We start from the raw sequence: 229423 nt of genomic DNA, 5'->3' as shown, positions 1-229423 counted from the left end.
AGCGAATGATTGTTGGCAGGCATGGGGACGGTCTCCTCGTGCACGAAGCCCGTTTGCCGCGCGAGGCGCTGGAGGTCGTCGAGGTCCCGCACGCCCCAGGACGGGTCCCTTTCCCGTAACGAGGCGTCGAAGGCTTCGTTGCTCGGCGCCGTGAACGAGCCCGAGAATCGATAAGGGCCGTACGTGAAGAGCACGCCGCCCGCGGGCAGGATGCGCGCGGCGCACCGGAAGAGGCCCTCGCACGCGCGGAAGGGGGCGATGTGGATCATGTTGATGCAGACGACGGCGTCGGCGCGCGAGACGGGCCAGGTGTCCTCGGAGGCGTCGAGCTGGAGCGGGCGGAGGAAATTCGGGAGGTCGAGCTCGGCGCGATACGCCTCGATGCTGGCGAGCGCGTCGGAATCAGGGTCGGTCGGCTGGAACGTGACGCCGGGGAGGTGCGCCGCGAAGTGGGCCGTGTGCTGACCCGAGCCACTCGCGATTTCGAGGGCAAAGGCGCCGTCCGAGAGGACACGGCGGAGGATGTCCAGGATGGGATCGCGATTTCTCTCGGCTGCAGGGGCGCGTCGCTTCATGGGGGCCTCCGGGTCGTGTATCCTCGGACGCGTGGAGCTTAGCAAGATGCGCGCGTGGAAAGCAAAACGAGCTTGGTGGATCGGGCTCCTCGGGGCCTCGTCGTTTGGCTGCCAGATCGTGGGCGGGCTGCCCGGCGAGCTCTCGCTCGACGAGGACCCGGGCAGCCTGCCGCCGCGGGATCCGCTGGTGTGGGAGGCGATCGAGCCCGGGCCGGAGATGGTTTACACGATGCCCGATTGGCTCATTTACATCAATAAGACCGATACGCCGCGCACGTCGCAAGTGGGTCCGAATACGCTGCGGATCGGATACCAGAAGAACGAGGCGAGGCCCCGCAACGTGGGGACGGGCTGGGGGCTCGCGATGGAGACGGAGCGGACGAATTTGAATCCGCGGAGCAGGTGGGGCGGCGCCGGGTGGGTCACGCCGGCCCAGGCGATGATGGCCACGCAGGACGCGCCCGATCCCGCAGGCGGGATGGATGGCGTGGCCCTGCTCTCCGCAGGAAAGCAGTCGTCCCCCGGGATGATCGTGGATGGTGCGATCGCGTCGGCGTGGATCGCGGGCACGCAGGGGACGGGACCATTTGCGTATTTCGCGTATGGCAATGCTTTCGTGACCGTGGGCGACGCGGCATGGAAGCGCTACGAGGTGAGGACCGTCGAGGAGCAGCCCGTCCTTCGATTGACGACGGAGGCGGTCGGGGCAGAGCCCGCCATCGAGCAGCCGACGGCGATGACCGTGTATGCGGCGCAGGTGGAGGTGGGGACCTATCCTTCGAGCTTCCTTCCGACGACCGGGGCGCCGGCGCTCCGGGAGGCGGACCTTTTGCACGTCGAGATGGAGACGCTGGCCCCGTCGGGGTATTTCGACGTGACGATCCGGTACGCGCCGCATTACGCGCAGAGCGAGCAGGTCGTCGATCAAGATCTCGTCGCGCTGGAGGACGACAGCGTCTTTTTTCGGATGAAGGCCGGAGCGATGGGAGGCACGTTGACGCTGCTCAAGGTGGGCTCGTCGGACAACCTGCGGATCGAGGGGCTCGACTGGGCGCGGGATCAGGAGCTCGAGGTGCGGGCGCAATACCTGCCGAACCGGCGGCTGATTTCGCTCAAGGGCGCGACGAAGGGAGATACGACCGTGTCGAAGCTCGGGCGGGTCGAGCCCGTCGGGAAGGACGAGACCGCGTGGTTGCTCGGCGACAACGACGGTCCGCAGGAGAGCGTGGATTTGCGGTATATCGAGATTCGGTAGGATCTTGTCCCGCCAAACAGATCCCTCAGCGCAAGTAGAGCCAGAGCCAGCTCCCCGCGCCGAAGAGGACGCCCGTCCCGAGGAGCACGCCGAATCCGCCGAGGAAGGTCCATTGCCCGCGCTTCTTCTCCTGCGCGAGCCCCCACGCGAGCGCGAAGAGGTGCGCGAGGACGAAGACCACGCCGGAGGGCCACGCGACGAGGCGGACGACGAGTTGGCCCATCGCCTCGGTGTCGTGCTCGATCGCGGAGAGGCGCTCGAAATGCAGGTGGATCGCGAGCGGCATCGAGGCGACAGCCCACACGAAGGCGAGGGGGTAACCGAAGACATGCCCGACGGCGAGGCGTTCGAGGAAGAGGCGGACCCGAAACCGAGGCGGGGCGGGCGCGTTCACCGGGCGATGGGGAGTTTTCGGTAGCGCGTGAACAGAGCCGATTGGCGGTTCCCGAGGTCGACCTTTTTGCCGCGAATGACGACGGCGAGCGGGCGCGAGGCGATTTCGAGAGGATCGCCGGACCAGACGACGAGGTTCGCCACCTTGCCCGGCGCGAGCGTGCCGTATTTGGCGCCGACCCCGAGCGCCGCGGCCGGGGCGCTCGTGATGGCCGCGATGGCCGCTGCGTGCGGCAATCCCGCGCGGACGGCGTTGCCAGCGACCTGGCGGAGCTTGCGCGCATTGTGGGTGTCGTTCGTGGTGATGACGACGGGGACGCCGGCGGCGTGGAGGAGCGCGGCATTGTCGTTCCGCATGCCGAGGGTGTCGAAGGTCGTGGGGCCGGGTTCGAGGGGATTGACGATCACCGGGACCTTCGATTCGGCGAGGCGAGGCGCGATCTTCCAGGCCTCGGCGCCGCCCGCGATGACGGGGCGGAGGCCGAACTCCTTGGCGAGCGCGACGGCGGCGAGGATGTCGGAGGCGCGATCGACGTGGAAGACGACCGGGACCCGGCCGGCGAGCGCGTCGCCGACGGCTTCGAGGTCGAGCCGGCTCGCCGCGAAAGGGCGGCTTTGGTTGCGTTCCCAGGCAGCGCGGTTTTTCTGGAACGTACGGGCGTCGTCGAAGACCTCCCGCGCGAGGTGCAAGGCCGCCGCAGGGCCGCCGCGATCGCCGTCGAGGCTGCCGTCGAGGTGGACATGGAGCGCGAGCGGGCCCGCGGCGAGCGCCGATTCGCGGGTATCGCCGTCGAGGTCGGCCCAGGCGGATTGTCCGGAAAAAAGGCCGCCGAGCGGGACGACGGCGGCGGAGGTGACGCCCTCGGCGCGCGTGATGCCGACGACGGTGGAGGCGGGATTGTAGCCGTCGGCGGCGCGGAAGGCCGCGCGAATGGGGTCTTTGCCGCCGCGGTCGTCGTCGTGCGTGGAGTCTTCGAGCGAGATCTCGACGAGGCCGATGGACGTGAGCGCGTCGACGAAGCCAGGCGTGACGATGGCGCCCTTGGCGTCGATGGTCGTGACGCCGGCCGGGACGGCGAGGCCCTTGCCGATTTTCTGTACGAGGCCTTTTTCCACGAGGATCGTGGTGTCTTCGAGGACCTCGCCCGTGCCCGTATGAACACGGCCGCCGACGATCGCCAGGGGCGCGGCGGCGGCAGGAGTGGCGGCCTTCGCCGCCGCGGGGGCCGGGGCCGGCGCGGGGCGGGCGGGCTGCGCGAGGGCCTCCGTCGCCGCGAAATGGGCGATCAGGACGAACAGGGACGAGACAAACGTTTTTTGCAAGGATCGGGGGTTCGTCACGGCGCACCTCCGGGCAGAAGGGTCGTGGGCCGGCCGGTGTCCTGGCCGAGTTCGAAGTCGCTCCAGGGGGGGCGTTTGTTGCCTTTTTGATATACGGTGGCGCCGTCGATCCAGACCTCCTCGGCCGAGGCGTAGACCGAGAAGGGATGGCGGTCCCAGAGGACGACGTCCGCGTCCTTGCCGACTTCGAGCGTGCCGACGCGTTTTTCAATGCCGAGGGCCCAGGCCGGGTTGTGGGTGAGCCAGCGAATGGCCTCCTCGTCCGTGAGGGGCATGCCGGCGCGCCGGCCGCTGGCGAGCGCTTTGCTCGCCTCCTGGTTCATGCGCTGGACACCCTCGGCCGAGTCGGTGTGCACGATCGGGAGGGCCCCCGATTCTTGAAGGAGCGCGATGTTCTCGGGGATGCCGTCGTACGCCTCCATTTTGAAGCCCCACCAATCGGCCCAGGTGGAGACGGAGACGTTCTTTTTCGCGAGGATGTCGCGGATCTTGTAGGCCTCGAGGGCGTGGTGGAAGCTGCGCACCTGGAAGCCCACCTCGTCGGCGAGCGCGAGCATGGCGAGCATGTCGTCCGCGCGATAACAATGGATGTGGACGAGGACGCGGCCGCGCATGGCGCCGACGAGCGTCTCCTTGGCAAGGTCCCGCGCGGGCGCGGCGTCCGGGTCGCTCGGCCGCGGGGGATCGAGGGGTTTGTCCCAGCCTTTTTGCCATTCGGCGCAGGCAGAGAGCGAGGGGTCGTCGTTGCATTGCGCCTGCTGCTGCTTTCGGGACGCGACGTCGGCCTCGTAGGCGGCGCGCTTCTTCTGGTCGTCGCGGAGGCGGTTCGCCTCGATGGTGCGATGCTGTCGCCAGTCGTCTTCGTATTTTTTCGCGTCGAGGAAGGCCTTGCGTTGCATGGCGAGGTTGCCCATGCGCGTGCCGGGCGCCGCGTGGCGGCCCTTGCCGTAGGTGCGCTTGGGATTCTCGCCGCAGGCCATCTTGAGGCCGTCCGGCGCGCCCGGGAAATGCATTTGCCGGGGCGAGAGGGCGGGGCGGAGCTTCAAGGTGACGGCGCGGCCGCCAATGAGGTTCGCCGAGCCGGGGAGGATCTGGAGCGTGGTGACGCCGCCGGCGACGGCGCGCTCGATGGCCGGATCCTGAGGCCAGAAGCCGTCGACGGTCTGCACGTCGGGCGTGACGGGTGAGCTCGCCTCGTTGCCATCGAGGTGTGCGACGGCGTCCGGCATCGGATAGACGCCAATGTGCGAGTGCGTGTCGATGATGCCGGGCGTGACGAACTTGCCGGCGGCGTCGAGGATTCGCGCGCCCTCGGGCGGCGTGAGGTCACCCTCGGCGACCTGCGCGATCTTGCCATTCTGAAGGAGAATGCTGCCGCGCGGGATCGTCTTGCCCGTGGCGAGCCAGAGCGTCGCATTGCGGATGAGGACCGGCGGCGACGCGGCGGCAGGCGTCTCGATGCCCGCGGCCGTGGAGGGGCGCGCCTCCCAGGGGAAGGGGACGTCGGGAAAAGGCGCCTCGGCCTTCGCAGGCGAGCTCGGAGGCGCGGAGGTCGAGGAGGAGGCGCAGGCGGGAAGAGCGAGGAGGAGCGGCGAAAGGAGCCGGAACGCGCGGCGGGAGAACATCGGGCGGGACGGTATCACACCCGGACGAACGCATGCGGCATCCACGTATCGCGGCTTGCTGCGAGATCACGCTGCGGGGGCATTCTCCAGCGCGGGTCGTCGCGCAACGATGAGCACGTTGGAGAAGGGCGTGGAGCCCCACGCCGGCAGGACGTCGCAGTGGAAGCCGCGCGCTTCGAGGAGCGCGGTGATGCTCTGCGCGGGCCGGAAACGAACACGCTCGCCGCGGTTGAACCGCACGGCCGTGAAGATTTTTTCTTCGAGCAAGGTGGCGAAGCTGCGGACGCCTCGCTCGGTGTCGGCCTCGCGCACGAGCAGGCGGCCGCCGGGGTTCACGTGGTCGGCGGCGCAGCGGAGGATCGCGTCCTGCTCTTCGATCGTGAAGTAGTGGAGGAGGTCGATGAGGAGCACCGTGTCGGCCGGCGTGGCCTCGAAGCGGCGCGCGTCCTCGCGAGCAAACGTGGCCGCGGCGGGCCCGGCGCCCTCGGGCCGCGTGGCGGCGGCGCGACGCGCGGCCTCGATCTTGGCCTCGTCCCAGTCGAGGCCATGCGCGCGCGTGGCGCGGCCGAGGTCGAGGAGGAGGATCGGGAGCTGGCCGCGGCCGGTGCCGATGTCGAGCACGTCGCCGAGCGCGCCGTCGCGCGGGCCCTCGATGTCGGCGATGAGGCGCGCGACAGGGTCGAGCGAGAGCTTGATGCGAACGTAGTGGAAGAGGCTCTTGTCGGCAGCAGAAGGGCTCTCGGGCGAGGCGAAGCGCGAGGCGACGCGTTCGGCGGCGACGATCCAGGGAGGCGCGTTCGCGGGGAGGCGGTAGGGCGGGAGCGCGCCGGAGGCAGGGCGGATGGCGCGTTTCGCGAGGACAAACGCGACGGTGAGGGCGAAGCCCGCGGCGGCGAGGGCGAGGCCGACGAGGGGAGCGCCGACGAGCATGTAGCCGGCGAAGTCGACGAGGGTGCGGTAGCCGGCTTCGATCGGGGCATCGAGGCGGAGCCAGGCGCCGGTGCGGAGGCGCGCGCCGACCTGGATCTCCGCGGTGATGAGGAAGGGCGCGAAGAACGGGTTCGAGACGTTCGCCGCGGCGTACGCGAGCACGGCGTGCAGGCGGAGCCTCAGGCAGACGACGAGGACGAGGAGGAGGTGGAAGCCGAAGACGGGGAGCGAGCCGATGAACAGGCCGATGGCGACGGCGGCGCCGAGCCGCGCGGGAGAGAGGTCCTCGCCTTGGAGGTCACGGAAGGCGCGCCGGAGCTCCTCGCGCCAGAGGGAAAAGGTCGCCAAGTCTTCGGTGGGGGTTTGGGAGGTGTAGCTCGGCTTGTCCGAGCGAAACCCCCGAGCGTCAAGTTGGAGTTGATGCGCCCTCGCGAGAGCGTCGGGTCTGCTTGGCCGCGCGCGCGTTGCGCTGGGCCTCGACCAGGCGAAGGTACATCTTCGCGCTCTTGTTGTCCGGGTCGACCGAGAGCGCCGCGCGGAAACAAGTGATGGCCTGATCCGGGCTGCCGAGGGCGAGCATCGTGAGGCCGAGGAGGACGTGCGCCGGTGCGTACCGCGGGTTCGCCTCGATGGCCGCGGTGTAGTGCTCGCGGGCGAGGGCGTGGTTGCCCTGGTCGCGGTAGAGGTTGCCGAGGCGAGCCTGCAAATCGGGGAAACGCGGGCAGAGATCGACGGCGCGCCGCAGCTCCGCGATGGCGTCGCGCGGGCTGCCGGCGTCGAGGTAGGCCTGCGCCAGATCTGCGTGCATGTTGGCGATTTTGCCGCGGACGAAGGGGTCCGACGTGGTGCCCGTGTGCTCCGACTGGATGCGCCGATAGACCTCGCGCGCGGCCTCGTAGTCGCCGAGGTCGGCGTGGGTGACCGCGAGGTTCATGAGCGCCTCGGTGTAGGCAGGGTTGATGCGCGCGGCGTTCGCGAAGTGAAACCGCGCGCCCACGAGATCCGCGCGATCATGGAGGATCACGCCCAGCATGTCGTGCACGTCGGCGAGCTCGCCGTGGAGCGCGAGCGCTTCTCTCAGGGCGGGCTCGGCGCGGTCGTAATCCCGTCGTTGGTAGTGCTCGCGCGCGACGCGGAGCAGGTCCTTGAGGCGCTCATCCATGCCCCAAAGCTTACGTCGGCCAGGCCGACTCGGCGATGTACGACGGCAAAAAAGCCCACGTTTTCCAGTACTTCGACCGAGGCGGAAGCCTGGAGGTGCGCATGCACGCCGCTCTTGCCGCCTTCGTCTGCTCGGGGTACGTGCATGCCGTGGCGGACGTCCCGGAGCCGATCATCCCCGTCGAAGAGCGTAGAGGTCCGCAGGGGCCCGAGCTCGACGACATGAACGATCCGTCGCCCGAGCCGGGAGGGAGCGTCGCGGACGCTTCGAGGTCCAAACGTCCACGGCTCGTCGTGCCGCTGCGAAGGCGCGAAGCCGAGGGGCCGCCCGCCGCGCCACGAGGGCCGCTCTCGGGCCTCTCGGGCGGCGCAGGTCCGTCGCCGTCGTCCGGGCTCGAAGGCCCGTCGGCGAGGCCGCTGCCCCGCGCGCACGGAGGCGTGTACCTCACGCCGCGCATGACGGCGATCTTCGGCGGCCTGTTCGGGCTCGCGACGGTGACGTCGATCATCGCGCTCCTGATCCAGGTGGTGCCGCCGCGCAACGAGCGCGCGCTCATCGCAGGCGCCGGGCTCACGCAGGCCTCGACGCAGGAGAGCGCGAAAGGCGGGCCGAACGCGCAGCCGATGAAGCGCAAGCGCGAGCCGGTCCCGGGTCCGTGGCGGCTGTCGGAGCTCGCGAAGGATCCGTCGGTGCAGATCGTGTCGGGCACGATCGATCGCAAGAGCTTCGTGGAGGCGCTCGCGGAGAAGGACGTCCCGAAGGCCCAGACCTACCGGATCATGAAGGCCTTCGAGGGGACGCGGAAGTTCGACAAGTGCGGCCGCAAGGACAAGTTCTTCGCGGCGCTCGATCGCGCGACGAAGCGCGTGCGCGCCTTCGAGTACGAGGTCTCGTCGCTCGAGGTCTACCAGGCGCGCGAGGATCAAGGCGGCATTCTCGCCGGCACGCGGCTCGACATGAAGGTTGCCGAGGCCGAGGTCGTGGGCGCGTTCTACGTGAGCAAGGACGTCGTCGCGTCGTCTCTGGCCGGCGGTCTGGAGGACGGGATCCTCACGACGATCGACGACGCGCTCGGCGGTCGTATCTCGTCGGAGGCGTTCGAGGAAGGCTCCACGGTACGTGTGATCGCGGTGGAGGAGACGGCGCTCGGGATGTTCGCGCGATACAAGAAGATCGTCGCGCTCGAGTACAGGCCGGCCGATCCCGCGGAGAAGCCGATCCGCATCTACGCCTTCCACGGGCAGGAGGCGCGCGGCTACTGGGACGATCACGGCAAACAGCCCTACTCGGGCGGCTGGCGTTCGCCGCTCCCGGGCGCGCCGGTGACGTCGCACTTCAACCCGAAGCGGCTGCACCCGGTGCTGAAGAGGCCCATGCCGCACAACGGCACGGACCTCGGCGCGCCGACGGGGACGCCGGTGTACTCCGCCTACAAGGGCACGGTCGACTGGGTCGGGCCCGCGGGGCCGAGCGGGAACCTGGTGACGATCATGCACCCGAACGGCGTTCAGACGGGCTACGCGCACCTCTCGCGCTTCGCGGCCGGCATCAAGGTCGGCATGAAGCTCGGCGTGCACCAGCTCGTGGGGTACGTCGGTTCGACGGGCCGATCGACGGGCCCGCACCTGCACTTCAGCGCGAAGAAGGACGGCAAGTTCTTCGACGCCTTGACGCTGCAGATGGACGGCGAGCGCGTGCTGCCGCCGATCGATCGCGCCGCGTTCCTGGAGGCGAAGGCCGAGCTCGATCGGCGCCTCGACGCGATCCCGCTGCCGGAGCCGCCGCCCGAGAAGCCTGCGCCCGCGGCCGCCGCGCCAGGCGCGCCGCCGTCGCCCGCGGGGAGCGCCGCGCCTGCCGCGCCGGGCGTGCCGCCGTCGCAGCCTGCGGGGGAGCCGGCCGCGGCCCAGCCCGGCTTCGTCGAGGAGACGGGCGATGATGACGATGAAGGCGGCGGCCAGCCGATCCCCGCGCCGCTCTTGAACGGCCTGCCCATGGGACCGTCGTCGGCGACGCCGATCGGGTCTGCGGCGGGCAAGAAGCCTCCGGCACAGCCTGCGCCGGACGCGCCCCCGGACGATCCGGGCGAAGAGTCCGAGGCACATTGAGCGCGGCGGGGTTCGTTTGAGCCGCAACGAATCGTCGAAGCCGGTGCAGATCGCGCAGGCGGGCGACAGCGTGCTCGAAGTGGAGGAGCCCGATCTCGTGATCTACCGCCTCGGCGGGGTCGTCGAGGGGCACCAGCTCCGGACGTTGCGCGTGGCCGAAGGCCAGTGGAACGAGGGCAAGCGCTACTTGCTCGTACTGGTCGACATCTCGCGCCAGATGAGCTCGACCATGGACGCGCGCAAGGCGTCCACCGAGCCCGCGCTCGGGACGCACAACCGCGCGATCGCGATCTGCGGCGGCAACCACTACGTGCAGGTCCTCTCGGACCTCGCGGTGCGCGCGATGCGCTCGCTCACGCGCACCGAGGTGCAGGTGCGTTTCTTCCCGGACGAGGAGATCGGGCGAGCCTGGCTTCACGCGCAGCGCGCCGAGCTCGTGTCGAAGACGAGCTAAACGCGAAGGTCTTTCCTTGGGCGGGGAACGCTTCGAGACAAAACACCAAAACCCCCTGTCCTTCCCGTGAAGGGGGAGAGGGGGTTTTGGGGACCGAACGGGCAGCGATCAGCGCTTCGAGTACTGGAAGCGCTTGCGGGCGCCCGGCTGACCGTATTTCTTGCGCTCCTTCTTGCGCGCGTCGCGCGTCAAGAAGCCGGCGCGCTTCAGCGAGGCGCGGCGCTCGGGGTCGGCGAGGCAGAGGGCGCGCGCGATGCCGTGGCGCATCGCCTCGGCCTGCGCGCTGTGCCCGCCGCCGGACACCGTCGCTTGCACGTCGTACTGGTCGACGAGCTCGAGGAGCTCGAGCGACTGACGCATGATCATCTGGTTCGTCTCGCGCACGAAGTAGTCGTTCGCGCCACGAGCATTCACCGAGATCTTGCCGGAGCCCGGCGAGATCCACACGCGCGCGACGGCCGTCTTGCGCTTACCGGTAGCGTAGATGCGATTGTTCTCGGGCATGGATCGGTCTCAGTTCACGCAAGGGGCTGCGGCTTCTGCGCCGCATGGGGATGATCCGGTCCGGCGTACACCTTGAGCTTCGTGATGAGCTCGCGGCCGAGGACGTTCTTCGGGAGCATTCCCTTGACCGCCTTCACGATCGGCAGCTCGGGCTTGCGCTCGAGCAGGTGACCGTAGGCCTCGGTCCGGAAGCCACCCGGCTCACCGCTGTGCCGGACGTACTGCTTCTGCTCCAGCTTGCGTCCCGTGAGCGCCACCTTCTGGGCGTTCACGATGATCACGAAATCCCCCGTGTCGACGTGGGGCGTGAACGTGGGCTTGTTCTTGCCACGCAGAATGGTCGCGACTTGCGAGGCGAGGCGGCCGAGGGGCTTGCCCTCCGCGTCGATCACCCACCACTTACGATCTGCGAGCGCCTGCGCAGGCTTCGCGCTGTACGACTTGGGGACTGGATTCATCGCTCGGACTCCGAGGGACACCGGCTAGCTGAAAGGGTCGCAACTTCTACAGGCGGGGTGGCGGTCTGTCAAGGATCGACGAGGGCAAAACCGCATCGGATCGTTCGTGATCCACCCGTCCTCACACCCGGAAGGTGCGTAAAACCCGCCGCGTTGACGGCGACGCCACCCTTGGCCGACCTTGCCGGGACCCATGATTGCCTTCGAACCGACCGAAGACCAGCGGTTGATGCAGGACGCCGTGGCGGAATTCGCGAAAGCCACGCTTCTGCCCCGGACACGCGAGCTCGAACACGCGCGCGGCGTGTCCGAGGACATCCGCCGCACGGCACACGAGATGGGGCTCGGGCTCGTCTCGGTCCCCGAGGCCGCCGGCGGCCAGGGCCAAGGGCTCGTGACCACGGTGCTGATCGAGGAGGAGCTCGGCGCCGCCGACGCCGCCGCAGCGTTTGGCCTCGCAGGGCCAGGCGCGTTCGGTCGCGCGGTGATCGAGCTCGGCGGACCCGAGCGCGCCGCAGAGCTGCTCGCCGGCTTCGCAGAGGAAGGCGGCTGGGACCGGTTTGGCGCGGTCGCGTGGAGCGAGCCCGCGCCGTGTCGCACGCACGAAGGCTTCGCGACGAAGGCCGAGCGGACCGACGAGGGCTACCGGATCACGGGGAAGAAGGCGTTCGTGGGGAACGCCGCGCTCGCCGATCGGTTCGTCGTGTTCGCGCAGGTGGAGCCCGAGCGCGGCTGGGGCGGGATCGGCGCGTTCGTGGTGCGGCGGGACAACGCCGGGATCCGCGTCGGGGAGCGGCACAAGACGCTCGGGCTCGACGCGGCGAGCTTCGGTGAGGTCGTGCTGGAAGGCGCGGTCGTGCGCGACGCCGATCGGCTGCTCGGCGACGGAGGCGAGGAAGGTTTTACCCGCGCGGCGCTGCGTTTCTTCGTGAAGCACGCGCTCGTCGTGGCGGCGCGGGCAGTGGGGCTTTCGCGCTTCGCGTTCGAGCTCGCGCGCGAGCACTGCGATACGCGCGTCGCGTTTGGAAAGCCGATCGGCCACTTTCAGGCCGTCGCGTTCACGCTTGCGGATCGGGCGATGGACGTGGAGACGTCGCGCTGGCTCGTGTGGAAGGCGGCGGCGGCGTGGGACGCAGGTCAGTCCGAGCGGGACGCGTTGCTCGCGTCGGCGCGCGCGGCGGCGCACGCGTTCGAGGCGACGATGCGCACGGCCGACGACTGCGTGCAGCTCTTCGGCGGCTCGGGCTTCATCCGCGACCTCGTGGCCGAGAAGCTGATGCGCGACGCGAAGCAGCTCATGCTCGCCGCGCCGACGGCCGAGCAGCTCGATCAGCTCGCGAGCGCGATCGAGCTCGGGCAGAAGCTCGATCCCGCGCTCGTGCTGCCCACCCCCGACACCCAGGCGATCTTCACCTGACGGACCGAACGAGGAGCCGACGATGATCGAATTTGCTTTGAGCAAGAAGCAACACGAGCTGAAAGAGGCGCTCCAATCGCTCGGACGTCACGTGATCCGGCCGATGAGCCTCGACATGGATCGCACCAAGGAGGTGCCGGAGTCGTTCCTGCGCAACTTCATGATGATGTCGAGGGGCTTCCGCTCGGACGACATCGCGGAGTTCCAGGAGGGCGCGCCGCGCAAGGAGCGAGATCCGAGCAAGCCCTCCGAGGCGAACCGCACGGCGGTGATCGCGGCCGAGGAGCTCGCGTGGGCCGACGCGGCGATCCCGCTCAGCATGCCGGGGCCGGGGCTCGGCGCGCCGCCGGTGCGCGCGACGGGGACGCCGGAGCAGAAGAAGCGGTTCCTCGGGATGTTCCGCGACATGGATACGGGCCCGCTCAAGTGGGGCGCGTACGGGCTGACGGAGCCGGATGCGGGCAGCGACGTGGCGGGCATCCGCACGAGCTGTCGCAAGGACGGCGCGCACTGGGTGCTGAACGGGCGCAAGTGTTACATCACGAACGGCGGCCGCGCGGTGTGGACCGTCATCTTCGCGACCGTGGATCCTTCGCTCGGGCGCGCGGGGCATCGCGCGTTCGTGGTGGAGAAGGGGACGCCCGGGTTCGAGGTCGGCAAGATCGAGGACAAGATGGGGCTGCGCGCGAACGAGACGGCGGAGCTCGTGCTCGAGGATTGTCGCGTGCCCGAGGAGAACCTGCTCGGCGGCGAGGAGGCGTATCGATCGAAGGAGGGCTTCATGACGGCGATGAAGACCTTCGACAACACACGCCCGCTCGTCGCGGCGATGGCCGTGGGCATCGGGCGCGCGGCATACGAGTACGCGCGCGACTTCGTGAAGCAGAACTACGTGCTCGGGCGGCCAATCCCGAGGTACGCGGCGATCGCGGAGAAGCTCGCGAAGATCGGGCGACGTCTGGAGGCGGCGCGGCTGCTCGTGCATCGCGCGACGTACCTCGCGGACATGAACATCCCGAACGCGAAGGAGGCGAGCATGTCGAAGGCCGCGGCGGGGCAAGCCGCGACGCTCGCGTGTATCGATGCGATCGAGGTCTGCGGCGCGCACGGGACGCTCCAGGCGGAGCACGCGCTGCTCGAGAAGTGGTTCCGCGACATCAAGGTCTACGACATCTTCGAGGGCACCGGGAACATCCAGCGCGTGGTCATCTCGAAGCGGATCGTGTCGAACCTGAAGTCGTTTTGACGTCAAACGGAGCGGGGTCGACCGCGGGGGGCTCGATCCGGCTCAGCGCATCCGGGTGACGCGTCCGCCGCGGACCTCGTAGACGATGTCGGCGACCGAGACGAGGTGCGAACGATGCGCGACGACGATGCGCGTCGGCGCCAGGTTGGCGAGGACGGCCGCGATGCGCGTCTCGTTGTCGGCGTCGAGGTTCGCCGTGCCCTCGTCGAAGAGGATGATCTTCGGCTGGCGGTAGAGGGCGCGCGCGATGAGGATCCGCTGCCGCTGGCCCCCTGAGATCTGCGCGCCCATGTCCCCGACGAGCGTGCCGTACTCCATCGGCATCGCCTCGATCTCGTCGGCGATCGAGGCGTCGCGGGCCGCTGCGCGGACCCGGTCCATGTCGATCGTCGCGTCGAAGAAGGCGATGTTCTCGGCGATCGAGCCGGCGAGCAGCGTGTCGTCCTGCATGACGGTGCCGAAGCGCTCTCGCCAGCCGTGCCGGTGGACGTCGCGGATCGAGGCGTCGTCGAGGTGCACGTCGCCCTCGCTCGGCGTCTCGATGCCAAGGATGATCTTGATGAGCGTGGACTTCCCGCTCCCGGACGGACCCACGATCGCCACGCACGCGCCGGCCGGGACCTCCAGCGAGACGTCGTCGAGCACCAGCGGCTCCGTCGCCGCGTACCGGAAGCGGACGTTCTTCAGCGACAGCGCGCCCGCGCCGTCGACCGGCATGTCGCGTCCGCCCACGGGCTCCGCTTCGGCGAGCATGAGGTCGTCGAGCCGACGCAGGTGGACGCCGACGAGCTGCAGGGAGGACAGGTTCTCGGTGAGCGTCCCGAACCGCTCACGGAACACGCCGCGATACGCGAGGAAGCCGAAGAGGGTGCCGAGCGGCACGGGATCGGCGCCCACGCCGAGCACCCCGATGCCGAGGACGAGCACCCATTCGAGGGCCCCGATGGTGGACGCTGCCGATTCCACGCCGGTCTGCAGGCGGCTCAGGCGCATGTTGGCGTTGAGGACACGGACGAGGTCGTTCTCCCACAACGCGAACCGCTGGGCCTCGCGCCCCGCGAGCTTGATGGCTTGCACCGCGCGGATCGATTCGAGGAGGCGGGCGAGCTCTTTTCCTTCGGCGTGCAAGAGCTCGTCGGAGAGCTCGCGTTGCCGCGGCAGCGCTGCGAACCGCATCGTGGTCTCGATCGCGAGGCCGAGGATCACGATCGCAGCGAGCTTCGGGCTGAACCGGATCATCAGCGCGGCGGTCACCACGCTGACCGCGAGGTCGATGAGCAGGGGAATCGCCCGATCGGTGACGAAGCGCCGGATCGCGTCGACCGATCGGACGCGCGCGAGCACGTCGCCGAGGATCTGACGCTGGAAGAAGGACACCGGGAGCGAGAAGAGACGCCCGACGATGTGCGCGGAGACGCGGTGGACGAAGAGATTGCCGAACCGCGTGACCAGCACCCCGCGTGTCCACGACGCGCCTGCCTGCACCACGATCATCAAGGCAATGCCCGTGAGGATCGTCAGCATCGCTGGGTCCGATGTGCCGGCCGTGGGGTGACGGTCGATCAGGGACCGATATGCGAAAGGCAGGGAGACAATGGATGCCTGGAGCAGGACCGTGAGCCACAGGGCCCGAAGCGCGACCGAGCGCAGGTGCGGGTCGTCGATCCACGCCCGCCGGAAGCTCCGCGAGAGCGCGATGGGCTCGCGGGAGAACGCATCCGTGGGCGTGAGCTCGACCGCGATCCCGGTGAAGGAGGGCGATACCGCGTCGATTTTCATGCGCACGCGGCCCCGCGCAGGGTCCACGATCGACGCGACGTCGCCCGTGAGTTTCTCCAGGACCACGAAATGGTCCATGTTCCAGTGGAGAATGGCGGGCGTCTTCAGATCGCCGAGGCGGTGAAGGCCGATGCGCACGGGGCGCGCCGCGAGGCCGAGCGCCGCCGCGAGGCTCATCAGCATGCGCAGGCTGAGTCCACGCGGCGTGGTGGTGAGCTTCGCGCGAAGCGCCGCGAGGTCGGCCTCGAGCCCCCAGGAAGAGGCGACCATGGCGAGGCACGCGAGCCCGCATTCGCTGGGCTCTCCTTGCAGAATGATGGGGACGGCTCGCGCGGGGCGGGGGGGCGAGGCTTCGCTTTCGGCGACGCTGGCCATGGGCTCAGCGGGCTCCCCAATACAACGCGACGAGGCCGGCCGCCGCCAGCAACGTCAGGACGGCGAGAATCCCATGCTCGGCGGGCAGCCGGCCTTCCCACGGCTCGCCGGCGCCACGCGTGGCGTGCGCGGCCACCGCCTCCGGGCGGTAGAGTCGATGATTGTCCCGCCGGTTGCTCTTGCCGCCTTTTTCCTGGCTCTCGCTCGCCTTGCTTTCGCTCATTGTCGTGCTGCGGAATCGACCGCGTTGCACACGCCCCGCCAGAATCGCTGGCCGCTCTCCGTGAGGGTCTTGCTCTGGTCGAGGGCGGGCCGGTAATCCTCGTCGAACCAGCGCTGATGGACGTTGAATCGATCCTGCGAGGCAGCGTCGAGCCCGGTCGTCCGGCGGAGCGCGTGGTAGTAAACGATCATGTTCCCCACCGCGTGCGCCCCGGAGAGGACCCGCTCGATCGGCCGGTGCGCCCGCTTGATGGGAGAGTAGTACACTTCGTCGCTCCCTGTCTGCACGAACGGTGCGACCATCGAGTAGAGCAGCATGTGCTGGTGGGCGCACTCGTGGACGAGAAGCTCGCCGCAGAACGCCGCGTCGTCGGGCGTTTCGATCGCAATGAGCCCGGGATGATCGTAGGAGCTGCCGGATTGGGCCTCGTGACTTCCGCTCCGGTCGAGGAGCAAGCACCCCGCGGCCGTGCTCGCGACCCACGGCGCGAAGAGCGGCGCGCTCTCCAGCAAGAGCCGCCACGCGGCGCGAATGACGTCGATGCGCTCCTGCGGCGCGGCTACGGTCGCAGGCGGGGCGGGCGGGGGGGCCGCCATCCAGGGGAATCCCTCGACGGAATGGCGCAGCCCGCTGACCGTGACGTACCGCGGCGCGAGACCGCCGCTCGGAAAAACCCTCCACGGGCCGCCCGGCGCCTCGGCCGGGACGAGGTTTTTCTCCGCCGAGAGGACGTACGTCGCGTGGCCCAGGTCCGAATGAACGGTCGTCTTGTTTTCCCCCGCCGTGAGGCGACACGCCCCTTGAATGGGTTCGAGCCACCCGTCGAGGTAAAGCCATTGCGGCGTGTCGATATCGACCTCCACGACGCCCGACCCGCCCATGCCGCCGTGGAGCGCGGCGAGCTGGAGCGCGGCGAGCGCGGGCGCGTCGTTTCGCAGGGCGAGCAGGGCCAAACCCATCTCGGGGCGCCACGCGCTGCCTCGGCCCGGGGTGAACGCGACGAGGGCGCGGGCGGCCTCGTCCTTTCCGGCCCGCGTCAATACGTCCGCCACCCGGCGGCGCGTGGCATGGAGGCGACCTGCCGCGAGCGAACGCACGGCGCCGACGGCGTCGCCGTGGACGGGCGACGCGAAGATGTCCGCGTGGGAGGAGATGTCTGCCATGGGTTTGTCCGGCTCAGCGTGGAGGGGACGCCAGTTGCCCGTTTTCCGGGGCGACCCCCGGTTCGGGCGCGGGCGCAGGGTCGATCGCGGCGATCCTGCTCGTGATCTCGGAGAGGGGAATCCCGTTCCGGACGAGGAATGCGGCGATCTCGGCGTAGATGTCCTGCAGGCCCTTGCAATACAGCGACTTGTTGTCGAACCGGAGGGCCTTGGAGAAACGATTGATCGGTCGCCCGGCCTTGCAGATGTTCCACCATCCGCACGCCTTGCACCCTTCCGGTCGCCTCAGCGACGCCTCGGCCTGCTCGCGCCAGGCGTCCGACTCGACGAGGTCTTCGAGGCCATGGGTCTCGATATTGAGGCCCATGGAGGCGAAGCGCGGATCGACGACGCGCAGCGTATCCTCGGGGGCCAGGTCGCCGTTCGACGAGACGGAGATGATGTTTCGATAGTCGTCGCGATACGTTCGGAGCAGGTCCATGGCTTGCGAGCTCACCATCGCGGACAGGAGCTCCGAGAAGACGCGGATGTGGACCTTGGGGTTCTTGTCGCGCAGCCACGCGCGGCACGCCGAGAGCAAATATCGCTCGACGCCGCGGACGATCTCCTCGTTCACGCCCGAATCCCACGTGTAATCCGGGGTCAAAAAGCTCATGTCGTTCACGCCCAGCGTGTGGACGAAGTGACGGTACACGGCGCCGCCGTCGGCCCCGGGGTTGATCACCGCGAGGAGCCCAGGCGCGCTGATCCTTTTTTGTGCAGCGGCCTCCTGGAGCAGGCGTAGCCCCGCGACCGTGCGGTCATACGAGCCGCGGTCCTTGAGGTCGAGCCGGTGCTTGTCGTTCACGGCGGGTGGCCCGTCGAGCGATACACCCACGGAGATCTGATATTTCTCGAAGAGATCGATCCACTCGTCGCGGACGAGGACCCCGTTCGTTTGCAGGCCGAAGTCGAAGCGGAATCCGTCTTCGTGCTTGCGGAGCCTCTCGCACATGTCCGCGAATCGTGCGCGTGGCATCAGCAGCGGCTCGCCGCCGTGAAAGATGAGCGTCACCCGCTCGATGCCGTACTTCTTCGCCGCTCGCGCCGAGAACGCCCCGAGAGCGTCGACGACCTCGGGCGACACAAGCGGGGGATGCTTCTTCCAACTGTCGTCGCCGGCGAAAAAGAAATAACAATAGTCGCACTTGAGGTTGCAGCGCTCACTTACCTTGAATACGATGTTCAGATACTCGGCGGTTCGACGGATGTCCTGAAGCATCTCGCGCTGATTCCTTTCGTATCCAAGGCCCGCGTTCGAGCCACCGAGCGCGGCCTCCTTATAAAGAAGGAGGCCGCGCCCAGCGGACTCACTCCACGTGGTGGAGGTTTACTTCTGCTGCTGCTTGAACTGGACGTGCAGGCTGAAGCCGCCGCCCGTGACCTCGTCGATGTGGGCCTCGATGAGGTCCTCGGCACCTTCGAAGTCCATGCTGTCCTCGTCGGCGAGACGATCCTGGATCTGCTTCTCGATGTCGTTCATGGTTTTCTCCTGCTCGTGAATTACTCCGGTGAGGAGCAATACCCAGAATTATCAATCTCCGCGTCGTCCCACAAGAACATTCGTTGGCGCGTCGTCTTCGGAGAAGGCTTGGGGTGGGCGCGTGTTGTAGAATTCAATTTATGTTGCAACGGAATGCTCGGGGAAGCCTGCGACGATGCTGTTCCTGCGTTTTTTGTGCGGAGCGATGAAATTTCTGGGTGGCGTGAGACGAAGTCTCGTAGCATCGGCCCCTTCCGCGGGCGCGACCGCTACGGCCGGAAGAGGTTCCGTTCATGGATCCCCTGATCCAGATCGAGTCGATCACGAAGGTGTACTGGATGGGGCAGATCGAGGTGCACGCGCTCCGCAATGTCTCGCTCGAGATCGGGAAGGGCGAGATGGTCGCCATCATGGGCGCCTCCGGGTCGGGGAAGTCGACGATGCTCAACGTCATCGGGACCCTCGACCGGCCGACAGAGGGGCGATATCGTCTCGATGGAGAGGATGTGGGGGCGCTCGACGAGGTGGAGCTCGCGCACCTCCGAAACCGCAAGATCGGGTTCGTTTTTCAGTCGTTCAACCTCCTGCCCCGGGACAACGCCCTCCAGAACGTCGAGCTGCCGATGATCTATTCGGGTATCCGGCCATCGGAACGCCGAGAACGCGCGCGGCGCGCGCTCGTGCGCGTCGGCCTCGCCGAGCGTATCGATCATCTGCCGAACCAGCTCTCCGGCGGCCAGCAGCAACGCGTCGCCATTGCCCGCGCGATCGTCAATGAGCCCTTGCTCCTGCTCGCCGACGAGCCCACGGGGGCGCTCGACTCCGCCACGACGGTGCAGGTGATGGGCCTCTTTCGCGAGCTCCACGCCCAGGGAATGACCGTGGTCGTCGTGACGCACGACGAGGCCATCGCCGCTTATGCGGACCGGGTCATCACCTTCAAGGACGGGACCTTGCTCTCCGACGTGGCGAGGTCTGTCGAGGCCGACCCAGGGGCGGCCGCAGCCGCGCAGGGAGCCACGGCATGAGCGCGAAGCGGAAACGGCGGTGGCCGTGGCTCTTCGCGCTCGTCGTGATCGTCGCCCTCGGCGTCGTCATTTCGCAGCGGGGCGGCGCAGGAGCGGCCCCGCTCGACCCCGCGCTCGTCGTGACGGCGAAACGCTCGGAGTTGGTCCTGGAGGTGGTCGAGACCGGGAAGGTCGAGGCGCGCAACAAGGTCGAGCTCAAATCGAAGGTCCCTGGCCAGGTGGCCGAGGTCCTCGTGGACGAAGGCGCGCAGGTGAAAAAGGGAGACCTGCTCGTCGTCCTCGATCCGACGGACTATCAACGCGAGCTCGCCCGCGCCGAAGCCGAGCTCGCGAACGCGCAGGCGTCCGTTGCTTATGCCAAACTCGTCCTCGGCCGGAAAACCGCGGGTGTCGAGGGGTCCGTCGTCCCCGCGCACGAGCTCGATGCGGCCCGGCACGACCTGGCCACGAAGGACATCTCCGTGCGGCAGGCGCGCGTCGCGGTGGACATCGCCCGGGATCGCCTTCGATACACGAAGATCGTCGCGCCGATGGCCGGCACGGTGATCCAGCGCGGAATCGAGCCGGGGGAGGTCGTGACGCCCGGCGTGCAGGCCACCTTCAATGGCGAGGCGCTGCTCGTCGTGGCCGACCTCTCGACGCTGGTCGTCAAAATCGAGGTCAATCAGATCGACGTGGCGAAGATTCAACTCGGGCAGGCCGCGACCCTGACGCTCGACGCGCTCCCCGGGAAAACCTACGAGGCGCGCGTGACGAAGATCGCGCCGGCGTCGACGCGCCCGCAGGGCAGGGACGTGGACGTGTTCCCGATCGAGGCCGAGCTCACGGCGGCCGACGCGCAGATCAAGCCGGGGATGTCCGCCGACGTGCGGATTCGTCTCGACGTACGCCGCGACGTCCTCACGCTGCCGATCGAGGCGGTCCGGGAGAGCGGCGGCAAGGCGCGCGTCACGCGCGTCCACGATGGCCCCGAGGGCCGACAAACGACGGAGGAGGTCGAGGTCGTCCTCGGCGCGCGCACCGATCGCGAGGTCGAGGTGGTGCGCGGGATCGAGGAGGGGAACCGCGTCCTGCTCGAGCCGGGGTCTGCCGCCGCCAACGAGACGCAGATGTGATGTGGACGAGTCACCTCGTGATCGCCGCCAAGGCGCTCGTGGCGCACAAGCTCCGCTCGCTCCTGACGGTCACGAGCATCATGATCGGCGCGTTCGCCATCGTCCTCATGTCGTCGCTCGCCGAGAGCGGGCTCCAGACGCTCAGCCGCGGCATCGAGGAGATCGGCGGCGCTCGGCTGCTCCTCTTCGTGCCCAAGGTGCCGGAGCGCGCCGCGCGCAAGCAGGGCATGTACACGCTCGGCTTCGAACTGCGCGACAAGGCGCGGTACTTCGATCAGGTCCCGCATGTCGTCGAGACGGCGATGTACGCGTCGCTGGGCACGAAGGACATCCTCTCGTCGAAAGGGAAACAGGAGCGCACGTCCCTCGTCGCCAGCGACGAGAGCTTCTTCGCGGCATACGGGATGCGCATCGGTCGAGGCCGCGCGTTCACCGAGGAGGAGAACAAACGCCACGCGCGGGTCTGCGTCGTCGGCCACAAGCTCGCGGAAAAACTCTGGGATGGTGATCCGCTCGGGCAAAACGTCACCATCGGCGTGTTGCGGTGCCGGGTCGTCGGCGTCCTCGCGAACAACGAGCGCTTCGGCGTCGGGTTCGGGTTCGATTGGGTCGACCTGCTCATCGCGCCGCTCGAGACCGTGGCGGAGCTTTTGCCGCGCACGCGATTCGAAACGACGGTCGTCGCGAAGACCGACGACGCGACGCAGAACGACGCGGTCAAGCGCATCGTCAACGCGCGCCTCGTCGCGCGCCATCGCGGCGTCGACGATTTCACGATCTACGACTTCAGCTCGATCATGGGGAAGTTCGAGATGATCTTCCTGATCATGGAGGCCGTCGTCGGCCTGATCGCCGGCGTCGCGCTCCTGATCGGCGGGATCGGCGTGATGAACATGATGCTCGTCAGCGTCTCGGAGCGCGTGCGCGAGATCGGGATCCGCAAGGCCCTCGGCGCGACGCCGCGCGATATCGGCGCGCAGTTCCTCGTCGAGGCCATGCTCCTCTCCGGCTTCGGCGGTCTGCTCGGCACGGCCGCAGGCGCGCTCGTCGCGCTGGTCGCGGCCCCGCTGGTCGCGTCGGCCATCCCGACCTGGGTCGGCTCCGTCTCGACGGGAGCGGCCACGGCCGCGCTGCTCGTTTCGCTCGGCCTGGGCGTGGGTTTTGGCTGGTTGCCGGCGCGTCGCGCGGGTGGCCTCGATCCTGTCGTGGCGATGCGTCGATGAGGTTCCTCGATCTGCTCCGGTCCGTGCGGTTCGTCGTCGGCGGGCGGCTGCGCGCCCTGCTCACGCTGCTCGGCGTGATGATCGGATCGGGCTCCATCGTGGTCCTCGCCTCGCTCCTTCGAAGCGGCGAAGCCGCGCTGCTGCGCGCCAGCCAGGAGGCCACCGAGAGCGACCTCGTCCAGGTGCGCCGCGAAGAGGCCAACGCGCGAGACCGCAAGCGCACGCGGCGTGAACTGTCGCGTGACGATGCCCGCGCGCTCCGCGCGTCCGGCGGCATCCGCGGCTTTGATGCGCAGAGCGAGTCGACGAAGCGAACGGAGGCACACGCGAGCGACAAGAAGACGAGCATCACGCTCGTCAGCGCCACGCCGGCCGCGCGCTCGCTCTATCGCCTCGAACTTGCGCGAGGTCGTTTCTTCGTCGACGCGGACCTCGAACGTCGCGCGAGGGTTTGCATCCTGGGCCATGAGGTCTGGCAGAAGCTCTTCGGCGATCGGGGCTTCGCGGGGTTCGAAGCCGACGAACTCCCTCGGATCCTCGTCGAGGGGCACACGTGGACGGTGATCGGCGTGCTCGTGAATCGTCCGATCTTCGGCTCGACGGACAGCACCGACATCTGGAACCGGAAGGTGCTCGTCCCCGAGACGACCTACGACGCGATCCTCTCGCCGAACCACGCGGTGAACCGCATCTACGTGCGACGAACGGACACGGCCGAGGTGACGACGCCGCTCTCCACGCTGCGGAGCATCGTCTCGTCGACGCTCCTGCGCAGGCACCTCGGCGTGAAGAACTTCAAGATCGAGGACGACGAGAGCAGCAGTCAGGATCGGCTCATCCTGAGCGTCGTGGAGCTCTTGCTCCTGAGCACGAGCCTCATGGCTCTGCTCGTCGGCGGCATCAACATCATGAACATCATGCTCGTGACCGTGACGGAGCGGACGCGCGAGATCGGCATCCGCCGCGCCGTCGGCGCGCCACGCCGCGCCATCCTGGCCCAGTTCCTCCTCGAAGCCGCGGCCGTCTCCTCCATCGGCGGCGCGTTCGGCGTGCTCGGCGGCGTCGGCATCTCGTGGCTCTTGGCCCAGGTGATGACGCAGGTGGTGGGCCGCTGGGATCACCACGTCGAGCCGTGGTCCATCGGCCTCGGTCTTGGCCTCGCGCTCGTGACGGGCGTGATCTTCGGCTTCTACCCAGCCTGGCGTGCTGCGCGGCTCGATCCCATCGAGGCGCTCCGCATCGAGTAGGTGCGGCGTGCGTCCGGACGCATCATCGAGCGCGTTATCGTTCTTGGCGGAGAGGGCGGGATTCGAACCCGCGGTACGTTGCCGTACACACGATTTCCAGTCGTGCACCTTCGACCACTCGGTCACCTCTCCAAGCGCACTCGCGACAACGCGCCGGTAGCTAGGAGCCATCGGCGCGCGTCACGTTTACGCTGGTCTGTGCGGAGAGAGCGGGATTCGAACCCGCGGTACCCGTGAGGGTACACCTGATTTCGAATCAGGCACCTTCGGCCTCTCGGTCACCTCTCCGCGGGCGAAGATGGCAAAAGGCGGCCGCCTGGTCAAGCGTCGTCCGTCCTTGCCAACGAAGAAATATCCAGCGTATGGCTCGGGCCATGCCCCCGCTCGCCCCGAAGGCCCGGAAGGCCCGCGCGTTTGGCGCAGCCGCGCTCCTCGTATCCCTCCTCGGAGCCGAGGAGGCGCGTGCCCAGGCCGCCCCGACGGCCCAGCCGAGGAAGCCCCGACAGACCGCGCTCGACCTCTCGGCGTCGGTCGGCGGCGGCGTTCGCCTCGGCGACGCGCCCCTCTTCCCGGTCACGCAGCGCGGCGGGACCCTGTTCGGCCTCGGGCTCACCTACCTCCTGCACCCCCTCTCGATCGGGCTCACGTACGAGCACGTGGGCCTCGGCCGCGAGGACAGCGGCGTCGTGCCCTTCGGCGCCGTGCGCATCGCGCGCTCGACCGACACCGCGTGGGCCTCGGTCCGCGTGCGTTTTTCCGGCCTCGAGCCCATCGTGCCGTTCCTCGGCGTGGGCCTCGGCGCCGTTTGGCAAAGCGCGCACGCCGACGGCGTCTTCCTCGTCGATGGAGGGCTCCGCGGCGGACAGCCCTTCTCCTGCTCCGCGACGGACAGCCTGAACCTCGGCCTGCGCGCCGCCGTGGGCGTCGAGGTGCCGATCGGAAAAAAGGTCTCGTTCACCGGCGAAGGATCCCTCGACGCCTACCGCCTTTCGAGCGAGGTCATCGAGGGCTGCGCGCCCGGCGCCGGGACGACGAACGCGCTCCTCTTCCGCGTGGGCTTGCTCTACCGCTTCGATCTCAGCGAGGGCCGCGACAAGCCGCTGCCGCCGACGAGCGCTCGTTACGTGCGGTAGTTCGGCGCTTCTTCCGTGATGATCACGTCGTGCACGTGGCTCTCGCGGAGCCCTTGCGACGTGATGCGCACGAAGCGCGCCTTCTGCCGCAGCTCGGCCACCGTCGAGCAGCCCGTGTAGCCCATGCCCGAGCGCAGGCCGCCGACGAGCTGGAACAGGATCGAGCCGAGCGACCCGCGGTACGGCACGCGGCCCTCGATGCCCTCGGGCACGAGCTTCTCGTCCGCCGCGCCGCCCTGACCGTAGCGATCCTTCGAGCCCTTGCGCATCGCGCCGAGCGAGCCCATGCCGCGGTACACCTTGTAGCTGCGGCCCTGGTAGAGCACGAGGTCGCCGGGCGACTCGTCCGTGCCCGCGAAGAGCGAGCCGACCATCACGCTCCACGCGCCCGCGGCGAGCGCCTTCGTCACGTCGCCCGAGTACTTGATGCCGCCGTCGGCGATGATCGGGATGCCGTGCCGATCGGCCACACGCGCGCAGTCGGAGACGGCCGTGATCTGCGGGACGCCGACGCCCGCGACGATACGCGTCGTGCAGATGCTGCCCGGCCCGATGCCGACCTTCACCGCGTCTGCGCCCGCGTCGACGAGCGCCTCGACCGCCTCGGGCGTGGCCACGTTCCCGCCGACCACGTCGATGTGCGGGAAGCGGTTTTTCACGCGCTTCACGGTGTCCAGCACGCCACGCGAGTGCCCGTGCGCCGTGTCCACGACGAGCACGTCGACGTTCGCGGCCGCGAGCGCCTCGGCGCGCTCGTCCGCGTCCGGCCCCGGGCCGAGCGCGGCGCCGACGCGCAGACGGCCGGCCTCGTCCTTCAGCGCGTCCGGGTTTCGATCGGCCTGCAGGAGGTCCTTGATCGTGATGAGACCGATAAGCTTGCCGTTCTCCACGACGAGCAGCTTCTCGATGCGGTGCGCGTGGAGCAGCTCCTTCGCGCGGTCGTTCGAGACGCCCGGCGGCACCGTCACGAGCTCGCGGGTCATCAGCGCGCTGACGGGCTGATCGAGGTTCTTTTCGAAGCGGATGTCGCGCGCCGTCAGGATGCCGACGGGCTTTCCGCCTTCGACGACGGGCACGCCGCTGATGTCGTGCTCGTTCATCACGCCGAGCGCGTCGCGCAGCGACTCGTCGGGGCGCACGGTCACGGGCGAGGTGATCATGCCGCTCTCGGCGCGCTTCACGCGCTCGACCTCGCGCGCCTGCTGCGCGATCGTGAGGTTCTTGTGGACGATGCCGATGCCGCCGGCGCGCGCCATGGCGATGGCGGTGCGTCCCTCGGTGACCGAGTCCATCGCCGCGCTGACGAGCGGAATGTTCAGCGGGATGCGCCGGCTGAAACGCGCCCGCACGTCCACCTGGTTCGGCAGCACTTCGCTATAGGCCGGGACCAGGAGCACGTCGTCGAAGGTCAGGCATTCGCGGAGCTTGTCGTCGAGCATCAGCTACCTCGGGGGTTTGGGGGCGTAGCTCGCTTGCCGAGCGGAGCCCCCAAGCGTCGAGCGGAGGGGGGCGGGTCTAGCGCGTGCCCGCCGCGAACGCCACGGATCCGGGGCATCGGTGTGTCGGTGCCCACGGCATAGTCGTAAATATTTGTAACAATTACGTAAATTTGGCGGCTCAGCGCGCCTGTTTTCCGCGCGTCGGGCGGCCGTTCGCGCGAGAAGGCGAGCGGCGCGGCGCGGCTATTGAAAGCGGAAGACTGCACGCTTAGAAGGAAGATCCCTTGGCGGAACCGGATGCGGGGCTGCTCGCCCCCGGCAAGATCTTCCACGGCCATTACGAGGTCGTGCGTTGCGTCAGCACCGGCGCCATGGGCGCGGTCTACGAGGTCATCGACCAGAAGACGCTCCGCCGCCGCGCCCTCAAGGTGATGCTGCCCGGCCTCGTCGGCAGCCCCGAGATGCGCGAGCGCTTCAAGCTCGAAGCCACGGTCACCGCCGACATCGTCAGCGAGCACATCGTCGAGACGTTCGACGCCGACGTCGACGCCGCGACCGGCGCGCCCTTCCTCGTGATGGAGCTTTTGCGCGGCGACGACCTCGCGAACGTGCTCGGCGACCGGGGGAAACTCTCGCCGCCCGAGATCGTCCTCGTGCTCTCGCAGGCCGCGCGCGCGCTCGACAAGACGCACGCCGCGGGCATCGTGCATCGCGATCTCAAGCCCGAGAACATCTTCATCACGTACCGCGACGACGGCACGCCCCGCATCAAGCTGCTCGATTTCGGCATCGCGAAGGTGCTCGCCTCCGGCCAGCACGCCGGCATGAAGCAGCAGACGATCAACCTCGGCACACCGCCGTACATGTCGCCCGAGCAGATCCTCGGCGAAGGCACGATCGATCATCGCGCCGACCTCTACGCGCTCGCCCACATCGCCTATGCGCTGCTCGTCGGCGAACCGTACTGGCTCGAAGACAGCCGCAAGCTCGAGTCGCTCTACACGCTGCTCTTGCACATCGTGGAGGGCGCGAAGGAGCCGGCCTCGGTGCGCGCGCGCCGCTACGGCGTCGAGCTGCCGCAAGCCTTCGATGCCTGGTTCACCCGCGCGACCTGGCCCAAGCCGGACGGGCGGTTCGTGAAGGCCACGGACCTCGTCCTCTCCCTCGCGCAGGTGCTCGGCATCCCGCTCGACGCGCGGCCGATGACCTCGTCTGGAGACTGGGATCTCACGGCGACCTCGGTCCGCAAGCTCGCGGGTGGGCTCTACCGTCCGCCCACGCCCGGCGCGCCTTCGTCGAACCCCGGCATGCCCGCGCCCGTGCCGCCGCTCCCGCCCGCGCCCGCGCTCCGGTCGCCGGGCGCCGCGCCGTACGGACCGTACTCGAACGCGGCGATGGCGACCCCGGCCGCGCAGCCCGCGAAGAAGTCGAACCGCAAGACGATCGGGGCCGTGCTGCTCCTCGCGTTTGTCGTGGGCATCGGCGTCGCGGCGATCGTCCTTCGCTTCTCCGGCCCGGCCGACGCGACGGCCACCACGCCGGCCGCAGGGGGCGTCACGCCGACCGTCGTCGCGGCGGCCCCCGAGGTCCGCGCGCCTTCGAGCGCCGCGGCGCCCGAGGCGCTTCCCGCGGCGACGACCGCAACGCCGGCGCCCTCGTCCGCAAGCGCCACTACGCCGGCGGCCGCGACGACGGGCAAGGCAGCAAGCCCGACGACCACGACGACGAACCCCGCGACCAAGCGCACGACGAAGAAGCAAACGGGGTATGATCCGCTCCGTGAGCTTTGAGCCACGCGATCCCGCTGCGCTGTCGTGCACAGACGTCGCTCGCTCCCCGCGGAAAACCCGCTCGGCGGGCGCTCGACGTGCGCGCGTCGGATCCGTGCTCCTCGCGTGCCTCGGAGCGTCGTTCGTCGCGGCGCCGCCGCGCGCCGCGCAGGCGCAGAGCGCGTCGGTCCCCGATCCTGCGGCCGCCGCGCTCTTTCAGGCGGGCCGGGATCTGCTCGATCGCGGCAACTGGAAGGAGGGCTGCGCCAAGTTCGAGGCGAGCATGATCCTCTACCCCGCGGCGAGCACCCTGCTCAACATCGCGCGATGTTACGAGCATGAAGGAAAGCTCGCGCTCGCGTGGTCGGCCTACCAGCGCGCGATCGTCCTGAACCGCGAGACACAAGGGGAGGAGCGCAAGCGCGCGCTCGAGGACGTGGCGCAGAAGGGGCTCGCGAAGATCGAGCCGCGCCTGCCGCGCATCAAGATCGCCATCAACGGCAGCGCGCCCCCGGGGCTGCGCGTCACGCACAACGGCAAGGACGTGCCCATCGCGCTGCTCGGCACGGTCATCCCCGTGGATCCAGGCCAGCAGTCGATCAGCGCCGACGCACCAGGTTACGAGCCGTTCACGCAGACCGTGGAGGTCGCCGAGGGCAAGGTCCTCGACGTCGTGATCGCGCTGCGCACCGACGAAGAGGCCGCGGGAGGCCGGCGCATCCCGATCTGGGCATGGGCGGCCGGGGGCGCCGGCGTCGCGCTGCTCGCGGGCGCGGCCGCGTTCCGGATCGATCAGGCCTACATCGAGGGCAAGCAGTCGGGCATCTGCGACGGCGACGTCCAGAAGAACTGCCCGCCGCTCGCGTTTTACGACCCCGCGCCCGACAACACGCGCAAGAACCGCAGCAACGCCCTCTTCATCGGGCTCGGCATCGGGGGCGTCGCGGCGCTCTCGGCGGCGGTCGTCGGGTTCGTCACGGCGCCGAAGACGGGCGCGTCGCGCACGGCGAAGCTCACGACGTGGCCGTGGGTCGGCCCGGATGGCGCGGGCGCGGGGATCGGAGGTCGTTTCTGATGGACCGCACGGATCGCAGAGCTCTCCTCGCGCTGGCCCTCGGGCTTGCGGCGATCGGCGCGCCAGGGTGCGCGGCCGAGGACGCCCAGCCGGGGACCCGGGTCCCCAACACCACGACCGGCGGCGGCGGGCGCGAGGGCGGAGATCTCGTCTGGCAGAAGAGCTTCGGCCAAACGGGCATCGACTCGCACCAGGTCGTGCGCGACATGGCCGTCCTGCGCGACGAGGGGCACCTGTTCGCCGTGGTGGACTTCGACAACCAGATCGAGATCCCGAACGTCATGGGGGCGCCGTTCACGACCGCGGGCGTCGTGGACACGGCCCTCGTGAAGATGTCCGCTGTCGAGGGCGACGCGCTCTGGGGCAAGCAGCTCGGCAACACCTACAACCAGATCCGGTCGACGGTGGCGGTCGACAAGGTCGGCAGCGTCGTGCTCGCGGGCGGGTGGGAGGGCCCGCTCGTCGTCGACGAGAAGTCGGCCGCCGAGCTCGGCGGCGGCCTCGACGTGTTCGCCATGAAGCTCGATACGAGCGGCGTGGCCCAGTGGATCTACCGTGCCGGCGACGTCGACGTGCAGTTCGCGACCGACGTCGCCCTCGATCCGGAGGGAAACGTGATCGTGGTCGGCGTGGTGAAGGGGACCGTCGACTTCGGCGACGGCGTCCCGAGCGCGCCGGACCCCGGCACGGACATCTTCGTCGTCAAGCTCGACCCCGCGGGCAAGCACCTCTGGCACCAGCGCGTCGGCAGGGCGGCGAGCGACGACCCGAACAACCCGAGCGCGTCGGTCGAGGTCATGCCGAGCGGCGACATCGTCGTCGCGGGCAACCTGACCGAGACGCTCACGTTCTCGGGCTGCACGCTCCCGCAGTACGGCGGCTCCGACGCGTTCGTCGTGCGGCTCGCGCCGGACGGCTCCTGCGTGTTTGGAAAGACCTTCGGCCTGGCCGAGGATCAGCGCGCGTACGGCCTCGCGATCAGCCCGTCGAACGAGATCCTCGTGACGGGCGAGTTCGCGGGCACGTTCGACCTCGGCGGGAACGCCACGCTGAAGAGCCGGGGCGGCACCGACCTCTACGTGCTCGCGCTCGACGCCGCGGGCAAGCACCTCTGGAGCCGCCGCTTCGGCTCGTACGGCAACCAGACCGGCCGATCGATCGCGGTCGCGCCGAGCGGCGAGATCGTGGTCGGCGGCGAGTTCCGTGGCGTGCTCGAGTTCTACGGCGAGGACGCGGTCACCAACGTCCAGAGCGGCGGATCGCCGAGCGACGTGTTCGTCCTGAAGCTCGACGCGGCAGGGCAGGTCTTGTGGGGGAAGGGCTTTGGCGCTGAAGACTGGCAGGGCGCGACCACCGTCGGCTTCGACAACAAGGATCGGGTCCTCGTCGGCGGCTGGTTCGAGCGCTCGCTGTCGCTGTCCGCGGATGAGGTGCTGACGAACAGCGGCACGAGCGGCAACGACGGCTTCGTCTTCGCGCTCTCGCCCTGACGCGGGCTAACCGCGCTTCGCGGCGACGCGGATCTTCCCGGCCGGCCCGTCATCGAGCCTGCCCACGATCGCCCGCGCCGGCGTGCCGCGTGCTTCGAGCTCCCGGACGAGCGCGTCCACGCGGGCCGGCTCCACCGCGATGAGCAGCCCGCCCGAGGTCTGCGCGTCGGAGAGCACGAGCTCGGCGGGTTTGTCGATCCCGTCCTCGTAGCTCACGTGATCCTTCAGGAAGCGCCAGTTCGCGTGTGTCCCGCCGGGCGCGATGCCTTCCTTCACGTAGGCCCACGCCTCCTCCACGACGGGCACCGCGTCGAGCCACACCGTCGCGCCGCATCCGCTCGCGGCCACCACGTTCCGCAGGTGCCCGAGCAGCCCGAAGCCCGTCACGTCCGTCGCCGCGTGCACGCCTACGGCCGTCATCGCCTCGCAGGCCCCGCGGTTCAGCGTCGACATGAGCTGGATCGCCTTCCCGATCGCGCCGCGCGTGTCCTTGTTCTGCTTCGCGGCCGTCGTCAGGATCCCGATCCCGAGCGGCTTCGTCAGCACGAGCAGATCGCCCGGACGACCTCCCGCGTTCGACACCACGCGATCCGGATGCACCACGCCCGTCACGGCGAGCCCGTAGATCGGCTCGTCCGTCTTGATCGTGTGACCTCCGACGAGATCGATCCCCGCCTCGCGCGCCTTCTCGGCGCCGCCGCGCAGGATCTCCGCGAGGATCGAGGCGTCGAGGGTTTCGTCGGGGAAGCCCACGAGGTTCAGCGCCGTCAGCGGCTTGCCGCCCATCGCGTACACGTCGCTGAGCGCGTTCGTCGCGGCGACCGCGCCGAAGTCGTACGGATCATCGACGACGGGCGTGAAGAAGTCCGTCGTCAGCACGAGCGCCGTGTCGGCGGAGAGCCGGTAGACGGCCGCGTCGTCGGCGGTGCTCGTCCCGATCATCACGTTCGGATCGGTGATCGGCGGCAGACCTCGGAGGAGCGGGAAGAGATACCCGGGCGGATGTTTCGCCGCGCAGCCGGCGCGCTTGGCGACCTGGGTGAGCCGTACGGTCATGGTTGCCTCGACGTCCTAGGCAGGGATGGGGTGCACGCCGTCGCGGATCCAGCCCTCGCTGATGGTGCGGAACGACGCCTCCGTGCCGAGCCCGGCCATCACCGAGGCGAGGCCCCATTGCAGGCGGTTCACGAACGTGAAGTCCTGCGGCATCTTCGGCACGTGTGGGATGTTCGGGATCGCCTCGCCTTCCTTGAAGGCCAGGCTCTTGATGCCGCGCGCCAGGAACTGCACCGTCTCGCGTGATTTCTCGCGCGAGCAGACCCACGTGCCCTTCGTCGTGAGCGGCATCATGAGCTCCATCGTGTAGCTCCGGTAGAGATCCCAGGTCTCGTCGTTCGGGTCGTAGCCGAGCACCTCGATGCACGCGCGATCGAACTCCACCCAGTCCCCGTCGAGCGCGGCGCGCATGTAGCGCTTCATGTCGTTCACGAGGTCGGGCGGCAGCATCTTCACGCAGCCGAAATCCAGGAACCAGACGCGCCCGTCCGGCAGAAAGCGGTAGTTGCCCGGGTGCGGGTCGGCGTAGAGCACGCCGTAGCGGAGCATCGACCGGAACGTGAAGCGCCAGATCGCCTCGCCCGCGCGGTTGCGCGCCTCCTGGCTGCCTTCCTTGCAGAAGTCGGCGTAGGGCGCGCCGTCGGCGAAGCTCGTGGTGATCACGCGCCTCGTCGTGAGCGAGTGGTGGACCTCGGGGATCAGGATGTCGGGCTCGTCCGTGTTGAGGCGGCGGAAGAGGTCGGCCATCTCGGCCTCGCGGCCGTAGTCGAGCTCGGCCAGGAAGACCTGCCGGATCTCGTCGAGCGTCTGCGTCGCGTTGAGCTTGCGCGAGAGCGGCTTGATCATCGTCTCGAGCAGCGAGATGCTCTTCAGGTCGTTCTCGATCGCCTTGTCGATCCCGGGGTATTGCACCTTCACGGCCACGCGCTCGCCCGCCTTCGTGACGGCGCGGTGCACCTGACCGATGCTCGCCGCGGCGAAGGGCTCGCGCTCCCACTTCGCGAAGACCTCCTCGGGCGGCGCGCCGAGCTCGGTCTGGATCATCTGCGCGGCGGACTCGGCCGAGAGCGGCGGCGCCTTGTCCTGGAGCTTCTTCAGCGCGGCCTGGAATTTGTCCTCGTGGCCGGGCGGGGCGAGGCCGTCGATGTAGCTCGCCATCTGGCCGAGCTTCAGGGGCAGGCCCTTCATCTCGCCGAGCGTCTTCAGCATCGCCTCGGCGGTCTTCTTGACCTCGGCGGCCATGCGCTCTTTCGCGGCCGCCTCCTCGTCCTCGGTGCGAGGGCTCTTCGAGAGCGCGCGTTTGGCGCCTTCGAGGGCGAAGGGGATCGAGCGCGGGGCGAGGCTCGCGAGCCTTGCGATCCGGCCGAGTCGAGAGGTCGGCGGCTTGTCCTTGGGCTTGTCGTCGGCCATGCGGGGGCGCGGCGCCTTGGGTGCCGCAAGCGTTACTTGGGCTTGGTCGACCAGCATCGTCAAGGGAGATGGCTGCTCGCGCCGAGGAAATCGTGCCGTGGACGACCCTCGTCCCGCCGCGCTAAGGTCGCACCTGCCGTGCGCGGGCGCGCATGAACGCGCCTGCGACGAGGAGTTTCCCGATGAAGCCTGCCCTCCTGGTCATCGACGTACAGAAGCAGTTTTTCGACGAAAGCCCCGAGACAGCGCGCTCGCTGACGAACGCGATCGAGTACATCAATGCCGGCATCGCGCTCTTTCGCGCGAAAAACCTGCCTGTCGTCTGCGTGCAGGACATCGGCGAAGAGGACGAGCGGGTCCCGGGCACCACGCGCTTCGAGGTGCCCGAAAGCGTGAAGGTCCTCCCCTCGGACCTGCACATTCACAAGACGTACGGAAATTCGTTCAACAAGACGCCGCTCGCGGGCGCCTTGCGCGAGCTCGGCGTCGATACCGTCATCCTCACCGGGTATTGCGCCGAGCATTGCGTGCTCTCCACGTATCGCGGCGCGCTCGACCACGACTTCACGCCGATCCTCCTTCGGGGCTCGCTCGCGAGCGGCGTCGCGGAGAACATTCCGTTCGTGGAGCGCATCGGCGACGTCATTTCTTATGGCGCGCTGAAGCAGGTCCTCGGCTGATCGGCAGCGAAGGGGGCGCGTCAACGGCATCGAAATGGCTCGAAGGTACTCGCAACATGATCCGTCGCGCTGACCTCACCGACCTCCGGGCCGTCTTCGCCGTCGAGCGCGACGTCTTCGGCACGCACGTCTATCCGGACTTTTTCTTCCGGCAGGCGTTCGATCTCTGGGGCGACACCTTTTTCGTGGCCGACGGCGAAGACGGCTCGCTCGACGGATACGTCCTCGGCGTCTCCTCGCACGAGCCCAGCGTCATGTGGGTCCTCTCCCTCGCCGTTCGAGGCGCGTCACGGGGGCGCGGCATTGGCAAAGCGCTGATGCACGAGCTGCTCGCGGCCATGAAGGCCCGCGGCACGTCCTCGGCCAAGCTCACGGTGCACCCGGACAACCCGGCCGTGACGCTTTACCGGAACCTCGGATTCGAGGTCATCGGCGAGGATCCGTATTATTTCGGCGAGAAGGACCCCCGGTGGGTCATGGCGCTGCGATGGGGATGATGTAGCTCGCGGGGGGGGCGGGAGAGGGGCAGCCGGTCAGCCCGTCGCGGGGGCGTCGTCCGCGCTGTCATCCTCGACGGCGCGGCTTGGCGGCTTGATGTGGGTGAGCGCGAATGCCTTGAGGAGCGCGGGTTGCGATTGGGAAGCTGCCGCCAGCCGCGCGGTGTTTCTCGCCGAGCGGCACAGGGTCACGATGATCCCGTCGATGACATCCATCTGCTCGGTGGAGAGCTGCGTGCCGGTCCCCTCGCGCGCCTCCGCGGCATTGCGCAGCGAGGCGGCGGCCGCGGCGAGCGATAGCAACGCCGTCATCCCCCCGCGCTTCTTCGCGACCTCGACCACGGTCTCGCGGCTCAAGGTCGCCCGGAGCGAGTCGAGCTGCGTCGCGAGCTTCTCCGCGTCGTCGGGCAACACGCTCGCGCGATCGAGCGCCGTCTCCACCGTGCGCGCCGCGTCCTCGTACCCCGCGTCCTCCAGCACGCGGTGTGTGGCTGCGAGGACCGATCGTGCGCGTGCGCGCGCGGCCTTCGCTTCCGTGGTCGCGGCGAGATAAGCCTGGCTCGTCGACCTCTTTTTCCCGGCGGCCTCGTCGCGCCCCACGCCTGCGTCGATCAGCGCATTCCGCGCGGCTTCGAGCAGCACCACGTCTTCGGAGGCGAACCCGCAGTCGAGGAGAACCGACGCGTACGAATCGAGGGCGTGGAGGGTCTTGTTCGCCTGCTTGAGCGTGTCGCTGGACCCGTACGCGCGGCCGATGCGGAGGTAACGGTCGCGGCCTTTGGGGGAGATCGTCGTGAGATCGAGGGGCATGTTCGTGTCCTACCTGCGCATGTGCGCGGTTCTGAGGTTGTCAAGGCGCCGTCAGCGCGAGCGTTCGACGAAGCCGAGCGTGCATTCATGGGTTGAAATTGTGCCTTTGTGACGGAGACGTCTGCCGCGGCGGAGCGCGCGCGTGCATGCACCCGTCGGCGCGCTGCATTCCTGCGGTCGGCGCGTGCCTTCATGGGTTCGATGTGTGCCGCCACACGTCGAGGGCCTGCCTTCGGGTGGAGCGAGCGTGCCTTCGCGAGGAGAACGTGTGCCGTCACACGTGGATGGCGTGCCGTGACGGGGTTTGGGGATGCATCCGCGGGGGAGGGGGTTGCCGCGCGGGAGCGGTGGTGTGCAATCTCGTGCTTTCGGACATTGTGCGTCCGAGCCGCCGACGCTCGATCTTGCGCCAGCGTCGGCGGCTGTTGCAGAACGGATCGCCAGGAAGAACGCGGGCCCGCGCACGGCGCCACGGGGGTGGCCGGGTGAGGCCTTGCGCACACGGAAGGCACTTCCATGGCCTGGTTGTCGAACCGCTTTGTACGGCTTTGGCTCCTCGTGCTCGTCGCTTTTGGCGTCTCGGTATGGCTCCTCGGGTGCGCCGCGACAGGCACGAATACGCAGGCGTGGGCGCAGAAAACGCCGAACGGAATCAGGTTGTTCCGTATCTGTCGGCGCCATCCCCACGTCGACCCGAATGCGCGTTATTGGTACGACGTGGGGGACGGGACGCCTCGAACGACGTTCCTCTCGCTCGACGAGCTCTTGGAGAGCCGCGAGGCCAAGGCCGTTTATATCCACGATGCCAACGCGCCCTCCGAGAGCCGGAAGCTTCTAGGGATTGCGTTCCAGCATCTCCCCTGCGACAAGCCGCCGCCGCCCCCGCTGGAGAAGAAGCTCGCGGAGAAGGAGAAGGAGGGCGCAGAGAAGAAGGACGAGACCAAGGAGACCGAGCGGCCGAAGCCGCTGCCGAAACCGCTGCCGCGACCAATTGCGAGACCGCCGGAGCGGGAGCGGTGCACGGCGTATCGGGAGCCAGGCCAGACGCGGCAACGCCGCGGCACGGGTTCACGTACGTGCACGAGGATTCTGGTCAAGCGGCCCGGCGGAGAGCCGGCCGTCGCGGAGAATCGACCGCGCCCGGTCGAGGCGCCCGTGCCGAAGGACCCGAGCGAGGTGCAGCCGGGTGAAGTATGGAGGTATGAGGAGTGGAGCCAAACCCCGGAGGAGACCGCGCGGCTCGATCGCGCCTACGAGTGCCTCCAGGGCGTCTGCCATGCGAGGCACCAGAACTTCATTCCGAAGGACAAGAAGAAGCCCGCCGGGAAGCACCATGGGCAGTCTTTGTCAACGGGGAGTGGCTCGCCGCAGCCGGCGCCGAAGTCGACGGTCAAGACGAGGACCAAGCCGGTCGGGAAGCCGAACGGGGGTGCGGCAGGGCAGGGGGGCAAGGGGAGCGCGGCGGACACGCCACCGCCGGCCAAACCGAAGCGGGGAGGCGAGACGCCGGCGACCAAGCGTGGGAGGGAGGTGCATGAGGAGTTCAAGAAGAAGGTGAAGGAGAAGGAGGGAGAGGGGTGGAACCCAAACCCGCGGATCAAGAAGGATGGCAAGGAGCTGAGGCCCGATGCGCTCACACCAAATGAGAACCCGATCGAGCTGAAGCCGAACACGCCGACGGGCAGAGAAGCGGGCAAACGCCAGATGAAGAAGTACGAAGACGCGTATCAGAAGAAGGGACGGGTGATCTATTATGAACCCTAAGCGAGTCCTGCGGGACCGAATGAGTCACACCTTCAAGGTCTGGGTCACGCCTATGCTCCATGCGGCGGGCTTCAAGAAACGAGGAATCGTGTACGTGCGGGAGCTGGGGAGCGTCCAGCACCTCTTCCAACACGAGAGTGACGACCTCAATACGGCCGAGAAGTACAGCTTCACGACGAATTGTGGGATTTACGTTCCGGGGGTCAAAACTGCCTACTGGGGCCCGGGCAGCGTCGAACCCAAGGCGCCTGACGCAGCGGACGGAGTCCTGAACGTGCGGCCCCAACAGCTCATACCGGGAGGCAAAGGGTGGTTTGAACTCACGTCCAGCGATGGGCCCGAAAAGGACGATGAAATAGGGCAGGAGCTGCGGCGGCTCGTGGAGACGGCGGCCCTGCCCTTCTTCGATCGATTTCCGGACGAACGCGCGGTCGCGGAGTTCCTCTCGCAGCCCCGAAAGAAGGAGGACCGACATGTCGTGCCCTTTGCCGATACGCTCGAGCTCTTCTATGCCGCGATCCTCTGGAAGCGGCTCGGGTGCAAGGACAGGTGCCGCGAATGCTTCGAGCGGGAGAAGGCGAAGACCAAGAGGCGCTTTGGCTCCGGACCCGAGAAGTTCATGGCGCGCTTCTCATGTGACGACGACTGACGCGTTTGCTGCGGAGAGCCGGCCCGCAGACGCGCGCTCGGGGGCTGCTTCACGGGAGCACCTCGATCGAATCCGGCGTGAGAATGGGCAATTCGCCCTGAATGAGACATTGCTCTTGCGGCCCGCACTTGTGAATCCGGAGCTTGCCCCGCACCCGCACGCGTTTTCCCACGGTCGTCTTCTGCCAATCCTCGCCGAGGTGCTTTTTCAGGTCGTCGCGCGGGATCAACACATCGGCGACCGACCCGAATCCCTTGCTCGGATGAAGCTCGCCCTCGCGCGTCTCGACGCCCTCTTCGGCCTGCTTCGGCGCGGACGCAGCCTTTGGCTCTTCGGCCCCCGGGGGCGGACTCGCCGCCTCGCGGCAGCCTGGCGTAAACACCGCTCCGGCGAGCGTGACGACAAGGGCGAAACGGCGTGAAACGTCGAGCATGAAACGCATCATGTCGAGCACGCTCGGCCGCTGCAACCGGAGTATCTTGGGCCCGTCGTGAACGCCGCGCGCTCTGCCGACCTCGCCGAGATCCTCCACATCGCGCGCGCCGAGATGGCCGGGCACCTCGCGAAAGATCGCGGCCCGCTCGCCCATCGCGCAGCCGAGATCCTCCTCCACCCCGCGGCGCTCTCGCTCGCGAAACACCTCGTCGCCTTCGACCACGACCTCGCGCGCCTCGGCTCGCTCCGCCGCGCTTCGCTCGCCATGCTCGATCGGTACGGCGTGCACGCGCGCCTCGCCGACACCTCCGGCGGCCCGCACGACCTCACCGCGCGACGCGCAGCGCTGCCCGAGCGGGGCCCTCTCCTCGTCGTGTCGAACCACCCCGGCCTTTACGACGCCCTCGCGCTCTTTTCGGCGGTGGGCCGCGACGACCTCGCCGTCATCGCCGCCGCGCGGGATCTGCTCTTCGCCTTGCCCCACGTCCGCAAGCACCTCCTCTCCGCGCCGCCCGACGCGCGCGCCGGCCTCGCCCTCCGCGCGGCCGCCCGTCACCTCACGCGCGGCGGCGCGCTCCTGCACTTCCCCGCGGGCCGCATCGAGCCCGACCCACGCCTCGTCCCTCCCGGCGAAAGCGCGCTCCACGCCTTTCAACCCGGCCTCGACGCGCTCGTCACGCTCGCGGCGCGCGCGCGCCCCGACCTCGTCGTCGTGCCCGTGATCGTCTCGGGGGTCGTCTCGCTCCGCGCGCGCGCCTTCGCCTCCGCGCTCGCGGGCCGCGCGGGGTTGACCGACGCGTTCGTGCCGCTCCTCCAGCTCACGCTCCCCGGCTTCGGCGACGTCGACGTGCGTGTCACGATCGGCCCCGCGCTCGACGTCGCGGAGCTTGGCGCCGAGCCCTCCACGCACCTGCGCCTCGCCCTCGAACGCCTCGCGCGCGCCGTCCTGCGCCCCCCTGGCGCGGCGCCCGCGGAGCCTCTACGTTGAGGCCCACGATGAGCGAAACCGTCCGAGGCAAGATCGACCCGGGTCTGGATCTCGAGGCCGAGATCGTGCGGCTCAAGAAGGAGCGCAACGCCGTCCTGCTCGCCCACTACTACCAGGAGGGCGACATCCAGGATCTCGCGGACTTCCTCGGCGACTCGCTCCAGCTCGCCCAGCAGGCGAAGAAGACCACGGCCGACGTCATCCTCTTCGCGGGCGTGCACTTCATGGCCGAGACCGCGAAGATCCTGAACCCCGATCGGATCGTCGTCGTGCCCGACCTCGAAGCCGGCTGCTCGCTCGCCGACGGCTGCCCGGTCGACCGGTTCCGCGCCTGGCGCGCGAAATACCCCGACGCCGTCTCGATCACGTACATCAACTGCACGGCCGAGGTGAAAGCCGAGAGCGACTACATCTGCACCTCGTCGAACGCCGAGAAGATCGTCCGCGCGATCCCCGAGGACAAGGAGATCCTCTTCGCGCCCGACAAGAACCTCGGCCGCTGGCTCGAACAGAAGACCGGCCGAAAGATGCGGCTCTGGCAGGGGAGCTGCGTCGTGCACGAGACCTTCAGCCTGCGCAAGATCATCGCCCTGCGCGAGCAACACCCCACGGCCAAGCTCATCGCGCATCCCGAGTGCGAAGAGGCGCTCCTCCGCATGGCCGCGTTCATCGGCTCGACGACCGCGCTGCTCAAGTACACGCAGACCGACGACGCAGAGGCCTACATCGTCGCGACCGAGAGCGGCATCGTGCACCAGATGCGCAAGGCCTCGCCGCACAAGACGTTCCTGGAAGGGCCGCCCGAGAAGAACTGCGCCTGCAACGAGTGCCCCTTCATGCGCCTCAACACGATGGAGAAGGTCTACCTCGCGCTGCGCGACCTCGAGCCCCGCATCGAGATGCCCCTCGACCTGCGCGAGCGCGCGCGTGTGCCGATCGACCGGATGCTCGCGCTCTCGTGAGCCATCCCGGACGCCCCCTTCGTGCTCAAAGGTTCGTCGGCGTGTCGGGCTTGCCGGTCGCCAGCTTGCGCACGAGCGCGCGCAGCTCGGACGGGTCGTAGGGTTTTTCCAGGAGCAGGTTCTCTACGCGCGCGAAGAATGCGCGCACGTCGCTCGTGAACGCCGCGCCCGTGAAGAAGACGATCTGCCGCGCCACCTCCGGCGCCGTCACGAGCAGCCGCTCATAGAGTTCGAACCCGTTCATCCCCGGCATCCGCACGTCGCACAGCACCACGTCGAAGCGCGCGCCCGCCTCCACCACCGCGAGCGCCTCGTGCCCGCTCGACACCGCGGTCACCTCGTGCTCGTTCGCGAGGAGCCGTCGGATCGAAGCCACGATGAACGGCTCGTCGTCGACGAGCAACACGCGCGTCCGCCGCGCGGATCCCCCATGTCCCGCCGTCGTTCCCATCGTCGTGCCAATGAGCCCCACGAAAACTCCAGGAATCCCATTAGGTCGCCCATCGCCGAGCATTGCGCAAGCGCCAAGAGCAAGCATGCGGCAATTTGTTGTCTAGTGCCAATGGATTGACACCGACGCCGCGTGTCGCAATGAACGCAATGGTGCGGCTGCCAGGCGAAATGTTCAGCCGAGGTGCTTCTCGATCGCGCGGATGACCTCGAGCCTGTCGAAGAGCCGCTCCACGTAGTCGAGTCGATCGGTCTCGATGACCATCGTCGGCGAGAGATCGTAACGCGCGTGCCATTCCTCGTAAAGCTTGTCGAGCGCGGCGAGGTAGCTCTTCGGCACTTTGCGTTCAAAGTTTCGTCCGCGCTGCCGGATGCGCCGCACGAGGGTCGGCAGAGGGCAGCGGAGGTAGATCATCAGGTCCGGCGGCCGGATCTCCTCGCGCAGCGTCCGATAGAGATCGTCGTACATCTGCCAGTCGCGGGCGTCGATGTAGCCGGCCCGGTGCAGGTGCGCGGCGAAGATCTCCGCGTCCTCGTAGAGCGTCCGATCCTGCACGATCGGCCGAGGATCCACGGCCGCGCGGCGTACGACGTCGCGGTGGATGTGGAAGCGCTTGACGAGGAAGAAGAGCTGCGAGCTCATCGCCCAGCGCGACATGTCCCCGTAGAAGTCGGACAGGTACGGGTTCTCCTCGTTGGGCTCGAAGAACGGCACCATTCGGAACTGCTGCTCGAGCCATTTCACGAGGCTCGATTTCCCAGCTCCCATGTTCCCAGCCACCGCGATGATCCGGGGGCGCGCGCCATCCCGCCGGCTCTCGACCATCTCGTCCTCCGCTCCCCTCAAAGCACGAGCGAAAGCCCGAGCGTCGTCACGAAACCCCCAGCAAACCTGGGGAAAGGCCCCACCGTCACGCGGCGCCCCGAAGCGTCGATCGCTTGCTCTTCCTCGAAGGCACGACCTCGTTGCGCCGTCTCGGGGTAAAACGCGCCCGTCGTCTCGATCTCCACCGCGAGCCACCGCGGCACCACGTCGAACGACGCGCCGAGGCCGAGCGGAATCTCCACGAACGACGCAGCCCGCTCGCGCACGGGAAACACGCTCCCCCCCGACGTCTCGACCGAGAACCGCCCGAGCTCGAGCCGCCCCCAGCCCGCGCCCACCGAGACCCACGCCCGCGCCCGCGGCGTGAGGCGCCACGTCGGCGCGATCCGCAGGCCGAACGAGTACGTGTAGAACTCGGCATCCCCCGGATCCCCGACGAGCCCAAGCGCGCCCGAAGGCATGTTGAAGTCGCGCTCCGTGCGCACCGCGTACAGGCTCGCGCGCAGGTACCGCGTGATGTCGACCCGCGCCCAGAGCCCCATGCCGACGGACGCCGGATACCGCACGCCCGTGTCGCCGCTCGGGATGCGATGCACGAGCGCCACGCCTCCGCCGAAGTCGACGTGGCGCGTGAACGGCGGCTCCGGGATGTCGAGCGGAGGCAGCTCCTTCGGCCGTGGCGGCGGCTCGGGCGCAGCCGGCGCCGCGGCCGCGTCCGCCGCCTCTTCGCTCGCGCTCGCGCCGCGCGCCGTCCCCATCACCCCGCCGAGCGCGAGTGTGATGGCGGCCGCGGACGCGAGCGCACGTCGGCCTCTCCGCCGTCGGTCTTCGAGGCGCTTCACCCGTGCTCGCATCGCGTGCCCCTTGTAGCAAAGTTCGGGCTCCTCGGTCGACCGACCACGGCTTTGGTCCGTTTCGATCCCTTCTGGCACGGTCCCGAAATCTGCGGCACACTCCGCCCGCCATGCACATGTCTCGGCTTTTCGTTTCGCTCGCCGGTCTCACCCTTCTTGTCGCGGCTTGCAACAAGTCCGAAGCGCCCGCCGCGCAGGCCGATCCGCCGGCCGCCCTGCCGACGCAGGTGCCCGGGCAGCCGCAGGGCGCGGTCGCGGAGAGCATCAAGCCGCTCGCGCAGAAGAAGTTCGGCCAGCCGGTGACGGAGACGAAGACGACGGCGCTCACGGACCTGACGAAGGAGCCCGCGAAGTTCGCCGAGCAGACGGTGCGCACCGAGGGCGTGGTCTCGGCGGTCTGCAAGTCGATGGGCTGCTGGATGGAGATCGCCGACACCACGGGCAAGGCGCACATCAAGATGGCGGGCCACAGCTTCTTCGTCCCGCGCGACAGCTCGGGCCACCGCGCCGTCATCCAGGGCAAGGTCCTCACGCCCGAGGCCGACAAGGGCGTCTGCGGCGCCGACGACGGCTGCGGCCAGGGCGGCAGCGCCAAGATGGCCCAGGTGAACATCGAGGCGACAGGCATCGAGTTCATCGATTAGTCCTCACGATCTTCCAGAGCGTCGAACCGTTCGACGCACGAATCGCGCCTCCCCCGCTCCCGCCCGCCGCGCGTGAACGCAAAGCTCGGTAGGCATGGGCCTCCTGATCACGCGCGACGATTTCACCGAGGACGAGTTCGCCCGTTTCTCCGAGCGTCTTTCCGATCAGCTCGACGTCCTCGGCACGCTCGCAAGCCTCCCCGGCTTCGGCGAAGGGCCGGCCACGGTCGGCGCCGAGCTCGAGCTGTTCCTGGTCGACCCGGCGGGCCTGCCGCTGTCGGCGAACCGCGAGGTCCTCGCGCGCACGGTCGATCGGCGGTTCACTGTCGAGCTCGACCGGTTCAACCTCGAATTCAACGCGAGCCCGTGCCCGCTCGCCGGCCGCCCGTTCACGGCGCTCGCGGACGAGCTCGCCGGCGCGCTCGTGGAGATCACGCGCGCGGCGCGGGAGCAAGGCGGGCGTATCGTGCCCATCGGCATCTTGCCCACGCTGCGCCGCGAGGATCTCACCGCCGCGGAGCTGACCGACGTCCCCCGCTATCGCGCCCTCGGCAAGCGCATCCGACGCCTGCGCGGCGGACCTTTTCACGTCCGCATTCACGGCGAAGACCCGCTCGTCCTCGACACGGACGACGTCGCGATGGAGGGCGCCGGCACCTCGTTCCAGGTCCACCTCCGCGTCCCGCCGCAAAGTTTCTCCCGATATTACAATGCGGCGCAGATCGCCACGATCCCGGCCCTCGCCGCCTCGTGCAACGCGCCGATCCTCATCGGCCATCGCCTCTGGGACGAGACGCGCATCGCGCTCTTTCGCCAGGCCGTCGACGATCGTCTGGACGCCCCGGCAGCCTTTCACCCGCCGTCGCGCGTGTCCTTCGGGTATGGCTGGGCCCGCGACGGGGCCGCCGAGCTTTTTGCCGAGAGCGTCCGGCTCCACGCCCCGCTCCTGCCCGTGCTCGGGAGCGAGGACCCCCGACAAACCCTCGCCGCGGGCGGCGTCCCCGGCCTCGCCGAGCTGCGTTTGCACCACGGCACCGTCTGGCGCTGGAACCGCGCCGTTTACGACCCGGGCAGCGGCGGCCATTTTCGTATCGAATATCGCGCCTTGCCCGCCGGGCCCACCGTGGTCGACATGCTCGCGAGCGCCGCGTTCCTCCTCGGCGCCACGCTCGGCCTCGCCCCGGACGTCGATCGCCTCTTGCCCGCCTATCCGTTCGAACTCGCGCGCCACGCGTTCCATCGAGCGGCGCAGCATGGCCTCGACGCCGTCGTTCCGTTTCCGTGCGACGAGGCCCCGTCCCCCCGCGCGACGCCGATCGTCACGTTATGCGAGCGCCTCCTGCCCCTCGCCCGGAGCGGCCTCGTGGGCGCGGGCGTGCTCGAAAGCGAGGCCGACCGCTTTCTCGATGTCTTCGCCGCCCGGGTACGATCCGGGCAAACCGGCGCGCGCTGGCAACGCGCGGCGCTCGCGGCTTTGCGGGGCCGACATGCACACGAGGAAGCGTTGCGGCGGATGCTCGCCCAGTACGAGGAGCGCGCGGCCTCCGGCGAGCCCGTGCATACGTGGGCGCCGGTCGAGGGAGGTGCTCAGAACAACCCCATGACCGACAGCCCCATCCGATCCTGACCCATCATCGGCACGACCGTGACCGAGCTCGGCAGGATCGCGCGCGCGCCTTTCACCGATTCCTGGGGCGCCTCCACGGTCTCCGTCGAGAAAACGGCCATGTCGAGCGCGGGTGCGGCGACGTATCCGACGAGGGCCCCGATGGCGACATACCCGATGGCTTCGTACCCGGTCCCCGCGCCGGCCATGAGCCCGAGGAGCCCGCCTCCGAGGGGAAGGCCGACGTTGAGGCCGAGGCTCGCAAAACCCTTGCCGACGTGCCCGTGCGCCCAGTGAACGATGGGCCCCGTGAGCACGTGCCCCGCGATGCCGACGTACGTGATCGGGGTTCCCATGCCGACGACCGACACGAGATCACCCGCGACCACGCCAATCAAGGTTTGCCACCCATACCAGCGTTTCACCTTCTGCGTGGGGACCTCCGTGCTCCAGCCGGGCAGGGGCAACGCGTACCCTCGCCCCCAGGCCCCGTTGGGTGGAGGTTGCGGATACGGCCCCGGCGGATACGGCGCATAAGGTCCGGGCGGATAAGGCGCGTAAGGTCCGGCGCCCGGCGGCGGGGCCGGCGGCGGCGGAAGGGAAGCCCCATTCGCAGCCGATCCTGGCGGCGGCGGTGGAGCCGGCACCCCTGGCGTGGGTGTCAGGGGGCCTGCGGGCGGCGCAGGGAAGGGATTGGCTTGGGGCGGCGTGGGGACCGCGGGCGGCGGCGGCGCCGGGTTCGTCGCGGAAGGCGGGGGCGGAGGGGGCGGGGGCGCCACGTCCGGTTGCTGCGCGTTCACGCGCGTCGCGAGGGTGATCGTGGCGAGGGCGAGGGCGGGGCCGAGCAGCAAGCGTGTGCGCATCGGCGGCGAGGATATCAAGAAGCGTGCCGCCAGCGGAAGGCCGGCCACGTCGAAACCCCGACGTGGCCCGGCGCCGCGGGGTTACTTCGCTTCCTTGAGGGCGAGGTTCACGGCCTTCTTGAACTTCGACAGCGGCTGCGCGCCCGAGATGAGATACCCATTGATCACGAACGTCGGCGTGCCCGAGATCGAGGCGTCGTCGGCGGCCTTGATGTCCGCGTCGATGAGCGCCTTGTGCGTCTGCCCGTCGATCGCGGCGAGGACCTTCTGTACGTCGAGCCCGAGCGCGGCGGCCGTCCGCTCGATGCCGGCGCGGTCGAGCTGCGTCTGGTCCTGGAAGAACGCGTCGTGCATCTTCCAGAATGCGTCGTTGCCCTTTTGCTTGAACGCCTCCATGGCCGCCAGCGCGGCGGGCATCGCGTTCTTGTGGAACGGCAGCGGCTTGTTTCGCCAGACAAACCGGATCTTGCCCGGGAAGGCCGCGTCGAGCTCGGCGAGCGTGGGCTCGACGCGCTTGCAGAACGGGCACTCGAAATCGGAGAAGATCTGCACCGTGACCTTCGCGTTCGCCGGGCCCTTGGTGGGGTTCTCCTTCGTGAACGCGGGGATCGCCTTCACCTTCTCGAACGTCGCGGCCTTGCCGTCCTTGATGATCGTGTCGTAGAGCTTCGCCGCGGGCGTGCCCTTCTTGACGAGCGCCTCCGACTTCGTGATCTCCTCGTCGATGAGGGCCTTGAACTTGTCGATCGGCTGCGCGCCGACGAGGCGGCGGCCATTGATGAAGAAATGCGGCGTGCCGCTCGCCTGCACGTCGTCGGCGAGGTCCAGGTCCTGCTCGATGCGGGCCTTGTGCTTCTTCTTCGCGATCGCGTCGCTCGCCTTCTTCACGTCGAGCCCGAGGTTCTTCGCGATGGCCTCGAGGTCCTCGGGCGCGAGCTTGCCGTTCGCCGCGAAGAGCAGGTCGTGCGCCTGCCAGAACGCCGCTTCGCCTTTTTGCGCGCGCGCCTCGAGCGCGAGCTCGGCCGCGGGCTCGGCGTCCTTGTGGAAGGGCAGGGGGTTATTCTTGTACACGATCCGGAGTTTGTCGCCGTAATCGCGGGCGAGCTGCTCGATCGTCGGCGTCACCCTGACGCAGAACGGGCACTGGAAATCCGTGAACATCACGAGCGTCACGAGCGCCGTGTTCTTGCCCCGCACCGGCGAGCCGTCGACGGGCACGCGCCAGACCGTCTTCGTGTCCTCGGCCTGGCTCGGGCTCGCGCCGGGCCGGTCTTCGGGCTTCTGGTAATTCTGCGCCGAGAGCACCGCATAGACCTTCTCGGGCGCGGTGCCGCTCGCCGTCGCTTTGCGTGCGGCCGCGATCTGCTCGTCGATGACGGCGCGGAACTTGTCGACCGGCTGCGCGCCGGAGAGGTGCACGCCGTTGATGAAAAACGCAGGCGTGCCCGTCACGCCGAGTTTCTTGCCGAGCTCGATGTCCTCGTCGAGCTTCTTGCCGATCTCGCCGCTCGCGAGCGTGGCGTCGACGAACTTGCGCGTGATGCCCCGCGGCAGCGAGCCGTCGATGACCTGCGGGTCGAGCCGGCCGGCGAAGAGCGCGTCGTGATAGGCCCAGAACCAGGGCGATCCCTTCAGCTTGAACACGGCCATCGCCGTCTCGGCGGCCGGGCGCGCATTCTTGTGGAACACGAGCGGGAAGTTTTTCCAGACGATCCGGAGCTGGTCCTTGCCGTAGATTCTTCCGAGCTCCGCGAGCGTGCCTGCGGCGCGCGCGCAGAACGGACACTCGAGGTCGGAGAACGCGACGATCGTGACGGGCGCTTTCGGGCTGCCCCAGCTCGGATCCGCGGCCGTGACGGGCACCGGGCTCTTCGCGCCTTCGCCCGTGTCGGCCTCGGTTCCACCGGTCCACGTGCCGACTTCGGCGGGGGCCACGGTGCGCACGGGGAATCCGTTTCCGGTGTTGTCGTCTTCGGCGCCGCCGACGAGGGCCCTTTCTCCGTCACCTTCGGCTGCGCCGGCGGCACGTGGCGCGCCTGCGCCTTTGTCCCCGCCGCGGCCGGCGGTTTCGGCGCCCTTTCCAGCGATGGCGCCGTTCGCGCCCTGATCAGCGGGCCCCTGGGACCCGTCTCCGGGCGAGGCGGCCTGCGGCGTAGGCGCCGGGCCGCAGGCGACTGCGGCCGAGAGGGCCGTCACGAACCCGATTCGGAAGAGCTTCACGAGCATGGCCGGCACCCTACAAGAAACGCGGTCACGACGCACGCGGGTTGCAAGCGGATCCCCGTGGCTTCAACATCCCCGAAAGGTTACGTCAATGTCGCTGCCGCGCACCGAGGAGAGCCCAGATCCTGCTGGCATGGGGGATGCATCAATTTGTCGCATTGCCTGGACGCGGGAACGGGTACATGGCTCTCGCACGGAGGTACGACATGGCTTCTCAATTTGTGACTTCGCGTGGAACGTGGCTCGGCATGGCACTCGTCGCGGCGCTCGCCGTCGGGTGCGGTGACGGCGGCGCGGATGGCAGCGGCGGTGCTGGTGGCAGCGGCGGCAGCGGCGGAAGCGGCGGAAGCGGCGGCGCGGGCGGCGGGCCGGCGCTCATGGACGTGGCGATCGCGTTCGAGGGGCGCGTCGGGAACCAGGTCTTCGATTGCACAGACACCTACACCTTGGGCAGCACGAACACCGAGGTGCAGATCACCGATTTCCGGCTCTACGTGCACGACGTACGCCTCTTGCGCAAGGACGGCAGCGAGTTCCCGGTCGAGCTCACGCAGGACGGGCTGTGGCAACACGAGAACCTGGCGCTCCTCGATTTCGAGAACAAGGCCGGCGCCTGCGCGAACGGCACCAGCGAGACGAACACCACGATCAAGGGCCGGGTGCAGGCCGGGAGCTACCAAGGCATCACGTTCAAGGTCGGGGTGCCTTTCAACCTGAACCACGCCGACGCGGCGACGGCGCCTTCGCCGCTCAACCTGAGCGCGCTCTTCTGGAACTGGAACGGCGGGTACAAGTTCCTCCGCGTGGACGCGGCGCCCACGGCGGGCGGCGGGGCCTTCAACGTGCACATCGGCAGCACGGGGTGCACGGAGGACGCGTCGGGGGTCGTCACGGCCTGCGACCGGGCGAACCGTCCCGAGGTGCACCTGACCAACTACGATCCGCTCAGTGGCAAGTTCGTGGTCGATTACGCGGCGCTCGTCGCCGAGAGTGACCTCTCGCAGAACGCGGGCGGCGCACCGGGCTGCATGGCGGGCAAGGACGACCCCGAATGCCAGGCCATCCTGGGCCGCCTCGGCATCCACGTGGATGACGGCTCGGTGCATCCGGACGAACAGAAGCTCTTCGTGGCGGAGTGAACCCATGAAATACCTTCCCCTCCTCCCCTTGGCCGCGCGGGGGTCTTTCGCCGCGCTTTTGCTTCTTGGCGCCTTCGCAGGCTGCGGTGGGGAGGGGGAGGGGCCGCCCGCGCCCGTGCCCCCGGCCCCCGCGACGTGGGATTTTGGCCTGCCCGCGGGGTATCCGAAGCCCAAGGTCCCCGCGGACAACCCGATGTCGGTCGACAAGGTCGAGCTCGGCCGGCGCCTGTTCTATGACAAACGGTTGTCCGGGAACGAGACGCAGAGCTGCGCGTCGTGCCACGACCAGAAGCTCGCGTTCACGGATGGGCGCGCGGGCGGGCTCGGATCGACGGGCGAGGTGCACCCGCGGAGCTCGATGTCGATCGTGAACGTGGGCTATCTGTCGACGCTCACCTGGGCAAACCCGTTGATCACGGAGCTCGAAGAGCAGGCGCTCCTGCCGCTCTTTGGCGAGACGCCGGTCGAGCTCGGGCTCGCGGGCAAGGAAGACGTGCTCCTCGAACGATTGCGCAAGGAGCCGGTGTACGAGGCGCTCTTTCCGAAGGCGTTTCCAGACGAGGCGGACCCCGTGCGGCTGGAGAACGTCGTCCGGGCGATCGGCGCGTTCGAGCGCAGCGTGATCTCCTACCAATCGGCCTGGGATCGGTACAACTACGGCGGCGATTCGAAGGCGCTGTCGGAGGCCCAGAAGCGCGGCAAGGACCTGTTCTTCTCGGAGAAGCTCGAGTGCTTCCATTGCCACGGCGGCTTCAATTTCTCGGACTCCGTGGTGCACGACGGCAGCACGTTCACCGAGACGATGTTCCACAACACGGGCCTCTACAACCTCGGCGGCACGGGCGCGTATCCGGAGGGCAATCGAGGCGTCTACGAGGTGACGAGCGTCACCACGGACATGGGCCGGTTCCGCGCGCCGACGCTCCGCAACATCACGCTCACGGCGCCCTACATGCACGACGGGAGCATTGCAACGCTCAGCGAGGTGCTCGATCATTACGCGGCCGGCGGGCGCACGATCGCGGATGGCCCGTACGCCGGCGTGGGGAGCACGAACCCGTACAAGAGCGAACTCATCAATGGCTTTGTGTTGACCGAGGACGAGAAGGCCGACGTGCTTGCTTTCCTCGCGGCGCTGACGGACGATGCGCTGCTCACCGATCCGCGCTTCGCGGACCCTTGGAAGCAGGACAGCGCGGGAGGAATGCCGTGAAGAGAATCGGACGAATCGTGGGAATCGTATCACTCGCCGGCGCGGTGTTCGTCGGGACGAGCGTGGGCGCGTGCGGAGGCGAGACGGAGAACCCGCCCGCGACGAACGAGCCGGACCTGACCGGCGTGATCTACACGGGCGCGGCGACGGACGAGGCGCTCGAAGCGCTGCTCTTGGCCGCGCCAAAGACCGACGCGGCGCAAGGCGTGGTGGTGGACACGCCGGCCGCGGGCGCGACGCTGCCGAAGGACGTGCCGCCGACGATCGAATGGCACGTGGGCGGGTCCTCCGCGGCGCGCGAGCCTTCGGCGGGAGAAAGGTTTGTCGGGGCCGCGAAGGCGATCGCCTCGTTTTTCGGTCCGCGCGAGGCCTGGGCGCACGGGGCGCCGGTGAACGGCCGCGCGTATCTGCTCGTGTTCTCGACGCCGAAGAGCCCCGAGCTCGTGCGCGTCTTCACGACGGAGCTTTCGTACACGTTCGACGCGGCCTCGTGGACGAAACTCGCGCTCACGGGGGAGCCGGTGACGCTCGTCGTGACGAACGCGATCTTCGAGGACAACCGCGTGGCGCAGGACGGAGGGCCGTTCACGGGGGAGGCGGTGACGTTTTCGATCGGGCCGTGAGCCGCCGCCTCACCGCCGCTGCCCCGCCGGCCGCGGGGAAAACACCCCCCGCGGCCGCGTCTTCATGCCCGTCACCGGGAAGAAATCGTTCCCCCCGAAGAGCGGCGGGTCCTTTTCGTTGCGTTGGTAAAACAGGTTGATCTCTTTCTTGTAGAAATCGGTATCTGGGATGACCGCGCCGAAGCGCTGCGTCTTCAGCGCCTCGCGGAGCTCGTCCCGGAGCGCGATGCCCGGCGGGCCGCCGCCAATGCCCAGGATGTCCTGCATCGCCATCTCGTGCGCGAACGGGCGCTTGCCCGCGAGCGTCGGGAGGTGGCCGTGCGCCGGGAGCCATACCTCGCCGGGCAATGCGGCGAGCTTCTTCACGAAGGCGTGGCCCGCCTGCTCGTCGCTGCGCGAGGGCACGAGGCGGCGAGGATCGTAGATGACGCAGGCGAGCTGGAGGGCCGCGACGCCGAAGGTCGCGGCGCGCAGGCGGGCCCGTAGGGCTTCCGGCGCCTGGCCGATGCTTTCGAGGGCCGTGGCGATGCCGAGGCCGAAGAGAATGGCGAGCACGGAGAACGCGGGCATGAGCACGTTCGGCCAGCCGCCCGCATGCAGGCGCCCGCCCCACGAGGTCCCGAGCGCGCCGGCCGCGGCGAAGAACCAGAAGAGACGCGCCTTGCGCGCGCCTTCGCCCGAGGCCGCGAACCAGTAAAGCGCCGCGGCGAACGAGACGGCGAGCGGCGCGAAGAGGTCCTCGACCCAGTAATCGACCCACATCGCCGGCACGTTCGGGTGCTGCGAGGGCAAAAAGAAGACGTAATAACGGAACCAGCCGCCGTGCAGGCGATCGAGCGCGAGGACCGAGAGGCCGATCGTGCCGAAGAGCGCCACGCCAAACCCGAGCCCGCGCTTCCAGCCGTCCGCGAAGAGCGCATACGCCGCAAGAGGCGCCGCGGCCACGAGCATCGATTGTTTCGTCAGGAACGAGAGCAGGAACAAGGCGACGGCGAGGAGCCGGAAGCCGAGGCCCTCGCGGAAGCGGAGGACGTAGAGGCCGAGGAGCAAAAAGAGGAGCGCGAGCGAGTCGACCCGCGCGATATCCATGAACGCGACGCTCTCGCGGTACGTGCCCGCGAAGAGGCCCGCCGCGAGCACGGCCGCGAGGCGGTTTTTCGTCTCGCGATGCACGAAGAGCGCGATGAACGCGAGGCAGCCGAGCGACGAGAGGAGCGAGACGAGGCGCAGGGAGAAAAAACCGAGGCCGAAGAGCTTGCTCACGGCCGCGGAGACGTAGAAGTAGAGCGGCGTGTAGATGAAGGGGACGAAATCGATCGTGGGGCGATCGTAGAGGCGTTTGCCCGAGAGGATGTGGCGGACGTGGTCGACGGCGCCGCCTTCCATCCATTCGATCTCGAATGGATACCGGAGGTGCAGGACCGCGAGCACGAGATAGATGCCGACGTACGCGACGGCGCCGAGGCCGACGAGCCAGGGCAGGCCGCGGCCGAGGAAGGCGGGGAGGCGCCGCCAAAGGGGGAGGAGCCGAGCAAGCATCGAGGGGCGCTACCCTAGCGCAGCGCGCCCAAAGATTCGAGCACGGCCTCGAGCGAGGAGCGGCCAAGCTCGGCGGCGCGGTCAGGGCCGAAGCCGCTCGGGCCCTCCTTGAACGGCATCTCGATCGTCATCGACAAGCAATCAAAGCGCTCGCCGACCCAGTTGTTTCCGATGCGCAGATCACCCTTGCCCGGGTCGTCTGCTCCATAATCGAGCTCCGAGGAAAAACCTCCGTCGCGCCGCGCGAGGCTCCGCGTGAAGCGCCGTTCCAGCTCGTAGAGGCGCTCGGAGTAGCCGGGGTTTCCCGCGCAGCCGATGGCGAACGCGACGTCGGCGTGCTCGTCGCCGTGCACGTCGAGGAAGAGGTCCACGCCCGCCTGCTCCATGGCGCTGCGCACGGAGGCGACCTCGGGGCTCAGCTCGTCGCTCGGCGCCTGCCATTCACGATTGAGGTCCCGCCCGGCCGCGTTCGTGCGGAAATTGCCGCGCGTGCTGCCGTCCGGGTTCACGATCGGCACGACGTACACCACGGCCTCGTGGAGGAGCGTGTCCGTGACCAGGTCGTCCTCGGCGAGGAGCCGGACGAGCGCGCCCTCGACGAACCACGAGCCCATCGTCTCGCCAGGATGCTGCCGCCCCGTGATCCAGAGGCGGGGCTTGCCCGGGTGCTCCTCGCCGAGGACGATGATGTGGATCGGGCGTCCCTCGACGCTCGCGCCGATCGGGAGCACGCGCGCCCGCGGCGAGCGATCGACGACGGAGAGGAGCGCAGCGAGGCGATCGAGGGGATACGCGGCGAAATACGAATAATGGACCGTGTCGTGCTCGGGCCGGTGCTGGAGGACGAGGCGGCGTCCATCGAAATGGGTGGGGACGCGGAACCATCGTTCGAGGTCATACGATGCGAGCGCGCGGTAGCCATGGAAGGCGTCGGGGTGCATCGCCTCGCCCGCGTCGTGGATCGTGAGCTCGACGTGGCGGCCGCGCGCGCCTCGAACCCGGAAATGGAACCATTGCCGGATGCCGGCGGCGCTGTCGGCGCGCAAGGAGAGCTCGGCCTCGGCCCCGTGGTGGCCGGTGACGACAATGCTTCCGCCGCAGAGGTCCGCGTCGACGTGCATGAAATGCATCATGCCACGAAGAGCGGGCGAGCGGGGAGCGATCGTGGGCCCGCGCGCGGGTGTGTCCCGCACATGGCGAAGGCCCCGGCGTGCGGGGCCGTTTCGCCTATACTCCGCCGCGGAGAGGTCGAATGGGGAAGAGCAGGACGGGCATCGACAGCAGCGCAGGCTCCCTGCCGGAAACGACGACATGGGCGCGCGCCGTCGTCCTCGGGACGGGGATCCTCGGCGTGAGCCTGACGGAGCGCGCGCTCTCTGCGAAGGCCCTGGAAGAGTTCGCGCGCAAGGTGCTGGAGGTCGTCCGCGCCATCACGCCCGCGACGCGCAAGCTCGTCGAGGTGCTCGAAGCACGCATGAGCGAGCTCGGCATCGATCACGACTGCGACAGGCTGCGCACGGCCCGGAGCGCGCGCCTCCTCTGCGAGGCGCTCGCCGGTAGGTCGCTGCGCGAAGCGCGCGAGATCGTCGAGGCGCTCGCCTCCGCGCGCCTGGAGACGAGCTCGTCGGCCGTGCAGGCGAGCCTCGGCGCTGCGGACGATTCGCTGGAGACGCTCGACGACCCGCTGGTGCTCGGCGTGCTCAAGCAGCTCGCGGGGCGCGAGAAGAATGATCTTTCGGCGTCCAAGTATCTGCGCGAGGCGCGCGCAATCCTGCGGCAGGACGAGATGCGGCGGTCGCTGTCGGTGGAGCTGCGCATGGTGGCGGGCGCGGCGCAGGCGTATCTCCTGAGCGGCATGCCGAGCGCTGATGGAGCGCCGCTGCACGGCCTTCCCGAGGATGGCGTGTTGCCCAAGAGCGCGGTGCTCGCGAGCGTCGTGGCGCCTGCCGCGGTGCGGATCGAGGCATCGCGCGGGACACCGCCGCCGAGCGCGACGCGGTCCCGCGCGGAGAGCACAAAGCGCAAGTCGCTCACGCAGACGCTGGCGTCGGAGGGCGTCTTGCCGTTCACGCGGGTGAGCGTGGAGCGGCGTGGATCGATGCCCGACCGAAAGTCCGCGCGCGCGCTCCTGGCCGAGGCGGTGCGCGAGGTGGAGCAGAAGCTCGAAGCCTCGAAGGGGCCGGCGTTGCTCTCGCTCGTGATCACGCTCGATATCAGCGACAAGGGCGCGTGATGGATCAGGCGTCGAGCGCGACGTAAAGGACGGGCTCGTCGCGCAGCCACGTGCGCTGGCGGCGCGCGAAGACGCGTGTCGCGCGGACGATCGTGTCTTCGAGCTCCTCCCGCGGGAGCTCGCCTTCGAGGTGCGCGCGCACCTGCTTGTATCCGACCGATCCCATCGGTCGCGCCGCGGCGTGGCCCGCGCCGAGCAGCGCGCGCACTTCGTCGATCCAGCCCGCGTCGAGCCAACGCCGGACGCGCGCGCGCATGCGATCGTCGAGCGTCTCGCGGGGCCAGGCGACGCCGACGAGGCGCGTGTCGTGGCGCTTCTCGCGGAAGCCGTGCTCGGCGAACCACTGGCTCTGCGGTTTGCCCGAGAGCTCGTGAATTTCGAGCGCGCGGCTCACGCGGACGAGGTCGTTTGGCGCGAGGCGCGCGGCGCTCTCGGGGTCGACGGCGGCGAGCATGGCGTGCAGGGCCGCGCGCCCTTCGGCCTCGGCGACCGCTGCGTGCCGCGCGCGGATCGCGGGGTCGGCGGGCGGCGCGGGGGCGAGGCCGTAGACGAGCGATTTGATCCAGAGGTACGTGCCGCCGCAGACGATGGGCACGCGGCCGCGGCGTTTGACGTCCTCGATCGCGCGCTCGCCGAGCCCGGCGAAGGTCTGCGCGTCGAGGGGCACGAGCGGGTCGGCGATGTCGACGAGGTGGTGCGGGGCCCGCGCGCGCTCCTCGGCCGTGGGTTTGCCCGAGCCGACGTCGTAGCCGCGGTAGATCTGCACGCTGTCGGCGTTTATGATCTCGCCGCCGAACGTCTCGGCGAGGCGGAGCGCGAGCTCGGTTTTTCCGCTCGCGGTGGGGCCGACGACGACGAGGAGCTCGCCCTCGCGCGGCGGCTCGATCGTGCGCCACGAGGGGGCCGTTCGAGGGGGCTCGTTCGGCTCGTCGTTTTCGTCCGGGGGACGGGCATCCACGGTTTCGTGATCGTTCGGGCGCATCGTTCGGGCCCGCGAGGGGTCTTCCGCGCGGGGGACTTCCTGTAGCATCTCCGGATGTCCTCGATGCCGCGCTTCCTGCTTTCGTTTGCCTTCGTCACGTGCCTCGCCGCGCCGGGGGTGGCCTCGGCACAAGAGCCTCCGCCCGCCCGGCCGATGATGCGGGTGAACCTGCCGATCGATCTCACCGTGATCGGCGTGGGCGGCGCGGCGTGGATCACGACGGAGGTGCTGAAATCGAAGATCGCGCCGGCGACGTGCCGATGGTGCAGCCCGCCGGGGTTCGACGATTCGATCGCGCGCGCGCTGCGCTGGAGCAACACGAAGACGGCGGCGCGGATGAGCGATGTCGGGTTGTATGGGCTCGCGCCGCTCGCCGCGTTCGGGTTCGACGCGGCCGTCGTGTACGCGAGCGGCGGCACGCTCACGGAGTGGGGGACGGACGTGATCGTCCTGTTGCAGTCGATGGTCGTGGCCGCGGACCTCACGCAAATCGTGAAGTTTTCCGTAGCGCGGGAGCGGCCGCTGCTCGAATACAACTCCGTGTCGGCCGAGGATCGGGACAACCGCGACAACAACCTTTCGTTCTTTTCCGGGCACACGTCGTTCACGTTCTCCGCGGCGGTCTCGGCCGGGACGCTGGCCACGCTGAAGGGATACCGCGCGGCGCCCTGGATCTGGGCCACGGGGCTCACGATTGCCACGGCCACGGGGTATCTGCGCATGGCCGCGGACAAACATTATTTTTCGGACGTGATGGTCGGCGCGATCGTCGGATCGGCCGTCGGGTTCGTGGTGCCGTGGCTGCACCGGCCGAGCGCGAACCCGAGCAAAGACGCAGGAGCGCGGCTCTCGGGGATGATGGCGAGCCCGCTGCCCGGCGGCGGGCCGTTCGTGGGCTTCAGCGGGATCTTGGATTAGTTCGCGGCGCGCCTCGCGCGGACGCGGAGGAGGACGGGTCTTTCGGGGCGGAGGACCGCGGTGTAATCGGGGCCGATCGGCGCGTCGCTCACGGGCTCGAAATCGAAGCGCTGGGCGATCTGCGCGAGCAGGAGCTCGGCTTCGAGCGTGGCGAAGGTCGCGCCGATGCAGACGCGCGGGCCGGCGCCGAAGGGCATGTAGGCGCCGCGCGGTCGCTTCGCCTCGTTCTCCGCCGAGAAGCGCGTCGGATCGAAGCGCTCCGGGTCGGGGAAGATCGACGCGCGCCGGTGGAGCGCGTGAATCGGGACGATGATCGACGTCATCTTGGGCAGGTGGTATCCGCCGACCTCCACGTCCTCGATGGCGACACGGTCGATCGCGAAGGCCGGCGGATAAAACCGCAGCGCTTCGCGGAAGACGCCGCGCGTGTATTCGAGCCGGGAAGCCTCCTCGGCGGTCGGGATTTTTCCGGACAGGCCAGAGACCTCCTGCTTCCAGCGGCGGTACACCTCGGGGTGTCGCGCGAGAAAATAGAGGCACCAGGTCGTGGAGGTCGCCGTCGTCTCGTGGCCGGCGATGAACAACGTCATGGCCTCGTCCCGCACCTGGCGGTCGTTCATGAACGAGCCGTCGTCCTCGTCCCGCGCCGCGAGCAGCCGCGAGAGCAGGTCGGGCCGGTCGCCGCCTTTTTGCCGGCGATCGGTGATCATGCGCTGAATGCGGTCGTCGACCGTCCGGATCGCGGCGAAGAGCTTGCGCCGCTCAGCCGTGGGCAGGGGGACGGGCCGGTGCAGGGCCTCGATCATCGCTTCTCGTGCGCGTTCGAGCGGCGCGGGGAGGTGTTCTGGCAGGAGAAGGAGCTGGGCCAAGTTCGCGCGGACGAAGATCGAGACGCTGGCGGTCTGCTCGCCGAGGTAGTTGAACATCGCGCGGATCGCGGCGCTGATCTCGTCGGACTCGTCGAGCGTGTCGGCGTCGAAGAGGACCTTCGCGGCGATGCCCATGGTGATCCGCGTCATCTCGCGCCCGGCGTCGAGGATCTGGCCGTCCTTCCAGTCGTCGAGGCAGCGCGTGATGACGTCGTTCATCATCGGCGCATACCCTTCGATGGCGCGCGGGTGGAAGAGCGGCGCCATGAGCTTGCGTTGCTTGCGCCACGGCTCGCCTTCGCTCGTGAAGAGGCCACGGCCAGCGAAGGGGTAGAACATCATCTTCGTGGCGAGGCTCTTCTCGAAGCTCTTTTGCTTCTCCACGAGCGCCTCGTGCGCGAGCTCGGGCGCGCAGAGGACGACGAGCGGGAACTTGAAGAATCGAATCTGCCCGAGGTCGCCGAGCTCGCGCGCGAGGCGCAGGAAGATCGCCGCTTGCGTGGTCCGGAACTCCGTCGCGTGTCCGGAAAACGTTTGTCCCGACAGGATGGGGATGTCTGCGACGGTCTTCATGGTCCCTCCTGCGGCGGTAGGAGCGCTTGCGAGGCGCGTCAAGGGGAGCTGCGGGCGTGCCGGACGTCGACGACGATCCGCGGAGGCTCACGGAGTTCCTGCACGCGATACCGATTCTTCGAGCCGACACCGAGCACCCAGGTGAGCTGTCCCTCGAAATCACAGGTCGCTGCGAGCTCGAGCAGCACGGGCAGCTTCGGCTTTCGCTCGATGGGACCGAGCGTCGGGAGGCCCGCGTCGGTGTGGGCCCGTGCAGGCGTCATCCGGACCCGGAGCCATCCCTCACCTGCCACCGTCACTGTGTCGCCCGTGCCGCAAAGGCGCACGGGTTTGTCGATGTACTCGACCCGGTAGCCAGGCAATGCCTGGCCCGAAAATTCGAAGACGACACGATCGAACCCCGCGTGACGGCCTGCCCGGACCGACCGCAGCTCGACCGTATGCACCTCGGGGATCTTTTTCTCGATCGGCGCGGCCGTCCCCTCGAACGCCTCGGGCGCCGTGTCCCCGGGCTCCTTCGTCCCCTGCGTGGGCTCCGGGGGTTTCGCCGAGGAAGGCGGCTCGGCGGCCTTCGCGGGCGGCTCCGCGGGGGACGGTGCGGCCGTGGTCGGCGTCGTCGGCGCCACCGCGCTGGCGGCGGGGGTTTTCGTGCTGTCGGGCGCGGTGCTGTCGGGCGCGGCGTCACGACAGGCGAGGAGCCACGGGCTGGCGAGCAGGAACAGGAAGAGCGTACGCATGGGGCTTGTTGCGTCTCCGTTTGGCGCAAGGGGCCTGGCCGCAAGGGCCTCGGCGCGCGCGGCGCGGACGACGTCGGCGGCCCGATTACAATGGGTGCGTCCGTACGTCAACGCCCGCCGCGGGGCTTGACACGGTCGCGGCGGCGGGCTCATCCTGTGCGGGTGGGCATTGCGCCCACAATCAGCGTTTTTCCTTCGGGTTGCATGACGTTATCGGATACGGGCTGGGAGGGGTTCGGGGAGCACGTCTATCGCTTCGAGGCGCCGGATGTCGTGCACATCCGGAACGTCGGCGACGTCGCCCTGGAGGACATGCAGCGGATGTTCGAGCTGATCCGGGCGGCCCGAGCGCAGGTGGGGGGGCTGGTCTTCTGGCTTTCGGACATCACGCAGATGGGGCACGTGCGCGCCGAGGCGCGCAAGCTCGCGATCGAATCCGACACCAACAAGAACCTGCGGGGCACGGCGATCTACGGCGGCAACTTCAAGCAACGCGCGATCGCGAACCTCGCGATCAAGGCCGCGCGCGTGCTCAAGCCCTCGCGCGTCCTGACCCCGTTCAAATTCGTCGCGACCGAGGCGGAAGCGCGGGCCTACATCGAGGCGATCCGATGCGGTACGCAGGGCGTGGCGTCGCGCGGCTCCCGTCCGCCGCCCGTGCACTGACGGCGCGCAGGGAGGCGTTTCCGGGGACACGGCGCGGAGGCGGGCGCGGGGGCGCCGGCCGGCCGGCGAGCGCCCCCGATGGTTCGTGTTGTGGTTTCAAATCCCCCTGGGACGTGAATCAGTAACGGCGTCCGGGGCGGCCCCGATCTTCGAGCAGGCGCGCAGGATCGGGCGCGTCCGAGGGCGACACGCTCGACGTTTGCATGCTGCCCGAAGCGGAATGCCCCTTCGATTCCACGATCCACGAGGCGACGCCGAGCAGCACGGCGCTGAGGAGGATAAAAGCAGCAACGGCTGCCACGATCATGGGCATGCGGATACGAACGCCGTCGAAATGATGCATCGCGAGCGTCACGAGGACCTCCTGATGTGAGGGCGGATCGATACAAGTTGCCGGGGGCGCTCTCCGCGCCTTCACCGGCCCCCCTCGATGAACCGCCGTTGGGTCACGCCGCTCGTCGCCGAGCCGCGTGTTGTTCTTCGTTGGAACGGCGCACAGATTACCGCATGCGCGTGCGATTTCCAGGGAAATGACGGCCAGAATCGGACAGGGAATGTCCGAGTGCGGGGATGTGGGCTACTGGATCCGGGGAGGGCGCGCGTCGAGGAGGAGATCCGGCAGGAGGAACACGAACATCGCGGTCCGGCGCGTGGCCAGGGTCATTCCTTCGACGTGGAAGTCCCTCTCGGTTCCGACGATGTGCCCCACGGCGTCGAAATGCATCCTTTGCGGCGGGCGGTCCGGCGATCGCATCGTCGCGACGCCGGCCTCGTCGAGGACGAGCGTGCCCACAGAGATCGGGACCGTGCCGTCGGCGTTCATGGTGATGACGAGGGTGCCGCCGAGGTCGACGAACGTCCCATCGGAATGCAGCGTCCCGAGCACCTCGCCGCGCTGCACGAGCAAGCCGTTCCGGTAGAGCACGAGGTACGGCTCGTCCTGGCGAAGCACGCGGAGATCCGCGAGGACGAGCAGGTCGTCCGGAGGCGCGCTCGGAGCGGGCGGTGCGTCGTTGGCGGCGCGCGCAGGCGGCGGCGCAGGGGCGCAGCCGCTCGTGAAGACGAGCGCGGTGAGGAGGAGGCCCGGCGCGCGCTTCACGGACAAACCACGTTCGGGATGTAATGGACGTGGTAACAACACTCGTCGTCCAGCGGCGGCAAATCGCAGACGACCTGGCGGTACGCAGGCTTGTTGCAGCACGCCGTGGGGGTCGTCTCGGCGCAGAAGCCGGTCGCGTCCGCGAGGGTCGTGAGCAGGCCGGGGGTCGACGCAGGGGGGCAGACGTCGCCGCCGTTCATCGAGACGCACACGGCGTTGAGCTTGCCGATATTGGGCTCCTCGCCGCACTTCAGGCCGCCTGTGCCGCCCGTGCCGCCGCCGCTGCCGGGGCCCGTGCCGCCCGTGCCGCCGCCGCCGGTCTCGCCTTCGGCGTCGACGACGACCTTGGCGCCGCACGCCGCGCCGAACAGGGTGAGGGCCGCGAGTACGGCGGCGCGGGCGAGGGGATGAGCGGCGGGGAAGTGGAATCGTCGTTCGAGCATGGTGAGGTCTCCCGGCTGTGCGTCGCGGACAATGGAGGCGTTAGTGTACCCACCGTCCTGACAAGTCCAGCGCTTCGTGTAGGAGGCTCTCGTGGCCTTGCCTTGGCTGTGTGGCCTGCGGAGGAGCGGGGGATGTTTCTGGTAAACGAGGTGATCGACGAGCAGTACCGCATCCTGCGGCGGATTGGTGAAGGCGGGCATGGGACCGTCTACGAGGCCGAGGATCTCGACATCGGCGCGCCCGTGGCCGTCAAGTTCCTGCGCCCCGAGGTCGCGGACGCGCCCGAGTTCGCCACGCGTATGCGCAGGGAGGCGCGCGCGATGGGCGCCCTGTCGGGGACGAGCGCGGTGCAGATCTTCGCGCTGAACCGCACGAAGTCGGGGCAGATGTACATCGTGATGGAGCTGCTCCGCGGCAAGGATTTCGAGGGCTTCCTCGCCGACCACGAGCGCGAGGTGGGGAGGCTCTCGCGATCGAAGCTCTTCGAGCTGATCTCGCCGATCGTGGACACGCTCGACGTCGCGCACCAGCGGGGGATCGTGCATCGCGACATCAAGCCGGCGAACATCTTCGTGCTGGAATCGACGGCGCGAGGGCCGGTGCGGCTGCTCGATTTTGGTCTGGTCAAGGTGCTCTCGGTGTTGACGCCGCTCACGCAGGAAGGGCTCGTCGTGGGGTCGCCGTCGTACATCGCGCCCGAAGGCTGGCAGGGCAGGCCCGATCGGATCACGCCGGCGGCCGATGTATACGCGATTGGCGCCGTGATCTTCCGCGCGCTCGCGATCGAGCCGGAGCAGCGATTTCCGACGGTGAAGGCCTTGTGGCTGTCGCTCGTTGGAATGCTCGGGCCCGGAGGGGCGCGCTGACGAACGATGCGTTACGGCGAGCCGGGCAGCGTCACTTCGAGGAGCTCGTTCGGTCCGGAGACCTTTTCGCCATATTGATTGTCCACGATGAGCAGCGCGTGGGTCTCGTCCTTCCAGACGATCCCCTCGAAATTGCGTTTGCCCCCGTTCGAATGCGGCGCGAGGTCCACGAGGACGCGGGGCTCGATCGGGGCCGCGGTCCCCGGGCCTTTTGCAGGGAGCGTGAACGAGAGGATGCGCGAAACCGCGAAATGCCGCTCGATCGCCAGGACCTCGATTCGATCGTCCCCCCGGGCACGGCAATCGAGGCCGGAGATTTTTCCTTTTTCGTCCTTCGTGCTCGTGAGCGACAGGCGAAAGGCCGCCCGGTCCCCCGTCGCCGGGTCGATCCGCTCGATCGGCGCATGACGCGCCTTGCCCTCGCCGTTCATCACGTCCTCGATCGCCGCGACGATCTGCCCCGACGCGGCGCACAGGCCTTCGAGGCCATGCCCCTCGTCGCACGACGCGCCCCACGCCGAGAGCGGGACGTCGAGCGTACGCGTCACGCGCGCCGCGTCGCCCTCGCGCGTGGCGAGCAGGATGCGGTCGGCGCCCGTCTTCGAGCAGCCGCCCTCGGTGCCGATCGCGAACGATTCCCCCGAGAGCCACGCGAGCGATTCGAAATCGAGGCCCTCGGGCACGCCGCTCACCGCGGTCTTGCGGACCAAAGCCCCGTCCGGCGAGAGCTCGAGCAAGAGCGGTTGTCTCTCCGTCATCGTGAAGAGCGCGCCGGACGGGCCAACCGCGAGCGACGAGAGGCCCACCACGTCGGTCCCGGTCACCAGGATCTGCCGCGGCGTCCCGCCGTCTCCGGCCGGGACGGGCGAGGAGCGCGACGGCTGGCACGCGAGCGGGAGCAAGAGAGCCGCGAAAAGGGGGCACGAAAAACAAGGGCGCACGCGGCGATGATATCCGAACGAGCGCGCGGTCGATGCGCGTCCCCCATCCTCGGCTACGATGGCCCGGCCCGATGACCCTCGACCTCGGTGTGCTCATCTCCGGCCGCGGAAGCAACCTCCAGGCGATCCTCGACGCGATCGCCGCGGGGAAGCTCGACGCGCGCGTCCGCCTGGTGATCTCGAACCGCGCCGGCGCGCCGGGCCTCGATCGCGCACGGGAAGCCGGCGTGCCGACGGCCGTGATCAGCCACAAGGATCACCCGGACCGGGCGTCGTTCGACGCCGCGCTCGTGGGCGCGCTCGGGCAAGCTGGCGCGTCGTGGGTGGTGCTCGCGGGCTTCATGCGGATCGTGACGAGCGTGCTGCTCGACGCGTTCCCGGCTCGCGTGCTCAACATCCACCCCTCGCTTCTGCCCGCGTTCCCGGGCGTCTCCGCGCAGGCGCAGGCGCTCGCGCACGGCGTGCGGATCACGGGTTGCACGGTGCACCTCGTCGACGCCGGGACGGACACGGGGCCGATCCTCGCGCAAGCCGCGGTGCCCGTGCTGCCGGACGACACGGAGGAGCGTTTGTCCGAGCGGATCCTCGCCCGCGAGCACGCGCTGCTCGTGCACGTGCTCGCCGCGATCGCCGCGGGACACCTCACGGTGCATCCGCCGACCACGGTCGCGGCGAGGGCTCGCGTGGAGCTCGTGGGCGTCCCCGGCGCGCTCGGGGTCGAGACGACGAACGATTGAGGGAGAGCGCGTCGTGACCTCGAAGCATTTCGACGTCGTCGTCCTGGGTCGATCGCTCGGCGCTCTGGTGACGGCCGCGCTGCTCGCGCGGCGCGACTTCACGGTGCTCGTGCTCGGCCAGGGCGGGAGGCCCGCGAGTTACAAGCTCGGCGAGCGCACGCTGCGCAGGCGCGCGTTCACCATGCTCGCGGCGAGCTCGCCCGCGTGGACGCGTGTGCTCGTGGAGCTCGCGCAGTCGCAGACGTGGAAGCGGCGCGTGGTGTCGGCGAGCCCCATGATGCAGGTGCTCGCGCCGCGGCGTAGGCTCGACATCCCGCCCGATCTCGTGCTCTTCGGTCGCGAGATCGATCGCGAGATGCCCGAGGTGCGCCGCGTCGTGGACGATCTCTACGCCGAGCTCGCCCGCGTGAACGGCGCCGCCGACGAGGCCTTCGAGAGGGACGCGGTCTGGCCGCCCGGTACGTTCTGGGAGCGGCGCGAGACGGGGCGGTATGCCGCGATGTTGCCCTACGTGCGCGCCGAGCCGGACGCGGATCTCCTGGTCGAGCTGCCGCGCGGGCATTTTTTTCGGCAGGTCGTGACGTCGTCGGTCTCGTTCGCGACCGATCTCGCCTCGCTGCCGCCGCCGTTCGCGGTCGCGCGTCTGCACGGCGCGTGGACGCGTGGCCTCTACACGCTCCCCGGCGGCGAGGACGAGCTCGAACAGTTCCTCGTCGATCGCATCGTGGCGCACGGCGGCCGTTGCATGCTCTCGGCGCGCGCGCGGGCCTTGCACCTCCGGCGTGGCGCGGCCGCGGGCGTGGTCGTCGACGGCGACGAGGGGCCGACGGGCGCGAGCTTCGTGATCGCCGACCTCGACGGCGAGGGTCTCGCGGCGCTCTCCGGGGGCGAGGGCATCCACAAGCGCGCCCAGCGCGAGTGGCCGCGGATCACGTCGTCGGTCGGCAGGTTCGTCGTGTCGCTCGTGGTGCGCGACGAGGGGTTGCCCGCGCCGCTCGGCGTGGAGAGCTTCGTGCTGACCGGCGATCGTCCCGCGCTCCGGAGCACGGCGCGCACGGCTGCGGCGGCGGGCACGCGTTCGAGCGCGCCGCCGGCCGCGCAGCGCCCCGTGATTCACCTGGAGCGGCACGTGATGCCCGGCGTGCGCGGAGAATCGCTGCTCGTCGCGGAGGTGCTCCTGCCCGATCGGAGCCCGATCCCGGTCCTCGGCATGCGCGAAGTGGTGTTGTCGACGCTCGCGGCGGAGCTGCCGTTCCTCGAACGTCACCTGCGCGTGGTCGACTCGGTGCACGATGGCCTCCCGGTCTGGGTGTACGAGGACGGCCGATTTCGCCCGGTGGATCGCGGCTCGCTCACGGGCGCCGGGCTCGCGCCGGAGCCCATGGTTCGGCAGCTCGACGTGGATCCGCCGGGGTACCTCGGGCTCGGCGGTGAGCCGATTCGCGGGCCGATCGAGCGCACCTTGCTCGTGGGTCGCAGCGTGCTGCCCGGCCTCGGGCAAGAGGGACAGCTCCTCGCGGCGTGGGGGGCGGCACGGCTCGTCACGCGGACCGACCGCCGCAAGGAGAAGATGCGCCGCGACATGTGGAGCAAGGTCGAGATCGGCTGAGCCCAGCGTGATCCTCCTCGCCCCGTCACCGCATAATTGCGGAACCAGCCCAAGGGAGGATAACGTGGTCGCGCGGAGGAGAGAGAGCGGCAAGATGACCACGCGCGCACCCCGATACGGTCTGGCGACGACGCTCGCGCTTGCGATGTGGATGTCCGTCGGCGCGGCCCAGGCCTCCGAGCCAGGGCCCGACACGCTGCCGATCCACATCATTTCGGTCCAAACGATGGACGCCGACGACCAGGCGGAGGCGCTCACGAAGGCGCTGCGGAACGCGGTCCGCGCGACGCCGGGTTGGTCGCAGGGCGAAGGGGACTACTCGCTCGAGGTGCTCACGCTCTCGCTGAAGTGCCCGGATCCGCCGGACGCGGGGTGTCAGTCGCGCATCGCCGATCAGATCCGCGCCGACCGGTACGTGTGGGGCAAGCTCGACAAGGGCAAAGGCGGCAACGTCGTCGGCGAGCTGCATTTCTGGGTGCGCGGCAAGGGCACGACGGACCACAAGGTCGAATACACCGCGAACCTGACCGAGTCGCAGGACGAGGCGCTGCGGAAGATCGCCACCGAGGCGCTCAACAAGCTGACGGACGGCCCGCCCAAGGGCGAGGTGAAGGTCAAGGCCGGCAGCGTGGCCGGGCAGGTCTTCGTGGATGGTCAGCCGCTCGGCGCGCTCGCGAACGGCGAGGGCACGTTCTTCGTCCCCTCGGGCACGCACAACCTCGTGGTGAAGGCGCCCGGATACGCCGACATGTCGACCGAGATCACGGTCAAGCCGAACTCGCCGACGGACGTGGTCGTCGCGCCCGTCCCCGCCGGCGACACGTCGCCGACGAACTGGAAGCGCATCGGCGGCTTCGCCGCGATCGGCGCGGGCGTCGCGTTCGGCGCAGTCGGGATCTACGGCACCGTGACCGTGAACGGGGTCAACAAGGATCCGGTGTACGACCAGAACCAGGCGCTCTACGACCAGCAGACGAACATCTGCGAGCTCGCGCGGGGCAGCCAGCCGACCGCCCTCGGCTTCGACAAGCCCGCCGTGGACAGCCTCTGCTCGAAGGGCGAGACGGGCCAGCTCCTGCAGCTCGTCTTCTACCCGCTCGCGGCCGTCGCGGCGGGCGCAGGCGTGTTCCTCATCGCGACGAGTGGTACGGCCTCGAAGGAAAAACCCACGACGGGCTTCATGGTCCTGCCCCGCGTCGATCGGACCGGCGGCAAGCTCGACGTCGGCTTCCGCTTCTGACCCCGAAGCGCTCTCCACCTCTCCACCCATGCGCGTGATCGGCGGCTCGCTCGGCGGACGCAGGCTCGTCGCCCCGTCGGGGCACGCCACGCGGCCGACGAGCGACCGCGTGCGCGAGGCGCTCTTCAACGTGCTCGGCGATGTCTCGGGCGCGGCCGTGCTCGACCTTTACGCAGGCACGGGCGCGCTCGGGATCGAGGCGTTTTCGCGCGGCGCCTCGCGCGTGGTGTTCGTCGAGAACGGCCGCCCCGCGCTCGCCGCGCTCCGGCAAAACCTCGCGTCGCTCGGGATCGAGAGCGCGTCGCGGGTGATCACGCAGCCGGTGACGCGCGCCCTCGCGTCGCTCGCGCCGTTCGGCCCTTTCGAGCTCATCCTGCTCGATCCGCCGTACGCCGCGCTCGCCGAAGCGGCGCGCGTGCTCGATGCGCTCGCCGCCGAGACGTCGAGCCTCGCGGCGCCCGGGGCCCGCGTCGTGCTCGAACACGCGAGCCGCGATGCTCCGCCCGAGCCTGCGCGCCTCGTCCGCGACGAGACGCGGATCTACGGAGATACGGCGATCTCCTTGTACACGCGCGCGGAGGACGTTCCCTCCGGGGCCGCAGATGGGTAAGGTACAGGAACGCATCGCTTCGCGAGAGAGCGCACGCACCGCGCTCGCGCGCACCCCTTTCCAGCCATGAGCACGACCTCGATGAAACCCCTCACTTCCCCGAAAGGCGTCGGTAAGGCCTCTCCGCTGCTCGCGGCGATCGTCGTGGCGCTCCTGTGCGGCGCCGCGGCGTGCGCGTCCGAGGAGGGCACGACGCCCACGTGCAACCAGGACCTCAGCGAGAACGGGCACATCGACGTCGACAACGGCTGCAACCCGTTCGCCACCTGCGTCGTCAACGGCAAGGTCTCGCCCCCGGCCGAGTGCTGCAAGGACCTCCAGGGCTACGAGCTCCAAGCCTGCCTCTACGGCTACGGCGCCGCGCCCGAGCCGACCGGAGGCTCCGGCGGCGGTGGCGGTGGCAATTAGCCAGCGACCCCTTCCATGAACGAGCCCGCTGACGAGAGGGGCGAATCCCCCCTTCCCGACGGCATTCTTCTCACCGTCGCCTACGACGGCCGCATCTTCTCTGGCTTCGCCCACCAGCCGGATCGCCGCACGATCGCAGGCGAGCTGCTCGCCGCGGTCCGCGCCCTCGATCCGACGATCCGCGAGATCCGCGGGTCGAGCCGCACCGACGCGGGCGTGCACGCCTTCGGCCAGCGCGTCGCGTTCGATCCGTCGCGCGTGGTCCCGCCGCGAGGATGGGTGCTCGGCACGGCGAGGCATCTGCCGAAGGAGATCGCGGTGCGCCGCGCGTCGCTCGTGCCGCGCGGGTTCACGCCGCGGTTCGCGAGCCAGGGCAAGCGGTATCGATATCTGCTCCTGCGCGACCTCGTGCGGGATCCCTTCCTCGAAGGGCGCGTGTGGCGCGTGGATCAGCTCCGCGACGACGCCGCGATCACGCGCGCCGCGGCCGAAGCGAGCCTCGCCGTCGGCACGCACGACTTCGCTGCGTTCCGGTCCGCCGCGGATCCGCGGGAAAACACGGTGCGAACGTTGCGGCGTGTCTCGGTGGAGGTCGACCGGGACGATCCCCGCCTCGTCCGGATCGAGGTCGAGGGCGACGCGTTCATGCACAACATGGTGCGTATCCTCGTCGGGACGTTCGTGGACGTCGCGCGGGAGCGGCTCGCGCCAGGCGCCGTGTCGCGCGCGCTCGCCTCGAAGCGCAGGGACGACGCGGGCATCACCGCGCCTCCGGATGGGCTGTATCTGGTCTCGGTGACGCTCGCTGACGAGGGGCGGGAGGCGTGGCCGAGCGAGACGAGGACGTAGGCGCGCGTCTTCCGCGTGCTTTCGTGGCCCCGAGAGATCCATAATCGAACCCCTGTTTTCGTCGGAGGAACGATGCGCCCTCGCTGCATGCTCGCCTCGATGCTGGTCATGGCCGGGCTCGGCTCGGCCTCTGCGGTCGCTTCCGCGCAGGTCCCGCGCCCGAAGGCCCCGCCGCCGCCGCCCGCGCTCCCCACGCCCGCGCGAGGTTTGCCCACGGCGGCCGACGTGCGCGCGCTCGGCGATACGTTCGTCGCGGTCGCCGAGAAGACGAGCCCGGCCGTCGTGCAGATCGACGTGACGGTCGGAAGCGGCGAGAGCTCCGCGGGCCGCTGGTTCCGCGCCGACGCGACGACGCGCGGGATGGGCTCGGGCGTGATCTTCTCGGCCGACGGCGCGATCCTCACGAACAACCACGTCATCGAGGACGCGCGCGCCATCAACGTGCGCCTCAAGGACGGCCGCACCTTGCCCGCGCGCGTGGCCGGCCGTGACCCCGCGACCGACCTCGCCGTGCTCCGCGTCGACGCGACGAACCTGCCCGTCGCGGCGTTCGCCGACAGCGACGCCGCGCGCGTGGGCGAGTGGGTCGTGGCGATCGGATCGCCCTTCGGCCTCGGCCACACCGTGACCACCGGCGTGCTCAGCGCGAAGGGACGCGGCGGCGTGGGGATGAACGCGATCGAGGACTATCTGCAGACGGACGCGAGCATCAACCCGGGCAACTCCGGCGGGCCGCTCGTGAACCTCGACGGCCAGGTGCTCGGCATCAACACGATGATCGTGAGCAAGGGCCAGGGCATCGGCCTCGCCGTGCCTTCGAATATCGCGCGGCGCGTGGCCACGCAGATCCTGAAGACGGGGCGCGTGATGCGCGCCTGGATCGGCATCGGAATCCAGGACCTCACGCCGCAGCTCGCGGCCGAGATTCCGAGCGCGCCGACCTCGGGGGCGCTCGTCAACACCGTGGTGACAGGCGGGCCTGCGCAGAAGGCGCACCTCGAGCCGGGCGACATCGTCACGAAGATCGGCGCGCGCTCGATCGCCGACGCGCAGGACGTGATCCGCGAGCTCTTCCTGCACGACGACGGCGAAGTGCTGGCGATGGAGGTGATCCGCAGCGGCAAGCGCTACCAGACGAAGGTGACGCTCGAAGCGAAGAGCGAGACGTCGCCGCCGGCCTTGCCGGTCGAGCGCAAGGTGTCGAGCCCGCAGGGACTCGGGATCACGCTGCGGGACGTGGAGATCGACGGCGGCAGCTCGCTCGCGCAGATCGTGGCCGTGTCGGCGGATTCGCCGGCGGATCGAGCGGGGCTCAAGCCCGGCGACGTCGTGCTGGAGGCAGACTTCGCGCGGCTGCCCTTGTCGGCCGACGTGCAGAAAGCGGCGCAGGACGGGCGGCTCTTGCTGCGGATTCGTCGCGACAAGGCGACGTTTTACACGGCGGTTCGGTAGGTCTGCGCGGGCGGCGATCTCAGAGATCGCTGCCCATCTTGCGACCGCCCGTCGACGTCGCCGTCGTCGTCGGTGTGGGCGGCTTCTTGCCCGTCCCAGTCCCGGTGCCCAAGGGCGCCGTGTTGCTCGTGCGCGCGCCCGTCGGCAGCGGACCTCCCGCGCCGATCGGCGGCGTCGTTGTGCCGACCGCGGCCGTGTTCGTATCGGCCGGCGTCGGCGCCTCCTCCGTCGCCGCAGCCGTGGGCGTCGGCGCGAGCGTCGGCGTGGGCGTCGGCATCGGCGGCGGCTGTGTCGCCGCGGCTTGCGTGGTCATGGCCGGCGGCGTTCCTGTCGCCGGTTTGTCGAGCACGAACTTCCAGACGATGAGCCCGCTCGCGGCGACGAGCAACGTGCCGAGCAAGCCGATCGCGACCATGGCGCCGTTGCCGCTCTTCGGGGGCGCGCCTGCGACCGTGAGACCGGCGTGCGACATGCCGAGGTTCGGGTGCGACATGCCGAGGCTCGTCCCCGGGATGGGCTGCTGGCCCATGACCATCGGGTTTTGCTGGCTCATGCGCGGATCGAACCCTGCGGGCAAACCGAGCTGACCCGTGCCGACGAGCGGGTTTTGCTGGCTCATGCGCGGATCGAACCCCGCGGGCAAACCGAGCGGCCCCGTGCCGACGAGCGGGTTCTGCTGGCTCATGCGCGGGTCGAACATGCCCGGCTGGATCGTGGGGATGCGGCCGGCGCTGAGCTCGGGGCCCGCCGGATTCGCCATCATCCACTGCGCGATGGCCGCCTGGAACTCGCGCGCCGTCTGGAAGCGGACGTTCGCGTCGCGGATCATGGCCTTTGCGATGATCGCCGCGAAGTTCGGGTCGAGGTTCGGCACGACGAGCTCGGCGGGATCGGGCGACTCGAGCGCGATCTTGAAGACGAGCTCGTTGAACGTCTGCGCCTGGAAGGGCAGGCGCCCCGTGATCGCCTGGTACATGACCACGCCGACCGAGTAGAGGTCGCTGCGCGCGTCGATCTTTCCGCCCCGCGCTTGCTCCGGCGACATGTAGTAGGGCGTGCCCATGACCGCGCCGGTCTTGGTCATGCTCATGTCGGTGTCGAGCGCGGAGAACTTCGACACGCCGAAGTCGAGGATCTTGACGAAGTCGCGCTGGTTCTTGTTGTTGATCAGGTAGACGTTGTCGGGCTTGAGATCGCGGTGGACGATCCCCGCGTCGTGCGCGGCCGCGAGCCCTTCGAGCATGCCGTGGATGAGCGGCGCGAGCTCCTGCGGCGTGAGGCGCTTTCGCTTCTTGATGCGATCGCCGAGGCTCTGGCCGTCGAGGAACTCCATCACCATGAAGCGCTCGCCGCTCGGCAGGTTGCCGAGGTCGAGCACCTCGACGATGTGCTCGGAGCCGATGCGGCCCGCGGCTTGCGCCTCGCGCTCGAAGCGCTGGACGACGTCTTCCTTGCCCGAGACGGACGCGTGCAGGACCTTGATGGCCACGCGGCGATGGATGCGCTCGTTCTCGCCCTCGTACACCGCGCCCATGCCGCCCTGCCCGAGGAGGCGGACGATGCGGTATTTGCCTTCGATGGTGTTGCCGGGCTGAAGCGTCATCGGCTGCCCTATCGGGTCGGGAGGAAGATCCGGGAACGGTCCCGGAGCGCGCGTGGGCGTTGCATCATACCGCGCGGAAGGCGCATGGAGTCGAGTTCTCGACGGTCGGACCGACGGCCTCGTACGATCTCCGAGGCGCTCACAGGTCGTCCGAAATGCGGCGCTTGCCCGTACCTTTCGTGGGGGACGTGCGCGCGGGCCCTGTGCCTTTCGTGTTCGTGCCAGGCGTCTGCGGCGGCGTGATCACCCGCGTGGACCCCTCCACCGCTTCGGAGGTCTCGACCGGCGTCACCGTGACCGCGGGGAGCACGGCCGAAGGCACGGGCGCCGCGGAGGCCGAGGCGGCCGGAGGCGTGGCTGCCTCGGTCGGATCCTGCGTGAAGCGCACGATCAGCATGATGATCGCGCCCAGGACGAACACGATCACGAACGCCGCGCCGCCGACGATCGGGGCGAGCGCTTGCAGCGGACGCGCGGCTTGCGGCTGCGGTCGCGCGGGGAGGCCGGTGATCGACGAAGGCAGGACGGGCAGCCCCGCGGGCGCCGGACTCGACATCGGCGGCTGCCCCATGGACATGGGGGCCGGGTGGCGCTGGCTCGGCGGCGGCGGATTCGGCGGCGGCGGACGCGCGGGAAAGTGCGGCTTACGGTCCATGATGACCGTGCCGTGGTCCGCGATCATCAGGTCGTCGTCGTCGTCCCCGGGGGCGCTCATGGAGGGCGATGGCGGGCGCGGAGAGTGCGGTGCAAAAGGCACCTCAGGGACGGCGCCGAGGCCACGTCGAGCCCGGAACGTGGCGAGCGCTTGCGCGAGGTCTTGGTCGCGTTGATACCGGACCCTCGGGTCGCGCGCCATGGCCTTGTGCACGATCGTCGCGAGCTCGGGGTCGACGTCCGGCGCGAGCTTCTCCAAAGGTGCAGGGTCCTGCATCACAATGCTGAAAAGAAGTTCATCTTCGGCGCTCGTGGCGAAGGGGGCCTGCCCGGCGAGGCACTCGTAGAGGATCACGCCGAGCGCGTAGATGTCGGCGCGCGCGTCGATTTCGTTCGTCGTGCGGATCTGTTCAGGGGCCGTGTACGGCGTTGCATGGTCGGGCGGCTGCTTCTCCGCGATGTGAGCGGCGCCGAAATCGAGGAGCTTGACGTGCTCGATGCGGGGCTCGTGCCCGCGCGCGAGGAAGATGCTCTCCGGTTCGAGGGCGCGGTGCACGACGGACACGGCGTGCGCGGCGACGAGGCCGCGCGTGATTTCGACGCCGATGCGGCTTGTCTCGTCGGCGTCGAGCCGGCCGCGCTCGCGCATGCGCTTGCGCAATGTGATCCCTTCGCGTGGCTCCTTCACGAGCACACGCGCGCCGCCGACGATCTCGATGTCTTCGAGGATCTTGTCGACGTGGAGGGACGGCGCGCCGTTCGCCGCCTGTGCGTCGTGTGCGAACGCTGCGAGATCGGCGGGGCGCGCGTGCGGCGACGGCGCGAGCTCTTCGAGCGTGACGCGCCGATGGATCTCGACGTTTTCCCCTTCGTACACGGGGCCGTGTTTGCCTTCGCCGAGCACGCGAAGGACGCGGTACCTGCCGCCGTAGATCTGGCCGATCTGAAGAGCCATCGTGCGGCGCCGTAACCCCCCGAAAAGACGAAATGTAAGCTACCACGGCGACGGATTCCTGCGCGCGCAAAGCGCGAACCCCTATGATTTCCCTCAGAATTGTGGAGACCCTGGTAAGTCACGTGCTCACCCCTGGACGAGCGGCCAGGGCCGGAGTACGGCCGGAAAGTGCTCGTAGGACTTGATCGGCTCCCTCGCCTCCCTTCGGTCACCTCCCGCCTGAACCGCACGCGTTTCGGCGTGCTCGCGCATCCGGCCAGCGTGGATCGGGGCATCGAGCACATCGGTGACGTGCTCGCGCGTATCGGCGCCAAGCCCGCGCTCTTCTTCGGGCCAGAGCACGGCTACGGAGGCGAAGCGCAGGACATGGTCGACGTGCCGCACGCGCGTGACAAGCGCACGGGCGCGCCGATCATCAGCCTCTACGGCGACCGCTTCGAGGACCTCTCGCCGCGGCCCGAGCACCTCGCGTCGATCGACGTGTTGCTCATCGATCTCGCTGACGTCGGCTCGCGGTACTACACGTTCGTCTGGACCGCGTTGCTCGCGACGCGCGCGGCGGCGAAGGCTGGCGTGCCGGTGATCCTGCTCGATCGACCGAACCCGATCACGGGATCACGCCGCACGATCGAAGGCCGTTCGCAAGTGCCGGGTTTCCTGTCGTTCGTTGGCCTCGAGCCCATCCCGGTCCGGCACTCGCTCACGATCGGCGAGACCGTGGCGCTCTTTGCGCGGCGCGAGGGCATCCCGCTCGGCGACGCGCTCTCGATCGTGACGGTCGAAGGCTGGGACCGCGAGAAGTACGCGGACGCCTGGGACCGGCCGTTCGTGATGCCCTCACCGAACATGCCGACGTGCTGCACGGCGATCGTGTATCCGGGCGGCTGCTTGCTCGAAGGGACGAACCTCTCGGAGGGGCGCGGCACGACGCAGCCCTTCGAGATCGTCGGCGCGCCGTGGATCGACGGGCATCAGCTCGCGCAGGGGCTCCGGGCGACGGGCCTGCAAGGATTCGTCGCCCGGCCTCTCACGTTCCGGCCGACCTTCCAGAAGCACGCCGGGCAGATCTGCGGCGGCGTGCAGATCCACGTCGCCGATCGCATGACGTTCCGCCCCGTCGCCACGTACACCGCGCTCGTCGCCCTGGCGCGCCGGCAGAACCCGCAGAACTTCACGTTCCGCACGGAGCGGTACGAATACATCGACACGATCCCCGCGTTCGATCTGCTCACGGGATCGGATCAGGCGCGGCGCGCGATCGAGGCAGGCGAGGACGCTCGTTCGATCGCCGAGTACGTGTCGACGCCGGATCCGACCTGGCCGGACGTCACGGCCGAGGCGAGCGCGGCCCTGCAAGAAGCGGCGATCTGAACACGAAGCGCGGCTTTTGCGCGCCTACCTGCGGGCGACTTCCGGCGCTACGCTGGGGCGTCGACCGAGGAGGCCCACCTGCATGATCACCGAGCCGCTCACGAAGGCGCTCGCAGGGTTCGACGAAGGGATTCGGAGAGACGCAGCCGCGTTCGTCCACGCATTCTGTACGGATCTTTGCATCGACGTGTCGGTCTTCTCGGCGGAGGATCTGATCACGGCCGTCGAGGAGGCGGCGGCAGCGTCGTCGGGGCGCGCGTCGTCGCCGGTGTTCACGGAGCGGCTGCGCAGCATGCTGCTCGGGTACCTGCACGAGCGGATGGTCGAGCTCTCCCGCGACGGCGTGCTGCTCCCGACGGGCCTCGACGGCGCGCGTTTCGCGGCGCTCCTGCACGAGCTCGAGCGGACCTTCGGCGCGCTGCCCGCGCCCGAGGTGAGCGTGTACATCTACGGGGTCATCGACAACCGCACCGGCTGTATGTTCGAGGTGGAGCTGCCCGGTCGAAAGGTGCAGCCGGAGACGACGCTCGATCCGAGCGACGGTCCGCTCGGGCAGCACAAGGACGCGATCGCGACGCTGCGCGAGGCGATCACCGCGGGCCAGATCGGGGTGAACGAGGCGAGCTCGGGATCGCAGAAGCGCGTGTCGCTCGCGGCGTTTGCCCGCGTGCTGGAGATCGATGCGATCCTCGAAGTGATCGGTCCGATGGCGGTGCGCTGAGGGGCTAGAGCACGCGATCGAGGTCGCCGTCGCCCCAGGTGTGGTACCAGCGATTCGCGTCGAATACGGCCGGATCCATGCCTTCGCAGGCGTGGACCTGGAAGGGTTTTCCCTCGCGCGGGAAGAACCCAGCGCGCGCGAGGCTCCGCGCGTGCGGTCCGCGGTCGTTGAGCTGCGTCACGAGCGAGTCCGCGCCCGAGGCCGAGGCGATGATCGTGAGCGCGTCGCCGAAATCGTCCGGATGCGCGAAGACGTCCACGAGGGCGACGCGGCGGTCCGAGCGTTCGAGCACGCAGAGGCCGAGCGGTTTGTCCCGGCGCAGGACGACGTAGGCGCGCTGCGCGCGGGCGGGGCTGTCGACGAAGCGCCACGCGTAGTGGGCGGCGTCGCGCACGGGCGTGACGACGCTTCCGTCGACGGCGCGCTCGAAGATCTGATCGACCCGGCGGTCGCGCCCCTCGATCGGCACGAGGCGCGCGCCGCGGACGAGGAAGCGGCCGAGGGGGCCGAGGAAACTCTGCAAGACGCGCGGGCGGGAGAAGCGGCGGACGTGACAAACCACGCGCGCGCCGGCACGTTCGAGGGCGCGGAGGTTGTGCGGCTCGGGCGGGCCGAACATGATCTCGACGCCCTCGGCGCGCATGCTTTCGAGCGCGGCGCGGTGCATGGCGGTGGCGATGCCACGACGGCGGGCCGAGGGACGCACGTAGCCGTCGCCTCCGACCGAGCCGAGGCGTGTGCGGCCGGCGATGAGCATGCGGCGCGGGAAGGCCGAGGTGATCCCGAGCGGCTCCCCGGTCCGTTCGTCGCGGGCGATGACCGTCACGGCGCGGCCGTGCGGGTTCTGCTCGTAGAGCCAAGTGTACCTGCGCGCGACGTCCGACCCGGGCAGGTGCTCCGAGAGCAAATGCTGCACGAAGTCGCGATGTCGCGCGTCGGCGCGTTCGATGAGGAATCCAGGAGACGTCGTCACGCCCGGGCGTCGTGCAAGGCACGCGCCGGGATCGCTCGACCGCCCGCGCTAGAGCACGTCGAACGGATACGCGCCGTCGATGTAGGCGCGCCCGGCGATCGCCTTGCGCAGCTCGTCGTCGTTGCGCGCGAAGTCCGAGACGTTCTGCCGCAGGCGCTTGTGGGCCATGTTCAGGTAGAGCGAGCAGAGATCGATCTCGCGCCGCGCCCCGTCCTCGCCGCGCCGCTCGATCGCGCGTGTCGTGCGGGTGAGGCACGCGGCCACGGCGAAGAGATCCATCACCATGTCGGCGATGCGGAGCTGCGTGAACTGCATCTCGGCGATGTCGCGGCCGTGCTTGCGCAGCACGTTCTCCGCCTGCACGGCGAGCTCCGAGACGTACTCCTCGAAGATCACGGCTTCGCGTCCGAGCAGCGGGTGCACGCGGGTCATGCGCTCGCGGCCGAGCGCGGCGCGCGCCTTGCGGAGCGCGAAATCGCTGAGCAGGCCGAAGCCCTTGATGGGCTCGCGCATCGCCTTCACGACCTCGGCGAGCGCCTTGCCCGGCGCGGCCATGCCCGAGAGCGCGATGAAGCAACGGAGGATGTCGTTCGTGCCCTCGAAGATGAGGTTCACCCGCGAGTCACGCAGGATCCGCTCGTACGGATAGTCCTGCATGTAGCCGATGCCCGCCGCGATCTGGAGCGTATCGTTGACGACGCTCCAGAGCGTCTCGGAGCCCTTCACCTTGCAGATCGCGCTCTCCATCGAGTAGTCGGCGATCTTCGAGTCGACGAGGCCGGCCGTGAGGTACGTCATCGACTCGAGCGCGTACGTCTCGGCGAGCATGCGCGCGATCTTGTCCTTGATGAGGCCGAAGTCGCCGATGTTCCGGCCGAAGGCGCGGCGCTCCTCGACGCGCGCGATCGCCAGGCGGAGCAGCGTCTTGCATACGCCGACGCAGCCCGAGGCGAGGCCGAGGCGCCCCGAGTTCAGGACCTCCATCGCGACCTTGAAGCCCTTGCCCACGTCGCCGACCACGTTCTCGCGGGGCACGCGCACGTTCTCCAGGAAGAGCTCGGTCGTGGAGGAGCCGCGGATGCCGAGCTTGTGCTCGTTCGGCCCGTTCGTGACGCCCATGCCGCGCTCGACGAGGAAGGCGGTGATCTTCGGCTTCGAGCCCTCTTCGAGCGCGCTCGTGCGGGCGAAGAGGGTGAAGACGTCCGCGAAGCCGCCGTTCGTGATCCAGATCTTCGAGCCGTTCAGCACGTAGGCTGCGCCGCCGTCGACCGCCTCCGCGCGGGTCTTGATCGCCGCCGCGTCGGAGCCCGCGGACGGCTCGGTGAGCGCGAAGGCCGCGACCGACTCGCCGGTCGCGAGCTGCGGCAGATACCGTCGCTTCTGCTCGTGGGTGCCGAAGAGCAGGAGCGACTTGTAGCCGATCGACTGGTGCGCCCCGAGCGTGACCGCGATCGAGGCATCCATGCCGCCGATCTCTTGCATCACGCGCGCGTAGGCCGCGGTGGAGAGGCCGATGCCGCCGTACTCGGTGGGGATTTGCAGGCCGAAGAGGCCGAGCGAGCGAAGGCCGTCCAGGACCGCCTTCGGGATCTCGTGGTCGCGGTCGATCTTGGCGCTGTCCACGTTCGCCGCGAAGAACCGGCGGACGCTGTCGAGGATGATCGACGTGCTCTGCCGCTCCTCGGAGGTCATCTCCGGGTACGGGAAGATCATGTCCTCGGCGATCACGCCGTGGAAGAGCGCCTTCGTGAAGCTTTGCTCGATCAGCGGGGGCACTCGCTCGTTGTAGCAAGTTTTCCCACGAGGATCGCCCTCGTCAGCTCGCGGACTCCTCGGTCGTCGCGGACTTGCCTTCGCCCTTCGCCTCGCCGGATTTCGGGCCGTCCTTCGAGCTCTTTGGCTCGGGCAGCTCGGCGGGCGAGTGCACGACGGGGGTCGTGTTCGCGGGCGGCGCGCCGTGCACGATGGGCGTCTTTTCGGCCTCCTGCTTCGCGCTGTCGCGTTGCCACGGGTACTTGATGCGGCCGTGGTAGAGGTTCACGAGCGTCGTCGCCATGCGCGTCGTGATGATGCGCAGGTCTTCCAGGGAGAGGCCCGACTCGTCGAGCTGACCGCTCGACAGCTTCGTGAAGATGACGCGCTGGATCATCTCCTCGAACTTCTTCTGCTCGGGCGGCCAGATCGTGCGGCTCGCGGCCTCGATGGAGTCGACGAGCATGAGGATCGCCGTCTCCTTCGTCTGCGGCTTCATGCCCGGGTAGCGGAAGTACTCCTGCGTGAGGCCACGCGGGTTTCCTTGCTCCTTGCACTTGTGCCAGAAGAACTCGACGACCTGCGTGCCGTGGTGCGTGTAGGCGAACTCGACGACGGGCTCGGGGATGCGGCCGTCGCGCAGGATCTTCGTGCCCATCACGACGTGCGCCATGATCGCGTCGGCCGAGACCTCGGGGTCGAGCTCCTCGTGGGGCGATTTCTCGCCGTGCGCGAGGTTCTCGACGAAGTACTTGGGCTGCACGGTCTTGCCGAGGTCGTGGTAGTACGCGCCGACGCGCGTGAGCAGCGCGTCCGAGCCGATCGCGCTCGCTGCGGCCTCCGCGAGGTTCGCCATCGCGCGCGCGTGCTCCCAGCTCCCCGGCGCCTCCGCGGCCATCTTCCGCAGGAGCGGTTGTTCGAGGTCGGTGAGATCGATCAGCTTTTCGCGGGACACATGGCCCATCGCGCGCTCGGCCGGATCTCGCAGCGCGCGCGCCAGGATGCCGGCGAGCATGCCGCCGCCGATGCAGGCGAGCACGTTCGAGCTCGTGCCGCGGAAGATGTCGGCGAGCACGTTGAAGCGGCCCTCGTAGACGACGGTCAGCGCGATGAACACGACCGCGCCCGAGATGCCGGCGAGCGTGCCGGCGATGACCATTTGCCGCGCGTGCTTGCGATCGAAGAAGAAGAGCGTGGCCGCGACGCCGCGCACGAGCAGCACCGACAAGAGGAGGTTGTCGAAGCGCAGGAGCGAGGCGGCGACGAAGGCGACGGCGAGATCGACGAGGAAGGCCGTGCGTCGATCGAAGGCATGCGCGACCCAGAGCGGCAGCGCCGCCATCGGCACCCAGAACTCCGGCAGCGCCGTGAGCAGGAGCATGCCCTTGGCGAGCGCGACGCTGCCCGCCATGAGGCTGAGCAGCCCGATCTGCGCGCGCAAGAGCCGCACGCGGTTCTGCCCGAAGCGCCGCAGGTACGCGGTGAGCATGAGGCAGACGATGAAATGGATGACGAACACCGAGACGAGGCGCGCCGTCGCCGGGGGCCTGCGCGTCGATTCGTAGGCGAAGGCGGCGCGGTGCTCGTCGTTTTCCTCGTGGAGGAGGGTGCCGCGCGGCACGATCACGCGGGCGTGCTCGTAGGCGAGCCGGCCCGAGCGAGCGTCGCGGACGATCCGCGGGCCGTAGGGAATTCGCAGCGTGACCGGCGCCGTTTCTCCGAGGCGAGGTGCCAGGGAGGGTACGTACAGGTCGAAGGTGCCGATGGCCGTGAACAGTGCGGCGAAAATCAGGCTCAGCACGAGGCCGGCCGTCGCCCCTGCTCGAACACGCGTGGCTAGCATCATTCGCTCGGGCCGCGGCGTGGCCTCGGCCGAATGCGGCCCGAGACGCCTCGGACACGCGGATCGGCCGACCGTAGCAGGCATTTCGCCGCGCGTCAGGGAGATCGCACGTGCCGCGCCACCCGACGAACACACACCGACCGGCCGCGCCCGGACGCCTGCAAGGACGACCTCGGGAAAGTCCAAGGATTTCGCTGACGGATCGTGGGGTTTTTGCCGCACACGGTCGAAGATTGCCGGCCGGCTCGGAACTTGCTACGCACACACAATGTCGTCCCCGCTCCGCGCGCTTCTTTCGAGCCGACGGGGCGCGCTCGTCATGGGGGTTTGTAATCGCACCCCGGACTCTTTCTCGGATGGGGGACGATTCCTGGATGATGCGGCAGCCGTTGCGCATGTGCGGGGGCTCGTGATCGAAGGAGCGCACATCCTCGACATCGGCGCCGAATCGACGCGGCCGGGTTCTTCCCCGATCGACGCGGCTGAGCAGATCCGGCGCATCGGCGGGCTCATCCGTGCGAGCGTGGAGCTCGGCGTGGTGGTCTCGATCGACACGACCTTGCCCGACGTCGCCGCGTGGGCCCTCGGCGAGGGCGCGCGCATCGTGAACACGGTGTCGCTCGAGCCTGCGGCCGAGCTCGGCGCGCTTTGCGCACGCGCCGGCGCTTCGCTCGTCCTCATGCATTGCCGCGGATCGATGACCGACATGCGCGGCTTCTCGATGTACGACGACGCCGCGTACGGGGACGTCGTCGCGGACGTCGCGCGCGAGTGGACCGAAGCGGCCGAGCGGGCGCTCGCGGAGGGCCTGCCGCGCGACGACCTCGTGCTCGATCCGGGGCTCGGGTTCGCGAAGAACGCGCGTCACTCGATCGAGCTTTGCGCGCGGCTCGACGAGCTCGCGGCGCTCGGCTTCCCGGTGCTCGTGGGGCCGAGCCGGAAATCGTTCGTCGCGCGCGCGGCAAATCCGGACGCGAGCGCGCTCGCGCCGCCGGACGAGCGGCTTGGCGGGACGATCGCCGCGGTGCTCGCGTGCGTGTCGGGCGGCGCGGCGATCGTGCGGGTGCACGACGTGAAGGCGGTGGTGCAAGCGCTCGCCGTGGCGGCGGCGATCGACGCGCGCCGAGGGGGGGACGCCTGAGCCATGCTCGACGGCCTGCTCCGCCTCTTCGCCCCGCGCCCGTTCCTGCAGATCCTGCGGGACTTCATCGACATCTTCATCGTCGCGTACGTCATCTACCGCGCGCTCCTCGTGATGCGCGGGACGCGCGCGATGCAGATGGGCCTCGGGCTCGGCATCGTCTTTTTGCTCTACCTCGCGGCGAAGACGTTCGAGCTCGTCACGCTCCTGCACCTGCTCTCGTGGCTGCTCTCGTCGATCATCCTGATCGTCGTCGTCGTCTTCCAGAACGACATCCGTCGCGCGCTGATCCGCATGGGCTCGAAGGCGTGGCTCGCCGGAGGGCGCGAGCAGCAGTCGCGCGTCATCGACGAGGTCGTGGCGGCGGCGACGGAGCTCGCGCGCCATCGCATGGGCGCGATCATCGCCTTCGAGCAGGACGCGAACGTGCTCGAGTTCTGCAAGAGCGAGGGCATCGTCCTCGACTCGGTCGTGACGCGAGAGCTGCTCGTCAGCATGTTCGTCCCCGAGTCGGTGAACAAGCTTCACGACGGCGCGGTCTTGATCCGCGACCTCAAGATCGCGCGCGCCGGCGTGTTCTTCCCGATGCCCGAGACGAAGGTGCTCGACGCGAGCCTCGGCTCCCGCCACCGCGCCGCGCTCGGCATCACGGAGGAGACCGACGCGGTCGTCGTCGTGGTGAGCGAGGAGCGCGGGACGATCAGCTTCTGCTTCAGCGGCAACATCGTCTCGAACCTCGACGGCCAGTCGCTCCGGCACGCGCTGCTCGGCCTCTTCGGGCGCTCGTCGCGCAAGAAGCAAAAGGCCGCTGCCGCGCGCAAGCCCCCGGCCCCGCCCACGCAGGCCCCGCCGCAGCCCTCGCGCACGCCGGCGATCCCGCCGCCCGCGCCGCCCGTGCGTCCGTCGATCCCGACGCCCCCTTCGGTCGGCGCGACGCCGATGCCCGGCGTTCCGGGCGCGCCCGCGTCGCGCATGCCGCAGAGCAGCGCGGCCATGCCGATGCGCCCGGCCGCGACCGTGGAGATGCCGCCGGCCTCGGTCGCGGCGCCGACCCTGCGGCCGAACACGTTCGTGCCCACGTCGACCGTGCCGCCGCCGCCGCCGTCCTCGGACCCCGCGCCCACGGCCGCGATTGCGGCCACGATGCCGCCGCCCGGCGTGGTCCCCGTGGCGCCGCAGGCCGCGACGCCTCCGAGCACGCCTCCGAGCACGCCTCCGAGTACGCCCCCCGGTCCGCCTTCGAGCGCGCCGCCGGGCACGTCGCCGACGACCGCGCGCGCGGGCGAAGGCAACCCTGCACGCGCGGGTGAAGGCGCTGGCAGCCCCACCCATGGTGACGACTCATGACGGCCAAGGACGGGCTTCGCGAGAACATCCGCGCGGCGTTGCTCGACAACATCGGGCTGAAGATCCTGTCGCTCCTCTGCGCGCTCGGGATCTACGCGTTCATCCACGGCGCCGAGAACGCGCAGCGCACGTTCTCGGTCAGCGTCGTGACGATCATGCCGCCGGAGAGCGCGAACCGGCAGCTCATGACGCAGATCCCGAACGAGGTGAAGGTCACGCTGCGCGGCTCGCGCACGCAACTCGACGACCTGCGCAGCGACGATCTCGGCACGCTCCAGCTCAACCTGCGCAGCGGACGCGAGACGAACCTCGACCTCAAGCCGAGCATGTTCCGCGTGCCCACGGGCGTGCAGATCGAGGAGGTCCAGCCGCCGTCGATCGAGCTGCGCTGGGACGACGTCGTCGAGCGCGAGATCCCGGTGCAGATCGCGCGCACGGGCGAGCCGGCGCCGACGTTCGCGGTGAAGGGCGTGATCGGCTCCGAGCCGAAGGTCGTGCGGGCGCGGGGCGCTCGCTCGATCGTGGACGTCATGCAGTACGCGCGCGCGGCGCCGTTCGACGTGACGGGCTTGACCGAGGGCGTCTACCGCCGGCCGCTCCCGCTCGACAAGCCGCCGAAGCTCGTGAACTACGACGTCGTCGACAGCGTGATCGCGACGGTCGAGATCGCGCGTGAGCTCGCGAAGAAGGAGTTCGCGAACCTGCGCGTGGAGGTCGTGGGTCTGCCGCGCGCCGTGACGACGCCGCCCACGGTGAAGGTGCGCCTCGTCGGCTCGAACGAGGACGTGAACGCGGTCTCGCCCGAGTCGCTCGTGCCGCGCGTGGAGCCGAAGAGCTCCGGCGCGGACGTGAGCAAGCCGGGCAGCGTTTACCTCGACGTGCTGCTCGAAGTGCCGCACGTGAAGGTCGTGGTCGATCCGCCGAAGGTGCTCGTGAAGTGGTGAGGGGTCGTCCCGAGGGAGCGAAGGGCTCGCTGCTCTAGCGCTCGGGGATCTTGATCTCCCCGCGGATCACGCGCTGCGCGAGCGCCTCGACCTTCTGCTTCGTGTCCTCGGGGATGCCCGCGGCGTGGGGCCCTTCGTCGACGTACCCGACGGCGCCCTCGGCGAGGCCGAACGTGCGCAGCCCGGCCTGGAAGCGGCCCTCGGCCACGTCGTGGATCGTGTCGAAGACGGCGACGTCGCCGCGCTTGATCATGCTCGTCAGCACGGTGCCGGGCATCTCGTCGTGCTGATCGGCGTCGACGCCGATCGCCTTCACGCCCATGTCGCGCGACGCCTCGAAGACGCCGTGCCCCGTCGTCCCCGCCGCGTGGTAGACGATGTCCGCGCCCGCGGCGATCTCGCTGTTCGCGAGCGCCTTGCCCTTCACCGGATCGCGGAACGCCTCGGGGGTCGTGCCCGCGAAGGCCGCGTGCACCTCGCAGCGCGGACAAACCTCGTGCACGCCTGCGCGGTAGCCCGCCTCGAACTTGCGGATGAGCGGAATGTCCATGCCGCCGACGAACCCCACGTGGCCCGTCTTCGACATGAGCCCCGCGACCGCGCCGACGAGGAACGAACCTTCCTCTTCGCGGAAACGGAGCCCCGTCACGTTCGGCGGCATCACGCCTTCCATCGGCGGCGCGTAGTCGATGCAGGCGAAGCGCGTGCTCGGGAAATCACGCGCCACCACGTTCACGTCGGTCGAGAAGATGAACCCCACGCCGATCACGAGGTCGAAGCCGCGCGCCGCGAAGAGGCGCATCGCCGCCTCGCGATCCTCCGCGCCGCTCGGCTCGAGCACCTCCGTCGTCACGCCGAGCTCGCGCGACGCGCGTGACAGCCCCTCGTACGCCGCGTCGTTGAAGCTCTTGTCGCCGCGTCCGCCGACGTCGAACACGAGGCCCACGCGCACGTTCGCGTGCGGGCCCTCCGGACGCGGCTCCTCCGCGCGTGCCGGGAGGAGCGTCGACGCAGCCGCCGCGAGCGACACGACGAGCGTGACCACGGTCAGCCGAGATCCGGCAGGGGGGCTCCTTTCGGCCATGGAACGAGGCTAGCGCAGACGCTCGTTCGATGGAGCGGCGGAGCGGCGTGGCCGCGGTATAGTCCGTACCCTCGATGCGCCCGGCCGTCCTTCTCGTCCTCGCCGCGCTCGCGTTCGCTGCGCCCGCCGGCGCACAGGCTGAGGCGAAGCCTGCGCTCCTCGATCGCGTGGTCGTCCGCTGGCATGCGCCCGAGACGGGCGGCGTCGTGCGTCCGCAGTTCGTCTACGAGCGCGAGCTCGCGTTCGAAGCGCGCATCGAGGCGATGGCCGATCCGGATCCGGAGCCCGCGCCGTTCACGGATCGCCACGTCCGCGCGGCGCTCGATCGCCACATCGCCGAGACGCTCCTCGCGAGCTTGCCCGTCCTGCCTGCGCCCGACGCGACCGAGATCGCGAGCCGCGCCGAGTCCGCGCGCGCGGTGCTCGAGCAACGCGTGAAGGGGCGCGACAAGCTCATCGCCGCGGCCAAGGCCGAGGGGATCGGCTCGGACGAGATCGACGCGCTCCTGCGCCGCCACGCCCGCGCGAGCCTCTACCTCGACCGCATGGTCGCGCCGATGCTCGCGCCGAGTGACCCGGAGCTCCGCGCGCTCTTGCGCACGGGCACGACGCCGTTCACGGGCCGTCCGTACGAACAGGTCTCGGTCGCGCTCGGTCGGTGGGTCGTGGCGCAGCGGCTCGGCGAGGCGATCGCGAGTTACTTCCAGACCGCGCGCTCGCGCGTGACGGTCACGATCGTTCGCTCGCGCTGACGCGCGCGTCAGGACGAAGCGGAGCGCGCTTCGCCGCCGACGATCTCTTGCGAGGCGGGAGCGGGCTCCTCCTCGGTGTGCGTGTGGCTGCCCTCGTAGTGATGGGCGAACGAGCGCGCGGCGCGGCGTGCCTTCAGGAACTCTGCGAAGGCCGTGAGCGTGTCGAGGTCGCGCGGGCCGAGCGCGTCGGCGATGTCGCGTAGGTTCTTGCGCAGCGTCTCCACGCTCTTGCCACGGCGCAGCTCGCGCGGCGGTTCTTCGCGGAGCTCGCGCGTGCTCGGGGCGGGCGGGGCGACGGGGGCGTCCGCAGGTTGGCCTTCTGCGCCCGTGCGCGAAGGCGGCTGCTCGGGCACCCACACGGGACGCGCGATCGGGTTCAGCGCGTGCGCGTTCAGCCACGCTTCCATGAAGATGCGGAGCCGCTCGCTGCGGAACGAGAACCAGCGCTCGCGCTCCGGGCCGTAGCTCATCAGCACGTCCTTGAAGCGGCGGAAGGCGCCCTTCCCGTCGATCGCTTGCGTCAGCTTTCCCTGCAGCTCCGGGTCCTCCACCATCGGGATGAAGCGCTCCATCCAGCGGTACTGCTCGCGAGAGCTCACGGGATCGATGCGGAGGTAGTTCGGATCGGCCGCGATGCGCGCGTGCATCTGCGGGTCCGCGACTCCGTCGACGACGCGCAGGACATCACCCGTCACGAGGTGAAGGTAAGAGTGGACCTCGGGCGCGTTGTTCTCGAACGCGTCCTCCAGCGCCTCCCAATCGATCGGGATGTCCCGGTAGACCACCCCCGAGGTGGAAGGATTTTCAGGCTTCGGCATTTCCTCCTCATCGAGCGACACGACCCGACGTGTGGCGGGCCGGCCGGGCCTCTGCAGGGGAACCAAGTGAGAACGGGAGCTCTCCGTTGACATAGAATTTTACGCTCTGTGAGGTCGCTTTGGGGTGAACTCTCGCAACATAGTGCCTGTTCCCCAGGCCGGAAGCTCGGCCATCTCCGTGCGATGGGCGCCGCCGCGACAGATTCGTCCAAGGCGTCGGGTGTGCCGGCTTGCCAAGCGTCCCACGTCTGGCATCCGAAAACAGCGAAGTAGCAGGTTCGCGCCGGAAATGCTCGTCCAGCGAGCGGCCGAGCTTGTCTGGCCGGAGTTCATCTGTCCCGGGCGGCGGATCCCGCGCTTCAAGCGCGCGACGACCGGGCGCGAGCGACGGCGTCGGCCCAGCGGGCGAGGTGGGCTTTTTGTTCCTCCGGGGGCATTCCGACCTCGAACGTCCGCTCGACCCGGGACATGCGGGCGGCGTCCCGCATGCTGCGGAAGAGGCCGGCGCCGACGCCGGCGAGCATGGCGGCGCCCCGGGCGGTCGATTCGAGCTCGATCGGGCGCTCGATCGTGAGGGCCGCGGTGTCGGCCTGGTATTGCATGAGCAGATCGTTGTTCGCGGCGCCGCCGTCGACGCGCATGCGACCGAGGGGCTTGCCGAGGTCGTCGCACATGGCGCGGAGCAGGTCCGTCACTTCGAGCGCGATGCCTTCGAGCGTGGCGCGCGCGAGGTGCGCCTTCGTCGTGCCGCGCGTGATGCCGTGGATGAGGCCGCGCGCGTCCGGGTCCCAGTACGGCGCGCCGAGGCCCGAGAGCGCGGGCACGAACGTCACGCCCTCGCTCGACGGCACGCTCGCGGCGAGCGGCTCGATCTCGGCCGCGCTGCGGATGATGCCGAGGCCGTCGCGGAGCCACTGCACGGCCGCGCCTGCGATGAACGCGCTGCCTTCGAGGGCGAAGACGACCTCGCTGCCGACCTTCCAGCCCACCGTCGTCAGCAGCCCGAAGCGGCTCGCGATCGGCTGCGCGCCGATGTTGACGAGGACGAAGGCGCCCGTGCCGTACGTGCATTTCGCGTCGCCCGTATCGAAGCAGGCCTGGCCGAAGAGCGCGGCTTGTTGATCGCCCGCGATGCCCGTGATCGGCACGCCGTCGGGCAGGTGCGGAAAGCCGAGCGTCTTCGCGATGAGCCCGGCCGAGTCGACGATCTTCGGGAGCACCGAGCGTGGGGCGCGGAAGAGCTCGAGCATCGCGTCGTCCCAATCGAGCGTCGCGAGGCTCATGAGCAGCGTGCGCGAGGCGTTCGTCACGTCGGTCGCGTGCACGGGCGAGCCGCCCATCGCGCCGCCGGACAGGCGCCAGACGAGGTAGCTGTCGACGGTGCCGAACGCGAGCTCGCCCCGCTCGGCGCGCGCGCGGGCGCCGTCGACGTTGTCGAGCAGCCACGTGAGCTTCGTGCCGCTGAAGTACGGATCGAGCACGAGGCCGGTCGTGCGTTTCACGGCGGGCTCGTGGCCGTCTTCGCGCAAACGCGCGCAGGCGTCTGCGGTGCGTCGGTCTTGCCAGACGATCGCGCGGTGGATCGGCTTGCCGGTGGCGCGCTGCCAGACGAGCGTGGTCTCGCGTTGGTTCGTGATACCCACGGCCGCGATGCGATCGCCTTTGACGCCGGCCGAGCCGAGCGCGGCCTCGACCGATTCGAGCACGCTTTGCCAGATGTCTTCGGGTTCGTGCTCGACGAGGCCGGGGCGCGGGAAGTGCTGGGGGAACTCGCGCGTCGCGCGCCCGCGGGTCGTCCCTGCTGTGTCGAGCACGAGGGCGGTCGTCCCGGTCGTCCCTTGATCGATCGCGAGCAGAAGGTCGGCGGCCATGGTTTCGGGCCTAGCCTGGGGGCCGCGCCGAGGGAAGGAGGATCGGCGCGTCGAACCTCTCGCTTAATTCCACGAGAAGGAATACACTTCTGCGCGTACCGGTTCGGCGGCCGTCTGCATTCGTGCGGGCAGGGCCTCCCGTGGTTCTCGGAATGCAAGCGCAACGGCTCACCTGATGGCTCGACTGATCCTGCAGACCGCCGAAGGGCAGCAGGCCATCGAGCTGCGGCCCGTGAACTCGTTGGGGCGCCACCCCAACAACTCGATCCAGTTGCTCGACAAGATCGTCTCCAAGGAGCACTGCATCATCGAGCTCCGCGGAGCGCAGTTTTACCTGCGTGATCTCGGCAGCCTGAACGGGACGTTCGTCAACAACGAGCGTGTCCGCGGCGAGGCTCCGCTGAAGCACGGCGACGAGATCGCCCTCGGATCGACGCGTGGCCGCTTCGATGACACGCCGTCGCCGATCGCAGGCACGGCCGGGGGGCCGCCGCCCGTGGCGCCGCCGCAGCAGCAACCGCAAGCGTGGGCCGCGACGCCGCAGCCTGCGCCCGTCGCGCCGTCCCCGCTCGCGCAGTCCGCGCACGTCCTTCCCGCGTTGCCCACGGCCGCGCAGGCGAACCGACCGCCGCAGGGCGCCTTCGCGCCGCCGCCGATGCCGCCGCGCCCGCCGCCGCAAGCCGGTCCGGCCGCGCCGAACTTGCCGCCGCGTCCGCAGGCGCCTGGGCTCCCCGCGCCGAACCCGGCGCTCGGCATTCCGGGCGCGAACCCCAACATGACGATGATGGGGAAGGGCTCGGGCGCGCACACGTTCATCACGGGCCCGCACTCGTACGTCGCGCAGGGCACGCGCATCGATCTGAACGATCAAGCGCGCCAGATCGGCACGCAGATCGCCGCGGTCGAAAAGGGGTTCTTGCCCTTCGACCGCCTCGCGAACGATCTCAACCAGCTCCGCGCCGACTACGAGCGGCTGCGCCTCTCGCACGAGCTCGCGCGCGACATCGCCTCCGAGCGCGACACGTCGAAGCTGCTCGACAAGATCCTCGCGAGCATCATCAAGTTCATCAAGGCCGACCGCGGGGTGATGTTCCTCCGCGACGACAACAACGGCGAGCTCATGCCGCGCGCCTCGCAGCGGCGCGACGGGACCACGGCGCCGATCAGCGTCTCGTCGACGATCTTGAACCACGTGGTCAAGGAGCGCGCGGCTGTCCTCACGCACGACGCGGCCATGGACTTCGCGGCCTCCAAGGGCAAGAGCATGATCCTGAACCGGATCAGCTCGGCCATCGTCGTGCCGCTCGTCGCGCCGAACAACACGCAGGACGTCCTCGGCGTGCTCTGGCTCGACTCGGAGACGCTCGCGCAGTTCCAGCCGAAGGACCTCGAGCTCGTGGTGGCCGTGGCCCACCAGGCCTCGATGTTCATCGAGATCAACATCCTCGGAAAGAAGATCGAGAACGAGATCATCGCCCGCGAGCGCTTCTCGCGGCTGCTCTCGCCGAACATCGCCGAGCGCGTGATGAGCGGCCAGCTCGAGGTGCGCCTCGGCGGTCAGCGCGTCGACGAATGCACGGTCTTCAACAGCGACATCCGCGGCTTCACCGCGATGAGCGAGAACACCCCGCCCGAAGAGCTCGTCGACATGCTGAACGAGTACTTCGAGCTCATGGTGGACACGATCTTCAAGTACGAAGGCACGCTCGACAAGTTCATGGGCGACGGGATCATGGCCATCTGGGGCGCGCCCGTGATCCACCCCGACGACGCGATCCGCAGCGTGCATTGCGCGCTCGAGATGGGCGAGGTGCTCGGCGACTTCAATCGGAGGCGCCTCGAGCGTGACCTCGCGCCGCTCGCGATCGGCATCGGCATTCACACGGGCCCGCTCGTCGCAGGCTACATCGGCAGCTCGAAGGCGCTCTCGTACACGGTCATCGGCGACACGGCGAACACCTCGGCGCGGCTCTGCTCGGTCGCGCTGGCGGGGCAGATCGTGGTCAGCGAGATGACGCACGACAGGCTCGTCGGGCGCTTCGAGACCGAGGAGCTGCCGTCGGCGAAGGTGAAGGGCAAGGAGAAGCCGCTGCGCGTGTTCAACGTGATCCGGGCGGCGACGTCGGTGCAGGTCCCTGCGAACATCCTCGCAGAACCGACGATCTCGGAGTGACCTCGGCCTGCCATGTTCGTCCTGCCATTCGAGAAGCCGGTCGCGGATTTGGTCGAGAAGGTGAGGGCCCTGCGCGCGCTCGCCGCCTCCGATCGTAGGTTCGAACCCGAGCTTCAGCGCCTCGAAGAGAAGACGTCGCGGCTCGCGCGCGAGATCTTCGCGGACCTCACGCCGATTCAGAAGGTCCAGCTCTCTCGGCACGCGAACCGGCCCTACACGCTCGACTACGTGAAGCGGCTCTTCACCGGATGGGTTGAGCTCAAAGGAGATCGGCGCTTCGCCGAGGATCAGGCGATCGTCGCGGGGCTCGCGTCGTACCACGGCCGCAGCGTCGTCGTGGTCGGCCACCAGAAGGGCCGCGGCACGAAGGAGAACGTGAAGCGCAACTTCGGCATGCCCCACCCCGAGGGCTACCGGAAGGCGATTCGCATGTACGAGCTCGCCGACAAGTTTGGCCTGCCCGTGCTCACGTTCATCGACACGCCCGGCGCGTATCCCGGCATCGGCGCCGAGGAGCGCGGGCAGAGCGAGGCCATCGGCGCGGCGCTCGCGGCCATGGCGAGGGCGCGCGTGCCGATCCTGGCGACGATCATCGGCGAAGGCGGGTCGGGCGGCGCGCTCGCGCTCGGCGTCGCGAACCGCGTGCTCGTGATGGAGTTCGGTTGTTACTCGGTCATCTCGCCCGAGGGGTGCGCGGCGATCCTGTGGAACGACGGCGCGCGCGCGGACGAGGCCGCGGCGCAGCTCAAGATCACGGCGCCGGAGCTCTTGCAGCTCGGCGTGGTCGACGCCGTCGTGGAAGAGCCGACGGGCGGCGCGCACCAGGACCACGACGAAGCGGCGCGTCGGCTCGACGAGGCCTTGTGGCCGAACCTCACCTCGCTCGACGGCCTCTCGGGGGACGAGCTCGTCGACGATCGGTATCGTCGCTTCCGCGCGCTCGGCTCTTTCCTCGCCTGACCTTTCCCGCACGGCGGGCCGGCGCTATACGCCGCGGATGTGCATCAACAGGGAGCGGCCGTGACCGTACCCGTCGCCCTCGTCGGCTGCGGCGCGTGGGGCGAGAACCTGCTCCGTGTGCTTTGCGAGAGCCCGCGGGCCGAGCTCGTCGCGGTCGCCGAGACGAGCGCGGCGCGGCGCGAGCTCGCGCGCGTGAAGGCGCCTTCCGCGGCGATCGTCGAGAGCCTGGAGGAGGCGATCGGGCTCGGCGCGCGCGCCGTGGTGATCGCGACGCCGCCGCGCTCGCATGCGTCGCTCGTGCTCACGGCGCTCGACGCGGGGCTCGACGTGCTCGTAGAGAAGCCGCTCGCGCTCTCGGCCGCGGACGCCGAGCGCTGCGCCTTGCGCGCGGCCTCGCTCGGGCGCGTGGCGATGGTGGGGCACCTCTTGCGGTACCATCCGGCGGTCGAGCGCCTCGTCGCGATGGTGCACGAGGGGGCGCTCGGCACGATCCGGCACCTCGCGGCGTCGCGCCTCTCCATTCGTGGGGATCGATCGGTGCCCGCGCTCTGGTCGCTCGGCCCGCATGATCTCTCGATCGTGCACGCGCTCGAACCGCTCCGCATCGAGGCGCTCGAAGCGACGAGTGGCCCGGAGGGGGATCCGGTCGTGCTCGGCTTGCGGCTCGCGTCGGGGTTTGACGCGCGGATCGAGCTCTCGCGCGTGCATGCGACGAAGGAGCGGCGGATCGTCGTCGTGGGCTCGTCCTGCGTGGCGATGCTCGACGACGTGCGGGCGCCGGATCGCATTTTTCTCTCCCGTTCCCCCGCGAGCAGCGCAGGGCTCTTCGAAGGGCCGGCCGAGGAGATCCGCGTCCCGTGGCGCGAGCCGATGGCCGTGGAGATCGATCACTTCCTGCGTTGCGTGGAGGAGCGCCGCGCGCCGCGCACGCCGTTGGAGGAGGGCGTGGTCGTCGTGCGCGCGCTCGGGCAGGCGGAGCGGGTGCTCGGCGAGATGGACCTCAGGCCGGCTTCGCTTCGAGACGAAGCACCGTGATCTCCGGCGCCGCGCCGAGCCGCACCGGCGGCCCTGTCGTCCCGAGCCCCGGGCTCACGTAGAGCCACGCGTCGCCTTCGCGGTAGAGGTCCGCGTGATAGCGATAGACGCGGGCCGACAGATTGTACCGCGTCGAAAGAAAGGGCACGGCGACCTGGCCCCAGTGCGTATGACCCGAGAGCACGAGCGAGGCGCCCCGCGCGGACAGATCCGGGAAGAGCTGCGGATCGTGGGCCAGCACGACGATCGGCGCGCCGTGATCGTGGCCGTCGAGCGCGCGTTGCACGTTCGCGCGGCGCGACCACGTGTCGTCGACCCCCGCGATCATGAGGCGCTCGCCGTCTCGCTCGATCGCCTTGCGCTCGTTTCGCAGCACGGCGACGCCGGCCTCGCGCAGCTTCCCCACGAGCGCCTCGCCGTTGCCGAAATAGTCGTGGTTGCCCATCACGGCGAGCACCCCGTCGCGGCTCTTCAACGAGCTCGCGAGATCGGCGACCTCGCCGTGGAACGTGTTGCCGCTCGTCACGTAGTCGCCCGTGAGCGCGACGAGGTCGACGTCGAGCGCGCGGACGGTCTCCGCCCAGCGATCGGCGTGCTCGCGGGGGCAAAGCGCGCCGATGTGCAGGTCCGACAGGTGCGCGATGCGGTAGCCGTCGAAGGCGGGCGGAAGGCCGCGGATGGGCACGTCGATCGTCCGCACGCGGACCCAGCGGCGCCGCACGAACACGCCCCAGCCGGCGAGCGCGAGCCCGAGCGCGTACGCGACGATCGCGAGCGAGCCCGACGTCGGCACGTGCGTCGCCGGCACGACGAAGCTCGCCAGCATCGCGAGGGCCAGGCTGACGAGCCACAGCGGCAGCGCGGCCACGAGGGCGCACCAGTGCACGTAGTACGGCTCCTCGACGAGCAGGCGGCGCAGGCGTGGGACCGGACGATCGGCCGACGCGAGCTGAATCCGCCCTCGAAACGCAAACGCCAGCAGCGCGCAGAGCACGAGCGTGAGGAGCCAAGGCGTTGGCGCGTCGAGGCGCGCGAGGATCGCGTGTGTGGCCATGGCGAACGTCACGTGCAGCGCGATCGTCACGGCAAAGAGGACAGTCCAGAACCTTCGCATCACCCTCGGGGCCGCCAGGAAAATGGCTGCTTTACGTCGCCCGAAGCTTCATGCTAGCGCGCGAGTCCCAAGATCACAGGGAGCAGGCACGATGAGCGATCCGAGGATCGAACCCACGATGGTCAAAGCCCCGCATGGGGCGCGGACCATGGAGATCGAGTGGGCTGACGGGCACAAGAGCGTGCTTCCGCACGAGATCCTGCGTGGCTACTGCCCTTGCGCGGTCTGCCAGGGGCACGGCGGCACCATCCATTTCGTGCCGGGGGGCGACCTCTCCCTCCGTGACATCCAGCAGGTCGGCAACTACGCCTTGCAGTTCACCTGGGGCGACCAGCACGACACGGGAATTTACTCGTTTCGATACCTCCGTTCGCTCTGCCAGTGCGACGCGTGCAAACCCACGTTCAGCCCAGGATCGGTGCCGTGAACGAAAAGACGAAGCCGGCGAAGAAGACACCCGCCGCAGGACCCAAGCCCAAGGCCGCGCCGCCGGACGGCAAAAAGAAGGCGCTCGATCCGAAGCAGATCGTGCATGCCGATTTCCTCGCCGCGGCCGCGCCGGGCTCGTCGCTCCCGGCGCCGACGATGGCCGAGATCGCGTTCGCGGGCCGGTCGAACGTCGGTAAGTCGAGCCTCATCAACACGCTCGTCGAGCGCAAGGGCCTCGTGCGCACGGGGGCCACGCCGGGCGTCACGCGGCAGATCAACCTCTTCGAGGCGCGCGCGCGGGACGGCGCGACCTTCCACCTCATCGACCTGCCCGGCTACGGCTACGCCAAACGCTCGAAGGCCGAGCGGACGGCGTGGGGGGACCTCATCGAGGGGTACCTGCGCGGCCGCATCACGCTCGCGGCCCTCGTCATCCTGGTCGACGTGCGTCGCGGCCTGGAGGAGGACGACCTCGAGCTCATCCAGTTCGTGGAGGAGGCGCGTGACGTCCAGCGCCGGCCGGTGGAGATCGTCATCGTCGCCACGAAGGCCGACAAGATCGGCCGTTCGGCGAGCCGAAGCGCGACGGCGGCGATGGCGAAGAGCACCGGGCGCAAGGTGATCGGTTTCTCTTCGGTCACGGGCGAGGGCCGCGCGGAGCTGTGGGCGCTCCTGCGCAAGGTCACGCTCGGCACGCCCGAGGCGACGTCCGTCGTGAAGGACCCGGAGCCGGAGCCTGCTTGACGGCGCGCGTGTGCGTCCTTTTCCACCGGAGCGCGGCGTGCCCGCCCTTGGGACGCGTGCCCAGCAGCACGGGAGCGTACGGCGATGCGCACCGTAAATCGGTTGACGTTCGGCCTGTGTGCTCCTTTCGTTAGGTGGCGATGACGGCGGGTGGGCGCCAGAGCCGGGCGGAGCGTGACGCGCTGGACGCGCGCGCCATGCGCCGCGTCTGTGATGGGGACGACGACGCCATCGCGGAGATCTACGATCGCCACGCGAGCGTCGCGTACGGCCTCGCGCTCAAGATCGTGCGGGACGCGCTCGAAGCCGAGGACGTCGTGCACGACGCGTTCGTCGCGATTGTCGAGCGCGCCGATCAGTACCGCGCCGAGCGTGGCACCGTCGTCGCTTGGCTCGTCACCACGGTGCGAAACCTCGCCCTCGATCGCGCGCGGCGCCGCACGCGGCGGGCGCAGATCACGGACGAAGAGCTGCGGCACGAGCCGATCGAGCCCGTGGTCGATCCCGAGTCGAGCTCGGTCCTCGACCTCGAACGCCGCGCCGTGCGGGCCGCGCTCGGTGGTTTGCCCGCGGCGCAACGCGCGACCCTGGAGACGGCGTTTTTCGAAGGGCTCAGTTATCCCGAGATCGCCGAGCGCGACGGCGTGCCGCTCGGCACCGTGAAGTCCCGCGCGGCGCGCGCCCTCTCGGCGCTGCGCGTGGCCCTCGAAGGGCCGCTCGAAATGCAAGGCGTGGGCAGCGGCGGCGAGGACGAGTAAGTCAGCGCCTCCTCTGCGCCCCCAGCGCAAACGTGATCCCCCGCGCCAGCGTGCTCAGCGTCCGGACCCCGTGCAGCTCGAGCTCCACCATCGTGCGGGCCACCTCGGACCGCACGCCCGTCAGGAGCACCTCCGCGCCGAGCAGCCGGGCTCCGCGCACCGCTTCGCAGAGCAGCCCCATCACGGCGTGATCGGCCGCGCGTAGCCCTGTCAGATCGATGATCGCGAACGTCGCGGCGCGCGTCGACACCGCGGCGAGCAGCGCGTCGACGATCCTCGCGGCGCGGCGTTTGTCCACCGAGCCGATGAGCGGCATCACGAGCACGCCCTCGGCCACGGGCAGGAGCGGCGTTTCGAGCTCTTCCAGCGTCGACTCCTGCGCCCGGATGATCTCCTCCTGCATCCGCGCGCGCTCCGACTCGGCCACCTTGCGCATCGTCACGTCGCGGTCCACGCCGCGATACCCGCAGTAGCCGCCGGCCTCGTCGAAGAGCGGTACGCCGCTCGTCTCCAGCACCACGCGCCGCCCGTCCTTGTGCACGTTGACGTTTTCCACGTCCTTGAACGGCGCGCGTGCCGTCACGATCGGGATGAAGAGGGCGCGCATGCGGGCCACCTCCTCGGGCGGCATGAAGTCGAACGGCGACTTTCCGAGCGCATCCTCCGGCTCGTAGCCCAGAAAATCGCGGATTCGCGGGCTCACGAACGTGTAGATCCCGTTCGCGTCGATCTCCCAGACCCAGTCGTTCGTCACCTCGACCAGCGTCTCCAGGCGGCGCTGGTCCTCGCGCAGGCGCCGGTTCTCCTTGCGCAGCCTGGCGAGCTCGCTCGCCGCGTCGTCGCCCCGGAATGCGACGTCGGTGTCCGTCTGCATCCGCGGAGCGTGACACGCCCGCCCGTTTCTCGCCCTGACGATGCCCTGCTCTTTCCCGCTCGATCGCGGGGCGTGACGAACGGGGCTGGCACCTTGCGACGCGCGCGACATTCTCCCGGACAGCCATGCCCGCGTATGCCGGTCCGCTCACGCCCGTCGAGGCGCCCCTCGTGCCGCTCGGCCTCGTGCCGCTCGTGCCTCTGCTCGCCGCGATCGTCGTGGCCCTCTTCGGCGCGCGGATGGGGCGATCCCGCGCGACGCACCTCGGCCTCGGCGCGACGCTGCTCGCGCTCGGGCTCGCCCTCGTCGACACCACGCGCCTCGCCTCGCTCGAACCTGCGCGCCGCGCGCTCTTCGACGTGGCCTTCCGCCTCGTGCGTATCGGCTCGCTCGACGCGAACGCCTCGTTCGCCCTCGACCCGCTCGGCGCGGGCTTCCTCCTCACGGCCCTCCTCGTCGTCGCGCTCGTGCATGTCGCCGCGAGGAAACGCATCGAGGACGATCGCGCCGCGATTCGGTTCACCGCGACGGCGTTGCTCTTTTCGTCCGGCCTCTCGCTCGTCGCGCTCGCGGCCGACGCGATCGTGTGGCTCTTCGGCTGGGGCGCCGTCGTCCTCGCGACGGGCCTCTTCGTGGTGCAGGGCAAGAGCTCGCAGCCTGCCGCGTCCGCGGGCATGCGCGCGGGCGTCGTGGCGAGCCTCGGCGGCGCTGCGACCGTCTCCGGCCTCGCCTTCCTGTTCTGGGGCCTCGGCGGCGCGTGGCTCGACGAGGGCCATTTCCTCGCGGATTTCCGCGCGCGATTCGTCCCGGTGTATGCCGAGGGTCGGATTCCCGCCGAAGCGGCGCTCGCCGAGGACGTCGAACGCCCGCGCGGCGAGCGCGACGTGAAGATCGTCGCCGAGCGCGCGGAGAAACGCGGCTTCCTCACGCTCACGAGCCACCCGGGCGCGCGTGCGTACGTTGGCATCTCCGACCGCGCGCAGCTCGCGCAGAACCCCGCGCCCTTCGCGGTCGCGCCCTTCGTGCGCCGGGAGATTGCGGCTGGCCCGCATTCGATCGTCATCGCGCCGGGCGGCGGCGCCACGGTCACCGGCGATGGCCTCGAGGTCGCCTGGATCGAGGGCCTCGTCGTCCCCGCGGGCGAGGAAGTGCGCATCACGCCGCTCGGCCCCACGGTCGCGTTTCGCGAGATCCACGATCAGCTCGTCCTCCGCGACGAGGCGGGGCGCCAGAGCGTCACGCGCTCGCTCCTCGGCAAGCTCGGCGCCGGCTCGATCGGCCTCGTCACCCTCGCGTGCCTCCTCCTCTTCGCGGGCGCCGCCGCGACGAGCGCGACCTTTCCCTTCTCCGGCTGGCTCCCGGGCGCCGCGGCGTCTCTCTCGCCCCCTGCGCTCGCGCTTGTCCTTGGCCTCGCGCTCGCGCCTGGGCCGCTCCTCCTCGTGCGCCTCTCCGACCTCTTCACGTTGAGCCCCATGGCTGCCGGCGTCGTCACCATCTTCGGCGCGTTCTCGGCCGTGGTCGCGGCGCTGCGTGCCGTGCTCGACCCACGACACCCCCATCGCCTCGTGTACGGCGCGCTCGCCGCCACGGGCCTCGCCTTCGTCGCGGTGGGCCTCGACGAGCCTGCCTTCGCTGTCGTCCTCCTCGCCCTCCATGCGCTCGTGCGTGCGGCGACTTGCCTGCGCGCGACCGAGCGTGGCGAGACGCGACCTGCGAAGACCTTCCCCGGCGCGCGTCTCCTCCTCGAAGGCACCGGCACGAAGCTCGGTGAGGTTCTCTTCGAGGCGGCCACCACGATCGCGCGCGGCGCCTCCAAGCTCGTCTCCGCGATCGACGACCTCGTCCTCGGCTTGCCCGCGCGCCTCTTCGAGCGCCTCTTCTCCCTCTTCGCCGCGCTCGTGATCCTCGGCCTCGCCGCCCCTGCCTTCGCGGACGAGCCTGCGGGCCGCGCTGTCCTTCGCCCCGAGTTCGGCGGCGATCATGTCGAGCTCTCCCTCGCGCCCGACGGCGAGCACATGACGGGCGCGTTTTTCCTCCGCAACGAAGGCCCCGGCCCGATCGAGCTCTCGCGCGTCGACGTCCGCTCTTCCGCGAACGATCCACGCCTGCCGCCCGGCATCACCGTCACCGTCGAAGGCCCGCGCGCCTCCACGCGCATCCCGCCGGGCCAGGAGCGCCGCGTCAGCATCCGCTGGCGGTACGAATCCGCCCGCGCCCGCGAGCTCTACGGCCAGGTCCTCGTCGAATCGAACGCCCGCGCCGGCGACGGCGCCGAACCCGGCCGCCCCCTCGCCCTCGCCATCCACGCCGAACGCCCGCTCGGCCTCGGCTTCCTCGGCCGCACGCCGCTCTCCGTCGTCGTCTTTTTCCCTCTCCTCGGCACGCTCCTCGCGCTCCTCCTCCGCGTCACGCGCCGCGACAGCCCCCGTGTCCTCGCCGCGACGAGCGCCCTCGTCCACGGCTCGCTCCTCGCCTTCGTCGCCTGGCTCTGCGTCCGGTTCGACCGCGCCTTCAGCCCCGCCGACGGCAACGACGGCTTCCAGCTCCTCGAGCGCGGCCGCCTCTTCCCTTCGCTCGGCGTCGAATACTTCCTCGGCGTCGACGGCATCTCCCTCGCGCTCGTCGCGGCCGCCGTCCTCCTCGCCTTCGTCGCCTCGATCTCCAGCGCCGGCTTGCGCGACCGCGCGGCCACCTACCACGCCTTCGCCGGCGTCTTCCTCACGGCCTCGCTTGGCGTCCTCGTCTCGCTCGACCTCTTCCTGTTCTGCGCGTTCTGGCTCCTCGGCCTCCTCCCCACGAGCCTCCTCGTCGCGCGCCGCGGCGGCCCGGGCCCGCGCCGCGCCGCGGCCCGTGTCCTCGTCTCGTCCCTGATCGGCGCCGCGCTCCTCTGCGCTGCGTCCTGGTTCCTCTGGCAACACGCCGATCCCACGTACCTCGCGACCGGCGAATCCGTCCGCCGCTCGGCCGCGATTCCGGAGCTCGCGCGTGTGGCCTGGGTCGACAAGGGCCTTGTCATTGGCGGTTTTTCGGCCGTGAAGGTCCTCTGGACCGCGCTCTTCGCCGCTTTCGCACTCCGCATGTCGGCGTTCCCGTTCCCCGGGTACCTCGCGGACATGCATGCCGAATCCGACGCGCCGACGAGCGTGCTTCTCTCGGGCGTGCTGCTCTCGTCGGGGGTGTACGGCATGTTGCGCCTCAACGTCGGCGTCTTGCCGGAGGGCATGCGCTGGGCGGCGACGACGATCTCGATCCTCGGCGCGGCGGGCATTCTGATCTCCGCGCTCGCGGCGATCGCGCAAGACGACCTCAAGCGCTTCTTGGCGCGGATCGCCGGTGCACACGGAGGGATCGCGCTCCTCGGGATCGGAACGCTCACGCCGCAGGGATTCGAGGCGAGCGTCGTGGTGGCGGCGACACACGGCGTGATCCTCGGCCTGCTCTTCGTGCTCGTGTCGGTCCTCGAATCGCGGGTCCAGACGCGGGACCTCGGGCGATTCGGTGGCCTCTCGCGGGAGATGCCGCTCTTCGCGACGCTTTTTGGCCTCGGCCTGCTCGCGTCCCTCGGATTGCCGCTGCTCGCGGGCTTTTGGGGGCCGCTGCTCGCGCTTTGGGGCGCGTTCGCCCGGGAGCGGGCGATGGGCGTCTTCGGGGCGATCGGAATCGTGGCGCTCGCGGCGGTGCACATCTTCGCGATGGGGCACCTTCTCTTTGGCGAGGCCCGCGGGGAGTGGCAGACGAGCAAGTACCTGGAGCCGTTCGGCGGCAAGTTCCCCGCCATGTACAGGCGCGAGCTCGCGGCGGCGTTGCCCCTCGCGATCGGATTGGTCCTGCTCGGCGTGGCGCCGCGGCCGCTCCTCGGCATGGTGGATCAGGCGTGCCTCGGAATGCACAGGCTCGTCGATCGACCGGGGCCTTTGCAGATTGCGTCGACGGAGCAGCCCCGTGGGCGCGTCTGAGCGATGACGCGCACGGCCAGAACGAGCGCGCCCAAGCCGCCCGCCGAGGGCGGAGGCGTCGGTGACTACGAGGCGACGTTATGGGCGGCGGCCGACAAGCTGCGGAGCAGCCTCGACGCCGCGGAGTACAAACACGTCGTCCTGGGGCTCATCTTCCTCAAATACATCTCCGACGCCTTCGAGGAGAAACACGCTGCCCTCTCCGCCGTGGCCGGCGCCGATCCCGAGGCCCCGGCCGCCTATCGCGCCGACGGCGTCTTCTGGGTCCCCCGGGAAGCGCGCTGGTCCTTCCTCGCGGATCACGCCGCCGCGCCCACCATCGGCAAGCTCGTCGACGAGGCCATGCTCGCGATCGAGCACGAAAACCCTGCACTCGCGGGCGTCTTGCCCAAGGACTATGCCCGGCCCGCGCTCGACAAACAGCGCCTCGGCGAGCTGCTCGTGCTCTTCGGCGACATCGGCTTCAAGGACAAGGCGAAACGCGGCCGCGACGTCCTCGGCGACGTGTACATGTACTTCCTCGGCCATTTCGCCGCGGCCGAGGGCAAACGCGGCGGCCAGTTCTACACGCCCAAATGCATCGTCGAGCTCCTCGTGGAAATGCTCGCCCCGTACAAGGGCCGTGTCTTCGACCCGTGTTGCGGCTCGGGCGGCATGTTCGTGCATAGCGAGAGGTTCGTCGAGGAGCACGGCGGGCGCATCGGCGACCTTCGTGTGTACGGCCAGGAGTCGAACCCCACGACGTGGCGCCTCGCGAAGATGAACCTCGCCATCCGCCAGCTCGAAGGCGACCTCGGCGCCGAATGGGCGGACAGCTTCCAGCGCGACCTGCACGAGGGCCTCGAGGCCGATTACATCCTCGCGAACCCGCCCTTCAACGACTCGGACTGGGGCGGCGTGCGCCTGCGCGAGGACCCGCGCTGGACGTTTGGCCTGCCGCCCGTGGGCAATGCGAACTTCGCGTGGGTCCAGCATTTCCTCCACCACCTCGCGCCCACGGGCGTCGCCGGCTTCGTGCTCGCGAACGGCAGCATGTCGTCGCAGCAATCGGGGGAGGGAGAGATCCGGAGAAAACTCGTGGAGGCGGACCTCGTCGATTGCATCATCGCGCTGCCCGGCCAGCTCTTCGACTCGACGCAGATCCCGGTGTGCTTGTGGATCCTCGCGCGCGACAAGAAACACGGGATCGGCGAGCAGGGCAAACGGCTCGGGGACCGCAGCGGGCACGTGCTGCTCCTCGACGCGCGGAATCTGGGGACGATGGTCGACCGCGTGAAGCGCGTCCTCACCGCCGAAGACATCACGAAGATCGCCGACACCTACCACGCCTGGCGCGGCGAACGCGAACCGGTCCGATATGCCGACGTGCCCGGCTTTGCTCGCTCCGCGACGCTCGCCGACATCCGCGCGCACAAATACGTGCTCGTCCCGGGCCGCTACGTGGGCTTCGAGAGCCGCCCGCAGGCGACGTGGGATCACGGCGCCTTGCAGGCGGAGCTCGCCGAGATCCTCGCGCGGTTCCAGCAGATCGATCGGGCCTCGAATGCGGCCTTGCGCGTCCTGGAGGACCTCCTCCGTGGCTGAGCCGTATTTGATCTGCCCGAAGAGCTGGCGCCGGAGCACGCTGGAGCCGGACGGAGACTTGATCACGCGCGTCGACAGCGGCGGCACGCCGAGCACGTCCGTTGACGCCTACTGGGACGGCGACCTCCCCTGGCTCACGCCAAAAGAAATCACGAGCCTGCAGGACGGCCTCTTCGTCTCACGCACGGAGCGCTCGATCACGCAGCTCGGCCTGGAACACTCCTCGGCGAAGCTCCTGCCCCCCGGGACCGTCATGCTGAGCAAACGCGCGCCGGTCGGGGCCGTCGCCGTGAATGCCGTCCCGATGGCGACGAACCAGGGTTTTTTGAACTTCCGCTGCGGCCCGGCCTTGCGCCCGCTCTACCTCGCATATTGGCTGCGCGCGAACCGGCCTTACCTCGACAAGGTGGCGAACGGCTCGACGTACCCGGAGCTTTACCAGAGCGACCTCTTCGAATTCGAGCTCGCCGTGCCCCCGCTGGATGTCCAGGATCGTATCATTGAAGTCCTGAGCGCCCTCCAATTCGCCGCGCTCCTCGGCCTCCCGCTCGAACAATCCGTCACGCGCCCCGAGGCGATGGTCGCGCTCCAGGCGCAAAACCGACGCCTTTCGAGCATCCGCGACGCGCTCCTCCCGCAGCTCCTCTCGGGCGCGCTCGACGTATCGAAGAAGCTGTGACGATCGCGCGTCCCATGGCCTTATCCTGAGGCCATGATGCAGCACCTTCTTTTCTTGCTTGCCCTCCTCGTCACCGTCCCCGCGTGCAGCCCTGCCATCGCGCCGCGCACGGGCGACACCACGCCGGCCGGCCAATTCGGCTGGTCCGTGCACGGCGCGCTCTGGAACTTCGGCACGGGCCACTTCGAGCGCGGCGGCGCCGAGGGCGACTCCGTCTCCACCGGCGGCGCGGACATCTACCCCGAGACCGAGACGTTCCCCTGGTTCATGAGCGCGGGCTTCAGCGTGTACGACGTCGGCCTTCGTTATGGCGTCAATCGCTGGTTCGAGCTCGGCGCCTCGCTCGGCTTCCAGCGCATGGGCGGCGAAGCGCGTTTCGCCTTGCTCGACGAGGACAACCACGACCCTGTCTCCCTCGCCTTTGGCGCCGGCGGATATTACTCGGCGATCGGCCATGGCCCCTGGGGCCGCGCCGGCTTCGACCTGAGCATTCGCCTCGGCCGCGTGGCGCCGCTCTTCAACCTCTACGTGAGCCATGGGGCCACGTACAACAGCGCCTACCTCGATTTGCCGGGCGATGACGATTGCCCCGAGGAGGCGCCGTGGCAGCCCTGCGGTCGGCTCCAAGGCGTCCTCTCGAACGAGACGCGGCTGAGCGCGGCGCTGGGAGTCGCGATTGCCGTTGGCAAGGAGGAAGGCAAGCAGGGGGCGTTCACCGTGGGCCTCGTGCCGCACCTGGTGCTCCATTCGTACGGAGAGGAGCGAGCGCTGGGGAGCTGGGGCGACGATCTCCGTCACGATGCGGGGTTGCATATCGTGATTGGAGGGCAGGGGCCGGGGTGGTGAAGCGTATACGCCGCGTCGCTTACCTTCGATACCGGTCCCGCGTGATCCGCCAATACACGAGACTCGCCACCTGCCGCGGGCTCATCCCCTCGACGCGCAGGCGCAGGAAGCGCGCGAGGCGCAAGAGCCCGCCGGGGTTCAAACATGCGGCCTTCCGTAGGGTGCCACGGCGCATGACTCCCTACAGATAGCAGCAAAGACGCCCTCAGTCCTCGTCGCCCTCGTCCTCGTCGTCCTCCTCCACCCCGGCGAACAACGCCGCATGCCGCAGGATCTCGATCGTGCCTTCGATGCTCAACTTCGGCGACGCGAGGGAGAGATCGTCGTACGCGAAGCGGTATCCATCGACGATCCCCTCCTCCGACAGAAGAACGAATCGGTCGGCCCCTTTGGGCTGCGTGATGAGAACGGCGAACGGAGCGGACGGCGGGCTCGTCTCTCCGAACAAGCTCTCCTGCGCCGCGCGGTCGCGGATCTCGTCGATCGAGAGGAAACGGAACATCCCCCACGACAGCCCATTCACCCGCTCGTAGAAACGCACGACGGCGGGGGGCAGGGGAGCGCCGAGGTGCGCTTGTAGCCAGGCGAGGTCCTCCGCCGACGCGCCGCGGATCGGCGCGTCGTCGTCCGGAAGGAGCGACGTTCGCAGCGCGAGGAGACGCTCGAACCAGTCGTCCCGGTCGAGCAAAACCGCGACACCGTCGTCCGGGGTCGAGACGCCCAGCACCATCCCCGGGCATTGCACGTACATTGCGCCGTCGCACATCGTCCGCGCATGGTGCCGGAGGCGGGAGGCGAAGCGGAAATCATCGAATCCGCTCGAATACGTCTCGTACCGGATGCCGATGACGTTCGCCTCCTGCGCGAGCCACACGTCGAAGCCCGGGTACATCGGCCCGAGCGAGGGCACGTCGTCGATGTCGATGTAGAGGACCGGATAGTCGCCTTCGCAATCCGGCTCCTTCGAGAGCATCCACACGCGGCGATGCTCGCTCCCGCCGGGCACGAGGAACCCGTGCTCCATCGCCGGCACGGCGAAAAAGTCCGCCCAGGACTTCGTGGCCTCCGCGTCCGGCTCGGGATCGGAGGACGGCTCGCCCATATCGCCGAATTCGTCCTTCGCGATGGCTTCGAGCGATCGCGACGTCCACCGGAAGGCCGGCGTGAGCTCGAACCAGCCGAGCGCCGCGAGCCATTGCGCGTCGAACGCGAGCCACGTCCGGAGGCTTTGCGGCAGCGGCGCGCCGTTCGGGAGCGTGAGCGCGCCGAGGACCTCCGGCGAGAGCGGGCGGAAGTCCTTGTCGTGCTTCGGCCAGGCGTCCTTCTTCTTTTTCTTCGCGACCTCGATGCCGACCGCCGGCCAGCCTTTCTCCTGGACCTTCGCAATCACGCGCTCGACCAGCGCGACGCCTTGCGGGCCGCGGTCGTCGAGCGCGTCGAAGAAGCGGCGGTCGTCGCGGATCTTCGCGAAAAACGCCTCGGTGCGGAAGGCCGTCCGCATCTTCTCGCGCCCGTCGTACCCGAAGCGCACCGCGTCCTTGACGAAGCCGAGCGCGGCGTCGAGGTCGTCGAGCTCGAGGGCGACACACGCGGCATTGAAGAAGATTGCGGGGTTCTCCGGGCCGTGGGGGAGGCAGGCGGCGAAGTACGTGCGGGCGCGCGCGGGATCCTTGCCGAGGTGCGTGTTGTCGTCCTGCACGGCCCACAGCGCATTGCAGTACGTGGCGAGGTCGGAGTTCTTCACCTGGAGGAGCGCATCGAAGAGCACGATCGCGTCGCGCGGCCGGGTCTTCAGCCACGCGACCGAGAGCTGGTTCAAGGCGCGCTGGAAGGCGCCGCCCGCGTACCCCCCTTTCGAGCGCGTGAGGAGGCCGACGCGCTCGGCGTCATCGAGGGCGAGGAGGGTCGCTGCGTGGGCCTCGTTGTCGTGCTTGAAGGAGCTGCGGAGAGCGTCCTCGTCGGGGCCGTTCAGGCGGGCGCGGACGAGGGCGAGGTCGAGCCAGGCGTCGGACATGCCGCGGAAGCTAGTCGTCACTTGGGACAAGCTCAACCTCGACGAGGACGGGCTGGACGGCAGGGCCCTTCAGACGACGCACGTGAGCTTGATCATCGTGTCGTAACAGCAGAGGCCGTTGCCGCTCGGATCCGGCTTCGGCCCGTCGTTCACCGAGCCGAGGCAAAAGCACATGTCCGTGAGTTGGCACGTGCACCCGAAGTCGTAAGCCACCGCGATCGGTCCTGCCGCGTCCTCCTTGCTGGGACAACCGCTCGCCCCTGGCTCGAAGCACGCGAGGAACGGCTGGATCTGCCCCGTTCCCCCGCACGTCATCGTGCCCGACGACGATGACGTGGGTCCGGGCCCCGTCGTCCCATTCGACGACGTGGGTCCACCCGTGCCCGTGCCGCCCGTGCCTTCCGGATCGACGACGACCTTGGCGCCCGCAACCCGCGAGCGCCGCTGTGATGACGAACGTGACCCCCACGCTGGCCGCGATGCGATGCGCGAGGCTCTTCCAGAAAGGAGCCAAATGATTCATGCCCAAATCATACGCCCGATGCCCGGGAGCTCGTCGACGAAGGGCCACGACCTCGTGATCGAAGACCGAGGAGTCCGTGATCGAAGCCGGCGAGTTCGTGATCGAAGACCGAGGAGTCCGTGATCGAAGCCGGCGAGTTCGTGATCGAAGACCGAGGAGTCCGTGATCGAAGCCGGCGAGTTCGTGATCGAAGACCAAGGAGTCCGTGATCGAAGCCGGCGAGTTCGTGATCGAAGACCAAGGACTCCGTGATCGAAGACCGAGGAGTCCGTGATCGAAGCCGGCGAGTTCGTGATCGAAGACCAAGGACTCCGTGATCGAAGTCGGCGAGCCCGTGATCGAAGACCAAGGACTCTGTGATCGAAGTCGGCGAGCTCGTGATCGAAGTCCTCGGACTCCGAGATCGAAGTCCAGGAGGTCGAGATCGAAGTCGGAGAGGTCGAGATCGAGGCGCTCTTGCGGCGTCCGCCATTTCCCATCTCATCGCCGGAGGGAGTGGACTAGTCGGGCCGACCCGTGACAGTTGTCGTCCACGGCTCGCATCAGCATGCAGACAGGTCGAACGTTCAGCATGGCCGATGTTACGACCGTCTTGCCATGTCTGGTCCACTCGTGCTACAAGCCCCGGAGATGATGAAGACTCATCGGTGGGCCAAATGAGTGATTTCGAAAGAGATGTAGTCCACCTCGTTCGGTTGAGCCTGGGTGGAAAGGTGGACGACGTCGCCGCCTTGGCACGACGCCTGCTCCGCGTCATCGCTGATCGTCGCCCCGATCTTGCCGAGGCTGCCCAGACGATCCTTCGCACCGCCTCGGCCAGTCCCGCTCGCGCACTTGAGCCGCAGCCCCTGCCCGTGGACCTCGATAGCCGGCTGGAACTCCTTCGACGTGAACCAACGCCGCACCTGCCGATCGAGCCGATCTGGCCTCCCGCCGTACGCAAGGAGTTAGAAGCAGTCCTCCACGAGCGTGAACGAATCGACCGGCTCGTTGATGCTGGCATAGCGCCGACCCGGTCACTCCTGTTCGTCGGGCCACCTGGTGTTGGCAAGACGCTTGCCGCGCGCTGGCTCGCCGTCCAACTACGCCGCCCGCTCCTGACGCTCGATCTCGCGGCGGTGATGAGCAGCTTCCTCGGGCGCACCGGGAACAACATCCGCGTCGTGCTGGACTTCGCGCGCAGAGCGCCTGCGGTGTTGTTGCTCGACGAATTCGACGCCATTGCGAAGCGGAGGGACGACGCCACTGAGGTGGGCGAACTCAAGCGGCTGGTCACTGTCCTTCTGCAGGCGGTTGATGATTGGCCAGAAGCCGGCGTGCTCATCGCAGCGACGAACCATCCAGAGCTTCTCGATCCAGCGGTGTGGCGACGATTCGATCGCATTGTCGATTTCCCTCCGCCGTCGGTTCAGGGCATCCGCGATCTGGTCGTCCGTCTCGTGGGTGACAAAGGGATCTCGAAACCGAACCTAGACATTCTGGCCGCGCTTCTCCACGGTCGTTCCTTCGACAATGTCGTTCGGGTCGTAACTTCCGCCAAGCGCGCAGCTATAGTGCGCCAAGTTCAGTTTTCTGAAACGATCGCAGAGGTCCTCGGCGAGCTCGCGCAGAGTGCCGATCTGGAGGTCAAGCTGCGGGTCGCCTCTGAGCTTACGACCGCCGGTCGCTCGCAGCGCGAGATTTCGGCGCTCACCGGGCTTTCGCGCGACACGATTCGAAAGCACCTCGGCGGCTCGAAGACGCGACGGCCAGTAGGTAATCACAAGGAGGCTCAAGAGTAATGGCACGCGAACACAACTTCCTTCTTGGCCAGGGCGAGCGGCTCGCACAGAAGGTGACGATCAAGAAGGCTGGCGGAACAAAGAATCCTCCCTACGACTTCCCAACTGCTAAGGCGCGCATCGCCGATCGACTCCAGACGGCCGAGGCGGAGATCGCGAAACTTCCGGAAGACGCATGTCCGCGCGGCGAGGCGGTCGCCGTCGTAACTCTGCATCCGCGGTACCTATCAAAGAGTGACTTCCCGTCCGAACTGTTCTCGGCCGTGGGCCTTCGCGCCGTAGGAAGTCGGTCGCGTACCGTGAAGCCTGAGCAGTGGGGCGTTCAAAAGCACGGCGAATTTGGCGTGACGGAGGACATCTTCGTTGCCGGAGCGAAGACCGCATTCGAGCGCTGGGCCAACACCGTGAGGCGATGGCGGCCAGATACTCGCGGCGCGGACGACCTGAGCCACATCGAGGATCTCACCGCGTTTGAAGCCAAGACGAAGCTTCGCTCCATTCCCGACGACGACCGTACGGTGCTTGAGGTAGTCCTCCACAACTCGGGTGCCGAAGACGTGGTACTGGCCTTCATCCAGTATGCGCAGGCTCATGGGGCGGAGCCCTTGATTGCTCGACGGCGAGACGTGCGGGGTCTAACGTTCATGCCTGTACGCGTCGATCCCAAGAAGGCTGAGGAGATCGCCCGCTTTTCGTTCGTTCGCGTCGCGCGCGGAATGCCATCGCTTCGGCCTTTTCGGCCCTCGGTGTTGCGGGGGGTGTCAGGGTTCGCTGTGACGCTTCCGACCGAAGGACCTGTCGACGCGAAGATGCGCGCCGTGATCTTCGACGGCGGCCTTCCCGCCCAGGCCCAGGCAGCATTGAAGCCCTGGGTTAATCTAATCGTTCCGCCCGGGATCGGAAAGGCAGCGCCAGCCTTCGAGGAGCACGGGCTCGGCGTTACGACTGCATTCCTCTTTGGCCCACTTCGCTCAGGTCAGACGCCGGCCGTCCCTCTGTGTACGGTCGACCATGTGCGCGTTTTGGACGAGAAGACCGGCGCGGGGAATGACACCGACTACTTCGATGTTCTCGATCGCATTGTTGATCATCTCGATAGAAATCTCGGACTCTACACCTTGGTGAACGTGAGCCTCGGGCCCGCGCTCGCGGTCGATGATGACGAAGTGACGCTTTGGACCGCAGCTCTTGACAAGCGCTTTGCGCACGGTCGCTGCGTGGCCACTGTCGCCGCCGGTAACGATGGCGAGCGCGACCCCGCTGCAAAGCTGAATCGAATTCAGCCGCCCGCCGATGGTGTAAACGTGTTGTCCGTGGGCGCGGCTGACCGTAGTGCATCGGGCTGGCAGCGAGCGTCCTATAGCTGCGTCGGTCCGGGGCGCTGCCCAGGGGTCGTGAAGCCGGATGGCATTGCTTTCGGTGGTTCGCCGTTCGAGCATTTCGGCGTGCTCACGCCAACGTTGGTGGGCGGCCAGGAATCGGGTACGAGCTACGCTGCCCCGTATGCGCTTCGTTCTGCCGCAGCAGTGCGGGCCCAACTTGGGCAACGCCTCTCTCCCCTCGCTATCCGCGCGCTATTGATTCATCGTGCAGAGATCGAGGACGGGCACGATTGGAAGGAGGTTGGTTGGGGCAGAATCGAGTCGGATCCACTGCGCCTGATCACGTGCGACGACGATGAGGCGCTTGTGGTGTTCCAAGGCCAATTGCCCGTCGGAGAGCATCTGCGGGCCCCGATCCCAATGCCCCAAACTCCCCTCACCGGCGAGGTCACCGTCTCCGCCACCCTCGTCATTGCGCCCGAAGTCGACCCGGAGCACCCAAGCGCGTACACACGGAGCGGGCTCGAGGTCACGTTCCGGCCTCATAGCGGCAAGTACAGCAAGCGGTCGGACGGAACGATGACGACGCACGCGAAGACGCGCGCGTTTTTCTCTGAGTCGCTGCTTTACGGTGAGCCTGAGCTGGTACTCCGCGAGGATGGGCACAAGTGGGAGCCCTGTTTACGTAGCCAGGCGACGTTCCGTGCACGCTCATTGTCGGCGCCGCTGTTCGACATCTACTACCATCACCGCGAGAGCGGCATGAAAGCCACCGCCCCCCAGCCTATCCCGTACGCATTCGTCGTCGGGCTCAAGGCTCCCAAGGTGACCGACCTCTACGATCGCGTCGTGCGTACCTATGCCAACGTCCTGGTACCGATCCAGCCGCAGACGCGTATCCAGGTTCGGACATCGCGTTAAATGGTCGGCTGTCGACGAGATCGGTGAAATGAAGCGTGCCATCGTGAGGTAGGACGAAAGTGGTCCGAGCACGCGTGTTCAGAGGGAGATGGGGAGCGACGTCGACCGGGGCTCGGCGGGCCGATCAGACTGCCGTCGTGAACCGTGACTGGCGTAATTACGGGATTACCTGTGATCGAAGGCTCACGCCTTCGAGATCGAACCCCGCTCCCCCGTCATCGACGTCCCACCTCCCCGATTCCACGTCCCCCAAGCCTCCGCGACCCGCGCCCCTTCCTCCCCGAGCAACGCCTCCGCGATCGCTCGCCGGGCCGCCTCGTCGTCCGTATCGAGCGACATCCGCGCCTCGATCGTCCGACCCTCGACGGGCGCCCATGGCCCCGCCAAAACCCCCGCAATCACCTTCCCGCGCGCCGGCGCCCTCGCCCCGAGCGCCCCATGCGCCGCTTCCGTGAGCGCCACCCAGCCGTCCTCGCGCAGCACGAGCGAGACCTCCTCGAAATCCACGAGCCCCGGCAGCGCCGCCGACAGCACCGTGAGCGGGTCGTGCATGATCGAACAATCCTTCCCCGTCTCGACCCACGCCTCCAGATGCCGCACGAACATCCTCGCTGCCGGATGCGCTTTCCTCAAAGCACCCGCGAGCGGATCGTCCGGATACACCCCGAGCTTTTGCCGCATCCCCTCACCGAAGCTCCCCCAGCTCGAATGGCTGAACAAGAGCCGCGGCGCCTCCACCTGCCCAAGCACACGCGCAAACGCCCCAGGGTCGAGGCGGGCATTGTATTGCGCGGCTTCCCGCCGGTACGCCCCCGCGAGCGCCGGGCCCATTTGAAAGAGCCGCACCCGCGCCGCGAGATCCGGCCTCCGCAAGAGCGCCGCGTCGAGGTTCGTCAGCGGCCCGAGCCCCACGTAATCGACCCGCGGATGCGTATCGAGCACACGGACGATCTCCCCGACCGCGTCGCGCGAGAAAGGCACGTCGTCGCGCGCGAGCCCCGCCTCCTCCACGAGGCACGAGGCGCGACGGCGTAGGCTCGGTAGCCCCGCGGCGACGGGAAGATCGACCCCCGCGGCGCGCAGCAGCCCCGCGAGGAAACGCGCGCGGCCTTGTTCGTGGGTCTCGTCGCTCGTGACGAGCAGGGCAGGCTGGAAGCGTGCGGGCCGAGCGGCGAGCATCGCCGCAACGCACGTATCGTCCGGATCCGTGCCGATATCCATGTCGAAGATGGCCGGCGCCGCGCCGAGCCTGGCTTCGTGGGGCGAGAGCACGCCCCGGAGGGTACTACGGCGCGAATCACACGCGCCCGAAATCCGCTCTGAACCTCGCCGGCCTGCTCGGTGAGCGCGCAAATGGGGCTGGTGCGTCAGGAAATTCCGATCCAAACCTGGGCCGATGTCGACGCCCCCGCCCGAAGGTACGCTGCCCGCCGTGAAACCGCTCCCGAAGCCGGTTCAGTACGTGATCCTCGTGGTGATGCTCGCCATCGCGGGGGGCGTGGTATGGCTTCTGCGCCCGTCGAGGATGCCGTGCACGGTGAAGGAGACCTTCAACAACGGCAACATCTGCATCGTGACCGGAAGCGTGAAGGCGATCGACCAGGTGAACAAGGACCTCAACGCCAAGCAGCTCGGCTCCGTCGAGCTCGACGAGGTGGTGCTGACGGACCCTTCGGGCTCGCGCTCGGTCTATTTCGATCCCCAGAAGCTCGATCTGGGCGGCCGCACGACCGTGAAGGTGACCGGACGGGAAGTGCAGGAGCGCGGGTCGGGCGGCGTCATGCGGTTCGTGGTGGAGAAGGTCGAATAGTCGTCGCGTGGACCGAGATGCCACGCCGCCGGGCGCGCCCCCCGCGCCCGGCGCCGCGTTCCACCCGCCCTACGGCGTGATTCGCACGAGCCCGAAATCCGTCCCGCCCTTCGGCGAGAATCCGCGGCCGGCGAGGACGAGCTTGCCGTCCGGCTGGAGCAGCCCGTCATACGCGCCCCACGGCCCCGGGGCCGCGACGAGCGCGCGTCCCGCATGGCCGAAGCTCAGGTCGGGTTTGCCATTCGGCAAATACTTGAAGACCACCATCGTCTCGCGGTCGAGCACTTGCGTGGTCGCGAGGTAGAACGAGCCGTCCGGCAGCGGCACGACCGCGGGGGGGTCGGAGGTGAGGACGCTCGCCACGTTCTGCCTGACGAAACCATTCTCGCCGAACGTCATGTCACGCACGCCCTTGTCGTCGAAGCGCGCGATGCCGACCTCGAAGTTGTCGATGTTCCCCGGCGAGAAGAACGCACCCGCCGCGAGAAACCCTCCGTTCGCTTCTCGCGCAAGGCGGTTCAAATACAAGTAGCTGTTCGGCACCGTCGAAACGCCCGCATCGCCGAAGGACGTGTCGAGCACGCCGGTCGGGAGCACGCGGAGCACGAACGCCTCGGTGTAGTCTTTGTAGCCCGTGGCGACGATCGAGCCGTCTTCGAGCACCACGAGGTCGTAGAGCTGCCCCACAACCTGGGGAAACATCGCCACCCCGTCGCCGTCGAACGTCGTATCGAGCGCGCCCGTCGCGAGCAGCCTCGCGAAATAGGCGACCCCGTACGCCCCCGGGCCGTTTCCGATCCCGCCAATCACCACGCGCCCGTCGCCGTCGAGGCCGAGCGCGGTCGGCTGGCCATGCGTCGCATCCGGCAGGTTGACCACGCCATTCGCGCCGAAGCTCGCATCGGGCAGGCCCGCCGCGTCGAGCCGCACGACCCGGCGGGTGCTCGAGCCGAGGGGCATGCCCGCGACGACCGTCTTGCCGTCTGGTTGCAGCACGACGTCCACGGCTTTCACCAGGGTGTCGAGCACGACGACGCCGCCCGCGCCGAAGCCCGCGTCCGGCGTGCCGTCCGGCAGGTGCCGCGTGATCATCGCGTTCGTGAGGTCCGTGAAGTTGCCCGTCGCGCCGGCCGAGACGATCTTGCCGTCCGCGCCGAGCTTCACGGAAATGGCGAGATCCCACGTCGCGCCCGATTGCAGCGTGCCGACCCCGCCCGGGCCGCCATACGTGGTGTCCGGCACGCCGAGCGGCGCGAGCCGCGTGAGCGTGGCGCCGACGGTCGAGAAGGTCTGGCGGCCGGCGGCCACGACGCTCCCATCCGGGGCCACGGTGATATCCCGGACCGCGCCCTGCTTGGGGAGCTGCGCGAGGCCCCCCGTGCCGTAATTCGCGTCGAGGGTCCCGTCGGCGGCGAAATGCGCCACGGCGTAGGAGCTTTTCGAACGGAAGACGACGAACGCCGAGCCATCCGGCTGGAGCTGCAGCGACTCCGCGGAGGCCGAGCCGCCGGCGGCGTCGCTGACCGTCGCCAGGCCATCCCCTTCGCCGTAGGTCGTGTCGGCCGCGCCGCTCGTGTCGAGGCGCAGCACCGCGGTGGAGTCCACGTTCCCGCCGGCCACGAGGATCTTGCCGTCGGGCGCGACGGCGCAGATCGAGCCGGCAGAGGCGGTCGTCCAGGTGGCATAATGATACGGACCGACGAGCGACGTCACGAGGATGCCGTCCTCGTCGAAGCTCGGATCGAGCGCTCCATTCGGCAGGAGCCGCACGAGGGTCGTCCCGGAGCTGTTGCCGTTCCTCCCGCAGAGGACGATCTTGCCCTCGCTCGTGAGGGCCACGGCCGAGGCGAACGATCCGTTGTCGAACGGGGTCTCGACGGCGCCCGCCTCCCCGAACGTCGTGTCCACGCTCCCGTCGGCGAGGAAGCGCTGCACGAGGTGTTTGTACGGCGAATACCACCCGCCCTGGCCGGCGACGACGATCTTGCCGTCGGGCTGGAGCGCGATCGCGAAGGCTGTCCCCTGGGCGCCGAGCGCGAGGCCTCCCTCGCCGAAGGAGGCGACAGGCTTGCCGGTCGCGTCGAAGCGCGCGACGAGCATGCGGTTCATGCCGATCTGCGGCGTCGCCATGCCCGCGGCGAGGATGTCGCCGTTCGGCGCGACGATCACGCCGTGGAACGAGGCGCGGCTCCGGGTCGTCGCGAGCACCTTGCCGCCCTCGCCGAACGAGGTGTCGAGCGTGCCGTCGGTGTTGGCGCGGAAGAGGAGCCCCTCGCCGTAATACCCGTCCGACGTGCCGCCGGCGATGAGGACCTTGCCGTCCGCCTGGCGCGCGGAGGCGTGGATGAAGTCCGGGTTCGGCTTGGTCCCGGCGGCCGTGGCGAGGCCGTCGGTGCCGAAGCTCGGGTCGAGCGCGACGAAGGCCTCGCCGCCGCCGCCCGCGCCGCCGGAGGCGCCCGAACCCCCGGAACCGCCCACGCCGCCCGCGCCGCCGCCACCCGACGCGCCCGCGCCGCCGCCGCCGGAGGCGCCCACGCCTCCCGAGCCGCCCACGTTCGACGAATCGGAGCTTGAAGAAGAGGAGCCGTCTCCGCCGCCGCAATGCAGGCAGAAGCCGCCGAGGACCAACGAAAGAAGAAAGAAATGTCGACGCATGTGACCTCCGCGAAGGAGGTCACATTCCCACGTTCAAGGCTCTTCCACCATGGGGAACACTTCCACGCTCAGCGACTTGAGCGCGACGGCGCCTTCCGGCGGCCTCGCCTCTTTGAATGCATTGAGCTGATCACGCGTCTCCCAGATGCTGATGGTCATTCCCTTCCCGGTCGCCGGATCCGTCACGAAATAACTTGCTTTGCATCCGGGCTGCTTGCGCATCCAGGCCCGGTGGGCCCGCGCCTTCTCCAGGTCCGCCTCGCCCGCCTTCTCGTGCGTCACCACCCGGCAGAGGCCTTTCGTGGGCACCGACGACGCCGACTTCTCGTTCGCCTTCCACAGGTTCGCCGCCGCCCACAGCTTGCCGATCTGGAGAATGGGGTGCGCCCCCTCCACGCCGTAGTCCTCCGGCGTCACCACGCGGCCGCGCACCGAGAAGTAGCCGGTCCGCAGGCCGAACTCGTCGGTCACGGCGTACTGACCGCCCGCGGAGCTCACGTGGTAGATGCTGTCGTCGATCGTCACCTTGTTGCCGTCGACGTGGGTCTTGCTCGCCATGGGCGTACAGTACCAGAGCTCGGCGGCTCTTCCGCCTTTCGAAGCTCACGGGTTCGTCCCTTCTTTGCTACCCTGCGCCCGGCGTCATGACCGCACGTGAAGACAGGGCAGGGGGCGAGGGCTTCGGGCGTAGGGTGCGTCTCGTCCCCGGGGGCATCGAGATCGCCGGCGACGTCGTCCCGCTCCTCGCGGGCTCCGTCCACTACTGGCGCCTCGACCCGAACGAGTGGCGCGCGTGCCTCGAAGCCGTGAAGGCCATGGGCCTGCGCCTCGTCGACACCTACATCCCCTGGGCCGTCCACGAGGTCGCCCCCGGCAAACTCGAGCTCGGCGCCTCCGACCCGCAGCGCGACATCACCCGCTTCTGCCGCATCGCCGAGGAGCTCGGCCTCTACGTCATCGCCCGCCCCGGCCCGCACATCAACGCCGAGCTCACCTACTTCGGCTTGCCCGAGCGCATCGTCTGGGACCCGGCCTGCCAGGCGCGTTCGCCCGACCAGAACCCGGTGATGCTCCCCATGCTCCCGTTCGCGTTCCCGGTCCCGAGTTACGCGAGCGACGCCTTCCACGACGAGGCCGCGCGGTATTTCCAGGCGCTCGGCCCCGTCCTCACGCCGCTGCTCTACCCGAACGGGCCGATCGTCCTCTTCCAGATCGACAACGAGGGCGCCCTCTACTTCCGCGACGGCGCCTACGACCAGGACTACCACCCCGACGCGATCCGCCTCTACCGCGAGTTTCTCCGGGAGAAATACGGCACCATCGACGCCCTGCGCGCCTCCTACGGCACGCCCACGCCGGACGAGGGCGAGGTCCCGTCGAGCCGCCGCGGCGAGGTCACGCGCTTCTCCGCCATCGACCCTCCGCGCAAGCTCGACGCCGAGCGCCCGCGGGACCTCGCGCGCCACCTCGACTGGTCGGAGTTCCACGAGCACCTGCTCGCCACGGCGTTTCAGCGCCTCGGCCGCGCGCTCGTCGCCGCCGGCATGGACGGGCTGCCCACGACGCACAACCTCCCGCCGGGCCAGGACGCGACGCCCCTCAACGCCGCGCGTGTCACGAAGGTCGTCGACCTCGTCGGGCTCGACTACTACCACATGGCCGATCCCACGAGCCGCGCCATCATCGCGCGCCGCACGAGCGAGCTCGCCACGCGCTCGGAGGCCCTCTCCGTCCCCGCGTTCGCGTGCGAGATGGGCGCGGGCTTTCCGCCCTTCTTCCCGCCCCTCGACGAGCGCGACGGCGCCTTCACCGTGCTCTGCGCCCTCGCGTATGGCCTGCGTGGCTTCAACGTGTACATGGCCGTCGAGCGCGACCGCTGGATCGGCGCGCCCATCGATCGGCACGGCCGCGCGCGCCCGTACGCCGTCTTCTGGCGGAAGCTCTCGGCCGCCCTCGAACAGACGGGCTTCCACGAGCTGCGCCGAAAGACGCCCGTCCGGATCCTCATCCCTCGCACCGAGCGCAGGCTCGCGCGGGTCATGCATGCGTTTGGCCCGCTCTCCGGCGCGTTTTTCTCGATCGTCGGGGCCGGCGCGCGCGAGCGGTGTGTCGAGGACGATCTCGGCCTCGGCTATCCGCTCGCCATCGAGGCCGACAACTTCGCCCGCGCCTTCGAGCAGGCCCTCGAAGCGCGCGGCGTGCCCTTCGCCGTCGTCGGCGGCGAGGACCGCGACATCGCGCTCGGCGACGCGCGATGGCTCATCTGCGCGACCTCCGGCGCCTTGAAGCCCGAGCTCTTCGACCGCCTCGCCGAGGCCCGCGCGCGCGGCGCCCGCGTCACGATCGGCCCGCACGAGCCGCGCTTCGACGGCGCCTTCCGGCCCCTTTCCGTCCCCTTCGACCTCGGCCGCCTCGGCGAGGACGGCCCGCTCACCGGCGACGTGCCCGCCGCGGCCGACGCGGCCGTCTCGAATGCGATCGGGTCGCTCGACCTCCCGGCGTACGCCTGCGACCCCGGCGGCATCTACGTCACCGTGCACGAGGACGCCGCGGGGGCGCCGCGCGTGCTCTTCGTCGTCAATCCTTCCGATCGGGACATCGTCGCGCGCGTGAGCGCGGGCGCGGTGGGCACGAAGGCGAGCGACCTCATCGACGATTCCACCTTCGAGGCGCGCGCGGGCACGCTCGAAGTGCGCATGAAGCCGCGCACGGTGCGGATGCTGGCATTGCGGTGAGGAGTGCGCGTCTCGCCCGGGAATGACGCGAGGCCGTCTCAGCGACCTCCCTGGCCTCCTGCACCGTCTCCGCCATTGCCGTCATCCGGTCCCCCCGTGCCCTGCGGGTCACTCTTGAAATCGCCGCTGGCCGCGCTCCCGACGATGATGACGGTGCCGTCCCCCGGACTCGAGCCGCAGCCGTTCGAGCCCGGTGGGTCGAGGCAAATGACCTTGGGTGCAACGACGACCGAATCGCAGATCCCCGGGAGGCCCCGCTCCTTCACCTTCTGGATGCACCTGTCCTCGTTTATGTAGTCGCTTCCGCTGTCGATGATCTGCGGGTCGTTCAGGCCCTCCAAGCGGTCCTCGAAGGCACCCGTCTTGGCGCTGGCGCACTGCAAGACAGCGTTACACTGGACGAGAACCCCCTCCCTCGCGCCCGCCTCGCCGTTCGGCGGGCCCCTCTTCGGGTTCTTGCACGTGGGCTCCCAGCAGGCCGGTCCGAGCACGACGAACCACACGAAAAGCAAGCCAACGACGAGCGACCTCATCCCGAGCCTCCGCGTTGGAATCATTGTAGAGGACCGCGGTTGGCAACCGCAATATAGGAGCGGTTCCCGAGCAAGTACACCCGCGCCCCTGGCCCACGCGGCAAGGACTCGCGTCATCGGCGCGGATCATGTAGAGTGGCCGCGACGAGTACGGAGGACGTGAGATGACCCGCCGGAAGAAGCTCTTCGCCGCTGCCATCGCCCTGCCGGTCGCCGCCGCCGTGGGCGTGGGCCTCAAGGTACGTCGCGCGGCATCCGACACGCTGAGCGCCGACGCCTGCGACAAGGATCTCGCGGCGGTGTTCGAGTTGTGCGAGGCGGGGGGCGAGATCTGCCAGAAGCCACCCGAGGGGCAAGAGGAAGCCTGCCAGGCTGGCTGCGTGATGGCCCGGTGCCCGAACCACGTGGCCTGCACGGAGCTCGATTCCATTTGGTGCAAGCCGTGCGAGGAGGAGCAGGGGGCGCTCTATTGGCGCATCCTCGACGAGGCGGATGGACATTGTGGTGGTCCACCGCCCTTCGGCTCGCTCGCCAGGCTGAACGAATACAGCCGTTGTTACATCGCGGAGGTGGAGCGGACGTGCCCGGCGCTCAAAGAGAAGCCGCAGTGGTACTTGCCGCCTGACCGCAGGAAATGACCTGGCGAGGTGAAGGTCACCCAGGAGGCGAAGGCCGGCGCCGCCGATCCGGAGCTCGACGAAATCGCCGACCTCATCGCCAAGCACCCGGGCTTCGTGAAGCCCTGACCCGGGCGGGACGAACGGCGGTATTGCTTCTCCGCCAAAGCTCCCCTAAAAGGGGCCGTGCGAACGATTGCGAAGATTGTCGGAGCCCTGCTCGCGTGGGGCTTCGTCTGGGCCGGCTGCAGCGACGATTCCCAGCCAACGACGACGGACGATCCGCTCGCCGGCCTCCCCAAGGCCTATGCCCGCGTCGAGTGCGGCCGCGTCTTCGCCTGCTGTGACGCCGCCGAGCGGGACGACGTGCTCCTCTTCGACCCGGCCCCCGCGACGCAGGCCGAATGCGAGGCCCGGTACGAGAGCTTCTTCGGCGCCGTCGCCGTCGACCTCCGCAAGGGCATCGAGGCCGGCCGCATCGTGTACGACGATGCCCGCGCCGATACGTGCTTCACGAAGGCCGAAGCCGCGACCTGCGCCGATTTCTTCGGCTCGAACTTCCTCGACGAGGACCCCGATTGCGAGGCGATGTTCCAGGGCACCGTCGCGCTCGGCGGCGCCTGCCTCGGCGACGACGAATGCAAGGACCCGGGCGCCTCGTGCGCGGGCGCCTCGGGCACGGAGCTCGGCACCTGCAAGGCCCCGCCCGGCGCGGGCGAGCCTTGCCAGGACGGCCTCTGCGGTCCGGGCCTCACGTGCAGGCTCGATGAGGGCATGCTGAAATGCGTCGCCCCCACGGCCGACGGCGCCGCGTGCGACCTCGACATCGATTGCCAGAGCGGCTATTGCGATTTTCAGACCGGCGTGTGCGCCGCGCCCGCGCCCGTCGGAGGCGCGTGTGCCGTGAACGCGGGCTGCGCGAGCGGGTATTGTGACGTCGCGGCCAGCACGTGCGCCGAGAAAAAGGCCGACGGCGCGGCGTGCGTGACGAGCGTCGAATGCGCGAGCGGCTTCTGCAGCGACGCGGCGGACATGGGCGCTTGTGCGCCCACGAAGCCGGACGGCGCGACGTGTATGGTCGCTGCCGAATGCGCGAGCGGCTTCTGTGACGCCGGCGCGTGCAGCCCGAGCACCGGCGCTCCTGTCTGCGACGGCCTCTGACCGGACGGGGGCCCGGTCCCCGGCCGGGCCTGCCGTTTCGGTTGACGCCGGGCCTCTTTTATCTCACGTCTCCCCTTCAGCGAGGCGTGCTGCCCATGGAACGAGACCGCTGGCTCTCCGTTGTGCTGAGGACGGCGCTGCTCGTCCTCTTTTTCTGGATGATCCGGACGATCCTCGTCCCGATTGCCCTGGGCGGACTCTTCGCGCTCCTCCTGAGCCCCCTCGCCGAAAAGGTGAAGCCGCGGCTCGGCCGCGCCGAGCCCTTGACGCCGCTCCTCTTTACGTTCGGCACGATCATCCTCGTCGTGATCCCGTTCGCCTTCATCACGGTCGAGGCCATCCAGTCGATCAACGACTTCCTGGCCCGCGATTGGACGCCGACGATCCAGCGCTTCCAGTCGTTCTTGACGGAAGGCATCGACATTCGCGGCCGGAGCATCCACATCGGCGGCCCTCAGCTCCAGTTGGCCATCCAGAACATCGGCCAGCGCGCGGCGTCGTTTGCGGCCTCGTTCGTCGGCGGCATGGCCACGGCGCTGCCGGCGTTCATCCTGAGCCTCTTCCTGTTCGGCGTGTCGCTGTATTACTTCCTGCGCGACGGCGGCAAGCTCGTCCGCTGGATGTTCCGCCTCTCGCCGTTCCCGCCGAGCCAGACGCGCGAGCTCTTTGCCTCCGTCCGCGAGACGGTCAACGGCGCGATCCTCGGCATCCTCGCGACCGCCGTGGTGCAGGGCAGCCTGACGCTGCTCGCCCTCCACTTGTTCGGCGTGCCAAACGCGTTTTTGCTCGGCGTCCTCGCGGCGCTGCTCTCGTTCATCCCGCTCGTCGGCACCACGCCGGTCACGGTGGGCGCGACGATCTACCTCTTCGTCACGAACCACGTCGGCGGCGCGATTGGAATGGGCATCTCGGCCGTGCTGATCGGCCTCTCCGACAACGTCGTGCGTCCGTGGGTGCAGAGCTCGTCGACCCGCATGCACCCGCTCATCGCGCTGCTCGGCATCTTCGGCGGCCTCGATCTCTTCGGCCCGGTCGGCGTCTTCCTCGGCCCCGTCATCGCGGCCATGGCCGTCTGGACCGTCGACACCTACGCGAAGCTACACCACGCGTCGCGCCGCGAGGCCACCACGCCGCCCGTGGACGCGAGCGCGACTCCGCCGCCGAAGAGCGTGCCTCCGCCGGAGAACCCGCCCGTGCCCTGAGGCTTGCGCGGACGGTCCATGCGTGCGCGCACAAGGGGTGCGGGCGTCGCCTCTGGAGCGTCACAACCACCCCTGTTCCCGATAAAACCGCACCGCATCCGCGAGTGACACGTCGAGCGGCCGCGACGTGTATCCGAGCTCCCGCGCCGCCCGCTCCGACGACATCCGCACCCGGAGCGTGCTCTGTAGGGCCATTTCGTGGCTCAGCAGGGGTGGCCGTCCCGTGATGCGCGCCGCGCTTTCCATCAAGAACGAGAGTCCCATCACCACCCGATCCGGCATCGTGAAGCGCGGCGCCTTTCCGCCAGCCGCCGCCGCGATCCGCGTGAGCAGCGCCCCCACGGAGAGCGCCTCGCCGCCGAGGATGTAATGCCGTCCCGCGCTGCCCCGCTCGGCGGCCGCGAGGTGCGCCGTCGCCACGTCGCGCACGTCGCACGTCGTCCGGATCCCGCTCGGCGCGGCGATCGTCGTGCCCTTCCGTGTCGCCAAAAAGAGTGGCAGCACGTTCCGTTTCCAGTCCCCCGGACCGAACACCGCCACGGGGTGCGTGATGACCACGAAGAGCCCCTCGCGCCCCGCCCGCTCCACTTCCTGCTCCGCCAGCCATTTCGTGTGTGGATAGACCATCCGGAGCGCCGCGAAATTGTACACGCTCGACTCGTCGACCGTGACGATCGCCTCGGTCGAGGGATACGGCTTTCCGATCGTCGAGCCCGTCGACGTGAACACGAATCGCGGGGCGCCCGCGCGCCGCGCCGCCGCGAGCATGTTCCGCGTACCCGTGACGTTCGTCCGCTCGATCTCCGCCCATTGCGCGCGCCACATCCGCACGTCGGCCGCGACGTGGTAGACGACCGATACGCCGCGCATGGCCTCGGTCAGCGTCTCCACGTCGTCGAGGTCCCCGCGCACGATGTCGAGCTCGTTGCGCGGCAGGTCGCCGGGCAAATCGCCGCTCCGGGAGAGCGCGACCACGTGGTGGCCGGAGGCGAGGAGCTGCCGTGTGATTTCCCAGCCGAGGAAGCCCGTTCCGCCCGTCACGAATGCGGTTTTTCGCCGCGGGATTCCGTTCATGGGCGCCTCGCTCGCCGGGGCGGCCGCGCATGGGCGATGTAGGCGCGCGCCTCCGCTTCGGTCGAGAAAAACAGGATTTGCATGTCGGGCTGCGACGACCCGAGGATCCGCGCCGCCCGCACGACCATTTCGGCGAAGATCCGGGTCGTGAATTTTGCGCCGAAACAGACGTGGGTGATCGCGGTCGTGTGGCGCGTCTCCTGGAGCACCCGCCGCGCCTCGATCGTCGCCCCGGTGACCGCGGAGAGGTCGCAGAGCACGAAGATATGGTCTTTCCCGGCGGAAAACGACACTTGATAGGCGACGAGCTCGCCGAGCGAAGGACCGTCGACCTTCCCCGAGAGGCGCATGCCGAAGAGGTTCGGCGCCTCGGTCCACGCGACTTGCTCCCCGAACTGTCGCCGCTGCCCCGGCGTCGGCCCAGCCATCGTCATTCCCCTCTGCGCCTCACGGGACGAGCTTGCGCAGGTCCTCGCGCCGCTCGCCGAGCCACGCCCGCGCCGCCGCCTCCGTTTCGAAGAACTCGAAGCGCATGGGCCGCTTCGAGAGCACGCGGACCGCGCTCAGCACCATCTTCGCCAGCGTCATCCCCGAGAAGTTCGCGCCGAACATGGCGATCGCGCTGGGCGCCTTCCGGCCGCGGCTCCACGTGACCATGGTCTTCCGGGCTTCGGGGGTGACCGTACCGATCTTGCGCGCATCCAGGAGAATGAGCCGGTAGCCGTAGGTGGCTTCGATCGCGTCGCGCGCGCGCTGGACGCACAGCTCGACCTCCAGGTCGTAATGGCCGGCGAGCCGCACGACGAGCAGGTCCTCCTCGTAGGTCAGGTCGAGATGCGCGGGGTTTTGGGGTGAATCCATGGGACGCCCTCACCACCTTTCGATGCGCCACCCGCGCTGCCGGGCGAGGCGCTCGAGCCTCGGATCGGGGTTCACGGCGATCGGCGCGGCCACCCGTTCGAGCAAAGGTACGTCGGTGACGCTGTCCGAATAAAACGTCGATTCTTCGAGGGCGAACCCGAGCCTCGCAGCGAGCGCCTCCGCGCGCCGGACCTTTCCCACGCCGAGGCAAAGCGGCCGCTCCGCCCGACCCGTGAAATGGCCACGCGCGTCGATTTCGAGCTCCGTCCCCACGACGTGCTCGATCTCCAACCGCTCGGCCAGCGGCCGCGCCGCGTACTTCGTCGCGCCCGTCACGATCGCGCAGACGTCGCCCGCCTCCTTGTGCCGCTTCACCGCGCGCCGCCCCGCGTCGGCGACGTGGCGCTCCACGTATTTGCCGAACCAGTCCTCGCAACGCGTGACGAGCGTGCTCTCGGGCGTGCCGGAGAGCGGCGCGAGCGCCTTCTCCGCGATGCCCTCCGCGTCGAGCAGCCCGAGCGTGTATTGTCCGACCCAGTAAAACGTCTTCAAAAGGTCGAACGTCGACGCCTCGCCGATGTCCCGCAGATACCGCACGTACAGGCTCGCGGTCTCCTTGCGCACGAGCGTGCGGTCCATGTCGAAGAGCGCCGCGCGGGGCTTCGACGCGCTCATCGCGAGAACCCGTAGCCGCGCTGGAGCGTCGCGGAGAAGATGTTGCAGAGCGCGTGGAACACGACGCCCGCGCCGACGCCGCCCGTCCGCGCGCGCAGCCAGCCGAAGACGAGCGACGGGAAAAACACCGCGAGCCGATCCACGCTCGGCACGGTCAAGAAATGCCCAATCGCGAAGATGGCCGACGAGACCAGCACGCCCGGGCCGAGATCGGCGCCGAACACACGCCACCGGGGCGTCCACGCGGCGTCGAGCCGGGTCTGGAGGTATCCCCGGAAAAAGGCCTCCTCGGGGAGCGCCACGGCCAGGAAATGCCCGGAGATTTCGTTCCACGGCGACACGATGCCCCGGAGCACGAAGGGCATCTTCACGCGCCAGAAGAGTTTGAAGCCGATCCAGAACGGCGGAAAGATGATCGCCGCGAGGAGCAGCACCCAGAGCGAGGCCACGGCCGCGTCGCGCAGCAGGCGGCGCCGATCGAGCGGCAGCGGTTCGAGCAGGCCGCCGAGCGAGAGGCCGTGCGCGCGGATCACGTGCTCGTCCGCGCGGAGGACGAGCCACCACGTGACCGCGAGGAACGCGAGCCCGACGGCCGTCCCCGCGTGATCTTTGGGCGCGAGGTAGGAGAGCGCGGTCACGAGGATCGTCGTGGCGAGCGCGACGAGCAGCGGGCGGCGCGCGTTTGGCGCTTCGGGGGCGGGCGTGAGGGGCGCGGCGGGCGCGGGGCTCTCGGCGCCGAGGCCCGGTGCGGGCGGCGGCTCGGGCGTTTCGAAGGGGGCGGGAGGATCCGGGAGCACGCGCGGGCGAGGATAGCCTCGTCTGGCCGGCGGCGCGAGCCCGTGGTCGTGGGGTGGTCCGGGAAGATCTTCGATTTTCTGGCCTTCCCGGGGACGGCGGGTAGAGTCGGTTCGTGGTGCTCGGTTCGCTTCTCCGCTCCCTGGCCCCGTCCTGCCTCGCGGCGCTCACGTTCGGCGCGGGCATGCTCTGCGCCCGCCCGGCGAGCGCGCTCTCCCCGTTCCTGGTGACGCCCGATGCCTCGGTGGTCGAGGCGAGCCCGGCGTATCGATACGCGAACATGACGGACGACGAGGCGTTCGCCGAGCTCGATCGCCGCAGCCTGCCGTACGTACGCGTCGAACCCGTGCCCGGCGTTCGCGCGCCGATCCGGCTCACGGGCCGGCTGCACGGGGTATCGATTCATTCGGCGCTGCCGGAGGAGCAGCGGCCGATGTCGGTGTTCGAGATCCTCGACGCGCGTCTGGCCCTCTCGCTCGACGATTTCACGGCGGTGCTCGAACGTCACGAGATCGACGAGCTCGTCCACTACACGATGTACCGGCCGAACGTGCCGCGCGAGATCCCAGCGCCCGTGGCGGTGAAGAAGGAAACGGCGAAGAAGGAAGCGCCCAAGAAGGAAACGGCGAAGAAAGAGGCGCCCAAGAAGGAAACGCCGAAAGCGGAGGCGCCGAAAGCGGAGGCGCCGAAGACGAACGCGAAGTTGCCTGCGGGGAATGCGGCGAAGGCGCCGGACCTCGGCAAGGGCGCGCTCGGGACCAAGCCTGCCCACGAGGGCGCGGCGAAGGGCACGAAACACAAGGCGCCGGCCGCGGTCCAGGCCAAGCCGCGCGAGGTGGTGACGGCGAGCGACAAGCCGAAATCCGCGCCGCGGCACGCCCCGAAGGCCGCTCCGCACCACGCGCCGGTGAAGGCCGAGGCAAAAGCCGAGGCGAAGGCGGCGCCGGGGAAGGCGGACGTGCAGGCAACACCGGCGAAGACCGAGGCGCACGCGGCGCCGGCGAAGACCGTGCCGCACCCGCGCTGGGCCCCGCCGGGCACGCGTCATCCCGCGGGGCTCGCGATCGACGTCGGCCGATTGCGCAAGAAGGACGGGACCTGGATCAGCGTCCTCGACCATTTCCACGGCAAGATCGGTGAAAAGACCTGCGGCGAGGGCGCGCGTAAGCCCGAGCAGCCCGTCGCGCAGGAGCTTCGCGCGATTGTGTGCGAATCCCAGGACGCGGGCCTCTTTACGTATGTGCTCTCGCCGAATTACAACACCGACCACGCCGACCATTTCCACATGGAGATCAAGCCCGGCGTGCGGTGGTTCCTCGTGCACTGACGAGCGCTAGAGCGCCGACCCGTTCGGCGCTCTGCGAGATCGCGCAGCGAGCTCGCCTCGGGGGGTGAATCGCCCGGGCTTTGCCTGGGCGAGAGGGGGACGCGAGGCGTCCCCCTCGGGACAAAAGAGCTAGAACATCGAGCGGTTGTCGAACCGCTCGATGTTCTAGCGGCAGCCTGTCGGAGGCTTCGCGCCAGGGATGCTCTTCGTCCAGGCGCAGAGGATCATCGAACGGATGTCATCGTCGCTCGGAATCACGCGTCGGACGCCGATCGACGCGGACGCGCCGCCGACGGAGACGCCCTGGCTCTGCTCCAGCGAGGCGAGGAACGCGCGCGTCGCGGCCTCGTGGCGGCCGGGGACGTGATGGTGGTAGACGCCTTCCTTGGGCGGCTTCATTTCCATTGCGAGCCCTGGCGAAGCGCGATCCCTACCGTCGGCTGATCCGTCGCTGCCGTGACCGAAGCCTGCGCTGGCAGGGCCATGAAATCGGCCGTCGCGAGCTCCTCGCCGAGTTTCTTCGCCGCCTCCGCGCCCACGTTCGCGGTGAGCGCTTCAGCCTTGTTTCCCACGAGTTTGTGGTACACGACGAGCCCATCCTCGTACACGACGATCGTGGGCACGTCCGAGCCGAGGACCATGAGCCATGGATTCCTCTCGCGCAGCACCACCAGCGGCTTGGGGTCGAGCTTGGCGAGTCCCTCGAATTCGACGAGCGGCGAGGCCGGCCCGAGCGGCTCGGCTTTGCGGGGAGCTTCGTTCGATGTCGATGTCGGCGCGGCCGAAACCGATTGGGTCAGCACGGCGGACGGCGCGCGCTCGGTTGGGGGCTTGGCGTCGCGACAGCCGCAGGCCAGGGAGATCAGCGCGGCGAGCGCCGTGGCGCGGCGAGGGGGGAGGGGCATGCCTTTTCTATCTACCGTCGCGGCCGACGGGTTCGCAAGGGGGAGGTTTATGGTTGCAGCAGCACCCCGTGTTCGAGGTCGATGGGCAGCTTGAGGGTGCCGGCGACGACCAGCTCGACGGGGGGGAGCGGGCCGTCCGAGAGGCGCGCGAACGGGAGATCGACCTGGAACATGAGCGAAGCGAACCCGACCGACACGAAAGGCGCGAGGTGCGCGCCGACGAATGCGGCCCGGTCCTTCGTCGCGCTCTCGAACGTGGTTCCGACCTCGGCGCCGAAGATCGTCGTATTGATCTGCGGGCCGAACGAGACCCGCAAGCGCTCGAAGCCCACCGTGCTCGCCTGAACGAAGCCCCCGTACCCGAGCCCCTTGCCGGACGGGCTCGCGTAATGCACGAACGTGGCCTCGCCGCCGAGGAGCCCCAGCACGGGCTGCTCGGGGCCGAACACGATGCCGCCCATCGGCCCGACCGTGAAGACGTTCCAGCCATCGGCGTGGCTCGGGGTCGTGGAGACGAGCAGGGCGAGTGCGACGGCGAGCGACGAGATCCTGCGGCGCATGAACGGAGGAGCGTGGTGGGGCGCCGGCGCCCTGTCAATTGAATCCAGCTTCGCGAATCGAGGTTTTCCCCCGCGGTAACAAGGCGACTGTCATGCGGCGGTGACAGGCGGCGTCACGAGCGCATTACGGTGTAACGGCGCCGTTTCAGTCGGTGCGCGCGTGCAGCCGAGCGGGGGGCGAGGGGGCTGATTCTCGCGGGGGCCCGGGTGCTGGCAAAGGTTTTGCATTCGACGTCCATCACGATGCGAGGGTGGCCGGACGCGCAAAGAGGCGCGTGAGCGCACCTCGCACTTCCCCTTGAAAGATGGAGTCTTGCCATGAAGGGTTTTCCCGTCCATAGCCTGTTTCTGGGTCTCGCCGTCGCGTTCGCGGGTGCTGGTTGCGTTTCCGAGCCGAGCGGCGTGGAGGAGGGCGTCGACCTCCCGCGCGACGAGGCGCTTGCCGCCCCGTCCGTGGAAGAGGCGCCCACCGACCTCGTGACCCTGCGCACGCCGAGCGGGAGCGAGGTTCGCTTCCTCCCCGTCGACATCGGAGAGGAGCACAGCGTGCTCGTGGTCGAGTCCGGCGACCCAGGGACACTCGTCCTGGAGCAACTCACCAAGCTCGCGGATGGCGTCGAGCTCGGCGCGCGCGATATCTGGAGGGCGCTGGCGGAGCCCGGCGTCGAGCTGCCCACGGCCCTCGACGGCAGGGGGCGTGCGCCGCGGCTCGATTTCGAGCAGGGCTGGGCGCGTTCGATCGTGAAGAACACAACGCAATCGCTGGTCACCTTCGCCTGCGACAACACCTCGTTCGTGGCGTCGACCCCCGGAGGTCTGCTCGCCGACGTGTTCACACGCCTCGATACGAACGACGAAGAGGATCCGAGCTTGTGGGGGAGCGATTGCTATGAGGCCGGTAGTAGTTGCTACTTCGACAATCGGCAGTACGCAGCCACCTGGCCCGGAATCAATAAGTGGCGTGGCAAGGCGTGCGGTTACCCCTTCAATCGGGTCGGGGAAGAGACGCACACAATCACCATCGGTGGTACGAGCTACACGATCCTGCCGAAGGTCTCTTTCCTGTACAAGACCGCGGGGGAGACCTGGGAGGAAGCACACCTCGCGGGCGGGGACTCCTACGCATTCCCGCTCAACACGGCCACCGAGCATGCGTGGTACTGGAATGGCGCGACCGGCAGCACGCTCGACTGGCGGCTCTCCATCCGCCAGGCGAAGGCCTGGGACCAGTTCGACCTGCTCATGTCCAGACCCTGACGGCGCATTGGCGAGCTCCAACGAAGCCTCGGCGCGGGAGCTACACGACCAGGACCAGACCTGATCCCGTCCGCCCAGACAGGGACCCTCTTCCGCCGCTCGACGTTGGCCCGAACTCGCGACCCCCTCCCCTGGATCTCCGTCCAGCGCGCCCCCCCGCAGACCTGAACATCCGTCAGCCCATTACGATTTTTCGTCCTTTCTACGCAACTGTCGACCCCTTCCTGTCGACATGATCGCGTGGGGGTCATGCTCGGACGAACCCCCCGGGAGGACGAACTCATGCTCACCGACGTCGCAGCGCTCTCGACTGATCCGCTCGTGGGGACCCGTTATCGTGTCGTTCGTTTGATCGGCGGCGGTTTGTCCGCCGACGTGTACGAGGCCACCGGCCCTTCCGGCGAGCTTCATGCCATCAAGGTGCTCCGCCACGAGATGCGGGACTCGCAGGAGGCCGCCGCGCGCCTCCTCCAGGAGGGGCGCCTGCTCGCCTCGCTCCGCCACCCGAACCTCGTCCCCCTGCGCGAGATGGGAATGACCCGGGACGGCCGTCCTTTCCTCGCCATGCCCCTCCTCCCCGGCGAGACGCTCCGCGAGACCCGGCTCCGCCAGGGCGCCCTCGCGCCTGCATTCGCCGCCTCCCTCGTCGCCGGCGCGCTCGATGGATTGCACGCCGCCCATCGGCACGGCGTCGTGCATCGCGACGTCAAACCGGGGAACATCTTCCTCGTCGCCGCGAATGCCGGGCCCCCGCGCCCCGCGATGCTCGATTTCGGCATTGCCAAGGTCTCCGGCGCCGCGGCCCGCCACACCACGGACCCCCAATTCATCCTCGGCACGCCTCGCTACATCGCCCCCGAGCAGATCCTCGACGGGCGCGTCGACGCCCGCACCGACGTGTATTCCATGGGCATCGTCCTTTTCGAATGCATCGCCGCGCGTGGCCCGTTCGACCTCCTCGCCGGATCCGATCTCCTCACCGTCATGCGCGCCCACCTCGGCCTCGCCCCGCGTCGCCTCGACGACGTCGCGAACGTCCCGCGCGCCTTCGCCTGCGTCGTCGCGCGCGCCCTCGAAAAGAAACCCGCGCGCCGGTATCCCACGGCGGCCGCCTTCGCCGCTGCGATCCGCGGCGCCGTCGCGCCCGAGGCGTTCTCCGGGGCCGAGCGGAGGGCGTCGTGACAAACGTTGCGCTTTGCACGGACGTTCATGCGCGGGCCACCGTACCCGGTGATGACACCGTCGAGGGCCTTCGCGTCCCCTCCACCAGATCCCCCGCGCGCGCGGAGCCTCTCCGCCGCGGCGAGCGCGCGCCCGGCACCCCGTGGATTGTCGTTCGCCCCCTCGGAAAGGGCGGCGTCGGCGAGGTCTTCGAGGTCGAGCACGTCCTGCTCGGGCGCCGCGCCGCCTTGAAAGTCCTCCTCCCCGCGAACGCCGAGCGCCACGGGCTCGCCGAGCGGATCGCCGACGAGGGGCGGATCCTCGCACGCGTACGTCATGACAACCTCGTCGAGGTCCTCGACCTCGGCCTGCTCTCGGACGATGGCCGCCCCTACCTCGTCCTCGAGCTCCTCGAAGGCCGTGATCTCCGGGCCGAGCTCGGCCGCATCGGTGTCCTCTCCGTGCCGACCACCCTCGCCATTGCGTCGCAAATCCTCCGCGGCCTCGGCGCGCTCCACCGCGCGGGCTTCGTGCACCGCGATATCAAGCTCGAAAACCTTTTCCTTTGCGACGACGGCAGCGCCAAGATCCTCGACCTCGGCGCCGCCCAGCCCGCCGCGGGCGGTGAGGGACCGGGCGCGCGGGGCGCCTCGCTCGGGACGCCGCGCACGATGGCGCCCGAGCAATTCGCGGGAAGACCCGTCGACGGGCGCGCCGATCTGTATGCCCTCGGCCTCGTCCTTTACGCGCTCGTTGCCGGTCGTGGCCCCTTCGACGACATCAAAGGCATCGACGCGCTCCGATTCGCACACCTCGACCGGACCCCCGCGCCGCCGTCGCGATTCGCCCCGCAGCCGATCCCCGCGGCGCTCGACGCCTGGATCCTCCGCGCCCTCGAAAAAGACCCCGACGACCGCTTCGCCTCGGCCGAGGCCATGGCCGCCGAGATCCCCGCGCTCGTCGCGCCCCTCTACGACCCCGCCGCGCGCGCCGCCGACGTCACCACGCCGTCGGTCGTCCACGTGGACGTCTCCCGCCCCGCGTCCCCGAGCGCCGCCGCGCCGCCGCGGGATCCGAGGGGCGGGGAAGCCACGCGTTGCATGGTCGTGTCCGCCCTGGCCATCGCTTCGCTCGCCGCCGGGCTCGCCGCGGGCAGGCTCCTCGGAGCCCCCTCTTCCTTCGGCGGTGCCGTGAACGATCCGATCGCGTCGCGATCGGTGTAAGGTCTTCGTGCACGCCTCCGTTTCCACCGGCGAACGGCGCGAGCCGTGGGGAGTAACGACGATGGACCTCATTCGACGTGGGTTTTTGGCTGTTTCGTTAGCGACGTTGTTTTCCTCCGCCATCGGCTGCGGCGGGGGCTCCTACACGGGCGGTGGCGCAAAGCCGCCGGCAGAGGCGGGGGGCGTCGAGGTCCAGACGACGGCCGCGAGGGAGGCTCCCGGGCAGTTCGGCAATGATTCGGCCGGCTTCCCCGCCGCGGACGAGGCCGCGCCCGCCGCGCCTCCGCTCCCGGCCGTGCAAGGCACCGCGACGCGCCCCGGCGGCGTGTTCGAGGCCGAGAAGAAGGCCGAGGTCTTGCAGCCCGAGCCCACGAACCGGCCCGGCCTCGGCACCGAGTGGGGCGAGACGCGCTCGTCGTCGATCACGACCGTGGCGTTCCAGCGCGCCGAACCCACGAGCCCGTTCTCGATGGCGAGCCTGTTCTACAACGACGAGGAAGGCGCACGCGCCATGGCGAACGCCGCCGGCTTCCGTCGCACCTCGGGCGGCGTCACCCCCGTCGCGGGCGGCGCGCTGCTCGTCGGCCTGCGCGACGAGAACGGCGCATTCCTGAACGGGTTCGTCGCGAGCGACAAGAACTACATCGTCGGCGAGGCGAGCCGCCGCTACACGATCGTCATCCGCAACCGCACGCCGAACCGGATCGAGTGCGTCGTGTCCGTCGATGGCCTCGACGTCATCGACGGCCGCGCCGCGGGCTTCTCGAAGCGCGGCTACCTCGTGCAGCCGCACGGCGAACTCGAGATCGACGGCTTCCGCCAGAGCGTCGACGCCGTCGCCGCCTTCCGCTTCGGCTCGGTGCGCGGCGCGTACGCGACCAAGAAGTCCGGCGGCGACTCGCGCAACGTCGGCGTCATCGGCTTCGCCTTCTTCCACGAGCGCGGGACGAATCCGTTCCCCTGGACGAACGACGAGGTCAACAAACGCCACGACGCCAATCCCTTCCCCGGCCAGTTCGCCACACCGCCGTGATCTGGACACCCTGATCTGGAATCCGGCCTGATCCTGGGCCCTGACGCACCGCGAGAATTTCCGACTACCCAACCCGCCGCGGCCGCGCTACCCCCCGGCCGTGGCGATCGATCTCAACCCCTCTCAGAAGCAGGCGGTCGAGCACGATCTCGGGCCGATGCTCGTACTCGCCGGGGCAGGCTCGGGCAAGACGCGCGTCGTCACCGAGCGTATCGGGCGGCTGCTCGGCAAGGGCGTCCCCGCGACCAGCATCCTCGCGATGACCTTCACGAACAAGGCCGCCGCCGAGATGCACGAGCGCGTCGCGAAGCTCGTCGGCCCGAAGGTCGCGAAGGACCTCAAGGTCTGCACCTTCCACCGCTTCGGCCTCGACACGCTCGGCCAGGAGACGCGCGCGCTCGGCTTCCGCGGCTCGAAGTTCGCCATCCTCGATCAGGCGGACCAGACGAGCGCGATCCGCGAGATCCTGCGCGAGCTGCGCACCACGAAGAACTACGACATCGGCGCGATCCTTGCGCGCATCTCGGCCGCGAAGAACGACTTCATCACGCCCGAGGAGTGGCTGGAGAAGCAACGCAAGAGCCGCGGCGTGGACGAGTACGACGAGATCAGCATGCTCGTCTACCCGAAGTACCTCGCCGCGCTGCGGACCTTCCAGGCGTTCGACTTCGACGATCTCATCTGCGAGCTCGTCCGCCTCTGGAGGAAGCGCGCCGACGTGCTCCAGAAGTACCAGATGCGCTACCGGTACCTGATCGTCGACGAGTACCAGGACACGAACCACGCGCAGCTCGAGCTCGTGCTCCAGCTCGCGGGCGCGCACCGCAACGTGGTGGTCGTCGGCGACGACGATCAGTCGATCTACGCGTGGCGCGGCGCCGACGTGAAGAACATCCTCTCGTTCGAGGACCATTTTCCGGGCGCGAAGGTCGTCAAGCTCGAGCACAACTATCGCTCGAAGAAGCCGATCCTCGACGTGGCGAACGCGATCCTCGCGCGGCAGGGGGGCAAAAGGCACCGCAAGGTCCTCGTGCCCACGCAGGGCGACGGGCCCATCGTGCAGGTCGTCGTCTGCGCCGATCCCGAGGTCGAGGCGAGCTTCGTCGCGAGCGAGTCGCAACAGCTCATCGAGAAGCACGGCGTGCGCCCCAAGGACATCGCGGTGCTCTACCGCTCGAACCTCCAGGCGCAGCCGATCGAGCAGGCCTTGAAGGAGCGGGGCATTCCGCTCCGCATGATCGGCGGCCAGCAGTTCTTCGAGCGCAAAGAGGTCAAGGACCTCATCGCGTACCTCAAGGTCGTGCTCTCGCCCGACGACGAGATGTCCCTGCGGCGCGTCGTGAACTATCCGGCGCGAGGCATTGGCGAAGTCGCATTCCACAAGATCACGGCGCATGCGACCGCGCAGGACATGAGCCTGTGGGCCGTGGTGCAGCGCGCGCACGCCGTGCGGGAGCTGCCGCCGGGGGCGCTCGAGGGGTGCCGGCAGTTCGTGCGGATCGTCGAGGGCGGGCGTCTCGCGTTCGAGCAAAAGCTGCCGAGCGCGGAGATCGCGGCGAAGCTCTGCGAGGCGATCGGCCTCAAGGCCGACATCATGGCGGCCTCGGCGAACCCGCAGGTCGCGGCGCGTCGCTGGGGCAACGTCGAGGGCCTGCTCAAGGTCTTCGCGCGGCGTGACGAGGCGGGCAAGGGCGATCGGGAGCACTTCGCCGAGTTTTTGCGCCTGCTCGCGCTGCGCATGGATGAGCAGGACGAAGAGGCGACGGACCGCGTCACGCTCACCACGATGCACGGCTCGAAGGGTTTGGAGTTCCCGTACGTCTTCTTGATCGGCGTCGAGGAGGGCTTTTGCCCGCATTCTCGCACGACGACCGAGCGCGCGACCGATTTCGTGCCCGGCGACCAGGACGGGGCGGTGAGCCTGGAAGAGGAGCGGCGCCTTTTCTACGTGGGCGTGACGCGCGCCCGGGAAAAACTCCACCTGTCGCGCTGCATGGCGCGCGGGCAGCGCGGCAAGCTCGTGCCGCGCACGCCGAGCCGATTCTTGCTGGAGCTTCCGAAGGAGCTCTACGAGGAGCGCGAGGAGACGGCGCCGATCGCGCCGGGCATCGAGAAGACGAAGGCCGGCGCCGCGAACCTCCTGGCGGCGCTGCAGGCGCTGCCGCCGGGCGAGCTGCCGATGATCCCGCGTGCGCGCCCGCGGTTCTGAAAAACGAACCTCCCCCAATTCCCTTTTCGCCGCGCCGCCCCGGGTGTAAGACCATTCCGGGAGGTCTTCGTCATGAAGTATGGCGCGATTTTTCTTGCACTTCTCGGGCTCGTCGCAATGGCCGAGGGCTGCGGCGACGACGGCGGGTCGGCCAATACCGGCGGCAACGCGGGATCGGGCGCTGGCGCGGCCGGGGGCGCGGGCGGCACCGGCGGCGCGGGCGGCGACGGGGGATTGGGCGGCGCGGGCGGCGCGGGCGGAGGGCAAGGCGGCGGGGGCGGCGCGAGCGTCTTTTTGAAGTGCGGCGACGCGCCTCCACCCGGCGCGGCCCTCGCGCCCGAGCCACCCAAGTATTCGGGCGGCGCGTGTCCCGCGCTCGTCTCCGGGCACAACCTCCTCAAGAGCGGCAACGCCGATCGGGACTTCCGCCTCGTCGTCCCCGCGGAGATCATGCCCGACGAGCGCCTCCCCGTGATCTTCCTCTGGCACTGGCTCGGCGGGAGTGCCGATGACTTTTACGAAAAGGGCCAGATCCAGACCGCCGTCGATCAGCAGCGCTTCATCGCCGTCATCCCCGAATCGAAGGACGACATCACCTTCAAATGGCCCTTCGACGCCACGCAGACCACGGCGCGCATGGAGGAGGAATTCGTCTTCTTCGACGACATGCTCGCCTGCGTGTCCGCGCAGTTCAGCGTCAACAAGGAGTGCGTCGCCAGCGCCGGCGTCAGCGCGGGCGCGCTCTGGACGAGCCAGCTCGCGGGCGGCCGTGGGCAATACCTCTCCTCGATCCTTTCGTTCTCCGGTGGCACGGGCGGCCTCATCAAGCCGTTCCCGAACCCCGAGCACCGCATGCCGGCGATCGTCCTCTGGGGCGGGCCCACCGACAATTGCTTCGGCGTCATGAACTTCGAGACCGCGTCGAAGGACCTCGAGCAGAACCTCGCCTCCCGCGGGCATTTTTTCCTCGAGTGCGTCCACAATTGCGGCCACGCCGAGCCGCCCATCGACGCCATGAACGGGCTCACGAGCTACGCGTCGATGTGGCAGTTCGTCCTCGACCACCCCTACTGGATCGGCGCCGGCGAATCGCCTTATGCCAAGGGTTTGCCCGACACCTTCCCCACCTGGTGCGACGTCGGCGCTGCGAGCGCCACGCCCCGCGAAGGAAGCTGCCCGAACGGCCCTGGCTGCTGAGCCCGCGTGGCCCCCGAGGCTGGTTTTTCCGGACAGCTTCGAGCAAATGCATTCGCCGTGACGTGCGACGTGCGCGGCGCATAGTAGGGGTCTGTACGAACGCTCCGTGACGTCACGGAACCGAATGCAGACGCAGCGAACACAACGGTCCACGTCGCTCGGCTTCGTCGTGGCCGTCCTGTCGACGGCCACGGTGATGGTCGTGCACGCGTCGCTCGAACGATGGCTCGGCGCGTGGCCCCCATGGTCCCTCTTTTCCCTCGCGGTTGTGCTTCCGGCTGTGCTCGGTGGTCTCGGGCCTGGCCTGCTCGCCACGGGTCTTTGTGGGTTGGCCGTGTTCCTGCGTTCGGCGGCCGCGCGCGACGGAGCGCTCGTTGCCCTCTTTTTTGCGTTCGGCCTCGCCATGAGCTGGATTGGCGAGCGCATGCGCCGCTTCGATCGCCGCTTCGGGGATTGCACCTCGCGGCTCGATCGGCTGCGCGCCCTCGAAGCGCGCGTGACCGCGGAGGTGGAGGTCCTGCGCGAAAGCGAGGGGCGATTCCGCGTCCTCGCGCAGGCCTCGTTCGATCCGCTGGTCCTCCACAGCGAGGGCGTGATCCTCGACGTCAACCAGGCCTTCACCGAGACCTTCGGGTATGGCCGCGAGGAGGTCCTTGGGACGCGGAAAGAGCTGCTCGCGCCGGAGGATTTTCAGCCTTTGCTCGCGGAGCGGCTGAGGAGCGGCGCCGAGACCAGCTACGAGGCTGTGCTCCAGCGCAAGGACGGCAGCCGATTCGTGGCCGAGCTTCGCGGCGGCAATGTTCATGTCAAAGGCCGCCCGGCGCGCGCGACGGTCATTCGCGACCTCACGCCGCGCCGCGCCGCCGAGAGCGTGGCGCGCTGGACCGACGAGCTGTTCCGGCAGCTCTACGATTGGATCCCCCTCGGGATGGCGCAGGCGGACGCCAAGGACGGGCGCTTGCTCCGGGTCAACGCCTGTTATTGCGAGATCACCGGGTATTCGGCGGCCGAGCTCCTCAGCAAGAGGTTCAGCGAGCTCACGCACCCCGACGATCGTGAAAAGGACGTGGCCGGGTATCGGGAGGCCGCGCGGGACGGGCGGGTGTATCGCACCGAAAAGCGGTACCTCCGCAAGGACGGCAGCATCGCCTGGGTGCGCGTGCACGCCTTCTTCTTGCGGGACGTTCGTGGGGAGATCTCCACGTCGACTGCGGTGATCGAGGACATCACGCAAAGGAAGCGTAGCGAGGAGGTGCTCCGCGAGACGCAACGCTCGACCGAGGAGGCGCTCGGCCTGCTCGACAACCTCTTCGCGTATGCGCCCCTCGGCATTGCGCTGGTCGACACGCAATGCAGGTTCGTGCGTGTCAACGAGAGCCTGGCGTCGATGAACGGTGCTTCGGTCGCCGAGCACCTCGGTCGCCGCGTCGCGGATCTCGTCCCCGACCTGTGGCCGCTGCTCGAGGATGCGTATCGCCGCGTGCTCGTGGGCGAACGGCTCCTCAACGTGCCCCTCATCGGCGAGACGCGCGCGTGTCCGGGCGAGGTCCGCCACTGGCTCTGCAACTATTATCCGGTGCGCGACCGACGGGCGGGCGAGATCGTGGGCATCGGCATCGTCGTCCAGGACGTCACCGATCAAGACCGCGCCGAGGAGGCCCTGCGCGAGGCCGATCGCCGCAAGGACGAATTTTTGGCCATGCTGGCGCACGAGCTCCGCAATCCGCTCGCGCCCATCAAGACGGCCGTGGAGATCCAGAAGCGGGTCGAGCTCGCCGAGCCGCGGCTTTTGCGGTCCCGCGACGTCATCGAGCGGCAGGTCGGCCACCTCGTGCGCCTCCTCGACGATTTGCTCGATGTCTCGCGCATTTCGCGCGGACGGATCACCTTGCGAAAAGAGACGCACGAGCTCGGCGAGATCATCGACCAGGCGATCGAATCGACGCGGCCGCTCATCGACGCCCGCAAGCACCATCTCGACCTCGCGCCTTGCCCCGAGCCGCTTCACGTGAATGTCGACGCGGCGCGGCTCACGCAGGTCGTGGCCAATTTGCTGAACAACGCGGCCAAGTACACCGACGACGGAGGCCGCATTCACCTCGGCATCGAAAGGGGACCTCGAAACGAAGCGCTCATCCGGATCAAGGACAACGGCCGTGGGATCGATCCGAAGGACTTGCCGCATGTATTCGACACATTTTACCAATCGACGCGCACCCTCGACCGCTCGGAGGGGGGGCTCGGAATCGGACTCTCTCTCGTTCGCCGCCTCGTCGAGCTGCACGGCGGGAGGGTCGAAGCCCATAGCGACGGGCTCGGAAAAGGCAGCGAGTTCGTCGTCCGTCTCGCGCTGGAGGAAGCTCCCATGACGGCCCCGCAACCCCCCGAAATCCCCGCGATGGGGCAGAGCCGCCGTGTCCTCGTCGTGGACGACAACATCGACGCGGCCGAGACGATGGCCGCGCTGCTCGAAACGCTCGGTCACGAGGTCTCCGTCGCGCACGACGGCGAGGCGGCCCTCGAAGCCGTGTCGAATGGCCACCCCGAGATCGTGCTCCTCGACATTGGCCTGCCGCGCATGGACGGTTATGAGGTCTGCAAGCGCCTGCGCGACGACGGGACCCTGCGCCCGTTCATCGTGGCCGTCACCGGCTACGGCCAGGCCGAGGACCGCGACCGCGCCCTCGAGGCCGGCTTCGACGCACACCTCGTCAAGCCCGCGAGCTTCGACGCCATCCAGGCCGTGCTCCGCGCCGCCTGAGCCCTCGCGGAAATCAGCCTGGATCCAGCCTCGGACAATATTCGTCCGAGCCAGTCCAAGTTCTCCACACCTGAACGCTTTCCGCGTGGTAGACGGACGAGCAGGCTCCTTTGCGCGAGCCACCCCTCGCATGTCCAGCGGCAAGCGTCACACGCCTCCTTCGGATCCAGCCTTTGGCCCCGCCAAACGTGTGTCCGAGCTCGTCTCGGGCGGCGACCCGGAGGCGCAGAAGGCGCTCGCCGACCGGCACCTCGCGCGCGCGCGGAAGCCTCGGTCCGTCAAGGCCATGCCCGCCGTGCGTCCGACCGAGCGGGGCTCCGGGACCTACCTGCGCCCCGTCCCGACGCGCTCGCGGGTCCTCAACGCCTTTCTGCACGAGGCTGGCGTGGCGGGGCTGCTCCCGCCGGACGTGACCGTGCTCGACGAGCAGGCGCTCGCCCCGCGCCTCGTCGAGCTCGCCCGCAAGTACTTCGCGCCCATGCTCGCCGCGGCCGGCAATGTCGAGGGTGCGCTGCGGATCGCCGCGGAGCTGCCCGCGGTCACGGGCGAGCGGGGCGCGCGCCTGGTCGTGCGTCGCGCCCTCTCCGCGCCGGGTCCGGTCGGGGCCTGCGCCCGGGATTACGAGGAGCACCGACGCAAGCTGGGGGCGCCCGAGCAGGACGACCTCGAAGGCCAGGCGATCCTCGCCGCGTTCGCGGGCCGCATCGTGGCGCAGGCCGAGCGGCTCCTCGGCCCGCACGTGCGCGACGAGGTGCAGGCCACGCTGCGCAGCCTCGCGCCTGCGCGCGCCGAGGGCAGGCCTGCGCGCAAGCCTTCGGTGCGCATGCCGGCGGCCGCGGGGCAGGGCGCGCCGGCCGACAAGAAGCGCAACCTCGGCTGAGGAGCGGCCTCCCCCATGGTACAAGGGGGGCTCGATGGATCAGCGCGAGATCAGGTTTCCTTGCGACGACGGTTTCTCGATGCGGGGCATCCTCACGCTGCCGGACCGGCCGGAGCCGCGGCCTGGGCTTTTGCTCATCTATGAGGTTTTCGGCCTCAACGAGGAGATGAAGCGCGTCGCGCGGGAGTTCGCCGAGGCGGGGTATGTCGTGCTCATCCCGGACCTCTTTCACCGCGGCCCGAAGCTCTTATGCGTGGCGGGCGCGATTCGCTCGATCATCAAGCAACGCGGCCGGCCGATCGACGACCTCGACGCGGCGAGGCGGTATCTCGCGTCGCGTCCCGAGGTCGACGGGAACCGGCTCGGCGTGGTCGGCTTTTGCATGGGCGGCGGCTTCGCGGTCGTGCTCGCGATGCGCGGCCATTACAAGGTCGCTGCACCTTTTTATGGCGAGATCCCCGAGGATCTGCCGAGCGCCTGCCCGACGGTGGCGAGCTTCGGCGGCCTCGACAAGCCTTTGCGAGACGCGCCCGAGCGCTTGCGGCGGAACCTCGCGCGGCTCGGCGTCCCTTCGGACATCAAGGTCTACGAGGACGCGGGGCATTCGTTTTTCACGCGCACCGAGGGTGCAATTCTCCAGAAGATCGGCCCGCTCCTGCCGATGCACGCCGGCTACCACGAGCCCTCCGCGCTCGACGCCAAGGATCGCGTCCTCGCGTTCTTCCAGGAGCATCTCGACCGTGTCGTGGAACGTAGCACCATGTAGCAGCCTGCTTTTTCCGAATTCTGGATGCGGTTTTTCCGTCCCCGGTTTATGTTCGGCCGCATGAATCCGAAGCTTGAGGTGGGCGGCATCGACATCGAGTGGCGTGAGGAGGACGGGCTTTGCTTATGGGCGGGCGCGCCGGTGATGACGGCGTGGATCGAGAGCACCATGGCGGGGCTGCTCACGACGGTGCAGAGAATGGTCGGGGCCGAGCGGTTCGAGCTCGCGATGCAGCAGGGGGGGCGCGACAGCATCGACGGGGATTGGCGCATGATTGCCTCGGCGTCGACGTTCGAGGAGGGATTCGAAAGGCTCATCCGCGTCGCGGCGGCGGCGGGCTGGGGGCGCTGGCAGCTCGTCTCGGTCGACCTCGTCGCGCGCGAGGCGCGGGTGCGGGTCTACAACAACTGGGAATCGGTCGCGCAGCGCGCGCTCGGGGTCTCCTGGGGGGCGTCGTTCGTCGCGGGCAAGCTCTCGGGGATTTTTCAGCGCCATTTCGGGGTCCCGACCTGCTGGGCCGAGCAGACGTTGTTCGCGGCGGAGGGCGACGCCTTCGATGAATTCGTCATTCGACCCTCGGACCGGAGCCTCGAAGCGCGGCTCGACGCGCTCTTTCAATCGGATCAGGTCACGAAGGCGGACCTCGCGGTGGCGCTCGAGCGCGTGCGCCGGGAGGTCGAGGAGCGCACCCAGGCCGAGCACGCGCTGCGCGAAAAGCTCGACCTCATCGCGCAGCAGGAGGAGGCGATCCGGGCGCTCTCGACCCCGATCATCGAGGTATGGGACGGCGTGCTCACGCTCCCGCTCTTCGGCGCGGTCGATACGAGGCGCGCGGCCGAGATGATGGAGCGGCTGCTCGACGCGATCACCCACAAAGGCGCGCGGGTCGCGATCATCGATTTGACCGGCGTCGACGCGATCGACGCGGAGACGGCCGATCACATCGGAAAACTCGTGCGCGCGGCGGAGCTCGTCGGCGCGAAGTGCACCATCACGGGCATTCGCCCCGCGGTCGCGCAGACGATGGTCGAAATCGGGATCGATCTCACGAAAATCGCCACCCTGTCCACGTTGCGGGAGGCATTGCGCCGTTGCATGCGCCCGTCGGATCTTCGAACGCAGAAGAACTCCTGACCACGCGGAATCCGCGTGAGCGCCCGCGCCTCGCTCTAGCGACGACGCGGGCGCGCCGTTTTCCAGGTACACGGTCATGATTGCGCGTGGAAACGGCGTCAGGCTGTTGTCGCTCATGGGGTGCGCGGCAGGGCGCTACGCTATGGCTGCACCCTTTATTTCGCTGGCTTGATCGCGGCGCCGGCGATACGCTCCCTCGTCATTGCGAGGTGGGGCCGAACGATGGGCGACAAGGTGCGTATCGGGGGGATCGACGTCGAGTGGGACGCCGAGAAAGGTGTGTGCACCTGGGGCGGCTCTCCCGCTGTGACGATGTGGACCGAGTCGTCCGTCGCAGGCCTTTTGTCCGGTTTTCACCGGATGGTCGGCACCGAGCGATTCCGGCTCGCGCTCCACGGCGGCGGGCGCGACAGCACGGACGGAGATTGGGCCCTCATTTGTTCGCAGCCCACATTCGAGGAGGGCTTTGCGGCGCTCGCGGCGGTCGCGGCGGCGGCGGGCTGGGGGCGCTGGGAGCTCGTCTCCGTCGACGCGAAAGCCCACGAGGCACATGTCCGGGTCCACAATAGCTGGGAATCCATGGCGCAGCGCGCGATCGAGGCCCATTGGGGCTCCGCCTACGTGGGAGGCAAGTTCGCCGGGATATTTCAGCGCTATTTCAGCGTGCCGTCGTGCTGGGCCGAGCAGACGGCTTTTGCGGCCCGGGGCGACGCGTACGACGAGTTCGTCGTGCGACCTTCGGAAAGGAGCCTCGAAGATCGGCTCGACGCGCTCTTTGAATCGGACCAGGCCACGAAGGCGGACCTCGCGGTGGCGCTCGAACGCGTGCGCAAGGAGGTCGACGAGCGCGCCGCGGCCGAGCGCGAGCTGCGCGAAAAACTCGAGCTCATCGCGCGGCAAGAAGAGGCGATCCGGGCGCTCTCGACGCCGATCATCGAGGTATGGGACGGCGTGCTTTCGCTCCCGCTCATGGGCGTGGTCGACAGCCAGCGCGCCGCCGAGATGATGGAGCGGCTGCTCCACACGATCACGCAAAAGGGCGCGACGTACGCGATCATCGACCTCACGGGCGTCGACATCGTGGATACCGCGACGGCCGACCACATCGGCAAGCTCGTGCGCGCGACCGAGCTGCTCGGCGCGAAGTGCATCATCACGGGCATTCGCCCCGCGGTCGCGCAGACGATGGTGCAGATCGGGATCGATCTCACGAAAATCATCACGCTCGCGACGCTGCGCGAGGCGCTCCGGCGCTGCATGCGTTCGACCGAGAGGGGCCGCAAGTAAGGGCCCGCGTCGAGCTACGCCCCAAACCCCCTGCCGACGTTGGGGCTACGCTCGGACGAGCCGAGCTACGCCCCAAACCCCATCGCGCGTTCGCCCATCCTCCCGCATACTCCCGCCGAGGAGGCCCCGCGATGACCACGTTCGACTTCGATCTCTTCACCATCGGCGCAGGCTCGGGCGGCGTGGCGGGGAGCCGCAGATCGGCGTCGTACGGCGCACGCGTGGCGATCTGCGAGGCGCGCCGCGTGGGCGGCACCTGCGTCCTGCGCGGCTGCGTGCCGAAGAAGCTGCTCGTCTACGGCGCGCACGTGGCCGAGGAGCTCGAAGACGCGCGTGGCTTCGGCTGGACGTTCGGCGAGGCGAAGCTCGACTGGGCGAAGCTCGTCGAGGCGAAGGAGCGCGAGCTCGATCGGCTGAACGGCATCTACGTGCGCATGCTGCGCGACGCGGGCGTTACGACGATCGAGGGGCATGCGCGGGTCGTGGATCCCCACACGGTCGAGGTCGCGGGCAAGCGCTACACGGCGCGGCACCTGCTCCTCGCGACGGGCAGCCGGCCCGTGCGGCCCGACATCCCGGGCAAGGAGCTCGGCATCTCCTCGGACGAGGCGCTCGATCTGCCGTACGTGCCGCGCCGCGCGCTCGTCGTGGGCGGCGGCTACATCGGCGTGGAGTTCGCCGGCATCTGGCGCGCCGCGGGCGCGGAGGTGACGCTCGCCCTGCGCGGCGACAACGTGCTGCGCGGCTTCGATCAAGACGTGCGCGAGTCCGTGGCCGAAGGCATGCAGAAGCGCGGCATCCGGATCCTGCGCGAGACGATCCTCCGGAGCGTGGCGAAGGACGGCGACAGCCTGTCCGTGCGCCTCGCAGGCGGCGAGATCCTGGAGACGGACGTGGTCCTGTTCGCGACGGGGCGCGCGCCGAACACGGACGGGCTCGGGCTGGAGGAGGTCGGCGTGGCCCTCGACGAGGTGCGGGCGATCAAGGTCGACGGATACTCGCGGACGAGCGTGCAGAACATCTTCGCGGTCGGGGACGTGACGGATCGGATCAACCTCACGCCGGTGGCCATCGCGGAGGCGCGCGCCGTGGCGGAGACGCTTTTCCGGGACCGCCCGACCGCCATGAACCACGAGGACGTGCCGAGCGCGGTATTCTCGCAGCCGCCGGCGGCCACGGTGGGCCTGCCGGAGCACGAGGCGCGGCGGCGGTATGGCAAGGTCGACGTCTACCGCGCGCGCTTCCGGCCGATGAAGCACACGCTCTCGGGGCGGGATGAGCGCACGATGATGAAGCTCATCGTGGACCGGGCGACGCAGAAGGTGGTGGGCGCGCACATGGTCGGCGCGGACGCGCCGGAGATCATCCAAGGCGTGGCCATTGCGATCCAATGCGGCGCGACGAAGGCGCAATTCGACGCGACGGTCGGCATTCACCCGACGGCCGCGGAGGAGTTCGTCACGATGCGCGACCCGATCCCGGATCCGGGGCCGATGTCGGGCGATTGAGCCTACCCCTGTTGGGATCCGTCGGATGGCTTCGGTCGAGGCGTATTCGCATGCAACGGGGGCGGTCTCCGCGAGCGGATGACGAGGCGCAGGCGAGAGGGGCAGGGGCCACGTGCTGCGCCTGATGAGGACTGCCTCGGGGCATAGGACGGCGGTTCTTGAGGAAGACCGGGAGGGGCTACGACCCGGAGGCGACTGCGTTCGGGCTGCCACGGGTCAGCCGCAAGGGGTCGCCTCGCCCCCTTGTCGCTGATGCGGGTCACCAGCGAGGGGTGGGTGGGAGGTGTTGCGGGCGACAGGGGGCAGGGCTTCGTGGGAGGACGCTGCCCCTGCGGGTGACCCGGATCCACTCGTGCAGCGGCGGGACGTCGCTTCGAGTTGAATTCGCGGGGTAGACCGCTCAGCGCGACGCGAAAAACGCCGCCGCGGCCACGGCCACGATCGCAATGACGGCGAGCGTGTAATTGATGGCGCTCGGCTTCTTTTCGGCGGCGCGCCGCGCGAGCTCGTCGGCCCGCGCCTTTTTCTTCTTCTTGCGCACCGCGCTCGCAGGCGCTGCTTCAGCCACCTTCGCCGGCTCTGTATTGGCGCTCGATTGCTCCGGGGGGCGCGTCGAGACCGAGGGCGGCGGCGGCGTGATCTTCCTCGAACGAACGGCCGCTTCTTCGACGGGCTCGCTCGAAATCGAAAGCGCGTCCAGCGCCTCGATCGCCGCGGCCGCATTCTGGAATCGCTCGTACGGGTCCTTTTCGAGCAGCCTGCCCACGAGCGGCTCGAGTTCGGCGGGAATCGTCACGTCCGGCGCGCGCACGGAAAAACGCGGCGGCGGGGTCGTGCGGTGATGCGAAAACATCTCGACCGGATCGGTCGAATCGAACGGGTGTTTGCCCGTCAGCATCTCGTACATCATCACGCCGAGCGCATAGAGGTCCGCGCGCTCGTCGACCGCGTCCATGCCGTGCGCCGCCTCGGGCGCGAGGTAGTTGATCGTCCCGAAGATCACGCCGACGCCGGTGAGGCGTGACGGCGGCCGGCCCTCCTTGGGCACCGTGAGCGGGAGCTTGCCGACGGAGACCTTCGCGAAGCCGAAATCGATGAGCTTCGCCACGAAGCCAGATTCGAGCATCACGTTTCGCGGCTTCAGGTCGCGGTGCACGATGCCGAGCTCGTGCGCGGCTTGCAGGCCGAGCAGGATCTGCCGCGCGACGTGCACGACGGTGCGCGGCTTCATCGGTCCCTCGCGGATCACCTCGGCGAGGTTCTTCCCCTCGACGTACTCGAGGATCAGGAAGTACGAGCCGTCGTCGAGCTTCCCGAAGTCCGTCGCGTGGGCGATGTTCGGGTTGTCGATGTGCGCGCCGACGAGGGCTTCACGCTCGAAGCGCGCCACGATCTCGGGGTTGTCGTCGCTCTCGGGGTGCAGGATCTTCACGGCGATGCGCTTGTGCATGAGCACGTGCTCGCCGAGGTAGACAGCGCCCATGCCGCCCATCGCCAGGAGGTCGATGATCCGGTAGCGCTCCGAGATCGTCTGGCCAATCAGGTCCCGCGCGCGTTCGAGCGCTTTTTGGTGGGCCTCCTCGTTGGCCTGGTCGACGTCGGCCGGTTGTTCGGCCTCGGCCTCGTCGTCGATCTCGATGGACTGCGCGCTCTCGTGGGTAGGCGACATGCAGGGCTAGCCGGGTAGGCGGAAGGTTTGTCGCACCCGATCGGCGCTCGGGCCTTTGCCGTTCATCATCACGCGGATGAGGTCGTTCCACAACGTGGGGATGTACGCGTACCGCTGGTTGGGATCGGCCGCGAGCGCGCGCGCGGCCCACGCGTCGATCTCGGGGGCGAGGTCGGGCCGTAGCGGGGAGAGCTCGGGGCGCGGCGCGGTCGTCACGGCGAGGGCGAGATCCGCGAGGGTGTCGCCCTGGAACGGCGTCCGGCCGGCGAGCGCGCGGAAGACGACGGCGCCGAAGGCATAGACGTCGGCGCGATGATCGAGCGGCTCGCCGCGAAAGGCCTCGGGCGCGACGTAGCTCGGCGAGCCGCCTGGGGTGTTCTCGGCCATGAGCGCCTCGAAGCCGAGGACCTGGGCGAGGCCGAAGTCCAGGATGCGCACGCCGCCGCCCTGCTCGGGCGAGATGAGGAAGAGGTTCGCGGGTTTGACGTCGCGGTGGATGATGCCTTGTGCGTGCGCGGTGTGGAGCGCGCGCGCGATCGGGTCGAGGAGCGTGAGCAGGTTATAGGAGCTCAAACGATCGCCGAAGAGCTCCAGGTCCGCGAGGTGCGCCTCGAAGCTCTCGCCTTCGAGCAGCTCCGTGACCAGGAACAAGGCGCCGTCGGGGTCGGTGCCGAAGGCGTGGACGCGCACGACGCTCGTGCCCCAGAGCGACGCGAGGGATTGGGCTTCGCGGAAGAGGCGCGCGGGGAGCTGCGGGTCGTCCTGGGCCTGCGTGCGCAGCCGTTTGACGGCGACCTCGGTGCCGGTTTGCAGGTCGTTCGCCCTGTACACGACGCCATGACGCCCGCGTCCGAGCTCCTCCCCGAGCTGGTAGCGGCCCTCGAGCGTCTCGCCTTCCATAGGTTCCCCGGGGAGCAATCTACCTGGTCCCTCCCACGGAAGGCATCTTTTCGCAGAGGCCCCCGGTCCGGTCCGGTCGATCGACGCGGGCGCCCTCGGTCGACGCTCTCTTTGCCCGGGGGCGGGGGGCGATGCTACGGGAAGGGCCGTGAAGAGCGCGGTCCCGGAGAACGCCGCGAAGGGCGCGGGCCTCGAAGAGGCCGTGGCGCGGTTCGTACGCCATCTCGGCGAGGAACGCCGAGCATCGCCCCATACCGTCGCCGCGTACCGTCGAGACCTTGCCCAGCTCATCGCCCACGTGCAGGAGCGGCGCGGGCGCGTGCGGGGGCCCGGGGATCTCGACGTGTTCGTGTTGCGAGGGTTCCTCGGGCAGCTCGCCCGAACGCACGCGCCGCCGTCGATCGGCAGGAAGATCGCCGCCGTGCGGGCCTTCCTGCGGTGGCTCGAACGGCGCGGGGAGATCGAGAAGAACCCCGCAGCCGAGCTCGAGCTGCCGAAGGTGCGGCGGCCGATGCCCACGTTCGTCAACGCGGACGCCGCAGCGGAGGTCGTCGAGGCGCCCGACGAGGCGACGGCGGAAGGGCAGCGGGATCGGGCGATCTTGGAGGTGCTGTACGCGTCGGGGCTCCGCGTGTCGGAGCTCGTGGGGCTCGACGTCGGCGACGTGGAGATCACGGCGGACGGTGGACGCGCGCGTGTGCTCGGCAAGGGGAGCAAGGAGCGGATCGTGCCGGTGGGCTCGCTCGCGTGCGGCGCGATCACGCGATGGCTCGGGCGGCGGGAGGAGCTTCGGAACCCGAAGACGGGCGCGCTCGACGAGCGAGCGCTCTTCGTGTCGAGGCTCGGTCGGCGCATCAGCGTGCGGCAGGTGCAGCACCTCGTGCATCGGTACGGCGCGCTCGGCGCGGGCCGCGCGGACCTGCACCCGCACGCGCTCCGGCACACGTTCGCGACGCATCTGCTCGACGGCGGCGCGGATCTGCGCGCGATCCAGAAGATGCTCGGGCACGCGAGCCTGTCGACGACGCAGAGGTACGCGCACGTCTCGATCGATCACCTGACGAAGGTGTACGACGCGGCGCACCCGCTCGCGCGGAGGAGCCCCACGAAGACGGCCGGCCCGGAGGTCGCGCCGCCCCGCGCGCCGCGCGCGCGAACCAAGGGATGAAGACCGCGCTCTACGTTCGAGCTTGGGCGAGCCGGATCGCCCGCGGGGCGATGGGCGCATCCATCGCGGGGCTCGCCGCCGCCGCGCTCGACGCCGCGTATACGCGCGGCGGCGAGGAGGAGCGCGTCGACGCCGCCAAGGCGTTCGCGATCTTCGTCGCGGACGCGGGGCTCGTCGCGCCCATCGCGCTCCTCGTGGGGCTCGTCGTGGCGACGTCGCTCGTGCTCCTCTTCCCGGACGCGGCGCCGACGCCCGCGTCGGCCGTGGCGTCGCTCCGCGCGCGCGCGAAAGGCCGGCCCGCGGACGTGGCCGCGTTCGTGCCGCTCGCGATCGTGGCCGCGTTCCTGTGGATGACGCTCTCCGCGCAGCTCGCACGGGCGCTGCTCGCGCTCGACGTCGCGGCGCCGCTCGCGGGGCTCGCCATCGCGACGGGCACGCTCGTCGTCGGCCTGCTCGCGGCGCTGCTCTCGCTCGCGCTCACGCCGGCGCTGCGGCAAGCGCTGGCGACGGCGAGCGAGGGCCGGCCCGCGTTCGTCGATCCCGCGAAGACGGCCTTCGCCGCGCTCGTGGTCGTGGGCCTGCTCCTCGGCCTCGGCGTCGCGACCGGCGGGCCGAGCGGCGAGGGCGGGCTCTTCGGGATCTACGGCGTGCTCAAGCGCCCCGAGCTCGATCTGCGTGCGGTCGGGATGCTCGCGCTCATCGCGTTCGCCGCGTTTCTCTCGTCGGCGCTCGCCTCGCCGCGCAGGGCGCTCGTCGCGGCGCTCTTCGCGGTCGCGCCGGTCCTCTTCACGCCGCGGACGGCGGTCTCGCTCGGGGGCGAGGGCGCGCCGGTGGCGCAGGCGATCGAGCGGGATGCGCCGCTCGGCAAGCTCTCGCTCGCGGTGATGCGCAAGCTCGCGGATCGGGATCACGACGGCGCGAGCGCGCTCTTCGGCGGCGGGGATTGCCGCGAGGGAGACGCGTCGGTCGGGCCGCTCGGCGTGGAGATCCCCGACAACGGCGTCGACGAGGATTGCTCGGGCTCGGACCTGCGCGCCGAGGTGCTCGCCGCGCTCGCGCCTGCCGCTTCGGCGCAAGCGCCCGCGCCGAAGAGCGCCGACGTCCCCGCCGACCTCAACGTCGTGCTCATCACGGTGGACACGCTGCGCGCCGACCTCGGGTACGCCGGGTATCCGCAGCCCGTCTCGCCGAACCTCGACAAACTCGCCGCCGAGAGCGCGGTGTTTCTCCGGGCCTACTCGCTCGCCTCGTACACGGGCAAGAGCGTCGGCCCGATGCTCCTCGGCAAGTACGGCAGCGAGACGCAGCGCAACTGGGGGCACTTCAACAAGTTCGAGGACACCGAGACCTTCCTCGCCGAGCGCCTCTCGCGCGCGGGCGTCCGCACGATGGGCGTGCATGCGCACCGCTACTTCGGCAAGTTCGGCGGCCTCGACGCCGGGTTCGACGTGGTCGATCTCTCGGCCGCGCCGCCCGAGAACGCGCCCTGGGACGTGGCCGACATGAAGTCGAGCGACGCGCTCACGGACGCGGCGCTCGCGCAGCTCGCGAAGCCGGAGAACACGCAGGGACGCTTCTTCCTGTGGGTGCACTACCTCGACCCGCACGCCGACTACCTGCGCCACGACGACGTGCCGAACTTCGGCGCGGGCCAGCGCGCGCTCTACGACGGCGAGGTCGCGTTCACGGACAAACACATCGGCCGCCTCCTCGACGGGATCCGCGCGGCGCCCTGGGGCAAGCGCACGGCGATCGTCGTGACGAGTGATCACGGCGAGGCGTTCGGCGAGCACAAGATGTTCCGCCACGGCTTCGAGTTGTGGGAGCCGCTCGTGCGCGTCCCGCTCGTCGTGCACGTCCCGGGCGCGAAGCCTGCGCGGATCGAGGCGCGCCGGAGCACCATCGACGTCACGCCCACGGTGCTCGATCTCTTCCGCATCGAGCCTCCGAAGCCCGGCGCCGAGGGCCCGGACTTCCTCTCGGGCACCTCGCTCCTGTCCGACGTGTTCTTGCCCGAGGGGCAGACGCCGGCCGCGCGTGACGTCGTCATCGACATGCCAGCCGGCCCCTACAACGACGCGCGCCGTGCGTTGATCCACGGCGACCTCAAGCTGATCGTCTCGAACAACGCGGGCTACGAGCTCTACGATCTCGGCCAGGATCCCGAGGAAAAGAAAGACCTCTGGCGTTCGCCCGACACGCGCCAGGGCATGGAGGAGCGCTACGCGGCCCTGCGCGCGCGCCTCCGGGAGATCCGCGTGACGGGCCCGCGGAAGTGAGTTCGTCGTTCAAGCCCTTCCAGTTCCGGCCGACGATCGCCTAGGATGAACCCCGTGCTTCCCCCCACAGCGGTCGTATTCGATCTCGACGGGACGCTGCTCGACAGCCGTGGCGACATCGTGGCCGCGCTGAACCACGCGCTGCTCACGACGGGGCGCAACCCGCAGCCTGCGCAGGTGATCGTGCGGCTGGTCGGCGACGGCCCGCGCGCGCTCTGCGCGAGGGCCGCGAAGATCCCGGAAGACGCGCCGGAGACCGACGAGCTCATCCGTCTCTTCCTCGACTACTACAGGGAGCACCCGCTCGACTTCACGCGCTGGGCGAAAGGCGCGCTCGAGACGATCGAGGCCCTCTCCGCGATGGAGAACATGTCGCTCGGCATCTGCACGAACAAGCACCGCGCGACGACCGACGTCGTGCTGCGCGCGCTCGGCATCGAGGATCGGTTCGGCGCGGTCGTGGCCGGCGGTGACACGAAGGAGCGCAAGCCCGACGCGGCGCCGCTCCTGCTTGCGGCGAAGCAGCTCGGCTCGATGCCGGCGGCGGTGGTGATGGTCGGCGACGGCATCCAGGACATCCTTTGTGCACGAAACGCAGGCACCTGGGCCGTGGGCGTCGAGTCCGGCTTCTCCACGGCCGAGGCGTTGATCCAGGCGGGGCCGGACGTGACCGTGCGGGATCTCTCGATGCTGCCCGGCATCGTGCAGCGCTGGCGCGAGCCGACGACGAGGATCAAGCTGCGCTAAGTCCTTGCTCGTGATCCTGCATCGGGACGAACGATTCGTCGTCGTCGACAAACCCTCCGGCCTCGCCGTCCACCCCGGCTGGGCCGACGATGAGCGGACCGCGATGCACGAGGTGCGCGATCTCCTCGGGCAGAAGGTCTTTCCGGTCCACCGCCTCGACCGCGCCACGAGCGGCGTCCTCGTCTTCGCGCTCGCCCCCGAGAGCGCCCGCGTCTTTTGCGAGATGTTCGAGGAGGGCCGCGTCGAAAAGCATTACCTCGCGCTCGTCCGCGGCGTCGCCCCCGAGGCCGGCACCATCGACCACCCCATCCCCCGACGCGAGGGCGGGCCACGCGTGCCCGCCTCGACCTCGTTCCGCAGGGTTTGGCGGGGCGATCACCTCTCGCTCGTCGACGCGGAGCCGCATTCGGGGCGGCTGCACCAGGTGCGGCGGCACATGAAGCACATCAGCCACCCGCTGATCGGGGACGCGAATTATGGCAAGGGCGCGCTGAACCGCGAGTATCGGGAGCGCTTTGGCCTCGCGCGGCTCGCGCTGCATGCGCGGTCGCTCGGCTTCGTGCACCCGTGGGAGGGCAAGCCGATCACGTTCGAAGCGGCGCTGCCGGAGGATCTCCGGGCGCCGTTCGAGCGGATCGGCGTGGTCATTTGATGATCGACTGGCAGCCGAAGAAGACCTCGATCTTCCCGGTCTTGTCCTCGCCGACCAAGGCCTGGGCCTGGTCGCACGAGGTCTCGCAGAGGATGACCTTCTGCGGCGCCGCGGGGTCGTCGTAATACCAGCCGCCGCCGCTGCAGGCCGCCGCGCCGTTCACCCGCGGCAGGTACGTCGGCGCGCCGCCGCTCGAAAGCGCCACGTTCACGAGCTCCGGATCGAGGTCCTCGCCCGTGGGCGGCTTCGGGATCGTGAGCTCGCACGAGAGCTTCGCGGTCTGGTCCACGGCCTGGGCCACCGCGTCGAAGAACGGCTGCCAGGCGGCGCTGCCGTCGCAGAGCTGCGCCCGCACGCCGCCCGTCTTTTGCACGAGCGTCGTGTACGTCGGGCCCGAGCTCGGCGGCGCGCTGCCGTCCGAATACTCGCAAATCGTATTCGGATTCGAGGTCGAGCCCCAGCCGTAGATGCCGCTGAACACGTAATCGGTGAAGAGCCCGTTCCAGGACGGGCTCAGGATCCCCGGCGGGAGCGTCAGCGAGTTCGCCGGGTTCTTCCCGCCCGCGAACGACTCGAAATTCGTCGCCGAAAGGCGCGAGTTGTCGTCCGACACGATGACGATCGTCTTCGTCGCCTGCGGCCGGAGCTCCTGCTTCCAGGGCTCGCCGCCCCGCTCGTCGCCGAGCTTGTAGCCGTCCGTTTGTCCGAGCGTTCCGAGGAACTGTTCGAGCGGCTGCACGCTGCGGATGTCCACGCTCGAATGGAAGAAGCGCGGACCATTGCCGCAACTGTCGTTGCCGGCGAGCGGCGCGGGAATGCAGATCGGATACCGCGTGCTGCCGCCGACCTGCACCGGACTCGTCTTGTTCCGGAGCGAGAGCATGATGACCTTGTAGTCCAGGTTCTTCGCGGCGATCAGCGAGGCGAACGCATTGAGGCCCTTCTTGATCTCGGTGATCGCGGGCTGCATGCTCGACGAATTGTCGACGACCCAGATGATGTCGACGGGGAGCTTCTCGACGGTCGCCTCGGACGCCGTCGACGCGCACGCGGCGTCATCCGAGAGGGGCGGCGCGTCCGTGCCCGTCCCCCCGTCGTCCTGGAAGAGCCCGCCCTCGCCCGCCGAGCCTCCCGCGCCCGTGCCCGCGGTCCCGCCGGCGCCGCCGGTGCCGCCGGTTCCCCCTTGCCCCGGAGGGTCCCACGAGGAGCTGCCCCCGTTCGAGGTGGCACATGCAATGACCATGGTGGCGGCGGTCGAGGCGAGGAGCGAAAGCAAGACGCAAGGGCGCATGGTCGGACCTTACCACCGTTTTCCACGCCGAACAGGGTTCGTCGATGGCAAAACCGTGTCACGCGCTGCGTACGGGAGGCCGCACGGGGGGTGGGTGCGGCGTCACCCGGCCGTCGTTCCCCGGCGCTCGACCGGGCCGAATCCCGCTTGAAGCTCACGGCCGTATGGCGTCGCGTTCAAAATGGCGCGCAGGCGCAGGCGTGCGCGGTGCAGGCGCGAACGGACGGCGCTCTCGCTGACCATGAGCTTCTGGGCGATTTCTTGGAGCCCGAGATCCTCGTGGTAATGCGCCATCACCACGTCCCGATAGTCGTTTGGCAACTCGCCCAGGGCGAGCCGGACGAAACGCTCGCGCTCAGCCACGCTCGCCGCGTCGTCTTCGAGCGCCGGGGCGCGCATCGTGGGCAGAACGCTGAGGTCCTCGAGGTCGAGGCCGCCGACGAACCGCGCCCGCTGACGCCTTTGGGAGCGCATCAGCATCAGAGCTTCGTTCGCCGTGACCCGGAAGAGCCACGTCGTGAAGCTCGAATCGCCGCGGAAGGAGCGAATTCGTCGGATGACCTGGAGGAGCGTCGATTGAACGAGATCGAGCCTGTCTTCGTCCGAGACGGGATACCGAGCGAGCTGCCGCTCCACGTGCGGCCGGATGGCACGCGTGAGCGCGTCGAGCGCCACGGTGTCGCCATTCTTGACGCGCTCGATGAGCTCGCTGAGCCGGGCCTCTGCCCCGGCAGGCGCGGGCGGTGCCGCGGAGGTACGCGTCGTCGTGACGGCCTGGACGGCCATGAGAGCCTCCATCACCAGCGCTTTCCCGGCACTTCGTGGGCGCGCCTGGCAGGTGGTCGGAGTTAGCAAGTCATCTGCCAGGCATGGCAGGTCGGGATCCGCGCGAATGGCTGGCGCCGCTGGCACGTCGGGGCGTGAGGGATGTGCCTCCGCGCCTCGCGGGGCGCGTGAGCCATCGCAGCGAGGGCAGAAACGATGCGCACGGATTGCCCAGCCGCGGTATAAGCCCGGCGTGGACCGTTCTGGCACTCCGCCCAAGGCGCTCTCGCATCCGCTGCCCGCCGGGATGCGCGATCTCTTACCGGACGAGACGAGGAGACGGCGCGCGCTCGCCCGGACCCTCCTCGACCATTTCGCCCTGCACGGTTACGACCTCGTGACGCCGCCGGCGTTCGAGCTGGCCGAGGTGCTGGAAAAGGGCCTCGGGGCCCTCGATCCCGGCGACGTGCTTCGCTTCGTGGAGCCGGAGAGCGGCGAGGTGTGCGCGCTCCGTCCCGACATGACGCCGCAGATCGCGCGGATGGTGGCCACGCGCCTCGCCGCGGAGCCCGCGCCGATCCGGCTCTGCTACGAAGGGACGATCGTCCGGCGCCGCCAAGGTCGGGCCAAAAAACACCGGCAAATCCCGCAGGCCGGGGTGGAGCTCTACGGCGCGCCTTCGCCCGAGGGCGACCTCGAAGCGCTGCGGCTCCTTGCGTCGGTGACGCAGGCCGTGGGCCTCGGGTCGTTCGTGATCGACCTCGGTCACGCGCTCATCGCGCGCGCCCTGGTCGACGTGGTGCCGTCGCCGCTCGACGTGGAGGTGACGGACGCGCTGGCGCAAAAGGACGCGTCGCGGCTGCTCGCGCTGCTTTCGGGCCGGGAAGCGGCCGGGGTGCCGAAGCGCGTGGCGGAGGCGCTCGTGGCGCTGCCGGAGCTCGCGGGCGGGGCGGAGGATCGGCCGGGCGAGGAGATTCTCTCCCGCGCGGAAAAACTCTTCGTGGGGACGGGGGCGGAGGGGCCGCTGCGCGAGCTTCGGGCGTTATGGGAGACGGCGCGCGGGCCGAGCACGTCCGCAGCCGGGCTCGGCGATGTCTTGCGGCTCGATCTCGGCGAGGTGCGGGGCTTCGCATATTACACGGGGCCGATTTTCCACGTGCTCGCGCCGGGGCCGGGTGAGCCCGTGGGGGCGGGCGGTCGATACGACGATTTGCTCGAACGTTTTGGTTTGCCCATGCAGGCGGTGGGCTTTGGCTTGCACCTCGACGCGATTGCGCGGGCGCGGGAAGCCGCGGGCGTGCGGGAGGAGCGGCCCCTCCGGGTGCTCGTGTCCGCGGATCCGCCGGGCGAAGCGCTGGCGTCGGCGCTCCGGGCCCGAGGCATCGCGACGGCGTGGCGCGCGCCGGGGGCGGACGTCCTGCGATATGCAGCGGCGCACCGGTTTTCGCACGTGGTGGTCGCGGGGAGCGAGGGGGGGCTGCGAATCCTCAGGACGGACAACCCCGAGGCGGCAGTGGAGATCGCGCCCGGCGCGGGTGACGCGGCGATCGTGCGGGGGATCTGCGAAGGGGCAGGCATCGCTTGACGTGTTCGCTCACCGTGTCGACGCCTTCCCGGACCTCGTGGGCGCCTTCCCGAACCTCGTGGACGCCCTCTCGAACCTCGTGGACGCCTTCCCGAACCTCGTGGACGCCTTCCCGAACCTCGTGGACGCCTTCCCGGACCTCGCGGACGCCCTCTCCAACCGCGTGGACGCCTTCCCGGAACCTCGCGGACGCCCTCTCCAACCGCGTGGACGCCTTCCCGGACCTCGTGGACGCCCTCTCCAACCGCGTGGACGCCTTCCCGGACCTCGCGGACGCCTTCTCCAACCGCGTGGACGCCTTCCCGGACCTCGCGGACGCCTTCCCGGACCTCGCGGACGCCTTCCCGGACCTCGCGGACGCCTTCCCGGACCTCGCGGACGCCATGTCCACATCTTCATGACGCGTGGGGTGGAGGTCGTGTTAGGTTGCGGGCGTTCGTCCAATGAAAACCTCGCCCAGCCCTCGCCCGATCGTCGCCCCGCTCTCGAGCCGGCATGGACACCCGCTGGTGTCCTTCCCGAAAGGAAGGTGATCTCATGGGTGCGGCCGCGGCACGTGTGCTGGGTGATGCCAAGGAGTTCGGGAAATCGCTCATCGAGGATCTCAAGGCCGCGCGCTCCATGTCCGTCGCTGTGGCATTCGCGAAGGAATCCGCGCTCGAAGCGGTCGACGTCGAAGGGTTTTGCAGAACCGGTCGTTCGCTGAAGCTCCTCGCAGGGACGGATTTTGCATTGACGGAGCTCACGCTCCTCAGACGGCTTGGCCGGACCGAGCGAGCGGATTGCCGCGTTTATCACTCGATTGGCAGAAATCGAGTGTTTCATCCCAAGTTGTACGTTCTCGACAAGGATGCTTCACGCGTCGTTTATGTGGGGTCGTCGAATTTTACCTTCGGCGGGCTCGCTGGGAACATCGAGGCCAACGTGCGCCTGGAGGGCCCTGCAGACGCCCCCGAGATCCGTGACGCAACGGACCTTTTTCGAGCCCTCTTCGATTCGGAGTTCGCCACGGCGCTTTCCGATGATTTCGAGCAGCGTTATCAAGAGCTACAGCGCAACTTGCGGGCGGTGCAGCGGTACCCTACGGTCGTCGAGAACGCCCAGCAGATGGTCGTTGCCGAGTCGCTGCTGGTCGGCGCGTATCGCGCCCAGAAGTCCAATCAGCGGTGGCTGCTCGTCGTCTCCCCGGAGAACTTCGCCACGTGTATGCAGCACGGCGTATGGGGGCGTATGCGCGAGCAGGAGATCCGCGCATACTCGCGTGGTGATGTCTTCTTCATGCACGTGACCGGAGGGCGAGGGCTCGCGGCCTTTGGGATGTTCGTCGAGGAACCTTACCACGACGATACGCCGCTCTGGTCATCGGATCCGCGGGGCGTTTTCCCATGGCGGGTCAAGATTCATCCCTTCGCTGTCCTGACCGGGGGGCTGACGACGAAGCAAGTCTTGGCACCGCTGCGTGCAGGGGCCCGCCCAAACTGGTTTCATGGTTTCATCCAGCAAAGCCACACCCTTCAGGATCAGGATTTTGCGGCGCTGAAGGGCGCCTTCGAAGTCGCGGCACGTACGCAAATCGTGGCGCCCGGCTGAAGGAGACGCGTCGCCGGCCGCCGCGGACCGTGAAGCATGCACCACTTGCTGCAACGATGCCGAGAAAGCGTGCACGGCAGGCGAACATTACAGCTTCTTCTGGTGCCCCGGTAAGGAGGAGCGGACGCATGCAACCCTCCTACATTCGAGCCTGGAGGTCTTCATGAAGAAGGTCTTGCTCGCGCTCGTGTTCCTGGCTTCTCTCGGAAGTACGCGCCCAGGCTGCGGCCCGTACAGGCCGGAGCGCGACCGAAGTGAAGATGAGGCGAAGAAGCCGCTGAAGGTCCAGGAACATTGCAAGAAGCCATCACACGAGTGCTTCTATAGCTGCTTCCGGCGCGAGGCGCGTTATAGCTGCGCCGAATGCTGTCATGACAATACGATATCCTGCGACGTCAATGAAAAATACGACTTCGCCGCGTGTGAGTTGATCGACCCGGCCCCGGCCTCTCCTGCCGACGCCGGTCCCACCCACGCGCCCGCGCCCCCGTCCGCTTCGACGAAATGAAAGAGTTCCCTGCCGCCTCGTATCGCTTGGCGTTTTCACTCCCTCTTTCGTGATGCCTCGACGCGCGTCGAGCGAGGTGTTCACGGGACGGTCGACGTCGATCCGAGTGATCCACTCAGCTCGTTCTCGGCCATCAGCGAGTTCCCGTTCTCCTACACGAACAACCGCCACTCGTCTTCGAGCAGCCCTAACGCCTCATCCAGGCTGCCTGCGAGGTCCGGCGCCAGCCATTCCGACGACGAGGCGCTCTTCGCGACCGCCTCGAACGAGGGCACAGGCACCTTGCCCGCGAGCTTCTCCAGCCGTTTGCCCGTCCGCGCCAGCCGCGAAACCCAGTCGGTGCTGCGGTAGGCGTATTCGGCCTCGTGCAGGAGCGCGCTGCCCACGCGGGCGAGGCGCTCGCGCACGACGACGGCGGGCTCGGCGCCCGAGCGGATCGCCTTGCGGCTCGCTTCGATCTCCAGGAGCACGAGGCCCGCGGGCGAGCCCGGCGTGAACGAGGGGCTGATCGGCTGGAACGAGAGGTCCGTGAGCGCGAGGAAGTACCACGTGTGCGGCGCGGCCACGCGATACAGCCATTCGGCGCCCGAGGCCTCAGCCGCGGCGATCGCCACGTGCCAGGCCCCTTCTTCGTCGACGTCGTCCTGCTCCGTGGGCATCCGCTCGATCGGGCGCACGGAAGCCGCGCGCAGGAGCGGATCGGCCCAGGCCATCGTCAGCGAGGACGTCGTGGGCGCGTAGCTCAGGAGCGCGCGCGCGCGGGCCTCGGCCGAGACGCGTCCGCGCGGGTCGAGCCACACGAAACGTCCGTCTTTCAGGTCCACGCGATACTCGTGATCCTCGGCGCCGTGCGCCGCGAGCTCCCGGAGGAGCGCGGCCCCGCGCTCGGCCCACTTCGTGACGAGCGGCGGGTCCGCGGCGGGCGGACGCTCGGTGCGCGCGGGTCGGACCTCGGGCATCGGGGGCGCGGGCGGCGCGAGGGCGGGCCCCTCCTTGGGCCTTTTCGCGACGGCCTTCGAGGTCGTCTTCGGGGCGACCTTCGTCGGCTTTGCGGCGGCCTTTTTCGTCCGCATCGGCTTGGATCCTGCGCGCGCCTTGCTCATCGTGCCTCGAGGGCAGCGCGGAGCTTGCCGCGCTCACCCACCATTTTCAACGGATCCCCACGTTTGTCACGCGCTGGTTTTTGCTTGCCCGACGAACGCCCCGGTCGAGGTGCGCCAGCCTGCCCTCCGCGCTAGAACGTGATGCCCCAGGCGGAGCGGCGAGATCCCGTGTCCTGTCGAGGACTTCGGATCCTTGTTGCGTTGCGCACGTGGGTTGCGCGATCCTGCGAAGATCAGGCCCATGGTCACCCCTCCAATCGTTTCCGCCTCGCTCCCGTTCGATGCGCCTTCTTATTTCGCGCAGTCGAGGGATGTCTGCGTGGTCTACGACACGGCGCGTCGGTTCGTCTATGCGAACCCGGCGGCGTGTGGGCTGCTCGGGTGGGATGCGGAGGGGCTCGTGGGCAAGTCGCCGCGGGATCTTTATGGGGACCGGGCGGCGAGCATCGAGCAGTGCGTGGAGCGCGCGTTTTCGAGCGGCGAGATCGTGCAGGTGGTGCACAAGATCCGCGGCAGCGCGGGGGCAGTCGCCTACATCGACACGAGCTACACGCCGGTGCGCGGCGCGGATGGCAGCGTGTCGTTCGTCGTGTCGCTCGGCCGCGACATGACCGACACGTCGGCGCGCTGGCGCGAGCTCGAGGACACCGTGGCCCGCAGGACGCGGGATCTCACGGCCATGGAGTCGCGCTTCGACGTGCTGCTCCGGAACCTTCAGATCGGCCTCGTCATCCGGGGGCCGCGGGGAGACATGCGCTTCGTCAACCGCCGCGCGCTCGAAATGCTCGGCATGACCGAGGCGCAGATGCACGGCCGCGCCCCGAACGATCCGGGCTGGGCGATGCTGAGCGAGGACGGCAAACCCCTGCCCCCCGACCAATCCCCCATGGCGCGCGCCCTCGGAAAGGGGGAGGCCGTCTCGCCCATGATCATCGGCGTGGATCGGCCGAAGATCGGCGATCGCGTGTGGCTCCTGGTCAGCGTGATGGTGCAGCGGGACCAGGCCGACGTGGTCGAGCAGTACGTGGCGACGCTCAGCGACGTCACCGAGGCCCAAAAAGCCACGCGCGCGCTCGCCGAGCGGGAAGAGACGTTCCGCCTCCTCGCCGAGTCGATCAGCGACGTCTTCTGGATGACGGACGCGAATGGAAACACGCTCGTCTACGTGAGCCCGGCTTATGAAACCGTATGGGGCCGGCAGAGGTCGGAGCTCTACGAAAGACGGTTCCAGTTCCTCGACGCAATTCACCCCGACGATCGCGCGGTCGTCGTGGAAGCCATGCCGCTGCAGGAGCTCGGGCGATACGACATCGATTATCGCGTGGTGCGGCCGGACGGCACGATTCGCTGGGTGCGGGATCGGGCGTATCCAGTGAAGGATGCGTCGGGGCAGGTCGTGCGCGTCGTGGGGCTCGCGAGCGATATCACCGAGCTGCGGGCGGCGTCGGAGCTCATCCGGCGGCAGGCGGAGGCGCTGCGGGAGCTCTCGACGCCGCTCGTGCCGATTGGCCACGGCGTGCTCGCGATGCCCATCGTGGGCGTGCTCGATTCGGCGCGGGCGCGGCAGGTCTTGGAGACGCTGCTCGAAGGGATCGTGCGGCACGCGGCGGAGGTGGTGATCCTCGACGTGACGGGTGTCGGCGTCGTGGACGCGCAGGTGGCGAGCGCGCTCGTGGCGGCGACGCAGGCGGCGCGGCTGCTCGGGGCGGAGGTGCTGCTCACGGGCCTGCGCCCGGACGTCGCGCACACGATCGTCGGGCTCGGGCTCGATCTCGGCACGCTCGTGACCCGCTCGACGCTGGAGATGGGCATCCGCTGGGCGCTCTCCGAGCGAAAGCGCGGGAAAAACGTCCATTCCAGGAAATGAAGGGGCAGCCGGGGCGCGCGTGTTGATTTAGGATCCGGGCTCGATGGTGGATGATCAAAGGCCCCTGTCCGTTCGCCTCGCGACCTGGAACTGCTTCGGCGCGCCGCAGAGCCTCGAAGACTTTCTGGAGGGGCGGCCTTTCTGGCCCGAGCGCCTCGGGGCGCCGGCGGTGGTCGAGGCGCTCTCTCGCTTCGACATCGTGTGCATCCAGGAGAACTTCGTGGGCGGGGTGCACGAGCGGTTGGAAGCGTTGCGCGTGGCCGGGGGGTTTTCCGAGCTCTGGCACGATCCGCCGGGGCCCGACGGAGTCGACAAGACGTTCGTCGGCGCGGGCCTCGTGATCCTCTCGCGGTTTCCCCTGAAGGCGCGGTTTTTGCGATTGCCGCGCGGCGTGGGCGCGGATGGATTCGCGCGGAAGGGCGCCGCGCTCGCGGAGGTACGTTTGCCCGGGGGGCGCGAGCTTTACCTGGTGAACACGCATTTGCAGGCGGACGACGGGCGGGTCTCGCCGGAGGAATGCCTCCATGTGCGAAAAAACCAGGTCGAGGTGCTCTGCGACGCGTTGCGGGAGCCGGTGTCGAGCGGCGTGCCCACGGTCCTCTGCGGGGATCTCAATGTGCCTTGCGGGACGACCGAATACGAGGGGCTCGCGCGGAGGTTCGGCGAGAGCTTGACGGATCACACGGCGCGCGCGGGCCTTTTGACGTACGACACGGAGCAGAACGACGTAGCGCGGGCGTTTCACGAGGGCGGCCCGGAGCGGGCGCTGATCGATTATGTGTGGACGTCGCGGCGCGCCACGCCGGAGCAGATCGTGACGGAGCTCGTCGCGCCGCTCGGCGAGCTTTCAGGCTGCCCGCCACAGTATGCAGGCCGGGCGTTTGCCTCGGACCATTTCGGCGTGGGCGTGACGATCAAGATCGATTGATTCGGAGCCGCGCGATCGTCGCGCCCCAGCCGCCGCGCGTGGCCGGCGCGTCCCGGAACGATTCGACGAGCGGGTGGCGCGCGAGGAGCGATTGCACGACGCGCCGCTGCACGCCTTTGCCGCGGCCGTGGATGAGCCGCACCTCGGGGAAACCGCGCGCGTGGGCCTCGTGCAGGTATTCCTCGACGACCGAGGGGATGTCGCGGGGCGCAAAGCCGTGCAGGTCGATCGCGTCTTCGATCGGAAGGACGGCGATGGCGTCGGGGTCGGGCAACGGTTCGCCGTCGTCGGCCGCTTCGGTCGCAGGCGGCTCTTTCGGTTTTGCCGGGGCGAAGAGGCGCGCGAGGTGTTCGAGGAGGGCGCGGAGCATGGCCGGAGAGCAAAGTACCACCGCGGACCCGGCGTGGCCGCCTTTGCTTCGCGCGTGTATCTTTCCGGGATATGTCGGCGGCGGATGACGGACGAGAGGCGGAGATCGGGCACGAGTCGACGGTGCCGCTCGTCTTGCCGGGGCCGCCGGCCGAGCGGCGGGGCGTGCCGCCTTCGCTCTCGGAGCGATACCAGGACATCACGTTCGTCGGCGAAGGCGGGATGGGCACGGTGTACCGCGCCATGGATCCGCGCCTCGGGCGGACCGTGGCGCTGAAGCTCTTGAAGGGCGACGATCCGGATCTGTGGCGTCGATTCCTCGGCGAGGCGCGGGCGCAGGCGCGTATCCAGCACGACCACGTATGCCGCGTGTACGAGGCCGGACAGGCGGACGGCGAGCCGTACATCGCGATGCAATTCATCGACGGCGAGCCGCTGTCGCGCTTTCGGGATCGGCTGACGCTGGAGCAGCGGGTCAAGCTGATGCTTGAAATCACGGCCGCGGTGCACGAGGCGCACCGGCTCGGGCTCATTCATCGGGACATCAAGCCGGGGAACATCCTCGTGGAGCGCCGCGAGGACGGCTCGCTGAAGCCGTACATCATGGATTTCGGATTGGCGCGGGAGGTCTCGGACCGCGGACAAACCCGCACGGGCGCGGTGGTCGGGACGCCGGCGTACATGCCGCCGGAGCAGGCGAAGGGCGACGTGCGGGCGATGGATCGTCGCTCGGACGTGTATTCGCTGGGGGCGACGCTCTACGACGTGATCGTGGGGCATCCGCCGTTCGTCGCGGAGCACCCGTGGAAGCTCTTGATGATGGTGGCGTACGAGGACGCGCCGACGATTGGCAAGGTGCAGAAGGGGGTGCCGTCGGAGCTCGCGACGATCGTGATGAAATGCCTCGAACGGGATCCTTCGAGGCGATACGATTCGGCGCGGGCACTCGCGGAGGATTTGCAGCGTTACCTCGACGGCGAGCCGATCCTGGCGAAGCGGGCCTCGATCGGATACGTGCTCTGGAAAAAAGCGCGCAAGCACAAGCTTCTGGCGTCGGTCTTGACGCTCGGGGCCGTGTCGTCGCTGGTCTTCGGGGGCGTGTGGGTGCGGGCGCAACGGCAGGCGGCGGAGCAGGCGGAGCTCGCGCGGGAGCTCGGCGAGGGCGTGAAGGAAATGGAGCTTTTCCTGCGGGCGGCGTACGCGTATCCGCTGCACGACGTGGAGCGGGAGAGGGACGTGGTGCGCGTGCGGCTCGCGGAGATCGAGCAGCAAATGGCGGACGCGGGGAAGGTGGGGCAGGGGCCGGGGCATTACGCGATCGGGCGGGGGCACCTCGCGCTCGGGGATCCGGAGGGGGCGCGGGAGCACCTGGAGGAGGCGATCGCGGCGGGGTATTCGTCGCCGGATCTGCGGTATGCGCTCGGGCGGGCGATCGGCGAGATCTATCAGCGGGCGCTCGCCGAGACGCGGCGGATCACGAACGAAGAGGAGCGGAAGAAGAAGGTCGCGGAGCTTTCGCGGGAGCTCAGGGACCCGGCGCTCGGGCATTTGCGGGCGGCGATGGGGGCGCGGATCGAGGTGCCGGCCTATGCGGAGGGGCTCATCGCGCTCTACGAGGGGAAAAACGAGGAGGCCGCCGCGAAGGCGCGGGAGGCGTTCGAGAAGGCGCCCTGGATGCACGAGGCGAAGAAGCTCGAAGCGGACGCGCTCTTCGCGGAGGGGAGCAAGTATCGGCACGACGCGGCGTTCGATCACGAGAAGATGAAATCGTATTTCGAGCCGGCAGCGCGGGCCTACGCGGCCGCGGCGAACATGGGTCGGAGCGATCCGGAGGTGCACCGGGCAGCGTGCGAGTTGTGGGAGAAGACGGCGTGGGCGGCGCTGAATAGCAATGCGGACAGGCGGGTCCCGTTCGAGGCGGGCGTCGAGGCTTGTGATCGGGCCGTGCAGGCGAGCCGCCGAGACGGGAGATCACTCGTGCAACGCGCGTTGTTCCTCATCGCGCGCGCCAATGCCGTATCGAGCAGCAACGCCAAGGATTCGGCGCAGGCCATCGTCGAGGCCGCGGTCGATGCTGCCAAGGAGGCTCTGCGCGCGCGCCCGCAGGATGTGATGGCGCGATATGCGCTCGCAACGGCGCTGCACGAGCGCGCGAAGCTCTTGGACACCCGCGGTCAGGACCTCCCCATCGAGGACGTCATCCAGGCCTACCTGCGTGTCCAGGAGCTGGATCCGTTGTTCACCTGGTCGTACAACGAGCTCGGGCAGGTATACATCCTCGCCTCCGATATCGATCGGCGAAAAGGACGGGATGCGAGACGCGCGCTGGAGAACGCGCGGCGACAGTTCGAGCGTGCGCTCGCGCTGGACCCCGGGTTCTCGCTCCCGGCATTCATGATCGTGGAGGTGCTCGCGATGCTCGTGGACACCAGCCTCGAACGGGGGGAGGCCGCCGACGCGCACGTGAAGGACGCGCTCGACGCCCTGGCTGCCTTCGACAAACGAAGCGCCGTCGATCCGTGGCGCACGGCTTACTGGAAGGCGCGCACGTATCGGATCCTCGGCGGACACGAGCTGGCCCTCGGCCGCGACCCTCGGCGGTTCACGAAGGCCGCCATCGATGCCATTCGTGGATTCGCGGGGGATTCCCCGCGGGATATGTTTTTCCTGATCGAGGGGGCGAGGTGCCGGCAGTTGGAGGCGGAGCACGGGCTGCGCGAGGGCCTTGATCCGAGCTCTCTCCTCGCGGAGGCACGGCGGTGGGTGGGGGACGCGGCGGCCATCAATGGTGGAACGAACGTGGCGTTGCGCATCCTCGACGCGCGCATCCAGATCGTGACCCTTCGCGCGGAGCTGCGACGGGGTAGCGCGGCCGCCGCGAGCTTCGATACCGCTTTCATGATCATGGCCCCGGTCCTGGAGGAGGCCAAGGAGCAAGCCACGCCGTACCAGGTCATGAGCGAGGTGCATGGTTTGCGCGCGCAATGGTCGGCGAGGGCCGGTCGGAGGTTCCAGGAGGATCTCGCCGAGGGGCTCCGCATGGCGGAGAAGGCGCTCGCCAAGAATCCACACATGGCAACTGCGTTTGCAGCGATGGGGCAGCTCCACCTCGTGGAGGCGCGCGCGTCGCAGGTCGAGAGCGAACGGGTGGCGGCCGCGCGCCGCGCGAAGGAAGCCTTCGACGCGGCGCTCCGGGAGAACGCGCTCCTCGCGCGGAAGTACGAGGAGGAGCTGAAGGAGAGCGCCGCGCTCCTCCCTTGAACATCGTTCAAGGGACAAACTGCATGGCGTGGCCTGCACTGCCTGCAGGCACCTCCCCGCAGACGCCTCCGCCGTGGGCCTGAGGACCCACAAAAAGCCGGGCTCCTGCCGGACTGGGTGACGTGGCACGCGTCGTGCTATCCGTTCTCCCCGTCGTTTCTTGGCGAGGAGATACCCATGCTGAAATCGTATTGCTTGTTCTCGTTCGTGGTTGCTGCCAGCGTCGTTTTTTCGGGTTGTGCGGCGCCCGAGGCGGAGAATCCCTTCAACGTCGATGATCTCGACGTCGGCCTGGAAACGCAAGACCCCGGCGACCCCGACCCCAGGCCGCCGGGAAGCAGCAACAATTTCGGCCCCGGATGCTTCTGGAACCCCAACGTCCAGGCGGCCTACAGGCTCTACGCGCAAAAGCCGCTCTACCAGGTGGAGAGCACCCTCCCCGAAAATTCGCATCTGTCCCTGGTCTCGAGCACGTGCAGGGATCAGGCCCTCAAATACCTCGCCCGGTGCGCATTGCCCGAGGGCTCCTCGATGACGGATCCGGTTACCAACACCACGTACAACGGCTGGCTCGGCCTCGCAGACCAGTGGAAGACGCAGGTCTTGAGCAGCGACAACCAGTGGTGGGTCACGTCGTGCCTGCTCGAGCACCTCAATGGATACGGAATCGAGGTCCCCATTTTGCTCCAGGGAGCCCGCACGGAGCTCACCGCGACGTCGGCGCAGATCGCGGAGTTCCCCGTACCGGAGTCGCGCGCGTGGGGAAACCTCTTCGCGGCGGGCTTCGTCGCCAACGTTTGTTATTACACGAACATGGCGACATCGTGTCTCGTGGAGCAACTGCTCGATGAGCGCATCTGCGACACGAGTCCCTATTGCAGTCTCAACATCGTGGGGAACTGTAACTCCGCGTGTTTCTACAATGCCCTCGCCGGCTACACGCAATGCGGCTCGTCGGGGAACAAGCACATTGGTGTGCGCGTGAAGAATTACGATTGGTACGGTTACGATTGTGTCATTCCGGAGTGAACCGCGCCGTGAAACATCGATCCAAAGGAGACATCGCCATGTCCATGCATCGCTCTTTCATGGTATTCGCCCCCATTGCCTTGCTCCTCGCCGCCTGCGCCGGTCCGATCGACGCGCCGGCCGAGGGGCGGACCGCCGAGGCCTCGCAGGCCATCACCATCGTCCAGAAGGTCGAGGTCGGCTACTCGCACGCCTTCACGATTGCAGACGGCGGGGACCTCTACGCCTGGGGCTACAATGGGAACTACGAGCTCGGCCTCGGTGACACGACGAACCGCGCGGCCCCCGCGCAGAGCAGCCTCCTCGATGTCGCGGATGTCGACGCGTACGGCATGCACGCCTGCGCGGCGACGGAAGGCGGCTCGGTGTATTGCTGGGGCCACAACGGCTTCAACAAAGCGGGCTCGGGCTCGTGGTACAGCCCGAAGCAAACGCCCACGGCCGTATCCGGAATCTCGGGCGCGGTCGCGGTCGCCACGGGGTGGGAGCATTCGTGCGCCCTCCTTTCGTCGGGCGGGGTGGTCTGCTGGGGGCAAAACTACTACGGGCAGCTCGGTCATGGCTTGGCGGACTTGTACACCACGTCGCCCGTGACGGTCTCGAACCTCGGCGATGCGATTGCGATCGACGCCGGCGCGTATTCGACGTGCGCGCTCCGCGCCACGGGCAAGGTGGTTTGCTGGGGCGACGACTGGGCCGGCCAGCTCGGCAACGGCAGCCCGAGCGCGAATCAGGACGAGCCCGTCGAGGTCTCGGGGATCGACGACGCCGTGAAGATGGTGCGCGGGCAAAACCACGGCTGCGCATTGCTCTCCAGCGGCGAGGTGAAATGCTGGGGCGCGAACAACTACGGGCAGCTCGGCCTCGGCTCGGGGGCGGCGAGCGTGGCGTATTCGGCTGAGCTCGTTTCGAGCCTCTCGGACATCGTGGACCTCGGCGCGGGTAACAGCCATACCTGCGCGATTCGTAGCGACAACGAGGTGTTCTGCTGGGGTTTGAACGATTCGCGGCAGCTCGGGGACGGCACGACGACGAACCGGAGCGCGCCCACGCTGATCACGAACGCCGCGGGGGCGATCAAGATCGACGGCGGCCAGATCTCCACGTGCGCTCTTTTCGAGGAGGGCGTGAAATGCTGGGGCAGCGACAGCCTCGGGCAGCTCGGCAATGGCGCGCCCGCGTCGGGGAGCAGCTCCACGCCGGTCGACGTCGTGTTCCCCTGATTTGAAGGCACGTGCGGAGGGCGGGCGGCTCGGTGATTTGATCGGATGAGCCTGCCCTATCCCGCGCTGCAGGCGCTGGCCATCACCGCTGCAGGCGCCCACCCGCAGATCTCTCCGTCTGTGGCCCATTCGGCCGCGAAAAGCCGCGAAAAGCGAGGCCTGATGGCGTGGCATGAGCCATGCTAGCCTTTCATCACGAGGAGGCTCCATGCGAAAGTCGATTTTGTTTTCTTGTTTCGTGGTTGCTGGCAGCGTCGTCGTCCCGGGTTGTGGCGCGCCCGAGGCCGAGAACCCCTTCGATCGTGACGATTTCGTCATGGGCCTCGAGACGCAAGAGGACGGCGATCCGCCGGACAGGCCGCCGGGCAGCAACAATCCGTTCAACCCCAGTTGCTTCTGGAACCCCAACGTCCAGGCGGCCTACAAGCTCTACGCGCAAAATCCACTTTACGTGGACAACCTGGGTACCCTTCCTGCAAACCCGCACCTGTCCCAGGTCTCGAGCGCGTGCAGGAGCCATGCCCTAACGTTCCTCGCCCGGTGCGCATTGCCCGAGGGCTCCTCCATGACGGACCCGGATACCAACGTCACGTACAACGGCTGGCTCGGCGTCGCGGACCCTTGGAAGACGCAGGCGCTGGGCAGCGACGACCAGAAGTGGATCACGTCCTGTCTCATCGCGCATCTCAATGGATACGGCCTCAAGGTCCCCATTCTCCTCCAGGGCGCCCGTTCGGAGCTCCAGCCGACCTCGATGCAGATCTCGCAGTTCCCGGTGACGGAGTCGCGCGCGTGGGGAAACCTGTTTGCGCCGAATTTCGTGGCCAGCGTCTGTTATTCTTCGGATCTGGCGACGGCTTGTGACGTGGAGCAGGTCCTCGAGCAACGTCTCTGTGGTTCGAGCCCTGATTGCAGCTTCGACATCGTGGGGAACTGCAACTCCGCCTGCTTCTACAACTACCTCGAAGGCTTCTTGCAATGCGGGTCGTCGGGGGACGAGCACATCGGCGTTCGGCTGAAGGATTACGACAGGTACGGCTCCGACTGCGAAGTTCCGGAGTAAAAGCGTCGGCCCACCTCGCAAACCACGGGAGGAAAAGCCACGTGCGGAGGGCGGGCGGCTCGGTGTAAACTCGTCCGCCATGTCGACGGAGGGCGGGCGTGATGTGGCCCCGACGGAGCCGGGGCCGCCCGCGTCCGGCGGCGTCGTGCAGGTGGATCTCGGGCTCGCGTCGACGCTCCCGCTCGTGATGCCCGGGCCGCCGAGCGAGCGGCGCCATGTGCCGCGATCGCTCGCGGAGCGGTACGAGGACATCCGGTTCCTCGGCGAAGGCGGGATGGGCACGGTGTACGGCGCGATGGATCCGCGCCTCGGCCGAAGGGTGGCGCTCAAGCTCCTGAAAGGCGACGATCCGGAGCTCTGGCGTCGATTCCTCGGCGAGGCGCGGGCGCAGGCGCGTATCCAGCACGAGCACGTGTGCCGCGTGTACGAGGCCGGGCAGGCCGACGGCGAGCCGTACATCGCGATGCAATACATCGACGGCGAGCCGCTTTCGAAGCGCGCGGAAAAGCTGACGCTCGAGCAAAGCGTGAAGCTCATGCAAGAGGTGTCGGCGGCCGTGCACGAGGCGCATCGGCTCGGGGTGATTCACCGGGACATCAAGCCGGGCAACATCCTCGTCGAGGCGCGCGAGGACGGCTCGCTGAAGCCGTATGTGATGGATTTTGGTCTGGCGCGGGAGGTCTCCGACCGCGGAGAAACGCAGACGGGCGCAGTCCTCGGGACCCCCGCGTACATGCCGCCGGAGCAAGCGAAGGGCGACGTGCGGGCGATGGATCGGCGCTCGGACGTCTATTCGCTGGGGGCGACGCTCTACGACGTGATCGCGGGTCGGCCGCCGTTCGTCGCGGATCATGCGTGGAACCTTTTGATGGCTGTGGCGTACGAGGAGGCGCCGCCGCTCGGCACGGTCAAGAAAGGGGTGCCGGCCGAGCTCGAGACGATCGTGATGAAATGCCTGGAGCGGGAGCCGTCGCGGCGATACGAGTCGGCGCGAGCGCTCGCCGAGGATTTGCAGCGGTTTCTCGACGGCGAGCCGATTCTGGCGCGACGTGCCTCGATCGGGTACGTGCTCTTGAAGAAGGCGCGAAAGCACAAGCTCGCGACGTCGCTGCTCGTGATTGCGCTGGGCTCGTCGCTCGTGCTCGTGGGCGTGTGGGTGCGGGCGCAACGGCAAGCGGCGGAGCAGGCGCGGCTCGCGCGCGAGCTCGGCGAGGGCGTGAAGGAGATGGAGCTGTTTTTACGCGCCGCTTATGAATTGCCACTGCACGACGTGGAGCGGGAGCGGGACGTGGTGCGCGAGAGGCTCGGGGAGATCGAGCAACGAATGGCCGCGGCAGGGCGCGCGGGGGAGGGGCCGGGGCATTACGCGATCGGGCGCGGGCACCTCGCGCTCGGGGATCCGGACGGGGCGCGGGAGCACCTGGAGAAGGCGCTCGGGGCGGGGTATTCGTCGGCGGATCTGGAGTATGCGCTCGGGCGGGCGATCGGAGAGATTTTTCGGCGCTCGCTGGCGGAGACACGGCGGATTACGAACGAGGAGGAGCGGAAGAAGAAGGTCGAGGAGCTCGAGCGGGCGCTGCGGGATCCGGCGCTCGGGCATTTGCGGGCGGCGCTGGCGGCGAAGATCGAGGTGCCGGCGTACGCGGAGGGGCTCATCGCGCTCTACGAGGGGAAAAACGAGGCGGCGATTGCCAAGGCGAAGGAGGCGTTCGAGAAGGCGCCTTGGATGTACGAGGCGAAGAAGCTCGAAGCGGACGCGCTCTTCGCGGAGGGGAGCAAGTATCGGCACGACGCGGCGTTCGACTACGAGAAGATGAAATCATTCTTCGAGCCGGGGGCTGCGGCGTACAAGATCGCCGCGGACATGGGGCGGAGCGACCCGGAGGTGCACCGGGCGGAATGCGAGTTATGGGAAAAGATGGGGCAAGCCGCCCTGTCGAAGGGTTTGCCCTCCGGTCCGCCGTTCGACGTCGCCGAGGCGGTATGCAGCCGCGCGGTGCAATCGAGCTCGAAGGACGGCCGGGCGCGCGTGCAGCAGGCGCTCGTGCTCACGGCGCGCGTTTATTCGCGGGTCGCCGTGAGCGATGTCTCGGAAGATACGGCCCGCGCCGTCGAGGAGGCCTTGCGCACCGCGGAAGAGAGCGCCCGGACGAATCGTGAGGACGTCATGGCGCATTATGCGGTGGCATTCGCGCATCGCATGCGCGCCGATGTGACGTACTCGCTTGGTCGAGAGGCCTCCATGGCGAAGGCGATCGAAGCGTACGAGCGGGTCCTCGCGCTCGACCCGCGCTTCACCTGGGCGGTGAACGAGCTCGGCCTCGCATACATTTTCGAGGCCGGCTACGAGCTCTCGAAAGGGCACGACGCCTCGACGCTCTTGCGCAATGCGATCCGACAATTCGACCAGGCGATAGCGCTCGATCCTCGGTTCATTTTGCCCGTGGGGCAGCGGCTCCAGGCATTTCGTATGTTGCTCGAAGCGGAGATCGATCGTGGGCGTCCCACGGAGGAGACGAGCAAGGCGCTCTTCGACGCGGTGGCGCTCCTCGAAAAGACGGGCAGCAGCCCCTCGATTCTGGCGTTCTGGAATGCGCGGGCGCACCGGCTTCATGGCCTTCAGGCGTTCGTTCTCGATCGGGATCCTCGACCTGCCCTGCGGACGGCCGTGGATGCCATCCGCGATTTCGCGGTGCCCATGCCGAAGGAGTTCTGGCTCCTCGAGGAGCTTGCCGAGTGCCGATTGCTGGAGGCCTCGTATGCGTTGCGGCAGGGGCTCGACGCGACGCCGTTCATCGCCGAGGCGCGAGAGGCCGTGCGTATCTCCGCCGGAACGAGTGGCTCGACGCGGTCGCAGCTCCGCCTCTTGTCCGCGCGGATCGAGATCGTGGCGCTGCGCGTCGACGCGAAACGTGCGGCGCTCGGCCCGAAGAGCTTCGAGGCGGCCTTCGAGCAGGTACGGCCCTTGCTGGAGAAGGCCGGCGTCGACAGCAGTCCGTATGCCCTCCTCGCAGAGATTCATGCGCTCCGGGCGATGTGGCTGGCCGAGACGGGTGGTGATCCCGACGAGGATCTCGAGAAGGGCCTCACGAGGGCCGAGGAGGCGCTCTCCAAGAATCCACAGCTCGCGAAGGCATACCTCGTGAGCGGCATGATGCACCTCGTAAAAGCGCGGCGCGCGCGCGCGAAAGGCGAGCGCGCCGAGGCCACGCGCAAGGCCAAGGAGGCGTGCGCGAAGGCATTCCAGATCGATCCGTCGCTCGGGCGGGATCACGGGAGCCTCAAGAAGGAGGTCGAAGAAATCGTTCCTTAAGGACAGGAGAAGGTTGTAACCCGAAGCACGGATGTACGGAGAGGGGGTGATGGCGCGCGCCTGCACCTGCTGCATGCTGCCGCCTGCAGCGCGGGGCACGAGGCCGCGTCAGGGGCCTCTTTTTCCCTGGGATTTGCTCCGGGGACGTGGTGGCATGGGGTCTGCTAGGCATCTTTTTGTCGAGCCGCTTCGAGCCCAGGAGAGCCCCATGAAATCGTCGTACCTGCTCCTCGTCCTTCTCGCCTCCTCCACCGCCCTGCTCAATGGCTGCGTGCTCTCGGAGGAGGAGAATCCGTTTGACGCCGAAGATTTCGATGTGGGGCTCGAGACGGCCGGATATGGGGGATACGATCCTCCGTTCGGCAGCAATGGCTACGGCCCCCCGTGTTTCTGGGACTCCGGCTCGCAGCAAGCGCTGCGCGACCTCGGCAAAGTGGCGCTCACGTCCGGCGCGAGCGGGAAGCTGCCCGCCCTGCCGACGCTGCTCGCGTCCTGCCGCGAGGTCCTGAAGAACGCGGTCGAGTGCGCGCTGAACGCGTCGCAGTCCGTGGACGATCCCGTCAATGGATTGACCTACCAGGGGCATTGGGGGCTCGCGGATGAGTGGTATTACGGCGGGCTCACCACGGACGGTAAGCGCTGGGTGACCGCGTGTATGGTGCAGCGGCTCAACGTCCTCGGCGCGCACGTCGATATCCTCCTCGAAGGCAATCACCCGCGGATCGTCGAGAACCTCGCGAACGACGCGACGTACGATTTCGAGGAGTCGAGCGCCTACGGGAACCTGTTCGACTCGCGCGCCACCATCGTCCCCGGCCGGCCGGCGTTTTCTGCGTACGTCTGCTCCGAGCTCGAGCAGATTCAACAATGCCCGGCCTCGGGCGGCTTGCCCTGGATCGATCACCGGATCTGCGATCAGGCCGGGAATAGCTGCGGCCTCGTGTACCTTGGCGCGTGCCAGACCGCCTGCATTCCGAATGGCCCTGCCGGTGAATACTGGTCGTGCAAGCCGTCGGGCGCCATTCTCTACAACCCGCACACGATCCGGGTGCAGCTCAAGGACCCGACCTCCTGCTTCTGATCGGACGTGGCGCTAGCGGCCTACCAGGAGAAACGCCGCGATCCCGAGGACCACGAGCGTGATCGCAGCCGCCGCGAGCCTCGCTCGTCCCGCGCGGGCTCGCGCGGTCTTGACCGTCTCCGCCGACCGCTCCGTCTTCGCCGACGCCACCAGCGGATTCGCGGCGTGTGTCGCGACAATCTTCCGTTCTTCCTCGGTCACGCCGACGAGCGCCTCTTGCCGCAGGGAAAACCCCTCGGGCAGGAGCGGGCGAAGCGCGTCGCGCATCGCCTCCACGCTGGGAAATCGGTCCTCGCGGGCGTGCGCCGTCGCCTTCTCGACGAACCGCGTGATCTCGGCCGGCACCCAGGGCGCGCTCTCGGCGAGCGGCGGCGGCGGCTGCGTCGTGATCGCATAAAGCAGCTCGACCAGCGATTTGACGTGCGCGTGCGGCGGCGCCCCCGCGAGCATCGCGTAGAGCGTCACGCCCATCGAATACACGTCGCATCGGGCGTCGACTTTCTTCGGACTCTCGATCTGCTCGGGCGCCATGTAGAGCGGCGTGCCGATGACCTGCCCGCTCTGCGTCATCGATACGGCCGGCGCCGTGAGCGCGCCGCCCGCGCCCATCGCCTCGGGCGTGCGCCGGATTTTTGCCACGCCGAAATCGAGGAGTTTTACGGTGACCTCGCCGTCCCCGCCCCGCGCGAGAAAAAGGTTTTCGGGCTTGATGTCGCGGTGGATGACGCTCACCGCGTGCGCTGCCGCGAGCCCCTCGCAAGCCTGCGCCAGGATCCGCAGCGCGACGTCGGGGCGGAGCGGGCCCACGCGTCCGAGGAGCGCGCGCACGTCCTCCCCGTCGAGCAACTCCATGACCTGGAACGGCACGCCGCTCTCGGGATCGTGATCCACCGCGATGGCCGCGACGACGTGCGGCGAGTCGAGGGAGCCGGCGATCCGCGCCTCCTGCTCGAAGCGGAGCAGGTCCGGGTCGTCGGGGGCGAACGGGCGCACGTGCAGCCACTTGATCGCCACGCGCTCTCCGGTCTTCGTGCTCCTCGCCTCGTAGACGGTCCCCATGCCGCCTTGACCCAGCACGCGGACGATCTCGTAGTCGGTGAGGAGCTGCCGACCAATCATCCGGGGGCATGGTACGCGGCGCCCGACGAAGAGCAACTGCTTCGGCGCGAGCAGGCGCGTCCGTTCGTGATACCGTGCCCGCACCATGAGCAAGGAACCGCACGCGAAGGAGACGGTGGCCCTCGTCGTTCGCCCGCGCGAGTGCGCCATCGGCCGCTTTCGCCTCCAGGTCACGGCGGGGCCCGATCGAGGCGTCGAGCGCGTCTCGGATGGCGCCGAGCTCTCCGTGGGCACGGCCGCCGGCAACCACCTCGTCCTGACCGACGGCGCCGTCTCGCGTCACCATTGCGCGATCACCGTGACGGACCGCGGGTTTCTCGTGCGCGACCTCGGCAGCCGCAACGGCACGCGGGTCACAGGCTTCCGCGTGGAAGGCGCCTACCTCGGCCCGGGCGCGGTGCTCGGCATCGGCAAATCGACGCTGCGCTTCGATCCGCTGCCGGACGAGATCGTCGAGCCGCTCGCCGACGAGGAGCGTTATGGCCGGATCCTCGGCCAGAGCATGGCGATGCGCAGGCTTTTTGCGGCGCTGCCGCGGATCGCCGCCTCGGATTCGACGGTGCTCATCGAGGGCGAGACCGGCACGGGCAAGGGGCTGCTCGCCGAGGTGATCCATCAAAAGAGCCCACGCGCGCAGGGGCCCTTCGTCGTGATCGATTGCAGCTCGATCCCGCCGACGTTGATCGAGGCCGAGCTCTTCGGCTACATGCGCGGGGCGTTCACGACGGCGCTGCAATCGCGCGCGGGCGCGTTCGAGGCGGCCGCGGGCGGGACGGTGTTTCTGGACGAGCTCGGCGAGCTGCCGATCGACATGCAGCCGAAGCTGCTCCGGGCCCTCGAAGAGCGGGTCGTGCGGAGGATCGGGAGCCTCGACCCGGTCAAGCTCGACGTGCGGGTGATCGCCGCGACGAACCGTGACCTTCGGCAGGAGGTGAACCGCGGGACGTTCCGTTCGGATCTCTACTATCGGCTGAACATCGTGCGGATTCGATTGCCGCCGCTGCGGGAGCGGCGCGAGGACATCCCGCCGCTCGTCGCACATTTCTATGAGCAATTCGCGCGGTCGGGCGATCCGCTGCCGCCGGCCGAGCTCGTAGCGGCATTCACGAAGCAGGATTGGCCGGGGAACGTGCGGGAATTGCGCGCGGCGGTGGAGCGAGCGATCCTGATGGAGGACGAGGCGCTCTGGTTCGAGGCGACGCTCGGCGCGGCGCCCGGATCGGAGCCCAAGACGGCGGCGCCGCCTTCGGCCGATTACGATGAAGATCTCGCGCTCGGCTCGTTCCGGGCCGCGAAGGAGCGGGCCGTCGCGCGGTGGGAGCGCGGGTACATCGAGACGCTGGTGCGGCAGAGCGGGGGCAATCTGTCCCGCGCGGCGCGCTCGGCGCACATGGATCGGAACCACCTGCGGGAGCTTTTGCGGCGGCACGGGATATCGGCCACGGAGGAGTGACGCCGCGCCGGGGAGAATGCAAGACAGAGAGGAGGATGCGGCATGGGGATCAACGTCAACAACGTGCGCGCCACCCCGACGCGGGTGGGGGGATTTAATGGATCCGCGTTCGTGCCCGTGATCAACGGGCAGCATCGGCGGTTCACGTGGGGCACTTGCCGGGTGAACCTGGCCCCGGCCGTGGCGAACGGCGTGAACTGCCTGAGCCCCGCGGGCGCGGCCCTGGGTGACACGATTTTCCTCCCCTACTTGCAGGACGGGATCTGCTCGGTGCGGCTGCCGGACGCGGGCAACGCGACGGCGAACGGGGTCAACTCGTTCCTCACGGCCGATATGTCGGGATGCAAGGTCTTCATCGACCGCGTCACCGGAAGCAACGATCTCATCGTGTATCACGCGAACAACGTGTCGAACTCGCCGCCCGGCAATGCGGGCGCGCTGAACCCCGTCCTGCAGCTCCCGGCCTGCACGATGACCCTGGCGCAACTCCACGCCACGGCCGCGGGCCATTATCCGGCATTAGCCGCACCCCACACCGCGGTCCCCGTGGTGGCGACGGAGATCTCGAAGCCGATCTACAACATCGGCGCGGCGGCCGAGGTACAACGCAAGACGACGCAGGGGCGCACGAACGTGGAGTTTCTCGGGGGGACCGTCGTGTTCGGCGTGGTGGCCGGCGCGAGCTGGGAGTTTTATTACCAGACCTGGGGAAGCACGAGTTACACGCGCCCGAGGACTGCGCCGCTGCGCCTGTTCTCGGGAGCCCAGCACGATCCGATGAACTCCCATAACTGGAAGGTGCTGGGGTTCGCCAGATTTTTCTGAGCGTTATCGTTCCAGAAAGAAAAACCGCGGGTCGTTCGGGAAAGGCGAGCGCGGGAGATCCTGGCCTTCGAGCGCTTGTCTCGTGGCGACGACGCCTCGCACCGGGCCGGGTGACCACGCGGGGACGTCGAGGAGGCCGCCGGGCAGGATCGTGCCGGCCTCGCTCGTGTGGAGGGCGCCGACGTGCGCGACGATGCCGAGGTCGGCAGGTTGTCCAGACAAGGGGCCCGTGAGGACCCGGCGATAGGCCCGGACACACGCTTCGAGCACGCGCCGGGCGAGCGGCGCATCGGGCGGGGTGGGCGAGACGGCGAGCAGGTTTGTCGCGGTCTCCCGGGAGAGCACGAGGCCGGCCGCGGTGAGCTCGGCGGAGACGAGGGGCAGGCTCGTTTCGAGGGCCGTGAGGAGCGCCTCGTCGCCGTCCGCGAGCGCAGCCGGATCGGCGCGGAGCGAGACGGAGACGGCCATGGAGGGGCGGACGGAGGCGGCGTGGGGCGTCGGGGGTTGCGGGCTCGTCGCGGCGCCGCGCGCGGTCCGGAGTGCCCGGACGAACTCCGGCGCGGAGGCGTAGCGGCCCGCGGGATCGCGGCAAAGCGCGCGGAGGAGAGGTTCGTCGAGCGCGGGATCGACGGGCGCACGTTCGCTCGGGCGGGGCGGGCGCGCGTGGAGGTGAATCTGCCGGACGACGGCGGTGGCCTGATCGCCGAACGGAGGTTTTCCCGTGAGCATGGCGAATGCGAGCGCGCCGAGGGCATAGACGTCCGCCCGGGTGTCGAGGGTTTGCCCGAGCACCTGCTCCGGCGCCATGAACGGGAGGGTGCCGAGCGTCGCGCGCGAGGCGGTGAGCGAGGGGCCGGCGCTGTCGAGGAGCTTGGCGACGCCGAAATCGAGGAGGACGACGCGGCCCTCGGCGCGGCCTTCGGCGAGGAAGACGTTCGAGGGCTTGATGTCGCGGTGGACGATGCCACGCGCGTGCGCGGCGGCGAGCGCGTCCGCGAGGGGTTCGAGGATGCCGAGGACCTCGTCGATCGGGAGCCTGCCGGCCGCGGCGAGGCGCGCGTCGAGGCTCTGGCCGGTGAGGAGTTCCATGGCGAAATAGGGGCGCCCGTCGGCGAGGCGACCGAATTCGTGGACGCGGACGACGTTCGGGTGCGGGAGTTCGAAGATGATCGCCGCCTCGCGCTCGAAGCGCAGGATCGCCGTGGGATCGGCGAAGAGCTCGGCGTGCATGACCTTCACCGCGGCGGCGCGGCCCGTGGGCGCGTGCGTCGCGCGGGCGACGAACCCGAAGCCGCCGCGGGCGATCACCGATTCGAGCCGATACGGGCCGGCATGAAGCTCGCTGCCAAGATCCGTCGAATCCAATCTACTTCGCACGGTACATCCTAGATCCCGTTCGGGCCTTCGTCGGGCACGGCGACATCGATGTGCTCCATCGAGACGCCGAGCGATTCGGCCTTTTTCGCCTCGCTTTTTCGCTTCGCCTCGAAGAGCCGGAGGCCTTTTTCGGTCACCATGCCGACGGGCGGCGCGTCCGGCGGGCGCATTTCCTCGGAGGACGCGCGAGGTTTTTCCTCGCCCGACCCACGCGCGGCGGCGAGCCTCACCTCGAAATCCTTTTTCCACGCGTGCAGGTTGCGCAGCGGATAACTCGGGTCGCTCGGGTCGGTGATGATCGTCTCGACGACGGCGTCCATGGAGACGAAGACGGGCGAGAGCTCTTCCGGGTCGTAGGCCGCGCCGCGGTCGAAGAGGCCGCCGCAGATCGGGCGGAGCGTGCAATGGGCGCAGGCCGGCGCGTAGATGTGCTCCCAATCGGTCTGGCGGACGGTCTGCTTGTTGTCGAGGAAATGCACGATGCGCTCTTCGCCCTTGACGATTTTGCGGGTCTCGGTGCTCGCCCAGGCAAACTCGGTCATGTAGCAGAGCGGGACCTTTTCCACGCGGAACGTGCGGCCAGAGGCGTGGAGCTTGCGCATCGCGCGCTGGAGGGAGACCTCGAAATCGGCGAGGCGCGGCGTGAACTGCGCCTGGTTCACCTCGGCCCGGCCCATCGACGGGTCGAGGTTGTTCCAAACGAAATGGCGCACGTAAGGGTGATGCTCGATCCAGTGATCGATGTTCTCGTCGAGGTGATCGGCGTTCAGTTTGTTGATGACGCAGTTGATGTTGATCTCGATCCCATGGTCATGCGCGTTGCGCACGGCCGCGAACGCCTTCTCCAGCGTGCCGTCCGTGCCGCGGAGGATCGCCTCCACGTCCGGGCGCACCGAATACACCGAGACGTGCACGAGCCGGACGCCCGCCTCGGCCAGGCTCCGCGCGAATTCAGGGTCCGCGAGCCGTGAGCCGTTTGTGATCATCCGCACGTGGAGGCCTTGCGCGGAGGCATACGCCGCGATGCGCGGAAGCTCCGGGTGCAGCGTGGGCTCGCCGCCCGTGAGGATGACCCCGAAATACCCGCGCTTCACCAGATCGTCGACGAGCACCTTCATCGTGTCGAAGGTGTGCACGTAGGGCGTCGTGGGGTTCGAACAGAACCCGCAAAAATGGTTGCAATGCCGGACGACCTGGATGTAGCCGATGTTCGCCAAGCGAGATCTCCCGGCTGTCGGGATGTAGAAGTTGGCAGGAGCCGGCGCGCCGCGAGGACGAGGGCCGCTCTGCATCGTACGGGAGGCGCTCGGGGGCGGCAACGGAGGGGAGAAGCGACGAGCCTCCGGTCTGCTACGTTCTCCGCCGTGGAGCACGACGTCCCGGTTGCCTTGCTCGCCCAGCTCCGTTCCACCTGGGAAGCCGAGATCCGTCCCTCCGCGCGCCGCGCGCTGGTCGCGCTCGCCGCAGCCCTGTTGATCGGGCTCGCGCACCTCGCCCGCCGAGGGACCCCAGCCGTACGAGCGACCGTCGCCGCGCTGCTCGCCGCGTTCTGCGTGTTCCTCGTGGTCCGCGCGATCGTGCTGCACCGGCGCCGGCAAGATCCGAGGCGCACGATCCAGGAGACGATCGGCCCGACGGACCCGGAGCTCGCCGCGGCGACGGTGCGAGGTCTCGGGCTCGTGGAGCAGACGGCGAAGGACGCGACGCGCGGGTCGGCGTCGCTCGCGCGCTTGCACCTCGCGCGTCTGCTCAGCCGCGCGTCGACGGAGCGCATCGCGGAGCGCGCGTCGGTCGCGGCGCGGAGGTGGTCCGTCGCAGGGCTCGTGTTCGCGCTCGTGGCCGTGTTCGGCGCGGCGATCGAGCAACGCGTGGTCGAAGGGCTCGACGTGCTCGTGGCGCGAAACGGCGAGGCGCCGCTGCCGCTCTCGTACCTCGAGAACGTGGACATCGTCGCGAAGCCGCCCGAGTACCTGCACCAGCACGGCCGGGTGATCGACACGTTCGAGGCGACGTCGTTGCCGCGCGGGACGATGCTCACCGTGCACGGGCATCCGACGTACCCGAGCCGCACGCTCGTGCTGACGGACGGCAAGGTCGAGGTGCCGTTCGCGTTCGACGGCGGGGGCGGCGTGGTGGCGCGGTGGGAGCTCGGCGAGTCGGCGACGCTGCGGATCGCGGCGCGCTTCGGCGACGTGCGCATCGCGCAGGCCGACGAGCAAGAGGTGACGTCGATCCCGGACCTCGCGCCGAAGGTGCTGGTCGAGGAGGCGCCGCGCACGGTGCGGATGCTCGACGAGCCGGAGATCGTCGTGTCGTACGAGGCGACGGACGATCACGGCCTGCGCGAGGTGGATCTCGTGTACCGCTCGGGCGGGCGCGAGGCGCGGCGCGTGCTGTCGCGGCCGCAGGGCGATCTGAAGTCGGATCGAGGTTCGCACCGGATCGTCTTCGGCGGCGACGCGTTCTTCAAGCGCAACTTCCTGCCCGTGGAGATCACGGTCGAGGCGCGCGACAACGATCCGATCGTCGGGCCGAAGTGGGGCAAGAGCGCGGCGATCGTGGTGATCCCGCCGCAGGTCGGCGAGCCGGAGGCGATCCGGTACGAGGCGCTCGTGCGAGCGCGCGACGCGCTGACGGACCTCGTCGCGATGCGGCTCGTGGAGGACACGCCGAAGGGCAAGCAGAACGCCGATCACGTGAAGAAGGAGCGCGAGGCGCAAGAGAAGGCGCTCGGCGTGGTCGAGGAGGCGCTCTCCGGGACGTACGGCGGTCTGCGGTTCCCGCGTCGCGCGCTCGCGCTCGCGCGGGGGCAGCTCCGCAGGCTGGAAGTCGCGCTCGCGGAGGAGCAGAAGCAGCCGTCGGCCGCGACGCACCAGAAGCTCGTCGAGGAGAGCGAGGAGGTGCTGCTCGCGATCGACGCGGCCGCGCGCTCGCTCGGGACGTCGGATACACGCCGCGTGGCGAAGCGGCTCGCGACGGTCGCGGACGAGGCCGCGGAGGCGACGGCTGTCGCCGCAGGGCAACGCGGGAGCGAAGCGGCGAACGGCGTGGCGCGGCTCGACGCGGCGGTGACGGTGCTCGACGGGGGAGGGAAGCAACTCTTGCGGCTCGGGCAGCTCGGGCTGGATCTCGGCGAGATCGTGGCGAACGGGCTGCGGCGGATCGATCGGGCGCGGAAGGCGAACGATCTGTTCCACGCGGAACTGGCGGCGCGCGACCTCGCGGCGCGGCTGCGAAATCCCGATCCGTCGTTCGCGGGCGGAGGCGGAAGCGGAAGCGGGAGCGGCACGGAGTCGGCCGCGGGCGGGGGCGGGACGGGGGATGGGGATCCTTCGAGCGCGGACGACGCGGCGGAGGCCGGCGAGCAGGAGCTGGAAGACCTGATCCGCGAGCACGCGAACGAGCTTGAAGATGTGGAGCAGGCGCTCGAGCGCGCGTTCTCGCAGGACGAGCTCGACGAGCTGAAGGACGAGGCGAAGAAGCACGCCGAGGCGATCCGCGAGTCGATCAAGAATCTTCCGAGGCGCGCGGGCGAGCCGGGCTCGGCGACGGCCGCGGGCAAACAGGCGCGTGACCTCGCCGAGTCGATGGCGGACGCGCTGGAGCAAGGGCGGCCGCGCGACGCAGTGCAGAGCGGCAAGGAGGCGCTGCGCGCGCTCGAAGACGCGAAGAAGCGCGGGCAAGACGCCGATCAATGGGACATGGGCGAGCAGAGCGCCGGTCGCGAGGCGGACCGCGCGCGGCCGGGCCTCGCCGAGGAGCTCGCGTGGGCGGAGCAGGCGCTCGAAAAGCTACGCAAATCGGCCGCGGAGCGCGCGAAGGGCGATCTGGAGAAGAGCGGCAAGCGCGAGGCGCAGATGGCCGAACGCGCGCGCAAGCTCGGGGAGAAGGGCGCGTCGGGTGACGGCAGCCTGCCCGAGGAGACGCTCGATTTGCTCGACCGCGCCGAGAAGAGCATGCGCGACGCCGAGCGCGCGCTCGCCGAGGGCGACGGCGATGCGGGGCTCGAACATCAGCAGAACGCGCAGCGGCTCCTGGAGATGGCGCGCGGCGAGCGGAACAACGAGGAGAACGAGAGCAACCAGGAGCGGCCCGAGTCGAGCGACGGGCGGTCGATGGCGAAGAAGGCGGACATCCCGGGCAAAGAAGGCCACAAGGGCCCCGACGCGTTCCGCAAGCGCGTGCTCGAAGGGCTCGGCGGCTCGTCGGATCCGCTGTTGAAGGAAGCCGTGAAGCGCTACGCGGAGGGGCTCCTGCGATGAGGTCGGTCGCGATGCGGAAGGTTTTCATGGGCGCGCTCGCGGTCGTGACGTCGATGAGCGTCGCGGTGTCGAGCGAGGCGTACGTGCCGCTGCTCGGTGATCTCGATCGGGCGCGGCGCGCGCGGGAAGCGACGCTGGAGCTCGACGTGGCGGCAGCGCGCAAGATCCTGGACGGCGCGGACACGTCGGACACGGCGCTCGCGCTCGAAACCGCGCGCCTTCGGCTCTACGAGGGCGACTGCGACGGGGCCGTGGCCGTGCTCTCGCGGCCGGACCTGACGAACCGGCCGGAGGCGATGGACCTCGGCGACGTGTCGCGCGGATGCGCGCGCGCGACGGCGGGGACGTTGACGGTGCGCGACGATGAGCGCGGCGTCGTCGTGCGGCTGCAGGACGACGAGGATCGCGCGCTCGTGCCGTTGATCGTCGACGTGGCGCTGCGGGCGCGCGAGAACCTGGCGAAGGACCTCGGCGTGGAGCTGCCCTTGCCGATGCGGATCGATCTCGTGCGAGATCAGTTCACGCTCGCGGCGATGACGGGTTTGCCCGAGGAGGCGGCGCAGACGACGGGCACGGTGGCCGTGGCGAAGTGGGGGCGCGTGACGATGCTCTCGCCGCGCGCCATGTCGAACGGCTACGCGTGGCTCGACACGCTGGCGCACGAGCTGACGCACCTCGCGCTCACGCGCGGCACGCGCGACAAGGCGCCGCTCTGGCTGCAGGAGGGCGTGGCGAAGCGGCAAGAGGTACGGTGGCGCGAGAAGGAGCCGCTCGACGATTTCCCGCCGGTCGACGTGGTCGCGCGCGTGGGCCTCGACAAGGGGCTCGGCGTGGAGCTCGACAAGATCGGGCCGTCCATCGCGATGCTGCCGTCGGCGGAGCAGGCGCAGGTGGCGTTCGCCGAAGTGGCGAGCTTCGTGCGGTACTGGGCGCGCGAAGCAGGAGACGAGGCGCTGCCGCAGCTCGTGGTGCGGCTCAAGGCGGCCGAGAGCTCGAAGGACTTCGAGCAGGCGATCGCCGAGGTGAGCGCCGCAGACTTCCAGACGTGGGTGAAGCGCTGGCGCGCGCACATCACGGGCCTGCCGAAGGACCTGCCGCAGGAGCTCGAGCCTGGCGCGATGCCGGCGAACGTGAAGGAGATCGCGCGGCGCATTCGTCTCGGCGAGCTTTTGCAGGGGCGCGGGCACGCGCGCGCGGCGTCGATCGAGCGAGCGCGCGCGCACGCGCTCATCCCGCACGAGGCCTCCGTGCGATGCCACCTCGCGGAGTCGCTGCTCGCGATGGGCGACACGCAGAACGCAGCGCCGCTCGTGGAGCGCATCGACGACGTGTTCAACCGCTTCGGGCGGTGGCACTCGCTGAACGGGCTCCTGCACCCGGACCCGAGTGATCTCGATCGCCCGTTCCGCTTCGGCATCGCGCTCGATCCGCTCGAGCCTGCGGTGGCGTGCGAGGAGAAGGCCGCGCCGGAGCTCCCGAAGGATGCGATCCGCGCGGCGATCTGCGAGGCCGCGCGCCGCATGCCTCGCTAGAGCGTTTGATCAGTCGTCGTCGCCGCGGCTCTGCGAGCCGCCGAGGAGCGAGTCCGGCCCGCGCGAGGACGGGCCTCCGCCGTGGCGGCGCGAGAGGGCGCGCGCGATCGTGTTTCGACCAACGCCGAGCCTGCGCGCGGCCTCGGTCTTGTTGCCGTCACACGCGGCCACGACCGAGCCGACGTACCGCTCGATCGCGTCGTCGAGCGAGAGGTGGAGCGGCAGGCGGACCTCCTCCTCGCGTCCGTCGGAGATCGTCGTCGGGCGCCTGCGCTGGGGCAGGTGCGAAGGCGTGATGCGTCCGTCGGGCGCGAGGGCGATCGCGCTCTCGATCCAGTGCTCGAGCTCGCGCACGTTGCCCGGCCAGGTGTGGCTGCCGATGGCCAGGAGCGCGGCCGGATCAAACGTGGGGCTCGGCCGGCCGTAGCGCTGCGCGTAGACGTCGGCGAAGTGCCGCGTGAGCGCCTCGATCTCCTCACGCCCGCGCGTTCGAAGCGGCGGCAGCTCGATCTCCACGACACGCACGCGGTAGTAGAGGTCCTCGCGGAAGCGGCCCTCGGCGACGGCGGTCTCCAGGTCGCGGTGCGTCGCGCACACGACGCGCACGTCGCCGCGCATCGTGTTCCGTCCGCCGACCCGCTCGAACGTACGATCTTGAAGGAATCGGAGGAGCTTGCCCTGGATGTCGAGCGGCAGGTCGCCGAGCTCGTCGAGGAACAAGGTGCCGCCTTCGGCGAGCTCGACCTTGCCCGGGACACGCCGATCGGCGCCGGTGAACGCGCCACGCTCGTGGCCGAAGAGCTCGCTCTCGACGAGCTGCGCGGGCAGGGTCGTGCAGTCGACCGTGACGAACGGGCGCGCCTGGCGCCGCGAGTTCACATGGATGGCGCGGGCGAACAGGCCCTTGCCGGTGCCCGTCTCGCCACGCAGAAGCACCGTCGCGTCGGTCTGCGCGGCGAGCTGGATCTTCTCGTAGACGGCCGTGATCGGGGCGCTGCGGCCGACGATGCGGTTGAAGGGCCCTTGCAGCACGAGGCCGGGGTTTCCCCCGTCGGCCGCGCGCAGCGTGGTCATCGTGAACGCGCGGGCGAGCTGGCTCGCGAGCGCGACGAGGTAGCGCTCCTCCTCCTCGTCGAAGCTGCCGCCGCCCTGCTTGTTGAGGAGCTGCACCACGCCGCGCACCGGCGCGCGCGCCTCCTCGCGGATCGGCGCGACCAGCATCGAGCGCGTCGTGTAGCCCGTGGCCCGGTCCGCCGTCGGATCGAAGCGCGCGTCGGTCGAGGCGTCGTCGACGCGCACGACTTCACCCGTGCGAGCCACGTACCCCGCGATGCCGCGGCCGAGCGGGAGCCTCAACGCGGGCAGCTCGGGCAGGAGCGCCACGCGCGTCACGAGGTCGCCTTGCTCGGCGTCGACGAGCCAGATCGTCGCGCGGTCGGCGAACATCGCCTGCGCGAGGCGTTCGCACGCGGTGCCGAGGAGCGCGTCGAGGTCGACCTCGCGCGCGAGGAGCGATGCGAGGTCGACGAGGAGAGAGAGGCGCGACATGGAGCCTGGGGCAAGCTCGAGCATAAGGTGCCACGCCGCCGCCGTCACCATCGATGGCTCGTCCCGGACACGGAGCGCGGGAAGGCCCATCAGGCTGCCCTGGCGACGGAGTCGAGGCCGATGACCATGCCCTCGCGTGCGGCGACGGCGTTCGGGAAGAGCTCGCGCGTCTTCTCTTCGAGGTCCGCGACCCCCGCGTCCGAGCGGCGCGGGTCGTGGTGGAAGAGCACGTACTGCCCGACGCCCGCGGCCTTCGCGAGCTCCACGCCGGCCACGTACGTCGAGTGGCCCCAACCGACCTTCGAGTTGCCCGGCGCCGTGCCGCGGTACTCGTCGGGCGAGTACTGCGAGTCGTAGATCAGGACGTCGGCGCCCCGCGCGAGCGCGTAGAGCTCGGGGTCGATACACGCGAAGTGCTCGGTGTCCGTCGCGTACACGACGCTCCGGCCGTTCCAGTCGAGGCGGTAGGCGAACGAGCCGCCCGGGTGGTTCTGCCGCGCCACGCGCACGACGACGTCGTTGATCTGGAAGCGCTCGCCGCTGCGGACCTCGCGCCAGTCGATCTTCGCGCCGAGCTGGTCGAGCCGCACGGGGAACACCGGCGCCGTCATCTGGTAGGCGAGCGCGTCGCGCAGCGACATCACGCCGTTCGCGCTGCCGATCACCTGGATCTGCGAAGACGGCACGTACGCCGGGACGAAGAAGGGGATGCCCTGGATGTGGTCCCAGTGGACGTGCGAGAGGAGCAGCGACGCCTCGACCGACCCCTCGCGCAGGAGCTTGTCGCCGAGCGCGCGGATGCCCGTGCCCGCGTCGAGGATGATCTTCGTCGAGCCGCAGCGGACCTCGACGCAGCTCGTGTTGCCGCCGACGCCGATCGTGTCCGGACCCGGAGAAGCAATGCTGCCGCGAACACCCCAGAACGTGATCTCCATGTGATGCCTCCTCGTCGTTGCCTTCGACGCTTCCCCTCTGCGAGAGGCGTGCCGACCCGAAATCCCGCTCTTTTCCCGCGGATCACGAGGAGAGGCCTCCGTCACTGCACCAAGACCGAGCGGCGCCGCGCCAAAACGGATCGCCCCCGCCCGCGGCGCCCATCGACGGGCGCCCGTCGACGTTGACGAGGCGGAGACAGCCCGTCATGTTGGTCCAAACACACGCGCGCCTCACGAACCAGACGTCCGAGCGTGCCCAGCCGTGCGTCGGGCAGCAGGGTCGTACGAGTGAAACCCCGTGAAAACCGGTTCGGCGGTCGCGCTCCGCCGTTGACCCTAATCCCGCCCGGTGCCTAAGCTCCGCCAGGCCGACTTTTTCCGATCTCTACGATGATCGCTACGTACGCTGCCGCTCAGATCCTGCGTGTGCTCCCGCGCGAGCGCATTACCAAGGCCGTAGGCCGGCTCTGCGACCTCCCGATGCCCCAAGCGGTCACGTCCGCTGTGGTCGGGATCTACGCCCGCGCCTATCGCGTCGACATGGCCGAAGCCGTGACCCCCGACGGGGGTTTCTCGTGCTTCGACGCCTTCTTCACGCGCCCGTTACGCGACGGCGCGCGTCCTCTCTGCCCCGACGAGGGCGCCCTCGTCAGCCCCGCCGACGGGCGCATCGACTCGTTCGGGCCCGTCGAACGAGACGGCGTCTTCCGGGTGAAGGGCAAGGACTACTCCGCCATCGACCTCGTCGGCGACGCCGAGGACGCGCGCCGCTACGAGGGCGGCCAGTTCGCGATCGTCTACCTGAGCCCACGCGACTACCACCGCGTGCACGCTCCCGCGGGCGGCACGATCTCGCTCGTGCGCTCGTTCCCCGGCGAGTACTTCCCGGTGAACTCGGTCGGCGAGATGCACGTGCCGAAGCTCTTCTCGGTGAACCGCCGCGTCTCGATCTGCATCGACACGGAGGCGCACGGGCGCGTCACCGTGGTGATGGTCGCCGCGATGATCGTCGGTCGTATCACGGTGAGCGGGATCGAGGCGCGCGACGTTCCGTTCGGCGAGCACCGGCTCGAGCCGGGGTACGCCGTCAAGCGCGGGGACGAGATCGGCATGTTCCATCTCGGCTCGACCGCCGTCATCTTCGTCGAGCAGGGCAAGGCCCGTCCCTGGGGGATCCAGGGCGGCCCGATCCGGATGGGCGAGTCGCTGCACGGAGCAGACAGCCGATGAACGACACACCTCCCCGCGGGATTGAAGATTCCACGGCGACGCAAACCTCGAACGGGATCGACGGGCCCCCTCCCGGCGTCTCGGGCGTCGCCGGTGCCGCGGGGAGCGTGGACGGGGCCTCGCCGCGCCCCCTTCCGCCCCGCCCGGGTGGCAGTGTCCCGGCGCCGCCGCGCCCCTCGCGCGTGCCCGTGAGCGGCTCGTCTCCGCCGCCGCGCCCGAACACCAACGTCCCGCCGCCCCGCGCGTCGAATCCGCCCGCGGCGCCCGCCGTGTCCGCCGTGCCTCCCGCGCCTGCCGTTCCTCAGATCGAGACGCCCACGGAGGCGCCGGCCGCCGCCGCGGAGCCGGAGCGCGCGGCGCCTCCGCCGCTGCCGCGCCGTCGCTCGCGCCGCGCGGTGAAGATCGAGGACGACACGATGCCCGCGTCCGAGGGGCAATTCGCGCTGCCGGACGACACGGCGACGCCGGCGCCGGAGCCCGTGGCCGAAGCCGCGGCGCCCGAGCCGCTCCCTGCGCCGGGGGCGAGCGAAGCGGGCGTCATCCAGCCGATGCGGATCCTCTCGGTCGGCGACGATCTGCCGCCCGTCAAGGTGTATTCGGAGCCGCCGCCCGCGATGCCCGCGGCGGAGGCGACATCGAAGCCGCGGGGCTCGTGGGTCCCGCCGGCCAAGCTCCCCGGGGAGGAGCTCGTCGAGGAGGGCTGGACGCCGCGCCCGCCCGAGGTCGCGGCCATCACCGCGCAGTTCGCGTCCGAGCAGGCGCAGACCGTGGCGTTCGCGCCGCCGCCCGCCGCTCCGCCTCGCCCCGCGATGGATACGCCGGTCACGCCGATCGAGTCGCTCGAAGCGGCCCCGCGGAAAAGGCCGCACGAATCGGCGCCGGAGCTCGTGGTCGAGGTCGCCGAGGAAGAGGCAGACGACGACGTCGTCTCCGCCGTCGCCGAGGAGGCCAGGGCGGACGAGGTCGATGCGTTCGAGGAGATCGAGCCCGAGCGTGTCTCCGAGGCGAAGGGGTCTGTCGCTGCCGCCGACGCGCAGCAGGCGTCCGCGCCCAAGAAGCCGCCGCCTCCGCCGCCGCCGCCGAGGCGTCAAGCGGCGACGGTCCCCGACGTCGTGCCGGCCGCCGCGGCGACCTCGCTCCCGCCGCCGAAGGGCCCGCCCCCTCCGCCGGCCGCCGCGCAGGCGACCCCGCCGCCTGCGGCTTCGGCGCCTTCCAAGCCGGTCAGCCTGCCCGAGCCGAGCCGTCGCCGTCAGCGCCCGTGGTGGGAGGACCTCTTCGACGACGACATGATCCGCACGATGGATCGCACCGAGGCCAAGGTGATCCGTCGCGAGGCCGACTTCATCGAATCGTGCCTCGGCCTGGAGAAGGGCGCGACGATCCTCGACCTCGCTTGCGGCACGGGCCAGCACGCCGTGGAGCTCGCGAGCCGTGGGTATGGCGTCGTCGGCTACGACCTCTCGCTCAACATGCTCGCGCTCGCGGCCGACGAGGCGCAGGGCCGCGCCCAGAAGCTCAATTTCCTGCAGGGCGACATGCGGGAGATGGCGTTCGACCAGGTCTTCGACGGCCTGTATTGCTGGTCGACGAGCTTCGGGTATTTCGACGACGAGAAGAACCTCGACGTCCTCCGCCGCATGCACCGCGCCTTGCGCATCGGCGGTATCCTCGTCCTCGACATCATCAACCGTGATTACGTGGCCCCTCGCCAGCCGAGCCTCGTCTGGTTCGAGGGCGACGGCTGCGTGTGCATGGATGAGATGCAGGTCGACTTCTTCACGAGCCGCCTCAAGGTCAAGCGCACGGCCATGTTCGACGACGGCCGCGCGCGTGAAATCGAGTATTCGATCCGCCTCTACGCCTTGCACGAGATCGGCAAGATGATGCACGACGCCGATTTCAAGGTCGTCGAGGTCACGGGCCACCCCGCGCATCCGGGCGTCTTTTTCGGCTCGGAGTCGCCGCGGCTCGTCATCGTGGCCGAGCGCAAGTGAACCTCGAAGCGGCGCTCGGTCAGGCCCTGCCGAACCTCACGGTCTCGGCCTCGCCGGTCGATCGCATCGCCTATGCGCGTGACCTCTGGCCGCGCCACCACCTCGCCGTCTCCGAGGGCCGCATCGCCGACCACCGGCCCGGCGTGGTCGTCTGGCCAAACACCACGGAGGACGTCGCCTCCGTCGTCCGTTTCTGCGCCAAGGAGGGCATTCCGCTCGTCCCGTTCGGCGCGGGCTCGGGCGTGTGCGGCGGCGTTTTGCCGGACGAACGCACGGTCGTCCTCGATCTGAAGCGCCTCGATCGCGTCCGGCGGCTCGACGCCGAGGCGGGCGTGCTCGACGTCGAGGCTGGCGCGCTGGGGATCCGGCTGGAAGAGGATCTCAACGCGGCGGGCCATACGCTCGGCCATTTCCCCTCGTCGATCCTCTGCTCGACGGTCGGCGGCTGGGTCGCCGCCCGCAGCGCGGGGCAATGCTCCGGGCTTTACGGCAAGATCGAGGACATGGTCGCCTCGCTCGAATGTGTGGTCGGCGAAGGCGAGATCGTTCGCTTCGATCGCCGCCTCCACGGCCCCGACGCGACGCCGCTCCTCATTGGCAGCGAAGGCGTGCTCGGTGTGATCACCTCTGCGCGGCTCCGGCTGCACGCCGCCCCCGCGGCGCGCGCGTTCGGCGCGTTTTCGTTCCCCTCGGTCGAGGCCGGCTGGGAGGCGATGCGGCAGATGTTCCAGAGCGGGATCCGCCCCGCGGTCGCGCGCCTCTACGACGTGTTTGATTCGTTCATCGCCCGGCTCGGGTCGGTGCGCCGGCGCAAACACGCCGGGCCGAAAAAGACGCTCGAAGAGCGGGGCGAGGGCGCCGGGTTTGGCGCGGCCGTCCTGCGGCGGATCCTTCGCCGCCCCGGCGTGCTCAATCGGATCGTCGACGCGGCGCCGTCGGACTGGCTCGGCGGCGCCACGTTGATCCTCGTCTTCGAGGGGCAAGCCGCGCAGAGCGAGGCGGATTTTGCCCGGGCGAAGCAAATCGCGCTCGCGAGCGGCGCGCGTGACCTCGGCGAGGGTCCTGCGCGGCATTGGCTCTCGCATCGGTACAGCGTGAGTTATCGGCAATCGCCGGTCTTCATGGCCGGCGCCTTCAGCGACACGATGGAGGTCGCGGCCCCGTGGTCGCGCCTCGGCGAGCTTTACCGCGCGGTGCGCGAGGCGCTCGGCAAAAACGTGTTCGTCATGGCGCACCTCTCGCACGCCTATCCGGACGGCTGTAGCATCTATTTCACGTTCGCCGGCAGCGCGCCCACGCCCGCGGCGATGCAATCCGTCTACGATTGGACCTGGCGCACCGCGCTCGACGCGGCGATCGGCGCGGGCGGCACGCTCTCGCATCACCACGGCGTCGGGCGCAGCAAGGCGCCGCGCCTCGGGGCCGAGCTCGGCCGCGGCATTGACGTCGTCCACGCCCTGCGGCACGTCCTCGACCCGCGCGGCATCATGAACCCCGGCAACCTCCTGCCGCGGGATCCGCCCGAGCGCCGCCCCGTCCCGCCGCCGCCCCCGAGCCCCACGCTCGACCGCGCCTCGCTCCTCGTCCACGCGAGCGGCGAGGCCACGCTCGCCGATGTGGAGACGCTCCTCGCGCGGTCGGGGCTCACGCTCGGGCTCGGCAAAGGCGCGCCTGACCTCGCCGCGACGACCGTGGATGCATGGCTCTCGCGTGGCGCCCCCGGCGCGCCCGATCCGTGGCTCGATCCGGCCGATCACCTCGTCGCCGGCTTCACCGCGCGCCTGCGCTCCGGCACCGAATTCGAGGTGCGCCCCTCTCCGCGCCGCGCCGTCGGCCCCGACCTCTTCGCGCTCTTCTTTGGCATGAACGGCCGCGCCGGCGTGATCCGCTCGGCGCATTTGCGCGCGCACTCCCGCGATCCGCTCACCCGCCCGCGTCCGCTCGACGCGCGCCTCGAACGCAATCCGTCGCTCGGCCAGGCCGAGGCGGCCTGGATCGATCGAATGGCCGAGGCCGCCTCGCGCGTCGATTGACGGGGACGTCCCTCAATACGGGACGATCACGTGGTACACGAAATCGTATTCGACCTTCGGCGGCGGCACGTCCCGGAAGCCGAGGTACATCTCGCCGCTCGCTTGCACGTAGGCGCCCGTGCCGCCCGTGATGGCGAGCTCCGACTCCTCCGTATCGAAGAACGGCCCGGCGACCGTGATCTGGCCGTCGGCGAGGAACATCGTCCATTCGCACTCCCAGGACTTCCCGACCTCGGTGCGGATGCAATACCCCTGGTCCGTGGCGACCTGCTTCGCGTTCGCCTTGTCGAAGACCGGGTTCGCGAACGTGAGGATGTCGCCGACCGAATCCACCTTCTCCGCGTCGGTGTGCGTGACCGTCTCGTTTTCGACGTGCTCGACGAGCTCGATGATCTTCCGGACGTAGTCGGGCGCCGGCTGGCCGTTGCTCTCGTCGCCGCAGCCCACGAGCGTGGTCGACGCGGCCAGGCAAACCATCAAGAATGCTCTACGCATCGTGTTCCTCGCCTCGATCAGCCCGGCGGCCACGCGAGCAGCCGTCCTCCGAGCACGTGCACGTGCACGTGATGCACGGTCTGCCCCGCGTGCTGGCCGTGATTGATGACCACGCGGAACCCCGATTGCAAAAGCCCCGCATCCTCGGCGACGCGCCGCGCCGCGACGAGCAGCTTGCCGAGCACCAGCGCGTGCTCGGCGGACACGTCGCCGATCCCCGTGATGTGCTGCTTGGGAATCACGAGGACGTGGATCGGCGCCACGGGGTTGATGTCGTGGAACGCGACGAGGTCATCATCCTCGAGCACGATCTTCGCCGGGATCTCTTTCTTCGCGACCTTGCAGAAGATGCACATCTCGTCCTCCCCGGATGCACGAAGCGTGCGTTATCGCTCGGTCGCTCCCTCGGGTAAAGCAGAAAGACCGGAAGGCGCGCCGGACGCCGAGGTCTCGTCTCGTTCGTCCGGATCACCCGGTTCGTCGAGGTCGTCGGGTTCGTCCGCGGCGAGCGGGCCGCTCGACGTGAGCGCGGCGAGATCGGGCGCGAGCTTGCGCAGCGTGTCCTCGATGCGCGCGCGCACCGGATCGTCCTCGCCGAGCGGCGCGAACGCCTTCTCGTCGGGTGGCGTCGCGGGCGCGATCGAGCCCGCGCGGCATGCGAGGGCGTAACGCACGATCGCGAGCTCGAGATCGGAGAGCGTCGTCGTGCGGCGCAGGTTCAGCGAAGGGACGACGTACGTGAACGTCGCGCCGCCGTCGTCGCGTTCGTCGATCGCGACGATGTGCCCGCGGCGCGCGGGATCGCTCTGCGTGACCTCGGCGATGACGCTGCGGAGGAGCTTCGCGCGGCGGCGGACGCGGGCCGCCTCGGGGTCGGTGTAGAGCGCGAAGAAGCGGTTGCGCGAGTAGGTCCCCGGGACGAGCACGAGCGCGACGAGCAGCGCCTCGAGGTCGGGCCGCGTGATCATTCGAACTCGGCGGGGCGAGCCTCCGCGCCGCCCTGCTTCAAAAGCTCGGCCTGGCGATGCGTGCGCAGCGCGGCGATGAGTTCGTCGATGTCACCGTCCATGATGCGATCGAGCTTGTGCATCGTGAGGCCGATGCGGTGATCGGTGACGCGGTTCTGCGGATAGTTGTAGGTGCGGATCTTCTGCGATCGCTCGGCCGAGCCGACCATCGTGCGCCGCTCGGCAGAGAGCGCCTCTTCCTGCCGCTTGCGCTCGATGTCGAGCAGCCGGCTCTTCAGCACCTTGAGCGCCTTCGCCTTGTTCTTGAGCTGCGAGCGCTCGTCCTGGCACTTCACGATGATCCCCGTCGGGATGTGGCGGATCTGCACGGCGCTGTTCGTCGTGTTCACGCCCTGACCGCCGGGGCCGCCGGAGGCCGCGATCGAGATGTCGAGGTCCTTGTCGTCGATCTGCACGTCGACGTCGTCGGCCTCGGGGAGCACCGCGACCGTCGCGGTCGACGTGTGGATCCGGCCCTGCGCCTCGGTCGCGGGCACGCGCTGCACGCGGTGCACGCCGCCCTCGTACCGCAGGTTCGAATAGACGTCCTGGCCCGTGACGAGCGCGATCACCTCTTTGTACCCGCCGGCCGAGGCCTCGCTCACGCTGAGGATCTCGACCTTCCAGCGCTTCGTCTCGGCGTACCGGACGATCATGCGGAAGACGTCGGCCGCGAAGAGCGCCGCCTCCTCGCCGCCCTCGCCGCTGCGGATCTCGACGATCGTGTTCTTCGCGTCGTTCGGATCCTTCGGCAAGAGGAGCAATTCGAGCTCGTTCGCGATCGTCTCGCGCTCGGCTTCGAGCTCGGGCAGCTCCGCCCGCGCGAGCTCGCCGAGCTCGGGATCGCCGAGCACCTCGCGGTCCTCTGCGATGCGCCGCTCGACGTCGTTCAGGCGCGCGAACTGCGCCACGACGGGCTCGAGGTCCGTGCGCTCCTTGTTGAGCTTTTGCAGCTTCGCGTGATCGGCGAGCACCTCGGGCGAGCAGAGCAGGTGCTCGAGCTCCCGGAAGCGCCGCGCCACGGCTTCGAGCTTCACGATCGGCAACATGGGGTAGGTTCCGAACTCAGACGCGCGCGCCGACGTAGCCCGGGTCCGCGAGGAGTCGGCCGTAATCGGGGAAGACGCGGTCGGGCACCTCGGCCGGCGCGCCCTGGGCCGCGGCTTCGCGCCAGAGCGTCGCGCGGAGCGAGGCGAGCGCCACCTCGAGCTGCGCGGGCTCGGGCTCCGCGGTCGTGATCTTCTGGACGAGGAAGCCCGGCCAGAGCAGCACTTGCAGCGGGCCCACCGTGCAGAAGCGCGCGAAGAAGCGCTGCAGCTCGTAGGTGATGGCCGCGATGAACGGCAGGAAGGGCAGCTTCATGAAGAAGAAGCCCACGCTCTGCGCGAGCCGTCCGCCGGGGATCGTCGGGAGGAACGCGCCGATCGCCGAGAAGACGAGGATCGACACGAGCGCGACCATCACGAGGAACGTGGTGCCGCAACGCGCGTGGAGCGTGGTCTTCTTGGCCGCGTTCTCGACCGTCAGCTCCTCGTGGGCCTCGTAGGTCGAAATCGCCTTGTGTTCGGCGCCGTGGTACTGGAACACGCGGCGGATCTCGGCGACCTGCCGGATGAGCAGCATGTAGCCGACGACGATGAGGAGCTTCGCCGCGCCCGTGAGCGCCTGGAAGCCCGGCGAGCCGATGGGGAGGCCGAGGTCCAGGAGCTTGTTGATGCCCTCGGCGCCGGCCTGCGGTGCCGCGACGAACAGGCCCACGGCGAACAGGATCGAGATGAACCCGAACCCGCCCGCGCCCTTGCTCCCCGTGGACGGGGCCGCCTCTCCGCTCGAGGTGACGAGTGAGAGGATCGGGAGCGAGAGCGCCGTGAGGACGTTGCTCGCCGACGGCGGCGTCTTCTTCGACTTCGGCTTGTCGTCGTCGTCCAGGTCCTGCTCGTAGAGATCGGCCGACCAGCGCAAGGCTTGCGAGCCGAGCTTGAGGGACTCGACGACGGTGACGATGCCGCGTACGAGCGGCCAGGTGCGCGGGCCCTGGGCGAGCGTAGGCGCGGCCCTTTCACGGACCACGAGCTCACCCGAGCGCCTTCGGCACACGATGGAAAGCGAGCGAGGGGATCTCATCATGACCCCCTCGATCACGGCTTGCCCGCCGATGTACGGGCGCGCGACTTCCTGGCTCATCGGCAAGACTCTAGCGCGGGAAGTACCCGAGTGGGAGGCGCCCCCCCGCAGAGCGGGCGCCCCACGGGGGGAGAATGGCGGAACAGGAGATTCCGCGCGGGATCAGGTCGCCTTTTGCGTCTGCGCGTACTTCTTGCGGAAGCGGTCGACGCGACCGGCGACGTCCATGACCTTCGCCTTGCCCGTATAGAACGGGTGGCACGCGGAGCAGATGTCGGTCGTGAAGCTGCCGCGGGTCGAACGGGTAACGACGACCGAGCCGCAGGCGCAGTTGATCGTCGACATGACGTAGTTGGGATGAATGCCTTGCTTCATGGCGCCGGACCTTCCTCCGAGAAGGGCCGAGCCTCTTAGCACGCGTCTCCTGGAGATCGCAAGGGACGGTCGTCGAACCGGGCAGGTTCTTCCGGGGCGCCCCGACCCGGGCATGGATTTTTCCGGGTTCTGCCAGCGCTTCCGTTGACGCGCAGGGGGGTGTGGTTACTTTCGACGCCAAAGCGACCCGCGAAGCCGGAGCGACTCGAGAAACAGGAAGAATTTCAGAGGTTTCCGGCTCATCTACGTAGCGTTTTCCGGGCAGGCTCTCCCCGGCCGCTCTGCCTCGCACGCGCCGAATTCCGTGCGCGACCGTCTCGGAGGAAAAGGTTCCATGGGCAAGATCATTGGCATCGATCTCGGCACGACGAACAGCGTTGTCGCGGTGATGGAGGGCAAAGAGCCCAAGGTCATCGTCAACGAGGAGGGCTCACGGATCACTCCGTCGGTCGTCGCGTTCGACGACAAGGGCGAGGTGCTCGTCGGGCAGATCGCCAAGCGCCAGGCCGTCACGAACCCGCTGAACACGATCTACTCGGCGAAGCGCTTCGTGGGCCGCCGCTTCGAAGAGGTGACCGAAGAGGTCAAGCGCGTCCCGTACAAGGTCGTGAAGGGCAAGAACGGCGACGCCATCATCGAGATCCGCGGCAAGCAGAACTCGCCGCCGGAGGTCTCGGCGAAGGTCCTGCAGAAGCTGAAGAAGGCGGCGGAGGACTACCTCGGCGAGAAGGTGACCGAGGCGGTCATCACGGTCCCCGCGTACTTCAACGACTCGCAGCGCCAGGCGACGAAGGACGCGGGCCGCATCGCGGGCCTCGAGGTCAAGCGCATCGTCAACGAGCCGACCGCGGCCGCGCTCGCGTACGGCCTCGACAAGAAGAACGACGAGGTCATCGCGGTCTACGACTTCGGCGGCGGCACGTTCGACATCTCGATCCTCGAGGTCGGCGACAACGTCGTGCAGGTCATCTCGACGAACGGCGACACGCATCTCGGCGGCGACGACGTCGACCACCTCGTGATGGATTGGCTCATCGCCGAGTTCAAGAAGGACACGGGCATCGACGTCGCGGCCGACAAGATGGTCGTGCAGCGCCTGAAGGACGCGGCCGAGCAGGCGAAGATCGAGCTCTCGAACGTGCAGGAGACGACGATCAACCTGCCCTTCCTCACGGCCGACGCGTCGGGCCCGAAGCACCTGCAGAAGCAGCTCAGCCGCGCGAAGCTCGAGCAGATGATCCGGCCGCTCATCGAGCGGACGATGGAGCCCGTGCGCAAGGCGCTCTCGGACGCGAAGAAGACGCCGCAGCAGATCGACGAGGTCGTGCTCGTCGGCGGCTCGACCCGCATCCCGCTCGTGCAGGAGACGGTGAAGAAGTTCTTCGGCAAAGAGCCGCACAAGGGCGTCAACCCGGACGAGGTCGTGGCCGTCGGCGCCGCGGTGCAGGCGGGCGTGCTCTCCGGCGACGTGAAGGACCTCGTGCTGCTCGACGTCACGCCGCTCTCGCTCGGCGTCGAGACGCTCGGCGGCGTGATGACGCCGATGATCTCGCGCAACACGACGATCCCGACGCAGAAGAAGGAGACGTTCTCGACCGCGACCGACAGCCAGCCCTCCGTCGAGGTGCACGTGCTGCAAGGCGAGCGCACCGAGGCGCGGTACAACCGCACGCTCGGCCGCTTCCACCTGGAAGGCATCATGCCGGCGCCGCGCGGCGTGCCGAAGATCGAGGTGACGTTCGACATCGACGCGAACGGCATCCTGAGCGTGCACGCGAAGGACATGGCGACGGGCAAGGATCAGCGCATCACGATCACGGCCTCCGGTGGTCTCAAGGAGGACGAGATCCAGCGCATGGTCCGCGAGGCCTCCGAGCACGAGGCCGAGGACAAGCGTCGGCGCGAGGAGATCGAGCGGCGCAACAAGCTCGACAACCTCTGCTACCAGATCGAGAAGACCGTCGCCGAGAACAAGGACAAGCTGCCCGAGGGTGACGTGTCCGCGCTGAACGGCATCGTGGCCGAGGCGCGCCAGGCGATCGAGAAGCAGGACGACGCGGCCGTGCAGACCTCGCTCGAGAAGCTCGAGAAGGAGATGCACCGCATCGCGAGCGTGATGTACGAGAAGGCCGGTCCGCAGGCCGGCGCGCCCCCCGGCGCCGGCGGCGCGCCGCCCCCGCCCGCCGGTGGCAAGGGCAAGGACGGCGTCATCGACGCGGAGTTCGAAGAAGGCTCCTGATCCGTCGAAACGAGGACGCCCCGGCGAGAACACGCCGGGGCGTCTGGAAGAGCCCCGCGCCGCGTCCTGCGGCAGCGGGGTTTTTTCTTTTTGATCAGTCCGCGGGAGGGACTTCGCTCGGCGGATCCGGGATGACGATCGTGCCGTCCTCGGGCGGAGGATCCGGCTGCTTGGCCGTCGCCGTCGCGTTTGCCTTGGACGTGTTCACGGGGGACGTCGTTTTCTTCGTGGTCGCCCCCGTCTTGCCCGTGCCCTTCTTCGTGGTCGGCACCGGCGAGCCGAAGCTCGCCGTGGGCGAGGGGACGGCCACCACGACCGGCGGCTCGATGGGCTCGGGCGGAGGCGGCGCCGACGCGGCCGGGACAGGGCCAGGCGGCAACATGTTCGATCGGACCACGACGTACGCGATGCCACCCGCGGCCAGGACGAACGCCACGCCGACGAACGCGAGCACGCGCTTGCGGCGCGAGCCGTCGATCTCGGGCGGCGCCGAGATCCGATCGCCGCTGTCCACGCCGGGCGCCGTGATCGGCGCGGGATGCCGCGGGAGCTGCGCCTGCATGGGCTCCGGCGCCGGGGCCGAGGGCCGATGCGCGGGGGCATCGAGCAGACCTGCGGGCAGGACGGGCGCGCCGAGGTCGGACAGGAACGGGTTCGCGGCGAGCGACGGCTGCTGCGACTGCGGCGGCGCGCTCACGCGTTGCGCGGGCTGCGCGGCTTGGGGGGGCTGCGTGACGGGCGACGGCATCGGCGCGCGCACGCCGGAGGCGACCTTCGGCGCGGGCGCGGGCGTCGCCGTGGCGGACACGCGCGCGACGACGGGGGGCGGCGCCGTGGAGACGACGACCGGAGGCTCGTCGTCGAAATCGAACTCGAAGTCGTCGATGTCTTCGGAGACGGGGCCGCGTGTCGTGTGGTCGGCGAGGACCTCGACGTCGGCGGGATCGAGCAGCTCCGTCTTCGCGCGCTCGGCGCGCGGGGGTGGTTTTGCCGGGGACGCTGTCGCGCGTGGGGGCAACGCCGGCGCCTTTGTGCTCTTCGGCTTCGCGCTCGTGGGCGCGGGCGTGCCGGGCGCCGACGTGGGCGCGACGGGCGGCGGTCGGATCGACGCGGGCCGCGGCGGCAGCTCGCCGCGCATCGCTTCGGGCACGGAGGCGACGACGCGGGCGAGGGCCTCGGCGAGCTCACGCGCGCTCTGGAAGCGTTTGTTCGGGTCCTTGTCGCAGGCCTTCGCAAACCACGTGTCGAACTGGTGCGGGACGCCTCTCCAGACCTTCGAGGGGATGGGCGGCTCGGAGACCGAGATCTTGATGAGCAGATCGCCGACGCCTTCGCTGTCGAAGGGCAGCTCGCCGACGACGCACTGGTAGGCGATCACGCCGATCGCCCAGAGATCGGTGCGAGAATCGATCTCCGAGATGCCCTTGACCTGCTCGGGGCTCATGTAGTGCGGCGTGCCGATGAGCGTACCGACGTTGGTGCGCTGCATGGTGGCCTTCGCCGGGTCGGTCACCTTCGCGACGCCGAAGTCGAGCACCTTCACGACTTCGTCGTCCTCGTTGTTGCAGAGGAAGACGTTCTCGGGCTTGAGATCGCGGTGCACGATGCCCGCGGCGTGCGCGCGCGCGAGGGCGCGGCAGACCTGCGTGATGACCTTCGACGTCTCGCGCAGCGAGAGCCGGCCGCGCTTGTTGAGCCGCTCGAACAGGTCCTCGCCGTCGAGCAGCTCCATCACGATGAAGGGCTGTCCTTCGTCGATTCCGTGATCGAGGATCTGGACGACGTGGGCGCTGCGGAGCTGCGCGGCGGCGGTGGCTTCGCGCTTGAAGCGCTCGACCGCGTCTTCGCGCTTGGCGAGCTCGGGGTCGATGAGCTTGACCGCGACTTCGGTGTTGAGCGCGAGGTGATCCGCGATCCACACGGCCCCTTGCGAGCCCTGCCCGAGGGGTCGGACCAGCCGGTAGCGGGTGCTGAGGACGCGGCCTGCCTCGAGGCTCATCAGGAACCCACAGAGTACGTGGCGCCCGGGGCCAATGTCGAGAAGAGCGCGGCGTTCACCCCGCGGTCTCCTTCATGAGATCACGCCAGGCTTCGTAGGTGAGCTCGGGGTAGATGTAGTCTCCCTCGAAGTTCGTGTGATGGAGCATGCGACGCGCCACGTCGAAGATGAGCTGGCTCACGTCGTCACCGGGCCTCGCGGCGGCGAGCTTTTCGGCGTCTTCGCGGATCATCGCGTGGTGACGGAGGGCGACTTGCACCTCGGCGCCGAGGCCGCGGCGGTCGAGCTGCGGGAAGACGGCGCGCTCCTCGTACGCCATGTGCCGCTCCATCGGGCCCTTGAGGAAGGCGACGAGGCTCTGGCGCTCCGCGGAGGACGCTTCGCGCGACTCCTGGGAGACCTTCATCAGCTTGCTCGCCATCTCGCGCGCGCGGTCCTCTTCCTCGAAGAGGGTCGCGAGCATGCGGTCGTATTCCATGTCGACTCCCTGGACTAAATCAATTTGCCGCGAGGGTCGAGAGGCGATTCAGAAAGGAGTCGCGTTCTAGTCCTCGGCCTCACGGGCCGCGTTTTTCTTCTTTTCCTCGGCCTCGGCGCGGGAGCGGGCGATCGCGGCCAGGCGGCTCGTGACGCCGTGCGCGACCATCGTGAGGACTTGTTTTTCGAGGGCCTTCGGGTCGTTCGGGTCGCCGCCGAAGGAGATCCGGCTCTTGGCGCTGGCGCCGCCCTCGACGCGGCCGATGACGGTGCAGCGGATGCGCAGGACGTCGCCTTTCTTCTCGACGACGTACTCGGTGATCTTGGCGCGGAGCGCGACCTTGCCGGCTTTGCCGAAATCGGCCTTGCGGCTGGCCTCTTTGAGGAGGTTGCGCAGGGTGCGGGCGATCCGGTCGCCCTCTTTTCCTTCCGGGGCGTCGACGCGGGTCCACTCGACGGTGGCCTTGCCACGCGCGAACGCGCTCGAAGCGGGCGCGAGCGAGGCGGTCAAGGCGAGCGCGAGGGCAGCGATCAAACGAGAGACGCGGCGCATGCGCGGGAGGGTAGAGGCGCGCTTCGGGGTGGGCCAAGAACCGGACCGAGGGACTCGCTCCCTCTGAGCGACCGCGCTATGCATCGATGTACCCATGGAAAGGTCTTCGATCGCGCAGGCCATCGGCGAGGGAACACGACGTCTGCGCGCCGGGGCGTCGTGGAAGAGGGGCATCGCGTGGGTGATCACGCTCGGGCTCGTCTCGGGCACGGCGCTCGCGCAATCGCCCGGGAAAAAGGCCGAACCCGCGGCAGCAAAGAAGCCCGCCGCAGGCGTCCAAGACAAGGACAAGCGCGTCCAGGACAAGGACAAGGGCGTCCAAGACAAAGCTTCGAGCGCGAAGCCGTCCGCGCCCAAGGCGCCCACGCGATGGACGGCGGCGCAGCCGGATCCGATGGTGGATTTCGCGATCCAGCGCGCCACGGCGGGCGGGCCGGACGCGCTCGCGGGGCTGCTCGTGGCGACGACGCTCGACGAGCGCGCGACGCTCGGGAAGGTGCGCGGGGGGCTGCGCGCGGTGGCCGCGACGAAGTCGCCGGTCTCCGGGGATGCGCGGGCGCTCGCGGCGTGGTTGACGCCGGGCCCGGCGGGAGCTCCGTGGGCCGGATCGAAGTCGATCACGTACGACTTCGCGCCCGACACGGGCGGGCTCGTGCGGTCGATGGCGATCCTCGGTCCGTTCCAGGACAAGGGCGAAGGCATCCGCGACAAGGAAGGGCCGGAGGCGCCGGGGCAGAAGTTCAATGACACGTCGGCGCGGTATTCGTGGGGCGTGTACGACGTCGCGTGGCGGCGCATCCTGCCGCAGTCGTCGACGTGGCGGGGTGTCCCGCTCGACCTCTACGTGCATCCGCGCGCGGAGAGCTGCACGTATCTCGCGTCGAAGGTCGTCTTCCCGAACCCGCCCGCGGGCCAGGCGCAGAAGCCCGTGCTCGTGCACGTGGCGTCGACGGGCAAGGTGCGGCTGCTCTGGGACGGCGCCGATGTCGTGATGAGCGAGGAGGTGCATCCGCGCCTCGTGCTCGATCGGCTCGCGGCGCGGATCGAGCCTGCGCCGGGGCCGCACCTCGTCGCGGTGAAGGTCTGCTCGGGCGCGACCACGGACGAGGGGCGCGTGCGCTTGCGGTTCACGGATGAAGCGGGCGCGCCGATCACGGTGTCGTCGTCGTCGGACCTCACGAGCGTGGTGTTGCCCGCGGCCGCGGAGAAGAAGCCGGGGAAAACCGGGAAAGCGGATCCGGCGAAGGAGGCGCGTGTCGCTGCCGAGATCAAGCCGCCGAAGGGTGTCACGCGTGTCAAAACGCAGCTCGAAGTGGGGCTCGACGTGGGCGCGAATCCGAGCCCGGATGCGGCGCTGCGGGCGGCGATCCTGCGGACGCTCGGGGGCGCGGAGGACACGCGTTCACCGCGCGCGCCGGGGCTGCTCGAAGCGGCGCTCCGCGCGAAGGAGACGCCGCCCGACGTGCTCGCGCTCGCGGGGTACGTCTCGCCGTTCGGCGCGGAGCGGAGCGAGCGGCTGAACCTCGCGTTCGAACGCGGCAAGGCCACGAGCGACGAGGCGACGGCGGCGTTCGCGCAGCGGCGGCTCTTCGAATCGTCGCTCGCGGCGCGTTACCCCGACTGGGCGATCGCGCGTGTCCGCGAGGCCCCGCTCTCCACGGCGACGGACCTCGAAGCGCGGCTGCTCAAGATCGCGGGCCGCTCGCAGATGGGCGCGCAGGGCGCGTACCGGGCGCATCGCGACGAGCTCCTGGCGATGACGGGCGAGGATCGCGGGCGCGCGCCGACGGCCGTATGGGCCGAGCTCTCCTCGGTGACGCGGGCCGATCCGCAGACGGCGCTGATCGCGGCGCGCAAGCTCGTGGAGCAGCGCGCGGGCGCGCGGGACAGCCGTTACGTGTCGGCGTTCCGGGTGCAGGGCGGCGCGGAGCTCGAGCGCGCCGCGGCCGAGAGCCTCGCGCACCAGCGATCGGCCGACGAGCTCGTCGCGATCGGCGGGCAGCTCCTCGAAGCGGGCAGGAACGCCTGGGCGCGCGAAGTGTATTACGTGGCGACCCTCGTCTCGCCGAACAAGGCGTCGGCGTTCGACGGGCTCGCGGCCGCGCGGACCGCGGTGCTGGCGGACGAGGCGCGGCAGGGCAAACCGCCGTCGGAGCCGGCCGAGCGCGTGACCGAGGCGCTCGCCCGCGCGCTCGCGCTCGAACCGACGGACCAGCAGCGCAAGGCGGAGATCGCGCTCCGCACGCGCACGCCGCAGGGCAAGACGACGATGCCCGACGAGCAGGCGATCGTGCAGCCGAGCGTCTTCCTCGCGCGGGCCAAGGCGAACCCCGCGAAGCAGGGCGAGGTCTTCGATCGGCAGCTCCACTGGACGCGCGTCGTGACGTACCACGCGGATCGGCGCGTCTCGCAGCTCATGCATTACGCGCGCGAGATCGTCGTCGAGCCGCGCACGGAGATGGACCTCTACGAGCCGGACATCCCGGCCGAGGGCGATCGCACGGAGCTGCTCTTCGCGCGCGTGCACCGCAAGGACGGCTCGATCGCGCTGCCCGAGGAGCAAGGCGGCGGCGGGCGCGGCGCGTACGTGCGCTGGCCGAAGCTCTCGTCGGGCGACGTCGTCGAGATCGCGGTGCGCTCGTGGACGCGAGATCCCGTGGGCCGGCGCGGCGATGCGCCGTTCTACTTCATCGACTACGTCGGCTCGATGGACACGCGGCCGATCCTCTTCAACGAGGTCGTCGTCGACTCGCCCGCCGCCTCGCCGCTCGCCGTCGACGTGATCAACGGCAAGGCCGATCGGGCGGAGACGAAGACCGTCGGCGACCGCGTGATCAAGCGCTTCGTATGGGACAACCCGACGAACGTGCGTGACGAGCCGCTCGCGCCGCCGATCGCGGAGACGGTGCCCGTCGTCGTGGGCTCGACGTTCGCGGGCTGGGGCGATTTCCGCACCTGGTACAAGAGCGCGATCGAGGGTTTTTCTACGCCCGACGAGCGCATCAAGGAGCTCGCCGCCGAGCTCACGAAGGGCAAGAAGACACGCGACGAGAAGATCCGCGCGGTCTTCGACTACGTCGCCGACTCGATCCGCTACGTGAACTACGTCTCGGGCGAGGCGTGGCTGCCGAACCGCCCGCAGATCTCGCTCGCGCGCAAGCAAGGCGACTGCGACGACAAGGCGATGCTGCTCATCACGCTGCTGAAGGCCATCGGCATCGAGGCGACCGAGGTGCTCGTGCAGACGCGGTACACGGGGCAGTCGATGCTCCTCCGCAGCGAGAAGGTCGCGGTGCCGATGTTCGATCACGGCATCGCGTACCTGCCCGCGAAGGACGGCGCGCCCGCGATGTGGCTCGACGCGACGAGCCCGCAGAGCCGCCTCGGCCCGCTGCCGGCGATGGATGCGCGCACGCTCGCGTTCTTCATCGACGACGGCCCCGCGAAGATGATCGAGACGCCCGCGAGCTCGCCCGACGATCACGGCATCGACGCCGAGTGGCGCATCGAGCTCGACACGCAGGGCCGCGGCAAGCTCACGGCGAACGAGCGGCACGTCGGCGACGCGGCCTTCGAGCTGCGCACGAACCTCGTCGAGCCCGACGCGCGCAAGCAATGGGCCGAGACGTACCTCACGGGCAAGTGGGTGCCCGGCGTGGAGCTCAAGGGCGAGGTCGGCTTCGACGGCGCGCTGCCGGGCGGCGCGGCGAAGCTCTCGTACGAGGCGACGAGCCAGGGCATCGCGCGGCGGGAAGGAAACGAGCTCGTGGTGCCGGTGAGCGATACGGCGACGCTCACGTCGCAGCTCGCGCCGCTCTCGTCGCGCACGCTCCCGGTCGTGCTCCCGCCCTTCCTCGCGCCGCGGCACGAGACGCGCGCGATCACGATCGTGCCGCCCGAGGGGTACGTCTTCGCGGAGCTGCCGCCGGGCGGGGAAGAGGCGGGCGGCGAGTTCGGGCGCGCGAAGATCGAGTTCTCGCCGGGCGAGGGCGGCGCGGTCGTCGTGAAGCGCACCCTCGTGTTCGATCTGTCGACGATCTCGGTCGACAAGTACACGAAATGGCGCGCGTGGCTGCAGCGCGTCGACGGCCTGATGCACCGGGTCGTGCGGCTCGTGCCCGGGGACCCGAGCAAGACGGCACCCCAAAAGACGGCGGAGAAGCCCTCGCGTTGAGCGCTTCGTTTTGAGCCCCAACGACCGGCGCGCGCTGTCCGTAAAGACTTCACAAGATCGTCACCAAAACGTAGAGATATCCATGGAGGTCGGGTGTCCCCCGCCTCGCGAGGAGGTCTCATGCGTTGTCCTTCGCTTGCCGCGCCTTCCTTTCGTGCCCTTCTCTGCGTCCTCGTTCAGGTGCCGCTCGTCGCCGCGTGCAGCGGCCCCGACGAGGAGCCGCCCGGGGCCACCGACTGCTCGGCCCTGAAGTTCGAGGTCGGCGATCCGAACGGGCACAAGGACCCGTTCGGGGCCAAGGCGGCGGGGCAGGCGCGCGCCGGCAAGGTCGCCGACCTCGCGGGCATCGCGCAGCCGGGGCATGGCCGGCAGCGGATCGAGCCGGGGGATTTCGTCCTCGCGAACGACAAGATCGTCGTGTTCATCGAGGACAAGGACTTCTCCGACGGGTATGCGCGCTTCGGCGGCGAGATCCTCTCGATCGACAAGGCGAACGCCGAGGGCAAGCCGACGGGCGTTTCGATGTACACCGAGACGTTGACCGGGATCTCGGTCGAGATGATCGATCCGACGAGCGTCACGGTGCTGAAGGACGGCTCGGACGGCGGCGAGGCCGTCGTGCGGGTCGCGGGCAAGCTCTCGAAGATCCCGTTCATGCAGGGGCCGCTCTCGTATCTGTTCCCGCGGACGTACGAGCTCGAAGCCGTCTACGATTACGTGCTCCGGCCGGGGGAGGAGCGCGTCACGATGCGCATGGGCCTCGTCAATGCGACGAACGAGCCGCTCGACCTCGGCGTGGAGCGCCCCGATCCGGACGAGCTGCTCGGCTTCTTCCATAACAGCAACACGCAGCTCGTGACCTCGGAGTTCGGGTTCGCGGAGCCGAAGGGGCGCGTCGCGTGGGCGGGCTTCGACGGCGGCGATTTCGGATTCGCGTTCCGCATTCCGGACCACGAGCTCGCGTATGGCCTGACGGTCAGCGGCTTCTCGCTCTTTTATGGTCCCGGCTTCGTCGTCGACGCTTGCTCGGCGAACTCGGTCGATCGGGCGGACATCATCGCGGGCGGCCCCGATTACGACGGCCTCGGCGAGGCGGTGCGACGCGTGACCGGCGAGGCGCCTTGGCGCGAGATCAAGGGGAAGGTCGAGGACGCGCAGGGCAACGGAATCGCTTCGGCGTGGCTGCACGTGGTGGGCGCGGACGGCGCCTATTTGAGCCGCACGCGGACGGACGCGGAGGGCGCGTTCGTGGTGCACGCGCCGCCGGGCGCGTCCGTGACGCTCGTGCCGCAGAAGCAGGGATACGCGCCGCACATGGGCTTCGGGGTCGGCGCGAACGAGGGGACGGCGACGATCCCGCTCGATCCGAACGGCACGATTCACGTCGTCGCGAAGGACACGGCGACGGGCGCGGGGCTGCCGGTGCGCGTGCAGGTCGTGCCGAAGGACGCGCTCATCGCGACGCCCGAGGCGTTCGGCGTGCCCGACGAGGTGAACGGGCGATTGCACCAGGTCTTCGCGATGGACGGGAATGCGACCGTGTCGGTGCCGCCGGGCGAGCATACGGTGATCGTGTCGCGCGGCTACGAATGGGAGCTGCTCTCGACGGACGTGACGGTCGCGGCGGGCCAGACGCTGGAGGTCCCGGCGAACCTCGCGCATTCGGTGGACTCGACGGGCGTGATGTGCGCCGATTTCCACATTCATTCGCAGTTCTCGGCGGACTCGAGCGACCGGATCGAGCAGAAGCTGCGGAGCGCGATCGCGGACGGGCTCGACATCCCGGTGTCGAGCGAGCACGAGTGGGTCGTCGATTTCCAGCCCTTGGTCCAGGAGATGGGCCTTTCGCCATGGGCGTTCGGGATGGCGTCGGAGGAGCTGACGACGTTCACGTGGGGTCATTTCGGCGTGCTGCCGATGACGCCGGACCTGACGAAGGCGAACAACGGCGCGGTCGACTGGATCGGCAAGGACCCGAAGGACGTCTTCGCGCTCGTGCGCGCGCTCCCGGACAACCCCGTGCTCATCGTGAACCACCCGAGCGGCGGCGGGTTCGGCGCCTATTTCAGCGCGGCGGGGCTCGACCGGAAGACGGGCAAGGGCCGGGACGGGTTCTGGAGCGACGATTTCGACGCGATCGAGGTCTTCAACGACTCCGATTTCGAGGCGAACCGGAAGGACTCGATCGCCGATTGGTTCGCGCTCCTGGAAGCGGGGATGACGGTGTGGGCCGTGGGCAGCTCCGACAGCCACTATCTGCGGACGAGCCCGGTGGGGTACCCGCGGACGTGTTTGCCCTTCGGGCACGACGATCCGACGAAGCTGACGAAGCTCCTCGTGCGTGACGCGGTCGGCAGTGGCGCGGCGACGATCAGCGGCGGCCTCTTCATGACGGCGACGGGCCCGAATGGGGAGGCGCCCGGGCAGATGGTGAAGACCGGCGCGGGCGGGATGGCGACGTTCACGCTCACGATCGAGTCGGCGAGCTGGGTGGACGCGAGCACGCTGGAGACGATCGTGAATGGGGCGACGGTGTCGACGGAGCCGCTCGTGCCGGTGGATGGCTGGGCTGGCCCGTCGAAGAAATTCGTCAATCAGGTCACGGTGACGCTGGACCCGTCGCGTCCGAGGAACTGGGTGCTGTTCCACGCGAAGGGCGGCGGAGACCTCGCGCCGTTGCACCCTGGGCGAAGGCCGTTCGCGGCTTCGAATCCGTTTTTCCTGACGCCCTGAAGCGGCCGCCTGCGCGGCGCGCTTTTGTCCCCGCCCGACGGGCTCGGGCGGGGGACACGAAACCACGCGTATCGGGAGCCGTACGTCCCCACCTGGGAGGTCGGCACCCTATATTGACGCAGCACCCATGCCATCCAATCGCCAACGCGCCGGCAGGCGGCCTGCCTGGCCGAGGCGCTCGACGCCTGCGGCAGGAACTCGCGCAGGGCCGGAAGCCACGTCACACTTGCGGACTGTGCTTGCCCACGCTCCCATCGTGCTCTTCACGCTCGACGAACGCGGTGTCTTCACGCTCCAGGAGGGGCGCGGGCTCGAAGCGGCGAGGCTCCACCCGCAGGAGGAGATCGGCCAGTCGATTTTCCGCCTGTACCAGGACTACCCGTGGGTCACGGACAGCGCGCGGCGAGCGCTCGCCGGCGAGAGCGTGCGTGTGGTCGGGGAGTTTCAGGGCGTCTGGTACGAGGTGGATTTCATGCCGCTCCGGCTCCCGGAGACCAAGAGCGCGGGCGTGCTCGGCGTCGCCACGGACGTCACCGCGCGGAAGCGCGCGCAAGACACCCTCGAGCAGCAGCAAGCGGTGCTCAAGTACGTCATCGCGAACGTCCCTCACGCCATTTTCTGGAAAGATCGCGAGGGTCGATTTCTGGGCGGCAACCAGAATTTTTTGAATGATACGGGCACGAAGACCCTGGAGAACCTCGTCGGAAAGACCGATTACGACGTTTGGGGTCGGCGCGAGGACGCCGACGCGTTCGTCAAGGCCGATCGCGAGGTCATGGCGGGCGGCGCGTCCATGCTCGACATCGAAGAGCCCGTCCTCCGCACGGATGGAGCGCGGCGCGTGTTGCTCACGAGCAAGGTCCCGATTCGCGACGAGAGCGGCCAGGTGACCGGGCTGCTCGGCATTTACGCCGACATCACCGAGCGCAAGCAGATGGAGATCGACCTCCAGCACGCCAAGGAGGCCGCCGACGACGCCGCCCGCGCGAAGGGGCAATTCCTCACGGTCATGAGCCACGAGCTGCGCACGCCGCTCGCGCTGATCCTCGGCCCGCTCGCCTCGCTGCTCTCCGGGGAGGCGAACGAGCGCGCGCCCCTCTCGCCGGGCGTACGCGCGGATCTCGAGCGCATCCAGCGCAATGCGCGCAGGCTCCATCGCCTCGTCGACGACATCCTCGATTACCAGAAAATCGAGGCCGGCAAGCTCACGGTCGACTGGGAGGCCGTCGACGCCGCGGAGCTCTGCGCCGAGCTCGTCGACGCCGCGCGCCCTTCGGCGGTGCGCGGCGGCATCACGCTCTCGCTTCGGTCCTCGGTCCTCGGGCCTGTCCCGCTCGATCGGCGCAAATTCGAGAGGATCGTGCTGAACCTGCTCGGCAATGCCTTGAAGTTCACCCCGCCGGGCGGGAGCGTCGTGGTCCACCTGCGGAAGGTCGAGGACGCGCTCGAATTCGCGGTCGAGGATACGGGGCCGGGCATTCCAGCGGACAAACAACACCTGCTCTTCCGACAGTTTCAGCAAATCGACGCCTCGGCGACGCGCAAGCACGAAGGGACGGGGGTCGGGCTCTCGCTCGTCAAGGAGCTCGCGGAGCTGATGGGCGGCGAGGCCTCCGTGGAGAGCACGCTCGGCGTGGGCTCGCGTTTTTTCGTGCGGCTGCCGTGCGTCGCGGACCGCATGGCCGATCCGCGGCCTGCGCCCGCGCCGGCCTCTGCGCCGCTGTCCGCGTCCCGCGCGGGCCATTTCGAGGCGCGCGCGGCGAGCGCCCGGCGCGTCGAGACGAGCGGGCGTGGCCCGCGCGTGCTCGTGGTCGAGGACAACCCCGACATGGGCTCGTATCTGGTGGATCTCCTCTCCGCCGAATACGACGTCGAGCTCGTGACGAACGGCCGGGCGGCGCTGGGCGCCGTGGAGGCGCGGCGCCCCGAGGTCATCGTATCGGACGTGATGATGCCCGAAATGGACGGCTTCGAGCTCGTCCGCCGGCTCAAGCGAGACCCCGCGTCGCGCGCCATTCCGATCCTCCTCTTGACGGCGCGGGCGGGGTCCGCCGCGGCGGTCGGGGGCCTCGATACCGGCGCGGACGATTATCTGAGCAAGCCGTTCGAGCCGGCCGAGCTCGCGGCGCGCGTGCGCGCAGCGGCGCGTCTGCACCGCGCGCACGTCGAGCTGGCCGAGAAGAACCGCGCGCTCACGGCGACCTTGCAGCGGCTCTCCGAGACGCAGGAGGAGCTCGTGCAGGCCGGGAAGATGGCGGCGGTGGGCACGATGCTCGCGGGCCTCTCGCACGAGATCAACAATCCCCTCGCGGTCGTCCTCATGAACGCCCAGCTCCTGCTCCGCCGGCTCGACGCGGCGAAAGGGGCGGCCGTCGACGAGGTCGGGCTCCGCAAGGCGCTGCACACCATCGAATCACAATCGACGCGTTGCTCGCGCCTCGTGCACACGTTGCTCGACTACGCGCGTGAACATCCGACCGGTCGCGAGCCGTGTGACGTGCGGGCCGCGCTCGACCGTGTGCTCGCGTTCACGGCGCCTCAGGCACGCGCGCGCGAGGTACGCCTCGACGTATGGCAGGATCCGGAGGCTCCGCCGGCGGTGCTCGCGAATGCCGCGCAGCTCGATGCGGCTTTGCTCAACGTGGTCGGCAATGCGCTCGACGCCGTCTCCGAGGGCGGCGCCGTCTCCGTCGTGGCGCGGCCGCTCGACAAGGGGGAGGACGCCGCCCCCGCCGTGGAGATCGAAGTGCGCGACACCGGATGTGGGATCCCGGCCGAGAACCTCGACCGCATCTTCGAGCCCTTCTTCACGACCAAGCCGCCGGGGCAGGGGACGGGCCTCGGGCTCACGCTCACGCAAAGGTTCGTGGCGGACCATGGCGGGCGTCTCTGCGTCACGAGCCAGCTCGGCGTGGGGACGACGGTCCGCATGTCGCTGCCGGCGGCGCTGGGATGAACCACGCGGGCCCCTGCGCCGACGAGGGGGTCCTCCCCCCTACGACCTGAACCGATACGCGCATCGGTTCGGGTCCTCCCCCCTACGACCTGAACCGATACGCGTATCGGTTTGGGTCCTCCCCCCTACGACCTTCCCCCGGTGCGCATCGAGCGCCGCCGCGGGGTCGTCACCGCCGCCGGACCAGGCTCCCCTTCTGCCCGGCTTCGAGTGTACCTTCGCCCACCAGGAACAGCTCCGTCGGGCCCTTGCCCCAGATGCCCTGGAGCGCCGCGGCGCCGTGGGGCCAGTTGAGCTCGTCCTTCCAGGTCTTGCCGCCGTCGGTCGTGTGCTGGAACTGCTGGTTGCGGCCGATCACGTAGAGGTCGCCCTTGCCCACCACGCGGATGCCCAGGAGCTCGTCACCGTCGAAGCTCCCGATCGATTTCCACGTCGCCGCGCGGTTGTTCGATTCGTACACCGTGCCCTTCGCGCTCACGGCGTACAGGTAATCGATGCTCGCGCCGTCGATCTGCCGGAGCGGCGCGTCGAGCGTGTCGACCGGCAGCTTCGCCCAGAGATGCCCGCCGATCTTCGATTGCAGCACGATCGGCGCGCCGTCCTTGCTCGCCTGTCCCACGACGTAAATGTCGTCCGCGCCGCTGCCCCACACGTCGTACAACGTGCCGACGACGCCGCTCGTGTCCTTCGTCCACGTCTTGCCGCCGTCCGTCGTGTTCAGGATGTTCCCGTCGCCGCCCACGACGTACACGTCGTCCCGGCCGCTGCCCCACACGGCCATGAAAAAGGTGCCCGTGATCGGGATCTTCTGCGGCGTCCACGTGATGCCGCCGTCCGTCGAGTGCATGATCGCATTGCCGCCGACGACGTAGATGTCGTCCGGGCCGCTGCCCCACACGCACCGCAGCCACGCGTCCTTCGGCGAGGCCTGCCGCGTCCAGTTGATCCCGGCGTCCTCGCTGCGCAGGATCGTCCCGCCGCCGCCGACGGCGATCACGAGCTTGTCGAGGCCCCAGATGCCGCTGAGCGTATCGACGTAGTTGCCGCGCTGCCCCACCCACGCCGAGGCCGCGGCGTCGGGGAGGGTGAGCGTCAGGGGGCCGAGCGCGGGACCCTCGTCCTCGGGCTCGGTGACCTCGGTCTTCGTATTCGTGACGGGTTTCGTCGTGGTCTGCGTTTGCGGACCGCCGCACGCAGAGGCGAGGAGGACGACCGCGAGCCCCGCGCACGGGACGGAATGAAGGAATCGAGTGACTCGGCGCGCCATGAGGTGCGCGTAGGGTAGGCCAAGGTGGGCGAGGGCGTAAAGGTTCGCGTGCGCAGGAGGCCCACACGGCCGCGATGGTGATAAGGTTTCGTGGGAGCCGGGAGGCCGCTCGATGAGGCGGCTACGCGGTCACGAACCGATGGCAGGCTGGGGACAGGGAGAACCACCGGGGCCGAAAGCACCGGCGGTCCGCGGCGAAATAGCGTGGGAGTACCTACGCGAGCGCGTCGACAACGTGATCGGGTTCTGGGTCGGCTTCGCGTTCTCACCGGTGCCGGCCGAGCTGCGCATCTTGCGCGGGCGGGTCGAGCGGCACATGACCGGCGCGAATCACGTGATGGTGGCGCTCGTGCCGAGCACGCCGGAGGAGCTGCTCGGTCTGCCGACGCGGCTGCTCGAAGATCGTAGCTTCGCGAATGCTTCGCTCGTCTGGATCGAGGCGCTGCACGCCGAGGCGCCCGGCGCGCCCGAGACGCCGTGGACACGCGCCTGGGAGCAGACGGTGATCGAGATCGAGGCGCTCTTCGAGGAGCTGCGCGGCGTGCTGCTCGGAGGCATCGTGCTCGCCGCGCCGCCGGGCGTGGTCGATCCCGTGTCGAAGGCCGCGCCGGATCTCTGGCAGGTGAAGGCGATGTCCTTCCTGATCACGCCGCCCAACGCGGGCGCGGTGCGGCCGAGCACGCCGCTGCCCGTGCGTGGCGGATCTCGGCCCTCGACGAGCTCGATGCGCGTGGCGACCGCCGATCCGGACGACCTCGTGGCGATCTCGCAAGACCCGGAGCGGCTCAAGGTCTGGCAAGCCGAGAACTCGGCGCGCACGTCGTCGCCGCCGATGCCCGCGGCGTCGTTCGCGCCCGCGACGCTCAACACGCGGCCGACGCCGCCGCCGCCTCCGCCGCGGGCCGAGGTGATCCGCGCGCACGCGCTCGTCGACGCCGCCGAAGGGTTCTTGCGGCAAGGCCGGATGCAGGACGCGAAGGACGCGGCCGACGAGGCGGCGACGCTGCTGCGCGTGCGAGGCGACGCGCTCGACGAGGCGCGGGTCTTCGCGGTGCTCGCGGAGATCGCGACGGAGAACGAGGACCTGTCACGCGCGGCGGTGCACGTGCAGAAGGCGCTCGCGATGTACGGCGCGCGGATGCCCGGGCAGGTGCCGCCGGCCTGGTATTGCCTGGCGGCGCGGATCGCGCGGGAGCGGCGCGAGCACGTGGCGGCGACGCGCTTCGAGGAGCTCGCGCTCGGGGCGATCCGCGCGATGCGGCAAGGCGACGAGGGGCCGGACGCTTTGTTCGAGCTTTCGGACGCGCTCGAACGGATCGGCGATGCGCGGCTCGCCGCGAACCAGCCGGCGGACGCGGCGGTGGCGTTCTCGGAGTGTCTGCTCTTGCGGCGCCGGGTCCTCGCGGCGCTCGGGGAGGGGCCGGAGGCGCTCGGCGAGGTGTCGTATTCGCTGAAGCGGCTGGCCGACGCGTGTGTGCACGCGAGTGACGTGGTCGGCGCGGTCGCGGCGTATCGCGAGGCGGTGGCGATCGATCGGAAGCTCTACGCGGCGAGCGAGAAAAACGCGGAGGTGCGTTACCAGCTCGCCGACTCGCTCTGGCGGTTCGGGGACGCGCTCACGTCGAGCGGCGATGCGTCCGAGGGCACGGCGATGAGCGAGGAGGCGACGCGTCTGCTCGCCGGAGCGGAGGCGCCTTCGGGGCCGCCGTCGCGGACCTTTGGTCCGGCATCACGTCGGGGGCCGCGCCCGGGGCGCTCGTGGTAATCTCCGCGTCCCGACCATGCTTTCCCTGAACGCCGAGTGGACCCGTCTCCTCCACAAGTACCAGGACGATCACCAGGACCCGCGCAACCAGGCTTGCCACAAGGTGGGCATCCCCCTCATCGCGCTGAGCTTTCCCGTGGGCGCGACGCTCGTCGGCCTGCCGCTCGCGGGGGCGATGTTCACCGTGGGCTGGGGTTTCCAGTTCGTGGGGCACGCATTCGAAGGGAAAAAACCTTCGTTCGTGGACGACAAGCGGAGCCTGGTCATCGGGCTGCTCTGGTGCATGGAGAAGTACGGCGTGCGCGTGTACGAAGAATTGCCCGCGGCATGACGACCTCGCCGCGCGTGCCAAGCGCGCGTGGATGAGGCAGCATGGAGCCCGCCGATGCGCCTTTTTTCTGCCCGTCTCGGGCTCGTTTCTGCGGCGCTCCTCGTCGCCGCTTGTACCAACCCGACGCCCGTCGCGCCGCAGCCGCCGCCGTCCGCCAAGCTCGCGGAGTCGTTTGTCGCGGCGCTCGACGCCGAGGCGGCCGATCCACGCGCGTCGGCGAAGTACCTCGACGCGATCGATCGGGCCGTCGCGAACGGGCGTGATCCCGAGGCGCTCGCCACGGTCGTCGCGTCGCTCGATGCGCTCGCGTTCCGGGAGGTCGAGGCGCTCGGGTTGCCCGGAGAACAGGCCGTCGCGTATCGCTCGCGCGAGGTGATGCCCGCCGTCGTGGAGCGGCTGCGCGCGGCGTGGACGGCGGCGGGCGAGCGGCTCGCGCAGGGCGACGATCCGGGCGTGCTGCCGGTGATGCGCGGGATGCTGGCGACGGCGCTGCACGAGCTCGCGATGTACGTGGGGCAAGAGCAGGCGGCGATGGTGTGGGGCGAGCGGCGGGGATGCGCGCGGGAAGCCGCGCTCGTCGCGCCGCTCGATTTCGCCGCGCTGCGAGGCCTCGCGGAGCCCTCGCAGGTCGTGCCGACGGGCGCGTTTGGCGCGACGTACCCGGGCGCGCGGCCGTTCTTCGCCGAGGTGACGCCGCTCGTGGTGCGCGCGGACGCGTGCGCGCTCGACGTGAACGCGACGTTCTCGCTCCCCGGCGTGCGCGCGGTCGTGGTCGACATCGAGAACCCGCGCGAGCAGACGGTGTTCGTGTCGCTCGCGTCGAGGTCGGCGGCGGTCGTCGACGTGGCGGGGGCGCGCGTGATCCGTCGTGGCTTCGAGGCCGGCGATGGAGCCGTGACGCGGCTCGGGCGTGTCTCGCTGCCGGCGGGGCGCGCGCGTGTGGTCGTGCGGGTCGGGCAGATGAGCGACGGCGATCAGATCGAGCTCGACGTGTGGGGCGACGACGGCCTGCCCTTGCCGCTGCGCGCGCCCAAGGCGGGCGACGTGGCCACGGTGAACAAGGCCTCGGGCGCGACGCCGATCGAGATCACGGCGTCGAGGTCCGGGAACGAGACGCTCGCGCTCACGACGGCCGCGCTGCTCGGGCTCGGGGAGGCGCGCGTGGCCGAGCATCTCCTGGAAGAGCGAGGGTTGCCGGAGACGAGCAGCCCGCGCGTGTTCTTGCTGGCCGCGCGCGCGACGGCGAAGGCCGACGATCTGCCGGACTCGAAGCAGATCGAGCGGTTACGCGCATATACGGAGAAGACGCTCGTGGCCTGGCCGAAGGCCTGGGAGGCGCTCGTGACGCGCGCGGCGCTGACGGAGCGCAGGCGCGTGGTCGAGGGGCTCGCGGACGCGCTCGGCGAGCTCGGCGTGCGTCCGCCGGCGTCGGGGCAGGCCGCGGACAAACCCGCGGCGGAGAAGGCCGTGACGGACCCGATGACGCTCACGTACGTGGCGGCCGCGGCGAAGCGGGGGCAGATGCTCGACGTCGCGGAGGAGGCGTACCGCGCGCTGGAGACGGCCGTGCCGGGATCGCCGCTGCTCGCGCGGGTCGACACGTACCTGCACGGGCGGGTCGGCGCGGACGCGGTGAAGGCGGCGTGCGCGGGAGGGACGAGCCGCGCGGATCTCGCGTGCATGTACGCGCATCAGCAGCGCGGAGACACGCGCGCGGCGCTGGAGGAGCTCGGCCGCGTGCGGCGCCTGCGCTCGGCGCCGGATGCGTTCCGCGATGCGGAGGTCGGGCTCCATGTGCTCGCAGGAGATCTCGACGCGGCGATCGCGGCCTACGACGCGACGCCGCCGGCGCGGAGGCGTTTGCTCGACGCGCTCGGTTTCGCGGCCGGCCGGAACCGGTCGGACCTCGTGCGTCCGCGCCTCGAACGGGATCAACGCGTGGCGGCCGACGCGCCGTATGCGATCCCGATCCTGCGTCGGATCCTCGCGCTCGAACCCGATCAAGCGCGCGACCTGGAGGTCGAAGGGGCGCGCCTCGTGTCGGCGGATCGCGCGGCGAACGTGATGCCCGGCGCGGGCACGGCGGTGCTCCGGCACGTCGAGCGGTACGCCGTGGATGCGGGCGGCGTGCTCCGGTACCTCGTCTACGATCTGCGGCGCGTGTCGGGCACGACGGACGTCGCGGAGGGCGCGGTCTCGTACGGGCCTTCGATCGAGGCGAACGCCGCGCAGCGCTTGCTCCGGCGCCGCATCCACAAGCGCGACGGCCGCGTGGTCGAGCCCGATCAGGTCGCGATGGCCGCGCAGAGCCACAGCGATCTCTCGGAGCTGGAGAAGGGCGACTACGTCGAGCAGATCCTCGAAGGGTTCGTGGTGCCGGACGCGGGCGGGCAGATCGTGGTGGACGGGCCCGACCTCCTGCCGGCCCGCACCGGCGTGCGCGAGGCGGAGATCGAGCTGCGCCGCCCCGCCTCGCTCGCGCTCGGCCTCTGGTCGCACCCGCTGCTCGGCAAGCCGCAGGTTCGCACCGACAAGGGCGACGAGGTCCGGGTCTGGCGCATCGAGAACAAGGAGCCGCGCCGCATCGAGGACGGCGTGCCGCGGCTCGAACAGGCCGTGACGATCAGCTTCGGCACGCAGACGTGGGCGAACCTCGGGCGTTTGCTCGACGATCACGTCCGCGCGCTCGAAGACAAAGATCCGTACGTCGCGCGGTTCGCGCGCGAGGCCGCGGGCAGCGTCACGGCGCCCTCGCGCGCGCTCGTCGAGCGTGTGGTCACGGCCGTGGGCAAGCGCGTGAAGGTGCCCGGCGGCGGCGAGCTGTCGGACGTGTCGGCGATGTACGGCACGGGGCCGCAGCAGACGACGGCACGTACGGTGCTGGAGCTCGGCCAGGGCAGCCGCGCGCTCGTCGTGTGGCGCGCGCTGCGCGAGCTCGGCGTGGACGCGCGCCTCGCGATTGCCGAGACCGAGCCGTTCAGCGGCGCGGCCGATTTCCCGCCGCACGTGGGCCGCTTCCGGTATCCGCTCGTCGTCGCGCGTTTGCCCGAGGGCGAGTTGTGGATCGACGCGGACGTGGACGGTCCGCCCTTGCCTCCGGGCCGCGTGAGCCCGGAGCTGCGGGGGAGGAACGCGATCCTGCCCGACGGCAGCCTCGTGACGGTGCAGGGCGACGCGAGCGAGAAGGGCGACGAGGTGGAGATCCGGCTCGCGCTCGACGCGTCGGGCGTCGCGCGTGGCACGTTCTCGATCGCGCTGCGCGGGCGCGAGGCGCAGTCGCTCGCGGACTCGCTCGACATGGTCGTCGGCACGGATCGGCGCGAGATGCTGCGCAACGTGGTGCTCACGTGGGTGCCCTGGGCCGACGTCGAAGACGTGGAGCTCGGATCGAGCGAGGGCTCGTGGGAGGTCTCGGTGCGCGCGAAGATCGCGATCTTCGGCTACTCGCAGCCCGAGACCCGCGACGGCAAGACGTGGCTCTTGCCGGGCCTCGAACCGATGCACCTCGCGCGTGGCTTCTCCAGCACGCTCGCCTCGTTCTACGCGTCGCGCGCGGGCCGCGAGAGCGCGCTGACCATCGACAGGCCGCTCCAGTACCGCGTCCGCCGTCGCATCGAGCTGCCCAAGGGCGCGACGGTCGCGCGCGCGCCGTCGTCGGTGAAGGTCGCGCACGAGGGGTTCTCGGCGTCCCGCGAAGGCTCGTACAAGGAGGGCGTGATCGAGGAGGCGTTCGTGCTCGATCTGCCGACGGGCACGGTGTCGGCGGGCGAGTACGACAGCTTCGTCGACCGCGTGCGCGCCGTGGACGACGGCTTCATGGCCGGCACGCGCGTGAGGGTGTCGCCCTGAGCCTGCGTACCATGCGTCCCCAGCCGCCCGAGCCTCCGCGCGCGCCGGAGGGCATGCTCTTGGATGTGCCGCTCGCGCCGCGGACCACGCTCGGCGTCGGCGGACCGGCTGCGCGGTACATCGAGGCGCGCACCGAGGAGGCCGTGCACGAGACGCTCGCGTGGGCGCGTAGCCAGCGCCTCGATGTCACCGTGCTCGGCGGCGGCTCGAACGTGCTCGTCGCGGATCGCGGCGTCGACGGCCTCGTGCTCCGGGTCGCAGTCTCCGGCGTGAACCACGCGATGGAGGGCGATCGGGTCACGCTGACCGCGGGCGCGGGCGAGTCGTGGGATGCGCTCGTGGCGATGACCGTGGAGCAAGGCTGGGCCGGGCTCGAGTGCCTCTCGGGCATCCCGGGCGACGTGGGCGCAGCGCCGATCCAGAACATCGGCGCGTACGGGCAAGAGGCGGGCGACGTGATCACGTTCGTCTACGGGATCGATCGGCGCAGCGGCGCGACCGTGGGCATCGATCGGCTCGGCTGCCGTTTCGGCTACCGCGACAGCGTCTTCAAGCGCCGGGCGAGCGGCAGGTTCGTGATCGTCGGCGTGACGTTCTCCCTTCAGCGCGGCGGCTCGGCGGCCGTGCGGTACGCGGAGCTCGATCGGCACCTGCGCGACACGGGCGCTCCGCCTTCGCCTTCGCTCGCCGAGGTGCGCAAGGCCGTGCTGGAGCTGCGGCGCCGCAAGTCGATGCTCGTCGAGGCGGGGGACGAGAACGCGCGCAGCGCAGGCTCGTTTTTCGTGAACCCGACGCTCGACGAGGCCGCCTTCGCCGAGGCCCGCGCGCGCATCGAGGCCGCGAACGTGCTCGAACCCGGCGAGAACCTCCCGCAGTTCGTGGCGGGCCCGGGTCGCGTGAAGCTTCCGGCCGCGTGGCTCATCGAGCGCGCGGGGTTCAAGAAGGGAGCGGGCGATGGTCCGGTGGGTCTGTCCACGCGCCACGCGCTCGCGATCGTCAACCGCGGCGGCGCGACGGCCGAGGACATCCTCCGCTTCGCGCGTCGCATCCGCGACGGGGTGCTCGCGCGCTTCGGCGTGCGGCTCGTGCCCGAGCCCGTGATGCTCGGCTTCCGGCCGGAAGAGGTCGAGGACCTCGTGGGGCATCCAACGACCTGATTTTGCGGCTTGTTGTGCCGCCGCGAAGGCGGCTACGCGCTACGCTCTCGCCGTGGTCGAACCTCTGGACGAAGGCAAGGCTCCGCAAGAGGCGCGCGACGAACTCCCCGAAGGCGAGGAGAGCGCGGAGCCACGTACCTTCCGCAGCATCCGGCCGCCGAAGCCGCTCGACGAGGACCTGCTCGACGAGCTCGGGGCGCGCCTCGCGACGATGCCCGAGCCCGTCGCCACGCTCGCCGTCGGCGTGGAGATCGCGCGGGCCGAGGGGGACGCGACCGGCGTGCGCAAGCGCCTCTTCGAGCTCGGGATCGGCATCGTTCGGTATGGCTTTTCGCTCGGCATCGCCGCGCTCGTGGCGAAGCTCGGCGGCGCGGCGGCGCCGAGGCCCTTGGCGGAGGCGCTCGCGCGCGCGGCGCGGATCTCGGACGGGATGTGGTGCGAACTGACGCGCACCGTCGGCAACGCGCTGAAGCCCTACGACCCGGCGCTCGCGCAGATGCTCGCGTTCACGTCGCAGCGCCCGCTGACCGAGCTCATTTCGGCGCGGAACGATTTCATCCATCGCGGCGGCTCCGGCGACAACGCGCTGGAGAAGCTGATGGCACTGCTCGAAAATACCGAGGGGCTCCTGTCGCTCTCGCTCCGGTGCGTGGTGTCGCTCGAGCCGCCGACGTACGAGGCGCGGATGGGCACGCCGCTCCGGGGCGGGGTCTGGCGCAAGACGAAGGGCGCGTTGCCCGCGGGCGTCGAGGCCGGCGTCGCGTACGTGGTGCGCGAGGACGGGACGTGGATGCCCGTGTCGCCGTACCTGCCGCTCGTCGACAAACGTCTCCTCTTCGCGGACGGTCCGCACGCGCCGGGCAAACCCTGGCGCTGCACGGATCCGGAGATCGGCGAGCATCGCGAGCACCCGCCGGTCGACCGCGCGATCCGCAAGCTCGTGGGCGAGGACAAGAACGCGCCGCAGGAGCTGACGGACCGGCCTCGCCTGGTGGGTCGGGACGCGGCGGTGAAGTCGCTCGAGCGCGCCGCGGAGGAGGCCGCGTCGGGCAGCGTGCGCATGGCGCTCGTGACGGGATCGTTCGGCGTGGGTCGGACGCGGGTCGCGGACGAGATCGTCGAGGCGGCCGCGGCGTACGGGTTTGGGCGCGTGATCGACGCGCGATGTTCGGTCGAGCGAAGGACGCCGCTCCGCGCGCTGCGCACCGCGATCGAGGGCGTGAAGGGGCTCGGGCGCATGCGCGACGCGATCGAGCGCGCGCTCTCGGTCGAGGCCGCGATGACGCGCGCGGCGCTGGAGGCGTCGATCGAGGCGATCGAGGAGGCGCTCGTGGAGGCGAGCCTCGAAGAGCCGACGGTGCTCGACATGGACGACGCGCAGTGGGCGGACGAGCACACGCAAGGGCTTTTGCGCATGCTGACGGATCGAGCGATCCGCAAGGGACGCGGGCGGCTCTTCGTGATCGTGACCGTGCGTGACGAGCCGAACCCGAGCGTCGCGCTGCGGCGCTTCGTGGGTCGCGTCGAGCAAGGTATCGGCGCGGGCGCGACGCGCGTCATGCTCGACGCGCTCTCCGCGAAGGACGCCTCGGCGCTCGTGCAGAACGTCGCGCCGATCGCGAAGGACATCGAGCGCGCCGTGGTCGAGGGGGCGGGAGGCGTGCCGTTTTTCCTCGTGCAGCCGCTCCTCGTGTGGAACGAGACGGGCGCGCTCGTCTGGCGTGACGCCGCGTGGCGGCCGCGCGACGAGTCGATCCTGCGCGCCTCGGTGCCGGGCGTGCGGGACCTTCTGCGCGCGCGGCTCGACTCGTTTTTCGATCCGGGCTCGGACGGCGAGCGGGCGGCGCAGCACGTGCTCGCGTGCGTCGCGCTCTACGGCTCGGGTTTGCCGGTGGAGCAGCTCGTCGCGGCGGTGGAGGCCGCGGGGACGTCCGCGCGGAGCGTGGAGCAGGCGCTCGAATTGCTCGTGGAGTCGGGGCTGCTCATCGTGCGCGGCGAGCGGCAGGAGTACGGGTTTGCGCAGGAGATCGTGCGGCAGGCGGCGCTCGAAGACGTGCGGCAGAAGCCGTGGTTCCGCCGCATCCACCGCAGCCTGCTCGAAGCCGTGGGGCGGAGCGAGGTGGCCGAGGAGAACGCGGCGTTCCTCGCGGCGGGCCGCGAGTCGCTCGGGGATCGCGAGGAGGCCGCGCGCTGGTACGGCAGGGCGGTGGCGAAGGCGCTCGCGGGCGGAGAGTTCGAGCGGGCCATGGAGCTCGCGGAGAAGCTCGCGCAGGTGACCAAGGGCGCCGAGCGCGCGCGCGCCGAGCTGCGCGTGGTCGACGCGTTGTTTCGCGCGGGGCGCGCGGCCGAGGCGAGAGAGCGTCTCGAAAAGATCCACCTCGACGGCGCGGCGGACATGGGCGTAAGGCTCGAAGCGCGCGTGCTCACGCTCGCGATCGCCGCGACGCTCCGGCATCTACCGTCCGATCACGATCCTGCGATCGTCACGGACGCGGACGCGCACGGTGACCTCTCGCTGCGCATCGAGACGCGGCTCGCCGCGGCGCGGCTCGTGCGGGGGCGGCGCGGGCTCGTGCTGGCCGAGGAGGCGATCACGCTCGCGGCCGGGAGCCCGCTGGAACTCCGGTACCGCGCGCTCGCCATGCGCCACGAGCTGCTCGCGGAGGTCGATCCGAGCGACGTCGCGAGGCTGCAACGCGCGACGGAGCTCGTGCGCGCCGCCGCGCGGGAGCTCGGCTCTCCATGGGCCGAGCTCGACGCGGACAACTCCTTTGCGTGCGCGCGATCGAACGCCGGGGATTTTGCGACGGCGCTGCCGCTGTTCGAGAGCATCTCGGCTCGCGCCAAGCAGTTCAAGTTCGGCACGCTGGAACGCGAGGTCCTCGTGAACACCGCGACGACGTATCTGCGTTCGGGCGATCCTGTGCGCGCGGCCGCTGCTGCGGCGCTCGCAGCCGACGCAGCCCGAGCCGCGGGGAACGCGGACCTGCTCATGGGCGCGCAGTCGGTGCGCGCGGACGCGCTCACGCAGATCGGGGACCTCGCCGCTGCCAAGGCCGCCGCCGACGAGGCCATCGAGGTCGCGATGAGCGGAGGGCAAGATTATTACGCCACCGTCACCCTCCTGCGTCGGGCCGAGATCCGATCACGCCTCGGAGATCCGCGCGCCGAGGAGGACGCGGCGCATGCACGCAAGCGCGCCGAAAGCGTCGCCGACGTCGACCTGGTCACGCGCGCGGAGGTCTGGTCGGCGCTGCATCACGCGCGGAACGGCGTGGAGGGGGCGAGCGTGACGCTCGCGGAGATCGTGCGGACCGTGGATGCCCGACAGGCCCCGCTGCGCGCTCCGACGAAGCGGATCCTCGATGACGCGCGGCGGCTCGTGGGCAGTTCGTCTACTCGATGATCACGGTGCCGCGCGTGCGCGCGCGCTCGATGATCACGGTGCCACGCGTCTTCGGCGCCGGCAGCTTCGCGAACTTCTCCGCCGCGTCCTTGTACGCCGCGCCCTCGCCCGTGTGCTGGAACGAGAACACCTTCAGGATGAGCCCATCACCCGGCTCCGTGCGCGCGACGAACGACGCGGGCTTGAACCCCGGCTTGCTCCCCGACGCACCGCCGAGGTCGAGCTCGAGCCCACGGATGCGCGGGCACCGCTCGATCCCCACGTCGCGGCACTTCGCGTCCTTTTTCGCCGCTGCGTCCGCGACCGGCAGACGCTTCATCCCGTCGAGGAGCTTGTCGTCCTTGATGCGCGTGACCTTGCCGTCCCGCACGCGCGCGAGCGCCTCGTCGAGGCTCCGGAGCGGCGTGCGCGACGCCGCGACGTAGATGTCCTCGAAGCCGAGATCCTTGTCGTTCAAACGAAACCGCGCGTCCCCGCTCGGGATGCGTGACTCCTGGCTGCCTTCGAGCGGGTTTTTCGTGCCGATCCGCTCGTCCGGGAAGAGCACCGTCAGGCCGCTGCTCGCGTTGTTCTGGAAGATGTAGACGTACGCCCGCGGCTTGACGTCGACCTTGAAGAACACGCGCGCGTTCGTCGGCAGCGGCTCGTCCGGTTTGACCGTGCGTGTCCCGCCGCCCGCGCTCTCCGGCAGCTCCGCCTCCATCGACAACGTGAGCGTCAGCTCTTCCTTGCGCTCCGCCTCCGGCACCGTGTGCTGGTAGAGCGTGTCGAGCGCGGCTTGCCGCTCCTCGTCCGAGGACGCCTGTTTCACCGCGGCGACCATCGAGCTGACGGGGCTCAGGAGCCCGAGCAGCGCCTTCTTCTCCGTGTCGTACGTCTTCTTGTCGATCGCGCACGCGTTGTAGTCCCGGCAGAGCCGCGTGTGCGCCGCGACGTACTTCTCGGTCTCCGCCGAGATGCGGCGGATCGCCACGTCCTCGAACGTCGCCGTGTCCGAGGCGAGGTTCAGGACGCCGATGTCGCCCGCGGCGAGATCACTCGAGCAATCGATGGAGCGACGCTCCTCCTCGCCGCAAGCGACGCTGCTTGGGCTCTTCACCACGCACGACGCGCTGAGGAGGGCGATGCCGGCCACGGCGAGCGCACCGAGGCCGAGATGCACGAAGCTTCGGCGTTGGGACATGGCTGCCGAGGGTACGGGGAAGGGCCCGCGTTTGCGAGCCCAGCCCGTCAATTGATCGTGAAGGACTTGGTGACGCTGACGGGCGCGCCGTCGAAGGGCGGGACGCGCGCGCCGCGGAAGACGCCGGCCACGCAGCCGCCGACCGAGGTGCCCGCGAAGGGCGGTCCTTGCACCTGCGCCGAGGTCACGTTGCCGCTCGGCGCGAACGTCACCTTCACCTTGCCCGTGCCCGTCGGGCCGTCCGCCGTCTTGCAGCTCTTCGCCGCGCCGGCCGCCGAGCCGAGCGCCGAAGAGGCCGCGCCGCGGTTGAACTCCTTGCCACCCTCCGCAGGCGGGGGCTCCGCCGTGGGCGCCGCCGTCGTCGTGGGCGCCGCCGTCGTCGCCGTGGGCGCCGCCGTGTTCGTCGGCCTCGGGCCCGTTCCGCCGCCCGAGCCAACGACAGGACCACCGCCGGCCTTCGCCGTATCCGTCGTCGCGGGCGTCGCGCTGCTCGCGGTCGGGAGCGCCGCGGCGATCGTGTCCGTGGGCGTCGGGGTGGGCGTCGTGGGCGCGGCGGACGCCGTGGGCGTCGCCGACGTCGTCGTGTTCTCCGTCGTCGTCGTGTTCTGCGGCTGCCCGCGCAGCAGGAAGAACGCGGCCGCGCCTGCGACCACGATGCCGAGCGCGATGCCGACGACGAGGCCCGCCGAGCTCTTCTTCTGCTCGGGCACCTGCACCATCACGACCTGCGGGATCTGCGTGCCGGTCAGCGGGAGCTGCGTGCCGGTCAGCGGCATCTGCGTGCCCGTCATCGGGATCTGCGTGCCCGTCATCATGCCCGGCATCGCGGCCATCATCGGCTGCGGAGGCGGCTCCACGACGGGCGCCATGAGCGGAGGCGGCGCGAGCATCGGACCGCCGAGGCCGCCGCCGCCGAGGTTCATGATGTCGTCGAGCCCGCCGCGGCCGTCTTTTTTCTTCGGCTCGTCCTTCGTCGCGGCCTTCTCGGCCGCGGTGAGCGCCGAGAGCGAGAAGAGCACCGAGTTCTCGTTGCGCTCGCCGACCTGGTTGCCCTTCGGCCCCGCAGGCGGCACCGAGGCGCGCGCGGGCTCCGGCTCGCCCTTCTGCGATCCGAAGAGATCTTGACGACCGCCCGTCTTGCGCGCCGCCGTTTGGTTGCGCGCGGCTGCGGGCGCGGCGCCCGCGCCCTCGGGCATCATCAGCGTCGCGTTCATGTCGTCTGCGGGCGGCGCTGCGGCGGCTGCGGATGCGCCGCTGCTGCGACCCACGGCCGACATGAGCTCCGCGACCTGCGACACCGGCAGCCAGTCCGACATGCCGTCCTTCCAGACGTACGTGTCGTTCGTGACCGTGCCCGTCGCGTACGCGGCTGCGATCGCGGCGGTCGACATCGTGCGTTGGTCGTCGTCGCCGACGTTGACCGTCCAGTCGCCGCCGCCTGCTGCGGCTGCGCTCGGATCACCTGAGAAGACGCGGGTCGCGCCGTCGTCTTCTTCTTCGTAGCCACCCTGGCCGTGTGCATCGGGCGCGGCTTCGTTCGCGTTGACGACGATGGCCGAGCCGCACTTCTTGCACTTGATCTTGACGGTCTTACCGACGACTTTTTCGTCGGCGATCGTGTACTTCGCCTGGCACGACTGACACGTAATCTTCATGGGGAAAGCTGCCCTTCCGGGTCTCGCGCACGTGCACGAACGATCGTCTTGCTCTCTCGCCGAGGACCTGCGGTCCGGTCGTTACCGGCTTCTCCGTACGCCGTCACAAAGCATAACGGTTTCGCACGAGCGCGATCAAGCAACCTACAGGTGCTCGTTCGACGTGCGAGCAAGCCACCCGGATCTACCCGGCCCAGGTGTCAGCGGTTCAGGGGTACGAGCGTCGTGCCGTCTGCCCCACAGAACTGCGCCTCGGCGCCGTAGCGCTCCCCGCACGTCGGGCAGACCTTCCCCGCCGGACCCCCCGCGCGGGTAGGGGAAGAGCGTGCCGGGGCTTGGGCCTTCGGGGCCTCCGCATTCGCCTCGTCCTCCGCGCCGGCCTCGGCTTCCGCTTCTGCCTGCGCTTCCTCGTTCCGCTCGGCTTCCGTCTCCGCGTCCGTCTCCGCGTCCGTCTCCGCCGGCCTCCGCCCGCGCCGCATCAGCACGAGCCCCGCGAAGCCGAGCGCGAAGGCGAGGCCGATCACGATCGCCACGAACGTCTGCTTGCGCTCCCGGCCCACGTCGTCCGCGACGCCCTTGCGCCCGCCGACCGCCCCCGTGGCGATCACGACCACCGCGCCCTGCTCCCCCTGCGGATCGAGCGTGCCTGCCGAGAGGAGCGCGTCGTACTTCGTCGGGCTCGTGATCTCCACGGCGACCGGCACGCCCTTGCCGGACACCGTCGCCACGAGCTCGACGCGCCCCTCCTCGGCGCCCTCCGCCACCGTGACCGTCCCGCTCCCGTCGACGGTCACCTTCGCCGCGAGGGGACCGGGCGTCACCGTCCACGTCGGCTTGACCCAGACAGCACAGCCTTCGCTGTCCGTGACCACGGTTCGGAAGGAAAAACGATCCCCCGGCCGGAGCGTCTTTTTCGCCGGAACCACCTCCAGCCGCGCCGGATCTCCCGCCACCTTGCACCCGTTCAGGGGGGCTTTGGGCGCGGGCGCGGCGGCGCTCGCGGCGGCGCTCGGGGGCGGGCTCGCGGAGGGGCTCGGAGGCGCGGCGCTCGCGGAGGCGCTCGCGGAGGCGCTCGGCGCGGCTTCTTCGCCGTCGCGCTTCACGAGCCCGAACGATCGCGACCGGCTCGCCGTCGCCGTGCAGGTCACGCCCTCGGCCGTGACCTTGTGCTCCGACGTCTCCTGCATCGCGATCGACGTGTCCGTCGCCGACACCGTCGTCGTGACCGTGATGCGCTCCTTCTCGTTCGAGAGGCTGCACCGCGTCCGCCAGAACCGCCCGCCGCCCGACTGCGAGTGGCTCACGCGCCCGAGCCCCGGCGCCTGCTCCCAGCACTCGGCCGTGCTCCACGCGCGCCCTGCGCCCACGATCGACAGCTCGCCGCCCTGCTCGCGGATCTGCACCGACCCGCCGCCCCCGCCTTGACCCCGCGGCTTTGGCCCGCATGCGTCCACCCAGCCATCAAAGGACCAGCTCTCCGATACGGAGCTTGCCGACCACGAGCCGCTCAGCGTCGGTTTGCCCTGGGCGCTCGCGCTCGCGGAGCAGGCCGTCGTCGTGGCGAGCGCGAGGGCCACGAGCGAGCGACGTGCGAAGGAACGTGTGCAGCGCACGGTCGAGCACCGTAGCAGATCGACGGAGAACGTGGACGGAGAGGCCCGCGTGATCCTTGCGATCCTTTTGCAGTTGTATTGCGCTGGTGATACGGGTTTTTCAGGCTTCTACGAAACCGCGCCTGCACGATTCGCCTGACGAGGTCCGAGACATGACGACCCTTGGCTTGCTCACCGGCCTGCGTCGCCGCCCTGTCGCGACGCTCGTGGCGCTCACCGCGCTCTTCACCACCACCACCCTCGCCGCGCCCGCGCGCGCGCAGAGCACCGATCGCATCCCCGCGTCGAACGGCGAAGGCGCCGACCTGCACCTCTTCCGGCCCGCGGTCGATTCGCGTGGCTTCTTCACGGTCAACGGCGCGAGCGTCTTGCCCGGCGGCGCCATCAGCTTCGGCCTCGTCCTCGACTACGGCAGGAACCTGCTCGAGCTCGCGCCCGGCCACGGCGCCGACTACCTCGTCGACCACGCCCTGCAGGGCACGCTGAACTTCAACTACGGCATCGCCGATCGGCTCGTCCTCGGCCTCAGCGCGCCCGTCGTCCTCAACTACGGCACGAGCGTCACCGACATCGGCCCCGGCGGCACCGGCAACTACGACGACAACGGCCTCACCGCGGAGGCCCTCGGCCACGTCGCCATCCACGGAAAGCTCCGCCTGCTCTCGCCCGACGGCCCCATCGGCCTCGCCCTGCTCGTGCAAGGCGGCTACGGCATCGGCGGACAGCGCAACTTCGGCGCCGATGCCGGTTTCTTCTACTGGCCTCAGCTCATCGTCGAGAAGCAGTTCGGCAAGACGAACGTCGTGCGCCTCGGCCTGAACGCCGGCTACCGCGGCCACACCGGCGAGAACGCCACGTTCGGCCTCGATCAACGGGGCGCGCCGCAGCTCGCTTCGGGCGTCTTTCAGTACAACAATCTCGGCACCGGCGGCTTCGCGGCGAGCATCCGCATCGGCGACAAGTTCGACATCACGGCCGAGACCTACGCGAGTTATCTCCTCGCCGGCAGCTCCGACGCGAAGCAACGCTTGAGCGCCGAGGTCCTCGGCGGCTTCAAGGTCTTCATCCAGAAGAACTCGTACCTCTCGCTCGCGGGCGGCGTCGGCTATCTGCCCGGCTTTCAGTCCGCCTCGCAGCGCGGCATGCTCGCGTTCGTCTTCGAGCCGTTCGAGGAGGACCGCGACAAGGACGGCATCCCCGACGACGTCGACCAGTGCCCCGACGAACCCGAGGATCGCGACGGCGACGAGGACACCGACGGGTGTCCCGAGCAGGATCCGGTCGACGAGCCCGTCCAGGTTCGCAGCGGCGATCGCGACGGCGACGGGATCCTCGACGCGGAGGACGGCTGCCCGGACAACCCCGAGGACAAGGACGGCTTCGAGGACACCGACGGTTGCCCCGAGGAGGACAACGACAAGGACGGCATCCCCGACGTGCGCGACAAGTGCATCAACACGCCGGAAGACAAGGACGGCTTCAAGGACGACGACGGCTGCCCCGAGGACGACAACGACGCCGACGGCATCCTCGACGGCGTGGACAAGTGCCCGGACGAACCCGAGACCTTCAACGGCAAGGACGACGAGGACGGCTGTCCGGACAAGGGCAGCGTCATCGTGCAGGACAACAACGTCCTCATCCTGGACAAGATCCTCTTCAAGACGGGCAGCGCCGAGATCCTCGCGCAGTCGTTCCCGATCGTGGACGCGGTCGCCGCGACGCTGAAGGGCAACCCGAGCTTGAAGCTGCTCGAAGTGCAGGGACACGCCGACGTGCGCGGCGCCGAGTTCGCCAACGTGAAGCTCACGCAGGCCCGCGCCGAGTCCGTGGTGAAGGCGCTCATCGAGCGCGGCGTCGACGCGAGCCGCCTGCGCGCCATAGGCTACGGCCCGTTCTGCCCCATCGATCCCGCGAGCAACGCGGTCGCGTGGGAGAAGAACCGCCGCGTCGAGTTCAAGATCGTCCGGACCGACGCGGGCCCGACGGGCGTCGAGCTCGGCTGCGAGAAGGCGCGATCGAAGGGGATCAACTCGCCGGCGCCCTGAACGGGATTCCTCTCGGAGAGTCGAGCCCGCCTCCCATTGCGCTTCGCATTGGGGAGCACGAGCGCCCTCGCAATGCGCGTCATCGTCGCGCCGCGAGGTGCCTCGTTGCTTTATCGTCTCGTCATGAAGAACCTGCGCGCCCTTCCTGCTCTCCTCCTCGGGCTGTCCTCGCTCCTCGTGGGGTGCATCGGCGAGAACGAGGACGTCGTCTTCGTCGAGCCGCGCATCGAGGCGCCGACCGTCGACGTCAAGGTCGGCGTGCTCGGCGCCACGTTGACCGGCTCGTTCAAGCTCACGCTCGTGCTCGGTCCGCGCGCGAGTGGGCCGAGCACCGTGCAGATCGGCGCTGTCGCGATCACCGACGCGCCGAACCAGCAGTCCCTCGTGTCGGGTCTCTCGCTCGTCTCCACGACGCCGTTCCCCGTCACCGTGCAGCCGGACAGCGAGGTCACGATCGACTTCGAGCTCGACAAGATCATCCCGGAGGGGACCGTGGACACGCTTTGCCTGCCCGCGGGCATCCGGATCGCGGGCACCCTCCAGGACAGCCTCCAGGTCGGCGCCACGTCCGTCGCCTCCGACGTGTTCAATCCGACCGGCTGCATGTAGGGCCGAGGCCCCGAACCCGAAAGATCCTGCCGGGGAAGAAAAGCCTTGCCCCCAGCGAGCATTCACACGTAAACTAAGAACACTGCCGGCCTGTCGTCCCACCTCGAATTGGGCGATGGAGTCATCGTCGATTCAGAGCCGCACGACATTCGGAGCCTCCCATGGAAGCTTCTCTTGGTCGGTTTTTGGCCGATATGGCCCTCGATCCGTCCCATTTGGCCGCGTTCCTCCAGGATCCCGACGAGCTGATGAAGCGGGTGAACCTGGGCGAGGAAGAGCGCCTCGTCGTTCAGAGCGCGAACCCCGCGTTGATGTCCGACTGGCTTTGCACGGAGCGCGGAGGACCCGCCTCGGCCCCGTGGAACTGCCCGGTGCTCGCCGTCTTGTTTTGAGCCACGCCGGCGAGGGCCCCCGTTCGTCCCGGAGGGCCCTCGGGCGTCACGCCATAATCAGGTACGCCCGCAGGTGAGCTTGCGCGCGCTGCTGCCTGTCGAAAAATTGCCGCTCAGCATGTTCTTAGCGAACCCGGCCGCACCGGGTTAGCATGACGCCATGCGCCTGCGCCCGGGCGATACCTTCGACCGGTACGTGATCGAAGCGCTCCTCGGCGAGGGGGGCATGGGCGAGGTGTATCAAGCGCGCGACGTCCGCCTGCAGCGCCGCGTCGCGCTGAAGGTCCTGCGCAAGGACGCCGCGGCCGATCCCGAGGGCTGGCAACGCGCCCTCGTCCGCATGCTCCGCGAGGCACGGGCCGCCGCAGCGCTGAACCACCCGAACACGGTCTCCATCTACGACATCGGCGAGGCCGAGAACCTGCCCTACCTCGCGATGGAGCTCATCGAGGGCCTCTCGCTCCGGCGCTTGATCGGCGGCGGCGCCTCGATCTCCACGCGCCTCGGATGGCTGCTCGACGTGGCCCGCGCCCTCTCCGCCGCCCACCGCGCAGGCCTCGTCCACCGCGACGTGAAGCCGGAAAACGTGATGCTGCGCGAGGACGGCGCCATCAAGGTCCTCGACTTCGGCATCGCGCGGCGTGTGCACCTCGACGCCGACGAGGCCGCCTCCACCCAGCGTGGCACGGGGATCGCGAACAAGATCGGGTCGCTACGAAGCGCGGACACGGTCACGAGCGAGGGCGTCATGGTCGGAACCCCGGCGTACATGTCGCCCGAGCAGCTCACGGGTGATCCGGTCGACGCACGGACGGATCAGTTCGGTTGGGGCGTGCTCGCGTACGAGCTCATCACGGGCCGCGTGCCGTTCGGCGCGAACCTCGAAGGCATCAAGCTGCTCTCGGCCATCCTGCAGGACGAGCCGCCTTCGCTCGACGGCCTCGTGCCGCCGGTGATCGAGCGGGTCCTCAAGCGCACGGTCGCGAAGCGCAAAGTCGACCGCTTCTCCTCGATGGATCTCGTGGTCGACGCGCTCGCGCCTTATGTCGCGTCCGAGCACGCGGGCGGCCTGCACGACGTCGTGATCCCCGGGCCCGACTCCACGGAGCCGGAGACGCTGGCGCCCGAGGACGTAGCGCCGAACGCGCGCGTGATGCCGCCCGGGCCGAGGATGTCCAGGGTCTCGATCGCGACGAAGTCGGAGTCCGCGCCGCCGCCCGCGCGCGCCACGCCCGCCACGCACACGATGCGCTCGCCGGACCTCGACAGGGCCGGGCGCCCCACGCCGGCGCCGATCACGCCCGTCGTGCGCGTGGAAATGCCCGGCAATACGGGGAAGACGACGACGGCGGCGATGACCACGCTCGAATCGCCGGCCCTGGCGACGGCGGCTCCGCCGAAGCTCGGGCGGCGGTGGTCGCGCTGGCCGATGTTGGGCCTCGGCGCGATATGGGTCGTGGCCGCGGCGGTGTGGGGGACCTTCTGGTATCGGAAGAAAATCGCGCCTCCGCCCGTGGCCACGATCACGCCCGCGCCCGCGCCCACGCCGATCACGGAGCTGCCCATTTCGGGATCGTCGAACCCTGCGGCGATCGCCGCGTTCCGGGAGGGCTTGCAGGCCTTGCGGGACGCGTCCTGGGAGTTCGCGCGGGGGGCGTTCGAGCGCGCGACGAAGGCCGACAATGGGTTTGGCGCGGCGTATCTGCGCCTCGCGCTCATCGAGCGGTTCCTCACCGACACGGAGAGCACGCGGCTCGCCTTCCAGCGCGCCGTGCAGCTCCGGAGCACGATGACGGAGCGGGATCAGGTCCTCCTCGACGCGCTCGAGCCCCTGCTCCAGCGGGATCCTCCGGACGTGAACGAGACGGTGAAGCGAATCGAGGACGCCTCGAATCGGTATCCGCGGGACGCCGAGTTCGTCAATTTGCTGGTGGCGCTGCAGATGCGCGCAGAGCCCTCGCGGCTCCTCTCGTTGACCGACCGGTGCCTCGAGCTCGATCCGAAATATGCCGATTGCTGGCATGTGCGGTCGTTTTCGCTCTTCCGGACCGGCCAGGAGCGGGAGGCGCTCGCGGCGCTCGATCGTTGCGTCGAGCTCGTGCCGGCGGCGGTGGATTGCCTGCGTGAGCGGGTCCTCGCGCGGAAGTACCTCGGCCAGTGCGATTTGCTCGAAGCGGACGTGCGGCAATGGATCACGAAGGATCCGAGCTCGGCGAGCGCCCACAACGAGCTCGCCGTGGCCCTGCAGGCCGGCGGGCAGCAGGGCCCCGCCGTGAAGGCGGCCGTCGAGCAGGCGGCGAGGAAATTCCGGGATCAGGGGCGTATCGAGGAGGCCGGCCGGCTGCGCATTCATCACGCGATCATCGGCGGTGACTTCGAGGCTGCCGAGCGCATCGCGCGTGAGCTCGAACAAGACATCGCCGACGAATCCCTGGAAGAAAAGCACGTCGTCCCGGCCCTCGCGCTCGTCCAGCTTTATGGGGAGCTAGGCCAGGACAAACGCGCGGCCGAGGTGGCGGATCGATTTCTCGCGCAACGCTCGGCGTGGACCCAGCCGGTGGTCCGGTCGATCTGGTGGGATCCGACGGTCGCGTTCCTCGAAGCGAAGCGGCGGGGCGGCGGGCTCGACGCCGTGCAGTTCACCCTGGCGCGCGCCTCGTGGGAGAGCAGCTTCGCGAGCAGCACGAACGACATGAAGCAGGCCTCGATCTGGTTCGTCGGGTACGCCATGCCGGCCCGAACGGAGGCCCAGGCGCGGGAGGCGCTCGCGGCGCAGCCCGCGCTCCAGCCGGCGACCTTTTATGCGCAAATGGCGCCGCGGGTGGAGATGTGGGTCGGCGGCGTCCATTACCTGGCCGGCGACGTCGAGCGCTCCTTGCCGCACCTCGAGGTCGCCGCCCGCTCCTGCACGGCCCTCGACGAGCCCATTCTCCATACCG

The 229423-nt window shown here is 69.3% G+C and carries 188 protein-coding genes and 2 tRNA genes (2 of these 190 only partly in view); 107 read left to right on the top strand and 83 right to left on the bottom strand.

Annotated features, from left to right (window positions below):
* Window positions 1–575, bottom strand: partial view of a DUF938 domain-containing protein gene (locus E8A74_RS03220; protein WP_136927408.1) — the 5' portion only. It extends 22 nt beyond the left edge of the window; only the first 575 of its 597 coding nucleotides appear in the window; its start codon is at window positions 573–575; its stop codon lies off the left edge, out of view.
* Window positions 576–606: 31 nt separating this feature from the next.
* On the opposite strand from E8A74_RS03220, the gene E8A74_RS03215 reads away from it, so the two are divergent.
* Window positions 607–1830: a phage head spike fiber domain-containing protein gene (locus E8A74_RS03215; RefSeq protein ID WP_136927407.1), complete on the top strand. Its 1224-nt coding sequence runs from the start codon at window positions 607–609 to the stop codon at window positions 1828–1830.
* A gap of 25 nt (window positions 1831–1855) precedes the next feature.
* Here the strand turns inward: E8A74_RS03215 and E8A74_RS03210 are convergent, their stop codons facing one another.
* The 5 genes from E8A74_RS03210 to E8A74_RS03190 form a co-directional block, all read right to left on the bottom strand.
* Window positions 1856–2224: a hypothetical protein gene (locus tag E8A74_RS03210; protein ID WP_136927406.1), complete on the bottom strand. Its 369-nt coding sequence runs from the start codon at window positions 2222–2224 to the stop codon at window positions 1856–1858.
* The gene (locus tag E8A74_RS03205) at window positions 2221–3564 is read right to left on the bottom strand and encodes an amidohydrolase family protein (protein ID WP_136927405.1); all 1344 of its coding nucleotides are present in this window, start codon (window positions 3562–3564) and stop codon (window positions 2221–2223) included. Before E8A74_RS03205 ends, E8A74_RS03210 begins: the two co-directional genes overlap by 4 nt.
* A complete protein-coding gene (locus E8A74_RS03200; RefSeq protein WP_211365273.1) occupies window positions 3561–5189 on the bottom strand; it encodes an amidohydrolase in 1629 nt (542 codons plus the stop codon). The genes E8A74_RS03205 and E8A74_RS03200 overlap by 4 nt, the downstream gene beginning before the upstream one ends.
* Before the next feature lie 66 nt (window positions 5190–5255).
* Window positions 5256–6467 carry a DUF2062 domain-containing protein gene (locus E8A74_RS03195; protein ID WP_136927404.1) on the bottom strand — a complete coding sequence of 404 codons (1212 nt, stop codon included), beginning with the start codon at window positions 6465–6467 and terminating at the stop codon, window positions 5256–5258.
* Between the two features lie 58 nt (window positions 6468–6525).
* Complete coding sequence (locus tag E8A74_RS03190) at window positions 6526–7281, bottom strand: tetratricopeptide repeat protein (RefSeq protein ID WP_136927403.1); 756 nt, start codon at window positions 7279–7281, stop codon at window positions 6526–6528.
* A 101-nt stretch (window positions 7282–7382) separates the two neighbouring features.
* Between E8A74_RS03190 and E8A74_RS03185 the strand changes: the two genes are divergently transcribed.
* Complete coding sequence (locus E8A74_RS03185) at window positions 7383–9386, top strand: M23 family metallopeptidase (RefSeq protein WP_232379349.1); 2004 nt, start codon at window positions 7383–7385, stop codon at window positions 9384–9386.
* 16 nt (window positions 9387–9402) lie between these two features.
* Window positions 9403–9840, top strand: coding sequence for a hypothetical protein (locus E8A74_RS03180; protein ID WP_136927401.1), 438 nt, complete (start codon window positions 9403–9405; stop codon window positions 9838–9840).
* A gap of 108 nt (window positions 9841–9948) precedes the next feature.
* On the opposite strand, the gene rpsI is transcribed toward E8A74_RS03180, so the two are convergent.
* Together rpsI and rplM are read right to left on the bottom strand one after the other, a co-directional pair.
* Complete coding sequence (gene rpsI / locus E8A74_RS03175) at window positions 9949–10344, bottom strand: 30S ribosomal protein S9 (protein ID WP_136927400.1); 396 nt, start codon at window positions 10342–10344, stop codon at window positions 9949–9951.
* Window positions 10345–10358: 14 nt separating this feature from the next.
* Window positions 10359–10802: a 50S ribosomal protein L13 gene (rplM, locus tag E8A74_RS03170; protein ID WP_136927399.1), complete on the bottom strand. Its 444-nt coding sequence runs from the start codon at window positions 10800–10802 to the stop codon at window positions 10359–10361.
* A gap of 193 nt (window positions 10803–10995) precedes the next feature.
* Between rplM and E8A74_RS03165 the strand changes: the two genes are divergently transcribed.
* Together E8A74_RS03165 and E8A74_RS03160 are read left to right on the top strand one after the other, a co-directional pair.
* Window positions 10996–12219, top strand: a complete 1224-nt coding sequence (locus E8A74_RS03165; RefSeq protein WP_136927398.1) for an acyl-CoA dehydrogenase family protein — start codon at window positions 10996–10998, stop codon at window positions 12217–12219.
* A 22-nt stretch (window positions 12220–12241) separates the two neighbouring features.
* Window positions 12242–13465: an acyl-CoA dehydrogenase family protein gene (locus E8A74_RS03160; RefSeq protein WP_136927397.1), complete on the top strand. Its 1224-nt coding sequence runs from the start codon at window positions 12242–12244 to the stop codon at window positions 13463–13465.
* A gap of 42 nt (window positions 13466–13507) precedes the next feature.
* Here E8A74_RS03160 and E8A74_RS03155 read toward each other — a convergent pair whose 3' ends face one another.
* The 5 genes from E8A74_RS03155 to E8A74_RS51810 form a co-directional block, all read right to left on the bottom strand.
* On the bottom strand, window positions 13508–15619 hold the full coding sequence (locus tag E8A74_RS03155) for a peptidase domain-containing ABC transporter (protein ID WP_136927396.1): 2112 nt from the start codon (window positions 15617–15619) through the stop codon (window positions 13508–13510).
* Window positions 15620–15623: 4 nt separating this feature from the next.
* Entirely contained in the window at window positions 15624–15842 is a 219-nt protein-coding gene (locus E8A74_RS03150) for a hypothetical protein (RefSeq protein ID WP_136927395.1), read from the bottom strand.
* Complete coding sequence (locus E8A74_RS03145) at window positions 15839–17005, bottom strand: aKG-HExxH-type peptide beta-hydroxylase (protein ID WP_136927394.1); 1167 nt, start codon at window positions 17003–17005, stop codon at window positions 15839–15841. The genes E8A74_RS03150 and E8A74_RS03145 overlap by 4 nt, the downstream gene beginning before the upstream one ends.
* Window positions 17006–17018: 13 nt before the next feature.
* A complete protein-coding gene (locus E8A74_RS03140; RefSeq protein WP_136927393.1) occupies window positions 17019–18266 on the bottom strand; it encodes a radical SAM protein in 1248 nt (415 codons plus the stop codon).
* Window positions 18267–18374: 108 nt separating this feature from the next.
* Window positions 18375–18527: a hypothetical protein gene (locus E8A74_RS51810; protein WP_170228813.1), complete on the bottom strand. Its 153-nt coding sequence runs from the start codon at window positions 18525–18527 to the stop codon at window positions 18375–18377.
* A gap of 293 nt (window positions 18528–18820) precedes the next feature.
* Here E8A74_RS51810 and E8A74_RS03135 point away from each other — a divergent pair, with 293 nt between their 5' ends.
* Genes E8A74_RS03135 through E8A74_RS03120 form a run of 4 tightly spaced genes read left to right on the top strand, consistent with a single transcriptional unit; the run spans window position 18821 to window position 23140 of the window.
* A complete protein-coding gene (locus E8A74_RS03135) occupies window positions 18821–19555 on the top strand; it encodes an ABC transporter ATP-binding protein (RefSeq protein ID WP_136927392.1) in 735 nt (244 codons plus the stop codon).
* Window positions 19552–20670, top strand: a complete 1119-nt coding sequence (locus E8A74_RS03130; RefSeq protein WP_136927391.1) for an efflux RND transporter periplasmic adaptor subunit — start codon at window positions 19552–19554, stop codon at window positions 20668–20670. Before E8A74_RS03135 ends, E8A74_RS03130 begins: the two co-directional genes overlap by 4 nt.
* Window positions 20670–21893, top strand: a complete 1224-nt coding sequence (locus E8A74_RS03125) for an ABC transporter permease (RefSeq protein WP_232379347.1) — start codon at window positions 20670–20672, stop codon at window positions 21891–21893. The genes E8A74_RS03130 and E8A74_RS03125 overlap by 1 nt, the downstream gene beginning before the upstream one ends.
* Entirely contained in the window at window positions 21890–23140 is a 1251-nt protein-coding gene (locus E8A74_RS03120; RefSeq protein ID WP_232379346.1) for an ABC transporter permease, read from the top strand. Before E8A74_RS03125 ends, E8A74_RS03120 begins: the two co-directional genes overlap by 4 nt.
* A 44-nt stretch (window positions 23141–23184) precedes the next feature.
* On the opposite strand, the gene E8A74_RS03115 is transcribed toward E8A74_RS03120, so the two are convergent.
* Window positions 23185–23272 (bottom strand) — tRNA-Ser (locus tag E8A74_RS03115).
* 69 nt (window positions 23273–23341) lie between these two features.
* Window positions 23342–23428, bottom strand: a tRNA-Ser gene (locus E8A74_RS03110).
* Window positions 23429–23514: 86 nt separating this feature from the next.
* Here E8A74_RS03110 and E8A74_RS03105 point away from each other — a divergent pair.
* Window positions 23515–24273, top strand: coding sequence for a hypothetical protein (locus E8A74_RS03105; RefSeq protein ID WP_136927389.1), 759 nt, complete (start codon window positions 23515–23517; stop codon window positions 24271–24273).
* Here the strand turns inward: E8A74_RS03105 and guaB are convergent.
* A complete protein-coding gene (gene guaB, locus E8A74_RS03100; RefSeq protein WP_136927388.1) occupies window positions 24261–25712 on the bottom strand; it encodes an IMP dehydrogenase in 1452 nt (483 codons plus the stop codon). The two genes, E8A74_RS03105 and guaB, sit on opposite strands and share 13 nt — an antisense overlap.
* Before the next feature lie 284 nt (window positions 25713–25996).
* Here guaB and E8A74_RS03095 point away from each other — a divergent pair, with 284 nt between their 5' ends.
* The 3 genes from E8A74_RS03095 to E8A74_RS03085 all read left to right on the top strand — a co-directional run bounded on the left by E8A74_RS03095 (window position 25997) and on the right by E8A74_RS03085 (window position 30046).
* Window positions 25997–27502: a serine/threonine protein kinase gene (locus E8A74_RS03095; protein WP_136927387.1), complete on the top strand. Its 1506-nt coding sequence runs from the start codon at window positions 25997–25999 to the stop codon at window positions 27500–27502.
* Window positions 27503–27596: 94 nt separating this feature from the next.
* Window positions 27597–28556, top strand: coding sequence for a PEGA domain-containing protein (locus E8A74_RS03090; RefSeq protein ID WP_170228812.1), 960 nt, complete (start codon window positions 27597–27599; stop codon window positions 28554–28556).
* Window positions 28556–30046, top strand: a complete 1491-nt coding sequence (locus E8A74_RS03085; RefSeq protein ID WP_136927385.1) for an NHL repeat-containing protein — start codon at window positions 28556–28558, stop codon at window positions 30044–30046. The genes E8A74_RS03090 and E8A74_RS03085 overlap by 1 nt, the downstream gene beginning before the upstream one ends.
* 6 nt (window positions 30047–30052) lie before the next feature.
* On the opposite strand, the gene selD is transcribed toward E8A74_RS03085, so the two are convergent.
* Both selD and E8A74_RS03075 read right to left on the bottom strand, forming a co-directional pair.
* Complete coding sequence (gene selD / locus E8A74_RS03080) at window positions 30053–31102, bottom strand: selenide, water dikinase SelD (RefSeq protein ID WP_136927384.1); 1050 nt, start codon at window positions 31100–31102, stop codon at window positions 30053–30055.
* A gap of 15 nt (window positions 31103–31117) precedes the next feature.
* On the bottom strand, window positions 31118–32512 hold the full coding sequence (locus E8A74_RS03075; protein ID WP_136927383.1) for an ABC1 kinase family protein: 1395 nt from the start codon (window positions 32510–32512) through the stop codon (window positions 31118–31120).
* 182 nt (window positions 32513–32694) lie between these two features.
* Between E8A74_RS03075 and E8A74_RS03070 the strand changes: the two genes are divergently transcribed.
* Window positions 32695–33192, top strand: a complete 498-nt coding sequence (locus E8A74_RS03070; RefSeq protein ID WP_136927382.1) for a cysteine hydrolase family protein — start codon at window positions 32695–32697, stop codon at window positions 33190–33192.
* A 56-nt stretch (window positions 33193–33248) separates the two neighbouring features.
* On the top strand, window positions 33249–33689 hold the full coding sequence (locus tag E8A74_RS03065; RefSeq protein ID WP_136927381.1) for a GNAT family N-acetyltransferase: 441 nt from the start codon (window positions 33249–33251) through the stop codon (window positions 33687–33689).
* 36 nt (window positions 33690–33725) lie between these two features.
* Here E8A74_RS03065 and E8A74_RS03060 read toward each other — a convergent pair whose 3' ends face one another.
* The gene (locus tag E8A74_RS03060) at window positions 33726–34499 is read right to left on the bottom strand and encodes a hypothetical protein (RefSeq protein ID WP_136927380.1); all 774 of its coding nucleotides are present in this window, start codon (window positions 34497–34499) and stop codon (window positions 33726–33728) included.
* 516 nt (window positions 34500–35015) lie between these two features.
* Between E8A74_RS03060 and E8A74_RS03055 the strand changes: the two genes are divergently transcribed.
* Together E8A74_RS03055 and E8A74_RS03050 are read left to right on the top strand one after the other, a co-directional pair.
* Window positions 35016–36263 (top strand): hypothetical protein, encoded by a 1248-nt coding sequence (locus tag E8A74_RS03055; protein WP_136927379.1) that lies wholly within the window; start codon window positions 35016–35018, stop codon window positions 36261–36263.
* A 19-nt stretch (window positions 36264–36282) separates the two neighbouring features.
* Window positions 36283–36912, top strand: coding sequence for a DUF4304 domain-containing protein (locus E8A74_RS03050; RefSeq protein WP_170228811.1), 630 nt, complete (start codon window positions 36283–36285; stop codon window positions 36910–36912).
* 49 nt (window positions 36913–36961) lie between these two features.
* Here E8A74_RS03050 and E8A74_RS03045 read toward each other — a convergent pair whose 3' ends face one another.
* Entirely contained in the window at window positions 36962–37357 is a 396-nt protein-coding gene (locus E8A74_RS03045; RefSeq protein WP_136927377.1) for a hypothetical protein, read from the bottom strand.
* Window positions 37358–37402: 45 nt separating this feature from the next.
* Between E8A74_RS03045 and E8A74_RS03040 the strand changes: the two genes are divergently transcribed.
* Both E8A74_RS03040 and nadA read left to right on the top strand, forming a co-directional pair.
* On the top strand, window positions 37403–38335 hold the full coding sequence (locus E8A74_RS03040; protein WP_136927376.1) for a 1-acyl-sn-glycerol-3-phosphate acyltransferase: 933 nt from the start codon (window positions 37403–37405) through the stop codon (window positions 38333–38335).
* 8 nt (window positions 38336–38343) lie between these two features.
* Window positions 38344–39297: a quinolinate synthase NadA gene (nadA, locus tag E8A74_RS03035; RefSeq protein WP_136927375.1), complete on the top strand. Its 954-nt coding sequence runs from the start codon at window positions 38344–38346 to the stop codon at window positions 39295–39297.
* 25 nt (window positions 39298–39322) lie between these two features.
* Here nadA and E8A74_RS03030 read toward each other — a convergent pair whose 3' ends face one another.
* From E8A74_RS03030 to E8A74_RS03020, 3 genes are all read right to left on the bottom strand, one after another.
* Window positions 39323–39748, bottom strand: a complete 426-nt coding sequence (locus E8A74_RS03030) for a response regulator (protein WP_170228810.1) — start codon at window positions 39746–39748, stop codon at window positions 39323–39325.
* 174 nt (window positions 39749–39922) lie between these two features.
* Window positions 39923–40573, bottom strand: a complete 651-nt coding sequence (locus E8A74_RS03025; protein WP_136927373.1) for a deoxynucleoside kinase — start codon at window positions 40571–40573, stop codon at window positions 39923–39925.
* Between the two features lie 17 nt (window positions 40574–40590).
* Entirely contained in the window at window positions 40591–41427 is an 837-nt protein-coding gene (locus E8A74_RS03020; protein ID WP_136927372.1) for a hypothetical protein, read from the bottom strand.
* Window positions 41428–41537: 110 nt separating this feature from the next.
* Here E8A74_RS03020 and E8A74_RS03015 point away from each other — a divergent pair, with 110 nt between their 5' ends.
* Window positions 41538–42071: a DUF4920 domain-containing protein gene (locus E8A74_RS03015; protein ID WP_136927371.1), complete on the top strand. Its 534-nt coding sequence runs from the start codon at window positions 41538–41540 to the stop codon at window positions 42069–42071.
* A 94-nt stretch (window positions 42072–42165) separates the two neighbouring features.
* Complete coding sequence (locus E8A74_RS03010) at window positions 42166–43698, top strand: glutamate-cysteine ligase family protein (protein ID WP_136927370.1); 1533 nt, start codon at window positions 42166–42168, stop codon at window positions 43696–43698.
* Here the strand turns inward: E8A74_RS03010 and E8A74_RS03005 are convergent.
* A complete protein-coding gene (locus E8A74_RS03005; RefSeq protein WP_136927369.1) occupies window positions 43659–44540 on the bottom strand; it encodes a hypothetical protein in 882 nt (293 codons plus the stop codon). The genes E8A74_RS03010 and E8A74_RS03005 overlap by 40 nt on opposite strands.
* Before the next feature lie 81 nt (window positions 44541–44621).
* Window positions 44622–46766, bottom strand: coding sequence for a DsbA family protein (locus tag E8A74_RS03000; protein WP_136927368.1), 2145 nt, complete (start codon window positions 46764–46766; stop codon window positions 44622–44624).
* 203 nt (window positions 46767–46969) lie between these two features.
* Here E8A74_RS03000 and E8A74_RS02995 point away from each other — a divergent pair, with 203 nt between their 5' ends.
* Genes E8A74_RS02995 through E8A74_RS02985 form a run of 3 tightly spaced genes read left to right on the top strand, consistent with a single transcriptional unit; the run spans window position 46970 to window position 49738 of the window.
* Window positions 46970–47902, top strand: coding sequence for an MbnP family copper-binding protein (locus E8A74_RS02995; RefSeq protein WP_170228809.1), 933 nt, complete (start codon window positions 46970–46972; stop codon window positions 47900–47902).
* A 4-nt stretch (window positions 47903–47906) separates the two neighbouring features.
* Window positions 47907–49115: a methanobactin export MATE transporter MbnM gene (locus E8A74_RS02990; RefSeq protein ID WP_136927366.1), complete on the top strand. Its 1209-nt coding sequence runs from the start codon at window positions 47907–47909 to the stop codon at window positions 49113–49115.
* Between the two features lie 17 nt (window positions 49116–49132).
* Complete coding sequence (locus tag E8A74_RS02985; RefSeq protein WP_170228808.1) at window positions 49133–49738, top strand: hypothetical protein; 606 nt, start codon at window positions 49133–49135, stop codon at window positions 49736–49738.
* Between the two features lie 9 nt (window positions 49739–49747).
* On the opposite strand, the gene E8A74_RS02980 is transcribed toward E8A74_RS02985, so the two are convergent.
* On the bottom strand, window positions 49748–51277 hold the full coding sequence (locus E8A74_RS02980; RefSeq protein ID WP_136927364.1) for a glycosyltransferase family 39 protein: 1530 nt from the start codon (window positions 51275–51277) through the stop codon (window positions 49748–49750).
* A 14-nt stretch (window positions 51278–51291) separates the two neighbouring features.
* Window positions 51292–52398: a M14 family metallopeptidase gene (locus tag E8A74_RS02975; RefSeq protein ID WP_170228807.1), complete on the bottom strand. Its 1107-nt coding sequence runs from the start codon at window positions 52396–52398 to the stop codon at window positions 51292–51294.
* Window positions 52399–52529: 131 nt separating this feature from the next.
* Here E8A74_RS02975 and E8A74_RS02970 point away from each other — a divergent pair, with 131 nt between their 5' ends.
* Window positions 52530–53510, top strand: a complete 981-nt coding sequence (locus E8A74_RS02970; RefSeq protein WP_136927362.1) for a BREX-2 system ATPase PglY family protein — start codon at window positions 52530–52532, stop codon at window positions 53508–53510.
* A gap of 4 nt (window positions 53511–53514) precedes the next feature.
* On the opposite strand, the gene miaA is transcribed toward E8A74_RS02970, so the two are convergent.
* On the bottom strand, window positions 53515–54468 hold the full coding sequence (gene miaA / locus E8A74_RS02965) for a tRNA (adenosine(37)-N6)-dimethylallyltransferase MiaA (protein WP_232379345.1): 954 nt from the start codon (window positions 54466–54468) through the stop codon (window positions 53515–53517).
* Window positions 54469–54546: 78 nt separating this feature from the next.
* Here miaA and E8A74_RS02960 point away from each other — a divergent pair, with 78 nt between their 5' ends.
* On the top strand, window positions 54547–55410 hold the full coding sequence (locus E8A74_RS02960; RefSeq protein WP_136927360.1) for a phosphatase PAP2 family protein: 864 nt from the start codon (window positions 54547–54549) through the stop codon (window positions 55408–55410).
* Here E8A74_RS02960 and E8A74_RS02955 read toward each other — a convergent pair.
* Window positions 55407–56852, bottom strand: coding sequence for a cytochrome P450 (locus tag E8A74_RS02955; RefSeq protein ID WP_136927359.1), 1446 nt, complete (start codon window positions 56850–56852; stop codon window positions 55407–55409). The genes E8A74_RS02960 and E8A74_RS02955 overlap by 4 nt on opposite strands.
* Before the next feature lie 38 nt (window positions 56853–56890).
* Window positions 56891–57589, bottom strand: coding sequence for an AMIN-like domain-containing (lipo)protein (locus E8A74_RS02950; RefSeq protein ID WP_136927358.1), 699 nt, complete (start codon window positions 57587–57589; stop codon window positions 56891–56893).
* A gap of 204 nt (window positions 57590–57793) precedes the next feature.
* Between E8A74_RS02950 and E8A74_RS02945 the strand changes: the two genes are divergently transcribed.
* Window positions 57794–58255: an STAS/SEC14 domain-containing protein gene (locus E8A74_RS02945; RefSeq protein ID WP_136927357.1), complete on the top strand. Its 462-nt coding sequence runs from the start codon at window positions 57794–57796 to the stop codon at window positions 58253–58255.
* Window positions 58256–58373: 118 nt separating this feature from the next.
* On the opposite strand, the gene E8A74_RS02940 is transcribed toward E8A74_RS02945, so the two are convergent.
* From E8A74_RS02940 to E8A74_RS02930, 3 genes are all read right to left on the bottom strand, one after another.
* On the bottom strand, window positions 58374–58610 hold the full coding sequence (locus E8A74_RS02940; protein ID WP_136927356.1) for a hypothetical protein: 237 nt from the start codon (window positions 58608–58610) through the stop codon (window positions 58374–58376).
* A 222-nt stretch (window positions 58611–58832) separates the two neighbouring features.
* On the bottom strand, window positions 58833–59354 hold the full coding sequence (locus E8A74_RS51805) for a hypothetical protein (protein WP_170228806.1): 522 nt from the start codon (window positions 59352–59354) through the stop codon (window positions 58833–58835).
* Window positions 59351–59797, bottom strand: a complete 447-nt coding sequence (locus E8A74_RS02930; protein WP_136927355.1) for a hypothetical protein — start codon at window positions 59795–59797, stop codon at window positions 59351–59353. Before E8A74_RS02930 ends, E8A74_RS51805 begins: the two co-directional genes overlap by 4 nt.
* A gap of 132 nt (window positions 59798–59929) precedes the next feature.
* Here E8A74_RS02930 and E8A74_RS02925 point away from each other — a divergent pair, with 132 nt between their 5' ends.
* Entirely contained in the window at window positions 59930–60664 is a 735-nt protein-coding gene (locus E8A74_RS02925; RefSeq protein ID WP_136927354.1) for a serine/threonine-protein kinase, read from the top strand.
* Between the two features lie 11 nt (window positions 60665–60675).
* Here the strand turns inward: E8A74_RS02925 and E8A74_RS02920 are convergent, their stop codons facing one another.
* The gene (locus E8A74_RS02920; RefSeq protein WP_136927353.1) at window positions 60676–61605 is read right to left on the bottom strand and encodes an esterase-like activity of phytase family protein; all 930 of its coding nucleotides are present in this window, start codon (window positions 61603–61605) and stop codon (window positions 60676–60678) included.
* Between the two features lie 71 nt (window positions 61606–61676).
* Between E8A74_RS02920 and purN the strand changes: the two genes are divergently transcribed.
* The 7 genes from purN to E8A74_RS02885 all read left to right on the top strand — a co-directional run bounded on the left by purN (window position 61677) and on the right by E8A74_RS02885 (window position 68510).
* Window positions 61677–62342: a phosphoribosylglycinamide formyltransferase gene (gene purN / locus E8A74_RS02915; RefSeq protein ID WP_136927352.1), complete on the top strand. Its 666-nt coding sequence runs from the start codon at window positions 61677–61679 to the stop codon at window positions 62340–62342.
* Between the two features lie 13 nt (window positions 62343–62355).
* Window positions 62356–63951 carry an NAD(P)-binding protein gene (locus tag E8A74_RS02910; protein WP_136927351.1) on the top strand — a complete coding sequence of 532 codons (1596 nt, stop codon included), beginning with the start codon at window positions 62356–62358 and terminating at the stop codon, window positions 63949–63951.
* Window positions 63952–64045: 94 nt separating this feature from the next.
* Window positions 64046–65191: a PEGA domain-containing protein gene (locus tag E8A74_RS02905; RefSeq protein WP_136927350.1), complete on the top strand. Its 1146-nt coding sequence runs from the start codon at window positions 64046–64048 to the stop codon at window positions 65189–65191.
* A 28-nt stretch (window positions 65192–65219) separates the two neighbouring features.
* Window positions 65220–65801: a 16S rRNA (guanine(966)-N(2))-methyltransferase RsmD gene (rsmD, locus tag E8A74_RS02900; RefSeq protein ID WP_136927349.1), complete on the top strand. Its 582-nt coding sequence runs from the start codon at window positions 65220–65222 to the stop codon at window positions 65799–65801.
* Between the two features lie 66 nt (window positions 65802–65867).
* On the top strand, window positions 65868–66209 hold the full coding sequence (locus tag E8A74_RS02895) for a hypothetical protein (protein WP_136927348.1): 342 nt from the start codon (window positions 65868–65870) through the stop codon (window positions 66207–66209).
* 15 nt (window positions 66210–66224) lie between these two features.
* Entirely contained in the window at window positions 66225–67058 is an 834-nt protein-coding gene (gene truA, locus E8A74_RS02890; RefSeq protein ID WP_136927347.1) for a tRNA pseudouridine(38-40) synthase TruA, read from the top strand.
* A gap of 72 nt (window positions 67059–67130) precedes the next feature.
* Window positions 67131–68510, top strand: a complete 1380-nt coding sequence (locus E8A74_RS02885; RefSeq protein WP_136927346.1) for a trypsin-like peptidase domain-containing protein — start codon at window positions 67131–67133, stop codon at window positions 68508–68510.
* A gap of 19 nt (window positions 68511–68529) precedes the next feature.
* Here E8A74_RS02885 and E8A74_RS02880 read toward each other — a convergent pair whose 3' ends face one another.
* Complete coding sequence (locus E8A74_RS02880) at window positions 68530–70113, bottom strand: serine/threonine-protein kinase (protein ID WP_136927345.1); 1584 nt, start codon at window positions 70111–70113, stop codon at window positions 68530–68532.
* 139 nt (window positions 70114–70252) lie between these two features.
* Window positions 70253–71722, bottom strand: coding sequence for a serine/threonine protein kinase (locus E8A74_RS02875; RefSeq protein WP_136927344.1), 1470 nt, complete (start codon window positions 71720–71722; stop codon window positions 70253–70255).
* A 168-nt stretch (window positions 71723–71890) separates the two neighbouring features.
* Here E8A74_RS02875 and E8A74_RS02870 point away from each other — a divergent pair, with 168 nt between their 5' ends.
* Window positions 71891–73093, top strand: a complete 1203-nt coding sequence (locus E8A74_RS02870) for an exo-beta-N-acetylmuramidase NamZ family protein (protein ID WP_136927343.1) — start codon at window positions 71891–71893, stop codon at window positions 73091–73093.
* A gap of 82 nt (window positions 73094–73175) precedes the next feature.
* Window positions 73176–73814, top strand: a complete 639-nt coding sequence (locus E8A74_RS02865; RefSeq protein WP_136927342.1) for a hypothetical protein — start codon at window positions 73176–73178, stop codon at window positions 73812–73814.
* 4 nt (window positions 73815–73818) lie between these two features.
* On the opposite strand, the gene E8A74_RS02860 is transcribed toward E8A74_RS02865, so the two are convergent.
* The 3 genes from E8A74_RS02860 to E8A74_RS02850 are packed head-to-tail and all read right to left on the bottom strand — an operon-like array spanning window position 73819 to window position 78340.
* Window positions 73819–74787 (bottom strand): GNAT family N-acetyltransferase, encoded by a 969-nt coding sequence (locus tag E8A74_RS02860; RefSeq protein ID WP_136927341.1) that lies wholly within the window; start codon window positions 74785–74787, stop codon window positions 73819–73821.
* A gap of 48 nt (window positions 74788–74835) precedes the next feature.
* Window positions 74836–76563, bottom strand: a complete 1728-nt coding sequence (locus tag E8A74_RS02855; protein ID WP_136927340.1) for an acyl-CoA dehydrogenase family protein — start codon at window positions 76561–76563, stop codon at window positions 74836–74838.
* A 40-nt stretch (window positions 76564–76603) separates the two neighbouring features.
* Window positions 76604–78340 carry an HDIG domain-containing metalloprotein gene (locus E8A74_RS02850; protein ID WP_232379344.1) on the bottom strand — a complete coding sequence of 579 codons (1737 nt, stop codon included), beginning with the start codon at window positions 78338–78340 and terminating at the stop codon, window positions 76604–76606.
* A 310-nt stretch (window positions 78341–78650) separates the two neighbouring features.
* Here E8A74_RS02850 and folP point away from each other — a divergent pair, with 310 nt between their 5' ends.
* Genes folP through E8A74_RS02835 form a run of 3 tightly spaced genes read left to right on the top strand, consistent with a single transcriptional unit; the run spans window position 78651 to window position 81814 of the window.
* Window positions 78651–79523: a dihydropteroate synthase gene (gene folP, locus E8A74_RS02845; protein WP_232379343.1), complete on the top strand. Its 873-nt coding sequence runs from the start codon at window positions 78651–78653 to the stop codon at window positions 79521–79523.
* A gap of 3 nt (window positions 79524–79526) precedes the next feature.
* Window positions 79527–80870, top strand: coding sequence for a diadenylate cyclase CdaA (cdaA, locus tag E8A74_RS02840; protein ID WP_232379342.1), 1344 nt, complete (start codon window positions 79527–79529; stop codon window positions 80868–80870).
* Window positions 80867–81814 carry a CdaR family protein gene (locus tag E8A74_RS02835; protein ID WP_136927339.1) on the top strand — a complete coding sequence of 316 codons (948 nt, stop codon included), beginning with the start codon at window positions 80867–80869 and terminating at the stop codon, window positions 81812–81814. Before cdaA ends, E8A74_RS02835 begins: the two co-directional genes overlap by 4 nt.
* Window positions 81815–81848: 34 nt before the next feature.
* Here the strand turns inward: E8A74_RS02835 and E8A74_RS02830 are convergent, their stop codons facing one another.
* Complete coding sequence (locus E8A74_RS02830; protein WP_136927338.1) at window positions 81849–82898, bottom strand: BMP family lipoprotein; 1050 nt, start codon at window positions 82896–82898, stop codon at window positions 81849–81851.
* 74 nt (window positions 82899–82972) lie between these two features.
* Between E8A74_RS02830 and E8A74_RS02825 the strand changes: the two genes are divergently transcribed.
* Window positions 82973–83650 carry a hypothetical protein gene (locus E8A74_RS02825; RefSeq protein WP_136927337.1) on the top strand — a complete coding sequence of 226 codons (678 nt, stop codon included), beginning with the start codon at window positions 82973–82975 and terminating at the stop codon, window positions 83648–83650.
* Window positions 83651–83658: 8 nt separating this feature from the next.
* Here the strand turns inward: E8A74_RS02825 and E8A74_RS02820 are convergent, their stop codons facing one another.
* Both E8A74_RS02820 and glpK read right to left on the bottom strand, forming a co-directional pair.
* On the bottom strand, window positions 83659–84468 hold the full coding sequence (locus E8A74_RS02820; RefSeq protein WP_136927336.1) for a UPF0158 family protein: 810 nt from the start codon (window positions 84466–84468) through the stop codon (window positions 83659–83661).
* A 359-nt stretch (window positions 84469–84827) separates the two neighbouring features.
* Window positions 84828–86339 (bottom strand): glycerol kinase GlpK, encoded by a 1512-nt coding sequence (gene glpK, locus E8A74_RS02815; RefSeq protein ID WP_136927335.1) that lies wholly within the window; start codon window positions 86337–86339, stop codon window positions 84828–84830.
* Between the two features lie 175 nt (window positions 86340–86514).
* On the opposite strand from glpK, the gene E8A74_RS02810 reads away from it, so the two are divergent.
* Genes E8A74_RS02810 through E8A74_RS02800 form a run of 3 tightly spaced genes read left to right on the top strand, consistent with a single transcriptional unit; the run spans window position 86515 to window position 90507 of the window.
* Window positions 86515–88512: an adenylate/guanylate cyclase domain-containing protein gene (locus E8A74_RS02810; protein WP_136927334.1), complete on the top strand. Its 1998-nt coding sequence runs from the start codon at window positions 86515–86517 to the stop codon at window positions 88510–88512.
* Window positions 88513–88524: 12 nt separating this feature from the next.
* Complete coding sequence (locus tag E8A74_RS02805) at window positions 88525–89472, top strand: acetyl-CoA carboxylase carboxyltransferase subunit alpha (RefSeq protein ID WP_136927333.1); 948 nt, start codon at window positions 88525–88527, stop codon at window positions 89470–89472.
* Between the two features lie 60 nt (window positions 89473–89532).
* On the top strand, window positions 89533–90507 hold the full coding sequence (locus E8A74_RS02800) for a Gfo/Idh/MocA family protein (protein ID WP_136927332.1): 975 nt from the start codon (window positions 89533–89535) through the stop codon (window positions 90505–90507).
* Here the strand turns inward: E8A74_RS02800 and E8A74_RS02795 are convergent.
* On the bottom strand, window positions 90473–91621 hold the full coding sequence (locus E8A74_RS02795; protein WP_136927331.1) for a metallophosphoesterase: 1149 nt from the start codon (window positions 91619–91621) through the stop codon (window positions 90473–90475). The genes E8A74_RS02800 and E8A74_RS02795 overlap by 35 nt on opposite strands.
* Window positions 91622–91712: 91 nt before the next feature.
* On the opposite strand from E8A74_RS02795, the gene E8A74_RS02790 reads away from it, so the two are divergent.
* From E8A74_RS02790 to E8A74_RS02780, 3 genes are all read left to right on the top strand, one after another.
* Window positions 91713–92048, top strand: coding sequence for a gamma-butyrobetaine hydroxylase family protein (locus E8A74_RS02790; RefSeq protein WP_170228805.1), 336 nt, complete (start codon window positions 91713–91715; stop codon window positions 92046–92048).
* Window positions 92045–92794: a ribosome biogenesis GTP-binding protein YihA/YsxC gene (gene yihA, locus E8A74_RS02785; protein ID WP_136927329.1), complete on the top strand. Its 750-nt coding sequence runs from the start codon at window positions 92045–92047 to the stop codon at window positions 92792–92794. Before E8A74_RS02790 ends, yihA begins: the two co-directional genes overlap by 4 nt.
* A 140-nt stretch (window positions 92795–92934) precedes the next feature.
* The gene (locus tag E8A74_RS02780; RefSeq protein WP_136927328.1) at window positions 92935–93552 is read left to right on the top strand and encodes an RNA polymerase sigma factor; all 618 of its coding nucleotides are present in this window, start codon (window positions 92935–92937) and stop codon (window positions 93550–93552) included.
* A 1-nt stretch (window position 93553) separates the two neighbouring features.
* Here E8A74_RS02780 and E8A74_RS51800 read toward each other — a convergent pair whose 3' ends face one another.
* Complete coding sequence (locus tag E8A74_RS51800; RefSeq protein WP_211365272.1) at window positions 93554–94426, bottom strand: PAS domain S-box protein; 873 nt, start codon at window positions 94424–94426, stop codon at window positions 93554–93556.
* A gap of 125 nt (window positions 94427–94551) precedes the next feature.
* On the opposite strand from E8A74_RS51800, the gene E8A74_RS02770 reads away from it, so the two are divergent.
* From E8A74_RS02770 to E8A74_RS02755, 4 genes are read left to right on the top strand one after another with little or no spacing between them, the layout of a single operon-like run.
* Entirely contained in the window at window positions 94552–98382 is a 3831-nt protein-coding gene (locus E8A74_RS02770) for an NADH-quinone oxidoreductase subunit M (RefSeq protein WP_136927327.1), read from the top strand.
* A 3-nt stretch (window positions 98383–98385) separates the two neighbouring features.
* Window positions 98386–99966, top strand: a complete 1581-nt coding sequence (locus tag E8A74_RS02765; RefSeq protein ID WP_136927326.1) for a type I restriction-modification system subunit M — start codon at window positions 98386–98388, stop codon at window positions 99964–99966.
* A complete protein-coding gene (locus E8A74_RS02760; RefSeq protein ID WP_136927325.1) occupies window positions 99959–100645 on the top strand; it encodes a restriction endonuclease subunit S in 687 nt (228 codons plus the stop codon). Before E8A74_RS02765 ends, E8A74_RS02760 begins: the two co-directional genes overlap by 8 nt.
* Before the next feature lie 33 nt (window positions 100646–100678).
* Entirely contained in the window at window positions 100679–101491 is an 813-nt protein-coding gene (locus tag E8A74_RS02755; RefSeq protein ID WP_136927324.1) for a hypothetical protein, read from the top strand.
* 19 nt (window positions 101492–101510) lie between these two features.
* On the opposite strand, the gene E8A74_RS51795 is transcribed toward E8A74_RS02755, so the two are convergent.
* The 3 genes from E8A74_RS51795 to E8A74_RS02745 all read right to left on the bottom strand — a co-directional run bounded on the left by E8A74_RS51795 (window position 101511) and on the right by E8A74_RS02745 (window position 103820).
* Window positions 101511–101666 (bottom strand): hypothetical protein, encoded by a 156-nt coding sequence (locus tag E8A74_RS51795; RefSeq protein ID WP_170228803.1) that lies wholly within the window; start codon window positions 101664–101666, stop codon window positions 101511–101513.
* 30 nt (window positions 101667–101696) lie between these two features.
* Entirely contained in the window at window positions 101697–103505 is a 1809-nt protein-coding gene (locus tag E8A74_RS02750) for an SMI1/KNR4 family protein (protein ID WP_136927323.1), read from the bottom strand.
* Window positions 103506–103574: 69 nt separating this feature from the next.
* A complete protein-coding gene (locus E8A74_RS02745; RefSeq protein WP_136927322.1) occupies window positions 103575–103820 on the bottom strand; it encodes a hypothetical protein in 246 nt (81 codons plus the stop codon).
* 864 nt (window positions 103821–104684) lie between these two features.
* Between E8A74_RS02745 and E8A74_RS02740 the strand changes: the two genes are divergently transcribed.
* The gene (locus tag E8A74_RS02740) at window positions 104685–105809 is read left to right on the top strand and encodes an AAA family ATPase (protein WP_170228802.1); all 1125 of its coding nucleotides are present in this window, start codon (window positions 104685–104687) and stop codon (window positions 105807–105809) included.
* Complete coding sequence (locus E8A74_RS02735) at window positions 105809–108052, top strand: S8 family peptidase (protein WP_136927320.1); 2244 nt, start codon at window positions 105809–105811, stop codon at window positions 108050–108052. Before E8A74_RS02740 ends, E8A74_RS02735 begins: the two co-directional genes overlap by 1 nt.
* Window positions 108053–108235: 183 nt before the next feature.
* On the opposite strand, the gene E8A74_RS02730 is transcribed toward E8A74_RS02735, so the two are convergent.
* Window positions 108236–109324: a nucleoside hydrolase gene (locus E8A74_RS02730; protein WP_136927319.1), complete on the bottom strand. Its 1089-nt coding sequence runs from the start codon at window positions 109322–109324 to the stop codon at window positions 108236–108238.
* A 160-nt stretch (window positions 109325–109484) separates the two neighbouring features.
* Here E8A74_RS02730 and E8A74_RS02725 point away from each other — a divergent pair, with 160 nt between their 5' ends.
* Window positions 109485–109862 (top strand): hypothetical protein, encoded by a 378-nt coding sequence (locus E8A74_RS02725; RefSeq protein ID WP_136927318.1) that lies wholly within the window; start codon window positions 109485–109487, stop codon window positions 109860–109862.
* A gap of 69 nt (window positions 109863–109931) precedes the next feature.
* Here E8A74_RS02725 and E8A74_RS02720 read toward each other — a convergent pair whose 3' ends face one another.
* Together E8A74_RS02720 and E8A74_RS02710 are read right to left on the bottom strand one after the other, a co-directional pair.
* Window positions 109932–112517 carry a hypothetical protein gene (locus E8A74_RS02720; protein WP_170228801.1) on the bottom strand — a complete coding sequence of 862 codons (2586 nt, stop codon included), beginning with the start codon at window positions 112515–112517 and terminating at the stop codon, window positions 109932–109934.
* A gap of 33 nt (window positions 112518–112550) precedes the next feature.
* Window positions 112551–113075, bottom strand: a complete 525-nt coding sequence (locus E8A74_RS02710; RefSeq protein ID WP_136927315.1) for a hypothetical protein — start codon at window positions 113073–113075, stop codon at window positions 112551–112553.
* 86 nt (window positions 113076–113161) lie between these two features.
* Here E8A74_RS02710 and E8A74_RS02705 point away from each other — a divergent pair, with 86 nt between their 5' ends.
* Window positions 113162–115252, top strand: coding sequence for a beta-galactosidase (locus E8A74_RS02705; protein ID WP_232379341.1), 2091 nt, complete (start codon window positions 113162–113164; stop codon window positions 115250–115252).
* A 38-nt stretch (window positions 115253–115290) separates the two neighbouring features.
* Here the strand turns inward: E8A74_RS02705 and E8A74_RS02700 are convergent, their stop codons facing one another.
* Window positions 115291–115785, bottom strand: a complete 495-nt coding sequence (locus tag E8A74_RS02700; protein ID WP_136927314.1) for a hypothetical protein — start codon at window positions 115783–115785, stop codon at window positions 115291–115293.
* A gap of 164 nt (window positions 115786–115949) precedes the next feature.
* Here E8A74_RS02700 and E8A74_RS02695 point away from each other — a divergent pair, with 164 nt between their 5' ends.
* From E8A74_RS02695 to E8A74_RS02685, 3 genes are all read left to right on the top strand, one after another.
* Entirely contained in the window at window positions 115950–116423 is a 474-nt protein-coding gene (locus E8A74_RS02695; RefSeq protein WP_136927313.1) for a hypothetical protein, read from the top strand.
* 165 nt (window positions 116424–116588) lie between these two features.
* Window positions 116589–117563: a hypothetical protein gene (locus E8A74_RS02690; protein ID WP_136927312.1), complete on the top strand. Its 975-nt coding sequence runs from the start codon at window positions 116589–116591 to the stop codon at window positions 117561–117563.
* A 95-nt stretch (window positions 117564–117658) separates the two neighbouring features.
* Window positions 117659–118765: an AI-2E family transporter gene (locus E8A74_RS02685; RefSeq protein WP_136927311.1), complete on the top strand. Its 1107-nt coding sequence runs from the start codon at window positions 117659–117661 to the stop codon at window positions 118763–118765.
* Window positions 118766–118825: 60 nt separating this feature from the next.
* Here E8A74_RS02685 and E8A74_RS02680 read toward each other — a convergent pair whose 3' ends face one another.
* From E8A74_RS02680 to mrtC, 5 genes are read right to left on the bottom strand one after another with little or no spacing between them, the layout of a single operon-like run.
* Window positions 118826–119839: an NAD-dependent epimerase/dehydratase family protein gene (locus E8A74_RS02680; RefSeq protein ID WP_136927310.1), complete on the bottom strand. Its 1014-nt coding sequence runs from the start codon at window positions 119837–119839 to the stop codon at window positions 118826–118828.
* The gene (locus tag E8A74_RS02675) at window positions 119836–120267 is read right to left on the bottom strand and encodes a hypothetical protein (protein WP_136927309.1); all 432 of its coding nucleotides are present in this window, start codon (window positions 120265–120267) and stop codon (window positions 119836–119838) included. Before E8A74_RS02675 ends, E8A74_RS02680 begins: the two co-directional genes overlap by 4 nt.
* Before the next feature lie 19 nt (window positions 120268–120286).
* A complete protein-coding gene (locus E8A74_RS02670) occupies window positions 120287–120700 on the bottom strand; it encodes a DUF7793 family protein (RefSeq protein ID WP_136927308.1) in 414 nt (137 codons plus the stop codon).
* 9 nt (window positions 120701–120709) lie between these two features.
* Window positions 120710–121375: an HAD family hydrolase gene (locus E8A74_RS02665; RefSeq protein WP_136927307.1), complete on the bottom strand. Its 666-nt coding sequence runs from the start codon at window positions 121373–121375 to the stop codon at window positions 120710–120712.
* Window positions 121372–122172, bottom strand: a complete 801-nt coding sequence (gene mrtC / locus E8A74_RS02660; RefSeq protein WP_136927306.1) for a myxosortase MrtC — start codon at window positions 122170–122172, stop codon at window positions 121372–121374. The genes E8A74_RS02665 and mrtC overlap by 4 nt, the downstream gene beginning before the upstream one ends.
* A gap of 116 nt (window positions 122173–122288) precedes the next feature.
* On the opposite strand from mrtC, the gene E8A74_RS02655 reads away from it, so the two are divergent.
* Window positions 122289–123497: an extensin family protein gene (locus E8A74_RS02655; protein WP_136927305.1), complete on the top strand. Its 1209-nt coding sequence runs from the start codon at window positions 122289–122291 to the stop codon at window positions 123495–123497.
* 165 nt (window positions 123498–123662) lie between these two features.
* On the opposite strand, the gene E8A74_RS02650 is transcribed toward E8A74_RS02655, so the two are convergent.
* Genes E8A74_RS02650 through E8A74_RS02640 form a run of 3 tightly spaced genes read right to left on the bottom strand, consistent with a single transcriptional unit; the run spans window position 123663 to window position 124962 of the window.
* On the bottom strand, window positions 123663–123896 hold the full coding sequence (locus E8A74_RS02650) for a hypothetical protein (RefSeq protein WP_136927304.1): 234 nt from the start codon (window positions 123894–123896) through the stop codon (window positions 123663–123665).
* Complete coding sequence (locus tag E8A74_RS02645; protein WP_136927303.1) at window positions 123893–124402, bottom strand: hypothetical protein; 510 nt, start codon at window positions 124400–124402, stop codon at window positions 123893–123895. Before E8A74_RS02645 ends, E8A74_RS02650 begins: the two co-directional genes overlap by 4 nt.
* Before the next feature lie 47 nt (window positions 124403–124449).
* Complete coding sequence (locus tag E8A74_RS02640; RefSeq protein WP_136927302.1) at window positions 124450–124962, bottom strand: hypothetical protein; 513 nt, start codon at window positions 124960–124962, stop codon at window positions 124450–124452.
* A 318-nt stretch (window positions 124963–125280) separates the two neighbouring features.
* On the opposite strand from E8A74_RS02640, the gene E8A74_RS02635 reads away from it, so the two are divergent.
* The 12 genes from E8A74_RS02635 to gor all read left to right on the top strand — a co-directional run bounded on the left by E8A74_RS02635 (window position 125281) and on the right by gor (window position 141378).
* Complete coding sequence (locus E8A74_RS02635; protein WP_136927301.1) at window positions 125281–126219, top strand: hypothetical protein; 939 nt, start codon at window positions 125281–125283, stop codon at window positions 126217–126219.
* 282 nt (window positions 126220–126501) lie between these two features.
* Window positions 126502–127401, top strand: coding sequence for a serine/threonine-protein kinase (locus tag E8A74_RS02630; protein WP_170228800.1), 900 nt, complete (start codon window positions 126502–126504; stop codon window positions 127399–127401).
* On the top strand, window positions 127398–128603 hold the full coding sequence (locus E8A74_RS02625) for a serine/threonine-protein kinase (protein WP_170228799.1): 1206 nt from the start codon (window positions 127398–127400) through the stop codon (window positions 128601–128603). Before E8A74_RS02630 ends, E8A74_RS02625 begins: the two co-directional genes overlap by 4 nt.
* A 61-nt stretch (window positions 128604–128664) precedes the next feature.
* The gene (locus tag E8A74_RS02620; RefSeq protein ID WP_232379340.1) at window positions 128665–129636 is read left to right on the top strand and encodes a hypothetical protein; all 972 of its coding nucleotides are present in this window, start codon (window positions 128665–128667) and stop codon (window positions 129634–129636) included.
* A 100-nt stretch (window positions 129637–129736) separates the two neighbouring features.
* Complete coding sequence (locus tag E8A74_RS02615; protein WP_232379339.1) at window positions 129737–131845, top strand: ATP-dependent helicase; 2109 nt, start codon at window positions 129737–129739, stop codon at window positions 131843–131845.
* A gap of 72 nt (window positions 131846–131917) precedes the next feature.
* Window positions 131918–133042 (top strand): alpha/beta hydrolase family protein, encoded by a 1125-nt coding sequence (locus E8A74_RS53755; RefSeq protein ID WP_211365271.1) that lies wholly within the window; start codon window positions 131918–131920, stop codon window positions 133040–133042.
* A gap of 106 nt (window positions 133043–133148) precedes the next feature.
* Window positions 133149–135803: a hybrid sensor histidine kinase/response regulator gene (locus E8A74_RS02605; RefSeq protein ID WP_136927297.1), complete on the top strand. Its 2655-nt coding sequence runs from the start codon at window positions 133149–133151 to the stop codon at window positions 135801–135803.
* 130 nt (window positions 135804–135933) lie between these two features.
* A complete protein-coding gene (locus tag E8A74_RS02600; protein WP_136927296.1) occupies window positions 135934–136683 on the top strand; it encodes a hypothetical protein in 750 nt (249 codons plus the stop codon).
* A 34-nt stretch (window positions 136684–136717) separates the two neighbouring features.
* Window positions 136718–137449: a dienelactone hydrolase family protein gene (locus E8A74_RS02595; protein WP_136927295.1), complete on the top strand. Its 732-nt coding sequence runs from the start codon at window positions 136718–136720 to the stop codon at window positions 137447–137449.
* A gap of 60 nt (window positions 137450–137509) precedes the next feature.
* Window positions 137510–138583, top strand: a complete 1074-nt coding sequence (locus E8A74_RS02590) for an STAS domain-containing protein (RefSeq protein WP_232379338.1) — start codon at window positions 137510–137512, stop codon at window positions 138581–138583.
* Between the two features lie 222 nt (window positions 138584–138805).
* A complete protein-coding gene (locus E8A74_RS02585; RefSeq protein ID WP_136927294.1) occupies window positions 138806–139870 on the top strand; it encodes an STAS domain-containing protein in 1065 nt (354 codons plus the stop codon).
* A gap of 131 nt (window positions 139871–140001) precedes the next feature.
* Window positions 140002–141378, top strand: coding sequence for a glutathione-disulfide reductase (gene gor / locus E8A74_RS02580; protein WP_136927293.1), 1377 nt, complete (start codon window positions 140002–140004; stop codon window positions 141376–141378).
* A 400-nt stretch (window positions 141379–141778) separates the two neighbouring features.
* On the opposite strand, the gene E8A74_RS02575 is transcribed toward gor, so the two are convergent.
* Window positions 141779–143047, bottom strand: coding sequence for a serine/threonine-protein kinase (locus E8A74_RS02575; protein ID WP_136927292.1), 1269 nt, complete (start codon window positions 143045–143047; stop codon window positions 141779–141781).
* A 6-nt stretch (window positions 143048–143053) separates the two neighbouring features.
* Window positions 143054–143947 carry a serine/threonine-protein kinase gene (locus E8A74_RS02570; RefSeq protein WP_136927291.1) on the bottom strand — a complete coding sequence of 298 codons (894 nt, stop codon included), beginning with the start codon at window positions 143945–143947 and terminating at the stop codon, window positions 143054–143056.
* 148 nt (window positions 143948–144095) lie between these two features.
* On the opposite strand from E8A74_RS02570, the gene E8A74_RS02565 reads away from it, so the two are divergent.
* Genes E8A74_RS02565 through E8A74_RS02550 form a run of 4 tightly spaced genes read left to right on the top strand, consistent with a single transcriptional unit; the run spans window position 144096 to window position 148793 of the window.
* The gene (locus E8A74_RS02565) at window positions 144096–145115 is read left to right on the top strand and encodes a tyrosine recombinase XerC (protein WP_136927290.1); all 1020 of its coding nucleotides are present in this window, start codon (window positions 144096–144098) and stop codon (window positions 145113–145115) included.
* A complete protein-coding gene (locus E8A74_RS02560) occupies window positions 145112–147394 on the top strand; it encodes a sulfatase (RefSeq protein ID WP_136927289.1) in 2283 nt (760 codons plus the stop codon). The genes E8A74_RS02565 and E8A74_RS02560 overlap by 4 nt, the downstream gene beginning before the upstream one ends.
* A gap of 54 nt (window positions 147395–147448) precedes the next feature.
* Entirely contained in the window at window positions 147449–148141 is a 693-nt protein-coding gene (locus tag E8A74_RS02555; protein ID WP_232379337.1) for an HAD family hydrolase, read from the top strand.
* Between the two features lie 10 nt (window positions 148142–148151).
* A complete protein-coding gene (locus E8A74_RS02550; protein WP_232379336.1) occupies window positions 148152–148793 on the top strand; it encodes an RluA family pseudouridine synthase in 642 nt (213 codons plus the stop codon).
* Here E8A74_RS02550 and E8A74_RS02545 read toward each other — a convergent pair.
* Both E8A74_RS02545 and E8A74_RS02540 read right to left on the bottom strand, forming a co-directional pair.
* A complete protein-coding gene (locus E8A74_RS02545; protein ID WP_136927286.1) occupies window positions 148786–150084 on the bottom strand; it encodes a hypothetical protein in 1299 nt (432 codons plus the stop codon). The genes E8A74_RS02550 and E8A74_RS02545 overlap by 8 nt on opposite strands.
* Before the next feature lie 102 nt (window positions 150085–150186).
* Window positions 150187–150870 carry an RNA polymerase sigma factor gene (locus E8A74_RS02540; RefSeq protein ID WP_136927285.1) on the bottom strand — a complete coding sequence of 228 codons (684 nt, stop codon included), beginning with the start codon at window positions 150868–150870 and terminating at the stop codon, window positions 150187–150189.
* Window positions 150871–151102: 232 nt separating this feature from the next.
* On the opposite strand from E8A74_RS02540, the gene E8A74_RS02535 reads away from it, so the two are divergent.
* The 4 genes from E8A74_RS02535 to E8A74_RS02520 all read left to right on the top strand — a co-directional run bounded on the left by E8A74_RS02535 (window position 151103) and on the right by E8A74_RS02520 (window position 154532).
* A complete protein-coding gene (locus E8A74_RS02535) occupies window positions 151103–152434 on the top strand; it encodes an ATP phosphoribosyltransferase regulatory subunit (RefSeq protein WP_232379335.1) in 1332 nt (443 codons plus the stop codon).
* Between the two features lie 206 nt (window positions 152435–152640).
* A complete protein-coding gene (locus E8A74_RS51785) occupies window positions 152641–152835 on the top strand; it encodes a hypothetical protein (RefSeq protein WP_170228798.1) in 195 nt (64 codons plus the stop codon).
* Between the two features lie 136 nt (window positions 152836–152971).
* Complete coding sequence (locus tag E8A74_RS02525) at window positions 152972–154024, top strand: phospholipase D-like domain-containing protein (RefSeq protein ID WP_170228797.1); 1053 nt, start codon at window positions 152972–152974, stop codon at window positions 154022–154024.
* A gap of 163 nt (window positions 154025–154187) precedes the next feature.
* On the top strand, window positions 154188–154532 hold the full coding sequence (locus tag E8A74_RS02520; RefSeq protein WP_136927282.1) for a hypothetical protein: 345 nt from the start codon (window positions 154188–154190) through the stop codon (window positions 154530–154532).
* Between the two features lie 152 nt (window positions 154533–154684).
* Here the strand turns inward: E8A74_RS02520 and E8A74_RS02515 are convergent, their stop codons facing one another.
* Complete coding sequence (locus E8A74_RS02515) at window positions 154685–155635, bottom strand: DUF6882 domain-containing protein (RefSeq protein ID WP_136927281.1); 951 nt, start codon at window positions 155633–155635, stop codon at window positions 154685–154687.
* A 241-nt stretch (window positions 155636–155876) separates the two neighbouring features.
* On the opposite strand from E8A74_RS02515, the gene E8A74_RS02510 reads away from it, so the two are divergent.
* Window positions 155877–157502, top strand: a complete 1626-nt coding sequence (locus E8A74_RS02510) for a PAS domain S-box protein (RefSeq protein ID WP_136927280.1) — start codon at window positions 155877–155879, stop codon at window positions 157500–157502.
* 43 nt (window positions 157503–157545) lie between these two features.
* Window positions 157546–158430: an endonuclease/exonuclease/phosphatase family protein gene (locus tag E8A74_RS02505; RefSeq protein ID WP_136927279.1), complete on the top strand. Its 885-nt coding sequence runs from the start codon at window positions 157546–157548 to the stop codon at window positions 158428–158430.
* Here the strand turns inward: E8A74_RS02505 and E8A74_RS02500 are convergent.
* On the bottom strand, window positions 158417–158800 hold the full coding sequence (locus E8A74_RS02500; RefSeq protein WP_136927278.1) for a Smr/MutS family protein: 384 nt from the start codon (window positions 158798–158800) through the stop codon (window positions 158417–158419). The genes E8A74_RS02505 and E8A74_RS02500 overlap by 14 nt on opposite strands.
* Before the next feature lie 71 nt (window positions 158801–158871).
* Between E8A74_RS02500 and E8A74_RS02495 the strand changes: the two genes are divergently transcribed.
* The 6 genes from E8A74_RS02495 (at window position 158872) to E8A74_RS02470 (ending at window position 169769) form a co-directional block, all read left to right on the top strand.
* Entirely contained in the window at window positions 158872–162060 is a 3189-nt protein-coding gene (locus tag E8A74_RS02495) for a protein kinase domain-containing protein (protein WP_136927277.1), read from the top strand.
* Window positions 162061–162237: 177 nt separating this feature from the next.
* Window positions 162238–163089: a hypothetical protein gene (locus E8A74_RS02490; protein WP_136927276.1), complete on the top strand. Its 852-nt coding sequence runs from the start codon at window positions 162238–162240 to the stop codon at window positions 163087–163089.
* Window positions 163090–163127: 38 nt separating this feature from the next.
* Window positions 163128–164312: an RCC1 domain-containing protein gene (locus E8A74_RS02485; RefSeq protein ID WP_170228796.1), complete on the top strand. Its 1185-nt coding sequence runs from the start codon at window positions 163128–163130 to the stop codon at window positions 164310–164312.
* Window positions 164313–164520: 208 nt separating this feature from the next.
* Window positions 164521–165375: a hypothetical protein gene (locus E8A74_RS02480; RefSeq protein ID WP_136927274.1), complete on the top strand. Its 855-nt coding sequence runs from the start codon at window positions 164521–164523 to the stop codon at window positions 165373–165375.
* A 79-nt stretch (window positions 165376–165454) separates the two neighbouring features.
* Window positions 165455–168688 (top strand): serine/threonine-protein kinase, encoded by a 3234-nt coding sequence (locus E8A74_RS02475; protein ID WP_136927273.1) that lies wholly within the window; start codon window positions 165455–165457, stop codon window positions 168686–168688.
* 208 nt (window positions 168689–168896) lie between these two features.
* Window positions 168897–169769 (top strand): hypothetical protein, encoded by an 873-nt coding sequence (locus tag E8A74_RS02470; protein WP_136927272.1) that lies wholly within the window; start codon window positions 168897–168899, stop codon window positions 169767–169769.
* Window positions 169770–169781: 12 nt separating this feature from the next.
* Here E8A74_RS02470 and E8A74_RS02465 read toward each other — a convergent pair whose 3' ends face one another.
* Window positions 169782–170888, bottom strand: a complete 1107-nt coding sequence (locus tag E8A74_RS02465) for a serine/threonine-protein kinase (RefSeq protein ID WP_170228795.1) — start codon at window positions 170886–170888, stop codon at window positions 169782–169784.
* Between the two features lie 85 nt (window positions 170889–170973).
* Between E8A74_RS02465 and E8A74_RS02460 the strand changes: the two genes are divergently transcribed.
* Window positions 170974–172341, top strand: coding sequence for a sigma 54-interacting transcriptional regulator (locus E8A74_RS02460; RefSeq protein WP_136927270.1), 1368 nt, complete (start codon window positions 170974–170976; stop codon window positions 172339–172341).
* A gap of 42 nt (window positions 172342–172383) precedes the next feature.
* Window positions 172384–173166 (top strand): hypothetical protein, encoded by a 783-nt coding sequence (locus E8A74_RS02455; RefSeq protein WP_136927269.1) that lies wholly within the window; start codon window positions 172384–172386, stop codon window positions 173164–173166.
* A 3-nt stretch (window positions 173167–173169) separates the two neighbouring features.
* Here E8A74_RS02455 and E8A74_RS51780 read toward each other — a convergent pair whose 3' ends face one another.
* Window positions 173170–174543 (bottom strand): serine/threonine-protein kinase, encoded by a 1374-nt coding sequence (locus E8A74_RS51780; protein ID WP_170228794.1) that lies wholly within the window; start codon window positions 174541–174543, stop codon window positions 173170–173172.
* An 8-nt stretch (window positions 174544–174551) separates the two neighbouring features.
* On the bottom strand, window positions 174552–175760 hold the full coding sequence (locus E8A74_RS02445; protein WP_170228793.1) for a radical SAM protein: 1209 nt from the start codon (window positions 175758–175760) through the stop codon (window positions 174552–174554).
* Window positions 175761–175907: 147 nt separating this feature from the next.
* Between E8A74_RS02445 and E8A74_RS02440 the strand changes: the two genes are divergently transcribed.
* The gene (locus E8A74_RS02440) at window positions 175908–178805 is read left to right on the top strand and encodes a DUF4175 family protein (RefSeq protein WP_136927266.1); all 2898 of its coding nucleotides are present in this window, start codon (window positions 175908–175910) and stop codon (window positions 178803–178805) included.
* Window positions 178806–178816: 11 nt separating this feature from the next.
* Complete coding sequence (locus E8A74_RS02435; RefSeq protein ID WP_136927265.1) at window positions 178817–180337, top strand: hypothetical protein; 1521 nt, start codon at window positions 178817–178819, stop codon at window positions 180335–180337.
* A gap of 9 nt (window positions 180338–180346) precedes the next feature.
* On the opposite strand, the gene E8A74_RS02430 is transcribed toward E8A74_RS02435, so the two are convergent.
* Both E8A74_RS02430 and E8A74_RS02425 read right to left on the bottom strand, forming a co-directional pair.
* A complete protein-coding gene (locus E8A74_RS02430) occupies window positions 180347–181885 on the bottom strand; it encodes a sigma-54-dependent Fis family transcriptional regulator (protein WP_136927264.1) in 1539 nt (512 codons plus the stop codon).
* Between the two features lie 89 nt (window positions 181886–181974).
* Complete coding sequence (locus tag E8A74_RS02425; RefSeq protein WP_136927263.1) at window positions 181975–182820, bottom strand: MBL fold metallo-hydrolase; 846 nt, start codon at window positions 182818–182820, stop codon at window positions 181975–181977.
* Between the two features lie 390 nt (window positions 182821–183210).
* Here E8A74_RS02425 and asd point away from each other — a divergent pair, with 390 nt between their 5' ends.
* Genes asd through E8A74_RS02410 form a run of 3 tightly spaced genes read left to right on the top strand, consistent with a single transcriptional unit; the run spans window position 183211 to window position 188077 of the window.
* A complete protein-coding gene (gene asd / locus E8A74_RS02420) occupies window positions 183211–184050 on the top strand; it encodes an archaetidylserine decarboxylase (RefSeq protein ID WP_136927262.1) in 840 nt (279 codons plus the stop codon).
* Window positions 184047–186044, top strand: coding sequence for a class I SAM-dependent methyltransferase (locus tag E8A74_RS02415; RefSeq protein ID WP_232379334.1), 1998 nt, complete (start codon window positions 184047–184049; stop codon window positions 186042–186044). Before asd ends, E8A74_RS02415 begins: the two co-directional genes overlap by 4 nt.
* Window positions 186041–188077 (top strand): FAD-binding oxidoreductase, encoded by a 2037-nt coding sequence (locus E8A74_RS02410; protein WP_136927261.1) that lies wholly within the window; start codon window positions 186041–186043, stop codon window positions 188075–188077. Before E8A74_RS02415 ends, E8A74_RS02410 begins: the two co-directional genes overlap by 4 nt.
* 12 nt (window positions 188078–188089) lie before the next feature.
* Here the strand turns inward: E8A74_RS02410 and E8A74_RS02405 are convergent, their stop codons facing one another.
* From E8A74_RS02405 to rpmE, 6 genes are all read right to left on the bottom strand, one after another.
* Window positions 188090–188572, bottom strand: coding sequence for a dirigent protein (locus E8A74_RS02405; protein ID WP_136927260.1), 483 nt, complete (start codon window positions 188570–188572; stop codon window positions 188090–188092).
* Between the two features lie 17 nt (window positions 188573–188589).
* Window positions 188590–188928 carry a histidine triad nucleotide-binding protein gene (locus tag E8A74_RS02400; RefSeq protein WP_136927259.1) on the bottom strand — a complete coding sequence of 113 codons (339 nt, stop codon included), beginning with the start codon at window positions 188926–188928 and terminating at the stop codon, window positions 188590–188592.
* A gap of 30 nt (window positions 188929–188958) precedes the next feature.
* Window positions 188959–189540, bottom strand: a complete 582-nt coding sequence (locus tag E8A74_RS02395) for a hypothetical protein (RefSeq protein WP_136927258.1) — start codon at window positions 189538–189540, stop codon at window positions 188959–188961.
* On the bottom strand, window positions 189537–190628 hold the full coding sequence (prfA, locus tag E8A74_RS02390) for a peptide chain release factor 1 (protein ID WP_136927257.1): 1092 nt from the start codon (window positions 190626–190628) through the stop codon (window positions 189537–189539). The genes E8A74_RS02395 and prfA overlap by 4 nt, the downstream gene beginning before the upstream one ends.
* A gap of 16 nt (window positions 190629–190644) precedes the next feature.
* Window positions 190645–191763 carry a DUF1385 domain-containing protein gene (locus tag E8A74_RS02385; protein ID WP_136927256.1) on the bottom strand — a complete coding sequence of 373 codons (1119 nt, stop codon included), beginning with the start codon at window positions 191761–191763 and terminating at the stop codon, window positions 190645–190647.
* 102 nt (window positions 191764–191865) lie between these two features.
* On the bottom strand, window positions 191866–192078 hold the full coding sequence (rpmE, locus tag E8A74_RS02380) for a 50S ribosomal protein L31 (RefSeq protein ID WP_136927255.1): 213 nt from the start codon (window positions 192076–192078) through the stop codon (window positions 191866–191868).
* 334 nt (window positions 192079–192412) lie between these two features.
* On the opposite strand from rpmE, the gene dnaK reads away from it, so the two are divergent.
* Window positions 192413–194317, top strand: coding sequence for a molecular chaperone DnaK (gene dnaK, locus E8A74_RS02375; protein WP_136927254.1), 1905 nt, complete (start codon window positions 192413–192415; stop codon window positions 194315–194317).
* A 94-nt stretch (window positions 194318–194411) separates the two neighbouring features.
* On the opposite strand, the gene E8A74_RS02370 is transcribed toward dnaK, so the two are convergent.
* From E8A74_RS02370 to E8A74_RS02360, 3 genes are all read right to left on the bottom strand, one after another.
* Entirely contained in the window at window positions 194412–196316 is a 1905-nt protein-coding gene (locus E8A74_RS02370) for a serine/threonine-protein kinase (RefSeq protein WP_136927253.1), read from the bottom strand.
* A gap of 55 nt (window positions 196317–196371) precedes the next feature.
* Window positions 196372–196794, bottom strand: coding sequence for a hemerythrin domain-containing protein (locus tag E8A74_RS02365; protein WP_136927252.1), 423 nt, complete (start codon window positions 196792–196794; stop codon window positions 196372–196374).
* A 66-nt stretch (window positions 196795–196860) separates the two neighbouring features.
* Complete coding sequence (locus E8A74_RS02360) at window positions 196861–197346, bottom strand: hypothetical protein (protein WP_136927251.1); 486 nt, start codon at window positions 197344–197346, stop codon at window positions 196861–196863.
* 94 nt (window positions 197347–197440) lie between these two features.
* On the opposite strand from E8A74_RS02360, the gene E8A74_RS02355 reads away from it, so the two are divergent.
* The 3 genes from E8A74_RS02355 to E8A74_RS02345 all read left to right on the top strand — a co-directional run bounded on the left by E8A74_RS02355 (window position 197441) and on the right by E8A74_RS02345 (window position 207209).
* Complete coding sequence (locus tag E8A74_RS02355; protein ID WP_136927250.1) at window positions 197441–201520, top strand: transglutaminase domain-containing protein; 4080 nt, start codon at window positions 197441–197443, stop codon at window positions 201518–201520.
* A gap of 120 nt (window positions 201521–201640) precedes the next feature.
* Window positions 201641–204253: a CehA/McbA family metallohydrolase gene (locus E8A74_RS02350; RefSeq protein ID WP_136927249.1), complete on the top strand. Its 2613-nt coding sequence runs from the start codon at window positions 201641–201643 to the stop codon at window positions 204251–204253.
* 127 nt (window positions 204254–204380) lie between these two features.
* Complete coding sequence (locus E8A74_RS02345; RefSeq protein WP_136927248.1) at window positions 204381–207209, top strand: ATP-binding protein; 2829 nt, start codon at window positions 204381–204383, stop codon at window positions 207207–207209.
* 169 nt (window positions 207210–207378) lie between these two features.
* On the opposite strand, the gene E8A74_RS02340 is transcribed toward E8A74_RS02345, so the two are convergent.
* The gene (locus tag E8A74_RS02340; protein ID WP_136927247.1) at window positions 207379–208476 is read right to left on the bottom strand and encodes a WD40/YVTN/BNR-like repeat-containing protein; all 1098 of its coding nucleotides are present in this window, start codon (window positions 208474–208476) and stop codon (window positions 207379–207381) included.
* 139 nt (window positions 208477–208615) lie between these two features.
* Here E8A74_RS02340 and E8A74_RS51775 point away from each other — a divergent pair, with 139 nt between their 5' ends.
* From E8A74_RS51775 to E8A74_RS02310, 5 genes are read left to right on the top strand one after another with little or no spacing between them, the layout of a single operon-like run.
* On the top strand, window positions 208616–210241 hold the full coding sequence (locus E8A74_RS51775) for a tetratricopeptide repeat protein (RefSeq protein WP_170228791.1): 1626 nt from the start codon (window positions 208616–208618) through the stop codon (window positions 210239–210241).
* Between the two features lie 16 nt (window positions 210242–210257).
* A complete protein-coding gene (locus E8A74_RS02325) occupies window positions 210258–210572 on the top strand; it encodes an Mpo1-like protein (protein ID WP_136927245.1) in 315 nt (104 codons plus the stop codon).
* A 54-nt stretch (window positions 210573–210626) separates the two neighbouring features.
* Window positions 210627–214421 carry a hypothetical protein gene (locus E8A74_RS02320; RefSeq protein ID WP_136927244.1) on the top strand — a complete coding sequence of 1265 codons (3795 nt, stop codon included), beginning with the start codon at window positions 210627–210629 and terminating at the stop codon, window positions 214419–214421.
* 11 nt (window positions 214422–214432) lie between these two features.
* Window positions 214433–215578 carry a UDP-N-acetylmuramate dehydrogenase gene (locus E8A74_RS02315; protein WP_232379333.1) on the top strand — a complete coding sequence of 382 codons (1146 nt, stop codon included), beginning with the start codon at window positions 214433–214435 and terminating at the stop codon, window positions 215576–215578.
* 52 nt (window positions 215579–215630) lie between these two features.
* A complete protein-coding gene (locus tag E8A74_RS02310; protein ID WP_136927243.1) occupies window positions 215631–218984 on the top strand; it encodes an ATP-binding protein in 3354 nt (1117 codons plus the stop codon).
* On the opposite strand, the gene E8A74_RS02305 is transcribed toward E8A74_RS02310, so the two are convergent.
* From E8A74_RS02305 to E8A74_RS02295, 3 genes are all read right to left on the bottom strand, one after another.
* Window positions 218974–220167, bottom strand: a complete 1194-nt coding sequence (locus E8A74_RS02305) for a DUF4384 domain-containing protein (RefSeq protein WP_136927242.1) — start codon at window positions 220165–220167, stop codon at window positions 218974–218976. The genes E8A74_RS02310 and E8A74_RS02305 overlap by 11 nt on opposite strands.
* Before the next feature lie 47 nt (window positions 220168–220214).
* Window positions 220215–221822, bottom strand: a complete 1608-nt coding sequence (locus E8A74_RS02300) for a zinc-ribbon domain-containing protein (protein ID WP_136927521.1) — start codon at window positions 221820–221822, stop codon at window positions 220215–220217.
* A gap of 200 nt (window positions 221823–222022) precedes the next feature.
* The gene (locus tag E8A74_RS02295) at window positions 222023–223435 is read right to left on the bottom strand and encodes a hypothetical protein (RefSeq protein ID WP_136927241.1); all 1413 of its coding nucleotides are present in this window, start codon (window positions 223433–223435) and stop codon (window positions 222023–222025) included.
* A 152-nt stretch (window positions 223436–223587) separates the two neighbouring features.
* Between E8A74_RS02295 and E8A74_RS02290 the strand changes: the two genes are divergently transcribed.
* The 4 genes from E8A74_RS02290 to E8A74_RS02275 form a co-directional block, all read left to right on the top strand.
* Window positions 223588–225483: an OmpA family protein gene (locus E8A74_RS02290; protein WP_136927240.1), complete on the top strand. Its 1896-nt coding sequence runs from the start codon at window positions 223588–223590 to the stop codon at window positions 225481–225483.
* A 123-nt stretch (window positions 225484–225606) separates the two neighbouring features.
* Window positions 225607–226092: a hypothetical protein gene (locus E8A74_RS02285; protein WP_136927239.1), complete on the top strand. Its 486-nt coding sequence runs from the start codon at window positions 225607–225609 to the stop codon at window positions 226090–226092.
* A 161-nt stretch (window positions 226093–226253) separates the two neighbouring features.
* A complete protein-coding gene (locus E8A74_RS02280; RefSeq protein WP_136927238.1) occupies window positions 226254–226484 on the top strand; it encodes a hypothetical protein in 231 nt (76 codons plus the stop codon).
* Between the two features lie 160 nt (window positions 226485–226644).
* Window positions 226645–229423 carry the 5' portion of a protein kinase domain-containing protein gene (locus E8A74_RS02275; RefSeq protein WP_136927237.1) on the top strand. 161 nt of this gene lie beyond the right edge of the window, so only the first 2779 of its 2940 coding nucleotides appear in the window; the start codon lies at window positions 226645–226647; the stop codon falls past the right edge of the window.

Source organism: Polyangium fumosum, assembly GCF_005144585.1.
GTDB lineage: Bacteria > Myxococcota_A > Polyangia > Polyangiales > Polyangiaceae > Polyangium > Polyangium fumosum.
Note: the sequence above shows the minus strand (reverse complement) of the source record. Positions and strands in the feature narration are given on the sequence as shown.

What these genes read in the sequence shown, in the direction of transcription:
- E8A74_RS03200 (WP_211365273.1), bottom strand. Translation starts at nt 5,189, where the DNA reads ATGTTCTCCCGCCGCGCGTTCCGGCTCCTTTCGCCGCTCCTCCTCGCT.
- E8A74_RS03190 (WP_136927403.1), bottom strand. Translation starts at nt 7,281, where the DNA reads ATGGATGAGCGCCTCAAGGACCTGCTCCGCGTCGCGCGCGAGCACTAC.
- E8A74_RS03185 (WP_232379349.1), top strand. Translation starts at nt 7,383, where the DNA reads ATGCACGCCGCTCTTGCCGCCTTCGTCTGCTCGGGGTACGTGCATGCC.
- rpsI (WP_136927400.1), bottom strand. Translation starts at nt 10,344, where the DNA reads ATGCCCGAGAACAATCGCATCTACGCTACCGGTAAGCGCAAGACGGCC.
- rplM (WP_136927399.1), bottom strand. Translation starts at nt 10,802, where the DNA reads ATGAATCCAGTCCCCAAGTCGTACAGCGCGAAGCCTGCGCAGGCGCTC.
- E8A74_RS03165 (WP_136927398.1), top strand. Translation starts at nt 10,996, where the DNA reads ATGATTGCCTTCGAACCGACCGAAGACCAGCGGTTGATGCAGGACGCC.
- E8A74_RS03160 (WP_136927397.1), top strand. Translation starts at nt 12,242, where the DNA reads ATGATCGAATTTGCTTTGAGCAAGAAGCAACACGAGCTGAAAGAGGCG.
- E8A74_RS03155 (WP_136927396.1), bottom strand. Translation starts at nt 15,619, where the DNA reads ATGGCCAGCGTCGCCGAAAGCGAAGCCTCGCCCCCCCGCCCCGCGCGA.
- E8A74_RS03150 (WP_136927395.1), bottom strand. Translation starts at nt 15,842, where the DNA reads ATGAGCGAAAGCAAGGCGAGCGAGAGCCAGGAAAAAGGCGGCAAGAGC.
- E8A74_RS03145 (WP_136927394.1), bottom strand. Translation starts at nt 17,005, where the DNA reads ATGGCAGACATCTCCTCCCACGCGGACATCTTCGCGTCGCCCGTCCAC.
- E8A74_RS03140 (WP_136927393.1), bottom strand. Translation starts at nt 18,266, where the DNA reads ATGCTTCAGGACATCCGTCGAACCGCCGAGTATCTGAACATCGTATTC.
- E8A74_RS51810 (WP_170228813.1), bottom strand. Translation starts at nt 18,527, where the DNA reads ATGAACGACATCGAGAAGCAGATCCAGGATCGTCTCGCCGACGAGGAC.
- E8A74_RS03135 (WP_136927392.1), top strand. Translation starts at nt 18,821, where the DNA reads ATGGATCCCCTGATCCAGATCGAGTCGATCACGAAGGTGTACTGGATG.
- E8A74_RS03130 (WP_136927391.1), top strand. Translation starts at nt 19,552, where the DNA reads ATGAGCGCGAAGCGGAAACGGCGGTGGCCGTGGCTCTTCGCGCTCGTC.
- E8A74_RS03125 (WP_232379347.1), top strand. Translation starts at nt 20,670, where the DNA reads ATGTGGACGAGTCACCTCGTGATCGCCGCCAAGGCGCTCGTGGCGCAC.
- E8A74_RS03120 (WP_232379346.1), top strand. Translation starts at nt 21,890, where the DNA reads ATGAGGTTCCTCGATCTGCTCCGGTCCGTGCGGTTCGTCGTCGGCGGG.
- E8A74_RS03105 (WP_136927389.1), top strand. Translation starts at nt 23,515, where the DNA reads ATGCCCCCGCTCGCCCCGAAGGCCCGGAAGGCCCGCGCGTTTGGCGCA.
- guaB (WP_136927388.1), bottom strand. Translation starts at nt 25,712, where the DNA reads ATGCTCGACGACAAGCTCCGCGAATGCCTGACCTTCGACGACGTGCTC.
- E8A74_RS03085 (WP_136927385.1), top strand. Translation starts at nt 28,556, where the DNA reads ATGGACCGCACGGATCGCAGAGCTCTCCTCGCGCTGGCCCTCGGGCTT.
- selD (WP_136927384.1), bottom strand. Translation starts at nt 31,102, where the DNA reads ATGACCGTACGGCTCACCCAGGTCGCCAAGCGCGCCGGCTGCGCGGCG.
- E8A74_RS03075 (WP_136927383.1), bottom strand. Translation starts at nt 32,512, where the DNA reads ATGGCCGACGACAAGCCCAAGGACAAGCCGCCGACCTCTCGACTCGGC.
- E8A74_RS03070 (WP_136927382.1), top strand. Translation starts at nt 32,695, where the DNA reads ATGAAGCCTGCCCTCCTGGTCATCGACGTACAGAAGCAGTTTTTCGAC.
- E8A74_RS03065 (WP_136927381.1), top strand. Translation starts at nt 33,249, where the DNA reads ATGATCCGTCGCGCTGACCTCACCGACCTCCGGGCCGTCTTCGCCGTC.
- E8A74_RS03060 (WP_136927380.1), bottom strand. Translation starts at nt 34,499, where the DNA reads ATGCCCCTCGATCTCACGACGATCTCCCCCAAAGGCCGCGACCGTTAC.
- E8A74_RS03055 (WP_136927379.1), top strand. Translation starts at nt 35,016, where the DNA reads ATGGCCTGGTTGTCGAACCGCTTTGTACGGCTTTGGCTCCTCGTGCTC.
- E8A74_RS03050 (WP_170228811.1), top strand. Translation starts at nt 36,283, where the DNA reads ATGAGTCACACCTTCAAGGTCTGGGTCACGCCTATGCTCCATGCGGCG.
- E8A74_RS03045 (WP_136927377.1), bottom strand. Translation starts at nt 37,357, where the DNA reads ATGATGCGTTTCATGCTCGACGTTTCACGCCGTTTCGCCCTTGTCGTC.
- nadA (WP_136927375.1), top strand. Translation starts at nt 38,344, where the DNA reads ATGAGCGAAACCGTCCGAGGCAAGATCGACCCGGGTCTGGATCTCGAG.
- E8A74_RS03030 (WP_170228810.1), bottom strand. Translation starts at nt 39,748, where the DNA reads ATGGGAACGACGGCGGGACATGGGGGATCCGCGCGGCGGACGCGCGTG.
- E8A74_RS03025 (WP_136927373.1), bottom strand. Translation starts at nt 40,573, where the DNA reads ATGGTCGAGAGCCGGCGGGATGGCGCGCGCCCCCGGATCATCGCGGTG.
- E8A74_RS03020 (WP_136927372.1), bottom strand. Translation starts at nt 41,427, where the DNA reads ATGCGAGCACGGGTGAAGCGCCTCGAAGACCGACGGCGGAGAGGCCGA.
- E8A74_RS03015 (WP_136927371.1), top strand. Translation starts at nt 41,538, where the DNA reads ATGCACATGTCTCGGCTTTTCGTTTCGCTCGCCGGTCTCACCCTTCTT.
- E8A74_RS03010 (WP_136927370.1), top strand. Translation starts at nt 42,166, where the DNA reads ATGGGCCTCCTGATCACGCGCGACGATTTCACCGAGGACGAGTTCGCC.
- E8A74_RS03005 (WP_136927369.1), bottom strand. Translation starts at nt 44,540, where the DNA reads ATGCGCACACGCTTGCTGCTCGGCCCCGCCCTCGCCCTCGCCACGATC.
- E8A74_RS03000 (WP_136927368.1), bottom strand. Translation starts at nt 46,766, where the DNA reads ATGCTCGTGAAGCTCTTCCGAATCGGGTTCGTGACGGCCCTCTCGGCC.
- E8A74_RS02995 (WP_170228809.1), top strand. Translation starts at nt 46,970, where the DNA reads ATGGCTTCTCAATTTGTGACTTCGCGTGGAACGTGGCTCGGCATGGCA.
- E8A74_RS02990 (WP_136927366.1), top strand. Translation starts at nt 47,907, where the DNA reads ATGAAATACCTTCCCCTCCTCCCCTTGGCCGCGCGGGGGTCTTTCGCC.
- E8A74_RS02980 (WP_136927364.1), bottom strand. Translation starts at nt 51,277, where the DNA reads ATGCTTGCTCGGCTCCTCCCCCTTTGGCGGCGCCTCCCCGCCTTCCTC.
- E8A74_RS02975 (WP_170228807.1), bottom strand. Translation starts at nt 52,398, where the DNA reads ATGCACGTCGACGCGGACCTCTGCGGCGGAAGCATTGTCGTCACCGGC.
- E8A74_RS02970 (WP_136927362.1), top strand. Translation starts at nt 52,530, where the DNA reads ATGGGGAAGAGCAGGACGGGCATCGACAGCAGCGCAGGCTCCCTGCCG.
- E8A74_RS02960 (WP_136927360.1), top strand. Translation starts at nt 54,547, where the DNA reads ATGTCCTCGATGCCGCGCTTCCTGCTTTCGTTTGCCTTCGTCACGTGC.
- E8A74_RS02955 (WP_136927359.1), bottom strand. Translation starts at nt 56,852, where the DNA reads ATGAAGACCGTCGCAGACATCCCCATCCTGTCGGGACAAACGTTTTCC.
- E8A74_RS02950 (WP_136927358.1), bottom strand. Translation starts at nt 57,589, where the DNA reads ATGCGTACGCTCTTCCTGTTCCTGCTCGCCAGCCCGTGGCTCCTCGCC.
- E8A74_RS02945 (WP_136927357.1), top strand. Translation starts at nt 57,794, where the DNA reads ATGACGTTATCGGATACGGGCTGGGAGGGGTTCGGGGAGCACGTCTAT.
- E8A74_RS02930 (WP_136927355.1), bottom strand. Translation starts at nt 59,797, where the DNA reads ATGCTCGAACGACGATTCCACTTCCCCGCCGCTCATCCCCTCGCCCGC.
- E8A74_RS02925 (WP_136927354.1), top strand. Translation starts at nt 59,930, where the DNA reads ATGTTTCTGGTAAACGAGGTGATCGACGAGCAGTACCGCATCCTGCGG.
- purN (WP_136927352.1), top strand. Translation starts at nt 61,677, where the DNA reads ATGACCCTCGACCTCGGTGTGCTCATCTCCGGCCGCGGAAGCAACCTC.
- E8A74_RS02905 (WP_136927350.1), top strand. Translation starts at nt 64,046, where the DNA reads ATGACCACGCGCGCACCCCGATACGGTCTGGCGACGACGCTCGCGCTT.
- rsmD (WP_136927349.1), top strand. Translation starts at nt 65,220, where the DNA reads ATGCGCGTGATCGGCGGCTCGCTCGGCGGACGCAGGCTCGTCGCCCCG.
- E8A74_RS02895 (WP_136927348.1), top strand. Translation starts at nt 65,868, where the DNA reads ATGAGCACGACCTCGATGAAACCCCTCACTTCCCCGAAAGGCGTCGGT.
- truA (WP_136927347.1), top strand. Translation starts at nt 66,225, where the DNA reads ATGAACGAGCCCGCTGACGAGAGGGGCGAATCCCCCCTTCCCGACGGC.
- E8A74_RS02885 (WP_136927346.1), top strand. Translation starts at nt 67,131, where the DNA reads ATGCGCCCTCGCTGCATGCTCGCCTCGATGCTGGTCATGGCCGGGCTC.
- E8A74_RS02880 (WP_136927345.1), bottom strand. Translation starts at nt 70,113, where the DNA reads ATGACGCTTCAGCCCGGCAACACCATCGAAGGCAAATACCGCATCGTC.
- E8A74_RS02875 (WP_136927344.1), bottom strand. Translation starts at nt 71,722, where the DNA reads ATGGCTCTTCAGATCGGCCAGATCTACGGCGGCAGGTACCGCGTCCTT.
- E8A74_RS02865 (WP_136927342.1), top strand. Translation starts at nt 73,176, where the DNA reads ATGATCACCGAGCCGCTCACGAAGGCGCTCGCAGGGTTCGACGAAGGG.
- folP (WP_232379343.1), top strand. Translation starts at nt 78,651, where the DNA reads ATGTCGTCCCCGCTCCGCGCGCTTCTTTCGAGCCGACGGGGCGCGCTC.
- cdaA (WP_232379342.1), top strand. Translation starts at nt 79,527, where the DNA reads ATGCTCGACGGCCTGCTCCGCCTCTTCGCCCCGCGCCCGTTCCTGCAG.
- E8A74_RS02835 (WP_136927339.1), top strand. Translation starts at nt 80,867, where the DNA reads ATGACGGCCAAGGACGGGCTTCGCGAGAACATCCGCGCGGCGTTGCTC.
- E8A74_RS02830 (WP_136927338.1), bottom strand. Translation starts at nt 82,898, where the DNA reads ATGGCCGAAAGGAGCCCCCCTGCCGGATCTCGGCTGACCGTGGTCACG.
- E8A74_RS02825 (WP_136927337.1), top strand. Translation starts at nt 82,973, where the DNA reads ATGCGCCCGGCCGTCCTTCTCGTCCTCGCCGCGCTCGCGTTCGCTGCG.
- E8A74_RS02820 (WP_136927336.1), bottom strand. Translation starts at nt 84,468, where the DNA reads ATGCCGAAGCCTGAAAATCCTTCCACCTCGGGGGTGGTCTACCGGGAC.
- glpK (WP_136927335.1), bottom strand. Translation starts at nt 86,339, where the DNA reads ATGGCCGCCGACCTTCTGCTCGCGATCGATCAAGGGACGACCGGGACG.
- E8A74_RS02810 (WP_136927334.1), top strand. Translation starts at nt 86,515, where the DNA reads ATGGCTCGACTGATCCTGCAGACCGCCGAAGGGCAGCAGGCCATCGAG.
- E8A74_RS02805 (WP_136927333.1), top strand. Translation starts at nt 88,525, where the DNA reads ATGTTCGTCCTGCCATTCGAGAAGCCGGTCGCGGATTTGGTCGAGAAG.
- E8A74_RS02795 (WP_136927331.1), bottom strand. Translation starts at nt 91,621, where the DNA reads ATGCGAAGGTTCTGGACTGTCCTCTTTGCCGTGACGATCGCGCTGCAC.
- E8A74_RS02790 (WP_170228805.1), top strand. Translation starts at nt 91,713, where the DNA reads ATGAGCGATCCGAGGATCGAACCCACGATGGTCAAAGCCCCGCATGGG.
- E8A74_RS02780 (WP_136927328.1), top strand. Translation starts at nt 92,935, where the DNA reads ATGACGGCGGGTGGGCGCCAGAGCCGGGCGGAGCGTGACGCGCTGGAC.
- E8A74_RS51800 (WP_211365272.1), bottom strand. Translation starts at nt 94,426, where the DNA reads ATGCAGACGGACACCGACGTCGCATTCCGGGGCGACGACGCGGCGAGC.
- E8A74_RS02770 (WP_136927327.1), top strand. Translation starts at nt 94,552, where the DNA reads ATGCCCGCGTATGCCGGTCCGCTCACGCCCGTCGAGGCGCCCCTCGTG.
- E8A74_RS02765 (WP_136927326.1), top strand. Translation starts at nt 98,386, where the DNA reads ATGACGCGCACGGCCAGAACGAGCGCGCCCAAGCCGCCCGCCGAGGGC.
- E8A74_RS02755 (WP_136927324.1), top strand. Translation starts at nt 100,679, where the DNA reads ATGATGCAGCACCTTCTTTTCTTGCTTGCCCTCCTCGTCACCGTCCCC.
- E8A74_RS51795 (WP_170228803.1), bottom strand. Translation starts at nt 101,666, where the DNA reads ATGCGCCGTGGCACCCTACGGAAGGCCGCATGTTTGAACCCCGGCGGG.
- E8A74_RS02750 (WP_136927323.1), bottom strand. Translation starts at nt 103,505, where the DNA reads ATGTCCGACGCCTGGCTCGACCTCGCCCTCGTCCGCGCCCGCCTGAAC.
- E8A74_RS02745 (WP_136927322.1), bottom strand. Translation starts at nt 103,820, where the DNA reads ATGACGTGCGGGGGAACGGGGCAGATCCAGCCGTTCCTCGCGTGCTTC.
- E8A74_RS02740 (WP_170228802.1), top strand. Translation starts at nt 104,685, where the DNA reads ATGAGTGATTTCGAAAGAGATGTAGTCCACCTCGTTCGGTTGAGCCTG.
- E8A74_RS02735 (WP_136927320.1), top strand. Translation starts at nt 105,809, where the DNA reads ATGGCACGCGAACACAACTTCCTTCTTGGCCAGGGCGAGCGGCTCGCA.
- E8A74_RS02720 (WP_170228801.1), bottom strand. Translation starts at nt 112,517, where the DNA reads ATGCGTCGACATTTCTTTCTTCTTTCGTTGGTCCTCGGCGGCTTCTGC.
- E8A74_RS02710 (WP_136927315.1), bottom strand. Translation starts at nt 113,075, where the DNA reads ATGGCGAGCAAGACCCACGTCGACGGCAACAAGGTGACGATCGACGAC.
- E8A74_RS02705 (WP_232379341.1), top strand. Translation starts at nt 113,162, where the DNA reads ATGACCGCACGTGAAGACAGGGCAGGGGGCGAGGGCTTCGGGCGTAGG.
- E8A74_RS02700 (WP_136927314.1), bottom strand. Translation starts at nt 115,785, where the DNA reads ATGAGGTCGCTCGTCGTTGGCTTGCTTTTCGTGTGGTTCGTCGTGCTC.
- E8A74_RS02695 (WP_136927313.1), top strand. Translation starts at nt 115,950, where the DNA reads ATGACCCGCCGGAAGAAGCTCTTCGCCGCTGCCATCGCCCTGCCGGTC.
- E8A74_RS02685 (WP_136927311.1), top strand. Translation starts at nt 117,659, where the DNA reads ATGGAACGAGACCGCTGGCTCTCCGTTGTGCTGAGGACGGCGCTGCTC.
- E8A74_RS02680 (WP_136927310.1), bottom strand. Translation starts at nt 119,839, where the DNA reads ATGAACGGAATCCCGCGGCGAAAAACCGCATTCGTGACGGGCGGAACG.
- E8A74_RS02675 (WP_136927309.1), bottom strand. Translation starts at nt 120,267, where the DNA reads ATGGCTGGGCCGACGCCGGGGCAGCGGCGACAGTTCGGGGAGCAAGTC.
- E8A74_RS02670 (WP_136927308.1), bottom strand. Translation starts at nt 120,700, where the DNA reads ATGGATTCACCCCAAAACCCCGCGCATCTCGACCTGACCTACGAGGAG.
- E8A74_RS02665 (WP_136927307.1), bottom strand. Translation starts at nt 121,375, where the DNA reads ATGAGCGCGTCGAAGCCCCGCGCGGCGCTCTTCGACATGGACCGCACG.
- E8A74_RS02650 (WP_136927304.1), bottom strand. Translation starts at nt 123,896, where the DNA reads ATGAAGCCGCCCAAGGAAGGCGTCTACCACCATCACGTCCCCGGCCGC.
- E8A74_RS02645 (WP_136927303.1), bottom strand. Translation starts at nt 124,402, where the DNA reads ATGCCCCTCCCCCCTCGCCGCGCCACGGCGCTCGCCGCGCTGATCTCC.
- E8A74_RS02640 (WP_136927302.1), bottom strand. Translation starts at nt 124,962, where the DNA reads ATGCGCCGCAGGATCTCGTCGCTCGCCGTCGCACTCGCCCTGCTCGTC.
- E8A74_RS02635 (WP_136927301.1), top strand. Translation starts at nt 125,281, where the DNA reads ATGAAGGGTTTTCCCGTCCATAGCCTGTTTCTGGGTCTCGCCGTCGCG.
- E8A74_RS02630 (WP_170228800.1), top strand. Translation starts at nt 126,502, where the DNA reads ATGCTCACCGACGTCGCAGCGCTCTCGACTGATCCGCTCGTGGGGACC.
- E8A74_RS02620 (WP_232379340.1), top strand. Translation starts at nt 128,665, where the DNA reads ATGGACCTCATTCGACGTGGGTTTTTGGCTGTTTCGTTAGCGACGTTG.
- E8A74_RS53755 (WP_211365271.1), top strand. Translation starts at nt 131,918, where the DNA reads ATGAAGTATGGCGCGATTTTTCTTGCACTTCTCGGGCTCGTCGCAATG.
- E8A74_RS02600 (WP_136927296.1), top strand. Translation starts at nt 135,934, where the DNA reads ATGTCCAGCGGCAAGCGTCACACGCCTCCTTCGGATCCAGCCTTTGGC.
- E8A74_RS02595 (WP_136927295.1), top strand. Translation starts at nt 136,718, where the DNA reads ATGGATCAGCGCGAGATCAGGTTTCCTTGCGACGACGGTTTCTCGATG.
- E8A74_RS02590 (WP_232379338.1), top strand. Translation starts at nt 137,510, where the DNA reads ATGAATCCGAAGCTTGAGGTGGGCGGCATCGACATCGAGTGGCGTGAG.
- E8A74_RS02585 (WP_136927294.1), top strand. Translation starts at nt 138,806, where the DNA reads ATGGGCGACAAGGTGCGTATCGGGGGGATCGACGTCGAGTGGGACGCC.
- gor (WP_136927293.1), top strand. Translation starts at nt 140,002, where the DNA reads ATGACCACGTTCGACTTCGATCTCTTCACCATCGGCGCAGGCTCGGGC.
- E8A74_RS02575 (WP_136927292.1), bottom strand. Translation starts at nt 143,047, where the DNA reads ATGTCGCCTACCCACGAGAGCGCGCAGTCCATCGAGATCGACGACGAG.
- E8A74_RS02570 (WP_136927291.1), bottom strand. Translation starts at nt 143,947, where the DNA reads ATGGAAGGCGAGACGCTCGAGGGCCGCTACCAGCTCGGGGAGGAGCTC.
- E8A74_RS02560 (WP_136927289.1), top strand. Translation starts at nt 145,112, where the DNA reads ATGAAGACCGCGCTCTACGTTCGAGCTTGGGCGAGCCGGATCGCCCGC.
- E8A74_RS02545 (WP_136927286.1), bottom strand. Translation starts at nt 150,084, where the DNA reads ATGCGCCCTTGCGTCTTGCTTTCGCTCCTCGCCTCGACCGCCGCCACC.
- E8A74_RS02540 (WP_136927285.1), bottom strand. Translation starts at nt 150,870, where the DNA reads ATGGCCGTCCAGGCCGTCACGACGACGCGTACCTCCGCGGCACCGCCC.
- E8A74_RS02525 (WP_170228797.1), top strand. Translation starts at nt 152,972, where the DNA reads ATGGGTGCGGCCGCGGCACGTGTGCTGGGTGATGCCAAGGAGTTCGGG.
- E8A74_RS02520 (WP_136927282.1), top strand. Translation starts at nt 154,188, where the DNA reads ATGAAGAAGGTCTTGCTCGCGCTCGTGTTCCTGGCTTCTCTCGGAAGT.
- E8A74_RS02515 (WP_136927281.1), bottom strand. Translation starts at nt 155,635, where the DNA reads ATGAGCAAGGCGCGCGCAGGATCCAAGCCGATGCGGACGAAAAAGGCC.
- E8A74_RS02510 (WP_136927280.1), top strand. Translation starts at nt 155,877, where the DNA reads ATGGTCACCCCTCCAATCGTTTCCGCCTCGCTCCCGTTCGATGCGCCT.
- E8A74_RS02505 (WP_136927279.1), top strand. Translation starts at nt 157,546, where the DNA reads ATGGTGGATGATCAAAGGCCCCTGTCCGTTCGCCTCGCGACCTGGAAC.
- E8A74_RS02500 (WP_136927278.1), bottom strand. Translation starts at nt 158,800, where the DNA reads ATGCTCCGCGCCCTCCTCGAACACCTCGCGCGCCTCTTCGCCCCGGCA.
- E8A74_RS02495 (WP_136927277.1), top strand. Translation starts at nt 158,872, where the DNA reads ATGTCGGCGGCGGATGACGGACGAGAGGCGGAGATCGGGCACGAGTCG.
- E8A74_RS02490 (WP_136927276.1), top strand. Translation starts at nt 162,238, where the DNA reads ATGCTGAAATCGTATTGCTTGTTCTCGTTCGTGGTTGCTGCCAGCGTC.
- E8A74_RS02485 (WP_170228796.1), top strand. Translation starts at nt 163,128, where the DNA reads ATGTCCATGCATCGCTCTTTCATGGTATTCGCCCCCATTGCCTTGCTC.
- E8A74_RS02480 (WP_136927274.1), top strand. Translation starts at nt 164,521, where the DNA reads ATGCGAAAGTCGATTTTGTTTTCTTGTTTCGTGGTTGCTGGCAGCGTC.
- E8A74_RS02475 (WP_136927273.1), top strand. Translation starts at nt 165,455, where the DNA reads ATGTCGACGGAGGGCGGGCGTGATGTGGCCCCGACGGAGCCGGGGCCG.
- E8A74_RS02470 (WP_136927272.1), top strand. Translation starts at nt 168,897, where the DNA reads ATGAAATCGTCGTACCTGCTCCTCGTCCTTCTCGCCTCCTCCACCGCC.
- E8A74_RS02465 (WP_170228795.1), bottom strand. Translation starts at nt 170,888, where the DNA reads ATGATTGGTCGGCAGCTCCTCACCGACTACGAGATCGTCCGCGTGCTG.
- E8A74_RS02460 (WP_136927270.1), top strand. Translation starts at nt 170,974, where the DNA reads ATGAGCAAGGAACCGCACGCGAAGGAGACGGTGGCCCTCGTCGTTCGC.
- E8A74_RS02455 (WP_136927269.1), top strand. Translation starts at nt 172,384, where the DNA reads ATGGGGATCAACGTCAACAACGTGCGCGCCACCCCGACGCGGGTGGGG.
- E8A74_RS02435 (WP_136927265.1), top strand. Translation starts at nt 178,817, where the DNA reads ATGCGGAAGGTTTTCATGGGCGCGCTCGCGGTCGTGACGTCGATGAGC.
- E8A74_RS02430 (WP_136927264.1), bottom strand. Translation starts at nt 181,885, where the DNA reads ATGTCGCGCCTCTCTCTCCTCGTCGACCTCGCATCGCTCCTCGCGCGC.
- E8A74_RS02425 (WP_136927263.1), bottom strand. Translation starts at nt 182,820, where the DNA reads ATGGAGATCACGTTCTGGGGTGTTCGCGGCAGCATTGCTTCTCCGGGT.
- asd (WP_136927262.1), top strand. Translation starts at nt 183,211, where the DNA reads ATGATCGCTACGTACGCTGCCGCTCAGATCCTGCGTGTGCTCCCGCGC.
- E8A74_RS02415 (WP_232379334.1), top strand. Translation starts at nt 184,047, where the DNA reads ATGAACGACACACCTCCCCGCGGGATTGAAGATTCCACGGCGACGCAA.
- E8A74_RS02405 (WP_136927260.1), bottom strand. Translation starts at nt 188,572, where the DNA reads ATGCGTAGAGCATTCTTGATGGTTTGCCTGGCCGCGTCGACCACGCTC.
- E8A74_RS02400 (WP_136927259.1), bottom strand. Translation starts at nt 188,928, where the DNA reads ATGTGCATCTTCTGCAAGGTCGCGAAGAAAGAGATCCCGGCGAAGATC.
- E8A74_RS02395 (WP_136927258.1), bottom strand. Translation starts at nt 189,540, where the DNA reads ATGATCACGCGGCCCGACCTCGAGGCGCTGCTCGTCGCGCTCGTGCTC.
- prfA (WP_136927257.1), bottom strand. Translation starts at nt 190,628, where the DNA reads ATGTTGCCGATCGTGAAGCTCGAAGCCGTGGCGCGGCGCTTCCGGGAG.
- E8A74_RS02385 (WP_136927256.1), bottom strand. Translation starts at nt 191,763, where the DNA reads ATGAGCCAGGAAGTCGCGCGCCCGTACATCGGCGGGCAAGCCGTGATC.
- rpmE (WP_136927255.1), bottom strand. Translation starts at nt 192,078, where the DNA reads ATGAAGCAAGGCATTCATCCCAACTACGTCATGTCGACGATCAACTGC.
- dnaK (WP_136927254.1), top strand. Translation starts at nt 192,413, where the DNA reads ATGGGCAAGATCATTGGCATCGATCTCGGCACGACGAACAGCGTTGTC.
- E8A74_RS02370 (WP_136927253.1), bottom strand. Translation starts at nt 196,316, where the DNA reads ATGAGCCTCGAGGCAGGCCGCGTCCTCAGCACCCGCTACCGGCTGGTC.
- E8A74_RS02365 (WP_136927252.1), bottom strand. Translation starts at nt 196,794, where the DNA reads ATGGAATACGACCGCATGCTCGCGACCCTCTTCGAGGAAGAGGACCGC.
- E8A74_RS02360 (WP_136927251.1), bottom strand. Translation starts at nt 197,346, where the DNA reads ATGCGCCGCGTCTCTCGTTTGATCGCTGCCCTCGCGCTCGCCTTGACC.
- E8A74_RS02355 (WP_136927250.1), top strand. Translation starts at nt 197,441, where the DNA reads ATGGAAAGGTCTTCGATCGCGCAGGCCATCGGCGAGGGAACACGACGT.
- E8A74_RS02350 (WP_136927249.1), top strand. Translation starts at nt 201,641, where the DNA reads ATGCGTTGTCCTTCGCTTGCCGCGCCTTCCTTTCGTGCCCTTCTCTGC.
- E8A74_RS02345 (WP_136927248.1), top strand. Translation starts at nt 204,381, where the DNA reads ATGCCATCCAATCGCCAACGCGCCGGCAGGCGGCCTGCCTGGCCGAGG.
- E8A74_RS02340 (WP_136927247.1), bottom strand. Translation starts at nt 208,476, where the DNA reads ATGGCGCGCCGAGTCACTCGATTCCTTCATTCCGTCCCGTGCGCGGGG.
- E8A74_RS51775 (WP_170228791.1), top strand. Translation starts at nt 208,616, where the DNA reads ATGGCAGGCTGGGGACAGGGAGAACCACCGGGGCCGAAAGCACCGGCG.
- E8A74_RS02325 (WP_136927245.1), top strand. Translation starts at nt 210,258, where the DNA reads ATGCTTTCCCTGAACGCCGAGTGGACCCGTCTCCTCCACAAGTACCAG.
- E8A74_RS02320 (WP_136927244.1), top strand. Translation starts at nt 210,627, where the DNA reads ATGCGCCTTTTTTCTGCCCGTCTCGGGCTCGTTTCTGCGGCGCTCCTC.
- E8A74_RS02315 (WP_232379333.1), top strand. Translation starts at nt 214,433, where the DNA reads ATGCGTCCCCAGCCGCCCGAGCCTCCGCGCGCGCCGGAGGGCATGCTC.
- E8A74_RS02305 (WP_136927242.1), bottom strand. Translation starts at nt 220,167, where the DNA reads ATGTCCCAACGCCGAAGCTTCGTGCATCTCGGCCTCGGTGCGCTCGCC.
- E8A74_RS02300 (WP_136927521.1), bottom strand. Translation starts at nt 221,822, where the DNA reads ATGAAGATTACGTGTCAGTCGTGCCAGGCGAAGTACACGATCGCCGAC.
- E8A74_RS02290 (WP_136927240.1), top strand. Translation starts at nt 223,588, where the DNA reads ATGACGACCCTTGGCTTGCTCACCGGCCTGCGTCGCCGCCCTGTCGCG.
- E8A74_RS02285 (WP_136927239.1), top strand. Translation starts at nt 225,607, where the DNA reads ATGAAGAACCTGCGCGCCCTTCCTGCTCTCCTCCTCGGGCTGTCCTCG.
- E8A74_RS02280 (WP_136927238.1), top strand. Translation starts at nt 226,254, where the DNA reads ATGGAAGCTTCTCTTGGTCGGTTTTTGGCCGATATGGCCCTCGATCCG.